Annotated in this window: 168 protein-coding genes, 3 tRNA genes, 2 pseudogenes and 1 riboswitch; of the genes and pseudogenes, 50 read left to right on the forward strand and 123 right to left on the reverse strand. The window is 68.5% G+C overall.

What is annotated here, in order from left to right; genetic code table 11:
• Positions 1 to 111 precede the first annotated feature (111 nt).
• The 7 genes from ACX80H_RS14565 to truB form a co-directional block, all read right to left on the reverse strand.
• On the reverse strand, positions 112 to 2,376 hold the full coding sequence (locus tag ACX80H_RS14565) for a polyribonucleotide nucleotidyltransferase (RefSeq protein WP_459314278.1): 2,265 nt from the start codon (positions 2,374 to 2,376) through the stop codon (positions 112 to 114).
• Between the two features lie 353 nt (positions 2,377 to 2,729).
• On the reverse strand, positions 2,730 to 2,999 hold the full coding sequence (gene rpsO / locus ACX80H_RS14570) for a 30S ribosomal protein S15 (RefSeq protein WP_301230023.1): 270 nt from the start codon (positions 2,997 to 2,999) through the stop codon (positions 2,730 to 2,732).
• A gap of 103 nt (positions 3,000 to 3,102) precedes the next feature.
• Positions 3,103 to 4,098: a bifunctional riboflavin kinase/FAD synthetase gene (locus ACX80H_RS14575; RefSeq protein ID WP_459314121.1), complete on the reverse strand. Its 996-nt coding sequence runs from the start codon at positions 4,096 to 4,098 to the stop codon at positions 3,103 to 3,105.
• Positions 4,099 to 4,244: 146 nt separating this feature from the next.
• Positions 4,245 to 4,874 carry a DUF4345 domain-containing protein gene (locus ACX80H_RS14580; protein ID WP_459314122.1) on the reverse strand — a complete coding sequence of 210 codons (630 nt, stop codon included), beginning with the start codon at positions 4,872 to 4,874 and terminating at the stop codon, positions 4,245 to 4,247.
• A gap of 69 nt (positions 4,875 to 4,943) precedes the next feature.
• Positions 4,944 to 5,426 (reverse strand): hypothetical protein, encoded by a 483-nt coding sequence (locus tag ACX80H_RS14585; protein ID WP_459314123.1) that lies wholly within the window; start codon positions 5,424 to 5,426, stop codon positions 4,944 to 4,946.
• Entirely contained in the window at positions 5,423 to 5,791 is a 369-nt protein-coding gene (locus ACX80H_RS14590) for a hypothetical protein (RefSeq protein ID WP_459314124.1), read from the reverse strand. Before ACX80H_RS14590 ends, ACX80H_RS14585 begins: the two co-directional genes overlap by 4 nt.
• A 2-nt stretch (positions 5,792 to 5,793) precedes the next feature.
• Entirely contained in the window at positions 5,794 to 6,705 is a 912-nt protein-coding gene (truB, locus tag ACX80H_RS14595; protein WP_459314279.1) for a tRNA pseudouridine(55) synthase TruB, read from the reverse strand.
• A 60-nt stretch (positions 6,706 to 6,765) separates the two neighbouring features.
• Between truB and ACX80H_RS14600 the strand changes: the two genes are divergently transcribed.
• The gene (locus tag ACX80H_RS14600; RefSeq protein ID WP_459314125.1) at positions 6,766 to 7,941 is read left to right on the forward strand and encodes a pyridoxal phosphate-dependent aminotransferase; all 1,176 of its coding nucleotides are present in this window, start codon (positions 6,766 to 6,768) and stop codon (positions 7,939 to 7,941) included.
• A gap of 84 nt (positions 7,942 to 8,025) precedes the next feature.
• On the opposite strand, the gene rbfA is transcribed toward ACX80H_RS14600, so the two are convergent.
• The 5 genes from rbfA to rimP all read right to left on the reverse strand — a co-directional run bounded on the left by rbfA (position 8,026) and on the right by rimP (position 13,784).
• Positions 8,026 to 8,463, reverse strand: a complete 438-nt coding sequence (rbfA, locus tag ACX80H_RS14605) for a 30S ribosome-binding factor RbfA (protein ID WP_459314126.1) — start codon at positions 8,461 to 8,463, stop codon at positions 8,026 to 8,028.
• A gap of 111 nt (positions 8,464 to 8,574) precedes the next feature.
• A complete protein-coding gene (infB, locus tag ACX80H_RS14610; protein WP_459314127.1) occupies positions 8,575 to 11,523 on the reverse strand; it encodes a translation initiation factor IF-2 in 2,949 nt (982 codons plus the stop codon).
• A gap of 124 nt (positions 11,524 to 11,647) precedes the next feature.
• Positions 11,648 to 12,085, reverse strand: a complete 438-nt coding sequence (locus tag ACX80H_RS14615; protein WP_459314128.1) for a YlxR family protein — start codon at positions 12,083 to 12,085, stop codon at positions 11,648 to 11,650.
• A gap of 36 nt (positions 12,086 to 12,121) precedes the next feature.
• Positions 12,122 to 13,111 (reverse strand): transcription termination factor NusA, encoded by a 990-nt coding sequence (gene nusA / locus ACX80H_RS14620; RefSeq protein WP_459314129.1) that lies wholly within the window; start codon positions 13,109 to 13,111, stop codon positions 12,122 to 12,124.
• 10 nt (positions 13,112 to 13,121) lie between these two features.
• The gene (gene rimP, locus ACX80H_RS14625) at positions 13,122 to 13,784 is read right to left on the reverse strand and encodes a ribosome maturation factor RimP (RefSeq protein ID WP_459314130.1); all 663 of its coding nucleotides are present in this window, start codon (positions 13,782 to 13,784) and stop codon (positions 13,122 to 13,124) included.
• Positions 13,785 to 13,838: 54 nt separating this feature from the next.
• On the opposite strand from rimP, the gene ACX80H_RS14630 reads away from it, so the two are divergent.
• Both ACX80H_RS14630 and ACX80H_RS14635 read left to right on the forward strand, forming a co-directional pair.
• Positions 13,839 to 15,254, forward strand: coding sequence for a DUF4439 domain-containing protein (locus ACX80H_RS14630; RefSeq protein ID WP_459314131.1), 1,416 nt, complete (start codon positions 13,839 to 13,841; stop codon positions 15,252 to 15,254).
• A complete protein-coding gene (locus ACX80H_RS14635) occupies positions 15,247 to 16,272 on the forward strand; it encodes an aminoglycoside phosphotransferase family protein (protein ID WP_459314132.1) in 1,026 nt (341 codons plus the stop codon). The genes ACX80H_RS14630 and ACX80H_RS14635 overlap by 8 nt, the downstream gene beginning before the upstream one ends.
• 34 nt (positions 16,273 to 16,306) lie before the next feature.
• On the opposite strand, the gene ACX80H_RS14640 is transcribed toward ACX80H_RS14635, so the two are convergent.
• The 10 genes from ACX80H_RS14640 to ACX80H_RS14685 form a co-directional block, all read right to left on the reverse strand.
• Entirely contained in the window at positions 16,307 to 17,122 is an 816-nt protein-coding gene (locus ACX80H_RS14640; RefSeq protein ID WP_459314133.1) for a sulfite exporter TauE/SafE family protein, read from the reverse strand.
• 6 nt (positions 17,123 to 17,128) lie between these two features.
• Entirely contained in the window at positions 17,129 to 18,928 is a 1,800-nt protein-coding gene (locus ACX80H_RS14645; RefSeq protein ID WP_459314134.1) for a proline--tRNA ligase, read from the reverse strand.
• 123 nt (positions 18,929 to 19,051) lie between these two features.
• Positions 19,052 to 19,954 carry a GNAT family N-acetyltransferase gene (locus ACX80H_RS14650; RefSeq protein ID WP_459314135.1) on the reverse strand — a complete coding sequence of 301 codons (903 nt, stop codon included), beginning with the start codon at positions 19,952 to 19,954 and terminating at the stop codon, positions 19,052 to 19,054.
• A complete protein-coding gene (gene ispG / locus ACX80H_RS14655) occupies positions 19,908 to 21,074 on the reverse strand; it encodes a flavodoxin-dependent (E)-4-hydroxy-3-methylbut-2-enyl-diphosphate synthase (protein ID WP_087072205.1) in 1,167 nt (388 codons plus the stop codon). Before ispG ends, ACX80H_RS14650 begins: the two co-directional genes overlap by 47 nt.
• 99 nt (positions 21,075 to 21,173) lie before the next feature.
• Positions 21,174 to 21,464, reverse strand: a complete 291-nt coding sequence (locus ACX80H_RS14660) for a YciI family protein (RefSeq protein WP_459314136.1) — start codon at positions 21,462 to 21,464, stop codon at positions 21,174 to 21,176.
• A gap of 10 nt (positions 21,465 to 21,474) precedes the next feature.
• Positions 21,475 to 21,924: a hypothetical protein gene (locus ACX80H_RS14665; RefSeq protein ID WP_459314137.1), complete on the reverse strand. Its 450-nt coding sequence runs from the start codon at positions 21,922 to 21,924 to the stop codon at positions 21,475 to 21,477.
• 77 nt (positions 21,925 to 22,001) lie between these two features.
• Positions 22,002 to 22,625: a MarR family transcriptional regulator gene (locus tag ACX80H_RS14670; protein WP_459314138.1), complete on the reverse strand. Its 624-nt coding sequence runs from the start codon at positions 22,623 to 22,625 to the stop codon at positions 22,002 to 22,004.
• Positions 22,626 to 22,664: 39 nt separating this feature from the next.
• Positions 22,665 to 24,008 carry a M50 family metallopeptidase gene (locus ACX80H_RS14675; RefSeq protein WP_459314139.1) on the reverse strand — a complete coding sequence of 448 codons (1,344 nt, stop codon included), beginning with the start codon at positions 24,006 to 24,008 and terminating at the stop codon, positions 22,665 to 22,667.
• Positions 24,005 to 25,291 (reverse strand): 1-deoxy-D-xylulose-5-phosphate reductoisomerase, encoded by a 1,287-nt coding sequence (gene dxr, locus ACX80H_RS14680; protein WP_459314140.1) that lies wholly within the window; start codon positions 25,289 to 25,291, stop codon positions 24,005 to 24,007. Before dxr ends, ACX80H_RS14675 begins: the two co-directional genes overlap by 4 nt.
• Before the next feature lie 132 nt (positions 25,292 to 25,423).
• Complete coding sequence (locus ACX80H_RS14685) at positions 25,424 to 26,605, reverse strand: FAD-dependent oxidoreductase (RefSeq protein WP_459314142.1); 1,182 nt, start codon at positions 26,603 to 26,605, stop codon at positions 25,424 to 25,426.
• A 117-nt stretch (positions 26,606 to 26,722) separates the two neighbouring features.
• On the opposite strand from ACX80H_RS14685, the gene ACX80H_RS14690 reads away from it, so the two are divergent.
• Positions 26,723 to 27,751, forward strand: coding sequence for an ion channel (locus ACX80H_RS14690; protein WP_459314280.1), 1,029 nt, complete (start codon positions 26,723 to 26,725; stop codon positions 27,749 to 27,751).
• Positions 27,752 to 27,941: 190 nt separating this feature from the next.
• On the opposite strand, the gene ACX80H_RS14695 is transcribed toward ACX80H_RS14690, so the two are convergent.
• From ACX80H_RS14695 to ACX80H_RS14725, 7 genes are read right to left on the reverse strand one after another with little or no spacing between them, the layout of a single operon-like run.
• Positions 27,942 to 28,763, reverse strand: a complete 822-nt coding sequence (locus ACX80H_RS14695) for an HpcH/HpaI aldolase/citrate lyase family protein (protein ID WP_459314143.1) — start codon at positions 28,761 to 28,763, stop codon at positions 27,942 to 27,944.
• Positions 28,760 to 29,269 (reverse strand): MaoC family dehydratase, encoded by a 510-nt coding sequence (locus ACX80H_RS14700; protein WP_459314144.1) that lies wholly within the window; start codon positions 29,267 to 29,269, stop codon positions 28,760 to 28,762. Before ACX80H_RS14700 ends, ACX80H_RS14695 begins: the two co-directional genes overlap by 4 nt.
• On the reverse strand, positions 29,266 to 29,925 hold the full coding sequence (locus tag ACX80H_RS14705; RefSeq protein WP_459314145.1) for a CoA transferase subunit B: 660 nt from the start codon (positions 29,923 to 29,925) through the stop codon (positions 29,266 to 29,268). The genes ACX80H_RS14700 and ACX80H_RS14705 overlap by 4 nt, the downstream gene beginning before the upstream one ends.
• A gap of 2 nt (positions 29,926 to 29,927) precedes the next feature.
• Positions 29,928 to 30,707, reverse strand: coding sequence for a CoA transferase subunit A (locus tag ACX80H_RS14710; RefSeq protein WP_459314146.1), 780 nt, complete (start codon positions 30,705 to 30,707; stop codon positions 29,928 to 29,930).
• A 27-nt stretch (positions 30,708 to 30,734) separates the two neighbouring features.
• Positions 30,735 to 31,931 (reverse strand): acyl-CoA dehydrogenase family protein, encoded by a 1,197-nt coding sequence (locus ACX80H_RS14715; RefSeq protein WP_459314148.1) that lies wholly within the window; start codon positions 31,929 to 31,931, stop codon positions 30,735 to 30,737.
• On the reverse strand, positions 31,928 to 34,015 hold the full coding sequence (locus ACX80H_RS14720) for an acetyl/propionyl/methylcrotonyl-CoA carboxylase subunit alpha (RefSeq protein ID WP_459314149.1): 2,088 nt from the start codon (positions 34,013 to 34,015) through the stop codon (positions 31,928 to 31,930). The genes ACX80H_RS14715 and ACX80H_RS14720 overlap by 4 nt, the downstream gene beginning before the upstream one ends.
• Before the next feature lie 4 nt (positions 34,016 to 34,019).
• The gene (locus ACX80H_RS14725; protein ID WP_459314150.1) at positions 34,020 to 35,642 is read right to left on the reverse strand and encodes a carboxyl transferase domain-containing protein; all 1,623 of its coding nucleotides are present in this window, start codon (positions 35,640 to 35,642) and stop codon (positions 34,020 to 34,022) included.
• A 120-nt stretch (positions 35,643 to 35,762) separates the two neighbouring features.
• Here ACX80H_RS14725 and ACX80H_RS14730 point away from each other — a divergent pair, with 120 nt between their 5' ends.
• Positions 35,763 to 36,374: a TetR/AcrR family transcriptional regulator gene (locus tag ACX80H_RS14730; protein ID WP_459314151.1), complete on the forward strand. Its 612-nt coding sequence runs from the start codon at positions 35,763 to 35,765 to the stop codon at positions 36,372 to 36,374.
• Positions 36,375 to 36,484: 110 nt separating this feature from the next.
• Positions 36,485 to 36,952: a GNAT family N-acetyltransferase gene (locus ACX80H_RS14735; protein WP_459314152.1), complete on the forward strand. Its 468-nt coding sequence runs from the start codon at positions 36,485 to 36,487 to the stop codon at positions 36,950 to 36,952.
• Between the two features lie 67 nt (positions 36,953 to 37,019).
• Here the strand turns inward: ACX80H_RS14735 and ACX80H_RS14740 are convergent, their stop codons facing one another.
• Genes ACX80H_RS14740 through pdhA form a run of 3 tightly spaced genes read right to left on the reverse strand, consistent with a single transcriptional unit; the run spans position 37,020 to position 40,965 of the window.
• Positions 37,020 to 38,756 carry a dihydrolipoamide acetyltransferase family protein gene (locus ACX80H_RS14740; RefSeq protein WP_459314153.1) on the reverse strand — a complete coding sequence of 579 codons (1,737 nt, stop codon included), beginning with the start codon at positions 38,754 to 38,756 and terminating at the stop codon, positions 37,020 to 37,022.
• Complete coding sequence (locus ACX80H_RS14745) at positions 38,753 to 39,775, reverse strand: alpha-ketoacid dehydrogenase subunit beta (protein WP_459314154.1); 1,023 nt, start codon at positions 39,773 to 39,775, stop codon at positions 38,753 to 38,755. The genes ACX80H_RS14740 and ACX80H_RS14745 overlap by 4 nt, the downstream gene beginning before the upstream one ends.
• A complete protein-coding gene (gene pdhA, locus ACX80H_RS14750; protein ID WP_459314155.1) occupies positions 39,775 to 40,965 on the reverse strand; it encodes a pyruvate dehydrogenase (acetyl-transferring) E1 component subunit alpha in 1,191 nt (396 codons plus the stop codon). The genes ACX80H_RS14745 and pdhA overlap by 1 nt, the downstream gene beginning before the upstream one ends.
• Positions 40,966 to 41,147: 182 nt before the next feature.
• On the opposite strand from pdhA, the gene ACX80H_RS14755 reads away from it, so the two are divergent.
• The gene (locus ACX80H_RS14755; RefSeq protein WP_459314156.1) at positions 41,148 to 41,624 is read left to right on the forward strand and encodes an Lrp/AsnC family transcriptional regulator; all 477 of its coding nucleotides are present in this window, start codon (positions 41,148 to 41,150) and stop codon (positions 41,622 to 41,624) included.
• Positions 41,625 to 41,649: 25 nt separating this feature from the next.
• On the opposite strand, the gene ACX80H_RS14760 is transcribed toward ACX80H_RS14755, so the two are convergent.
• Positions 41,650 to 43,674: a glycoside hydrolase family 3 protein gene (locus ACX80H_RS14760; protein WP_459314157.1), complete on the reverse strand. Its 2,025-nt coding sequence runs from the start codon at positions 43,672 to 43,674 to the stop codon at positions 41,650 to 41,652.
• A gap of 111 nt (positions 43,675 to 43,785) precedes the next feature.
• Between ACX80H_RS14760 and ACX80H_RS14765 the strand changes: the two genes are divergently transcribed.
• Positions 43,786 to 44,361 carry a TetR family transcriptional regulator gene (locus ACX80H_RS14765; RefSeq protein WP_459314158.1) on the forward strand — a complete coding sequence of 192 codons (576 nt, stop codon included), beginning with the start codon at positions 43,786 to 43,788 and terminating at the stop codon, positions 44,359 to 44,361.
• Positions 44,362 to 44,439: 78 nt separating this feature from the next.
• Here the strand turns inward: ACX80H_RS14765 and ACX80H_RS14770 are convergent, their stop codons facing one another.
• Both ACX80H_RS14770 and ACX80H_RS14775 read right to left on the reverse strand, forming a co-directional pair.
• Entirely contained in the window at positions 44,440 to 46,077 is a 1,638-nt protein-coding gene (locus ACX80H_RS14770; RefSeq protein ID WP_459314159.1) for a monocarboxylic acid transporter, read from the reverse strand.
• Positions 46,074 to 46,457 carry a DUF485 domain-containing protein gene (locus tag ACX80H_RS14775; RefSeq protein ID WP_459314160.1) on the reverse strand — a complete coding sequence of 128 codons (384 nt, stop codon included), beginning with the start codon at positions 46,455 to 46,457 and terminating at the stop codon, positions 46,074 to 46,076. The genes ACX80H_RS14770 and ACX80H_RS14775 overlap by 4 nt, the downstream gene beginning before the upstream one ends.
• Positions 46,458 to 46,743: 286 nt before the next feature.
• Here ACX80H_RS14775 and ACX80H_RS14780 point away from each other — a divergent pair, with 286 nt between their 5' ends.
• The 4 genes from ACX80H_RS14780 to ACX80H_RS14795 are packed head-to-tail and all read left to right on the forward strand — an operon-like array spanning position 46,744 to position 50,600.
• Positions 46,744 to 47,931 carry a histidine kinase gene (locus tag ACX80H_RS14780; RefSeq protein WP_459314161.1) on the forward strand — a complete coding sequence of 396 codons (1,188 nt, stop codon included), beginning with the start codon at positions 46,744 to 46,746 and terminating at the stop codon, positions 47,929 to 47,931.
• A gap of 19 nt (positions 47,932 to 47,950) precedes the next feature.
• Positions 47,951 to 48,670: a LytR/AlgR family response regulator transcription factor gene (locus ACX80H_RS14785; RefSeq protein WP_459314162.1), complete on the forward strand. Its 720-nt coding sequence runs from the start codon at positions 47,951 to 47,953 to the stop codon at positions 48,668 to 48,670.
• Between the two features lie 54 nt (positions 48,671 to 48,724).
• Complete coding sequence (locus tag ACX80H_RS14790) at positions 48,725 to 49,108, forward strand: DUF485 domain-containing protein (protein WP_459314163.1); 384 nt, start codon at positions 48,725 to 48,727, stop codon at positions 49,106 to 49,108.
• Positions 49,109 to 49,133: 25 nt separating this feature from the next.
• A complete protein-coding gene (locus tag ACX80H_RS14795; protein WP_459314281.1) occupies positions 49,134 to 50,600 on the forward strand; it encodes a sodium/solute symporter in 1,467 nt (488 codons plus the stop codon).
• Between the two features lie 63 nt (positions 50,601 to 50,663).
• On the opposite strand, the gene ACX80H_RS14800 is transcribed toward ACX80H_RS14795, so the two are convergent.
• The 6 genes from ACX80H_RS14800 to rpsB all read right to left on the reverse strand — a co-directional run bounded on the left by ACX80H_RS14800 (position 50,664) and on the right by rpsB (position 55,922).
• Complete coding sequence (locus tag ACX80H_RS14800; protein ID WP_459314164.1) at positions 50,664 to 51,239, reverse strand: DivIVA domain-containing protein; 576 nt, start codon at positions 51,237 to 51,239, stop codon at positions 50,664 to 50,666.
• A 79-nt stretch (positions 51,240 to 51,318) separates the two neighbouring features.
• Positions 51,319 to 52,416: a phosphatidate cytidylyltransferase gene (locus ACX80H_RS14805; protein WP_459314165.1), complete on the reverse strand. Its 1,098-nt coding sequence runs from the start codon at positions 52,414 to 52,416 to the stop codon at positions 51,319 to 51,321.
• A complete protein-coding gene (gene frr / locus ACX80H_RS14810; RefSeq protein ID WP_301229937.1) occupies positions 52,416 to 52,973 on the reverse strand; it encodes a ribosome recycling factor in 558 nt (185 codons plus the stop codon). Before frr ends, ACX80H_RS14805 begins: the two co-directional genes overlap by 1 nt.
• Before the next feature lie 139 nt (positions 52,974 to 53,112).
• Positions 53,113 to 53,853 carry a UMP kinase gene (gene pyrH, locus ACX80H_RS14815; RefSeq protein WP_459314166.1) on the reverse strand — a complete coding sequence of 247 codons (741 nt, stop codon included), beginning with the start codon at positions 53,851 to 53,853 and terminating at the stop codon, positions 53,113 to 53,115.
• Positions 53,854 to 54,028: 175 nt separating this feature from the next.
• A complete protein-coding gene (gene tsf, locus ACX80H_RS14820) occupies positions 54,029 to 54,865 on the reverse strand; it encodes a translation elongation factor Ts (protein WP_459314167.1) in 837 nt (278 codons plus the stop codon).
• Between the two features lie 136 nt (positions 54,866 to 55,001).
• Positions 55,002 to 55,922 carry a 30S ribosomal protein S2 gene (gene rpsB, locus ACX80H_RS14825; RefSeq protein WP_459314168.1) on the reverse strand — a complete coding sequence of 307 codons (921 nt, stop codon included), beginning with the start codon at positions 55,920 to 55,922 and terminating at the stop codon, positions 55,002 to 55,004.
• Between the two features lie 379 nt (positions 55,923 to 56,301).
• On the opposite strand from rpsB, the gene ACX80H_RS14830 reads away from it, so the two are divergent.
• Positions 56,302 to 57,105, forward strand: a complete 804-nt coding sequence (locus ACX80H_RS14830; protein WP_459314169.1) for a M23 family metallopeptidase — start codon at positions 56,302 to 56,304, stop codon at positions 57,103 to 57,105.
• Here ACX80H_RS14830 and ACX80H_RS14835 read toward each other — a convergent pair.
• The 7 genes from ACX80H_RS14835 to ACX80H_RS14865 all read right to left on the reverse strand — a co-directional run bounded on the left by ACX80H_RS14835 (position 57,080) and on the right by ACX80H_RS14865 (position 63,942).
• Positions 57,080 to 58,270: an acyl-CoA dehydrogenase family protein gene (locus ACX80H_RS14835; protein ID WP_459314170.1), complete on the reverse strand. Its 1,191-nt coding sequence runs from the start codon at positions 58,268 to 58,270 to the stop codon at positions 57,080 to 57,082. The two genes, ACX80H_RS14830 and ACX80H_RS14835, sit on opposite strands and share 26 nt — an antisense overlap.
• Before the next feature lie 214 nt (positions 58,271 to 58,484).
• A tRNA-Ile gene (locus ACX80H_RS14840) sits at positions 58,485 to 58,558 on the reverse strand.
• A 63-nt stretch (positions 58,559 to 58,621) separates the two neighbouring features.
• Complete coding sequence (locus tag ACX80H_RS14845) at positions 58,622 to 59,908, reverse strand: glycosyltransferase (protein WP_459314171.1); 1,287 nt, start codon at positions 59,906 to 59,908, stop codon at positions 58,622 to 58,624.
• Positions 59,909 to 59,957: 49 nt separating this feature from the next.
• The gene (locus ACX80H_RS14850; RefSeq protein WP_459314172.1) at positions 59,958 to 60,833 is read right to left on the reverse strand and encodes a DMT family transporter; all 876 of its coding nucleotides are present in this window, start codon (positions 60,831 to 60,833) and stop codon (positions 59,958 to 59,960) included.
• Entirely contained in the window at positions 60,821 to 61,447 is a 627-nt protein-coding gene (locus ACX80H_RS14855) for a CDP-alcohol phosphatidyltransferase family protein (RefSeq protein WP_459314173.1), read from the reverse strand. Before ACX80H_RS14855 ends, ACX80H_RS14850 begins: the two co-directional genes overlap by 13 nt.
• A 105-nt stretch (positions 61,448 to 61,552) precedes the next feature.
• Entirely contained in the window at positions 61,553 to 62,359 is an 807-nt protein-coding gene (locus ACX80H_RS14860) for a phage holin family protein (RefSeq protein ID WP_459314175.1), read from the reverse strand.
• A 149-nt stretch (positions 62,360 to 62,508) separates the two neighbouring features.
• Positions 62,509 to 63,942, reverse strand: coding sequence for a sugar porter family MFS transporter (locus ACX80H_RS14865; RefSeq protein ID WP_459314176.1), 1,434 nt, complete (start codon positions 63,940 to 63,942; stop codon positions 62,509 to 62,511).
• Between the two features lie 231 nt (positions 63,943 to 64,173).
• Here ACX80H_RS14865 and ACX80H_RS14870 point away from each other — a divergent pair, with 231 nt between their 5' ends.
• Entirely contained in the window at positions 64,174 to 65,463 is a 1,290-nt protein-coding gene (locus tag ACX80H_RS14870) for a multidrug effflux MFS transporter (protein WP_459314282.1), read from the forward strand.
• A 22-nt stretch (positions 65,464 to 65,485) separates the two neighbouring features.
• Here ACX80H_RS14870 and ACX80H_RS14875 read toward each other — a convergent pair whose 3' ends face one another.
• The 6 genes from ACX80H_RS14875 to ACX80H_RS14900 all read right to left on the reverse strand — a co-directional run bounded on the left by ACX80H_RS14875 (position 65,486) and on the right by ACX80H_RS14900 (position 73,436).
• Positions 65,486 to 66,985 carry an SDR family oxidoreductase gene (locus ACX80H_RS14875; protein WP_459314177.1) on the reverse strand — a complete coding sequence of 500 codons (1,500 nt, stop codon included), beginning with the start codon at positions 66,983 to 66,985 and terminating at the stop codon, positions 65,486 to 65,488.
• Between the two features lie 168 nt (positions 66,986 to 67,153).
• Positions 67,154 to 67,226: transfer RNA gene (locus ACX80H_RS14880), tRNA-Asn, on the reverse strand.
• A gap of 54 nt (positions 67,227 to 67,280) precedes the next feature.
• The gene (dnaG, locus tag ACX80H_RS14885) at positions 67,281 to 69,224 is read right to left on the reverse strand and encodes a DNA primase (protein ID WP_459314178.1); all 1,944 of its coding nucleotides are present in this window, start codon (positions 69,222 to 69,224) and stop codon (positions 67,281 to 67,283) included.
• Between the two features lie 108 nt (positions 69,225 to 69,332).
• The gene (locus ACX80H_RS14890; protein ID WP_459314179.1) at positions 69,333 to 70,616 is read right to left on the reverse strand and encodes a deoxyguanosinetriphosphate triphosphohydrolase; all 1,284 of its coding nucleotides are present in this window, start codon (positions 70,614 to 70,616) and stop codon (positions 69,333 to 69,335) included.
• 91 nt (positions 70,617 to 70,707) lie between these two features.
• On the reverse strand, positions 70,708 to 71,994 hold the full coding sequence (gene dusB / locus ACX80H_RS14895) for a tRNA dihydrouridine synthase DusB (RefSeq protein ID WP_459314180.1): 1,287 nt from the start codon (positions 71,992 to 71,994) through the stop codon (positions 70,708 to 70,710).
• 86 nt (positions 71,995 to 72,080) lie between these two features.
• On the reverse strand, positions 72,081 to 73,436 hold the full coding sequence (locus tag ACX80H_RS14900) for a YibE/F family protein (protein WP_459314181.1): 1,356 nt from the start codon (positions 73,434 to 73,436) through the stop codon (positions 72,081 to 72,083).
• A 302-nt stretch (positions 73,437 to 73,738) separates the two neighbouring features.
• Between ACX80H_RS14900 and ACX80H_RS14905 the strand changes: the two genes are divergently transcribed.
• Both ACX80H_RS14905 and ACX80H_RS14910 read left to right on the forward strand, forming a co-directional pair.
• Entirely contained in the window at positions 73,739 to 74,470 is a 732-nt protein-coding gene (locus tag ACX80H_RS14905; protein ID WP_459314182.1) for an alpha/beta hydrolase, read from the forward strand.
• A gap of 243 nt (positions 74,471 to 74,713) precedes the next feature.
• Complete coding sequence (locus tag ACX80H_RS14910; protein ID WP_459314183.1) at positions 74,714 to 75,529, forward strand: lysophospholipid acyltransferase family protein; 816 nt, start codon at positions 74,714 to 74,716, stop codon at positions 75,527 to 75,529.
• An 87-nt stretch (positions 75,530 to 75,616) separates the two neighbouring features.
• Here the strand turns inward: ACX80H_RS14910 and ACX80H_RS14915 are convergent, their stop codons facing one another.
• The 3 genes from ACX80H_RS14915 to ACX80H_RS14925 all read right to left on the reverse strand — a co-directional run bounded on the left by ACX80H_RS14915 (position 75,617) and on the right by ACX80H_RS14925 (position 79,153).
• Entirely contained in the window at positions 75,617 to 76,528 is a 912-nt protein-coding gene (locus tag ACX80H_RS14915; protein WP_459314184.1) for a GNAT family N-acetyltransferase, read from the reverse strand.
• Complete coding sequence (locus ACX80H_RS14920) at positions 76,528 to 77,916, reverse strand: glycine--tRNA ligase (protein ID WP_301229903.1); 1,389 nt, start codon at positions 77,914 to 77,916, stop codon at positions 76,528 to 76,530. Before ACX80H_RS14920 ends, ACX80H_RS14915 begins: the two co-directional genes overlap by 1 nt.
• A gap of 274 nt (positions 77,917 to 78,190) precedes the next feature.
• Complete coding sequence (locus ACX80H_RS14925) at positions 78,191 to 79,153, reverse strand: DMT family transporter (RefSeq protein WP_459314185.1); 963 nt, start codon at positions 79,151 to 79,153, stop codon at positions 78,191 to 78,193.
• A gap of 66 nt (positions 79,154 to 79,219) precedes the next feature.
• Between ACX80H_RS14925 and ACX80H_RS14930 the strand changes: the two genes are divergently transcribed.
• Positions 79,220 to 79,447 carry an RNA-binding S4 domain-containing protein gene (locus tag ACX80H_RS14930; protein WP_459314186.1) on the forward strand — a complete coding sequence of 76 codons (228 nt, stop codon included), beginning with the start codon at positions 79,220 to 79,222 and terminating at the stop codon, positions 79,445 to 79,447.
• Between the two features lie 104 nt (positions 79,448 to 79,551).
• On the opposite strand, the gene ACX80H_RS14935 is transcribed toward ACX80H_RS14930, so the two are convergent.
• The gene (locus ACX80H_RS14935; RefSeq protein ID WP_459314187.1) at positions 79,552 to 80,232 is read right to left on the reverse strand and encodes an alpha/beta hydrolase; all 681 of its coding nucleotides are present in this window, start codon (positions 80,230 to 80,232) and stop codon (positions 79,552 to 79,554) included.
• 141 nt (positions 80,233 to 80,373) lie between these two features.
• On the opposite strand from ACX80H_RS14935, the gene ACX80H_RS14940 reads away from it, so the two are divergent.
• Positions 80,374 to 81,192 carry an SGNH/GDSL hydrolase family protein gene (locus tag ACX80H_RS14940; protein WP_459314283.1) on the forward strand — a complete coding sequence of 273 codons (819 nt, stop codon included), beginning with the start codon at positions 80,374 to 80,376 and terminating at the stop codon, positions 81,190 to 81,192.
• 179 nt (positions 81,193 to 81,371) lie between these two features.
• Here the strand turns inward: ACX80H_RS14940 and ACX80H_RS14945 are convergent, their stop codons facing one another.
• The 3 genes from ACX80H_RS14945 to ACX80H_RS14955 form a co-directional block, all read right to left on the reverse strand.
• Positions 81,372 to 81,614, reverse strand: a complete 243-nt coding sequence (locus ACX80H_RS14945; protein WP_459314188.1) for a hypothetical protein — start codon at positions 81,612 to 81,614, stop codon at positions 81,372 to 81,374.
• Between the two features lie 126 nt (positions 81,615 to 81,740).
• Entirely contained in the window at positions 81,741 to 82,883 is a 1,143-nt protein-coding gene (gene metX / locus ACX80H_RS14950; RefSeq protein WP_459314189.1) for a homoserine O-acetyltransferase MetX, read from the reverse strand.
• Between the two features lie 6 nt (positions 82,884 to 82,889).
• Positions 82,890 to 84,209 carry a bifunctional o-acetylhomoserine/o-acetylserine sulfhydrylase gene (locus ACX80H_RS14955; RefSeq protein WP_459314190.1) on the reverse strand — a complete coding sequence of 440 codons (1,320 nt, stop codon included), beginning with the start codon at positions 84,207 to 84,209 and terminating at the stop codon, positions 82,890 to 82,892.
• Between the two features lie 81 nt (positions 84,210 to 84,290).
• Positions 84,291 to 84,407, reverse strand: a riboswitch (SAM riboswitch).
• A 155-nt stretch (positions 84,408 to 84,562) separates the two neighbouring features.
• Here ACX80H_RS14955 and ACX80H_RS14960 point away from each other — a divergent pair.
• Positions 84,563 to 85,204 (forward strand): VOC family protein, encoded by a 642-nt coding sequence (locus ACX80H_RS14960; protein ID WP_459314191.1) that lies wholly within the window; start codon positions 84,563 to 84,565, stop codon positions 85,202 to 85,204.
• Positions 85,205 to 85,292: 88 nt separating this feature from the next.
• On the opposite strand, the gene ACX80H_RS14965 is transcribed toward ACX80H_RS14960, so the two are convergent.
• From ACX80H_RS14965 to ACX80H_RS14995, 7 genes are all read right to left on the reverse strand, one after another.
• Entirely contained in the window at positions 85,293 to 85,580 is a 288-nt protein-coding gene (locus ACX80H_RS14965) for a DUF1540 domain-containing protein (protein WP_087072076.1), read from the reverse strand.
• 166 nt (positions 85,581 to 85,746) lie between these two features.
• A complete protein-coding gene (locus ACX80H_RS14970; RefSeq protein WP_459314193.1) occupies positions 85,747 to 86,547 on the reverse strand; it encodes a CPBP family intramembrane glutamic endopeptidase in 801 nt (266 codons plus the stop codon).
• Positions 86,548 to 86,604: 57 nt separating this feature from the next.
• On the reverse strand, positions 86,605 to 87,819 hold the full coding sequence (hutI, locus tag ACX80H_RS14975; RefSeq protein WP_459314194.1) for an imidazolonepropionase: 1,215 nt from the start codon (positions 87,817 to 87,819) through the stop codon (positions 86,605 to 86,607).
• Complete coding sequence (locus tag ACX80H_RS14980) at positions 87,807 to 89,237, reverse strand: formimidoylglutamate deiminase (RefSeq protein WP_459314195.1); 1,431 nt, start codon at positions 89,235 to 89,237, stop codon at positions 87,807 to 87,809. The genes hutI and ACX80H_RS14980 overlap by 13 nt, the downstream gene beginning before the upstream one ends.
• Complete coding sequence (locus ACX80H_RS14985; protein WP_459314196.1) at positions 89,234 to 90,451, reverse strand: allantoate amidohydrolase; 1,218 nt, start codon at positions 90,449 to 90,451, stop codon at positions 89,234 to 89,236. Before ACX80H_RS14985 ends, ACX80H_RS14980 begins: the two co-directional genes overlap by 4 nt.
• 31 nt (positions 90,452 to 90,482) lie before the next feature.
• Positions 90,483 to 92,162 carry a urocanate hydratase gene (gene hutU, locus ACX80H_RS14990; protein WP_459314197.1) on the reverse strand — a complete coding sequence of 560 codons (1,680 nt, stop codon included), beginning with the start codon at positions 92,160 to 92,162 and terminating at the stop codon, positions 90,483 to 90,485.
• Positions 92,159 to 92,839 carry an IclR family transcriptional regulator gene (locus tag ACX80H_RS14995; protein ID WP_459314198.1) on the reverse strand — a complete coding sequence of 227 codons (681 nt, stop codon included), beginning with the start codon at positions 92,837 to 92,839 and terminating at the stop codon, positions 92,159 to 92,161. Before ACX80H_RS14995 ends, hutU begins: the two co-directional genes overlap by 4 nt.
• Before the next feature lie 62 nt (positions 92,840 to 92,901).
• Between ACX80H_RS14995 and hutH the strand changes: the two genes are divergently transcribed.
• The 3 genes from hutH (at position 92,902) to ACX80H_RS15010 (ending at position 96,326) form a co-directional block, all read left to right on the forward strand.
• Complete coding sequence (hutH, locus tag ACX80H_RS15000) at positions 92,902 to 94,539, forward strand: histidine ammonia-lyase (protein ID WP_459314199.1); 1,638 nt, start codon at positions 92,902 to 92,904, stop codon at positions 94,537 to 94,539.
• Between the two features lie 49 nt (positions 94,540 to 94,588).
• Positions 94,589 to 95,434, forward strand: coding sequence for a siderophore-interacting protein (locus ACX80H_RS15005; protein WP_459314200.1), 846 nt, complete (start codon positions 94,589 to 94,591; stop codon positions 95,432 to 95,434).
• Between the two features lie 139 nt (positions 95,435 to 95,573).
• Positions 95,574 to 96,326: a DUF7793 family protein gene (locus tag ACX80H_RS15010; protein WP_459314201.1), complete on the forward strand. Its 753-nt coding sequence runs from the start codon at positions 95,574 to 95,576 to the stop codon at positions 96,324 to 96,326.
• Positions 96,327 to 96,371: 45 nt separating this feature from the next.
• On the opposite strand, the gene ACX80H_RS15015 is transcribed toward ACX80H_RS15010, so the two are convergent.
• The 19 genes and pseudogenes from ACX80H_RS15015 to ACX80H_RS15105 all read right to left on the reverse strand — a co-directional run bounded on the left by ACX80H_RS15015 (position 96,372) and on the right by ACX80H_RS15105 (position 116,664).
• The gene (locus tag ACX80H_RS15015) at positions 96,372 to 97,571 is read right to left on the reverse strand and encodes a cation:proton antiporter (protein ID WP_459314202.1); all 1,200 of its coding nucleotides are present in this window, start codon (positions 97,569 to 97,571) and stop codon (positions 96,372 to 96,374) included.
• Between the two features lie 7 nt (positions 97,572 to 97,578).
• Positions 97,579 to 98,061 (reverse strand): cation:proton antiporter regulatory subunit, encoded by a 483-nt coding sequence (locus ACX80H_RS15020; protein ID WP_459314203.1) that lies wholly within the window; start codon positions 98,059 to 98,061, stop codon positions 97,579 to 97,581.
• Positions 98,062 to 98,085: 24 nt separating this feature from the next.
• A pseudogene (locus ACX80H_RS15025) lies at positions 98,086 to 99,057 on the reverse strand (cation diffusion facilitator family transporter).
• Positions 99,058 to 99,232: 175 nt separating this feature from the next.
• Positions 99,233 to 100,330: an NAD(P)/FAD-dependent oxidoreductase gene (locus ACX80H_RS15030; RefSeq protein ID WP_459314204.1), complete on the reverse strand. Its 1,098-nt coding sequence runs from the start codon at positions 100,328 to 100,330 to the stop codon at positions 99,233 to 99,235.
• A gap of 68 nt (positions 100,331 to 100,398) precedes the next feature.
• Positions 100,399 to 101,640: a glycine C-acetyltransferase gene (kbl, locus tag ACX80H_RS15035; RefSeq protein WP_459314205.1), complete on the reverse strand. Its 1,242-nt coding sequence runs from the start codon at positions 101,638 to 101,640 to the stop codon at positions 100,399 to 100,401.
• 14 nt (positions 101,641 to 101,654) lie between these two features.
• Positions 101,655 to 102,698 (reverse strand): L-threonine 3-dehydrogenase, zinc-binding type, encoded by a 1,044-nt coding sequence (gene tdh, locus ACX80H_RS15040; RefSeq protein WP_459314206.1) that lies wholly within the window; start codon positions 102,696 to 102,698, stop codon positions 101,655 to 101,657.
• Positions 102,699 to 103,048: 350 nt separating this feature from the next.
• Positions 103,049 to 103,948, reverse strand: a complete 900-nt coding sequence (locus ACX80H_RS15045; RefSeq protein WP_459314207.1) for an aminoglycoside phosphotransferase family protein — start codon at positions 103,946 to 103,948, stop codon at positions 103,049 to 103,051.
• Between the two features lie 25 nt (positions 103,949 to 103,973).
• Entirely contained in the window at positions 103,974 to 105,488 is a 1,515-nt protein-coding gene (gene gatB, locus ACX80H_RS15050) for an Asp-tRNA(Asn)/Glu-tRNA(Gln) amidotransferase subunit GatB (protein ID WP_459314208.1), read from the reverse strand.
• A complete protein-coding gene (gene gatA, locus ACX80H_RS15055) occupies positions 105,488 to 106,993 on the reverse strand; it encodes an Asp-tRNA(Asn)/Glu-tRNA(Gln) amidotransferase subunit GatA (protein ID WP_459314209.1) in 1,506 nt (501 codons plus the stop codon). The genes gatB and gatA overlap by 1 nt, the downstream gene beginning before the upstream one ends.
• A 3-nt stretch (positions 106,994 to 106,996) precedes the next feature.
• Positions 106,997 to 107,293 (reverse strand): Asp-tRNA(Asn)/Glu-tRNA(Gln) amidotransferase subunit GatC, encoded by a 297-nt coding sequence (gatC, locus tag ACX80H_RS15060; protein ID WP_301229847.1) that lies wholly within the window; start codon positions 107,291 to 107,293, stop codon positions 106,997 to 106,999.
• A 112-nt stretch (positions 107,294 to 107,405) separates the two neighbouring features.
• On the reverse strand, positions 107,406 to 107,939 hold the full coding sequence (locus ACX80H_RS15065; RefSeq protein ID WP_459314210.1) for a GNAT family N-acetyltransferase: 534 nt from the start codon (positions 107,937 to 107,939) through the stop codon (positions 107,406 to 107,408).
• A 40-nt stretch (positions 107,940 to 107,979) separates the two neighbouring features.
• Positions 107,980 to 108,477, reverse strand: coding sequence for a DUF2087 domain-containing protein (locus ACX80H_RS15070; RefSeq protein WP_459314211.1), 498 nt, complete (start codon positions 108,475 to 108,477; stop codon positions 107,980 to 107,982).
• 38 nt (positions 108,478 to 108,515) lie between these two features.
• The gene (locus ACX80H_RS15075; protein ID WP_459314284.1) at positions 108,516 to 109,376 is read right to left on the reverse strand and encodes an inositol monophosphatase family protein; all 861 of its coding nucleotides are present in this window, start codon (positions 109,374 to 109,376) and stop codon (positions 108,516 to 108,518) included.
• 32 nt (positions 109,377 to 109,408) lie between these two features.
• Positions 109,409 to 111,742 (reverse strand): NAD-dependent DNA ligase LigA, encoded by a 2,334-nt coding sequence (ligA, locus tag ACX80H_RS15080; RefSeq protein WP_459314212.1) that lies wholly within the window; start codon positions 111,740 to 111,742, stop codon positions 109,409 to 109,411.
• Positions 111,743 to 111,912: 170 nt separating this feature from the next.
• The gene (locus ACX80H_RS15085; RefSeq protein WP_459314213.1) at positions 111,913 to 112,881 is read right to left on the reverse strand and encodes a PP2C family protein-serine/threonine phosphatase; all 969 of its coding nucleotides are present in this window, start codon (positions 112,879 to 112,881) and stop codon (positions 111,913 to 111,915) included.
• A gap of 63 nt (positions 112,882 to 112,944) precedes the next feature.
• The gene (locus tag ACX80H_RS15090) at positions 112,945 to 114,126 is read right to left on the reverse strand and encodes an adenylate/guanylate cyclase domain-containing protein (protein ID WP_459314285.1); all 1,182 of its coding nucleotides are present in this window, start codon (positions 114,124 to 114,126) and stop codon (positions 112,945 to 112,947) included.
• 131 nt (positions 114,127 to 114,257) lie between these two features.
• Positions 114,258 to 114,854: a PH domain-containing protein gene (locus ACX80H_RS15095; protein WP_459314214.1), complete on the reverse strand. Its 597-nt coding sequence runs from the start codon at positions 114,852 to 114,854 to the stop codon at positions 114,258 to 114,260.
• Between the two features lie 3 nt (positions 114,855 to 114,857).
• On the reverse strand, positions 114,858 to 115,739 hold the full coding sequence (locus ACX80H_RS15100) for a biotin--[acetyl-CoA-carboxylase] ligase (RefSeq protein WP_459314215.1): 882 nt from the start codon (positions 115,737 to 115,739) through the stop codon (positions 114,858 to 114,860).
• 46 nt (positions 115,740 to 115,785) lie between these two features.
• Positions 115,786 to 116,664, reverse strand: a complete 879-nt coding sequence (locus ACX80H_RS15105; RefSeq protein WP_459314216.1) for an SDR family oxidoreductase — start codon at positions 116,662 to 116,664, stop codon at positions 115,786 to 115,788.
• Between the two features lie 259 nt (positions 116,665 to 116,923).
• On the opposite strand from ACX80H_RS15105, the gene ACX80H_RS15110 reads away from it, so the two are divergent.
• The 3 genes from ACX80H_RS15110 (at position 116,924) to ACX80H_RS15120 (ending at position 119,177) form a co-directional block, all read left to right on the forward strand.
• Positions 116,924 to 118,507 (forward strand): acyl-CoA carboxylase subunit beta, encoded by a 1,584-nt coding sequence (locus ACX80H_RS15110; RefSeq protein ID WP_459314286.1) that lies wholly within the window; start codon positions 116,924 to 116,926, stop codon positions 118,505 to 118,507.
• A complete protein-coding gene (locus ACX80H_RS15115; protein WP_459314217.1) occupies positions 118,504 to 118,740 on the forward strand; it encodes an acyl-CoA carboxylase subunit epsilon in 237 nt (78 codons plus the stop codon). Before ACX80H_RS15110 ends, ACX80H_RS15115 begins: the two co-directional genes overlap by 4 nt.
• 200 nt (positions 118,741 to 118,940) lie before the next feature.
• Complete coding sequence (locus ACX80H_RS15120) at positions 118,941 to 119,177, forward strand: YegP family protein (RefSeq protein ID WP_459314218.1); 237 nt, start codon at positions 118,941 to 118,943, stop codon at positions 119,175 to 119,177.
• Positions 119,178 to 119,190: 13 nt separating this feature from the next.
• Here ACX80H_RS15120 and ACX80H_RS15125 read toward each other — a convergent pair whose 3' ends face one another.
• On the reverse strand, positions 119,191 to 120,465 hold the full coding sequence (locus tag ACX80H_RS15125; RefSeq protein ID WP_459314219.1) for a serpin family protein: 1,275 nt from the start codon (positions 120,463 to 120,465) through the stop codon (positions 119,191 to 119,193).
• Positions 120,466 to 120,642: 177 nt separating this feature from the next.
• Between ACX80H_RS15125 and ACX80H_RS15130 the strand changes: the two genes are divergently transcribed.
• From ACX80H_RS15130 to ACX80H_RS15150, 5 genes are all read left to right on the forward strand, one after another.
• Positions 120,643 to 122,358 carry a DUF885 domain-containing protein gene (locus ACX80H_RS15130; protein WP_459314220.1) on the forward strand — a complete coding sequence of 572 codons (1,716 nt, stop codon included), beginning with the start codon at positions 120,643 to 120,645 and terminating at the stop codon, positions 122,356 to 122,358.
• 167 nt (positions 122,359 to 122,525) lie between these two features.
• Positions 122,526 to 123,941 (forward strand): dicarboxylate/amino acid:cation symporter, encoded by a 1,416-nt coding sequence (locus tag ACX80H_RS15135; RefSeq protein WP_459314221.1) that lies wholly within the window; start codon positions 122,526 to 122,528, stop codon positions 123,939 to 123,941.
• Positions 123,942 to 124,134: 193 nt separating this feature from the next.
• Entirely contained in the window at positions 124,135 to 124,680 is a 546-nt protein-coding gene (locus ACX80H_RS15140; protein ID WP_459314287.1) for an AMIN-like domain-containing (lipo)protein, read from the forward strand.
• Between the two features lie 102 nt (positions 124,681 to 124,782).
• Complete coding sequence (locus ACX80H_RS15145) at positions 124,783 to 125,415, forward strand: Maf family protein (protein WP_459314222.1); 633 nt, start codon at positions 124,783 to 124,785, stop codon at positions 125,413 to 125,415.
• Between the two features lie 108 nt (positions 125,416 to 125,523).
• Complete coding sequence (locus tag ACX80H_RS15150; protein WP_459314223.1) at positions 125,524 to 127,353, forward strand: acetyl/propionyl/methylcrotonyl-CoA carboxylase subunit alpha; 1,830 nt, start codon at positions 125,524 to 125,526, stop codon at positions 127,351 to 127,353.
• Between the two features lie 29 nt (positions 127,354 to 127,382).
• Here the strand turns inward: ACX80H_RS15150 and ACX80H_RS15155 are convergent, their stop codons facing one another.
• The 4 genes from ACX80H_RS15155 to ACX80H_RS15170 all read right to left on the reverse strand — a co-directional run bounded on the left by ACX80H_RS15155 (position 127,383) and on the right by ACX80H_RS15170 (position 132,619).
• A complete protein-coding gene (locus ACX80H_RS15155; protein ID WP_459314224.1) occupies positions 127,383 to 128,105 on the reverse strand; it encodes a hypothetical protein in 723 nt (240 codons plus the stop codon).
• A complete protein-coding gene (locus ACX80H_RS15160) occupies positions 128,102 to 129,445 on the reverse strand; it encodes a serine/threonine-protein kinase (RefSeq protein ID WP_459314288.1) in 1,344 nt (447 codons plus the stop codon). Before ACX80H_RS15160 ends, ACX80H_RS15155 begins: the two co-directional genes overlap by 4 nt.
• Positions 129,446 to 129,633: 188 nt before the next feature.
• On the reverse strand, positions 129,634 to 131,046 hold the full coding sequence (locus ACX80H_RS15165) for an MFS transporter (protein ID WP_459314225.1): 1,413 nt from the start codon (positions 131,044 to 131,046) through the stop codon (positions 129,634 to 129,636).
• Between the two features lie 172 nt (positions 131,047 to 131,218).
• On the reverse strand, positions 131,219 to 132,619 hold the full coding sequence (locus ACX80H_RS15170; RefSeq protein ID WP_459314226.1) for an NAD(P)H-quinone dehydrogenase: 1,401 nt from the start codon (positions 132,617 to 132,619) through the stop codon (positions 131,219 to 131,221).
• A 118-nt stretch (positions 132,620 to 132,737) separates the two neighbouring features.
• Between ACX80H_RS15170 and ACX80H_RS15175 the strand changes: the two genes are divergently transcribed.
• From ACX80H_RS15175 to ACX80H_RS15190, 4 genes are all read left to right on the forward strand, one after another.
• The gene (locus ACX80H_RS15175) at positions 132,738 to 133,538 is read left to right on the forward strand and encodes a purine-nucleoside phosphorylase (protein ID WP_459314227.1); all 801 of its coding nucleotides are present in this window, start codon (positions 132,738 to 132,740) and stop codon (positions 133,536 to 133,538) included.
• Between the two features lie 77 nt (positions 133,539 to 133,615).
• On the forward strand, positions 133,616 to 135,382 hold the full coding sequence (locus ACX80H_RS15180; RefSeq protein WP_459314228.1) for a phospho-sugar mutase: 1,767 nt from the start codon (positions 133,616 to 133,618) through the stop codon (positions 135,380 to 135,382).
• 74 nt (positions 135,383 to 135,456) lie between these two features.
• Positions 135,457 to 136,137: a deoxyribose-phosphate aldolase gene (gene deoC, locus ACX80H_RS15185; protein WP_459314229.1), complete on the forward strand. Its 681-nt coding sequence runs from the start codon at positions 135,457 to 135,459 to the stop codon at positions 136,135 to 136,137.
• Between the two features lie 37 nt (positions 136,138 to 136,174).
• On the forward strand, positions 136,175 to 136,474 hold the full coding sequence (locus tag ACX80H_RS15190) for a hypothetical protein (RefSeq protein WP_459314230.1): 300 nt from the start codon (positions 136,175 to 136,177) through the stop codon (positions 136,472 to 136,474).
• Between the two features lie 136 nt (positions 136,475 to 136,610).
• On the opposite strand, the gene mfd is transcribed toward ACX80H_RS15190, so the two are convergent.
• The gene (gene mfd, locus ACX80H_RS15195) at positions 136,611 to 140,201 is read right to left on the reverse strand and encodes a transcription-repair coupling factor (RefSeq protein WP_459314231.1); all 3,591 of its coding nucleotides are present in this window, start codon (positions 140,199 to 140,201) and stop codon (positions 136,611 to 136,613) included.
• A gap of 252 nt (positions 140,202 to 140,453) precedes the next feature.
• Between mfd and ACX80H_RS15200 the strand changes: the two genes are divergently transcribed.
• From ACX80H_RS15200 to ACX80H_RS15220, 5 genes are all read left to right on the forward strand, one after another.
• Entirely contained in the window at positions 140,454 to 140,951 is a 498-nt protein-coding gene (locus tag ACX80H_RS15200) for a DUF2505 domain-containing protein (RefSeq protein ID WP_459314233.1), read from the forward strand.
• 49 nt (positions 140,952 to 141,000) lie between these two features.
• The gene (locus tag ACX80H_RS15205; RefSeq protein WP_087071689.1) at positions 141,001 to 141,222 is read left to right on the forward strand and encodes an SCO4848 family membrane protein; all 222 of its coding nucleotides are present in this window, start codon (positions 141,001 to 141,003) and stop codon (positions 141,220 to 141,222) included.
• A gap of 52 nt (positions 141,223 to 141,274) precedes the next feature.
• Positions 141,275 to 142,636: a Na+/H+ antiporter NhaA gene (gene nhaA / locus ACX80H_RS15210; RefSeq protein WP_459314235.1), complete on the forward strand. Its 1,362-nt coding sequence runs from the start codon at positions 141,275 to 141,277 to the stop codon at positions 142,634 to 142,636.
• A gap of 10 nt (positions 142,637 to 142,646) precedes the next feature.
• Positions 142,647 to 144,320, forward strand: coding sequence for a sensor histidine kinase (locus tag ACX80H_RS15215; protein WP_459314237.1), 1,674 nt, complete (start codon positions 142,647 to 142,649; stop codon positions 144,318 to 144,320).
• Between the two features lie 209 nt (positions 144,321 to 144,529).
• Positions 144,530 to 145,177 carry a hypothetical protein gene (locus ACX80H_RS15220; RefSeq protein WP_459314239.1) on the forward strand — a complete coding sequence of 216 codons (648 nt, stop codon included), beginning with the start codon at positions 144,530 to 144,532 and terminating at the stop codon, positions 145,175 to 145,177.
• A gap of 39 nt (positions 145,178 to 145,216) precedes the next feature.
• Here the strand turns inward: ACX80H_RS15220 and sufU are convergent, their stop codons facing one another.
• From sufU to ACX80H_RS15235, 3 genes are all read right to left on the reverse strand, one after another.
• Entirely contained in the window at positions 145,217 to 145,669 is a 453-nt protein-coding gene (gene sufU / locus ACX80H_RS15225) for a Fe-S cluster assembly sulfur transfer protein SufU (protein ID WP_459314241.1), read from the reverse strand.
• A complete protein-coding gene (locus ACX80H_RS15230; RefSeq protein WP_459314242.1) occupies positions 145,666 to 146,985 on the reverse strand; it encodes an aminotransferase class V-fold PLP-dependent enzyme in 1,320 nt (439 codons plus the stop codon). The genes sufU and ACX80H_RS15230 overlap by 4 nt, the downstream gene beginning before the upstream one ends.
• Positions 146,986 to 147,109: 124 nt before the next feature.
• Entirely contained in the window at positions 147,110 to 148,261 is a 1,152-nt protein-coding gene (locus ACX80H_RS15235; protein WP_459314243.1) for a glycosyltransferase family 4 protein, read from the reverse strand.
• Positions 148,262 to 148,555: 294 nt separating this feature from the next.
• Here ACX80H_RS15235 and ACX80H_RS15240 point away from each other — a divergent pair, with 294 nt between their 5' ends.
• Positions 148,556 to 150,469, forward strand: coding sequence for a right-handed parallel beta-helix repeat-containing protein (locus tag ACX80H_RS15240; protein WP_459314244.1), 1,914 nt, complete (start codon positions 148,556 to 148,558; stop codon positions 150,467 to 150,469).
• Here the strand turns inward: ACX80H_RS15240 and ACX80H_RS15245 are convergent.
• The 12 genes from ACX80H_RS15245 to ACX80H_RS15300 all read right to left on the reverse strand — a co-directional run bounded on the left by ACX80H_RS15245 (position 150,434) and on the right by ACX80H_RS15300 (position 166,211).
• Entirely contained in the window at positions 150,434 to 151,672 is a 1,239-nt protein-coding gene (locus ACX80H_RS15245; RefSeq protein WP_459314245.1) for an O-antigen ligase family protein, read from the reverse strand. The two genes, ACX80H_RS15240 and ACX80H_RS15245, sit on opposite strands and share 36 nt — an antisense overlap.
• A complete protein-coding gene (locus ACX80H_RS15250; protein ID WP_459314246.1) occupies positions 151,665 to 153,008 on the reverse strand; it encodes a Wzz/FepE/Etk N-terminal domain-containing protein in 1,344 nt (447 codons plus the stop codon). The genes ACX80H_RS15245 and ACX80H_RS15250 overlap by 8 nt, the downstream gene beginning before the upstream one ends.
• Positions 152,999 to 153,742 (reverse strand): CDP-alcohol phosphatidyltransferase family protein, encoded by a 744-nt coding sequence (locus ACX80H_RS15255; protein ID WP_459314247.1) that lies wholly within the window; start codon positions 153,740 to 153,742, stop codon positions 152,999 to 153,001. The genes ACX80H_RS15250 and ACX80H_RS15255 overlap by 10 nt, the downstream gene beginning before the upstream one ends.
• A 241-nt stretch (positions 153,743 to 153,983) precedes the next feature.
• Positions 153,984 to 155,234 carry a hypothetical protein gene (locus ACX80H_RS15260; protein ID WP_459314248.1) on the reverse strand — a complete coding sequence of 417 codons (1,251 nt, stop codon included), beginning with the start codon at positions 155,232 to 155,234 and terminating at the stop codon, positions 153,984 to 153,986.
• Positions 155,231 to 155,659, reverse strand: coding sequence for a hypothetical protein (locus ACX80H_RS15265; protein WP_459314249.1), 429 nt, complete (start codon positions 155,657 to 155,659; stop codon positions 155,231 to 155,233). The genes ACX80H_RS15260 and ACX80H_RS15265 overlap by 4 nt, the downstream gene beginning before the upstream one ends.
• A 238-nt stretch (positions 155,660 to 155,897) precedes the next feature.
• Complete coding sequence (locus tag ACX80H_RS15270) at positions 155,898 to 157,076, reverse strand: DUF1972 domain-containing protein (RefSeq protein WP_459314250.1); 1,179 nt, start codon at positions 157,074 to 157,076, stop codon at positions 155,898 to 155,900.
• A gap of 52 nt (positions 157,077 to 157,128) precedes the next feature.
• On the reverse strand, positions 157,129 to 157,575 hold the full coding sequence (locus tag ACX80H_RS15275) for an FAD synthase family protein (protein WP_459314251.1): 447 nt from the start codon (positions 157,573 to 157,575) through the stop codon (positions 157,129 to 157,131).
• A gap of 77 nt (positions 157,576 to 157,652) precedes the next feature.
• Positions 157,653 to 159,134 (reverse strand): sugar transferase, encoded by a 1,482-nt coding sequence (locus tag ACX80H_RS15280; RefSeq protein ID WP_459314289.1) that lies wholly within the window; start codon positions 159,132 to 159,134, stop codon positions 157,653 to 157,655.
• 317 nt (positions 159,135 to 159,451) lie between these two features.
• A complete protein-coding gene (locus ACX80H_RS15285; RefSeq protein ID WP_459314252.1) occupies positions 159,452 to 162,127 on the reverse strand; it encodes a helix-turn-helix transcriptional regulator in 2,676 nt (891 codons plus the stop codon).
• Positions 162,124 to 164,760 carry a LuxR C-terminal-related transcriptional regulator gene (locus ACX80H_RS15290; protein ID WP_459314253.1) on the reverse strand — a complete coding sequence of 879 codons (2,637 nt, stop codon included), beginning with the start codon at positions 164,758 to 164,760 and terminating at the stop codon, positions 162,124 to 162,126. Before ACX80H_RS15290 ends, ACX80H_RS15285 begins: the two co-directional genes overlap by 4 nt.
• A 204-nt stretch (positions 164,761 to 164,964) precedes the next feature.
• Complete coding sequence (gene pth / locus ACX80H_RS15295) at positions 164,965 to 165,546, reverse strand: aminoacyl-tRNA hydrolase (RefSeq protein ID WP_459314254.1); 582 nt, start codon at positions 165,544 to 165,546, stop codon at positions 164,965 to 164,967.
• 14 nt (positions 165,547 to 165,560) lie between these two features.
• The gene (locus tag ACX80H_RS15300) at positions 165,561 to 166,211 is read right to left on the reverse strand and encodes a 50S ribosomal protein L25/general stress protein Ctc (RefSeq protein WP_459314255.1); all 651 of its coding nucleotides are present in this window, start codon (positions 166,209 to 166,211) and stop codon (positions 165,561 to 165,563) included.
• Positions 166,212 to 166,523: 312 nt separating this feature from the next.
• On the opposite strand from ACX80H_RS15300, the gene ACX80H_RS15305 reads away from it, so the two are divergent.
• The 4 genes from ACX80H_RS15305 to ACX80H_RS15320 all read left to right on the forward strand — a co-directional run bounded on the left by ACX80H_RS15305 (position 166,524) and on the right by ACX80H_RS15320 (position 170,214).
• Positions 166,524 to 166,934: a VanZ family protein gene (locus ACX80H_RS15305; protein WP_459314256.1), complete on the forward strand. Its 411-nt coding sequence runs from the start codon at positions 166,524 to 166,526 to the stop codon at positions 166,932 to 166,934.
• Between the two features lie 103 nt (positions 166,935 to 167,037).
• A complete protein-coding gene (locus ACX80H_RS15310) occupies positions 167,038 to 168,351 on the forward strand; it encodes a UDP-glucose dehydrogenase family protein (RefSeq protein WP_459314257.1) in 1,314 nt (437 codons plus the stop codon).
• Positions 168,352 to 168,354: 3 nt separating this feature from the next.
• Positions 168,355 to 168,924 carry an arsenate reductase/protein-tyrosine-phosphatase family protein gene (locus ACX80H_RS15315; protein ID WP_459314258.1) on the forward strand — a complete coding sequence of 190 codons (570 nt, stop codon included), beginning with the start codon at positions 168,355 to 168,357 and terminating at the stop codon, positions 168,922 to 168,924.
• Between the two features lie 324 nt (positions 168,925 to 169,248).
• Positions 169,249 to 170,214, forward strand: coding sequence for a glycosyltransferase family 4 protein (locus tag ACX80H_RS15320; RefSeq protein WP_459314259.1), 966 nt, complete (start codon positions 169,249 to 169,251; stop codon positions 170,212 to 170,214).
• A 40-nt stretch (positions 170,215 to 170,254) separates the two neighbouring features.
• Here the strand turns inward: ACX80H_RS15320 and ACX80H_RS15325 are convergent, their stop codons facing one another.
• From ACX80H_RS15325 to ACX80H_RS15345, 5 genes are all read right to left on the reverse strand, one after another.
• The gene (locus ACX80H_RS15325; RefSeq protein ID WP_459314260.1) at positions 170,255 to 171,478 is read right to left on the reverse strand and encodes a lipopolysaccharide biosynthesis protein; all 1,224 of its coding nucleotides are present in this window, start codon (positions 171,476 to 171,478) and stop codon (positions 170,255 to 170,257) included.
• On the reverse strand, positions 171,475 to 172,599 hold the full coding sequence (locus tag ACX80H_RS15330) for a glycosyltransferase (RefSeq protein ID WP_459314261.1): 1,125 nt from the start codon (positions 172,597 to 172,599) through the stop codon (positions 171,475 to 171,477). Before ACX80H_RS15330 ends, ACX80H_RS15325 begins: the two co-directional genes overlap by 4 nt.
• Positions 172,596 to 173,306: a glycosyltransferase gene (locus ACX80H_RS15335; protein WP_459314262.1), complete on the reverse strand. Its 711-nt coding sequence runs from the start codon at positions 173,304 to 173,306 to the stop codon at positions 172,596 to 172,598. Before ACX80H_RS15335 ends, ACX80H_RS15330 begins: the two co-directional genes overlap by 4 nt.
• A gap of 289 nt (positions 173,307 to 173,595) precedes the next feature.
• Positions 173,596 to 174,651 (reverse strand): glycosyltransferase, encoded by a 1,056-nt coding sequence (locus tag ACX80H_RS15340; RefSeq protein WP_459314263.1) that lies wholly within the window; start codon positions 174,649 to 174,651, stop codon positions 173,596 to 173,598.
• 15 nt (positions 174,652 to 174,666) lie between these two features.
• On the reverse strand, positions 174,667 to 175,689 hold the full coding sequence (locus ACX80H_RS15345) for a hypothetical protein (protein ID WP_459314264.1): 1,023 nt from the start codon (positions 175,687 to 175,689) through the stop codon (positions 174,667 to 174,669).
• A 557-nt stretch (positions 175,690 to 176,246) separates the two neighbouring features.
• On the opposite strand from ACX80H_RS15345, the gene ACX80H_RS15350 reads away from it, so the two are divergent.
• From ACX80H_RS15350 to ACX80H_RS15370, 5 genes are all read left to right on the forward strand, one after another.
• A complete protein-coding gene (locus ACX80H_RS15350) occupies positions 176,247 to 177,428 on the forward strand; it encodes a glycosyltransferase (RefSeq protein ID WP_459314265.1) in 1,182 nt (393 codons plus the stop codon).
• Between the two features lie 257 nt (positions 177,429 to 177,685).
• Positions 177,686 to 179,167, forward strand: a complete 1,482-nt coding sequence (locus tag ACX80H_RS15355; RefSeq protein WP_459314266.1) for a tyrosine-protein kinase domain-containing protein — start codon at positions 177,686 to 177,688, stop codon at positions 179,165 to 179,167.
• Between the two features lie 38 nt (positions 179,168 to 179,205).
• Positions 179,206 to 180,639, forward strand: a complete 1,434-nt coding sequence (locus ACX80H_RS15360; protein WP_459314267.1) for a sugar transferase — start codon at positions 179,206 to 179,208, stop codon at positions 180,637 to 180,639.
• Between the two features lie 155 nt (positions 180,640 to 180,794).
• A complete protein-coding gene (locus tag ACX80H_RS15365; RefSeq protein ID WP_459314268.1) occupies positions 180,795 to 182,585 on the forward strand; it encodes a DUF4012 domain-containing protein in 1,791 nt (596 codons plus the stop codon).
• A gap of 247 nt (positions 182,586 to 182,832) precedes the next feature.
• A complete protein-coding gene (locus tag ACX80H_RS15370) occupies positions 182,833 to 183,483 on the forward strand; it encodes an LPXTG cell wall anchor domain-containing protein (protein WP_459314269.1) in 651 nt (216 codons plus the stop codon).
• 393 nt (positions 183,484 to 183,876) lie between these two features.
• Here the strand turns inward: ACX80H_RS15370 and ACX80H_RS15375 are convergent, their stop codons facing one another.
• The 5 genes from ACX80H_RS15375 to ACX80H_RS15395 all read right to left on the reverse strand — a co-directional run bounded on the left by ACX80H_RS15375 (position 183,877) and on the right by ACX80H_RS15395 (position 192,255).
• The gene (locus ACX80H_RS15375; protein ID WP_459314270.1) at positions 183,877 to 186,612 is read right to left on the reverse strand and encodes a helix-turn-helix transcriptional regulator; all 2,736 of its coding nucleotides are present in this window, start codon (positions 186,610 to 186,612) and stop codon (positions 183,877 to 183,879) included.
• Positions 186,612 to 189,362 (reverse strand): LuxR C-terminal-related transcriptional regulator, encoded by a 2,751-nt coding sequence (locus ACX80H_RS15380; RefSeq protein WP_459314271.1) that lies wholly within the window; start codon positions 189,360 to 189,362, stop codon positions 186,612 to 186,614. Before ACX80H_RS15380 ends, ACX80H_RS15375 begins: the two co-directional genes overlap by 1 nt.
• A gap of 250 nt (positions 189,363 to 189,612) precedes the next feature.
• Positions 189,613 to 190,593: a ribose-phosphate diphosphokinase gene (locus ACX80H_RS15385; RefSeq protein ID WP_459314272.1), complete on the reverse strand. Its 981-nt coding sequence runs from the start codon at positions 190,591 to 190,593 to the stop codon at positions 189,613 to 189,615.
• Entirely contained in the window at positions 190,590 to 192,080 is a 1,491-nt protein-coding gene (glmU, locus tag ACX80H_RS15390) for a bifunctional UDP-N-acetylglucosamine diphosphorylase/glucosamine-1-phosphate N-acetyltransferase GlmU (RefSeq protein ID WP_459314290.1), read from the reverse strand. The genes ACX80H_RS15385 and glmU overlap by 4 nt, the downstream gene beginning before the upstream one ends.
• 103 nt (positions 192,081 to 192,183) lie before the next feature.
• Positions 192,184 to 192,255 (reverse strand) — tRNA-Gln (locus tag ACX80H_RS15395).
• A 556-nt stretch (positions 192,256 to 192,811) separates the two neighbouring features.
• Here ACX80H_RS15395 and ACX80H_RS15400 point away from each other — a divergent pair.
• Entirely contained in the window at positions 192,812 to 193,270 is a 459-nt protein-coding gene (locus ACX80H_RS15400; RefSeq protein ID WP_459314273.1) for a hypothetical protein, read from the forward strand.
• 52 nt (positions 193,271 to 193,322) lie between these two features.
• Here the strand turns inward: ACX80H_RS15400 and ACX80H_RS15405 are convergent, their stop codons facing one another.
• The 5 genes and pseudogenes from ACX80H_RS15405 to ACX80H_RS15425 form a co-directional block, all read right to left on the reverse strand.
• Positions 193,323 to 194,834 carry a dynamin family protein gene (locus tag ACX80H_RS15405; protein ID WP_459314274.1) on the reverse strand — a complete coding sequence of 504 codons (1,512 nt, stop codon included), beginning with the start codon at positions 194,832 to 194,834 and terminating at the stop codon, positions 193,323 to 193,325.
• Positions 194,831 to 196,684: a dynamin family protein gene (locus tag ACX80H_RS15410; protein WP_459314275.1), complete on the reverse strand. Its 1,854-nt coding sequence runs from the start codon at positions 196,682 to 196,684 to the stop codon at positions 194,831 to 194,833. Before ACX80H_RS15410 ends, ACX80H_RS15405 begins: the two co-directional genes overlap by 4 nt.
• Positions 196,685 to 196,771: 87 nt before the next feature.
• Complete coding sequence (locus tag ACX80H_RS15415) at positions 196,772 to 198,160, reverse strand: IniB N-terminal domain-containing protein (RefSeq protein ID WP_459314276.1); 1,389 nt, start codon at positions 198,158 to 198,160, stop codon at positions 196,772 to 196,774.
• Between the two features lie 114 nt (positions 198,161 to 198,274).
• Positions 198,275 to 200,389, reverse strand: a complete 2,115-nt coding sequence (locus ACX80H_RS15420) for a helix-turn-helix transcriptional regulator (protein WP_459314277.1) — start codon at positions 200,387 to 200,389, stop codon at positions 198,275 to 198,277.
• A gap of 2 nt (positions 200,390 to 200,391) precedes the next feature.
• Positions 200,392 to 200,716 (reverse strand): annotated as a pseudogene (locus tag ACX80H_RS15425) (Hsp70 family protein); the annotation flags it as partial.

Genomic DNA, 200,716 nt, shown 5'->3' on the forward strand with positions numbered 1-200,716 from the left:
GGTCTTTTTTTTTTTTTTGGTTGTTGGGGAAAACCGCCATTCCCCCCCTCGCCCCCCTCCCTTTTTTCTCCCCCCCCTGGGGCCGCGGTCGCTCAGGACGAGCGGGACGGACTAGGCGTCGTCGCCCACTGCGACCTCGGGCAGCTCGATGCCGGCGTCCTCGGACGACCCGGAGGCGTCCTCGGCGACGACGGGCGAGAGCGAGAGCTTTCCGCGGTCGTCGATCTTCGTGATCTCGACCTGGACCTTCTGGCCCACGGAGACGATCTCGTCGACGTTGTCGACACGCTTGCCACCGGCGAGCTTGCGCAGCTCGGAGATGTGCAGCAGGCCGTCCTTGCCCGGGGTCAGGGAGACGAAGGCGCCGAAGGTCGTGGTCTTGACGACCGTGCCCAGGTAGCGCTCACCGATCTCGGGGACCTGCGGGTTGGCGATCGCGTTGATCGCCGCGCGCGCAGCCTCGGCCGACTCGCCGTTCGTGGCGCCGATCAGCACGGTGCCGTCGTCCTCGATCGAGATGTCGGCTCCGGTGTCCTCCTGGATCTGGTTGATCATCTTGCCCTTGGGGCCGATGACCTCGCCGATCTTGTCCACGGGGATCTTGACCGAGATGATCCGCGGTGCGAACTCGGAGAGCTCGTCCGGGGTGTCGATCGCGGCCTGCAGGACGCCGAGGATGTGCAGGCGTGCTTCGCGGGCCTGCTTCAGCGCGGCAGCGAGCACCGAGGCGGGGATGCCGTCGAGCTTGGTGTCGAGCTGGATCGCCGTGACGAACTCCGACGTACCGGCGACCTTGAAGTCCATGTCACCGAACGCGTCTTCGGCGCCGAGGATGTCGGTCAGCGCCGCGTAGCGCGTCTGGCCGTCGACGACGTCGGACACGAGGCCCATGGCGATACCGGCGACCGGCGCGCGGAGGGGCACACCGGCGTTGAGCAGGGACAGCGTCGAGGCGCAGACCGAGCCCATCGACGTCGACCCGTTGGAGCTGAGGGCCTCGGACACCTGGCGGATCGCGTAGGGGAACTCCTCGCGGCTCGGCAGGACGGGCACGAGGGCGCGCTCTGCCAGCGCTCCGTGGCCGATCTCGCGGCGCTTCGGCGAACCGACGCGGCCGGTCTCACCGGTGGAGTAGGGCGGGAAGTTGTAGTTGTGCATGTACCGCTTGCGCGTGACGGGCGACAGCGAGTCGATCTGCTGCTCCATCTTGAGCATGTTCAGCGTGGTGACACCCATGATCTGGGTCTCGCCGCGCTCGAAGATCGCCGATCCGTGCACGCGCGGCAGCACCTCGACCTCGGCGGTGAGCTTGCGGATGTCGCTCAGGCCACGGCCGTCGATGCGGACCTGGTCCTTGAGGATGCGCTGGCGGACGACGGCCTTGGTGAGCGAGCGGAACGCTGCGGACAGCTCGTTCTCGCGTCCCTCGAAGGAGCTGCCGAGGGCGTCCAGAAGCTCCGACTTGAGGGCGTCGGTGGCGCTTCCGCGCTCCTGCTTGTCCGCGATCTGGAATACCTGGGACAGCTTCTCCGCGCCGGCCGACTCGATGGCGGCGTACACGTCGTCCTGGTAGTCGAGGAAGACGGGGAACTCGACGGTCGGCTTGGCGGCGCGCGCGGCGAGGTCTGCCTGCGCCTCGCACAGGGCGCGGATGAACGGCTTGGCGGCCTCGAGGCCGTCGGCGACGACCTCCTCCGTGGGAGCGGTCGCGCCGTTCTCCTTGATCAGGTTCCACGAGTTGTCGGTGGCCTCGGCCTCGACCATCATGATCGCGACGTCGTCACCGGCGATGCGCCCGGCGACCACCATGTCGAAGACGGAGTTCTCGAGCTCCGAGTGCTTTGGGAAGGCGATCCACTGGTCGTTGCCGCTGCCGTCCGAGACGAGGGCCACGCGGACGCCGCCGATCGGTCCCGAGAAGGGCAGGCCGGACAGCTGCGTGGACATGGACGCGGCGTTGATGGCCACGACGTCGTAGCGGACGTCGGGGTTGATCGCGAGGACGGTCACGACGACCTGGACCTCGTTGCGCAGGCCCTTGACGAACGCAGGGCGCAGGGGACGGTCCATCAGGCGGCAGGCCAGGATGGCTTCCGTGGAGGGACGGCCCTCGCGGCGGAAGAACGAGCCCGGGATGCGGCCCGCGGCGTACATGCGCTCTTCGACGTCGACTGTCAGGGGGAAGAAGTCGAAGCCTTCGCGGGGGTGCTTGCCGGCCGTGGTGGCCGAGAGCAGTGCGGTGTCCTCGTCGATGTAGACCATGGCGGAGCCGGCGGCCTGCTGGGCGAGGCGTCCGGTCTCGAACCGGACCGTGCGTGTTCCGAAGCGACCGTTGTCGATCACTGCTTCGGCGAACTGAATTTCGGGACCCTCCAAGAGAGTCACCTCCGTTTCCTGGTATCGGAGGCAATCGGCACCCGACGTGGCTCCGCCCCTCACGGGCGGCCCACAGCACCCGGTCTTCGATCGAGATCCACGGAACGCGGGTGCGCTCCGGAGACCACTACCGAGGACCGCGAATGCGCGGTGCCGGTTGACTCCTGTTGTGCGGTGGTCCTGCTGCTGCAGGTCGTGCTGATACTGCTGGCTGCGGACACGCGGTCCGCCCGCCTGGTGCTCCGGTGTCCGGAGCCGGGCCGCGGCGGAGGGGCCCGTACTTCTACCTAGCAGAGAAGGCGGCTCCCTCTCCAGTGGAGAGGATGCCGCCTTCCGATGCTACTTGATGCTACTTATCGACGCAGACCCAGGCGCTCGATGAGCGAACGGTAACGCGCGATGTCGGTGTCCCGCAGGTAGTCCAGCAGGCGACGGCGACGACCGACGAGAAGAAGCAGGCCACGACGCGTGTGGTGGTCGTGCTTGTGCATCTTCAGGTGCTCGGTCAGGTCGAGGATACGACGGGAAAGCATCGCGATCTGAACCTCGGGTGAACCGGTGTCACCTTCGGCCAGCGCGTATTCCTTGATGATTTCCTGCTTGATGGCGGCGTCAAGGGCCACGAGTAACTCCTAGAGTTGTACCGTGAACATGTGCTGAGCATCGTTTGCACGACGTCACAGAAAAATCCAGCCACCACGGACTGCAGCCGGACCTGCGCCCAGTTTAGCGTCTGAGCCGTTGTTCTGTCGAAAGCAGGCCACGGGCCCTGTCGACGTCGAGTTTCATCTGCTCGATCAGGGCCTCAGGCCCGGTGTAGGCGACCTGGCCCCGCAGCCGCTCGACGAATTCGACGATGATCGCCTGTCCGTAGAGGTCGAAGTCCTGCACGCGCTCGGGCGGACGGTTGATCACGTGCGCCTCGACCTGCCGGTCCACACCGTCGAAGGTGGGGTTGGACCCGACGGAGATCGCGGCCGGCCACCGCGTGCCCGCCTCGTCGACGAGCCAGCCGGCGTAGATGCCGTCGGCCGGGATGAAGCCCCGGGAGGAGGCTGCCAGGTTCGCCGTGGGGTACCCCAGTTCCCGCCCGCGGGCTGCCCCGTGGACAACCTCTCCGCGCATGCGGTGGGGGCGGCCGAGGATCCTCGCGGCGGTTCCGACTTCTCCGGCTTCGAGTGCTTCCCGCACCCAGGTCGAGGAGCACCGCCTGTCGCCGTCGTCCTCCGTCGCGTCCACGGGGTAGCTCGCACCGAAGTCCTCGATGGCGATGACCTCGAAGCCGAGCTTCCGGCCGAGGTCGCGCATGGTGTCGAGGTCACCGCTGTTGCCCCTGCCGAACCGGACGTCGTGGCCGATCACCACGGCCCGCGCCTTCAGGGCCTGGACGAAGACACGCTCGACGAACTCCTCCGGCGAGTGTGCGGCGAGGTCGAGGGTGTAGCGCATCATGAGCAGGGCGTCGATGCCCGTCTCTGCGAGCGTCTCCACGCGGTCGTCGAGCCCCATGATCAGCTCCGGCGCCGACTCGGGCCGGTGGACCTGCGCCGGGTGCGGATCGAAGGACACGACGACGGCGGCCGCAGCACGCTCGTGCGCCGCCTCGAGGACCTGCTGCAGGACGCGCTGGTGACCGCGGTGCACGCCGTCGAAGTTGCCGAGCGTCAGGACGGAGGGCCCGAAATCCTTGGGCACACTGTCCAGGTCTCTCCAGTAGAACACGCATCTCCTTCGCGATTCGGCCGATTCCCGCGGCCTCGGGTGTCCGGCGTGGACGCCGCTCCCCATTATGGCCGACGCGATCACCGCGGACGGCATCGGGCCTCCGTCCTCGCCGGGAGTGGAGGGCCGCTGCGCGAGGGGGTCCGCTAGCCGTGCTGGGTGAATTCCCGGCGCAGGTCGCTCGTCTTGGCGATGTACTTGTGCCAGACGAGCAGGGCCGGCGGGAAGGCCAGTTCGACGACCATGAGGACGATCATCACGTAGTGGGGGGTTCCGGAGAACGCCCACGACAGGACGCGCCCGATGCCGCCCGCGAACACCATGAGGCAGACGAGCCACAGCATGTTCGCCCACTGGAACTTGACCGCGATCGTGATGAAGGCCGCACCCACACCGACCATCATGGCCGAGAAGAACCGGAACTGGCTTTCCAGCGTGGGGTTGGCGGGGCTGGCTTCCGTCTCGGGCAGTCCGGCCGTGCCGAGGATCAGGTAGTAGGCACCGAACCCGGCGATGACGACCCCCACCAGGACGACGACGGTACGGAACACGTTCCAGTCCCCGCCGGAGGCGGATTTACCGGGCTTCCTGCCCTTGTCACCCGAGGGAGTAGTCTTGCCGCGCTGGGACGGTTCCGCCGCCGCCCGGTCGCGGTCTCCGGAGGGGGTACCCGAGGGGGTCGGCCCCGCACTGCCGGCGCGGCGGGCATCGGACGACGAGGACCGTCCGGCTCCTGATCCCGTGGATTCGTCGTGCTCGGGGCTGTTGCTGGTCATGTCGCTCCCTGGAGGCAGGCTGGATCGGTGCTCTTGCGCCATACTCTCACGGGCCGCAGGCAACCGGACCTATTTCGGGCGGCGCTGTCCCGGCCTGTTCCTGCGCAGCCAGACCAGCCCCAGGATCGGGAGGACCAGGGGGACGAATCCGTAGCCACGGCCGAAGGCGGACCATACGGTCTCGCTCGGGAAGGCCTGCGCATCCAGGATGCTGAGGAGGCCCACCGCGAGCACTCCGACGAGCTCGGTGGTGACGGCGACGACGGAGATGGCGTAGGCGCGCGCACCCGCCCGTGCCATGGACACCGTCGCCACGATGTAGACCACCGCGGCCACTGCCGAGAGGAGGTACGCGAGCGGGGCCTCGGAGAACTTCGTCGCGATCTGGAATCCGGCGCGCGCGGTCGCGGCCAGCGCGAAGACCCCGTAGACGGCGATCAGCAGGCGGCCCGGGCCCCGGGCGCGGCTCGCGCCTCCCGCACCCGCGGCGTCCGTCGCGCCCGCTGCACCGACGCGCGCGGCAGGAGATCCCTCGTTCCGTCGACCGCTCACAGGCCGGCCACCCCATCCCAGATCTGCTCCATGCGGACGAGCATGACGAAGACCGTCAGCCCGGCCGCGGCCAGTACGAAATTGCTCCAGCGCGTCCTCTCGAGGATGGACCACCAGAAGGTGCCGACGGGCACCACGAGCGCTGTCAGGAGGTACCCCCAGAACTCCCAGGCCTCCCCCAGCACGGGCTCCCCCGCGAGCTGCCGGATTCCGGCAGCCACCGTGTACGCCAGGAGGAAGAGCTCGACGGCCGCGACGGAGAGGATGGTGATGTCGTTCGGCGGCTGTCGCAGGAGGGCCGCGCCGATGCAGAGGACGGCGGAGACCGCGCAGACGAGCGCCCCGACGAGGAAGAAGGGATCCACGCCTACTCCTTCCCGCCGGGCGCGAAGACCAGCACGGTGCGGGCGGCTCCCCCGCGGTTCTCGAGCAGCGCCACGAGGGTCCCGTCCGGCGCGAAGGCGGCGACCGGGACATCGGGCTCGTCGTTGGGCCCGATCTTCCGGCCGTGGGAGACGTCCGCGGCCTCGGCCTCGGACAGTTCCCGCACGGGGAACAGCGACCGTCCGGCGTCGTCCAGCGGGAGCACGTCCAGCTCCGCGGCGAGCTGCTCGAGGGTACGGGCCTGCTCGATGGAGTAGGGCCCCACCTGGGTCCGGCGGAGCGCGGTCAGGTGGCCTCCCACGCCGAGGGCTTCCCCGAGGTCGCGCGCGAGGGCCCGGATGTAGGTGCCGGAGCTGCATTCGACCGTCACATCCACGTCCTGCAGCCGCCCGTTGCTGACCCGGCGGATCCCGTGGACGTCGAACCGGTGCACGGTGACGGGACGGGCGGGGAGGTCCACCTCCCCGCCGGCGCGGACCCGGGCGTAGGACCTCTCGCCCTTGACCTTGATGGCACTGACGCTGCTCGGCACCTGCTGGATCTCACCCGTCAGCCGGGCGACCGCCGTCCGGATGTCCTCCTCGGTCACGGCGGCGGCGATGCTCCCGCCCGTCACCTCGCCCTCGGCGTCGTCCGTGAGGGTCGACTGCCCGAGCCGGATGGTGGCGGTGTAGGTCTTCGACGTGCCCACGATGAAGGTCAGCAGGCGCGTCGCGCGGTTGATGCCGATCACCAGGACGCCCGTGGCCATCGGGTCGAGGGTGCCGGCATGGCCCACCTTGCGGGTTCCCGCCAGGCGACGCATGCGCCCCACGACGTCATGACTGGTCCAGCCCTGAGGCTTGTCCACGATGATCAGCCCTGAGTGGACCTGCCCGGAATTCACGCCTCCCAGTATAGGGTCGCTGCTGCGCGCTCCCGGGCGCCCCGCCCGCCTCGCGATACGATCCTGCGTATGCCTTCCGCCCCAGCCCACGTGGTGAATGTCCCGGTCAACCAGATCCGCGAGATCACGCAGGCGGCATGGGCCACCCCCGATTCCATCGTCCTCAGCATCGGCGAGCCCGCGTTCCCGGTCGCACGGCACGTGCTCGAGGCGGCGATGGCGGCCCTCGACCGGGACGACACCAACTACACGCCCAATGCCGGCATCGCCCCGCTCAGGGCCGCGTTCGCCGAGCGGTTCGCGTCCCTGTCCGGGGTCGACGACGACCCCGCCCGCGTCTTCGTCGTCGCGGGCGCCCAGCAGGGGCTGCACCTGGCGCTCAGCACGCTGATCGCGGCCGGGGACGAGGTGCTCATCCCCGACCCGGGGTATCCGACGTTCACCATGACCGTGGGGCTGCTCGGCGGCGTCCCCGTGCCGTACCCCCTGCTGCCGCACCACGGCTTCCAGCCCCTCATCGAGGACCTGCGGCGGCTCGTGACCGGGCGCACGAAGGTGCTCATGCTCAACTCGCCGTCGAATCCCCTCGGATCGGTCTTCGACTCCGACCTCACGCGTGAGCTCGTCCGCTTCGCCCATGAGAACGACCTGTGGATCATCTCCGACGAGTGCTACGAGGCCTTCACCTACGACGTGCCCCATGTCAGTCCCGCCCGTTTCGACGCCGGCGGCCCCGAGGCCGTCCCGGAGGCCGTCGAGGCCCGCGTCCTCACCTCCCTCACGCTGTCCAAGACGTACGGGCTGACCGGTCTCCGCATCGGCGCGCTCATCACGCCGCCCGGGATGGAACAGCTCCTCAGCAACGTCATGGAGGCCACCGTGTCCTGCGTCTCGGGTCCCTCGCAGTACGCCGGCGTCGCCGCCCTGACCGGCCCGCAGGACTATGTCCGGACCGCCCTGGACCACTACCGCGCCAACCGCGACGCGGCCACCGCGGTGCTGGACGAGCGCGGGATCAGCTACCTCGACGCCCGCGGCGCCTTCTACCTGTGGGCCGACCTCTCCCACGCCACGGACGGGGATGTCCGGGCGTGGACCAGGGCGTTCCTCGCGGAGCAGGGCGTCGCGCTCGCGCCGGGCACCGCCTTCGGGTCGATGGGTGAGGGCTGGGTGCGGATCGCCCTGTGCGGCAGGAGGGACGAGCTCGTCGAGGGGCTGTCCCGGCTCCCCGTGCCCCGCACCTGAACGCCACCCCGGGAACGACAGAAGGCAGCCGACCCGCAGGTCGGCTGCCTTCTGATGTGCGGCCCGGAACGGGAGCCCGGAGGGCTAGCGTCCGACCTCGTCCTCGTCGGAGGTGCGGTAGGGATCGGCGTCCCCCGCGAAGTCCGCGCCCTGGGCGATCGCTGCCACCTCGGCGTCGCGCTCGCGGGCCTTCTGCAGCAGCTCCTCGAGGTGGCTGGCGTTGACCGGCACCTCGTCGGGGACGAATTCGAGGGTCGGCGTCAGGCGGGCGGTGATGTTCCTGCCCACCTCGGCGCGCAGCACGCCGCGGGCGGACTCGAGCGCCATCCGCGTGGCCTGCTGCTCCTCCGGATCCCCCAGCACCGTGTAGTACAGCGTCGCGTGCTGCAGGTCGTTGGTGACGCGGGCGTCGGTGATGGTCACGGCTTCCAGCCGGGGATCCTTCACACGGCGCCGGAGCGCCTCGGCGACGATGACTTTGATGCGCTGCGCGAGCCGCGCGGCGCGGGCCGGATCTGCCATTGCTGATACTCCTAGGGAAGCGGATGTGGGTGGGGAACCCTGCGTGCGGGTTCCGGCTGTACGACAGCACAGGCGCCCGGGAGAACCAGGGCGCCTGTGCTGACCTACCTCCTAGACGCGGGGCTTCTCCCGCATCTCGAAGGTCTCGATGGTGTCGCCTTCCTTGACATCGTTGAACGAGCCGAGGCCGATACCGCACTCGAAGTCCGTGCGGACTTCGGTGGCGTCGTCCTTGAACCGCTTGAGCGAGTCGACGGAGAGGTTGTCCCCGATGACCTTGCCGTCGCGGAGGACGCGGGCCCTCGTGTTGCGTCGGATGATGCCCGAGCGGACGATCGAACCGGCGATGTTGCCGAACTTCGAGGAGCGGAACACCTCGCGGACCTCTGCGGTTCCGAGCTGCACCTCCTCGTACTCCGGCTTGAGCATGCCCTTGAGGGCGAGCTCGATATCGTCGATGGCGGCGTAGATGACCGAGTAGAAGCGCATGTCCACGCCTTCACGCTCGGCGAGGTCCGCGACGCGCTCCGCCGGCTTGACGTTGAAGCCGATGATGATCGCGTTGTCGACGGTCGCCAGGTTGACGTCGTTCTGGGTGATCGCACCGACGCCGCGGTGGATGACGCGCAGCTGCACGCCCTCTCCGACGTCGATCTTGAGCAGCGAGTCCTCCAGGGCCTCGACGGCACCTGACACGTCACCCTTGAGGATGAGGTTGAGGGTGTCGACCTTGCCCTCGGCGACGGCCTGGTCGAAGTCCTCGAGGCTGATGCGCTTGCGGCGCTTGGCGAGGGCCGCGTTGCGGTCCGCGGCTTCGCGCTTCTCGGCGATCTGGCGGGCGGTGCGCTCGTCGTCCGTGACGAAGAACGTGTCACCTGCGCGGGGCACGTTGGACAGACCCAGGACCTGGACCGGACGCGACGGCTCCGCCTTCGTGACGATGTCACCGTTCTCGTCGAACATGGCACGCACACGGCCGTGCGCCGTACCGGCGACGATCGTGTCACCCACGTTCAGTGTTCCTGACTGGACGAGCACCGTTGCGACGGCGCCGCGTCCGCGGTCGAGGTTCGCTTCGATCGCGATACCGCGGGCGTCCTTGTTCGGGTTGGCCCGCATGTCGAGGGCCGCGTCCGCGGTGAGCAGGACGGCCTCGAGGAGGTCGTCGATGCCGACGCCCTGGAGGGCGGAGACGTGCACGAACATCGTGTCGCCGCCGTACTCCTCGGGCACCAGACCGTACTCGGTGAGCTGGCCCTTGACCTTGTCCGGGTTCGCGCCTTCCTTGTCCATCTTGTTGACGGCCACGACGATCGGCACGTTGGCCGCCTGGGCGTGGTTCAGCGCCTCAACGGTCTGGGGCATGACGCCGTCGTCGGCCGCGACGACCAGCACCGCGATGTCCGTGACCTTCGCACCACGGGCACGCATGGCGGTGAACGCCTCGTGACCGGGGGTGTCGATGAAGGTGATGGCACGCGTGCTGTCCTCGTGGACATGCTGGATCTGGTAGGCACCGATGTGCTGGGTGATACCGCCGTGCTCGCCCTCGACGACCTTGGTGTTACGGATCGCATCGAGCAGTCGCGTCTTACCGTGGTCGACGTGGCCCATGACCGTGACGACCGGCGGACGCACCTCGAGTTCCTCGTCGCCCTCGGCTGCCAGCTCGGCGTCGAAGTCGATGTCGAAGCTGCTGAGGAGCTCGCGCTCCTCGTCCTCGGGTGAGACGACCTGGATCTTATAGCCGAGTTCCGTGCCGAGCACCTCGAAGGTGTCCTCGTCGAGCGACTGGGTCGCCGTGGCCATCTCACCGAGGTGGAACAGCACGGTGACCAGTGCGGCGGGGTTCGCCTCGATCTTGTCGGCGAAGTCCGTGATGGACGAGCCGCGGCGCAGGCGCACGATGGTGTTGCCGTCTCCGCGGGGTACGCTCACGCCACCCAGCGAAGGAGCCGACATCTGCTCCAGTTCCTGCCGCTTCGCCCGCTTCGACTTGCGCTGCTTGCCACGGCCGGCTCCACCCTTGCCGAAGGCACCGGCAGTGCCGCCGCGTCCGCGACCGCCCTTGCCGAAGCCGCCGCCGGCGGGTGCACCGCTGGGGCTGGCAGGTGCTCCACCGGGACCGCGGCGCGGACCGGCTCCCGCACCCGGGGCACCGCGGCCGGGGGCAGCGGGACGCTCGGTGCGGTTGGGCATCATGCCCGGAGTAGGACGTGAGCCGGGGGCTCCGGCCGGACGGGGAGCGCCGGGACGCGGTGCACCCGGGCGGGGTCCACCGGCGCCGGCTGCGGGACGGGGTCCGCCCGCACCGGCTGCGGGACGGGGTCCACCCGGACCCGCGGCGGGACGCTGCTGTGCATCGTCACGGCGACCGGGACGGGGCATGCCCTGCGAGGGTGCGAACGGGTTGTTGCCCGGACGCGGCGGGCGGTCCGACGTGCGGTCTGCACCACGGTCGGTCTCACCACGGCGGGAACCCATGCCCTGCGAGGGCGCGAACGGGTTGTTGCCCGGACGCGGCGCTCCGCCGGGACGGGCGCCCGAAGGACGGGTGGTACCCGCGGCAGGAGCTGCGGGCGGGGTGGCCGGACGCGGAGCCGGACGGACGCCCGGCGTCGAGCCCTGCGTGCCCTGCTGCTCAGGAGCCGGGGTGTTCTCCGCAGCCGGGGCAGGCGTGTCCTGTGCAGCGGCAGCGGGGGTCTCCGCGGGAGCGGATCCGTTCGAGAACGGTGATGCCTGGGGGGCGGCCGGAGCAGCCGGGGCGGCAGGGGTGGCGGGTGCTGCGGGAGCGGCGGGGGCGGGTGCCTCCGGCGCGGCCTGGGCAGCGCCCGGCTTCGGGCCTGACGGCGCGGGGGCCGCGGGGCGTGAGGGGGCGGGGGCCGCGGCGGTCTTGGTGCCGCCGGCGGGGAATGCGCCGCGAAGTTTCTTCACGACGGGGGCCTCGATGGTGGATGAGGCTGAACGGACGAACTCGCCCAGTTCCTGCAGTTTCGCAACTGCGTCTTTCGAGGTTATACCGAGCTCTTTCGCAAGCTCATGTACGCGGACCTTGGCCACATTTCTCCTGTCTCGGTCCGCACCGAGTCAGGCACGAACCGTCTATTTCCTACTGCTGATCCCAGCCGCTAGGGCGCCTGGTAGATCGAATGCAGAGCGCAACGGATTGATCATCGTTGCGCACTCATCGCTGGGTTCTCATCGGGTTTCCATGAGGGTACTGACCCGCTTTCCGGGAGGACGGTGGTGAATCGGAGCGTTCATCTCGACGCTCCAGGTGTGCCTGGAAGTCCGCTGCCAACTGCGCAGTGTCCACCGGCCGGCGGAACGCCCTGTGAAAGGCTCTCCGCTTGACGGCCGTTTCCATGCATGCCGGGTCGGGGTGCAGCCAAGCACCCCGTCCGGATAGCCGGCGCCGCTCATCGATGACGGCGACATCCTGCCCGTCGATCGGTCGTGCAACAACCCGCATCACGTGTGACTGGCGGTCCCGCCGGCGGCATCCCACGCAGGTGCGTATCGGATGGGTGTCCTCCGGCTGGTGCCCGGACTCTTCTCGGTGAGCAGTATCTTCTCGGTGAGCAGAGTCTTCCGGGCGCGACCCGACATCAGTTCTGTCCATTCTACCCCTTCCGGCACCGCCGGAAGACCGGCAGGCCTAGGCCTTCGCGGCCGAGGCGGGCTTCGCCGCGTCGGACACGATGTCGATCCGCCAACCCGTGAGCTTCGCGGCGAGGCGGGCGTTCTGGCCTTCCTTGCCGATCGCCAGGGACAGCTGGTAGTCCGGGACGACGACGCGCGCGGACCTCGTGGCCTCGTCCGTGATCGTCACCGAAGTGACGCGCGACGGCGACAGCGAGCTCGCGATGAACGCCGCGGCGTCGTCGTTGTAGTCGACGATGTCGATCTTCTCGTCGTTCAGTTCGTTCATGACGGCCCGGACGCGCGAGCCCATCTCCCCGATGCAGGCACCCTTGGCGTTCACGCCCGGCACGTTGGCCTTCACGGCGATCTTGGTGCGGTGCCCCGCCTCGCGGGCCAGGGCCACGATCTCGACCGTCTTGTCCGCGATCTCCGGCACCTCGAGTTCGAAGAGCTTCCGGACGAGGCCCGGGTGCGAGCGGGACAGGGTGATGGAGGGGCCCTTCATGCCGCGGTGCACGTCGACGACGAACGCCCGCAGCCGGGTGCCGTGCAGGTACTTCTCCCCCGGCACCTGCTCCGGCGGCGGCAGCACGGCCTCCACCGATCCCAGGTTGACCTGGATCATGTGCGGATTGGTGCCCTGCTGGATCATGCCGGCGACGAGTTCGCCTTCCTTGCCCCGGAATTCGCCGAGGATGTTGTCGTCCTCGGCGTCGCGCAGCCGCTGGAGGATGACCTGGCGGGCGGTGCTCGCGGCGATGCGGCCGAATCCGCTGGGCGTGTCGTCGAACTCTCCGACGGTCTCGCCGTCGTCGTCCTTCTCCGTCGCCCAGATGGTGACGTGGCCGTTGCGGCGGTCGAGCTCGGCGCGGGCGGTCTCGTGGGCGCCGGGTGTGCGGTGGTACGCGATGAGCAGTGCCTGCTCGATCGTGGGCACCAGCTTGTCCAGCGGGATCTCGCGCTCGTGCTCGAGGAGCCTCAGCGCGCTCATATCAATGTCCATGTAGGTCTCCTTACGCGGGGTGCACGGCGCCGGAGTTGTCCGGATCGGCCCCATCGCTGTTCTCGTGGTGTTCATCCTCAAGATGCGCGAATTCGACCTGGACGGTCCCCTTGCGGATCTTGGAAAACTCGAGGGCGAGCGGATCGCCCTGCTTCGGCTTCATGCCCTTCTTGACGGGCAGGTGCGGGATCAGTCGGATGCCCGTGGCGGTGATGTCCTTCAGGCGGCCGACGACGACGTCGCCGGTCACCGGCTTGACCTCGACCACGCGCCCCACGCTGCGGCGCCAGTGCCGCGGTTCGGTGAGGGGACGGGAGACCCCGGGTGAGGAGATCTCCAGGTTGTACGGGCGGTCGTCATCGTCGGGATCACTGTCCATCGCCGCCGAGAGGTCCGGGGAGATCGCGGAGATCACATCGAGCCCCACGCTTCCCGATGCGTCCTCGGGGAGGTCCACGACGACGTGGACCGTGCGGTGGGAGCCGGCGACCTTGATGTCGACGTCCTCGAGGTAGAGATTGTGCTGTTCCACCACGGGCTGCAGCCTGGTCCGCAGGCGCTGGGCTTCGGCCTGCAGCTCGACCTCCAGGGCCGATTTGCGGGTCGGAGCATGTTTTTCGTTCCCGGACCGGACCGCCATGGCTGCCTCCCACTCGATGATGTTGTCATCCAAGAGTACCGACATTCCGCGGTGCCGGGGGTAGGACCGGGTGAAACGCAACCCACCGTGGCATCATCGGGAACTGTGATCATGCGGGCGGAGACGGGCGGACAGCGGGTGCGCGGAAGCCGCGTCGCCGGACGCGCCCTGCGCTGGTCCGCGGGGCTCACCGGCCTGTTCGCCGTCGTCCTGCTCGGAGCCGGGATCGTCGTCGGGATCGGGCTCTGGTCGGCCGAACCGGCCGCCCCCGTCTACTCGGCCGCCGAACAGGTCCAGCTCGACGCCGAGGGACGGTACCGCGCGCTGGCCGCCGACGCGCGGGCAACACGGGCCCTCCAGCCGGCCCTCGAGCCCGTTCTCGGGGAGCGTCTGGAGGCGGCCGCCGCCGACCTGGACGCGCAGGCGGACGCCGTCTCCCTGCCGCGCTCCCCCGCCCCTGCACCGGGGGGGACGGATGCCGGCGGCGCCGCGCAGGCCGGCACCGCGTCGCCCAGTCCTACGTCCGGCAGTGCGACGCCCGGCAGTTCTACGTCCGGCAGTCATACGCCCGGCGACCAGGCCCCGGCGCCGGCGCCGGGAGCATCCTCGAGTGCCGGGGTGCCGGTGGACGGACCGCGCTTCCTGTCGATGCTCCGGGACAGCGCCCTGCGAAGCCTGCGGGACGCCGTCGACGCCGAACCCGGTCCCGCCCGGGTGCTGGCCTCCGCGGGGGCCAACCAGTGGCGGCAGGCGGTGCTCATCGGGCAGACGCTCGGGGCTGAGAGCGGGCTCCCTGCTGCCGACACCCTGTCCGCCGCGGACCTCACGGCCGGCGAAGTCGGATCCGCTGCTCCGGCCGACCCTGCCGCTCCCGCTGGCCCCACCACGTCAGCCGGTCCTACCGACCCCGCCGGCGTCCCCGCTCCGGCCTCGTCGGCCGACCCTGCCGCTTCCGACGATTGCGCCGGGACCCCCCTCGGGACCGAGGCTGACCGGCAGGCCCTGGTGAACGCGAAAACGGCCGAAGAGGAGGCCCGCTACGGCTACGAGGTCGCCGCCGCCCTGCTGCCCGACCCCGCAGCAGCGCTCACTCGCTCGGCTGTCCACCAGGCGGCGGCCGACGCCGCCGCCCGACGCCTCGCGGAGCTCTGCGTCCCCGTGGCCCCTGCGCCTGCAGGCTTCGCGATTGCCCCGCCCTTCCGCTCCGATCCGGAGGCAGCCCTCCGGGAGCTCGAACAGGACCACGCCGAGCTGTACGCCGGCCTCGTGTCCGCTGTCGGCCCGGACGTCCGCGCCTGGGCCGTCGCCTCCTACAACGCAGCCGTCCAGCGCAGCCTCGAGGCCGGAACGCCGCTCGATGCCTTCCCCGGCCTGACGGCTGGATCCGCGGCTGGATCCGTGGGGGGTTCCGCGGGTGCGTCGATGTCGGGGGCGACTCCGGCTCCCGCGGACACACCGGCTCCCGCGGACACCCCGGCGCCGGCAGGACCCGACCGTGGTTAGCAATCAGGACCGCGTCCCGGGCGCTCTTCCGGACCTGCCACCCCGACTCCTGCAGAGCGCGCGGAGCATCGACGGCGGTGCCCGGTGGACCCGGGAGTGGCGTGAACTGCTGGCAGGGAGGATCGAGGCCTGGAACCTGGTCCTCGATCTGCGGCACGGACAGCCCGTGTGGGCGGGCCAGTGCGCCGTCGTCGTCCCCGTCGTCCGACGGGACGGGAATGATCCCGCGGAGGCCGTCCTCAAACTGACGATCCCGCACGACGAGGCCTTGCCGGAGCCGGATGCGCTGGAACTCTGGGACGGGACGGGGGCGGTGCGCCTGCAGGCGGCGTCGCGCCCCGACTTCGCGCTGCTGCTCGACCGGCTCGACGGCGACCACTCCCTGATGGACGTGCCGCTCGACGAGACGCCCGAACCGTGGGGCCGTGTGCTGCGCCGGCTGTCGATACCGGCCGGCGACAGCGCCCCCTGGGCCGCGTTCCCGCACCTCGCGTCCGACGCCGAGCGGTGGACGGACACCCTTCCCGCCCGGTGGCACGAACTCGGCGAACCGTTCCCGCGGTGGCTCATGGAGTCCGCGCTCGAGGTGTGCCAGTCGCGCGGCATCGTCGGGCGACGGTCGCAGCGCGACGTCCTCGTGCATTCCGACCTGCACTACGGAAACCTGCTGCCGTCCTCGCAGGGTCAGCTGCGGGAGTTCACCGCGATCGACCCGAAGCCGGTGCTCGGCGACGCCGAGTACGCCCTGGCACCGATGCTGTGGAACCGCCTGTCCGAGCTCGACGCCGCGGACCCGGCGGGTCACCTCCACGCCCACTCCACGGCCCTGGCGACGGCCGCCGGTCTCGACGCCGGCCTCGCCCGGGGCTGGACCGTGGTCCGTGAGGTGCGCAACGCGCTGTCCTACCTCACCCATGGCCGGACGGGCGACGCGCAGCGGTCCCTGTGGGTGGCGAGTTCCGTGCTCGGGCGGACACTGGACGGACTGCCGCCGGTCGGCGAGCTGCCGGTCCTCTAGCGCAGCCGGCGCCGGTTGCTACCGGGCCCCACAGCTACCGGGTCCCGGCCAGGAACGGGCGCACGTTCTCCACCCAGACGTCGTATCCGAGCTTGAGGATCAGGGCTCCCACCACGGCCAGGAACACGATCCGGATGAATCTGCTGCCCTGGCTGATCGCCATGCGCGACCCGGTGTAGCCACCGGCCATGTTCGCGACGCCGAGCAGGAGCCCCAGCCCCCACAGGATGGAGCCGTTCGGGAGGAAGAACATCAGGGCACCGAAGTTGGTCGCCATGTTGACGATCTTCGCCTTCGCACTGGCACCGAGGAAGTTGTAGCCGAGCAGCGTGACCATCGCGATGATGAGGAAGGAACCCGTACCCGGCCCGATCAGGCCGTCGTAGAACCCGATGACGAGCCCGATCGCGCCGGCCGTCCCGTAGTGCCGCGCTCCCTGGTGGCGCAGCTCCGTGAGCGTCCCGACCGACGGCTTCAGCGCGGTGAACACCGCAACGGCGACCAGCGCCACCACGATGACCGGTTTGAAGACCGACGACGGCAGGGACGCCGCGAGGACCGCCCCGCCGAAGCTGCCGAGGAGCGCGATCCCCGCCATCGGCAGCGCCGTCCTCAGGTCCGGGTGGGCCCGCCGGTAGTAGGTGACGGCGCTCGTCGTCGTTCCGAAGATGGACCCGAGCTTGTTGGTGGCCAGGGCCTCGACGGGCGCGATGCCGGGTACCAGCAGCAGCGCCGGCAGCTGCAGCAGACCGCCTCCGCCGACGACGGCATCCACCCACCCGGCGGCGAACCCCGCGACGAGCACCAGCAGGATCGTCGCGAGGTGCAGTTCCTCGAGTCCCGAGCCCACAGCGGACTAGGAGGCGGCGAATCCGCGCAGCAGCGCGGCAGCCTCGGCGACGGGGACGTTCTGCGCCTCACCCGTCCTGCGGTCCTTGACCTCGAGGACCCCGTCCGCCAGCCCACGCCCGACGACGACGATGGTGGGCACGCCGATGAGCTCCGCGTCGCCGAACTTCACGCCCGGGGACACCTTGGGCCGGTCGTCGTACAGGACGGCGAGGCCGGCCGCCTCCAGCTCTGCGGCGAGCTTCTCCGCGGCCTCGAACACCTCGGCTCCCTTGCCGGTCGCGACGATGTGGACGTCGGCGGGAGCGACGTTGCGGGGCCAGACGATGCCGCGGTCGTCGTGGTTGGACTCGGCGAGGGCGGCGATGGCGCGCGTGACCCCGACGCCGTACGAGCCCATGGTGACCGTGGCGAGCTTGCCGTTCCGGTCGAGGACCTTCAGCCCGAGCGCGTCCGCGTACTTGCGGCCGAGCTGGAAGATGTGGCCCATCTCGATGCCGCGGGCAGCGATCAGCGGTCCCGATCCGTCCGGTGCCTCGTCGCCCTCGCGCACCTCGACCGCCTCGATGACACCGTCCCAGGCGAAGTCGCGGCCCGCGATGAGCCCGAAGACGTGCCTGCCGTGCTCGTTGGCACCCGTGATCCACGACGTGCCGGGAACCACGCGGGGGTCCACGAGGTACCGGAGGCCGGTGGACGCCTCGGCGCCGATGACGGCGGAGTCCAGTGCGAGCCCGGGGCCGATGTACCCCTTGACGAGGCCCGGGTGCTTCTTCAGGTCCTCCTCGTTGGCGGCCTCGACAGCGACCTCGCCGCCGGTCTCGAGGTGGCCGGCGATGTTCGCCTCGATGCGCTTGAGGTCCACGGTGCGGTCGCCGGGCACGCCGACGACGACGATCTCGCGCTCGCCGGTGGGCAGGACGGCGGCCAGCACGACGTTCTTGAGGGTGTCGGCGGCGGTCCAGGCGCGGTCGTCCCGGGGCACCGCGGCATTGGCATGGTCCACGAGGGTGCCGATGGTGGGGGTGTCGGGGGTGTCGCGCACCTCGGCGGCGGGGGCGTCGGTGTAGTCGATCGCCTCGGGGACCACCGTGGTGACGGCCTCCACGTTGGCGGTGTAGCCCCCGGCGGACCGGACGAAGGTGTCCTCGCCGATGGGTGTCGGGTGCAGGAATTCCTCGCTCTTCGAGCCGCCCATCGCCCCGGCCGTCGCCGTCACCGGGACCACCTCGAGTCCGAGGCGCTCGAAGATGCGGAGGTACGCGGCGCGGTGCAGCTGGTAGCTTGCCTCCAGGCCCTCGTCGTCGATGTCGAACGAGTAGGAGTCCTTCATGATGAACTCGCGTCCGCGGAGCAGGCCGGCACGGGGGCGGGCCTCGTCCCGGTACTTGGTCTGGATCTGGAAGAGGCTCACGGGGAGGTCCTTGTACGAGGTGTACAGGTCCTTCACGAGCAGCGTGAACATCTCCTCGTGCGTCGGCGCGAGGAGGTAGTCCGCGCCCTTGCGGTCCTTCAGGCGGAAGATGCCGTCGCCGTACTCGGTCCAGCGGTTGGTCGCCTCGTAGGGCTCCTTCGGCAGCAGCGCCGGGAAGTGGACTTCCTGCGCGCCGATGGCTTCCATCTCCTCGCGGACGATCGCCTCGACCCGTGCGAGGACCTTGAGCCCCAGCGGCAGCCAGCTGTAGATACCCGGCGCCGCGCGCCGGATGTAGCCCGCGCGCACCAGGAGGCGGTGGCTCGCGACTTCGGCGTCGGCTGGATCTTCACGCAGGGTGCGCAGGAAAAGGGTCGAGAGTCGTAAGACCACGCGGGTGTCCGTTCATATCGGTACTGCCATTCACCTTCCCGCCGTCCGGCGGGAAACAACAGGTACCAATCTAGCGGGTCCCGCCCGCTGGACCGCCGCGGGCCGCCGCGTCCGGATCCCTCCTCAGAAGAGGATGGTCGCGAACGTGTCCACCTGCTCGAAGCCCACACGCCGATAGGCCGCGAGGGCCCGTGCGTTGTAGGAGTTCACGTAGAGGCTCACGGTCGGGGCCAGCGAGCGGGCGGCGTCGACGACGGCGGCCATGTAGGCGGCGCTCAGCCCCCTGCCCCGGTGGTCGGGGTTCATCCAGACACCCTGCACCTGCACGGCCTGGGAGGACACCGTGCCCAGTTCGGCCTTGAAGACCACCTCGCCGTCGTCACCGAACGCGGCGAGCGAGTGCTTCCTGCTGATGAGGGATGCGACGCGGCGCCGGTAGTGGTCCGACCCGCCGATGAACGGCGAGTAGCCCACTTCCTCCTCGAACATCGCGGCGCAGGCGGGCAGGAGCCGGTCGAGTTCGTCGGGCCGCGTGAACCGGAGGTCCGGCGCGGGGGCGATCAGCGGGTCCGTGTCGATGGCCATGAGCGGCTGCGTGGGGCGCACGTCGAACGGCTCGGCACTGTAGTCCTCGAGCGTCGACCACAGGTCCATGACCCCCTCGGAGAGCCCGAAGATCGACGAGAAGGTCCGGCCCGACCGGCCGAGGTGATCGCCGAAGATGGCTCCGGTCTCGTCCGTCACGCCGATCGGCACGAGGTTCACGCCGGCCCAGCAGGCAGCACGCAGCTCGTTGTGCCGGAACATGCCGATGATCTCACCGCCGGAGAACGACGGCGCGGCCGTGCCCATGGACTCGAGGTGGGAGGCTACGAACACGTTGGCCACCGGATCGGCGGCGACGATCGCCCAGAGGTCCCTCGTGTCCTCCTCGCCGAGGACCCGGAAGGACCAGGGCCCTTCGGGATCGGGCTGGGGCCTAGCTAACGGTAACCATGGGGCCACCCTGGCCAGCAGTTTCGCCATCAGCCTCACCCATTTCCTCTGCGAGCCGCATCGCTTCCTCGATGAGTGTCTCAACGATCTGGTCCTCGGGGACAGTCTTGATGACCTGGCCCCGAACGAAGATCTGCCCCTTGCCGTTGCCGGATGCGACACCCAGGTCGGCTTCGCGGGCCTCGCCCGGCCCGTTGACGACGCAGCCCATGACGGCCACGCGCAGCGGGACCTCCATGCCCTCGAGGCCGGCGGTGACCTCCTCGGCGAGCGTGTAGACGTCCACCTGGGCCCTGCCACAGGACGGGCAGGACACGATCTCGAGCTTGCGGGGACGCAGGTTGAGCGACTGCAGGATCTGGTTGCCTACCTTGATCTCCTCGACCGGCGGGGCCGAGAGCGAGACGCGGATGGTGTCGCCGATGCCCTTGGACAGGAGCGCCCCGAAGGCGGTAGCGGACTTGATCGTGCCCTGGAAGGCCGGTCCGGCCTCGGTCACGCCGAGGTGCAGGGGCCAGTCGCCGCGCTCGGCGAGCAGCTCGTAGGCCCGGACCATGATCACGGGGTCGTTGTGCTTCACGGAGATCTTGAAGTCGTGGAAGTCGTGCTCCTCGAAGAGGGATGCTTCCCAGACGGCGGACTCGACGAGGGCCTCGGGCGTTGCCTTCCCGTACTTCTCCATGAGGCGCGGGTCCAGTGAACCGGCGTTGACGCCGATGCGGATGGAGGTCCCGGCGGCCTTTGCGGCCGCGGCGATCTCCTTGACCTGGTCGTCGAACTTCCGGATGTTGCCGGGGTTGACGCGCACAGCCGCGCAGCCGGCGTCGATCGCGGCGAAGACGTACTTCGGCTGGAAGTGGATGTCGGCGATCACGGGGATCTGGGACTTCTTCGCGATGATCGGGAGCGCGGCGGCGTCGTCCGCGGACGGGCAGGCCACGCGGACGATGTCGCAACCGGTGGCGGTCAGTTCCGCGATCTGCTGGAGCGTCGCGTTGATGTCCGTGGTGGGGGTGGTGGTCATCGACTGGATGCTGATCGGGGAATCCGATCCGACGCCCACCGATCCGACCTTGATCTGGCGGGTCTTGCGCCGGGGGGCGAGGACGGGCGGCGGTGCTGCTGGCATTCCTAGGTTGACCGAGGTCAAAACATCCTCCATGCTGGCGGCCTTGACCGCTCGTCCGACGAGATTCTTGATTTCATTATCCACCCGCCCCGGCGGCCGACGGCCCCGTGGCGATCCAGGTCACACGAGGTCGCGGAACGCTCCGACGACGGGATTCCACCCGATGGTCTTGACGGCCGCGATGGCCCCGACGACGGCGAACGGGTCCTGGCTCACGAGCTGGTTGAGGTCCGCCTCGGTCTCGGCGGAGAAGACCAGGAGGGCACCCGTGCCATCCGAGAAGGGACCGGAAGCCAGGACGCGGCCCTGCTCCACGAGCCCCTGCAGCCAGGCCCGGTGGGCCGGCCGGTGCTCGGCGCGGAGGTCGTTCTGGTCGGGGCTGTAGACGTACTCGACGGCGAAGATACTCATGGGCTTCACCCTACGGGACCGGCAGCAGGTAGACCTTGATGATCGTCGCCACGCCCGCAGCCCAGAGCATCGAGGCCAGCGTGCCGATAATGAACCGCTCGGAAGCCGCCGGGGTCTCCTTGAGTTCTGCGTAGCGCCCCAGAGCCTTGATCGCGACGACGTACGCGATGGCGACCGGCTGCCCGCCGAGGATGGCGACGGTCACCGCGAGCCGCTCCAGCACGCCGATGACCAGCCCTCCGCGAAGCACCCCCGGCGGCAGGGCGTCGACCGGTGCCTGGGGCGGATCGGCGGGTGGTTCGGGGAGGTCGAGCTGGGGCTGGTCCGCCGGCTCGGGCGGCTCCTCGCGGCGTCGTTCCGCGGTGTCGACCGAGCGGGCCAGGCGCAGCACGAGCATGGTCACGGGTGACCCGATGCCGCCCGCGACGAGCAGCGCCACCGCGATCCATAGTGCGTCCACCGAGCCTCCTTCGTCCTTCCTCCATGTCTACCCCACGGCACCCCCAACGGTGCGGCGCAACCCGGCGCGCGACACAGCTAGGCGATCGGCTCCTCGGCCGCGCCGTCATCCACCCAGGCCAGGAGGCGAGCGGCTGCCGGCCGGACGGCGTGCTCCTCGTGCCAGGCGGCGCGGGCCGCGGCCTTGCTCACGGCCTGCGGGCTGATGCCCAGGGTCCGTGCCACGGCTGTCTGCGTGCCGCGCTCGCCGGGCTGGAGGAGATCCAGGATCCGCCACTCGGCCTCCGAGCGGCCCAGAACGTGGCGCCCGAGCAGCGCGAGCACTCCCTCCGCCTCCCCTGGGCCGGCGGCCCGGCCATCCGGGCCCTCGACGGCGAGGGGCGCGCGGTCCCCCGTCTTCTTGGCGCGGTCGACGGCTTTCCGGGCAGCGACGAAGGCAGACCCGCGACCCTCCCGGGGGGAGGCCGGAAAGGGCCGCTCCACCTCTCCGATGCCGATGCCGACGTACCAGCCGCCCGCGCGCAGGCAGAGCATCGTGGCCTCGACGACATCGCCCGCGGAGGCGACGACGCCCTGCGCCTCGTCACCGACGGACCGCTCCCAGGGCAGCACTGCGGGAATGGGATGCAGGAGCTCCAGCAGTTCCGGGATGCGATCCTCCGAGGAACGGCTGCCTGCCTGGTCGATGGTGAGAACGAACACTCATCAACCGTATGGGGTTGAATTCCGGATTACAACCGGTCAACCGAAGAGGTCGACCGGCTTCACGATGTCGGCATAGACCAGCAGGACACCCATCCCCATGAGCAGGATCGCCACGGCATAGGTGAGCGGCAGGAGCTTGGCCATGTCGAAGGGTCCCGGGTCCGGACGCTTCAGCAGGCGGGCGATCCCGCGGCGCAGCCCCTCCCAGAGAGCTCCCGCCACGTGCCCGCCGTCGAGCGGGAGGAGCGGAACCAGGTTGAACACGAACAGGGCGAGGTTCACGCCGGCGACGAGTCCAACGAGCGTCGCCGCGCGGGAGGCCACGGGGATCTCCTCCATCGCTGAGATCTCCCCCGCGATCCTGCCGACACCCACCACGCTGATGGGGCCCTCCGGATCACGCGGCGCATCCGAGAACGCTGCCTGGCCGACCTCCACGACGCGTTGCGGGAGGTTCAGGACCACTCCCGCGACGCGGGCCAGCGAGTCGCCGACGGCCGGGAGTACCTCGCTCGCCGGCTGCGGCACCAGTTCCTGCGTCGACCCGACGCCGATGAAACCGACCTCCTGGGTCACGGCGTTGCCCTCGTCGTCGACCTCGACGGCGCCGTCGACCGTCGTGACCGGCCGCTCCGTCAGCAGGGGGGTGATCCGGGAGTCGAGGGTCTCGCCGTCGCGCACCACCGTGATGCCGACCTCGCGTCCCGCTGCGTCGCGGATCCAGCCGGAGAACTCGTCCCAGTTCGTGACCTCCCTGCCGTCGAAGGCGACGACGCGGTCCCCCGGCTCGAGGCCCGCCTCGAAGGCGGGGGCGGCGGGATCATCCGGGGCGCAGTCGGTCTGGCCCGTGGCCGCCTGCTGGCTCGCCGGCACCACGCACCGGTAGACCTCGGACACCGTCGTGGTCGCCTGGGCGGTGCCGAAACCCATGATGAGCACGGCGAACAGGACCGTCCCGATCAGGAGGTTCATTAATGGCCCGCCGAGCATGATGACGATCCGCTTCCAGATGGGCAGCTTGTAGAAGACGCGGTTCTCGTCCCCGGGCTGCAGCTGTTCGGCGGCGGCCTGCCGGGCGTCGTTGGTGAGCTGCTGGAAGACACCGGTGCTGGACTGGCGCACCGCACCGGCCGCCGTGGTCGCGGGAGGGAACATGCCCACCATCGAGACGTAACCGCCGGCCGGGATCGCCTTCAGGCCGTACTCGGTCTCCCCGCGTCGCCTGGACCAGATGGTGGGACCGAATCCGACCATGTACTGCGTGACGCGGACCCGGAACAGCTTCGCGGGCACCAGGTGGCCCACCTCGTGCAGCGCGATCGACGCCGCGATCCCGATCACGACGAAGAGCACGCCGGCGAGAAACAAGAGAACAGTCACAGCTTGTCCTTCTGGTCTTCCGATCGGGCTGCCGTACCCGGCAGCGGCGACCCCGACGGAGCTTCCGCGAGGCCACAACGGACCCGGGCCCTCGCCCGTGCCCAGCGCTCCGCGTCGAGCACCGCGGCCAGGCTCAGCGCCCCACCGGCACCCGCGCCTTCTTCGGCACGCTGGTCGTCGACGACGGCGGCCACCGTGTCCACGATGTCAGGAAAACCTATGGCTCCCCTGTGAAAGGCATCCACGGCCTCCTCGTTCGCGGCGTTGTAGACGGCCATGCGCGTGCCGCCCTCGGCTGCCGCGCGCTTGGCGAGCGAGATCGCCGGGAAGGGCTCCTCGTCCAGCGGCTCGAAGGTCCACTCGGTGGGCCGGCTCCAGTCGCAGGCACGCGCCGACCCCGGCACCCGGAACGGCCAGCCGATCCCGAGGGCGATCGGGAGACGCATGTCGGGCGGGGAGGCCTGGGCCAGCGTGGAGCCGTCGATGAACTGCACCATCGAGTGGATGACGGACTGCGGGTGGACGACGACGTCGATCCGCTCCAGCGGGATGTCGAAGAGGAGGTGCGCCTCGATCACCTCGAGGGCCTTGTTGACCATGGAGGCGGAGTTCGTGCTGATCACCCGGCCCATGTCCCACGTCGGATGGGCGAGGGCCTGCGCCGGCGTGACGTCCCGCAGCTGCGCGCGCGTCCGGCCACGGAACGGGCCACCGGACGCCGTGAGGACCAGGCGGTCCACCTCGTCGGTCGTGCCGCCGCGGAGCGCCTGGGCAATGGCGGAGTGCTCGGAGTCGACGGGGACGAGCTGCCCGGGGGCGGCCGCCGCACGCACGAGCGCTCCCCCGGCGATCAGCGACTCCTTGTTGGCCAGTGCGAGCAGGTGTCCGGCCGCGAGCGCGGCAAGGGTCGGCTCCAGGCCGATCGAGCCGGTGATGCCGTTCAGGACCACGTCGGCGTCGGGCCAGGCCGCCACCTTCGCTGCAGCGCTGTCGCCCGCGAACAGTTCCGGCGCGTACCCGGTGACGCCGGCGTCATCGGCGGCGTGTCCAATCGCGCGCTCGAGGTCCGCCTCCGATGCGGAGGCGACCCCGACGGCGGGAGCCAGGACCGCGACGGCCTGACGGGCGAGGAGCTCCAGGTTTCGCCCTCCCGCGCTGAGTCCGGCGACGCTGAAGCGGTCGGGAGCCGCGGCGATCACGTCGAGTGCCTGGGTCCCGATGGAACCGGTGGAACCGAGGATGGAGACGCGCCGATGCTGCCGGGAGGGGTTGCTGAAATCCATGGCCCCAGTATCTCGCAGCGGGAAAGGAGTGTTGCGCAGTGGAGTGAGTTCCTTTCCAGCGTCACCCGTCAGTGGTTCGAGGGCTGCGGATGACTCGAGACCGATGAAGATGGGGGTGCGATCGGTGCGCGCTCAGGTCGTGGCTTGCCACGTGAGCACCGATGCTCCTGCTTTCATCGCCGGTCCGGCCGGCACCGCTCTCATCACGGTGTTGCGAACAGTGATGCTGATCCTGCTCTCAAGCCCAGCACCGAAGCGCCCGGCGCTTCGCGATCGGCGGGCTATCTTCTGCGTGCGAGGGCGGCGGGACGCGTCGAAAGTGCTCAATGCCGACTGCAGGGACACTCCCTCGTTGACGGGTCGACCGATCAGGAGTCCGACGCAGGCGCCGTCCTCCAGCGAGGAGTTCGCTCCTTGCCCCATGGTGGGGATCATGGCGTGTGCTGCGTCGCCGATGAGCACGACCCGTCCGAAGACAAAGGTCCTGAGGTGAGGGGCGAGGTCGTAGACGTCGTGACGCAATACCTGGTCACCCGGGGTGCGATCGATGAGAGGACGTACGGGGTCCGCCCATTCGCGGAAATGATGCATGGCGGCGGCCTTCTCATCGGGCCAGCGATAGCCTTCCTCCGAGGAGGTGTACCCGTACCAGTACACCTGGGCAGCTCCGATACGTACGGCCCCGAACTCTGTTCCCGGGCCCCATCGAACAGTGAAATCCTCTGTCACAAGCGCCGAGTCGGGCACGATTCCACGCCACGACGACTTGCCACTGAACCGCGGCGCTGTTCCTGAAGCAACGAGGCCCCTGACAGTGCTGCGAAGACCGTCGGCCCCGATGACAAGATCGGCATCATAGGACACGGCACCCGTCGCGCTCACACAGTCCACTCGTGCCTTGGCTCCGCCCGGTATACCCGGAGTGACGCTGACGACCCGGGTACCACCCATCAACATGGCCCCGTGAGCAGCAGCAAGCAGCACGCCGTGGAGGTCCTGTCGGTGGATCCCGTAGACCTCCTGGCTCGAGCTGGATGTCCTGGCGGGAGGGACGCGCAACAACCATGAGCCGTGTTCATCGGTGGTGCCGGCCATACGTATCCGATAACCCGCAGCGCGGACAGCAGCGTCGACGCCAAGAGGTGCCAGAGCCGACATCCCATTAGGAGTGATCGTCAGGCCTGCACCGACCTCCGTGAAGGCCCGCGCCCGCTCGAGCACAGTCACCTTCCAGCCCTCTTGTAGGAGAGAAACCGCCGCAGCCAGGCCTGCAATGCCCCCGCCGACAACTACTGCGTGGTGCTCGACCGTCATGACAACACCCTCCCAACAGCCTTTGCTGACCGAGCCTACGCCGACCAGCCGGTCGAGGGCGGATCTGGCGGGGTATGGTCAACCGGTGCTGTTCCGGAACCGAGAAGGGTGCGCAGGGTGCCATTTGTACTGATCCGTCTCATCCGACGACTCGGGCGCAGGCGTATTTGGGTATTACCAGCGCTGATCATCATCGTGGTGTTCCTCACCAGTTGGCCTCTCATGGTGTGGGCTGAGCCGTCGAGCAACACGATCACGTCGGCGGGAAACTACTGGTGGTGGTTTCTGGTCACCGCCGCCACGGTCGGGTACGGCGACTACTTTCCGACCACGGTCGGCGGCCGCGCGGTCGGGGGCTACGTGATCGTCGGTGGCATCGTGACATTGACCACCCTGTTCACCAGCATTGCAACCGCGATCGATAACGCGAAGGGACACCGCATGAAGGGCCAGAAGGATCTGGATATGTCGAACCACCTCGTGATCGTGGGCTACACGCCTGGACGCACCCAACGACTGATCCACGAGATCGTCGCTGATGACGTTCATCCGGTTGCCCTGTGCGCCTGGGAGGACGTTCCGGAGAATCCGATGCCCGAGCAGCCCGACCTCGGCTTCGTCCGCGGTGATCTCACCGAGGAAAGCGTGCTGCGGCGTGCCGGCGTGCACCGTGCCGCGCGCGTGCTCATCGACGCCCGCGATGATAATGAAGCACTCGCGGTCACCGTAGCCGTCACGCATGTGAACCCCGGTGCGCACACCGTCGTCACGCTGCGCGATATGAGCCGCGCCCGCAACTTCTCCTACATCGACGCTGGTGTCCGCTGTGTTCAGTGGCACTCACCTCGGCTTGCCACCGAGGAGTTGCAGGACCCCGGCATCGCTGTCATCTACGCCGACCTGATGAGTCATGGCGGTCGGAACACCTACAGCACGCGACTGCCCCGAGCACTCCCGCAGGCGACCTTCGGGCAGGTTCAGGAAGCTCTGGGACGGAACTTCACCACCACGGTGCTCGCCGTCCAGCACGAGGGTGCCGTCATCAATCCCGAATGGGACGCGCAATTGCCCGAAAGTGCCGTCCTGTACTACGTCGGAGAACGAAGGCTTTCCGGCGAGGAGATCATCCGCGCCTTGACACGGTAGTCCGAGGGTCATGCCGATCGCGGCCCCACCCCAGCTGTACCGGCCTGAGCGACCCCGAACGCCCCCATCAGCGGTGGCCACCACACGGATACTCGCCCACCAGCAGGATCAGGTCATCGAACCTCATGAAAGGTCATCGAGTATCCCGCAGCCTGCTCCTGCGTCCGCTCGCCCGGTCCCCGGCCCACCGTCACGCCCGGGCCCTCGCCAGGATGCTGCGTGCATGACGGAGGATCGGCTCGTCCACCATGCGCCCCTCGTAGGCGAACACGCCCCGCTCCCCCTCCGCGGCGGCGAGCAGCGCACGGGCGCGCTCCACCTCGTCGTCGGCGGGAGCGAAAGCGGCACGGATCGCGGCGACCTGGCTGGGGTGGATACACGCCTTTGCGGCGAAGCCCGAGGCGGCAGCATCCTCGGCCTCGGCGGAGAGGCCCTCGGTGTCGGCGATGTCGACGTAGACGGCGTCGATGCAGCCCACGCCCACCGCCCCGGCCGCGAGGAGTACCTGCGAGCGCGCCTGGAGTGCCACGGCCCGGTAGGTGCCGTCCGACGTCCTGCTGGAGGTGCCGCCCAGCGAGGCGACGAGGTCCTCGGCGCCCCACATCAGCGCGGTGACGCCCTCGGCGCGGGCGATCGCTGCGGCCTCCACGACGCCGCGGGCCGTCTCGACGAGGGCGATGACCTCGACGTCCCCGAGTGCCTTCCGAACCGCCGCGACGTGTTCGGGCGACTCCGTCTTGGCGAGCATGACGGTGCGGTAGCCGGTGCGGCGGACGGCTTCGCAGTCGAGTTCGAAGTCCGCCGTGCCCACCGCGTTGAGCCGCACCACGGTGCGCTCGGGGGCAAGTGGAGCCTCGGCGAGCGCCGCCCGCGCGGTTTCCTTGGCCGCGGGCGCGACGGCGTCCTCCAGGTCGAGGATGACAGTGTCGGCGCGGTCGGCGGCCTTGCCGTAGCGCTCGGGGCGGTCCGCCGGGCAGAAGAGCAGCGCGGGACCGAGGGTGGATGCACTCATGACTGTCCCTCCCTGGTTGCCGTCGAGGACCACATCAGCACGCTGCGGGTCGCCGTCGCCACGACATCGCCGTGCTGGTTGCGCCCGGTGTGGGCCATGGACACGATGCCTTGTCCGGGGCGCGAGGACGACGGGCGGACACCGGTGATCTCGGTCTCGGTGTACAGGGTGTCGCCGTGGAAGAGCGGCCGGGGGAAGGCGACGTCGGTGAGCCCCAGCTGCGCCACGATGGTGCCCTGGGTGAGCTGCGTGACCGACTGGCCGACGAGCGTCGCCAGGGTCAGCATCGAGTTCACGAGCCGTTGCCCGAAGGGCTGCCCGGCGGACCAGGCAGCGTCGAGGTGCAGGGCCTGGGTGTTCATGGTCAGGGTGGTGAACAGGACGTTGTCCGCCTCCGTCAGGGTGCGCCCGGGCCGGTGCGCATACACCGTGCCGACTTCGAGCTCGTCGAAGTACAGTCCGCGCTGCTCGATGACGCGCCCGGCCGGCACGGCGTCACCGCTCACGCGGCGGCTTCCCCGAGTTCGATCCGCAGGGGGGCTCCGGTCGTGGCGATCACGTCCTCGACGGTGACGCCGGGTGCGGTCTCGCGCAGCACCAGGGTGCCGCCGTCGTCGGGTTCGACGTCGATCACGGCGAGGTCGGTGACGATCCGGTTCACGCACCCCTTGCCCGTGAGCGGTAGGGAGCAGGAGTCGACGATCTTCGGGCGGCCCGAGCGGTCGACGTGTTCCATCATCACGATGACGCGTTTCGCGCCGAAGACGAGGTCCATGGCCCCGCCCATGCCCTTGACCATCTTGCCGGGGACCATCCAGTTGGCGAGGTCCCCGTTCCGGGCGACCTCCATGGCACCGAGGACGGCGACGTCGACGTGGCCGCCGCGGATCATCCCGAAGGATGCCGCGGAATCGAAGAACGCCGCCCCGGGGTTGGCGGTGACGGTCTCCTTCCCTGCGTTGATGAGGTCCGGGTCCACCGCGTCCTCGGCGGGATAGGGGCCGACGCCGAGGATCCCGTTCTCGGAGTGCAGGACCACCTCGACGCCCTCCGGGATGTAGTTGGGGATGAGCGTGGGCATGCCGATGCCGAGGTTGACGTACTGTCCGTTTTCCAGCTCCTGCGCAACCCGGGCGGCGAGTTCGTTGCGGGTTCGTGCCATGGTCATGCTCCTTCGGGGGCGGGCGCGGGGGCGGCGAGCGACACGGTGCGCTTCTCGACGCGTTTCTCGGTGCCGGGTGCGAGGACCACGCGCTGGACGAAGATCCCGGGTGTGTGGATGGAGCCGGGATCGAGCTCGCCGGGTTCGACGAGCTCCTCGACCTCGGCGATGGTGATCCTGCCGGCGGAGGCGCACAGCGGGTTGAAATTCATCGCTGTGGCATGGAAGACGAGGTTGCCGTGGCGGTCGCCCTTCCAGGCATGTACCAGCGCGTAGTCCGGGCGGAGGGACTCTTCGAGCACGTAGTCGACGCCGTCGAAGGACCGTACCTCCTTGGGTTCGGACGCGACGGCGACGTTGCCGGCGTCGTCGTACCGCTGGGGAAGGCCGCCCTCGCTGACCTGGGTGCCCACGCCGGCCGTGGTGTAGAACGCGGGAATCCCGGCGCCGCCCGCCCGGAGCTTCTCGGCAAGGGTGCCCTGGGGCGTCAGCTCCACCTCGAGCTCACCCGCGAGGTACTGGCGCGCGAATTCCTTGTTCTCCCCGACGTAGGAACTGATGGTCCGGCGGATCCGGTGCTCGGACAGCAGGATGCCGAGGCCCCAGTCGTCGACGCCGCAATTGTTGCTCACGGTCTCGAGCTCCGCCGTCCCCTGCGCGTGCAGGGCCTCGATCAGGGCTCCCGGGATACCGCACAGGCCGAATCCGCCGACGGCGAGTGATGCGCCGTCGGGGATGTCCGCCACGGCCTCTGCTGCACTGCCAACCACCTTGTTGATCACTGCTTCTCCTTACGTGTCGCGGGGCCGCTACTGCGCCCCGGGGGCTCCGGCCGAGAGGCCGAGTTCCCTCGCGATCAGCATGAGCTGGACCTCCGTGGTCCCCTCGCCGATCTCGAGGATCTTCGAGTCACGGTAGTGCCTGGACACCACGAACTCGTTGATGAAACCGTAGCCGCCGAAGATCTGCGTCGCATCGCGGGCGTTGTCCATGGCCGCCTCACCGGCCACGAGCTTCGCGATCGAGGCCTGCGTCTTGAATGGCTTGCCGGCGAGCATGCGCGATGCGGCGTCGTAGTAGGCCAGGCGGGCGGTGTGCGCTCTGACCTGCATGCGGGCGATCTTGAACTGGATGGACTGGTAGGCGCCGATGGTGCTGCCGAAGGCCATCCGCTCCCCGGCGTAGCGGATCGACTCCTCCACGCAGCCCTGCGCTGCACCGGTCGCAAGCGCCGCGATCGCGATCCGGCCCTCGTCGAGGATCTGCAGGAAGTTGGCGTAGCCCCGGCCGCGCAGGCCGAGCAGGTTCGCCTCCGGAACGCGGACGTCCCGGAGCGTGAGCGGGTGCGTGTCCGAGGCGTTCCAGCCCACCTTGTTGTAGGCCTTCTCGGCCGTGAAGCCCGGCGTGTCCGAGGGGACGAGGATCGTAGAGATCTCCTTCTTCACGGAGCCGTCCGGGCGCTCCGAGGTCCCGGTCACGGCGGTGACCGTGACCAGGGAAGTGATGTCGGTGCCCGAGTTCGTGATGAACTCCTTGGTGCCGTTGATCACCCACTCGGGGCCGGCGGCGCCGTCCTCGAGCCTCGCCGTCGTCTTCGTGCCGGAGGCATCGGAGCCCGCCTCGGATTCGGTGAGGCCGAACCCGCCGAGGGCCGTACCCGCCGCGAGGGAGGGCAGCCACTGCTGCTTCTGCTCCTCCGTGCCGAACCGGTAGACCGGCATTGCCCCGAGCGACACCCCGGCTTCGAGGGTGATGGCCACGGACTGGTCCACCCGGGCCAGCTGTTCGAGGGCCAGGCACAGCGCGAAGTAGTCGCCGCCCATGCCCCCGTACTCCTCGGGGAACGGCAGGCCGAACAGGCCCATGTCCCCCATCTGCTTGACCACCTCGTAGGGGAAGCTGTGCTCGGCGTCGTGCTTCGCGGAGACCGGCGCCACGACCTCGTCCGCGAATTCGCGGACGGTGTCGACGAGGTCCTGGTAGTCATCGCTCAGTTCGAAGTTCATGCTGCATTCCCTTCCTCTGGGATCGGTACGCGACCGCCCTCCGGGGCGGCCTCGATGGTGGCGACGACCTGTTGCGCCCTGACGAGGTCCCCGGGCTTCAGGGACAGGCGGACGACGCCGGACAGCGCGGCGGTGAGCTGGTGCTCCATCTTCATGGCCTCGACCGCGACCAGGACGTCGCCCGCCTGCACGGCGGCGCCGTCCTCGACGGCCACGGACACCACGGTCCCCGGCATGGGACTCCGCACCAGCGGGTCGGCCGATCCTTCCTCGCGGGTGATCCGGGACAGGGCTGCGTCGAGCAGTTCCCGGCGGCCGGGCCGGCGGAGGCGGGCCGACCAGCCGGCCTCGCCCAGCCATACGGTGTCCCCGTGGACGGCGTACTGCCGGCGCGACCGCACGCCGTCCACGGTCACCCCGCCGTCGTCGTCGACCTGGACCGCCAGGACTGCATCCGGACCGCCGTCACCGGACACGGTCCACCCGCTGCCGGCACGCAGGAGCCGGACGGTCGCTGTCGCACCGCCGTCGAGTTCGAGCGTCACCGTGCGGGGGCGGGCCGTCCCGAGCCGGAAGCCGTCGCCGCGATGCCAGGGTGACCCGGCGGATGCGCGGGGCCTTGGTGGTCCTGGGGATTCGGCCTCGACGAGCAGCGCGGCGGCGAGCGCGATCTCCTCGGCGGTCACGTGCCGGAAGGGCAGGCCCGGGAGCCGTCGCTCGATCAGGGTGGTGTCGAGGCGGGCCGCCCGCACGTCGTCGTCGTTCACGAGCAGGCGGAGGTACTCGATGTTGGTGTCCACACCCAGTACCACCGTGCCGGCGAGCGCCGCGTCCAGGCGGTCCAGTGCCTGCCCGCGGTCGGCACCCCAGGCGATGACCTTGGCGAGCATCGGATCGTACGACGACGAGACGGTCCCGCCGGGCAGGAGCGAGCTGTCCACGCGGATGCCCTCCCCCGCCGGCTCGGTGAGTGCCAGGATGCTGCCGGTGGACGGCAGGAACCCTGCCTCGGGGTTCTCGGCGTACACGCGCGCCTCGACCGCGTGACCGGTGAGGACGACGTCCTTCTGCGCCAGGGGCAGTTCCTCGCCGGCTGCGATGCGGATCTGCCACTCGACGAGGTCGACGCCGGTCACGAGTTCGGTCACGGGGTGCTCGACCTGCAGGCGGGTGTTCATCTCCATGAAGAAGAATTCGTCGGGCGCGGCATCGGACACGAGGAACTCCACCGTCCCGGCTCCCGTGTAGTCGACGCTGCGCGCCGCATTGCAGGCCGCCTCGCCGATCCTGTGGCGCGTGGCCTCGTCCAGCAGGGCCGAGGGAGCCTCCTCGATCACCTTCTGGTGCCGGCGCTGCAGCGAGCACTCGCGCTCGCCGAGGTGGAGAACGGTGCCGTGCGAGTCCGCAAGCACCTGCACCTCGATGTGCCGGGGGCGCTCGATGAGGCGCTCGAGGAACAGCGTGTCGTCGCCGAAGGCACGCTCGGCAACACGTCGCGCCGTGGCCAGCGCTTCCGGGAGGTCCCCGGGACGGTGCACGGCGTGCATGCCCTTGCCCCCTCCGCCGGCCGAGGGCTTGATGAGCAGGGGGAAGCCGACGTCGCGGGCGGCCCGGAGGAGGTCGTCGTCGGACAGGCCGGGCTCGGCGACGCCGGGCACCACGGGGACGCCGAATCCGGCGACGTGGTTCTTCGACCGGATCTTGTCCCCCATCACGTCCAGCGCGTGGACGGAGGGCCCGATGAACACGATGCCCTGCTCCTGCAGTGCGTCCGCGAACCCGGCGTTCTCGCTGAGGAACCCGTAGCCGGGGTGGACCGCCCCCGCTCCGGTGCGACGGCACGCATCGAGCACGGCGGGAATGGACAGGTAGCTCTCCGACGGCGATGCCCCGCCGATGCGGACGGCGAGGTCCGCTTCGCGGACGTGCCGGGCTCCGGCGTCGGCGTCGCTGTGGACGGCGACCGAGCGGAGGCCGAGCGCACGGATGGTGCGGAGGACGCGGCTCGCGATCTCGCCCCGGTTCGCGACGAGGACGGTGTCGAAGGGCCAGGAGCCCCGTGGGGAGGAACTGTTCGGTGTCATGGGGTCACATCCGGAAGAGGCCGAAGGAGGTGTCAGGCAGGGGCGCGTTGGCACACACGTCGAGCGCGAGGCCGAGGACGGTGCGGGTGTCGGCCGGATCGATCACGCCGTCGTCCCACAGGCGGGCCGTCGAGTAGTAGGGGTTGCCCTGGGCCTCGTACTGGTCGCGGATGGGGTTCCGGAACGCCTCCTCCTCCTCGGGCGACCATTCCTCACCGCGGGCCTCGAGCTGGTCGCGCCGGACGGTCGCGAGGACCGACGAGGCCTGGTTCCCGCCCATGACGGAGATGCGTCCGGCGGGCCACATCCAGAGGAAGCGCGGGGAGAAGGCGCGTCCGCACATGGAGTAGTTGCCGGCACCGAAGGAACCGCCGACGACGACGGTCAGCTTCGGGACCCGGCACGTGGCGACGGCGGTGACCATCTTCGCGCCGTTCTTCGCGATACCGCCCGCCTCGTAGTCCTTCCCGACCATGAACCCTGACAGGTTCTGCAGGAAGACCAGGGGAACCCCCCGCTGGTCGCAGAGCTCGATGAAGTGGGCTCCTTTGAGGGCGGACTCGCTGAACAGGACACCGTTGTTGGCGACGATCCCGACGCGGTGGCCGTGGATCGTCGCGAAGCCCGTGACGAGCGTGGTGCCGTACTCGCGCTTGAACTCGTGGAAGAGCGAGCCGTCGACGATGCGGGCGATGATCTCGCGCGCGTCGTAGGAGGCATTGACGTCCGTCGGTACCGCTCCGTACAGCTCGTCCTGCGGGACCACCGGCTCGAGGACCGGCCGGTCGGGGACCGAGGTCTTGTGCAGGTCGGCCGGGACGGGCGGCGGAAGCGTCGCGATGATGTCCCGCACGATCTCGAGGGCGTGCTGGTCGTTCTCGGCGAGGTGGTCGGTGACGCCGGAGACGCGGGAGTGCACGTCGCCGCCGCCGAGTTCCTCGGCCGTGACCACTTCGCCGATCGCGGCCTTCACGAGCGGGGGCCCGCCGAGGAAGATGGTGCCCTGGTTGCGGACGATCACGGTCTCGTCGCTCATGGCCGGCACATAGGCGCCGCCTGCCGTGCAGCTGCCCAGGACGGCTGCGATCTGCGGGATCTTGCGGGCCGACATGGTGGCCTGGTTGTAGAAGATCCGGCCGAAGTGGTTGCGATCCGGGAAGACCTCGTCCTGGCGCGGCAGGAAGGCTCCGCCGGAATCGACGAGGTAGACGCACGGCAGGTTGTTCTCGAGGGCGATCTCCTGAGCCCGGAGGTGCTTCTTGACCGTCATCGGGTAGTACGTTCCGCCCTTGACGGTGGCGTCGTTGGAGATCACGAGCACGTGGCGCCCGTGGACCAGGCCGATACCGGCGATCACGCCGGCGCCGGGGCACTCGTCGTCGTACATGCCGTTCGCCGCCAGCGGTGCGATCTCCAGGAAGGGGCTGCCGTCGTCGAGGAGCTGGTCGATGCGCTCGCGCGGCAGGAGCTTGCCGCGCGCGACATGGCGCTCCCGGGAACGTTCCGGTCCGCCCAGCGCGGCGGTGGCGAGGCGGCGCCGCAGCTCCCCGACGAGTTCCGTCTGGGCCGCGGAATTCGCCGCGAACGCCGCCGAGAGCGGATCGACCTTCGAAGCCAGAGTCTCCATCGACTACTTCCTCGCACAGTGTTCAGTTAGCAGGCGCTAACCCGATTCAGGTTAGTGGTCATTAACCTGCCTGTCCATCAGAATGATGGGACAACTCCCCCGCGGACGACAAGGACCTGCATGGAGGCACTGCCCACCGAAGACCGCGTGACGGGCCGGAGCATCGCGAAGGCCACCCGGCGCGCGGCGCTCCTCGACGCTGCGGCGCACCTGTTCGCCGACCGCGGCTACAACGGGGTGTCCATCGAGGACCTCGGCGCCGCTGCGGGAGTGAGCGGGCCGGCGGTCTACCGGCACTTCCCCGGCAAGCCGTCGGTGCTCTCCGCCCTGCTCACCGGCGTCAGCGAGGACCTGCTGGAGGGCGGGCGGGCGGTCGCCGACGGCGCGTCCTCCCCGGAGGAGGCGCTCCGGGGGCTGATCCGCTTCCAGGTGGCGTTCGCCCTGACCAACGCCGACGTCATCCGCGTGCAGGACCGGGACCTCGGCTCACTGGCGCACGACGACGAACGCATGGTCCGCTCCCTGCAGCGGAGCTACGTGCAGGTATGGGTGGACCAACTCGCCGACTACCTCCCGGACACCGACCGGTCGCTGCTGCGACGCAAGGTCCACGCCGTGTTCGGGCTGATAAATTCCACTCCCCACACCGCGCACGGGACGAGTTCCGGGCGTGAGCTCGGGGCGCTGCGGGACCTGCTGCAGGACATGGCCTGGGCCGCCCTGACCGTATGACGCCGGAATCGCGCCGCCGCCACCCATGCGCGGTCGCCTAGTACGCTGAAGCCACGAGAAGTATCGGCCGCGCTGCCCGCCCGGCCACTCCACCGACTGAAAGTACCGCTGTGATCACGCTACGTCCCGTTGAAGCCTCCGACATCGACGCCTTCTTCTCGCACCAGCTGGACCCCAGCGCCAACCACATGGCGGCCTTCGGCGCCAAGAACCCCTCGGACCGGGGCGTCTTCGACCACCACTGGCAGGACATCCTGAACGACAGCAAGATCACGGTGCGCACCATCCTCTCGGACGGCGAGGTGGTGGGCAGCATCCTCGCCTACCACCACGACGGGACCCCGGAGATCAGCTACTGGATCGACCGCTCCCGCTGGGGACAGGGCATCACCACGGCCGCCGTCGGCCAGTTCCTCAACGAGGTGACCCAGCGGCCCATCCGCGCGCGGGCCGTGGCCGACAATGCGAGTTCCATTCGGATCCTCGAGCGCTGGGGCTTCCAGCAGGTCGGCGAGACGCAGGGCTTCGCCCCTGCCCGCGGCGCCGTGGTCCGGGAACTCATCCTCGAACTGCCGTAGCCTCCCGTCGAGGGCTCCGTACTGGTCGTCCTGGCGGCGCGGGCGCCCGGCTGGACCATCCGTACAGCTAGATCATCGTCAGGACCATCGCCGGGTTCCGGAGGATCGCGCCGACGTCGGCCAAGAACCGGGATCCCTGCTCCCCGTCGACGAGCCGGTGGTCGAAGGACAGGCTGAGCGTCAGGACCGACCGCAGCGCGATGGTGCCCTGGTACTCCCACGGCATGCTGCGGACCGCACCCACGGCCAGGATGGCCGCTTCGCCCGGGTTCAGGATCGGCGTGCCGGCGTCGATGCCGAACACTCCGATGTTGGTGATCGAGACCGTTCCGCCCGCGAGGTCGGCCGGCAGAGTCCTGCCCGCCCGGGCCGTCTCCGTCAGCGTCGCGATCGCCCGGGCGAGGTCCACCAGCGTCAGGGCCTGCGCGGCCTTGATGTTCGGCACTAGCAGGCCTCGCGGCGTCGCGGCGGCAATGCCGAGATTCACGTCCGCGTACTGGACGATCTCCTGGGCGGCCTCGTCCCACGACGAGTTGAGGGTGGGGTTGCGGGCGATCGCGATGCACACCGCTTTCGCCACGATGGTCAGCGGCGTCACCTTCGCGCCCTCGAATGCCCGGGCGCCCTTCAGCTCCGCCAGCAGGTCCATCGTGGGTGTGACGTCGATGGTGAGGAACTCCGTCACGTGCGGCGCCGTGAACGCGCTCGCCACCATGGCAGCCGCGGTGTGCTTCCGCATCCCCCGAATCGGCGTCCGGGCCTCCCCCGCTGATGCATGCGGGGATGCAGTGCCGGTCGGAGGTGCCGGCGCTGCGGCTGACGGCGCTGTCGGTGGCGCTGATGCCGGCGGCGCGGCCAGTGCTGCTGACGTTACCGGAGCGGCGCCTGGTGACGCCGTCGCTGCCGACGCTGCGCTCGGTGGTACGGGGCTTCCCGCGGTGCCCGCGAGCGCGGCGAGGACGTCCTCCCGCGTGATCAGGGCCCCCGGGCCCGTGCCGGTCAGGGCATCGAGAGTGATCCCGAGGTCCCGTGCGAGCTTCCGCACCGGCGGGGTGGACCGCGGCCGCTCCCCGCTCCGCGCCATTCCCGGATTCGCAGGTGCACCAGGCGACGCCGGCGATGCTATCGGTGCAGCCGGTGCAAACACCGCTGGCGAGGCAGGCGGTACAGGCGACGTCACCGGGGCTGCGGGCTGCACTGCCGCACTCACCGGCGGTGCTGTGGGTACAGGTGCCGGAGGTACGGAAGCCTCGGGCGCTGTGGGCCGGAACGTCCGGTTCCGGCGCTGCGGACGCCCGCCCTTCTCGACGGCGGCACCGTACCCCACGAGGTTGGGCTCCCGCCTCGCGGGGGCTTCGTCGCTCTCCGCCGGGTACGTGATCACGGAACCGGTCGCGGAACTGACCGCAGAACCGGCCGCGGAACTGATTGCGGAAGCCGGCGGGTACGGAGCGGAGGAAGCTGAGGGCTGGGCCTGGGGCACCGGGGCGTCGTCGTCGGACGCCACCTCGAAGGAGACGATCGGCGATCCGACGTCGACGACGGTGCCCGCCGCCTCGTGCAGGCGCACCACCACGCCGGCATAGGGCGACGGCAGTTCGACGACGGCCTTGGCGGTCTCGACGTCGGCGATGATCTGGTTCAGTTCGACGGTGTCGCCCTCGGCGACGTGCCACTGGAGGATCTCCGACTCGGTCAGGCCCTCGCCGAGGTCCGGGAGCCGGAACTCCCGGATCCGACTCTCCGTTCCTGGTGCCGCCGTCGCCGGCGCTGTTCCAGGTGCTGTTCCCGGTGCCGCCGTCACAGTGCCGGTCCTTCCATGTCCAGTCCGCTCAGGGAGTTCGGCCGGCGCAGTACACGGTCCACGCCGTCGAGGATGCGGTCGAGGTCGGGCAGGTGGTGGAACTCGAGCTTGGAGTAGGGATAGGGGATGTCGAAACCCGTGACACGGACGGGAGCGTGCTCGAGGTAGTCGAAGCACCGCTCCGTGATGCTGGCGGCGATCTCCGCGCCGAGGCCGCCCGACCGGGCGGCCTCGTGCGTGACGACCAGCCGGCCCGTCTTCCGCACCGAGGCCTCCACCGTGGGGTAGTCGATCGGTGCGAGTGAGCGCAGGTCGATGACCTCGATCGAGATGCCGTCGTCGGAGGCTGCGATGGCGGCGTCGCGTGCCGTCGGCACGAGGGGCCCGTAGGTGACCAGCGTGACGTCCCTTCCCTCGGCGACCACGCGGGCGGCACCCATGTCCGACGCCGACAGGTCTCCGGCCTCGTCGACCTCGCCCTTGACGTGGTAGCGGCGCTTGGGTTCGAAGTACAGCACCGGGTCGTCACTGGCGATGGCCTGCTGGATCATCGAATAGGCGTCCTGCGGGTTGGAGGGACTCACCACGCGCAGGCCCGACGTGTGCGTGAAGTAGGCCTCGGGTGACTCCGAGTGGTGCTCCGGGGAACCGATGCCGCCGCCGAAGGGCACGCGGATGGTGATGGGCATCCTCACCGCACCCCGCGTCCGGTAGTGCAGCTTGGCCACCTGGCTCACGATCTGGTCGAACGCCGGGTAGATGAAACCGTCGAACTGGATCTCGACCACCGGGCGGTAGCCGCGGTAGGCCATGCCGACGGCCGTGCCCATGATGCCCGCCTCGGCGAGCGGGGTGTCCATCACGCGGTGCGCCCCGAAGTCCTTCTGCAGCCCGTCGGTGATACGGAAGACTCCGCCGAGCCGGCCGATGTCCTCGCCCAGCAGGACCACCTTGGGATCGTCGTCCATGGCGCGTCGCAGGCCCGCGTTGATCGCGCGGCCGAAGGTCATGGTGGACATCAGCGGTGTCCTTCCTGTGCTGGCTGGTCGAAGGAGGCGAGATAGCGCTCGTAGTGGTCCTGCTGGCGGTCGAGCTCCGAGTGCGGTGCGCTGTAGACGTGGCGGAAGACGTCCGACGGCGCCGGCTCGGGCATCGAGAGGCACCCTTCGCGCAGTTCCGCGGCGACGGCGTCGGCCCTGGCCTTCACCGCGTCCGTGTAGTCGGCGTCGAGGAGGCCGAGCGAGTCGAGCAGGGTGGCGAGCCGTGCCAGCGGATCGCGGGCCGCCCAGTCCTCGAGTTCGTTCGGGTCGCGGTAGCGCGTGGGGTCGTCCGCCGTCGTGTGCGGACCCATGCGGTAGGTGATGGCTTCGATGAAGGTGGGGCCGCCGCCGGAGCGCGCCCGGGCGAGGGCCTCGCGCGTGACGGCGAGGCACGCGAGGACGTCGTTGCCGTCGACGCGCACGGACGGGATGCCGAAGCCCGGCGCCCGGCGCGCGATCGGCACGTGCGCCTGCAGGCCCACCGGTTCGGAGATGGCCCAGTGGTTGTTCTGGCAGAAGAAGACGACGGGCGCCTGGTAGCTCGCGGCGAAGACCATGGCCTCGTTGACGTCGCCCTGGCTCGTGGCTCCGTCCCCGAAGTAGGTCACCGCGACGGAGTCCGCGCCGTCGTTGATGATGCCCATCGCGTAGCCCGTGGCGTGGAGGGTCTGGGCTCCGATGATCACCTGGGGCGTCGCCATGTTGATCGTGTAGGGGTCCCACCCCGAGGCGGCGTTGCCGCGCCAGACGCGCAGGATGTCCGCGAGGTCCACTCCCCGGCAGTAGGCGACGCCGTTCTCGCGGTAGCTGGAGAAGACGAAGTCGTCCGTGCGCAGGGCGCGGCCTGAGCCGATCTGGGCGGCTTCCTGCCCGAGGAGCGGCGGCCAGAGTGCCAGCTCGCCCTGGCGCTGCAGCGCGGTGGCTTCGGCATCGATGCGCCGCACCACCACCATGTCCTCGTAGAGCTTCCGGAGGGCGGCGCCGTCGACGTCGGCCACGAGACGGTCGTAGTGTCCGTGCGGGTGGCGGACCCCGGAGGGGTCGATGAGCTGGACGGGCTCGTCCGCGCCGGGGCGGGCGGGGCCAGGGAGGACCAGCCCGCTCGCCGGTCCTGCGTCGTCGTCTCCGCCGGTGGATCCCGATCCTGGCCGGGCGCCGTCCTGGGTCATCGCACGCAACCTTCACACTCGCAGGCAACCCTCCGCGGGCGACCCGTGAGGAGGGACTCTGGGCGCCTTTGCCCGGAGTGATTGTGACCCTACTCACGCCGAACAGGTGGCACAACTGTTTTGTCCCGGGCTGAGCACTATGCACTATTCGGCCCCTTCAGGCCGTGTTAGCGTTGCGCACTATGCAACCCCTCGACCTCACCGACACGCGGCTGCTGCAGGCCCTGGCCAAGGACCCCCGCCGGACCGTGGTGGCCCTTGCGCAGAAGCTGGGGCTGTCACGGAACACGGTCCAGGCGAGGATGGCGCAGCTCGAGAAGAAGGCGGTCTTCCTCTCCTTCGAGCGGCGCATCAACACGGTGTCGCTCGGTTACCCGCTGACCGCCTTCATCCACGTCCACGTGCAGCAGCAGAAGCTGGCGTCCATCACGCACAGCATCGCTGCCGTCCCCGAGGTCATCGAGGCGTTCGGGCTGACGGGGCAGGCCGACATCCTGGTCCGCGTGGTCGCCGTCGACGCCGAGGACCTCTTCCGGATCAACGGCAAGATCCTTGCGTGCAACGGTGTGGAGCGCTGCGACACCTCACTCGCCATGGGCGAGCTCATCCCCTTCCGCGTCGAGCCGCTGCTCGCGCGCGGCCCGCGCTCGGCGTCCTGACCTCCCGGCCAGGACGCCGCACCGGTCAGCGGCCGCTTCGCGTGTAGGACAGGCCGAACCCGGCCGGGAACAGCGGGTTGGCGGTGTCGTTCGACACGTCGGGCAGCTGGGCCTCGACTTCGGCCATCGAGGACGGCAGTTCGAACGGCAGACGTCCGCCCGGCTCCTCCTTGCCGCGCAGCACGTCCAGCAGCACGCTGTCGGACACCCCGTAGTCGGCAAGGACCGCGTCCGCGTGCTCGACGACGTTGCCGAGGATCAGCGGCCGTCCGAGGTTCGGGACGGCGACCGTCGGGACGCCGGCGTCCGACGCGGCGAGCAGCGCCTGGTAGTCCGCCTCGTCACCGCTGAAGTCGAGGTCCGTCAGGTCGGCCCCGCCGCGCGGGTCGGCGAGCCGGACGACGGCGAGGTCCGCCTCGGCGGGCGTGGCCACGGGGGTGAAGCCCGCGTCGCGCGCGGCGTCGGCGTCGATCCCGGAGAGGAAGACCTTCCGGACGTCCCTGCGGGACACCGGCAGGACGCCGTCGTTGCCCAGCAGGGTCAGCGATGCAGCCTGCGCCGCGTCGCCGGCCTTCGCCGACTTGGTGCTTCCGACGATCCGCTCTGCCGCGCTTCCGTCGACGTAGGGGTTCTCGAAGAGTCCGAGCTCGAACTTCTGCTGGAGGACGCGCCGGGCCGCCTCGTCCACGCGGTCCTCGCCGAGCAGCCCCTGGCCCACGGCCTCGAGGATGTACTGCGGCTTGTCGCTGCCGCCGATGATGTCGACGCCCGCGTTGACCGCACTCGCGTAGCGCTCGGCCAGCGTCAGGTCCTCGACGCCCCAGGGCATGCCCGCTCCGTGTGCCCCGACGAACGACAGCGGCGGACGGAGTGCCAGGCAGGACGCCGGGCAGTCGTTGGCGATGCCCCAGTCCGACGTGATGACGCCGTCGAACCCGTACTCCCCGCGCAGCACGTCCTGCAGGAGGTACTCGTTGTGGTTCGCGCCGACCTGCTCCACGGCCGTCCCGTTGCGCTCCAGGTCCTGCAGGATCGAGTAGGTCGGCATGATGCCCGAGGCCCCGGCGGCGAAGGCGCCGTCGTAGGGGGTCAGGTGCTCCTCGAAGTTGTTGCCGGGGAACGCCGCGTACCGGCCGTAGTAGTAGTGGCTGTCGTAGCCGTTGATCTGGGCGCCGTAGCCCACCCAGTGCTTGACGACCGTGGCGACGCTGTCCGGGGCGAGGCCGGCCGATCCGCCCTGCATCCCCTCGACGTAGGCCTGGACGTGCTCGCGCACCTCCTCGCCCGTGGCACCGAACGTCCCGTTGATGCGGGTCCACCGGGGCTCGGTGGCGAGGTCCGCCTGCGGGGACAGCGCCTCGTGGATACCGACCGCGCGGTACTCCCTGCGGATGATGTCGGCCATGGCCCTGGTGGTCTCCGGATCATCCACCGCTCCCATGCCGATCGGGTCGGGGAACGGGGTGAAGTCGCCGTTGGAGACGGTCTGCCCCTCCGTGACGGTGAAGCCGTTGCGCGGGTCGGTGCTGATCTTCAGGGGGATGCCGAACGGCTGCTGTTCTGCGAGCGCCTGGAGGTCGTTGTGCTCGCTCGCGAGGGTTCCCGCGTCGACCCCGAGCCGGGAGATGAACGTGGTGATGTGGCGCTCCGCGAGGAGCCGGGAGAACGCCGCGCGGTCGTAGGTCCCCCTGCCGGTCAGGGAGGCGTGCATGAGCTGCCCGGCCTTCTCCTCGAGGGAGAGCCGTGCGACGAGGTCCGTCGCGCGTTCCTCCGGGGTGAGGCGCCAGTCCTCGTACGGCGTCAGCGCGCCGTTCCCGTCGAGGTCGCGGAAGGACCGGCCGTCCACGGCGATGATCTCCGCGGACCTGCTGTCCAGTGCCGGCTGGCGGATCTTCTGCTGGGGAGCTGCGCCGGCCGCCGACCCTGATGCGAGGATCGTCGCCAGCAGTGCGCCGGCTGTGACGGCGGCGACGGGACCTCGACGCCTGCGTGCTGCGCTCTTGCGCGAGGCCGCATCGCGGCTCGTTCCCGCGTCCGGATTCTTGCCCATGATTACTCCTTCGTAATGGGTACAGGTTGTCCTGGTGTGAAACAGGTTACACAAAACCGAGCGACACTGGGTTTTGTGCTGCGGCTGCGGGCCACCCCTTACACTCGACGCATGAGCGGAAAGGCGCCGGGCACCTATGCCAAGGGCATCGAGCGGCGTCGCGACCTGCTGAGGATCGCTGCGGACGTCTTTGCCGCGGAGGGGTTCGAGGGCACCACCCTCAAGCTCGTCGCGGAGCGGGCGGGTATCAAGGAAGCAACGCTGTTCCACTACTTCAGCGGCAAGCAGGACCTGCTGACCGCGGTGCTCGCCGACCGCGACGAGCAGAACATCGTCCGGTCCGGCGGAGCGGGAATAGCCCTCGCAGACCTGCCGGGCATCGCCGAGCACAATGAGCGGCATCCCGGCCTGACCGCGCTGTTCGCCGTGGCATCCGCCACCGCCACGCGGCCGGGACACGCCGCCAGGGACTATTTCCGGGACCGCTATGCCTGGCTCGTCGAGAGGACCGCCGGGAACATCGCCGATGCGCAGGCCCGCGGTGAGATCCGCGCGGACATCTCCCCCGAGGACGCCGCGCGGATCGTCATCGGCGTGTTCGACGGCATTCAGCTCCAGTGGCTGTACGACCCGGAAGTGAGTATGCCGACCGCACTGGCCGGCGTCCTCCGGCTCCTGGAACCGTAGCCCCCGCACCACGAACGCGTTTAAGACGAGCGAGGCCGCTCCGGGTGGGGCGGCCTCGCTCGTCCTGCGGAGTGTGCGTCAGTGGTCGGTTGCCTTCTCGGCGCCGACGCCGGTGAGCGACCGTACTTCCATCTCGGCCTGCTTCATCGGGTCCTCCTTCGTCTTGGAGAGCGTGGTGCCCAGCCAGCCGAGGAAGAACGCGAGCGGGATGGAGACGATGCCCGGGTTGCTCAGGGGGAACAGGGAGAAGTCCGCCCCCTGGATCATCGACTTCTCGCCGCCGGAGACGACGGGCGAGAGGGCGATGAGGAGGATCGCCGAGCCGAGGCCGCCGTACATGCTCCAGACCGCTCCCTGGGTGTTGAACTTCCGCCAGAAGAGCGAGTAGAGGATCGTCGGCAGGTTGGCGCTGGCCGCCACGGCGAAGGCGAGCGCCACGAGGAACGCCACGTTCTGGCCCTGTGCGCCGATGCCGCCGAGGATCGACAGCAGCCCGATCACGATCACCGTGCGGCGGGCCACCTTGACCTCGCCGTCGGGGTCGACCTTGCCCTTGCGGATGACGCTCGCGTAGATGTCATGGGCGAACGAGGCGGCTGCCGTGATGGTGAGGCCGGCGACGACCGCCAGGATCGTGGCGAACGCGACGGCGGAGATCAGGCCCAGAAGTACCGAGCCACCGAGTTCGAAGGCGAGCAGCGGTGCCGCGGAGTTCACGCCGCCCGGGGCAGCGAGGATGCGCTCGGACCCGATGAGGGCGCTGGCGCCGTAGCCCAGGACGAGGGTGAAGAGGTAGAACGCGCCGATCAGCCAGATGGCCCAGACCACCGAGCGGCGGGCCTCCTTCGCGGTCGGGACGGTGTAGAAGCGCATGAGGACGTGCGGCAGTGCAGCGGTGCCGAGGACCAGCGCGAGCGCCAGGGACAGGAAATCCAGGCGCGTGGTGGAGGTCAGCCCGTACTGCAGGCCCGGGCTCGTGATGGCGGCGTTGCCCGAGGTCTCGATCGCGGCACCCAGCAGCGTGGAGAGGTTGAAGCCGTGCAGCGCGAGGACCCAGACGGTCATGATGAACGCACCGGCGATCAGCAGGCAGGCCTTGATGATCTGCACCCAGGTGGTGCCCTTCATGCCGCCGATCAGCACGTACATGATCATGAGGACGCCGACCACGGTGATGACGACCGACTGGCCGAGCCGGTCGTTGATGCCCAGCAGGAGCGAGACCAGTCCGCCCGCGCCGGCCATCTGGGCGAGGAGGTAGAAGAAGCAGACGGCGAGGGTGGTGATGGCCGCCGCGATGCGCACGGGGCGCTGCTTGAGCCGGAAGGACAGGACGTCGGCCATCGTGAACTTGCCGGTGTTACGGAGGAGTTCCGCGACCAGGAGCAGGGCCACGAGCCAGGCGACGAGGAAACCGATGGAGTACAGGAAACCGTCGTAGCCGTTGATGGCGATCGCGCCGACGATTCCGAGGAAGGACGCGGCGGAGAGGTAGTCACCGGCGATGGCCGTGCCGTTCTGTCCGCCGGTGAACGAGCGGCCGGCCGCGTAGTAGTCGGCCGCGGTCTTGTTGTTGCGGCTGGCGCGCAGCACGATCACGAGCGTGATCGCGACGAACAGGCCGAAGATGGCGATGTTCAGTACCGGTGATCCGACGGTCGTCGCCTCGGTGGTCTGCAGCGGCACGCGGACGCCCGCACTGGTGATGGAGATCATTTCTTTCCGCCTGCTGGGTCGATGAATACTTCGGGCGCCGCTTCCTCGAGCTCATGGCGGATGGTCGCGGCGATCGGGTCGAGACGCCTGTTGGCGTAGCTCACGTACCACATGGTGATCGCGAAGGTGCTGACGAACTGCAGCAGCCCGAGGATGATGCCGATGTTGATGTTGCCGATCACGGGCGTCGCCATGAATTCGTGCGCGTAGTCCGCCAGCAGCACGTAGGCGAAGTACCAGAGCAGGAAGAACACTGCCATGGGGAAGACGAAGCTGCGATGACGCTTGCGCAGGTCCTTGAACTGCTCGGTCTGCTGGACTTCGGTGAAGTCGACGGCAGAACCGGAGCCGGGTACCGGCTCGACTGGGTGCGAACCCATTGTTCCTCCTTCTATCGGACGTCACGCCGGCCGCCGCGCGGCCCCGTCGCCGCGCACAAAGGCACGTCGGTGTGACTCCCATCACTGTGCGGCACGACGACGACCGTCACCAGCAGCGCACCGCACCCCGTCGGTGAGTGACCGGCACGATGCGCCGAACGGTCGGCAGGCGTGGCGAGCGCTGCCCTCGGGGGCCCATGCCGGGACCGCCGCCTCCTGCTCCCCTTCCCGTCGCCTCCTGCTGCCCTTCCCGTCGGGCGGACAGCCCGGAGGTTAGGCTGAAGCCATGTTCAGCGCCGCCGTCGACACCGCGCTGGTGTGCGCCGTCGCCATCATCACCCTGGCCGTCGTGGCCTCGCTCGGGTTCCGCCTCTCACGCTCCTACCGGGATCTCGGCTCCGATGCCGACCGCGCCACCTATGACACCCTCCACACGGCCGCCCTTGCCTCCGAGCACCTGCGCGAGGGCCTCACGCCGGCCGGGGCGCCGAAGGCGGCACGCCACCTGCGCGGACTCCTGCGCTGCGACATCCTCCTCATCAGCGATGACGCGGGCGTGCTGGCCTGGGACGGTGGGCGCACGCCCGCGCCCGACGTGATGCCGCTGGTCCGGCAGGTCCTCGAGAGCGGCCGCACCCAGATCTTCCGCCGCCAGCGCCTCGACGCGGTGGGCCTGACCGGCCTCGGCGAACTCGTGCTGTCCCCGGTCCGCGGGGACAAGCGCGTGGTGGGCACCGTCGGCGCCTTCGCGGGAGACGTCAACGCCGGACTCGTCCGCGCCACGAACGAACTCGCGGGCTGGGTGTCCACGCAGGTGGAGCTCGCGGAGCTGGACTCGTCCCGGCGGCTGCTGGCGGAGGCGGAGGTACGTGCCCTCCGTGCGCAGATCAGCCCGCACTTCATCTACAACTCGCTGAACGCCATCGCGTCCTTCATCAATACGGACCCGCAGCGGGCCCGCGAGCTCGTGGTCGAGTTCGCCGACTTCACCCGCTACTCCTTCCGCCGCCACGGCGACTTCACCACGGTGGCCGAGGAACTGCGCAGCATCGACCGCTACCTCCTGCTCGAGCGCGCACGCTTCGGGGACCGGCTGAAGGTCCGTCTCGAGATCGGCCCGGAGGTCCTCAGCACCGTCATCCCCTTCCTCAGCCTCCAGCCCCTGGTGGAGAACGCGGTCCGCCACGGCCTCGACTCGAAGGACGGCGTCGGGAACATCACCATCACAGCCCACGACGTCGGGGCCTTCGCCGAGGTGACCATCGAGGACGACGGCGTCGGCATCGAGCCGGAGCACCTCCGGTCCGTCCTCGCGGGCCATACAGAGGGCGTCCACGTGGGCCTGCGCAACGTGGACTCGCGCCTGCGCCAGGTGTACGGCGACGACCACGGCCTGATCATCGACACGGCACCCGGCGCGGGCACCCTGATCACCATGCGCGTGCCCAAGTCGCAACCCGACCACCAGGCGTGAGACGCGTAACCTAGGGTTCATGGTCAATGTCATCATCGCCGACGATGAACTCCCCGCCGTCGAGGAACTGGCATTCCTGCTCGGCAAGGACGCCCGGATCGGCACGATCCACCGCGCGTCGAGCGGCGCGGAGGCGCTGAGGACCCTCGAGCAGCACGACGTGGACGCCCTGTTCCTCGACATCCACATGCCGTCCCTGTCCGGGCTCGACATCGCCCGTGCGATCTCGCGATTTCCCCGTCCGCCCGCCGTCGTCTTCGTCACCGCCGACGAGGACCGCGCACTCGAGGCGTTCGAGCTGCGCGCCGTCGACTACCTCCTCAAACCCGTCCGGACAGAGCGGCTCGCCGAGTCCGTCCGGCGGGTCTGCGAACGCATGGAAGGCTCGACGGCGGCGCCCGAGGTGATCACCGTGGACCAGGGCGGCGTGAGCCGGATGATCCGGCGCGACGACGTCCGCTACGTCCAGGCGCAGGGCGACTACGCCCGCCTGCACACCTCCGAGGCGAGCTACCTGATCCGCATCCCCCTCAACGACCTCGAGCGCCAGTGGGCCGAGGCCGGGTTCCTCCGGACGCACCGCTCTTACCTCGTGGCAATGGACCAGGTGCGGAAGGTCCGAATCGGTGCCGGCCGCGCCAGCCTCTTCGTCGGCGACGCCGAGCTGCCGGTCAGCCGCCGACACCTTCCCGACGTCCGGGAGAAGCTCGAGGCGACCCGCCTCCGTCCGAGCCACTGACGGCCGCGTGGGTCCGTTTCCAGCCGTGGCCCTCCCCCGGGAGGAGTCCCTCTGATGCACGACCGTCCGGAGGATCCCCGCCGCGTCCGGGTCACCGCACCCAGGGCGGCCGCCCGCGCCACCGGGGCTTCCTTCCCCGTGGCACGCGAGATGGCCGAGCAGTCCGAGGTGGGCCAGCTGTTCGTCACGTCCCTGATCCGGTCGCAGCTGCGCCTGGCCCTCGTGGTGGCCGGCGGGTTCCTGGTCATCCTCATCGGCATCCCGGTGCTGCTCGCGCTGTTCCCCGCGATCAACGGCGTGACGATCCTGACGGTGCCCATCCCCTGGCTGCTGCTCGGCCTCGGGGTCTATCCCCTGGTCATCGGGTGCGCCGTCCTCTACGTCCGCAGTGCGTCCCGCAACGAGCGCCGCTTCCAGGACCTCGTGGACGATGACTGAGGCCCTGCACAACGAGGGCCTGCAGCTGAGCCCCGCCATCGGCTACACGGCGCTCGTCCTCGTCGCGCTCTGCACCGTGCTGATCGGCATCTACGGCCTGCGCATCTCGCGGACCACCGGCGACTTCTACGTTGCGTCGCGCACCGTCCGCCCCTGGTGGAACGCCTCCGCCATCGGCGGCGAGTACCTGTCCGCGGCCAGCTTCCTCGGTATCGCGGGCCTCATCATGATCTCCGGCGTGGATGCCCTCTGGTTCCCGATCGGCTACACCGCCGGGTACCTCATGCTCCTGCTGTTCGTCGCCGCTCCCCTGCGCCGTTCCGGGGCGTACACGATCCCGGACTTCGCGCAGGCACGGCTCGATTCGCTGCTGGTGCGCCGCGTGACGAGCATGCTCGTCGTCGTCGTCGGCTGGCTATACATCGTCCCGCAACTGCACGGCGCAGCATTGACCGTCCGGATCACCACGGGCCTTCCCGACTGGGTGGGCCCGCTCGCCGTCGTCGTCGTGGTGTGCCTCAGCGTGGTGACCGGAGGGATGCGCTCGATCACCTTCGTGCAGGCGTTCCAGTACTGGCTCAAGCTCACGGCCCTCGCGGTTCCGGCGGCGTTCATCCTCGTCCGCCTCGCCGCGGAGGGCCGACCCGTCACCGCAGGCGGGAGCGCCTTCACCGCCGACCTCGACGCGGCGGCGGACGCGTCCCTCTACGGCACCATCTCGCTGGTCATCGCGCTCCTGTTCGGGACCCTCGGGCTGCCCCACGTCCTCGTCCGGTTCTACACGAACCCCGACGGCGCGTCGGCACGGCGGACGACGCTGATCGTCCTCGGCCTGCTCTCCGTGTTCTACCTGTTCCCCACCGTGTACGGGATCCTGGGGAGGATCTACCTGCCGGAGCTCGCGGCGGAGGGAGCGGCGGACGCCACGGTCCTCCTGCTGCCGGGCCGCATCTTCGACGGCGCCGCCGGCGACCTGCTGTCCGCCCTGGTGACCGCGGGTGCCTTCGCGGCGTTCCTCTCGACGACGAGCGGACTCGTGGTGTCGCTCGCCGGCGTGGTGAGCCAGGAGTTCTTCCAGGGCAGCGTCGCGGGCTTCCGGCGGGCAGCACTCCTCTCGGCGCTCGTCCCGCTCGTCCTCGCCCTGCTGACGGACAGCCTGGCGCTGGCCGGCAGCGTCGGCTCCGTATTCGCCTTCACGGCCTCCACCATCTGCCCGCTGCTGCTCCTCGGGATCTGGTGGCGCGGGCTGACGGATGCGGGAGCCGTCGCGGGGATGCTCGCCGGAGCGGTGCTGTGCGGGGGCGCGATCGCTGGAGCGGCACTGCTGGGGCCGGGTGCCGACGACCGGTGGGTGGTGCTGGACCAACCCGCGCTCTGGACCGTGCCGACGGCGTTCCTCACCATGGTGCTCGTCTCGCGGGCGACGGCGGGGCGGCGGCCGGCATCCGCCTCCCGCGTGCTCGCCCGCCTGCACACCCCAGAGCCGCACTGACCCTGCCGGTCGCACGGCCGCCAGGCGGCGTCAGCCGGTCGTCAGTCGGATGTCAGGCGGATGTCAGTCGATGCCCGCCATGAGTTCCACCACGCGCTCCAGGAACACGTCCACCTGGTTCTCCTCGTAGCCGTCCGCACCCCTGGCCTCCCGGAACACGGCCCGGCGGACGACGTCGACGCTCATCGGGACGCTGTTCTCCAGGTACTGGAGGAGTTCGTCGCACAGGCGGTCGACGTCCTCGACGTTGTAGCTCGGGCTCTTCGTCCTCGTCGGGCGGCGGAAGCGCTCCCCCGCGGGGCGGCGCAGGCGCCTGCGGAGCACTGCGGCGGTGCGGCCGATCATCCGCAGCCACGCCTCCTCGCCCTCCGTGGCGATGACACGGTCGCGTTCCCGCTGCGCGAAGACATCCTCGAGCCGGTCCAGCGCAGCGTCGACGGCGGAGGGCTCGTAGCCGCCCCGGGCCGGGTCGAAGGACATGCCGCGGACATCCGTGCTCGTGATGGCGCCGTCGGGATGTTCCGCGTTGTAGTGGGCGCGGGCCTTCGTCAGGAAGCGGTCCACCTGCCGCGTGTTGTAGCCGAACTCCCGGCGTCCGACGCGTGCGAACGGGGAACTGCCCGGGCGGGCGACATCCATGGTCAGTCCTTCTGGCGAGTGTTTCGTGAGACCGTGCGGGAGCCGTCCGGCTCCGGGGCTTTCCGCCGCTGACCTGCGGCTACATCATCCCCGGTACAAATGTAGCGGACAGCAGGTACGCCATCGGGGACGCGAAGACGATCGAGTCGAGGCGGTCCATGACCCCGCCGTGGCCGGGCAGGATGGTGCTCATGTCCTTCACGCCGAGTTCACGCTTGATCATCGATTCCGCGAGGTCGCCGGCAGTGGCAGACGCCACGATGGCGACGGCGAGGACCAGTCCGACCCACAGCGGCTGCCCCAACAGGAACACGGCGCACAGGCCGCCGACCACGAGAGCCCCGCCGATCGATCCGCCGAAGCCCTCCCAGGACTTCTTGGGGCTGATCTTCGGCGCCATGGCGTGCTTGCCGAAGAACGCCCCGATGAGGTAGCCGAAGGTGTCGTTCGCGACGACGAGCAGCAGCAGCGTCGCGATCACGAGGAATCCGCCCTCCGCGCGCATCAGCAGCATCGCGAAGCTCAGCATGAACGGCACCCACAGCACGGCGAAGGCACCGGCCATGAGGCTCTTCCCGGCGTCGGGGGCGGGATCGAGCGAACGCCAGAGGAAGAGGCCGACCACGGAGAAGACCGCGGCGACGGCGAGGCCCTCGGATCCGCCGAAATAGGCGGAGGACGGAAGGACCAGGGCGCCGGCGAGGGTGGGCACGAGGGGCACGTGGATGCGCCGGATCTCGAGCGCACGGCAGATCTCCCAGACGCCGACTGCGCCGAACAGGGTGACGATGCCCACGAAGACGATCGGGAAGAACAGCAGGCCCACGAGGACCGGTATCAGGAGTCCCGCCCCGACGCCGAACGCGGCCGGGAGGTTGCGGCCGGCGCGCGAGGGCTTGCCCGGCTCGCGGATGGGACGGCGACGCCGGAACAGCCCGTGGCCGGATGCGCGCCCGGCACCGGGCGCCCTGCGCGGTCCGGGGCCGGGTACGGCACCGGGCGCGCCGTCTCCAGCACCCGGCGCTGCTTTCGGCGACGCGGCGGACGCGGCACCGCTGTGTGCAGCACCCGATGCCGCCACGTCGGACGAGACGACGACAGCGCGGGTGGTGTCTGTCCCGGCGTCGGGGCCCGTTGGTCGCCCGAGGCCGGCGCCGGGAGGATCGAGGTCTGCCATCAGACCTCGAGCAGCTCTGCTTCCTTGCGCTTCAGCAGGTCGTCGATGAGGTCGACGCGGGACTTGGTCAGCGCGTCAAGTTCCTTCTCCGCGCGTGAGCCCTCGTCCTCGCCCGAGTCGCCGTCCTTGACGGCCTTGTCGATGCCGTCCTTCGCCTTGCGGCGGATGTTGCGGATGGAGATCTTGGCGTCCTCCGCCTTGGTCTTCACCAGCTTCACGTATTCCTTGCGGCGCTCCTGCGTCAGCTCGGGAAGGACCACCCGGATCACGTTGCCGTCGTTGGACGGGTTGGCGCCGAGATCGGAATCACGCAGCGCCTTCTCGATGTCGTTGAGCGAGGCCCGATCGAACGGCGTGATGAGCAGGGTGCGGGCTTCGGGGTTCTGGAAGGACGCCAGCTGCTGCAGCGGGGTGGGAGCGCCGTAGTACATCACCACCACCTTGGAGAACAGCGAGGCATTGGCACGCCCGGTGCGGACCGTGGCGAAATCGTCCTTGGCAACCTCCACGGCCTTGTCCATCTTGTCGGTGGCTTCCAGCAAGGTCTCTTCGATCACAATGTCTCCTTCGGTCCGCAGTCGGCTGCCCGGCAACCGTTCCAGTGTTCAATCCTAGTTCAAGCCCCCAGGCGGGGACGCGCGATGTCCCGGCACCGGCAGGGCGCCATCGCCCCCCCGCGAACAGGTAGGCGTCCGGCTAGACGGTGACGAGCGTGCCGAGCTTCTCGCCGCGGATGGCGCGCGTGACGTTGCCTTCGCCCTCCATGCCGAACACGACCATCGCGAGCTTGTTGTCCTTGCACATCGTCATGGCGGTCTGGTCCATGACGCGGATATCACGGCGCAGGGCCTCGTCGTAGGACAGCGTGTCGAGCTTCTGAGCCGTCGGATCCTTGTGCGGATCAGCGGTGTACACGCCGTCGACGCCGCTCTTCGCCATCAGGACCTCGTCCGCGTGGACCTCCAGGGCGCGCTGCGCTGCCACGGTGTCGGTGGAGAAGTAGGGAAGGCCCGCGCCGGCACCGAAGATGACCACGCGTCCCTTCTCGAGGTGGCGGATGGCACGCCGCGGGATGTACGCCTCGGCGACCTGCCCCATCGTGATGGCGCTCTGCACGCGTGTCTCGACGCCGTCCTGCTCGAGGAAGTCCTGCAGGGCGAGGCAGTTCATGACGGTCCCGAGCATGCCCATGTAGTCGGCGCGCGAGCGGTCCATGCCGCTCTGCGAGAGTTCGGCGCCGCGGAAGAAGTTGCCGCCGCCGACGACGATGGCGACCTCGACGTCGCCCACTGTGGCTGCGATCTGCTTGGCCACGGACCGGACGGTCTCCGGGTCGACGCCCAGCTTGCCGCCGCCGAAGACCTCACCGGAGAGCTTGAGGAGGACCCGGCGCCGGCCCCCGGTACCACCCGTCGGAGCGGTGGAAGTGGTGTCCATGAAGTGCCTCCCGTGGCGTTGGTTTGTCGGCCGTCCCTGGTCGGACGGCGGGCGGTGCGAGGTGCGGGATGTTGCCGGACCCGTTACAGGATACGGTGCGCCTCCCGAGCGCAGGAAAGGGCGGCCACCTCGATGGCGGCCGCCCTTCGTTTCGTGCTGGGCCTCGGCCTGGTGCCTAGGCGCCGACGCGGAAGCGTGCGAAGGCCGTGGCCTTGGCGTCGGCGTCGGAAAGCACCGTGGCGACGGACTTCTTCGCGTCCTTGGCGAATGCCTGGTCCACCAGGACACCCTCCTTGAAGAAGCCCGTGAGGCGTCCTTCGACGATCTTCGCGAGGGCCTGCTCGGGCTTGCCCTCGGCGCGTGCGGTCTCGTCGGCGATGCGGCGCTCCGACTCGACCAGCTCGGCGGGGACGTCCTCGCGGGTCAGGTACGTGGGCGCGTAGGCGGCGATGTGGACTGCGACGTCATGCGCGGCTTCCACAGCGGAGTCACCGGAACCCTCGACGGCGAAGAGCACGCCGACCTGGGCGGGAAGGTCCTTGGACGTCTTGTGCAGGTAGGCGTCGACGATCTGGCCCTCGACGCGCGCGATGCGGCGGACGTCGACCTTCTCGCCCAGCAGTGCACCGGCTTCGATCACGTGCTCGGAGACGGGCTTGCCGTCGAGCTCGAAGGACAGGAGGCTCTCGACGTCGGCGGCACCGGACTCGATGGCGGCGGCGAGCACCTTGTTGGAGAAGTCGATGAACGGGCCGGCCTTCGCGACGAAGTCGGTCTCGCAGTTGACCTCGACCATGACGCCGACGTTGCCGTCGACGCGAGCGGCGACGAGGCCCTCGGCGGTCGAGCGGCCCTCGCGCTTCGTGGCACCCTTGAGGCCCTTGATGCGGATCAGTTCCAGGGCCTTGTCGGCGTCGCCGTTGGCTTCGTCGAGGGCCTTCTTGACGTCCATCATGCCGGCACCCGTGCGCTCGCGCAGGGCCTTGATGTCAGCGGCAGTGAAATTTGCCATACGAACTCCTAAGTTGATGTGGATCTACGAAGAGCTACCGCGGGCCCGACGCCCGCGGCGCAGGCGTCACGCGGTGACCGCCTGCGGAACATGCGTAAGGGGCGTGGTTTGACCCACACCCCTTACGCAACGAGGACTACTTGGTGTCGCTGGAGGAGACTTCCTCGGCAGGCAGGCCTGCAGCTGCGGGAGCTTCGGCAGCGAGCGCCTCGGCTTCGGCGGGAGCCTGGTCCGCGGCGGGCGACTCGGAGGTCGCCGGAGCTGCTGCCTCGGCGGCAGGAGCATCGGAGCCGCTCTCGAGCAGTTCGCGCTCCCACTCGGCCATGGGCTCTTCGGCCGCTGCGGCGTCGTTACCGTTCGCGCGGTTGTTGCGGGCGATGAGGCCTTCGGCCACGGCGTCCGCGATGACGCGGGTGAGGAGGTTGACGGCGCGGATGGCGTCATCGTTGCCCGGGATCGGGAAGTCGACCTCGTCCGGATCGCAGTTGGTGTCGAGGATCGCGACGACGGGGATGTTGAGCTTCTTGGCCTCGTCGATGGCGAGGTGCTCCTTCTTGGTGTCGACAACCCAGACGACCGAGGGGGCCTTGGTCAGGTTGCGGATACCGCCGAGGTTGCTCTGCAGCTTGGTGAGCTCACGCTTGAGGAGCAGGAGCTCCTTCTTCGTGTGGCCCGAGCCGGCGACGTCGTCGAAGTCGATCTCTTCGAGTTCCTTCATGCGCTGGATGCGCTTGGAGACCGTCTGGAAGTTGGTGAGCATTCCACCGAGCCAGCGCTGGTTCACGTAGGGCTGGCCCACGCGGGTCGCCTGGTCGGCGATCGCTTCCTGGGCCTGCTTCTTCGTGCCGACGAAGAGGACGGTTCCGCCGTGGGCGACGGTGGCCTTCACGAATTCGTGCGCGCGGTCGATGTAGCCCAGCGACTGCTGGAGATCGATGATGTAGATGCCGTTGCGCTCGGTGAAGATGAAGCGCTTCATCTTCGGGTTCCAACGGCGGGTCTGGTGACCGAAGTGGACGCCGCTGTCGAGCAGCTGGCGCATGGTTACGACTGGCATTTTCTGCCTTTCTTCAGCTTCGGCTCGGGCGCGCGGCGCCGCCGGAAGCTTGTTGACGGTTATCTCGGTACCGGCCGGGGTGGCTGGTACGTCCTGGTGCCTGGTCGTCGTCGGAGACGTCCCCTCCCCTTCCGGACTTCGCCGGACCGCAGGGCGGGCACTTCGGCACCCTTCGTGGGTACTGAATCGCAGGCACGCGTAGTCAGCCTGAGGATCCCATCCCGCGACGACGCTCTAGGCACGAGGAGGTGGGAGCAGCAGACTGCTCGTCCCAGTGTACTACAGCGCCAGCACCGGACCGGGCCCGACGACGGCGGTCCCCTGCCCCCGGACCGTTGCGATTCAGGGCCGTCGCGATTCAGGGGCCGCGGTTGTCCACATGGCTCCGGTCGCCGTCTCCTCCGGCGTGCGCGTCCGGCAGGGTTCCCTCATGATAGGTCTCCTGGCACCCCGCCCCGCCCGCATCCCCGTCCGCATCCCCGTCCGCACCCCCGTCCGCGCGGGTTGCCCCGCGAGGGTGTTCCGCGCCGCGCTCCGTCGGGGTTGCCCGGGGATCGTGACCGGCACCGGCGTTCCCGCGATCATGGTCCTGGTGCTGGCCCTGGTGCTGGCCGGCAACGCAGCTGTTCCTGCCGGGGCCGCAGCAGACTTCGTCCCCGAATGGTCCTGGCCGCTGACCCCGGTTCCGGAGGTGCTGCGGCCCTTCGAGAAGCCGCCGCAGCCGTGGAAACGAGGCCACCGGGGCGTGGACCTCTCCGGAGGTGTCGGCGGGCCGGTCATCGTCCTGAGTCCCGCCGACGGGGTCGTCTCCTTCGCAGGAATCGTCGTGGACCGCGGGGTACTGTCGATCGATCATGGCGGCGGGCGGATCAGCAGCTTCGAGCCCGTCTCGACGGACCTGGTGAAAGGCGGGCGGGTCGGCCGGGGTGACGCCGTGGCGATACTCGCCGGGCCGGCGGCCGGCGTCGCTCCGGGGCACTGCGGGCAGCCGTGCCTGCACTGGGGCGTCCGTGTGGACGGCTACTACGTGGACCCGCTGTCCTTCGTGATGGACCGGCGCCCCTCGGTGCTCCTTCCACTGGACGGCGGACGCTCGCACCGGGAAGCAGGAAGAGGTCGGACGGTGCCCGTCCAACCCCTTCGCCGCCGCGCATCCCCTAGACGAAGGCGGCGATGCCCGTGATGGACCTGCCCGCGACGAGCGTGTTGATCTCCTGGGTGCCCTCGTACGAGTAGATGGCCTCCGCGTCGGAGAAGATCTTCGCCATCTCGTAGTCGGTGACGATGCCGTTGCCGCCCAGGATGTTGCGTCCTGCGGCGACGCTCTCGCGCATGCGGGCGGTGGTAAAGGCCTTCGCGAGGGCCGACTGCTCGTCCTTCGCCTTGCCTGCGTCCTCGAGCTGGGAGAGGCGCACCATCATGCCCATGGAGCTCATGGCGTTGCCGAGGATCTGGACGAGCTGTTGCTGGACGAGCTGGAAGCTGGCGATGGGCCTGCCGAACTGCTCGCGCTCCACCGCGTAGCGGCGTGCCACGTCGAAGGCTGCGAGCTGCTGGCCCACGGCCTGCCACCCGACGGCGAGCCTGGTCACCTTCAGGACCTTGTTCGTGTCCCGGAAGCTGTTCGCGCCCTTCAGGTGGAAATCGTCGGAGACGACGACGTTGTCCAGGACGATGTCCGCGTTCTCGACGGAGCGGAGGGCGATCTTGTTCTCGATCTTCGTCGAGGTGAAACCGGGGGTCGTCGTGTCCACCAGGAACCCCTTGACCTGGTTGTCCTCGAGGTCCCGGGCGTAGATGACCACCCAGTCGGAGAAGGTGGCGTTGCCGATCCAGCGCTTGGCGCCGTTCAGGGTCCACGAGTCACCGTTCCGGCGCGCCGTGGTCCGCGTTCCTCCCGCGACGTCCGAGCCGCCGAGCGGTTCGGTCAGTCCGAAGGCCCCGATCTTCCGGAGGGCGTAGATGTCGGGCAGCCACTCCTCCTGCTGCTCCTTCGAGGCGAGCAATTCGATCGAGCCGGTGAACAGGCCGTCGTGGACGCCGAGGAAGGTGGCGAAGGAGGTGTCCGCCCGGGTGAATTCGGCGTGGGTGATGCCGGCGAAGAGGCTGGAGTAGCCCTGGCGGTGCACGGGGCTCACCGGATCGAGTGCGGCGATCTTCGGGATGAGCTCCTGCGGGAAGGAACCCTGGTTCCACCAGGCGACGGCGTTCGGCCGGACTTCGAGGGCGAGCCAGGATCGGATCTCTTCGAGCCGGGAGCGCTCCTTGTCGGACAGCAGTTCCTCGAACGCGTAGAAGTCGCCGCCCGGGTACGGGAGGTCGTTGACATCGATCGACGTCTTGCTCATCGGAATTCCCTTCCTCTGGTCATCGGCGACCAGCACACTCCAGGCGGACAGCCTGACGGGCGCGACGCGCTCATGGCCCTATGTTACTCGCCGGTAACTTAGGGCGCCAGTGAATCACAGCGGAGCGCCGGCGGGAGGTGGGCCCGGTGAGCACGAATGCGCCACCCACTGGCGTGGATGGCGCATTCGCGAGGGTCGTGCTCGACCCGGTCGGTAGGGCTGCTGGGGCTTGAACCCAGGACAAACGGATTATGAGTCCGCTGCTCTAACCAGCTGAGCTACAGCCCCCAGGAGCGTGCTGCCCCCGATGCGTCGGTCCCGGACTGTTCCCCGGGGCACCGAACGCAGGTTTCATTGTAAGCGGAGGGCGTCCGCCTCGCTGTCGGCGTGCTCGTCGGCCGATTCCCCTGCCGGTTCATCAGCCGAACCGTGGGCCGAGCCACTGGGCGTCCCGTGCGTGGAGAGGGTCCCGTAGTAGAGCCCCTCGAAGGTCGCGAGCGTCGCGTTGATGTCGTGCTTGTTCACCATCTCCCGGCTCGCCGCTCCCATCTTCTCCTGGTCCTCGGGCGACAGTTCGAGGATCTCGGTGATGCGGCGGGCCAGTTCGACGGAATTCCCGGGGGGAAAAAGGAAGCCGTTCTTGCCGTCGGACACCAGGTGCGGCAGCGCCATGGCGTCGGCGAGCAGCACGGGCGTCGAGGCGGACATCGCCTCGAGCGTGACGAGCGACTGCAGTTCCGCCGTCCCGGGCTGGCAGAACAGGGAGGCGCGGATGTAGCTCCTGCGCAGTTCCTCGTCATCGATCAGGCCCCGGAAGATGACACGGTCACTGATGCCGAGGCGGGCGGCCTGCGCCTGCAGGGCGGCCTTCACCTCACCGCCGCCGACGATCTCCAGGTGGACGCGGAGGTGCTCGGGGGTCTTGGCCACGGCGTCGATCAGCACATTGACGTGCTTCTCCTCCGCGAGCCGTCCCACGAAGAGGACGGTGGGGTGCTGGTGGGGCTCGATCGTCTCGCCGGGCTGCAGTTCGTAGGCGGCGGAGTCGATCCCGTTCGAGACGGGCAGCACCTCGGTGAGGAAGGCGTGGTCCCGCATGGCTTTCGCGGCGAGGGGGGTCGGCGTGGTCACGGCGGCAGCTTTGGCCATCACCTTGCCCATGTCCTTCCACGAGTTCTTCGCGACGATCTGCTTCAGCCACTCGGGGAACGGCAGGAAGGGATTGAGGTTCTCGGGCATGAAGTGGTTGGTGGCCACCACGCGGATGCCGCGCTTGACCGCCTCGTAGAGCGTGTACTCCCCCACCATGTAGTGGCACTGGATGTGGACGACGTCGGGCTGCACCTGGTCGAAGAGCAGGCTGATGTCCCGTCGAATCTCCCACGGGTAGCAGATGCGCCAGTAGTCGTGTGTCGGAACACTGTGCGAACGGAGGCGGTGGACCGCCCAGTCACCCCCCGGCTCGGTGAAGCTCCTGCCGTTGGACGCCCGGGGCGCGAGGACGTGCACGGTGTGCCCGCGTCCGCTCATGCCCTTCGCGAGCCGGTACCCGAACTGCGCCGCGCCGTTCACGTTGGGCGGATACGTGTCCGCGGCGATCAGGATGGTCAGGGGTTTGTAATCAACCGGGTAACTCACGCGTGGATCCCCTACGTCGGTGTGCTGGACGGAACTGGTGCAGGTCGTGTCAGCGCTGCCTCTTCACGACGTCGGGATGATGTCGTGACAGGGCAACGACCCCCACAATAGCAACGAGGGCAGCCGAGCCCATGCCCAGGGCGGTGACCGTCTGCACATCCGGCTGGAGTTCTCCGAGGATGGTGATCCCGACGGCGATGCCCACGATGGGATCGATGACGGTGAGCCCCGCGATGACGAGATCGGGGGGGCCTGTCGCGTAGGCGCTCTGCACGAACCAGGATCCGAGGGCCGCGGCCCCGGCGAGTGCCACGAGGCTCAGGAACGGGACATTCAGCAGGAACCGGCCGTTCGGATCGAGCAGGTGCCCGGCGACGACCTTCGTCAGGACCGCGACGAACCCGAAGAGGACACCGGCCCCGAGGATGTAGGCGAAGGCATTGAGCCGGTGCCGGCCGAGCACCGCCAGGGAGCCGAAGACCACGACGGCGGCGCCGAGCAGGAGCACCACGGACAGTTCCTGGGCAGGATCGATGGAGTGGTTCTCGCGCGTGACGTTCACGGCGAGCAGTACGAAGAGGGCGCTGCCGCTGACGCACCCGGTGATCGCGGCGACCGTGGGGCGGTTGATGCGGATGCCCTGGTCCCTGGAGTTGACCACGGTGGTGATGACCAGCGCGATCGCGCCGATGGGCTGGACGACCGTGAGGCTCGCCAGGCTCAGCGCGACGACGTTGAGGGCCATCCCCGCCCCCAGGAGGAAGAGGCCGAACAGCCAGCGCGGATTGGCGAGGAGGCGCGCGAATCCGGACGAGCTGAGGGACAGCCCGCCCGTGTTCGCCCGCACGGCACTGCCCTGCCGCTGCGCTCCGAACGCGAGGAAGACCGCGCCCAGCAGCGCGAGCACGATGGCTAGGAACTGCACGACTGCTGCTCGGCCCGCTCCAGCCGGTACTTGCGGTGGGCTGCGGTGAAGTAGACGTAGAACGCGGCGAGGTGCAGCGCGCACCCGGCGGCGAGCAGCCCCTGGGCGACGATCAGGATCCATTCCTGTCCGAAGCCCTCGACGCGGTGCAGCAGGAGCAGCGGTGCTCCGACGAGCAGCAGCGCGGTCCGGATCTTGCCGATCGTGGCGACGGGGAGATGCAGGGGCCCGCGGAACAGGACGAGAGCGTTGATGATGAGGAGGACATCCGGGATGACGATGGCCCAGACGAGCCACGCCGGGGCGATGCCGTCCACGACGAATGTGACGGCGACGACGATCAGGGCGGTACGGTCGGCCAGGGGGTCCAGCCACTTCCCGACGACGGACACCTGGTGCAGGCGACGGGCGATGTAGCCGTCGACCCAGTCGGTGGACCCGACGATGCAGAGGGTCAGGACTGCCGCCCCGTACCGCTGCTGGGTGATGAACCAGACGAACAGGGGGGCGCCAAGGAAGCGGACGATGGTGATGAAGTTGGGCAGGGTCCATGCCGTCGCGAGCTCAGTGCCCTCGCTGCCGGACCGCGCGCCGGCCCCGATCGATTTCGTCACCTGTGCCTCCCCACCCCATTATGCAGTGGAACGGCCGCTCCCCCGTGGCCTCCCGCGGTGCGGGGCTGGTCACGGGCGAGCGGCCGCCCTGGAACGTACCGGCTGCTACTTGCTGAGGAGTCGACGCAGCATCACGAGCATCGCGGCCACGGAGGCAGCGAGGACGCTCAGGGGCTTCCACCGGTCGGCGAGGCTCGTGTTGTGCGGGACCTCACGCCGGACCGCGACGGCCGCGACCCTGCCGCTGCCCTTCGCTCCGTCAGCCTTCGGGCCGCCCTCGGGCGAGCGGTGCCGGGCCTTGTCCAGCCGCGACTTGACGTCCGCGCGGGCGCCGAGCGAATCGCGGGCGTCGGCGATGTGGGTGCGGCGCTCGCCCGAGCGGCCGCGCAGTTCCTCGTAGGACGGCGTGGGCTCCTTGGGCTTGGTGTCCCGGGCGTCGTCCCTGGAGTCCTTGTCCTCCTTCGGCTTCTTCACGTCGAGGGTGGCGGGGTCGAAGCTGCGGCCCTCCTTCAATACGCCCAGGTCGTACCGGATGCCACGGATGGCGTCCTCGGGTACCAGCGGGAGTTGCTTCTTGAGCCGCGAGACGCCGATCAGCGCGAGGATGCCGCCGATCACGAGGAAGAGGAGTGCCACCAGCAGGGCGGCCAGCCAGGCCGGCATGATCTCGGCGAGGCCCATGATGGCCGCGACGACGAGGGCGACGGCGAAGAACAGCACGAACACGAGCGCGACGACGAGGAAGGCGGCCGCGATTCCGGCCTTGATGCCCTTCTGCTTCATCTGTGCGACGGCGATCGAGAACTCGTCGCTGACCTGCCGCGGCGTCAGACGCGCCAGGAGTTTGATGAGTCCAAACAGCGAGAGCGAGCCTGTGGACCGCTTGCCGCGCGTACTAGCCGAGCTGTTCATAGGCCCTGCCTCCATTCGTGTGTGTCTAGCTGGAAATTCGCTGAACCAAAATTACCACCGGCCGTCCACCCGGGTTCCGCCTCCTGTCGGCCCCTGCCGGTGCGGGACCAAAGGGCCTTCGGTGCGCTAGTGCGCCGCCGGCGGAACCGTCAGGCGGACGTGAGTTCCCTGTTGTCCTCGAGGTCCTTCCCGGTGAACTCGGGAAGCCTCGTGCGGACGAAGAGGAAGGACAGGACGGCGAACACCGTGAAGGCCGCGTACATGATCCAGAGACCGAGGTTCTCGCTGACCCAGGGGAAGGTCAGCGTCACGATGAAGTTGAACACCCAGTTGACCATTGTGGCGACACCGAGGGCGATGGATCGGATGCGGTTGGGGAACATCTCGCCGAGGGTGACCCACATGACCGGGCCCCAGGTGGCGGCGAAGAAGATGACGAAGAGGTTCGCACCGACGAGGGCGACCGGTCCCCATGCCCCGGGAAGGGTGATGTCCTCGCCCGATCCCTCGGCCTGCAGGAATGCGAGGGTAGCGGCCAGGAGGCCGACGGCCATCCCGATGGAGCCGACGAGGAGCAGCTTGCGGCGACCCACCCGGTCGACGAAGAAGATGGCGACGAAGGTCATGGCGACGTTGATGACCGAGGTGATGACCGAGGTCGTGAACGAATCGCTCTCGCTGAAGCCGACCGACTTCCAGAGCGTGGTCGAGTAGTAGAAGATCGCGTTGATGCCCACCAGTTGCTGCAGTGCGGCGATGGCCATGCCGACCCACAGGATGGGCTGAAGGCCGAAGGCGGGGCCCCGGAGGTCGCGGTAGCTCGCCCGGTCCTCGCGCTCGAAGCTCTCCCGGATCTGGCTGATCTTGCTCCGGGTGTCGCCGACGCCGGAGACACGGGACAGGACGCGGGCCGCTTCCTCGTCGCGGCCGGCGCGGATGAGGAACTGGGGGGATTCGGGGATGATCAGCGCCAGGATCCCGTAGACGACGGCGGGGATCACGCCGACCAGAAGCATCCACCGCCACGCGGACAGCCCCCACCACAACTCGTTGCCCGCTCCCCCGGCGGCGCCTGCCAGCGAGGCGTCGGAGAGCAGTGCCGCGAAGATGCCGACGGTGATGGCCAGCTGCTGGACGGAGGCCAGGCCGCCGCGCCACTTCGACGGGGCGATCTCGGCGATGTATCCGGGGACGATCACGGAGGCGATGCCGATGGCGAGACCGCCAACGAGGCGCCACGTCATGAGGTCCCACTCGGAGACGGCGTAGGCCGACCCGGCGGAGTTGACGGCGAACAGGAGGGCGGCCGCCACCATGACCTTCTTGCGGCCCCAGCGGTCGGCGAGGCCGCCGGCGAACCAGGCGCCTGCTGCGCAGCCGAGGAGCGTGATGGCGACGGTGAAGCCCAGGACGGTGGAGCTCAGCTGGAAGTCGTCCTGGATCGAATCCACGGCGCCGTTGATGACGGCGGTGTCGAAGCCGAACAGGAGCCCTCCGACGGCCGCGGCGACCGTGATCGCGATCACCCTCGCGAGGTGCTGTGGTGACTGCGCCGTGTCCGATCCGGCGTCGTGCTCGCTCATGTTCCGTTCTCCCTGCTCGATCCGTGTTTCTCACCCTACGTCAATCCGAAGCGTGCTTAGCGGCGGCCCGGGGCGCCCTCCGCCTGCACCCGCCATGCTGGAAGGGTTGACGTGGGCCGTAGGATGAGAGGGACGTTGATTCGCCCCAGCAACCAAATCGCCCGGTAAAGGACGAGGGGGTTGCGTGCCGCGAGCCGCTCCGCCGTCGTCGCCGGGCCGCCGCCGCGATCGATGCCGTTCCGCCCTTCTCTCGTATCCACCGGCAGCACCTCCCGTTCGTTAGGCAGCATCGTGAGCACCATCACCCATCCAGGCGACACCCTCTCCCGCCGCGAGAAGATCATCTACGTCTTCATCCTCGGCACCCTGACGGCACTCGGCCCGTTCACCATCGATCTCTACCTGCCGGCCTTCCCCGCCCTGCGGTCGGACCTGGGCGTCTCCGAGGCCGCGATCCAGCTGACCCTCACCGGGACGATCATCGGCTTCGCGGGCGGGCAGCTGCTCGTGGGCCCGCTCAGCGACAAGATCGGCCGGCGCCTGCCCCTCATCCTGGCGACCACCCTGCATGTGTGCTCCTCCATCGGGGCGGCGTCGTCCGAGGACATCAACATGCTGATGCTGTTCCGGATCCTCCAGGGCATCGGTGCGGCCGGCGGCGGCGTCGTGGCGATGGCCATGGTGAGGGACCTCTTCGGCGGCTACACGCTGGTGCGCATGCTGTCCTACATGGCGCTCGTCAACGGCATGGCGCCCATCTTCGCCCCGGTGATCGGATCGCAGCTGCTCCTGCTGTTCCCCTGGCCGGGCATCTTCTGGTTCCTCGCGTGCTACGGCGTGCTGGTGATCGTGGCCGTGTCACTGTTCATCATCGAGACCCTGCCCAGGGAGAACCGCCGCCAGTCCGGCCTCACCGTGGCGCAGCGGTACAGGGCGGTCCTGGGCGACCGCATCTTCGTCGGCATCCTGCTGGTCGGCGGCATGAACTTCTCGGGGCTCTTCTCCTACCTCTCCGCGTCGCCCTTCCTCTTCCAGGGACCGTACGGCCTGAACGAGCAGCAGTACGGCCTGCTGTTCGCCATCAATTCCCTGGGCATCGTCGCCGGCGTGCAGATCAGCTCGCGCGTGCTGAGGCGCGTCGGCCCGCAGTGGGTCATCGCCCTCGCCACCGTCGTGCAGGTCGTCATGGCGCTGCTCATCATCGCCTTCGACCAGCTGGGCCTCGGATTCTGGGGCACCGCTCTCCCGTTGTGGTTCTACATCATGGCGACGGGCTTCATCTTCCCCTGCGTGCAGGTCCTCGCACTCATCAACAACGGCGCGCAGGCCGGGACGGCTGCTTCGCTGCTCGGCGCGGTGACCTTCGGCACGGCAGGCGTGATCTCGCCCCTCGTCGGACTGCTGGGCGAGGGGATCGAATCGGCCACGCCGATGGCCCTGGTCATGGCGGCCTGCATCGCCCTCGGCGTGGTGTTCCTGTGGACCATCGTCCGGCCCCGGACGGTGCCCGCGCTGCAGTAAGGGGTTTCCTGCAGGGTGCCGCTCAGGCCGCAGTCGGCTCCGCCGGCAGGGCCTCCGCCGTCCTGGCGATGTTGCGTGCCATCGCCGCGAAGATGAAGCCGTGGAACGGCAGCACCGCGAACCAGTAGAGGCGGCCCGAGAGCCCCTGCGGGAAGAACACCGCGCGCTGGTAGTAGGAGCTCCCGGAGCCGTCGGGCTCCACCCGGAACTCGAGCCATGCCCTGCCCGGGACCTTCATCTCGGCACGGAGCCGCAGGCGCTCCCCCCGGACCAGTTCCTCCACGCGCCAGAAGTCGAGGGCCTCCCCCGTGAGGAGCTCCTTCGCGTCCCGCCGCCCACGGCGCAGACCCACGCCTCCCGCGAGCTTGTCCATCCAGCCGCGGGCCGCCCAGCCGACCGGCCAGGAGTACCAGCCGTTCTCGCCGCCGATCCCCTCGACGACGCTCCAGAGCTTCTCGGTCGACGCCGTCGAGCTGTACCTCTGGACGTCGGTGAAGACCGTGTGGCCGGCCCACTGGGGGTCCGAAGGCAACGGATCGGCCTCGGTATCGACCTGTGATGCCCCGGCCCAGCTCGTCTCCACCTCTCCCGCGCGCATCCTGCCCAGTGCCAGGTCCACGGCCCGGCGGTAGCCGGTCAGCCCGCCCGCCGGCGCGGGGACGTACTGGTCGATGTCGTGCTCGGAGGTCACGGCGTCGTGCTGCAGCGATTCGATGAGCGGCATCGCCATGGCCCGCGGGATGGGCGTCACGAGGTTCACCCAGTGCCCTGCGAGGCGCGGTGTGAGGACCGGCAGGGCGAGGATCCGGCGGTGAGGCAGTCCTGCGGCCGCGGCGTACTGGTTCATCATGTCGGCGTAGGTGAGCACCTCGCGGGAGCCCAGGTCGAAGGTCCTGTTCAGCCCGGCGGGAAGGTCCAGTGCCCCGACCAGATAGTGGATGACGTCGCGGACGGCGATGGGCTCGATGTGGTTCAGGACCCACTTGGGCGCCGGCATCACCGGGAGGACGTCGGACAGGTGGCGGATCATCTCGAAGGACGCGGATCCCGAGCCGATGACGACACCGGCCTGGAAGGCGATGGTCGGCGTCCCGGACTCGAGGAGGATCCTGCCCACCTGGGTGCGCGAGCGCATGTGGGTGGACAGCTCGACGCCCTCGGGATGGAGGCCCCCGAGGTAGACGATCCGGCGCACCCCGGCAGCCGTGGCCGCCGCCGCCACGGTGGACGCGATGTCCGCCTCGCGCTCGTCGAAGTTCCTGCCGGACCCCATGGAGTGGACGAGGTAGTAGAACGTGTCGACGCCCTGGCTGACCTCGCGCATGGTGTCGGCGTCCTGGAGGTCCCCCTGCACGATGTCGACGGAGTCGGCCCAGGGCACGTCCTTGAGCTTCTGCGGGGAGCGGACGACCACCCGGACGTGGTGCCCGTCCGCGACCAGTTTCGTGACGAGGCGGCCGCCGATGTATCCCGTGGCCCCGGTGACCAGGATGAGCTTGCCGCGCGTGCCGTCGTTGTCCATGCGCACAGCCTACGCCCGCCGTCCGACACTCCGGCGGGGTTGCCCTGCGTCCTTGCAGTCCCCTGCGGCCCGGATCCTGATGCCGGCGGGCCTGGTGGGCGGAACCGCCGGTCGGGTGTCAAAAAGAATGCCCCTGACCCGTGTTTCCACAGGTCAGGGGCATATTTGCTCCTCCGACTGGACTTGAACCAGTAACCCTTCGATTAACAGTCGAATGCTCTGCCAATTGAGCTACGGAGGAAAGCGCGAGTTCTACTTTACATACCTTCCGGGGCGATGTGAAATCGGCGCCCGATCACTCCTCGCGGAGCTGTCTCCGCTGCATCTCGAGCTCCATCAGATCGCGCTGGAGCTGGTTGTAGAGCGCCGGGTCCGAGGCGGGATCCATGCGCTGCAGCTGCCCCAGCTTGTCCGCCTTCTGCTGCGTGATCCGGAGCTCGGTCAGCCGGTTCAGGATGTCGCGGCAATACGCCACCATCGCGTCGGCGTCCTTCGCGGGCAGCGGCCGGACGGCCAGTTCGCTGACCAGGGGGCGCAGGACATCGGGCACGCCCTCGCGCACCGATTCGACCCACCGGGGCAGCTCGGTCCCCGCCGCACCCGCTGCGAGCACCGCCGTGTGCAGGGCCTCGTAGACGGGGACGGTGAACCGGAAGGTGGAGAAGCTCTCCCACTGCGTGGCGGTCAGGAGGATGGGCTGCTGGAGCGCCACTTCGAGTACCTCCCGCTCCATCCGGGCGATGGGGTCCCGCGGATCGGGGCGCTCGAAGTACGGCTCGTCCGCGACAGCTGTGGAGGCGGCACCGGCGGCCGCCGAGCCGGACGGGGCACTCCCCTGCTGGGCAGGGCTCCCCTGCTGGCCCTGCCGGGCGCCGGCGGATGCCGACCCGTTGTCGCGGCGTGCTGCCGCGGCGACGGCACGGGCCACCTGGTCCTCGCCGACGTACTGCATGCCGAGCCAGCGCGAGAGCTCGCGCGTGTAGGTGGACCGGAGGGAGACGTCGCGGATCTGGGCGACGATCGGCGCTGCGTGCCGCAGGGCCTTCACCTGTCCCTCCCCCGAGGAGAGGTCGAAGTTCGCGAAGGACGCCTTGATCGCGAACTCGAAGAGGGGACGACGGTCGGCGATGAGCGCGCGGACGGCGTCGTCGCCCCGGGTCTGCCGCAGGTCGCACGGGTCCGCTCCGGACGCCTCGACGGCGACGTAGGTCTGGGAGTTGAACCGCTGGTCCTCCTCGAAGGCACGCAGGGCCGCCTTCTGGCCCGCGGCGTCGCCGTCGAACGTGAAGATCACCTCTCCGCCCGTGCCGTCGTCGGACAGGAGCCGGCGCGCGATCTTGATGTGGTCCGTACCGAACGCCGTACCGCAGGTGGCGACGGCGGTGCCCACGCCCGCGAGGTGGCACGCCATGACGTCCGTGTAGCCCTCGACGACGACGAGCTGCCGGTTCTTGGCGATCTCCCGCTTGGCGAGGTCGATGCCGTACAGCACCTGGGACTTCTTGTAGAGCGAGGTCTCCGGGGTGTTGAGGTATTTCGGCCCCTGGTCGTCCTCGTAGAGCTTGCGCGCGCCGAAGCCCACGGTGTCCCCCGTGATGTCCCGGATGGGCCAGATGAGGCGCCCCCGGAAGCGGTCGTAGTACCTCCCGGCGTTGCTCGAGGACGCGCTGAACATGCCGGTCAGCTTCAGTTCGTCCAGGGTGAAGCCCCGGCCGGTGAGATGGTTCAGCAGCGTGTCCCAGCCCTGGGGTGCGTAGCCGACGCCGAACTGCTCCGCGGCCGCGCGGTCGAAGCCGCGTTCCTGCAGGAACTGGCGTGCAGTGGCTGCTCCCTGGGTGAGGAGCTGGTCCCGGTAGAACTCGGCGGCGACCTTGTGGGCGTCGAGCAGGCGCTGCCGCCGGCCGACGTCCTCCCGCCGCGGCCCCGTGCCGCCGTCCTCGTAGTGCAGTTCGAAGCCGATGCGGGCCGCCAGCTTCTCGACCGTCTCGCTGAAGGAGGTGTGGTCGAGTTTCTGCACGAAGGAGATGACGTCTCCGCCCTCGCCGCAGCCGAAGCAGTGGTACGAGCCCATCTGGGGGCGGACGTGGAAGGACGGCGACCGCTCGTCGTGGAACGGGCATAACCCCTTCCAGGACCCGATGCCCGCCGACTTCAGCGTGACGTAAGCCTCGACGACTTCCTTGATATCGGTCCGCTGCCGTACCTCATCGATGTCTTCGCGCTTGATGAGTCCGGCCATGGGACCCAGTTTATGCCCGTCGCCGACGCCGCCCGACCGCTACCGGATGGGATGTGCGCAACGCCTCCCCTGCCCGACCGGGTGCCGGACCGGTGCCGGACCGGGTGCCTACCAGAGGGCGGGAACGGGTCCGACGATACGTTCGTGGAGGCTGAGCGCGGAGACGTCCGTCAGCGATGCCACCTGGTCGACGACCACGCGCAGGCGGGCGTTCCCGTCCGTCGCCTCCCGCCAGTCCGCGGCGTACATGGGCTCGAGGTAGCGGTCGCCGTCGGCGTGGATCTGTGCGACGAGGGATGCGAGGATCTCGCGCTGGCGCTCATATAGCGGCTGGCGGTGGTCCGTGGTCATCACGTAGGTGGTGGCGAGGCCCTTCATGACGGCGATCTCCATGATGGTCTCCTCGGGCACCACCATCTCCGCGTTGTAGCGGGTCAGCGGGTCCGGTCCGTAGATGGAGCGCGTCGACTGCATGGCGCTCAGGCAGAAGCGGCCGATGAGCTGGCTCGTCATGTTCTTGAGGGCCGCCATGGACCTGCGCGTGCCGTCCGCCTCGCGCACCCAGACCGGCGTCCTCTCGAGGCGGGCGAGTGCCGCGTCGACGGCGGCCGGATCGGTGCCGGGGAGGTACCACTGCTGCGTGTAGCCCACCACGCGGGCACGGGCGTCGGCACTGTCCATCCACTTGAGCTGCAGGTGGCCGGCGACGATCGCGTCCTCGACGTCGTGCACGGAGTAGGAGATGTCGTCCGCGAGGTCCATGACCTGCGCCTCGAGGCACGAACGGCTGTCCGGGGCGCCGTCGCGCAGCCACTCGAAGACCGGCAGGTCGTCGTCGTACGCGCCGAACTTCGTGGTGCGCTGGCCGCTGATCACCGGTGCCGAGGCGGCCGTCCACGGGTACTTGCACGCGGCGTCGAGGCTCGCCCGGGTCAGGTTCAGGCCGGCGGGCCTGCCGTCCTGCTGCAGGACCTTCGGCTCGAGCCGGGTGAGGAGGCGCAGGGTCTGCGCATTGCCCTCGAACCCGCCGATACCGTGGGCGATGTCATTGAGCGCGGTCTCGCCGTTGTGTCCGAAGGGCGGGTGCCCGAGATCGTGGGCCAGGCACGCGGTGTCGACGATGTCGGGGTCGCATCCGAGCGTCCGGCCCAGCTCACGGCCGACCTGCGCGACCTCCAGTGAGTGCGTGAGGCGCGTGCGGACGAAGTCGTCGGTGTCCGGCGCGACGACCTGGGTCTTCGCGCCCAGCCGGCGGAGCGCGGAGGAATGCAGGACCCGGGCCCGGTCGCGTTCGAAGTCGGTGCGGTGCGAGCTCTTGGGCGGCTCCTCCACCCACCGCTCGGTGTCCGCGGCACTGTAACCGGTGGTGGCGGACAGTTCGGGGAGACTCATGATGCCTTTCTAGCGCAACGATGCAGGAATTGGCTCGCCGGCCCCGGCACCTGTGGACCAGGAGCCCTGCGCGGCCAGGACGGGTGCGGCGTCAGCCGCCGGACACGTCCACCTCGGCGGCGGCGATGTCCGCCTGCTGCGCGGCATTGAGGATGCGGCCGTCGAGCCAGTGCTCGGGCAGCGCGGTCTTCTTCGGAGAACCGGCACGACCGCGGGGGCCCTCCGCGTCGGAGCCGGGGTACGGCGAGTCCTTGTCGAGTTCGTCGAGGAGCCCGCGCAGCACCTCGAGGGTGGGCACGGTGGCCAGTTTGGCCCGGAGTTCCCCGCCCACCACGTAGCCCTTGAAGTACCAGGCTATGTGCTTGCGGATGTCACGGAGCCCCATCATCTCGCTGCCGAACGTCTCGACCAGCAGTTCCGCATGCCGGTAGACGGTGTCGGCGACCTGCCCGAGGCCCGGCTGGTGGCGGGAGGAGCTGCCCTCGAAGGCACTCATGAGATCCCCGAAGAGCCAGGGACGTCCCTGGCAGCCCCGGCCGATGACGACGCCGTCGACACCGGTCTCCCGCACCATGCGGACGGCGTCCTCCGCGCTCCAGATGTCGCCGTTGCCGAGCACCGGGATGTCCGGCAGCGCCTCGCGCAGTTCGGCGATGGCATTCCAGTCGGCCTTGCCCGAGTAGAACTGGGAGGCCGTGCGGCCGTGCAGGGCGACGGCGGCCACGCCGCTGTCGCGGGCGATCTTGCCGGCCTCGCGGAAGGTCAGGTGGTCCTCGTCGATGCCCTTGCGCATTTTGATGGTCAGCGGGACATCCCCCTTCGACGCCTCACGCACGGCGGTCTGCACGATGCCGGTGAAGAGGTCGAGCTTCCACGGCAGGGCCGCTCCCCCGCCCTTGCGGGTGACCTTGGGGACGGGGCAGCCGAAGTTCAGGTCGATGTGGTCGGCGCGGTCCTCCTCGACGAGCAGGCGCACTGCTGCGCCCACGGTCTTCGGGTCCACACCGTACAGCTGGACGGAGCGCACCTTCTCGTCGTCGTCGTGCGAGATGATGCGCATCGACTCCGGGCTCCGCTCGACGAGCGCGCGGGAGGTGACCATCTCGGAGACGTAGAGCCCGCCGCCGTATTCACGGCACAACCGGCGGAACGCCTTGTTGGTGATGCCCGCCATCGGCGCGAGGATCACCGGCGTGTCCACCGTGATGTTCCCGAGGGTGAGCGGCGGGAGGTCGAGCCGGAGGGCGGCGTCGGCGGCGGCGGCGGCGGCGACCAGAGTGCCGGCTGGGGTGTCGGCCGGACCGGTGGGCGGTCCCGCGGGCGCGTCGGCCCGGGGATCACCGGCGGACGGAGCGGAGAGTGTCGATACTGCAGTCACCCTTTCATTGTCGCAAGGGGCCGCAAATCCGGCGCCGCTGTTCGCTGCACGCCGTCGCTCCCGGCCGGCTTTGCGCCAGGCGCTGGTCATCCGTTCGGCTCCGTCCTGCGCCGGCCACCGGGCCCGCCGAGCGCCACGAGCCGCGCCCCCGGGGCGAGGACGCCCGGGGTACCGGCGGGCTCGGCCGTCGCCGCACCGCTGCCGTCGTCGTCGGGCCCGCCCGTGCTCTTCGGGCCGACCGCCTTCACCACGAGCACGGCGACTGCGGTGGTGAGCGGGATGGCCAGGACGAGGCCGATCGAGCCGACGAGCGTCCTCACCACTTCTTCGGCGAGTTCCCCGCTGGTCAGGGTGTCGATCAGGGCGCGGTCGTAGAGGGAGACGAGGATCAGGATGGGAAGCGCCGCCCCTGCGTACGCGAAGGCGATCGTGTACACCGTGGAGGCGATGTGGTCGCGGCCGATCCTCATCGCGGAGGAGAAGAGCCTGCGGCCCGGGGTGTCGGGGGCCAGCTCGTACAGCTCCCAGACGGACGAGGACTGCGTGATGGTCACGTCGTTGAGGACGCCGAGGCCCGAGATGATGAGGCCGCACAGGATGATCGAGGAAATCGAGAGGTTGTCCGAGGCGTTGACGAGCGTGTAGGCGTTCTCGTCGCCCACACCGGTGAGGTGGGCGGCGTCCGTGGCCCAGGCCGCGAGGACCGCCGTGACGCCGAGGCCGAAGACGGTTCCCAGCAGGGCGGTGGACGTCCGGGCGGAGAAGCCGTGCGCGAAGTAGAGGACGCCGTACATGATCACCACGGATCCCACCAGCCCGAGCAGCAGGGGCGGCCGCCCTTCCACGAGGCCGGGGAGGATGAACTGGGCCAGGACGACGAGCGCGCCCACGAGCCCGATGATGGCGCGCAGTCCCCGCCACCGGGCTACCGCGACGACGACGACGGCGTATCCGACCGCGAGCGCGACGATCGGGACCGCGCGCACGAAATCGACGAACACGTACGGGGCCGCTCCGCCCTGCATCACGGTGGAGAGGTCGAGGTAGCGGATCTCGTCGCCCGCCTCCACCGCGTCGGTCTTCGCGAGTTCGGGCGTCACCTCCACGGGAATCACGTCTCCCCCCTCCGCCGGCTGTGTGTCCGCGATTGTGCAGGTCAGCGCGGTGCCGCCGGCGTCGACCGTCGCCTGCGACGACGGGCAGTCCCCCTCCCGGACCTCGCGGACGGTGCCGCGCTCGAAGCTGACCCCTTCCGCCGTCGCGTAGGGGCTGGCGACCGACAGGGAACTGCGGTCCCCGGTCGGCCACAGGAGCATCATGGCGATGAGGGTGATGACCCCGACGGGTACGAGGATCGCCGAGAGCAGCAGGGTGGCCCGTCGCCGCGTCGCGATCACGGACGACCCCGGGCTCTCGGTCGGGTGGAGGTGGCTGGTGCCCACGGACTTCCCTCGGGTGGTCGTACGGCGGTTGGACGGTGCGTTCCGGACATCGTGGCGGACGTCGCGCGGGACGGGTAGCCGGACGGACGCCCATCGACGGCAGGGCGGACCGGACCAGCACCGGGACCGCGGCGCACCTCTCGGATTCTACGCAGGAACGCGCGCGATCGTGCGGAGGCACCGCACGGTTCGCGGGAGCACCCGGCCGGCCCGAGGACAGGGCATGCTGGGAACCACCCGGACAGGTCATGCCGGCAGGGCGTTGGAGCAGGATCAGGCCTCCGGGCGGAAAGGGACGGTCCATGGCACAGGATGCACCTTCGGCGGGAGGCCGGGACCCCATCGCAACCGTGAGCGGTGCGACGGGAACCGTACGGGGCGTCGCGCTGGTCCTGCACGGCGGGCGCGCGGAGAGTTTCGATCCCGTGCAGCCCCAGCACCTCAGCCCCCTGCGCATGCGTCCCTTCGCGGTGCGCCTCGCAGCGGGCGGCGCAGCGCATGGCCTGGCCGTCTGGACGCTGCGCAATCGTGTGAGGGGCTGGAACGGCGCCGAGCAGTCGGCCCTGACGGACGCCCGGTGGGCCCTCGACCGCATCGCGGTGCACCACCCGTCGGTGCCGGTCTACCTGCTGGGGCACTCGATGGGAGGACTCTCGGCGCTCTACGCCGCCGGTCACCCGCAGGTCCGGGCCGTGGCGGCCCTCGCCCCCTGGCTGGCGCCCTCGAGCCCGGTGGAACCGGTGCGGGGGCGTAGCGTCCTCATCATGCACGGGGATGCCGACCGGTGGACGAGTCCGACGGAGTCCCTCTCCTTCGCCCGCCGCGCCCAGGGCGTCGCGGCGGACGTCCACTATGTGAGCATGGTGCGGGCCGGCCACTTCATGTTCCGTACCGTCCGGGTGTGGCATGGCCTGAGTACGTCGTTCCTGCTCCGCCGTTTCGCGGAGGACACCGGCGCGGCGGTCGACGCTCGCTTCCTCGAGCGGTCCTCGACGCTGTACCGCGCTCCTGATCCGCTCGGAATCACCGCCTGAGCGCCTACCGTCCGGCTAGGCGCCTGCTCCGGTTCTCCCGCGGAGAGCCCGCCGGCCGGGGTCGGCGTCTCCAGGCGGGCCGGACCGGATCGCTGCCGACAGGTCCGGAAAACGCCGGACCGGAAATGCGTAGGTCCGGCCGGCCGGGGTACGTAACGGGTACAAAGAGAATGGGTACGGGAAGCGGGCAACACGGGCGGGGTCCTCCCGCTCGCGCCAATGGGCAGGAAGAGGGATCCGGGCATGGGATGGAAGCCACGGCAGAACGACCGCATGTACCGGTTCGTGGTGTACGCGGGCAAGGCGTTCTTCGCCGCGCTGCGCCTGCCCGTCACGGTCACCGGAACGGAGAACCTCCCGGCGCCGGATCCGCTGCGCGGGCGGTCCCGCCGCGCGGTCCCCGGGTCGGGCGCCGTCGTCGCGATCACGCACTTCGGCTACCTCGACTTCGCCTTCGCCGAGCTGGTCCTGTGGAACCACGCGCGCGCCCAGGCACGCTACATGATCTCGAAGCGCGCTGCCGACCACTGGTTCGTGAGCCCCTTCGTGTTCGGACTCGGCCACGTGGTCACCGACCGTAAGGCAGGCGCCCCGGCATACGACGACGCCCTGGCGAAGCTTCGCGCCGGCGAGTACGTGGCGATCCTGCCCGAGGCGGGCGTGTCCCGCAGCTACAACGTCCGTGTGCTGAAGACCGGCGCCGTGCGGCTCGCGGCCGAGGCCGGCGTGCCCGTGATCCCGATCTCCGTCTGGGGGGCCCACCGGCTGCTGAGCCGCGGCCATGGATTCTCCCTCAGGCGCGCCTGGAAGGCGCCCGTCCGCGTCCACGTCAGCCCGCCGATCCGCCACTCCCCCGGCGTCGATGTGGTCGAGGAGACGGAGAAACTGCGCCGGGAACTGCAGGACGGCATCGACACCTGCATCGCCGACTTCCCGCTGGCGCCCGAACCGGGTGCCTGGTGGATGCCCGCACGGCTCGGCGGCGGGGCGATGACCGACGCGGAGCGCGACGCCGCGGACGTCGCCGACAGGAAGGCCGGCCGGCACGACCGCGGCTGACGCCGGCTGCCCGCCCGGGAGGAGGCCCGCCCGTCGACGAGCCCCGACCCTGCGGGAACGGGCGCACGGGCCTGTGAGGTGCAGGCCTCAGGCGGTCGCGACGACGAGTGTCTCGGGTCCTGCGAGCCTTGCGGCACCGGTGGCCAGCAGGGGTTCGACGACGGCGACCAGGGCCTCCATGGAGTCGTCCACCTCGAGCTGGATGGGGTACTGGTGCACGAGCATCGCGATCATGGTGGCCACCGCCGCCTGCTGCTCCTGCGGCGCCAGGGTGGTGTCGTAGCCGAGCAGGACGTCCGCAGGGTCGTCGGTCCGGGCCTGCGTATAGCTGACCGCGAAGGCCGCGATGGCCCCGCCGTCGGCCTTGGGCCGATCACGCAGGACGATCGCTCCGCCTGCTCCGCTCGCGTCCCCGAGGAACAGCTGCTGGGCGCGGCCCAGGCTGATGTCCGCCCGGTCCCAGCCGTGGACGGACTCGTAGAAGGAGGCGAGCGCCCGTGTCAGTTCCACGGATCCGGTCGCCGCTTCCTCCAGCTGCGGCCCCGCGGCGTCGTCGAAGGCCGGCGCGGCGAGCGCACCCGGCTCGATGATCGCGAGCCGCGAGCGCTGCAGTGCTGCGAAGCCGGTGGCCTCGGCGAACGCCGCGCCGGTGGTCCCCGGCGTCACCTTGGACCGCAGGGCGGTGATGCCCGACGGCGAAGCGGCCGCCTCGTGCTGGAGCATGGTGAGGAGCGTCGACCCGATGCCGGCGCGTCGATGGTCCGCGGCGACCTCGATGTAGCACCAGAGGCGGTCCGGGTGGAGTGCCGCCCCGTACACGCAGCCGGCGGCCACGGGGATGCCCTGGTCGACCACGGTGATGCACCGGTTCCATGGACTGTCCGACGGCGTGCGGAAGGACCCGCGGAACTGCTCGGCCGCGGCCGACTCCGGGCCACCCCAGAGCTGGATGAGCTCGAGGTCGTCCCCCTCCTGCCAGGCGCGGTATTCGACGGCCATCAGGCTCCGATCAGGCGGGCGGCGAGGTATCCCTGCACCTGGTCGAGCGACACGCGCTCCTGAGTCATGGTGTCGCGTTCGCGGATGGTCACGGCCTGGTCCTCGAGCGTGTCGAAGTCCACGGTGATGCAGAACGGCGTGCCGATCTCGTCCTGGCGGCGGTAGCGGCGACCGATCGCCCCGGCGTCGTCGAAGTCGATGTTCCAGGCCTTGCGCAGCTGGGCCGCGAGGTCCTTAGCCTTCGGGGAGAGGTCCTCGTTGCGGCTGAGCGGCAGCACGGCGGCCTTGACCGGCGCAAGGCGCGGGTCCAGCTTCAGGACGGTGCGCTTGTCCACGCCGCCCTTGGCGTTGGGTGCCTCGTCCTCGGTGTAGGAGTCCACGAGGAACGCCATGAAGGATCGGGTCAGGCCGGCCGCGGGCTCGATCACGTACGGCGTGAAGCGCTCGTTGGTCGCCTGGTTGAAGTAGCCGAGGTCGGTACCCGAGTGCTTCGAGTGCGTGGAGAGATCGAAGTCCGTGCGGTTGGCGATGCCCTCGAGCTCGCCCCACTCGGAGCCGGTGAAGCCGAAGCGGTACTCGATGTCCGTGGTGCCCTTGGAGTAGTGGCTGAGCTTCTCGAGCGGGTGCTCGAAGAGGCGCAGGTTGTCAGGGTTGATCCCGAGGTCCGTGTACCAGGAGAAGCGCTCACCGATCCAGTACTTGTGCCATTCCTCGTCCGTCCCGGGCTCGACGAAGAACTCCATCTCCATCTGCTCGAACTCGCGGGTGCGGAAGATGAAGTTGCCCGGCGTGATCTCGTTGCGGAAGCTCTTGCCGATCTGGCCGATACCGAACGGCGGCTTCTTGCGCGCGGTGGTCAGCACGTTGTTGAAGTTCACGAAGATGCCCTGCGCGGTCTCGGGCCGCAGGTAGTGCATGCCTTCCTCCGACGCGACGGGGCCGAGGAAGGTCTTGAGCAGGCCGGAGAATTCCTGGGGCTCGGTCCACTGGCCCTTGGTGCCGCAGTTGGCGCAGGTGACGTCCTTCAGGCCGTTCTCGGGAGCGCGGCCCTTCTTCTCCTCGTACTCCTCCTCGAGGTGGTCCGCGCGGTACCGCTTGTGGCAGGAGAGGCACTCGACGAGCGGGTCGCTGAAGACCTCGACGTGCCCGGAGGCTTCCCAGACCTGGCGGGGCAGGATCACGGCCGAGTCGAGCCCGACGACGTCCTCGCGGCCGCGGACCATGGTCTGCCACCACTGGCGCTTGATGTTCTCCTTGAACTCGGCACCGAGGGGCCCGTAATCCCAGGCAGAGCGGGAACCGCCGTAGATCTCCCCCGACTGGAACACGAAGCCGCGCCGCTTGGCGAGGGAGATGATGGGGTCGAGTGCTGACTTGGCTGCTGCCATTGTGTTTCTTCTCCAGTTCTGTGCAGGCCGCTGGGTGCGGTCGCAGGTGGGGGTCGCGTCGGCGCTTCGCCACCCCTGTCACAGGGGGGAAAGCTACCCCGCAAGCCTACCGGGTCCGCCTCACGCGGCACCCCGGCCGGGAGCGGGGATGGCCGGCCGGAGGCGGTCGGCTGCGAGCGACGGCGGGCGACCGAGGGCCGGGAGCGGCGTGGCCCGGCCGGGGCCGGAGGACCACCGTCGAGATGGAGGACCACCGTCGAGATGGACGGTCCTGTCAGCGCGGGGCGCGCCGGGGCCAGGGCAGGGTGGTGAGGATGATGGCGCCGAGGGTCAGCAGGGTCCCGGCGACGGTGGCGAACACCACGATGGTGCCCGGGGCGGGAAAGAGCAGGTCCAGCAGGAGCGAGCCGACGAGCTGCCCGCCGATCATGCACAGGCCCGTGAGCAGGACGCCGAGGCTGCGCACGAGCAGCGCGCCGAGCCCGATGAAGATACAGCCCATGGGCCCGCCGAGGTAGTACCACCACTCCGACGGCAGGGGGTTGCCCGGGCCCGCGAGGGCCAGCTTGATGAGCCAGGCCGTCACGAGCACGGCAGTGCCGGCGATGAAGTTCATGAGGGTGGCGGCGAGCGGCGTCCCGTAGTGCACTGCGGCCGTGCCGTTCATGGCCTGCTGGAAGCTCATGAGCGCCCCGGCCGCCACGGGCAGCAGGACGGGGATGAGCCAGCTCGACACCTCTCCGGCGGACCCGAAGCGCGGCGACACGGCCCAGACGACGGACAGGACGGTCAGCACGACGCCGATCACCCGCATGGGCGTGGCTGCGCGCTTCCCCCCGGGCCCGATGCCCGCGCGGTCGACGAGGAGGCTGCTGAGCGACTGGCCCATGACCGTCGCCACGGTGAACAGGGCGACCCCGAGGATGCCGATGGTCAGCGACTGGGAGAAGACGAAGAACGCCCCGATCGCGCCGGCGGCCACGTAGTAGGGAGGGAACCGGCGTTCGCGGACCGACGGGATGATCTGGCGTGCGCCGGCACGTGCGCCCGGCAGCACGAGCGTGAGGGCGACCATCACGATGAGGCCGGTGCCGAAGCTGACCAGCGCCGCGGCGATGCCGTCGTCGAGCACGGCGCCCAGCGCGCCGTTGATCCTGCCCTGGACGGGCATGGCGAGGCCCGCGGCGAGTGCGAGCGGAAAGCCGACGGCCGGCGGAAGCGTGGGCGCAGAAGACACCCGTACAGCCTAGTAGCCGGTGCCGGGCATGCCTGTCCGTCGTGGGTGTCGGGCAGAATGGAGTGCATGACCGACCACGCACCCACCGAACTCCCCATCCAGGACGACATGATCCGGCTCGGGCAGCTCCTGAAGCTGGCCTCGCTCGCGGAGGACGGTGTCGAGGCGAAGGCCCTGATCGACAACGGACTGGTCCAGGTCAACGCCGAGATCGAGGAGCGCCGCGGACGCCAGCTGCACCCCGGCGACACGGTCAGCGTCAACGGGCAGTCCGTGCGCATCACGCGCGCCTAGCGCCGCGTACCGACCGGCGCACCGGCCACGCCCCACCGCGGTACCAGCCCCGCAGCCACGCCCACAGCCACACCCGGTACCAAACCGGCGGGGCCCGCATGGCGTCAGCGGCGGCCGAGGACCGTCATGGTGAGGAACTCCCGGACGTGGGCGAGTTCCTGCAGGTTGATGCTGTGGAACATGTTCGAATAGAGGATCTTCGTCAGCTTCGTGTGCTTGACCAGCCAGGCGTGGGTGAACTCGATCATCTCGGGCAGGATGACCTGGTCCTCCTGGTCGCGCCCCCAGAAGAACTCCACGGGCGCCGCCGCGGCCTCGTCGTCCCGGAAGAACTCGTGGCCCTCCGACGGCACGGCGAATCCGGAGAGGCCGACGACGCAGGCGAAGTCGGTGGGCCGGTGGCGCAGGAGCGACGTCGCGACCGCCATGCCCTGCGAGAACCCGAGGATGCTGACGCTCGAGTGGCGTCCGCGGACCTCGTCCAGCCATCGGGACACAGCAGTCACGCTCTCCACGACGCGCTCCACCGAATAATCCGCCTCCCGCGACAGCGGGAACCACGAGAAGCCCGGTCCCACTGCCTGGAGCGCCCGGAGAGACGCGACGGTGAACTCGGCGGGGAGGTGGTCGGTGAGGCCCATCAGGTCCTCCTCGTTGGCCATGTACCCGTGGAACAGGACGAGCAGGGGCGTGCCCTCCCGCTCGGACTCGGGCTTCGACCAGAGGACCACCGGGTCCCAGGCGCTGGCGGAGGACGTGGAGGTGCCACGGGCGGGTTCAGTCATGGCTTAATCTTGGCACGCCCCGCCGAGGAATCGACGCCGGGTTGGCGCAGGAGAGGCACTGGTTGGGAGAATGTCCCGGTGATCCCTGCAAACGCCGGAACGCCCCTGCCGGGCGGAACCGATCCCGTCCTGAACGGTCCGATGATCGATCCGAGCCTGAACTCCGAACCGCACCCGTGGCACCGCTATGTCGCCCTCGGGGACTCCTTCACCGAGGGCATCGGGGATCCCAACCCGGAGAGCGTCGGGGGCAATCGCGGCTGGGCGGACCGCGTCGCCGAGGAACTGGCCCGGGGCCAGGCCGGCTTCGCCTACGCGAACCTCGCCGTGCGCGGACGGCTCCTGCAGCAGATCATCGACCAGCAGGTGGAACCGGCGCTGGCGCTGCATCCGGACCTGGTGACCATCTCCGCCGGCGGCAACGACCTGCTGCGTCCCGGTGGTGATCCCGATCTGCTCGCCACCCGGCTCGACGCCGTCGTCGGGACCCTCGCCGCCTCGGGCGCCACGGTCGTCCTGTTCACGGGGCCGGACGTCCGCGAGACGGTCCTCGGCAGCATCCGCTCGAAGACCGCGATCTACAACGAGAACCTGCGCACGGTCGCCGCACGCCACGAGGCCGTGATCGCCGACATGTGGGCCCTGCGGCAGCTGGTCAGTCCGCAGATGTGGTCCTCCGACCGGCTGCACTTCTCGCCGCTCGGCCACCACACCATCGCCGCGATGGTCCTGGACACCCTCGCGGTCCGGCACACCCTCCAGCCGCTGCAGCCCAAGGAGCTCCCGGCGCGGACGTGGCGCGAGGCACGCGCCGAGGACCTCGTCTGGGCGCGCGAGTACTTCGTGCCGTGGGTCCTGCGGCGCCTCCGCCACCAGTCGTCGGGCGACGGCGTGTTCGCCAAGCGTCCGGAGGCCGCGCCCATCTTCGGCCCGGGCATGCCGCCGGGTGCTGCCGACTAGCGTCGTCGCCCGTTCCCGACAGCGCGCCCTGCACAGTGCGAGCCATCGTCCGCCGGCACTGCCGCGCGACCTGACGCGGCGGAGTCCGGCCGGACAGCCGCCGTCGTTCTCACCGAGGCGACCGAAATGACCGGCCGACGGGCAGCCGGCCGGTCATTCCTGTCATCCCGCGCGTGGATTCAGCTGTCGAGCGAGACCTCGCCATTGGCGACCGCGTCCGCGCATGCGCTCAGGTCCGGCCCGGGCTTGAAGTCGACGAACTGCGGCTGCAGCTTCTGGAAGAGGAACTCGTAGACCTCCTCGCGGGACTTGCCGTCCATCGTCTCGACGGCCTCGCGGACCGCGTCCTGCAGAGCCCGGTCCGAGTCCAGCAGGATCTTGTCGCGTGCTTCCTGGTTCCAGCCAATGGTGCTCAGTTCCATGAACAGCTCCCCTTCATCTTCCGTCGGCGAGTCCGGGCGTCTACCTCAGACCTGCCTGCCGCCGATTGCTAAGCAGGCTTAGCTCCAAGACTAGGTGCCCGTCCGGGGAAACCCAACCGATAACTGCTACCCCGCGTAGAAGGCCGAGCGGAGTTGCGCGTCGAGCTGGTGGATCTGGGTCAGGAACGCGTCGTGGCCCACCGGGGAGGAGATCGTGTGGACGGGCACCTCCCCGGGCAGCCCCCGGGCCAGCCGCTCCGACTGCTCCGGGAAGTAGAGCCGGTCCGAGTCCACGGCGGCGATGAAGAAGTCCGCCGTGGCCTCCCCCAGTGCCGCGTCGAGGCTGCCGCGGTCCCGCGCGGCGTCGTGACTCATCAGCGCCTCGGTCAGGATGACGTAGCTGTTCGCGTCGAAGCGGCCCACGAGCTTGTCCGCCTGGTGGTCCAGGTAGCTCTCCACCTGGTAGCGGCCCCGCTCGGCGGGCAGGACGGCGCCGAAGGGCTGTTCGGCGTCCTGCTCCGCGCGGCCGAAGCGTGCTTCCAGTTCCTGCTCGGAGCGGTAGGTGATGTGGGCGATGCGCCGGGCAATACCGAGGCCCGCATCCGGATGCGGGCCGTCGTAGTAGTCACCGCCGCGGTAGGCGGGGTCGAGCCGGATTGCCTGCAGCTGCGCCTGGGCGAACGCTATCTGTTCGGCCGAACTGGCGGCAGTGCAGGCGATGACGGCGCACCGCTCCACCCGCTGCGGGTACATGAGTGCCCACTCGAGCGCTCGTGCCCCTCCCATCGATCCTCCGAGGACCGAGTGCCACTGCGCGATGCCGAGCCGGTCGGCGAGCAGGGCCTCGGCCCGGACGGAGTCGCGGATGGTGACGAAGGGGAAGCGCGATCCCCAGGGGGTGCCGTCGGGAGCGAGGCTGGCCGGCCCCGTCGAGCCGTAGCACCCTCCCAGCATGTTGACGGACACCACGAAGTACCGGTCGGTGTCCACCGGGCGGCCGGGTCCGACGAGCGAATCCCACCAGCCCTCCTCCTCCGATGCGCCGCGTGCCACGTGCGAGCTGCCGGTCAGGGCATGCTGCACGAGCACCGCGTTCGAGGCATCCCGGTTCAGCCGGCCCCAGGTCTCGAAGGCGAGCTGCACGTCCGGCAGCTCACCTCCGGTCTCGAGTGCCAGCGGTCCGATCGGGGCGATGCGCAGGAGCCCGTCCCCCGAGGGGCGCGCGTCGTCGATCCCGGGGTGCAGCGGAGCAGGAGGGTGGGTGGTCACGAAGGGCTAGGCTCCTTTGGCGGCGCGGAACCCCGCGTCGAGGTCGGCGAGGATGTCGGTGATGTTCTCGAGGCCTACTGACAGGCGGACGAGGCCCGGACGCACGCCCGCGGTGAGCTGCGCTTCCGCCCCGAGCTGGCTGTGCGTCGTGGACGCCGGATGGATGACGAGCGAGCGGACGTCGCCGACGTTCGCGACGTGCGAGTGGAGTTCCAGTCCGTCGACGAAGCGCTTGCCGGCCTGCAGTCCCCCGACGATGTCGAAGCTGACGATCGCGCCCGTACCGTTGTTCCGCCCGTACTTCCTGCCGCGCTCGTACCAGGGGCTCGAGGCGAGGCCGGCGTAGGAGACGCGTTCGACGTCGTCGTGCCCCTCGAGCCACTCGGCGACCGCCTGCGCGTTCTGCACGTGGCGCTCCACCCGCAGGCTGAGGGTCTCCAGTCCCTGCGCGATGAGGAAGGCGTTGAACGGCGAGACGGACGAGCCGAGGTCGCGCAGGAGCTGGACGCGGGCCTTCAGGATGTACGCGAGGTTCGCGCCGAGTGCGCTGCCGACGCCGAGGTCCCGCGCGTAGACGAGTCCGTGGTAGCTCTCGTCCGGCGTGTTGAAGCCGGGGAACCGCTCGGGGTACCGGGCGAAGTCGAAGTTCCCCGAATCGACGATGACCCCGGCGATGGCATTGCCATGGCCCCCGAGGTACTTCGTCGCGGAGTGCACCACGATGTCCGCGCCCCATTCGATGGGCCGGATCAGGTACGGCGTGGACAGCGTGTTGTCCACGATCAGCGGAAGCCCGTTCTCGTGGGCGACGGCGCTGATGCCCTCGATGTCGAGGACGTCCTGCCGGGGGTTGGACACGACCTCGCCGAAGAAGAGCTTGGTGTTCGGCCGGACGGCGTTCCGCCACTGCTCGAGGTCGTCCGGGTCCTCCACGAAGGTGGTCTCGATGCCGAACTTCTTCAGCGTGTGCTTGAAGAGGTTGTACGTGCCGCCGTAGAGGCTGGGGCTGGCGACGATGTGGTCCCCCGCCTCCGCGATGTTCAGCACCGCGAAGGTCTCGGCGGCCTGGCCCGAGGCGAGCAGCAGGGCGCCGGCTCCGCCCTCGAGGCTCGCGATCCTCGTCTCCACCGCTTCCTGCGTGGGATTCCCGATACGCGTGTAGATGGGCGCGAGTTCCGTCAGCGCGAACCGGTTGGCGGCACTCTCGGCGCTCGGGAAGACGAACGACGACGTCTGGTAGATGGGCAGCGCGCGCGCTCCCGTGGCTGCGTCCGGTACCTGGCCGGCGTGGATCTGGCGTGTCTCGAAAGACCAATCGTTGGACATGGTGCTCCCTTTCGGAAGGGGCTCCGCCTGGTCCGGTGCCCCGGCCGGTGCGTGCCGCTCCAGGAGACCGGCTCCCGCAGGAGCCCGCGCTTGAACGGCGCCGGAATAGCGCCGAACCTGGTCTTCACCCGGGGCACCCCACCGCGGTTGGAGGGTTGCCGGCCAGCAAGCCGGGGCTTCGTGCTGGCACTCATGACCTCTCCTCATGAAAGCCCATCCGAGCAGATCCGGCAAGCCGTATGACCGTTCGTGAAGCAGCGTGAGGACGGGGCTGCGGAGACGCCATCGGAGGACCAGCAGGAGTAAGGCGATCCTAAGTCGAGACGTGCATCACTTAGTGCCAAGATAACCGCATGCGATTGGATCATGTCTCATATGCCTGCGAACCCAATGGACTTGCTGCGACTGCCGACCGGATCGCGGCCAACCTCGGGATGGACCCCGTGAAGGGTGGCGTGCACCCGCGCTTCGGCACCCGGAACATGATCTTCCCCCTGGTGAACGGCCAGTACCTGGAGGTCGTGGAGGTCCTCGACCACCCGGCGTCGACCAAGGCCCCCTTCGGTCAGGCGGTGCGCGCACGCTCCGAGGCCGGCGGAGGCTGGATGGGCTGGTGCGTCGCCGTGGACGACCTCACACCGTTCGAGGAGCGCCTCGGCCGCAGCGCGGTTCCCGGCAACCGCAAGTTCCCCGACGGCCAGGAACTGACGTGGCAGCAGATCGGCATCAAGGGACTCATCGCGGACCCCCAGGTCCCCTACCTGCTCCGCTGGGACGAGGGCAGCGAGGCCCTGCACCCCTCCCAGGCGCGACCGGCGTCGGTCAAACTGTCCTGCCTCACCATCGCAGGATCGTCCGAACGCGTGACCGAGTGGCTCGGCACCGACGTCGAGGAGACGCTTGACGGCGTCAAGGTCCAGTGGATCGCCCCGAACGGCACTCCGGGCATCATGTCCGTGACCTTCGAGACCGCCGACGGCCGCATCGAGATCTGACCCCCGATATCACCCAGTACGAACAGGAAAGGGCCGGACAGTCGTCCGGCCCTTTCCTGTTGCCGCAGCCGCGCGGGACGCGGGCCCGTCAGGCGTGGGTGTAGGTCAGGCAGTCGGCGGCGTCGGCTCCGGGGCCCACCTTGACGGCCGGGGCGCCGCACAGCAGGTCGTGGTTGAAGGTGCACTCCGAGCGCTGGCACGCGCCCACGTGGGCGAGCATCTTCGGCAGGCCGCCGCTGATGGACGTGTCGATGAAGGTGGCGCAGGACGCGTGTTCCTCGCTCCCGGACACTGTGATCGCGACGGCGGTGCAGCCCTCGTGATTGAACGAACAGTTATGGACACTGCACTCAGAGACACTGGTGACGACGCTCATGATTCCTCCTGGCTGGTCCGGTGGAGCCCCGGGGCGGAGCCGCCGTTGTGCTGGTGGACATCACGGTAACACCGCGGTCAGCCGATAATTTAGTCACGGTTTCCGTGCGCAAATCAGCGTAGATGAGCCTTCCCTGAGCAGTTCACCGGCCGATTCGCCGGCGGATTCACCCGCCGATCCCGATGGCGGGTCCGAGGAGCGCGAAGCCCACGAAGCCCGCCGTGTCGATGAGCGCGTGCGCGATGACGAGCGGCAGGACGCGGCGCGTGCGCGTGTAGAACCAGGCGAACAGCAGGCCCATCAGCACGTTGCCGACGAAAGGGCCGAACCCCTGATAGAGGTGGTAGCTGCCCCGCACCACGGCACTCGTGAGGACGATGGCGGAAGTGGACCAGCCGAGCTCGCGCAGGCGGAGGAAGAGGTAGCCCACCACGAGGACCTCCTCCAGCACCCCGTGGCGGACGGCCGACAGGACGAGGACCGGGACGGTCCACCAGTAGGAGTCCAGGGCGGCGGGGACGAGGGCCGTGGTGATGCCCAGCGCCCGCCCGCCGGCATACACCCCGAGGGTTCCGACGCCGATGACGGCAGCCAGCCCGATCCCGAGACCGATGGTGCGCAGGGGCCTGTCGAACGTGAGCCCGAGGCGACGCAACGCCGGAACGCCGTGCCCGCTGAGCAGGAACAGGACGAGGGCCACGGGCACCAGTGCGAAGAAGATGCCCAGCACCTGGTAGGTCAGGTCGAAATACGGCCGGTCGTTCAGCACCGGGTTCAGGGTGGTGGTCTGCGCCGCCAGGGGTCCGCGCGTCAGCTTCTCGGCCAGGCTCACGATGGAGTACACGGCCGACTGCCCGAGGGAGAGGCCGAACACGATCAGCAGCTCCGCGGTGATGCGCCGCCGGGGCGGAGTGGCATCCGTCCGGGTTTCGACGGGTGACGCGGCGGACGAGGACTCGGCAGGCATGGCGCTATCCTCCCAGCGGTTGCCGGGGATTCCCAGTCCGGCGGCCCGGCAGGGGCCCTACCGCACCTGCTTGCCGGCGCGCCAGACGGCATGCACGAGGGGCATGCCCGGACGGTACGCGAGGTGCGTGGCCGACGGCGCGTCGAGGAGCTGCAGGTCCGCCCGGTGCCCGACGGCGAGCGACCCGACCGCCCGCCGGCCGTCGGTGTCCTCGCCCGTGTGCCGCCGCAGGGCGAGGGCTCCCCCGACGGTTGCGGCCCGTACCGCCTCGGAGACGGTGAGCCCCATCTGCAGGACGGCGGTCGCGACGCAGAACCCCATGGACGTCGTGTAGGAGGTGCCGGGATTGCAGTTGCTGGCGATCGCCAGCTGCACTCCGGCGTCGAGCAGCCTCCGCGCGGGCGGGAACGGCTGGCGCGTGGAGAGGTCGCAGGCGGGCAGGCAGGTGACGACGGTGCCCGGCGTGCCCTGCGCCCGGGAGCCTGCGCCGGATCCCGCCCAGGACCCGGCGAGGGCGTCGACGTCGTCGTCGGACAGGTGGTTCGCATGGTCCACGCTGGCGGCGCCGAACTCCACGGCGAGCGCGACCCCGTCGCCCGGTCCGAGCTGGTTGCCGTGGACGCGCAGGCCGAGCCCCGCCTCCGCGCACGCCGACAGGACGCGGCGGGACTGCTCGGCGGTGAAGGCGCCGGTCTCGCAGAAGACGTCGGCCCAGCGCACGTAGGGGCGGACGGCGTCGAGCATCGGGCCGCACACCAGGTCCGTGTACATGTCCGGATCCCACCCGGCCGGGACGAGGTGCGCACCGAGGAAGGTCACCTCGTCGACCGCGCCGGCGGCGATGCGCGCACTCCGTGCCTCCTCCCCGACGTCGAGCCCGTACCCCGTCTTCGTCTCCAGGTAGGTGGTTCCCCCTGCGGCGGCCTCCGCGACGCGGCCCAGGAGCAGGCGCGTGAGGTCGTAGTCGCCGGCCGCACGGGTCGCGTCGACCGTGACGGCGATGCCCCCCGCGGCGTACGACTCCCCCGCCATCCGTGCCTCGAACTCCGCCGTCCGGTCGCCGGCGAACACGAGGTGGGTGTGGCTGTCGACCCAGCCCGGCAGTCCGGCCCGCCCGCCGGCGTCGTGCGCCTCGTCCGCTGCGGGTGCCTGCGCGGCCGGACCGATCCAGCTGATGCGCTCGCCCTCGAGGACCACGGCCGCGTTCCGCAGGACCGCGGCCTCGCCGTCCTGCGTCATCAGTTCGCCGATGTTGGTGATCAGCTGTGACATTCGTGGTGCTCCTGGGGCGAGAGGGAGTCCGCGGCCTCGTCGAGGCGCGCGATGGCCGCCACCAGGAGGTCGGCCGGCCTGCCGAGGGTTGCATGCACGCCGTCGCGGGCCAGCAGGACTCCCCCGACGACGACGGCGGTGACGTCCTGCGCGGTCGCCGTGTAGGCGAGCTGTTCCTCCGCGGATCCCGCGGTCCGCGCGCTGTGCGGGTCGACGGCCATGAAGTCCGCCGCGCAGCCCGGGCGGAAGCCGGCACCGGGACGTCCCTGCGCCGTCGCCCCGCCGACCGAGGCGATGCCGTGGAGCGCTGCCGGGTCGAAGTGCCCGCGGCGCCCGGTGCGCAGGCGTTCGCCGTGCTCGAGCGCACGCATCTCGAGCCACGGGTCGACGACGGCGTGCTGGTCGGTGCCGAGGGCCAGGACCGCGCCGGCCCCGCGGAACCCGCCGGCCGGGCCGATGCCGTCCGCGAGGTCCGCTTCCGTGGTGGGACAGAGGACGACGACGGCCCCGGCGTTCCCGAGGATCGCCACGTCGGTGTCGCTGACGTGCGTAGCGTGTACGGCGGACAGACGCTCGCTCACGAGCCCGTACCGGTCGAGCAGCCCGGCCGGTGTGGTGCCGGTGGCGCGGAGGCAGTCGTCGTTCTCGGCGGGCTGCTCGGAGAGGTGGATGTGCAGCGGCATCCCGGACGGCAGGTGCTGCGCGATGACGGCCAGCTGGTCCTCGGGTACGGCCCGCACCGAGTGGATGGCGGCGCCGACGGACACCTGGTGCGCGGGGTACAGCGCGGAGATCGCGGCGCGGAGGGACGCGAGGCGGTCGAGCCACCGGGCGGCCGTGCCGTCGGAGAAGCGGAGCTGCCCGTCCTCGAGGGGCGTGCCGAAGCCGCCGGCGAGGTAGCAGGTGTCGAGCAGCGTCAGGCGGATGCCCGCCCGGACGGCTGCACGCGCCAGGGCCAGTTCCATGGCGTGGGGCCCGTCACCCGGCCCCTGGTCTTCGTCAACGGCACCGTAGGGGGTGCCGTCGGGCTGGTGGTGGACGTAGTGGAATTCGGCGACGCTGGTCCAGCCGGCTGTAACCATCTCCGCGTAGGCGGCGGTGGCGAGTTCCTCGTAGAGCGCGGGCGTCAGGGCTCCGGCCGCGCGGTACATGGTCTCCCGCCAGGTCCAGAACGTCCCCCCGCGGTCGTGGGTCCGGCCCCGCAGCGCACGGTGGAACGCATGCGAGTGGGCATTGGCGGCGGCGGGGAAGGCGATGCCGGAGAGGACGACGTCGCCGTCCTGCGCGGCGGCACCCGGCGCGACGTCGACCACCATCCCGTCGGCGTCGACCTCCACGCGGACGGCGTCGACCACGCCGTCGTCGTCCAGCCAGGCGTACTCGCACCAGACGGCGCGGGCCGCGTCCCGTCCGGTCACAGCAGGTCTTCGAGGACGTCGGCGAGCGCCACGGCCCCGGCGTCGGCGTCGTCGCGTTCCACGAACTCCTCGGGCGAGTGGCTGATGCCGGTGGGGTTGCGGACGAAGAGCATGGCGGTCGGGGCGATGGCGCCCAGGATGCCGGCGTCGTGCCCGGCCCCGGTGGGCAGGGTCGGCGTGCCCGGGAAGGAGCGGCCGAGCGCCGAGGCGAGCGTGTGCCGGAGGGCCCCGTCGAAGTGGACCGTTCCGCTGCGCGATTCCTCCATCAGGGTGGCGCGGCAGCCCTCGAACGCGCAGATCTTCTGGGCCTGGCCGTGGATCTTCTCGATGAGCGATGCCGTCACCGCGTCCTCCTCGTGGCGTACGTCGAGCCAGAGGTCGACGCGCGAGGCGATGACGTTCGTTCCGCCCGGTACGGGCTGGAGGCGGCCGACGGTGGCGCGCGCGCCGTCCTGCTCGGCGGCGATCTTCCGCGCCGCGAGGACCACCTGCGCCGCGGCGATCATGGGGTCGGCGCGGTCGGCCATGAGGGTGGTGCCGGCGTGGTTGCCCTGGCCGGTGATGGACAGGCGCCACCGGCCGTGGCCCAGCATGGTGGACCCAATGGCGACGGCGGAGTCCAGGTCGATCAGGCCACGCCCCTGTTCGACATGGAGTTCGACGAAGTCCCCGATGTGCCGGACGGCTTCCTCGTCCCGGCCCAGGTGCGCCGGGTCGATGCCCGCGGCCCGGGCGGCCTCGGCGAACGTCGTGCCGTCGGTGTCGGTCAGGGACCGGACGATGTCGGGGTCCACCGAACCGGTGAGCAGGCGCGACCCGAGGCAGGACAGCCCGAACCGGGAGCCCTCCTCCTCGGGGAACACGGCGACGGCCAGCGAACGGCGCGGCTGGACCCCCCGTTCGCGGAGCAGGTCCACCGCGACCAGCGCCGAGGCGACGCCCAACGGCCCGTCGAACGCGCCGCCGCCGGGGACCGAGTCGAGGTGGCTGCCGGTCACGAGGGCGCCGTCGCGGCTGTCCGTGGCGTCCCACCAGGCCCAGAGGATCCCGTTGCGGTCCGTCTCCACCGACAGCCCGTGGGCTGTCGCCTCGGCGTCGAACCACTCGCGGAGGGAGAGTTCGACGCCCGTGTAGACGCCGCGGGAGTACCCGCCGCGAGACGGGTCGCGGCCGATGTCACTGATGGAATCGAGGACTGAGGAGACGGTCTGCACGGGAACACCTTCCGATCGGGGTCGAGGGACTTCAGGATTCCATGGGGATGCGCACGCCGCGTTCGGCGGCGACCTCGCGGGCCCGTTCGTAGCCGGCGTCCACGTGGCGGATGACTCCCATGCCGGGGTCGTTGGTCAGGAGGCGCTCGAGTTTTTGGGCGGCGAGGTCCGTCCCGTCCGCGACCGAGACCTGTCCCGCGTGGATGGAGCGTCCGATGCCCACGCCTCCGCCGTGGTGGATGGAGACCCAGGTGGCTCCCGACGACGTCGTGAGCAGGGCATTCAGCAGGGGCCAGTCGGCGACGGCGTCCGAGCCGTCGGCCATCGCTTCGGTCTCGCGGTAGGGCGAGGCGACGGACCCGGAGTCGAGGTGGTCGCGGCCGATGACGATCGGGGCCGAGACCTTGCCCTCGGCGACCAGCCGGTTGAACAGCAGGCCGGCCTTCGCGCGGTCACCGTAGCCGAGCCAGCAGATGCGCGCCGGCAGGCCCTCGAATTCGACGTGCTCCGCGGCGGCGTCGAGCCAGCGGTGCAGGTGGCCGTTGTCGGGGAACAGTTCCTTGAGGGCGGCGTCGGTGACGGCGATGTCCGCGGGATCGCCCGAGAGCGCCACCCAGCGGAACGGGCCGAGTCCCTCGCAGAACAGGGGGCGGATGTAGGCGGGGACGAAGCCGGGGAAGTCGAACGCGCGGCCGTATCCGCCCTTCCGTGCCTCGTCGCGGATGGAGTTGCCGTAGTCGAACACCTCCGCACCGGCGTCCAGGAAGCCGACCATCGCCTCGACGTGCAGGGCCATGGAGGCCTGCGCCTTCTTGGTGAAGCCCTCGGGGTCGGCGGCGGCCTCGCGCTCCCATTCGTCCGGAGCGATCCCTTCCGGCAGGTAGCTCAGCGGGTCGTGGGCGGACGTCTGGTCGGTGACGATGTCGACGTCGAGCCCGCGCCGCAGCAGTTCGGGGAAGACGGTGGCGGCGTTGCCGACGACGCCGACGGACAGCGCGCGCTTCTCGCGCTTCGCGGCGAGGACCTGCTCGACGGCGTCGTCGAGCGTGTCGGCCACGGTGTCGAGGTACCGCTTGGCCACGCGGCGGCGGAGGCGCGCCTCGCTCACGTCGACGATCAGGACCGCGCCGCCGTTGAGGGTGACGGCGAGGGGCTGGGCGCCACCCATGCCGCCGCAGCCGCCGGTCAGGGTCAGCGTGCCGGCGAGGCTCCCGGCGAACCGCTTGTGCGCGATCGCGGCGAACGTCTCGAAGGTCCCCTGCAGGATGCCCTGCGTCCCGATGTAGATCCAGGACCCCGCGGTCATCTGCCCGTACATCATCAGGCCCTCGGCCTCGAGGCGCCGGAACTCCGGCCACGTGGCCCAGTCGCCGACGAGGTTGGAGTTGGCCAGCAGCACCCGGGGCGCCCACGGGTTGGTGCGGAAGACGCCGACGGGCTTTCCCGACTGCACGAGCAGCGTCTCGTCGTCGTCGAGGGTCTCGAGGGTGCGGACGATCGCGTCGTAGGCAGCCCAGCTCCGCGCCGCCCGGCCGGTGCCGCCGTAGACCACGAGGTCCTCGGGGCGTTCGGCCACCTCGGGATCGAGGTTGTTCATCAGCATGCGCAGGGGCGCTTCCGTCTGCCAGCTCTTCGCGGTCAGCTGCGTGCCGCGTGCCGCCCGGATGGAGCGGGAGGGGTCGTGCGTGGGGGTCGTCGGGGTGCTGGTCATGCTGGTTCTCCTGTCAGGTCACCGGTCTCGGCGACGCGGGCGGATGGGGTGAGGAGGGCGGAGGCCTCCCGCGCGACGAGCGCTCCGATGCGGTGGGCCTCCGCCTCGGTGATGCGATAGCTGGGGACGACGACGCTGAGCGCCGCGACGGCCCTGCCGCCCGGCGAGACGGGCGCGGCGATGGCGGTCACGTCCGCCTCGACGCCGTCGCGGACGACGACGAAGCCTTCGGCAGGGCTGCCGGTCAGGACGGCGCCGACGGCGGTCCCGGCCAGCGGGATGCTGCGTCCCACCCAGCTGGCGTGGCGGACGGAGTGCGTCCCCTCGCGCATCACCAGGTAGACGCCCTCGCCGTCGTGGGACGGGACGCTCAGGTAGGCCGATTCACCGGTCCGGTCCACGAGGCGTTCCAGCGCGGGTTCCGCGAGGGAGACGAGCGACTCGTGGCCGAGTGCCTGCGCCCCGAGCTGCATGACGCGGAGTCCCGGCCGGTACGTCCCGAGCCCGTCCCGCCGGACGAATCCCGTGCCCTCGAGCGTGCGCAGGAGCCGGAGGGCGGTCGACGCCGACAGCTCCGTCTCCCGCGCCGCGTCCGCGAGGGTCAGCGACCCCGCGTCGCAGACCGCCCCGAGGAGCACGAGAGCGCGCTCCACGGTGCGTGTCGATGATTCCGCCACGGTCCCCTCCTTGCTTTCGGCCGTGCCATGCATTTCACTTATTGAAACGTCATTTTCACTCTATGGCAATAGCGGCATCGCCGCAGGAACCGAGGCACTCCGTGAACCAGCACTCCGTGATCGTGGGCACCGGCCCCCTGTCCCCCGCCGATGTGGTCGCTGTGGCGCGGCACGGGGCACCCGTCGCGCTGGCTCCCGAGGCGCTGGCCGCCATGGCCGCGTCCCGTGCGGTCATCGACTCCCTCGTCGACGACGGCACGCCCCACTACGGCGTCTCGACCGGCTTCGGCGCCCTGGCCACCAAGCACATCCCGCTGGACCAGCGGAGCCAGCTGCAGCGCAGCCTCATCCGCAGCCATGCGGCGTCGTCCGGCGCCGAGGTGGACCGCGAGGTGGTCCGCGGCCTCATGCTCGGACGCCTCTCCACCCTGGCGACGGGGCGCACGGGTGTCCGGCCCGTCGTTGCCGAGACCTATGCGGCGATGCTCACCGCGGGCATCACCCCGGTGGTGGGCGAGTACGGGTCCCTCGGCTGCTCGGGAGACCTGGCGCCGTTGTCCCACGTGGCCCTGGCCCTGATGGGTGAGGGCAGCGTCCGGACCGGCGCCGGCGACCTCCTTCCCGCCGCCGAAGCCCTCGCGGCAGCGGGCATCGCCCCCGTGGAGCTGCGCGAGAAGGAGGGCCTCGCCCTGATCAACGGGACGGACGGGATGCTCGGGATGCTGGTCCTCGCCGCGGCCGACCTGCACCAGCTCTTCACGACGGCGGACCTCGCGACTGCGATGAGCGTCGAGGGACTGCTCGGCACCGATGCCGTCTTCGCGGAGGACCTCCACGCCCTGCGTCCGCATCCGGGCCAGGTGGCTTCGGCAGCGAACATCCGCTCGCTGCTCCACGATTCCCCGCTCATCGCGGAGCAGCTCACCTCGGAGACCGGCCGCCACCGCTTCACACGGGTCCAGGACGCCTATTCGCTCCGGTGTGCACCGCAGGTCCACGGCGCGGCGCGTGCCACCCTCGCGCACGCCGAGTTCGTCGCCTCGGTCGAACTCGGCTCCGCCATCGACAACCCGGTGATCACCCCCGACGGCAGGATCGAGTCGAACGGCAACTTCCACGGCGCCCCCGTGGGCTACGTGCTCGACTTCCTCGCCATCGCCGTCGCCGACGTCGCCTCCATGAGCGAGCGCCGCACGGACCGCTTCCTCGACAAGTCCCGCAGCCACGGCCTCAACGCGTTCCTGGCCCACGATCCCGGCGTCGACTCCGGCCACATGATCGCGCAGTACACGCAGGCCGGCATCGTCTCGGAACTCAAGCGCCTCGCCAACCCCGCTTCCGTGGACTCGATCCCGTCCTCCGCGATGCAGGAGGACCACGTGTCGATGGGCTGGGCTGCGGGACTCAAGCTGCGGAAGGCCATCGACGGCCTCACGCGGGTGCTCGCCATCGAGATCCTGACCGCGGCGAGGGCGCTGGACATGCGCGACGGCGGCGCTGCCGGTGCTGCCGGCGCTGCCGGTGCCGGCGTGCGCAGCTCCGCCCCTCTCACCGCTGTCCGGGCACGACTGCGGGAGGACGTCGAGGGCCCCGGTACGGACCGCTACCTCGCGCCGGAGATCGAGGCCGCCCGGGTGCTGGTCGACGACGGTTCCCTGCTGGCCGCTGCGCTCGGGACGCTCCCAGCGCCCCTCCAGTGAAGCTTGTTAGGGTGGACTAACTACTTCCCCGAGAAAGAAGCGCCGCTCCATGTCCTCGCCCGTGTCCGCACCGACCCACAAGCCGCCGCGCCCCCAGGCCGTCCTCACCGTGGAGGAGACGCAGTGGCTGAGCCCGCACCTCGTGCGGGTCGTCGCGGGTGGGCCCGGCTTCTCGGACCTCCAGGAGTGCGACGCCACGGACAAGTACGCGAAGCTGCTCTTCGCGAAGCCCGAGCTCGGGCTGGTGCCGCCCTACGATCTCGCAGCGCTGAAGGATGAGCTGCCGGCCGGAGACCGCCCCGTGAAGCGGACGTACACCATCCGGTGGCTCGACCGCGAGGCGCAGCGCCTCGCCATCGACTTCGTGGTGCACGGGGACGAGGGCATCGCCGGTCCCTGGGCCGCACAGGCCTCACCGGGAGACGCCCTGGTGCTCATGGGACCGTCCGGCAAGTGGTCGCCGGACCAGGACGCCGACTGGCACCTGTTCGTCGGCGACGACTCCGCCCTCCCCGCGATCGCCGCAGGCATCGAGGCACTGCACCCGGCCGCCGTCGGGCACGCGTACCTCGAGGTGGACAGCGCCGCGGAGGTCCTGCCCCTGACCGCTCCCCCGGGCCTCGAACTGCACTGGCTGTACAGGGACGGACAGGCCGCAGGAACGACGACGCTGCTCGCGGACGCCGTCGCCGCTGGACCGTGGCCCGAGGGCCGCGTCGACGCCTTCGTGCACGGGGAGCGCGGGGCGATGAAGGCGCTGCGGGACGTCCTGTTCAACGAGAAGGCCCTGGCCCGGTCGCAGGTCTCCCTGTCGGGTTACTGGGCATACGGCCGCGAGGAGGACACCTTCCAGGCGGAGAAGCGCGAGCCGATCGGCAAGATCCTCGACGACTAGGACGGGTCCGGCTCGGCCCCGGTCCAGCGCGCCGGAGGCGTCGCGCGTCGATCCTGCGGACCGTGTGGCGGTTGAAAGTAGGGGCACCCGGGGCCACCATGGCAGGAAGGGCCGGGAATCGGCGCGGATCGGGGGGACGATGACGGATTCAGAACAGCAGGTGCTGGCGCGCTATACGTTGAGCGACGCAGGTGACTTCCTGTGCCTGCGCTGGGCATCCGGCGTCACCCTGCAAGCCGAGGACATCCAGTCGACGATTGCGGCCGTGACTGCCGCGTCCCCCCGGGGCAGGCGGCCGCTGCTGGTGCATATCGGCCGGGTCGAGCGGATCACGCCGGAAGCCAAGCAGCTGCTCGTGGACGACACCTGTTCCAGCCGGACGGCCGTCGTCGGCGTGGACGAGGTGAGCAGGGTGCTCACGGCCTTCAACTACAGGTCCGCGACACTCAGCCGGTACTTCACCGAGGAAGCCGATGCGATCGCCTGGCTCCGGGAGGATCCGGGGTCGGACGGCGCCTCGCCTCCTGGGGAGGCGTTCCGGGCCGACATGCGGGGAGACGTGTTGTGGGTCGAGTGCGAGTCCAGCACGGATGTCACCAACGCTGTCGCCGAAGCGCTGGTCACGCGGGTCCACGAGCTCAGCCCGTCGGTCTGCCCACCGATGCTCATCCGCCTCAACCATCTGGTCTCGCTCACCGAGGACGCACTGCACTCCCTGGCGACGGGGCTGGATATTGCAGCCCTGGCCATCGTCGGAGCCGAGCCCGGGGATCCGATCATCACCGCGTACTACAAGCAGCAGCACCACCCGCCCTACCCCACCAGGCACTTCACGACAGCCGGCCCGGCACAGGCATGGCTGGCCGACTGCTTCCGGCAGGTGCCCCGGTAGGACGGCCTTCCCCGTGCCCCATCGGGCCGGCCGTCACCGGCCCGGTCACGAGGCCAGGCCCGTGGCCTCCCGCGGACGCCTCTTCGGGATCCGTTCGACGAGCTGCATCGCCGGTTCGGCGAGGCGCGCCAGGACCGGTCCGAGAACGGCCATGAGCAGGACGTAGGTCGTGGCCAGCGCGGCGAGCTCCGGAAGGACGGCGCCCGACGCCACCGCGAGCCCGGCGATGACGATCGAGAACTCCCCGCGTGCCACGAGCGCTGTGCCCGCACGTGCCCGGCCCATCCGGCCGATGCCTTGCCGCCGGGCGGCCCACCAGCCGGTGGCGATCTTTGTCGCCGAGGTGACGAGGGCCAGGAGCAGGGCGAAGCCGAGGACCGGTGGGATCGAGGACGGGTCGGTGTTCAGCCCGAACACCACGAAGAAGATGGCCGCGAACAGGTCGCGCAGCGGCTCGAGGATGCGTGCGGCGTTCTCCGCCGTCGCGCCCGAGATGGCGATACCGAGGAGGAACGCGCCGACGGCCGCCGAGACCTGCAGCGCCGACGCGAGTCCCGCGACGAGGAGTGCGGCACCGATGAGGGTCAGGAGGAAGACCTCGCGGTCGGTGCTGTCCACGATGGCCGAGACGACGTTGCCCCACCGCAGGGCGACCACCAGGACCAGCGTGACGACGAGCAGCGAGATCCCGACGGTCCCGAGCCCTCCGGCGAAGCTCAGCCCGGCGAGGACCGCGGTCAGGACCGGCAGGTAGATCGCCATGGCGAGGTCCTCGAAGACGAGGATCGCGAGGACCGTGGGCGTCTCCCGGTTGCCGAGTCTGCCGAGGTCGCTGATGACCTTCGCCGCGATGCCGGAGGAGGAGATGTACGTGACGCCGCCCATCACGAGCCCGGCGACGGGGCCCCAGCCGAGGATGACGGCGACGAGGGCTCCGGGGGTGAAGTTCAGGACGAAGTCCACGATCCCGGCGAGCCAGGACTGGCGGAGGCCGGTCACCAGTTCCTTCGCCGTGTACTCGAGGCCGAGCATCAGCAGCAGGAGGACCACGCCGATCTCGCTGGCGACCGCGCTGAACTCCAGGACCCCCTGCAGCTCGATGAAGCCGCCCTGCCCGAAGAACAGGCCGCCGATGAGATAGAGCGGGATCGGCGAGAGCCCGATCCGGCCGGCGAGCCGCCCGAGGATACCGAGGAACAGGAGGATGGCGCCGAGTTCGATCAGGGTCAGGGCGGTCGTGTGCACCGGCGGCTCAGCCGTTACGCAGGATGTCCGCCGCGGCGTCGAGGCCTTCGGACGTGCCCACCACCACCAGCAGGTCACCGGCAGCGAGGATGAAGTCGGGCGTGGGCGACGCCTGCACCTGGCCGGAGCGGAGGACGGCGACGAGCGACGCCCCGGACCGGGAGCGCATGCGCGTGTCCCCGAGCGGACGGCCGTCGAAGGGCGAGCCCCGCTCGATCAGGAACTGGCGCGTGGTCACGCCGGGCAGGTCCCGGTGCTCCTCCGTCAGCTGCGCGACGAGTTGCCGCGAGCCGAGGAGGTTGCCGATGGTGGCGGCCTCGTCCGGGGTGAGCGGGATGGACGCCACGCAGGCATCGGGATCCCCCGCCTTGGAGATGATGAGGTCGAGGTCGCCGTCGCGCTGGGCGACGATTCCCACCCTCCGGCCGGAGCCCGTGACGATCTCGCGCCGCACTCCGATACCCGGGAGGGGTGTTTCGATGACGTTCATGCGCCCATCCTAGACCTGCGTCGACTAGACGCTGCCCGGCAGGGGCCTCGTGGAGCTTCCGTTCGCTGAGGGCGTCGAGGCGGCCCGCGGGTCGAACAGATCGGGCTCGAGGTAGATGCTCCTGGCGATCGGGACAGCGGTCCGGATCCGCTGCTCGGCCCTGTTGATGTCGGCGGCGATCTGCATACCGCTCTCCTGGCTCTCCACGCTGATCTTGGCGGCGACGAGCAGCTCGTCCGGACCGAGGTGGAGGGCCTTGAGGTGGATGATCCGCGTGGATCCGCCGTCACTGATGGCTGCCTCGATCTTCGCCACGTCCGCCGCGGAGGCCGATTCGCCGAGCAGCAGGCTCTTGGTCTCGACCGCGAGGATCGCGGCGATCGCCACGAGGAGCAGGCCGATCATGGCGGTTCCGGCCGCGTCCCATATCCCGTTGTGGGAGCAGCGTCATGGAGACGCCGAACAGGGCGAAGACGAGGCCCACGAGGGCCCCAGGTCCTCGAGGAGGATGACCGGAAGTTCGGGCGACTTCGCGGTGCGGACGAAGCGCACCCAGCCCATGTCGCCGCGCGTGTGGTTGGACTCCCTGATGGCCGTGCGGAACGAGAAGGACTCGGCGATGATGGCGCCGATCAGGACGGCGAGCGGCACCCACCAGAAGGAGCCCTCGATGGGGTGCGGGTCCTGGTACTTGTGGTACGCCTCGTAGAGCGCGAACAGGCCGCCGACGCTGAAGAGGACGATCGACACGATGAAGGCGTAGATGTAGCGCTCGCGGCCGTACCCGAAGGGATGCTCCGGGCTGGCCTGCCGCTTGGCCCGCTTGCCGCCGACGAGCAGGAGCACCTGGTTCCCGGAGTCCGCCACCGAGTGGATGCCCTCGGCGAGCATGGACGACGAGCGCGTGAGCGCGAAGGCCAGGAACTTGAGCGCGGCGATGGTGAGGTTCGCGGCAAGGGCCGCGACGATTGCCTTGTTCCCTCCACCTGCTGACATGATCCGGTTCCGTTCCCTCTGCCCTCCGGTGCGACGGGTGTACCGACCGTGGCCAGGCGCGTCCCCGACACGTCCGTCGAGGTGGCCTCCGGTCCCCACTCTACGGAAAGTCCTCCGCGGCGGAACCGAGCCCGGCCCTCCGTGCCACCCGTTGCGGACAGCGACGCCGGCGGTCTCAGGCGGGCCGCAGGGCCGCTGCTGCCGCTGTGATCCGGGCGGGATCGGCGCCGAGGTCCTCCGGATCGGCGCCGGTGAGCAGGACGGCGGCGAGTTCTGCGATGCCCGACGACGTCTGGAAGCCGTAGCCGCCCTGCCCGGCGAGCCAGAAGAAGCCGGGGTGGCCGGCGTCGAAACCCACGACGGGCAGCCCGCCGGCCCGCTCGGTCCGGAGCCCGGTCCAGGACCGCAGGACCGAGGTGATGCCGAGGGTGGTGACCGCGCCGAGGTGGTCGATGAGCGCCTCGACGTCGCCCGGGTGGGGCTGGGCGTCCCCGGGTTCGGCAGGCTCCGCCTCGCTCGGGGAGATCAGCACCCCCTCGGCGTCGGGCCGGTAGTAGAACGAGCCGTCGGCAGCCGCGACCATCGGCGTCCCCACCTGCGGCGCGTTCTCCGCCGCGACGATCGCGGCGGTGCGCCGGAGCGGGACGAGGCCCTGAGGCCCTACGCCGCAGAGTTCGGCGACGGTGTCCGCCCATGCCCCGGCGGCGTTGACGACCACGCCGGCGCTGATCGTGCGGTGGCCCGCGCGGACGCTCCAGCCCGCGCCGTCGTAGCGGGCGGACGTGACCGGAGAACCCGGCAGGATGATGACGCCGTCGTCGCCGGCGCTCCTGCGGTGGTATTCCAGCAGGAGGTCCGTGTCGGTGCCGACGCAGTCGACGTCGAGGGCCGCGGCCTCGAACGATTCCGGGCGGAGCTGCGGGCACAGCTCGAGCCCCTCGGCATGCGACAGCCTGCGCATCGAGGAGTTGGCCTCCGCCGCGACGTCCGCCGCGGAACCGATGAGCAGGAAGGACCGGGGCACCGTCAGGGGAAGTCCGGTGGAGGACTGCACACCGGCCAGCAGGTCCAGCGTGCGGCGGGTCAGGTCCACCACGGGGTCCGGACCGTAGCTCGGGATGAGCTGCCGCGCGGAGCGCGACGACGTGTGGTACCCGAGCGTGGGCTCGGACTCGACCAGGGCCACGCTGGCGAACGGTGCCAGCACGGAGGCCAGCGACAGGCCGGCGATGCCGCCACCGATGATCAGGACATCACACTCGAGGGAACTCATCCGCTCATCCTAGGACGGACGTCCCCCTCGCGGACGTCCCCTCGAATGCCACCCGGATCCGGGGGAGCCTAGGCCTCGTTGCCGGGATGCGCGCCGGGGGCGCCGTCGGCAGCGTCCGGCTGGTCCCCGCCGACCTCGTCCCGTGCGGCGACGAAGGCCCGGACGCAGGCCTCGATGTCCTCGCTGGTATGTGCTGCGGAGAGCTGGACGCGGATGCGGGCGGCACCCTTCGGGACCACGGGGTAGCTGAAGGCCGTGACGAAGACCCCGTGCGCGAGCATCGCGTCGGCGGTGCGGGCGGCGAGCACCGCGTCGCCGAACATGACCGGGATGATGGCGTGCTCACCTTCGAGCAGCTCGAAGCCCTCGTCGGTCATGCGGCGGCGGAAGAGGGCCGCATTGGCGGTCAGGGCGGAGCGCAGGTCGGCGCTGTCCTGCACCAGGTCGAGTGCGGTCAGGGTCGCGGCGACGATTGAGGGAGCGAGCGAGTTCGAGAACAGGTACGGGCGGGCACGCTGCCGCAGCAGTGCCACGATCTCCCGCCGGGCTGCGACATACCCGCCGGACGCCCCGCCGAGCGCCTTGCCGAAGGTTCCCGTGTAGATGTCCACGCGGTCGGAGACCCCCGCGTGCTCGGGGGTACCGGCGCCGGTCGGGCCCAGAAAGCCGACGGCGTGGGAATCGTCCACCATGACCATCGCGTCGTAGCGCTCCGCGAGGTCGCAGATGGCCTCGAGCGGGGCCAGGTAGCCGTCCATGGAGAAGACGCCGTCGGTGACGACCAGGCGCCGTCGTGCCCCGGACGCCTCCTGCAGCTTCGCTTCGAGGTCCGCCATGTCGCGGTTGGCGTAGCGGAAGCGCTGTGCCTTGGAGAGGCGGATGCCGTCGATGATCGAGGCGTGGTTCAGCGCGTCGGAGATCACGGCGTCCTCCGCCCCGAGGAGCGACTCGAAGACTCCGCCGTTCGCGTCGAAGCAGGAGGAGAAGAGGATGGTGTCCTCGGTCCCGAGGAACTCCGACATGCGGCGTTCGAGCTCGAGGTGCAGGTCCTGGGTGCCGCAGATGAAGCGGACCGACGCCATGCCGAACCCGCGCTCGTCGAGTGCTGTCTTGGCGGCCGCGATGATGTCCGGGTGGTCGGCGAGGCCCAGGTAGTTGTTGGCGCAGAAGTTGAGCACCCGCGCGCCGTCCGCCCCGGCCCTGATGGAACTGGACTGCGGTGAGGAGAGGTGCCGCTCGCGCTTGAAGAGGCCCGCCGTGCGGATGTCGTCGAGTTCACCGGCGAGCTGGTCGCGGACTGCTGAATACATGGTGTTCCTGCCTCCTAGAGGGTGGTCCAGTCGAGGACCACTTTGCCGCTCGCGCCGTCGCGCGCTGTCGCGAATCCCTGCTGCCACTCCTGGGCCGGCAGGCAGTCGGTGACCACGGACGAGACGGCGTCGCGCAGCGTCCGGTTGGACTGCAGCATGGCGCTCATCGCGTACCAGGTCTCGAACATCTCCCGCCCGTAGATGCCCTTGAGGGTGAGCATGTGCGTGACGACCTTGCCCCAGTCGATGGCGATGGGGGCGGAGGGCAGGCCCAGCATCGCGATGCGCCCGCCGTGGGTCATGTTGTCGATCATCTCCGGCAGGGCGGTCGCATGGCCCGACATCTCCATCCCGATGTCGAAGCCCTCCCTCATGCCGAGCTCCCGCTGGGCATCGGCGATGCGCATGCGGCTGACGTCGATGGCGATGTCCGCTCCCACGCCGCGCGCGAGTTCGAGCCGCGGAGCGGACACGTCGGTGATCGCGATCTTGCGGGCGCCCGCGTGGCGGGCGACGGCGACCGCCATGAGCCCGATCGGCCCGGCGCCGGTGATCAGGACGTCCTCGCCGACGAGCGGAAAGCTCAGCGCGGTGTGGACGGCGTTGCCGAAGGGGTCGAAGACGGCGCCGAGTTCGGGCGTGATGCTCGCGTCGTGGACCCAGACGTTCGTCTCGGGAACGACGACGAACTCCGCGAACGCGCCGTCGCGCTGCACTCCGATGCTCGAGGTGTGGATGCACATCTGGCGGCGGCCGGCGCGGCAGTTGCGGCAGACCCCGCAGACGACGTGCCCTTCACCGGAGACGCGGTCCCCTACGTTCACGCCGCGGATGCCTCCGCCGAGGGCGACGACCTCGCCGTAGAACTCGTGGCCGGGGATGAGGGGTGCCGGGATCATGCCCTGCGCCCAGGGATCCCAGCTCTCGATATGGAGGTCCGTGCCGCAGATGCCGGTGGTCATAACCCGGATCTTGACCTCGCCGAACCCTGCGTCGGGTTCGGGCCGGTCCACGAGCTCGAAGCCGGGATACGGCCCGGATTTGTACAGCGCCTTCACTGTTCGTTCCTTCCATGCCGCTCCCGGCGTCCAGCGGGATGTGCTGGGCCTGAGCGGTACGAGTGCGGGGCGGGATATGCCCGGGGTCACACTATCAGCGGGGCGCCGTCGGTGCTGCGGGGGCGGGCCGCCGGATGCTGCCGGGGCGGGCCGCCGCGCCGGGCGCCCGGACCCGTGGGGGCGCCGCCCCGGGTCTGGGCCACCGAGCCGGGTGCAGCGACCGGCAGAGGAGCCGGGGCGACGGCGAAGTGTGGACCGGGGCGGGCCGCCGCGCCGGGCGCCCGGACCCGTGGGGGCGCCGCCCCGGGTCTGGGCCGCCGAGCCGGGTGCAGCGACCGGCAGAGGCAACCTCAGTCCTCTAGGACCGCCGCCAGGATCTCGAGGCCCAGGGCGAGGAAGTCCGGCGAGTCGTCCGACGACGCCACCATGGCGCTGCCCATGCTCAGCGCCCAGCCCCGGGCCCGCTCCCAGGTCGCGGCGTCGGTCGGACGCAGGGCGTCGAGCTCCGTACGGAACGCCTCCCTGCCCGCGGCGTCGAACACCAGCCACGCGGCGGCGAGGTCCGTTGCTGGATCGCCGGAGCACAGGTCGCCGAAGTCGACGACGCCGGCCAGCATGCCGTCCGCCGCCAGCACGAGGTTCCCCGGATGCAGGTCGCCGTGCAGCCACAGGGGCGGCCGCGACCACTGAGCGGCGGCGAGGGCCGAGGCCCAGACGCCGAGCAACCGCTCGACCGGAAGGCCCGGCAGCGAAGGGAGCGATGCCAGCCGACTCCGCACGACGTCGTCGCGCCCCGCCAGCGGTCCGCCCCGTCCCACCGGGCTCACCGGGGCATCCGCCGGAGCCTCCCGCTGGAACTGCACGAGGAACCGCGCGAGCGGACGGGCGACCGGAGCGCGGTCAGCCCGCGGCACCGTGGTTCCGGCCGCCCCGTCGATCCACCGGCAGACGGACCAGTGCCACGGATAGCCCCGGCCGGGCCTTCCTGCGCGCAGCGGCGCCGACGTCGGCACGTCCAGGTGGGCGGTCAGGCCCTGCAGCCACCGCTGTTCGGCGACCATCAGGAGCTCGGCGACCTGCCGCCGGGGCAACCGCACCACGAGGTCCGGTCCCAGCCGGAACAGCTCGTTGTCCCAGCCGTTCCCGGCCCGCGCGAGGGGCAGGCCGGCCAGGTCGGGGTGCTGGTCGGCCAGCAGGGATACGACAAGGGAGGGCCCGATGTCGATCTCTGCCCTCGGCAGAACCGCCATCGCGCCCTCCCCGGTGCTGCTGGTGCTATCCCTCGACGCCGAGGCGCTGCAGGATGAGCTCGCGCACGCGGCCGGCGTCGGCCTGGCCGCGTGTCGCCTTCATGACGCCACCGACGATCGCCCCGACAGCCTGGATCTTGCCGCCACGGATCTTGTCGGCGACGTCCGGCTGTGCCGCGAGGGCGCCGTCGATCGCCTCGAGCAGCGGGCCGTCGTCGGACACGACGGCGAGGCCGCGCTTCTCCACGACCTCCGCGGGCGTGCCCTCGCCGGCGAGCACGCCGTCGAGCACATCGCGGGACAGCTTGTCGTTGATCTTGCCCGACTCGATGAGCGCGTTGAGCTCCACGATCAGCTCGGGCGTCACACCCAGCTCGGCGGGCTCGACGTCGGCGAGCTTGGCGCGGCGCGAGATCTCACCCATCCACCACTTGCGGGCGACGGCGGCACTCACCCCGGCGGCGATGGTGTCCTCGATCGAGGACATCACGCCCGCGTTGACGACGTCGCGGAACTCGGCGTCGGAGTAGCCCCAGTCGGCCTGCAGGCGCTTGCGGCGCTCGGCGGGCGGCTCGGGCAGTTCGGCGCGCAGCTTCTCGATCCACGCATCGTTCGTCACGACCGGCACGAGGTCCGGCTCGGGGAAGTAGCGGTAGTCGTCGGCGTCGGACTTGGGGCGGCCCGACGTCGTGGAGCGCGTGTCCTCGTGCCAGTGACGCGTCTCCTGGATGATCGGCGTACCGGAGTCCAGGACGGCGGCGTGGCGCTGGATCTCGTAGCGGACCGCGTGTTCCACGGAGCGCAGCGAGTTCACGTTCTTGGTCTCGGTGCGCGTGCCGAACTTCTCGCGGCCGTGCGGGCGGAGGGAGACGTTCGCATCACAGCGCACGTTGCCGCGCTCCATGCGGGCATCGGAGACACCGAGGTTCTTCACGATCTCGCGGATCGCGGCGACGTAGGCCTTGGCCAGTTCGGGAGCCCGGGAGCCGGCACCCTCGATGGGCTTCGTCACGATCTCGATCAGGGGGACGCCGGCGCGGTTGTAGTCCACGAGGGAGAACTCGGCGCCCTGGATGCGGCCCGTGGAGCCGCCCATGTGCGTGAGCTTGCCGGCGTCCTCCTCCATGTGGGCGCGCTCGATCTCGACGCGGAAGACGGTGCCGTCGGCGAGCTCGATGTCGATGTGCCCGTCGTACGCGATCGGGTCCTCGAACTGGGAGGTCTGGAAGTTCTTCGGGGTGTCCGGGTAGAAGTAGTTCTTCCGCGCGAAGTAGCACTTCTCGGCGATCTTGCAGTTCAGCGCGAGGCCGATCTTGATCGCGGATTCCACGGCCACGCCGTTGACCACGGGCAGGACGCCGGGCAGGCCGAGGTCCACGGGCGTCACGTTCGTGTTGGGGACGTCGCCGAACGCGTTGGGCGCGGAGGAGAACATCTTGGTCTTCGTGTTGAGCTCCACGTGGACCTCGAATCCGAGCACCGGATCGTACTTCTCCATGGCCTCGTCGAAGGACAGGACCTCATCGGTTACAGCAGTCATTACTTCCCACCTGCAATCTCGGGGGCCTGGGCCAGCAGGGGCCCGCCCCACGTCTCTTCGAGGAGTGATTCGAGGACGGCGCCCACGCGGTACAGGCGTGCGTCCTGGCGGGCGGGGGCGAGGAGCTGGATGCCGACGGGCAGTCCGTCCTCGTCCGCGAGGCCGCCGGGCAGCGACAGGCCGGGGACGCCGGCCATGTTCGCGGGGATGGTGGCGACGTCGTTCAGGTACATCGCCAGCGGATCGTCGAGCTTCTCCCCCAGCTTGAAGGCCGTGGTCGGGGCGGTCGGCGAGATCAGCACGTCGGCCTGCTCGAACGCGGCGGCGAAGTCGCGCTGGATGAGCGTGCGGACCTTCTGCGCCGAACCGTAGTAGGCGTCGTAGTAGCCGGCGCTCAGTGCGTAGGTGCCGAGGATGATGCGGCGCTTGACCTCGTGGCCGAAGCCGGCGGCGCGGGTCGCTCCCATGACGCGTTCGATCGTCGGGGCGCCGTCGGGCACCACGCGCAGGCCGAAGCGCACGCCGTCGTACTTGGCGAGGTTGCTGGAGGCCTCCGACGGCATGATCAGGTAGTAGGCGCCGAGCGCGTACCGGAAGTTGGGGCAGGAGACCTCGACGATCTCCGCGCCCGCCGAGCGCAGCAGTTCGAGCGACTCGTGGAAGCGGGTGAGGACACCGGCCTGGTAGCCCTCGCCCTGCAGCTCCTTGATGACGCCGATGCGCATGCCGTCGACCTGCCCGAGCCGGGCGGCCTCGACGAGCGCACCGACGGGGTCGGTCAGCGACGTCGAGTCGTGGGGGTCGTGGCCGCCGATGACCTCGTGCAGCAGGGCGCTGTCGAGGACCGTCCGGGACACCGGGCCGATCTGGTCGAGCGAGGACGCCATGGCGATGGCACCGTAGCGGGAGACCCCGCCGTAGGTCGGCTTCACGCCGACGGTACCCGTGACGGCACCGGGCTGGCGGATGGAGCCGCCGGTGTCGGTGCCGAGGGCCAGCGGCGCCTCGAAGGCGGCGACGGCCGCGGCGGATCCACCGCCGGAACCGCCGGGGATCCGGTCGAGGTCCCAGGGGTTGCGGGTGGGACCGTACGCCGAGTGCTCGGTGGAGGATCCCATGGCGAACTCGTCGAGGTTGGTCTTGCCGAGGATCGGCATCTTCGCAGCGCGGAGCTTGCGGACCACCGTGGCGTCATAGGGGCTCTGCCAGCCCTCGAGGATCTTCGAACCGGCCGTGGTGGGCTGGCCCTTGGTGACGATGAGGTCCTTCACCGCGATCGGCACGCCGGCCAGGGGGTGCAGGGTGTCGCCGTCCGCGCGGGCCTTGTCGACCTCGGCGGCGACGAGCAGGGCCTCGTCGGTGTTGACGTGCAGGAAGGCGTTGATGGCGCCGTCCACGGCATCGATGCGGTCGAGGTAGGCCTGCGTCGCCTCGACGGCGGAGACCTCCTTCGACGCGAGCTCCTGGGCGAGGGCGTCGGCGGTGAGGTGGATCAGGTCTGTCATGGGTTACTCCCCGTCCAGGATTGCAGGGACCTTGAAGCGGCCGTCGGCGTTGTCGGGTGCGCCGAGGAGCGCCTCCTCGTTGCTGAGGGTGTCCCCCACGACGTCGTCGCGGAACACGTTGCTCAGCGGGATGGGGTGGCTGGTGGCGGGGACGTCGTCGCCCGCCACTTCGCTCACGGTCTTGATGGCATCGACGATGACGGCGAGTTCTTCGGCCATGCGGTCGAGCTCGTCGTCGTTCATGTCGATGTGGGCGAGCCGCGCAAGGTGCGCGACGTCGTCCCGGTTGATCTCAGCCATGGATCTCCCCTGGAAGTCGGAAGTGGGTATCTGCCTCCAGTCTAGTGCTGGCGCGGGTGGCAGCCGGCATCAGGAACGGGCGACGACGACGGCGCCCGGTGGTGCCGTGGAGTCAGAGTGCCAGGCGGAAGACCCACAGCAGGATGTCCTCGTTGGGGACCTCCCAGTCGCGCTCGGGGACGCGGACGAAGCCCATCGACTCGTAGAGGCGGTGGGCACGCACCATGTCGGAGCCGCTCGTCAGGCTCACCGCCTCGATGCCGGGAAGGGTGCGGGCGTGCTCGATGATGCGCTCGACCATGGCGCGTCCGACCCCGGCGCGCTGGACGGCGGGATCGACGGCCAGCATCCGGAACTCGAGTTCGCCCTCGACCGCGATGTCGGTGTACCGCTGTCCGGCGAAGGTCAGGGCCACCGAGCCGACCACCACGCCGTCGCGCTCGGCGACCCAGACCTCCGCGTGCTCGGCGCGGTGCTCGACGTCGGCCAGCACCGCCATGTAGGGATGCGACTCGTCGCCGAAATAGCCGGCCTCGAGGTAGGCGCCGCGCGTGATGCGCCGGACGTCGTCGTAATCCTCGGGGCGGACGGGCCGGATGCTGATGAGGGAAGCGCGCAGGGCGCTCCCGGAGGGTGTCTGGGTCACCGGCCTATTTTGCCATGCAGCGGGTGGGCTGTGAGGCAGGTCAGGACGCCTCGGTCACCCGCCGGTACCCGGTGCCGTCGGGGTACCGCTCCAGATACCCGTAGTCGACGAGGGCCCTCCGGAGGGTGGGGATGTCGTGCGTGACGGTGGCGAGCAGGCGGTTGACCTCGGGCTCGCTGATCTCCTCGTCCGCCGGGATGAGCCGCTCGGCGAGGTGGGACAGGAGGTCCGCGCGGTCCTGGCCCGCGCGTGGCAGGCCGTCGATGCGTCCCTCGCGGAAGAAGCGGTCGACACCCCTGGGCGTGCCGGGTGCGGCGGCCGCGAGCACCGCCTTGAAGAGCTCCCCGTTGACGGAGAAATCGTCCGTGAGGAGCCCGGCGTCGACGAGGCGCTGCACCTCCTTCGGGGCGGCGTCGAGGGGCTGACCGAGCACGGCGCGGGCGTACAGTGTGCGGGCCCGCTCACCGGCGAGGGTTGAGAGGACCTTCTGCCAGGACGGCGGCGTACCCGGCATCGGCTCGGGGGTCGTTTCGGGCATTGAACCGGGCGTTGAACCGGGCATTGAACCGGGCGTGGTCATGGTTGCCTCTCCGGGAGCTGGGATGCCCGACGGGCCGCCGCCAGGAAGTCGGCGGGGCCTGCCGCCGTGACCGCGGCGAGCCGTTCGGCCTCCGCGGGACCGCCGTCGAGCATCGGCCGGAGCGCCGGCCGGTGGACCGGGACGCCGGCTTCCTCGGCGATCAGGGCGCCCGCGGCGAAGTCGTGCTCGTGCAGGCCCCGTTCCACGAAGGCGTCGAAGGTGCCGTCGGCCACCAGGCAGAGGTCCAGTGCAGCCGAGCCGAGGGTCCGCAGGTCGCCGAATCCCTCGAGCAGCGGACCGAGCTCCGCGGCCTGGGCCGAGCGTGTGGACCGGTCGTACGCGAATCCGGTGGCGAGGATGCGGCCGCTGTCCGCCGTCGGCCCGGTGAGGCGCCGCACCGCGCCGTGGTCGCTGACCCACGCTCCTCCGCCGCGGGAGGCCCAGTAGATCCGGGACAGTGCCGGGGCGTGCACGACGCCGGCGAGCCAGGTGCCGTCCATGTCGGCGGCAGCCACGGAGGTGCCGTAGTAGACGATGTTGCGGATGAAGTTGGTGGTGCCGTCGAGGGGGTCGATGGACCAGCGGATCCGGGCGCCGTGGGGATCGGCGCCCGAGGGCACGGTGGTGCCGAACTCCTCGCCGGTGATGGCATCGTGCGGCCGCGAGTCGGCGATGACGGTACGCACCGCCCGCTCCGCCGCGACGTCGAACGCCGTCACCCAGTCGCTGTCCGAACTCTTGCTGGTGGCGCCGAGCGCCCCCGGGTCCCGCCGCGCCAGGACGTCGGCACCGGCAGCAGCGGCCTGCCGTGCGAGGTGCAGGAGGGCTTCCGGAGCGACCGTCCGGTCTTCCGCCACCCGATCCGCTGCCTGGTCCGCTGCCCCGTCGCTCACGCGGCGTCCCCGCCCCTGGCGGGACCTGCGCCCGCCCCTGCCTGCAGCTCCTCGGCCACCTCGGTGTCCTCGCCGACGTCCTCGCCGATGTCCTCTTGTCCGACTTCCTCGACGGCATCGCCGACCTGGGGTGCGTCCGCCGGACCATTGCTGAGGAGGGCGATGAAGCCGTCCTCGTCGAGGACCGGGATGCCCAGCGCCTCGGCCTTTTCGAGCTTGGTGCCGGCGTTCTCCCCCGCGACCACGTAGCTCGTGTTCTTCGACACCGAGCCGGCAGCCTTGCCACCGCGCGTGATGATCGCTTCCTTCGCCTCGTCGCGGTTGTACTGCTGGAGGGAACCCGTCACCACGACGGTCAGGCCCTCGAGCGTCCGCGGGGCGCTCTCGTCGACCTCGTCCTCCACGCGCACGCCCGCTGCCGCCCAGCGGTCCACGATCTCGCGGTGCCAGTCCTCCGCGAACCACTCCTTGAGGGCGGCGGCGATGGTGGGGCCCACGCCGTCGACGTTCGCGAGTTCCTCCTCACTCGCAGTGCGGATCCGCTCCATCGAGCCGAACGCGGTGGCGAGGGCGCGTGACGCCGTCGGCCCCACGTGGCGGATGGACAGCGCCACCAGCACGCGCCACAGCGGCTGCTTCTTCGCCTTCTCCAGTTCGGTGAAGAGCTTGCGGGTCGTGGCGCTCGGCTCGGAGGGCTTCTTCGCCGTGCCCTTCGAATAGAAGTAGGGGACGAGCTCGCGGCCGGTCACCACGCCCTTGACCTTTTTGTCCCGTTCGATGCGGACATCCGCGAGCTTCTCCGGCGTGAGGTCGAAGATCTCGGCCTCGGTGGTGATGGGCGGGACCTCGGGTTCGGCGGGCTGGGTGAGCGCGATCGCCGCTTCCCAGCCGAGGGCCTCGATGTCGAAGGCGCCGCGTCCCGCGAGGTGGAACACGCGCTCACGCAACTGGGAGGGACAGGACCGCGCGTTGGGGCAGCGGATGTCGACGTCGCCCTCCTTGGCGGGCTGGAGCGTCGTCCCGCAGGAGGGGCACTCGGTGGGCATCACGAACTCGCGCACCGGCGGGTCCTGCTTGTCGCGCAGTGCGATGACCGGCCCCACGATCTCGGGGATGACGTCGCCGGCCTTGCGCAGCACCACGATGTCGCCGATCATCACGCCCTTCGCCTTCACGACCTCCTGGTTGTGCAGGGTCGCCATGCCCACGGTGGACCCGGCGACCTTGACGGGCTCCATGAGTCCGAACGGGGTGACGCGTCCCGTCCGGCCCACGTTGACGAGGATGTCCAGCAGCTTGGTGTTCACTTCCTCGGGCGGGTACTTGTAGGCCACCGACCAGCGAGGCACGCGGGAGGTGTGCCCGAGCGCACGCTGCAGGGCGAAGCTGTCCACCTTCACCACGATCCCGTCGATCTCGTGCAGAAGGCCGTGGCGGTGCTCCCCGAAGTGCTCGATGAAGGCGATGACCTCGTCCTGCGTCGCGAGCACCTTGTAGTACGGGGAGGTCGGGAGCCCCCAGGCCTTGAGCAGGTCGTAGGTCTCCGACTGCGTCTCGGCCGTCAGCCCGGTGCGGGCGCCGATGCCGTGGACGTACATGTCGAGCGGACGCTCGGCCGTCATGGCCGGGTCCTTCTGCCGCAGCGACCCCGCGGCCGCGTTCCGCGGATTGGCGAACGGCGCCTTGCCCGCGGCGACCATGCGCTCGTTGAGCTGGGCGAACTCCTTCGTGGGGAAGAACACCTCGCCGCGGATCTCCACCTCCTCCGGATGGTCGGTCCCCGCCAGGCGCTGGGGTATCGACGCGATCGTCAGGACGTTGTGCGTGATGTCCTCCCCGGTGACGCCGTCACCCCTCGTGGCCGCGCGGACCAGCTCACCGTTGCGGTACAGCAGGTTCACCGCGAGGCCGTCGATCTTGAGTTCCGTCAGCCACGCGATGGAGGCTCCCGGGTTCCGCTGCTCCACGCCGGCGGACGCCCGGTCCAGCCAGGCCTTCAGCTCGTCGAGGGAGAAGACGTCCTCGAGGCTGTACATGCGGGCGAGGTGCTGCACGGGGGCGAAGGCGGACGAGACCTCGCCGCCCACCTCCTGCGTCGGGGAGTCGTTGGCGACGAGTTCCGGGTGCAGCGCCTCGATCTCCTCGAGCCGCCGGAAGAGGGTGTCGAACTCCGCGTCGGAGACGGTGGGGGCGGCGTCCTGGTAGTACGCGATGCGGTGGGCGCGGATCTCCTCGGCGAGCTGGGCGTACTCCTCGCGGAGCTCGTCGCCCGGCGGGTTCCGGTCCACGGTTCCGGCGGTATCGGCTGCGTCTTCGGTTCCTGTGGTCACTTTCCCATCTTGCCCTACGGCTTCAGGGCGGGCCACTGCCGCCGGGTCGACGGACGCCCGTCGCGGTGGCTCGCCGGGACGGGCGGGCGGTACGGTCCCCCGAGGACCGCCCGATCGGGACAGCAAGTCGGAACGGCGGCCTCGGGACAGCCAGTCGGGACGGTCCTGCGCTATTGGTGCGGGGAGCCGGGCGCCGCGTCCGACCGCAGGACGGCGTGCGAGCCGTTCGCGCGCACGACGTCGTCGGGCTGCGTGTCGGCGGTGGTGCGCACGACGTCGTCGGGCTGCGTGTCGGCGGTGGTGCCGATGGGGACCATGTGGCCGACGTCGGCAGCGAGGATCCCCCCTCGGGGGACACCCGCGCCCGCCACGTCGTCGACGTGTGCGTCCACGATGATCAGTGTGACGTTGTCGCGCGCCCCGGAGCGGAGGGTCGCCTCGACGAGTTCCTCGCAGGCCTCCTGCGGGTCCGCGACGGTGCTGAGGACGTCGTAGATGGCATCATCGGACACCTCGCCGCTCAGGCCGTCCGAGCAGACCAGGATGCGGTCGCCGTCCTCGACGGGCATCAGCCAGAAGTCCGCCTCCGAGTCGTCTCCCGTGCCGAGCGCCCGCGTGACCACGTGCCGGCGGGGGTGCGTGCGGGACTCCTCCATCGAGATGCTGCCGGTGTCCACGAGCTCCTGGACCTCCGAGTGGTCCACGGAGATCTGCCCGAACCGGTCCCGGTTCAGGCGGTAGGTGCGCGAGTCACCCACGTTGAAGAACAGCCAGCTCGGCACGCCCTCCTCCTGGACCAGCACGACGCCGCTGAGTGTCGTCCCGGCCAGTCCGCCTGCCTGCCGGCGGATCTCCTGGTCGGCGTCGTCGATGAGATCCTCCAGGTCCGCGGCGGAGAACTCGGGCAGATGATGACCGAGAATCGGGCTGCTGCCCAGGGTCCGGACGCAAATACCGCTGGCAACCTCTCCGGCTGCGTGGCCACCCATGCCGTCCGCCACGGCGAAGACCGGTTCGGAGGCGATCAGGGAATCCTCGTTCAGTTCCCTCCGCAATCCCCGATCCGTCGCGAAGCCGTAGGCGAGGTGCACGTCCCGCGGGGGGCCGGCCTGGGGAGTGGGGAGGGGTTGGTCGGTCATTCCCCCATTCTGCCCTGCCCGTTTGCCTCCTGATAGATTCCGCGGCGTCGGCGGGTCCTGCCGCTAGTCGAGGACGATGCCCGTGCCGGTTCCCCGGGCGAGCGTCACCGGCCGCACCTCGCCGAAACCGCGCACCTGCCGGGGCTCGTGCGGCGTCAGGACGAACTTCTCGTTGTGCTCGAGGGTCGCGGCGGTGGCGGAATCGACGAGCACCTCCCCCGGCTCGGCGAGCGCGGTGAGCCGGGCCGCGAGGTTGACCGTCGGTCCGTAGATGTCGCCGAGCCTGGACAGCACCCGCCCCCAGACGAGGGAGCACCGCGCCGAGGGAAGGAACTCGTCCTCGGTGAAGGCCTTCGCGAGGGCCAGCGAGATCTCGGCACCGGCCTCGGGTGACTCCGCGATGTAGAGCACCTCGTCCCCGATGGTCTTCACGAGCCGGCCACCGCCGACGGAGATGATCTCCGCGCACTTGTTCTCGAAGCGCTGCACCAGCTGCGCCAGCGTGCGCTCGTTCATCCGCCGCGACAGACTCGTGTAGGAGACGAGGTCGGCGAAACCGACCGCCCGTGCCAGCGGGAGCGGTGCGTCCTGTTCGTCGCCGTCGCGGCCTGCCTCACTGGAGATCAGGCCCGATTCCGCGCGAAGGGCCAGCCGCTGGACGGCGGCGTTCATCTGGCGGCGCCACGCGTACACGAGCGTCTTCTCGAGCGGTTCGAGGAGGTCGGGGAGCTCGGAGACGAGCGTCTTGCGCGCGTCGGCGTCCGTGAATCCGCGTTGGGCCACCATCTCCTCGACGATCGCCTCGATCTGCCAGACGACCATGCGGTCCGTCATCTGTCCCACCGCACGGGTGATGGAGATCGCCGCGTCCTCGGTGAGCTGCTCCTGGCGCACCATGTCGATGATGGTCGTGAGCGCGTGAAGGTCCTTCTCGGTGAAGGCCACGTCGTCGTCCCCGATGTTGGGGAAACCCATGGCCCGCCACAGCTTCCGCGCGGACAGGAGGGAGACGCCGGCCCCGGCGGCGATGTCGCGGCGCTTGAGCGTGCGTTCGGCGCCGAGGAGCTCACGCTCGAGGCGGCGGATGCTCTCCCGGTCGAGTTCGATGGGGCCGGCTGACGTCGGCGCGTCATCGACCGGGGCGGCCATGTCCGGCTGCAGCTGCCACACGGCCTTCGAGGCCGTCGACGCAGCGGCCCCGGATGCGTCGTCGGGCTGTCCTGCCTCGACCGCGCCACTCTCCATCTCGGCGGCATCCACCGCGGCATCATCCTCCGCGCCCGCATCCACCGCGTCCGCATCCACCGCGTCCGCGGAGCCGGCTCCCCCGTCATCGGAGCGGGCGGGCTGCCCGGACTCGTGGCGGTCCTCGACTGTCACGATTGCTCGCCCCTCCATTCCTGCTGCACCCGCGGCGTCCCACCCCGGGCGTACTGCGGATCGATTTCCATATCCACTCCATCGAACATGCGCGTCAGGGGCAGGTCACTGATCGCCTGCACCACGTACTTCTTGAACGTCCCGATCTGCGGAACGTCCCGGTAGGCGTGCGCGCGGTCGAACCCGAGGTCCGCGATCAGGGTGCCGCTGCCGACCATGCGCTGCACCAGTCCCTGCTCCGTCTGCAGCTGCGAGACGGCGGACAGGCTGATCTGGTGTTCGGTGCGCCGGGTGACGCCGCGCCGGTGGATGAGCCGCAGGCTCGTGAGCACGTACCGGTTGCTCGACCAGCGGGTCACGGGGCGCACCACCACCCGGAGCAGCACCGCCACGATGGCGGCGAGCGCCACGAGCAGCAGCACCGGCTGCCAGTCGGCGAGCCCGTCCGGCAGGTCCCGTCGGCCCAGGTACCCCAGTCCGAAGCCCCCGGCGGCCAGGAGGGGGAAGGCCGCGAGCACGGGCCCCACGATGGGCAGCGGGTTGGGCCGCGTGCGCACGAGGACGCGTTCGCCGGGCAGCAGCTGGATCCGCATGGCCTACGCCTGCGGGCGCAGGTGCACGACGTCGCCCGCGGAGATGGTGTGGCGTTCGCCGTCGTCGTCGCGCACGATCAGCGCCCCCTGGGCGTCGAGGGCGAGCGCGCGTCCGCTGAGCAGGCCGCCGCCGGGCAGTTCGGCCCGGACATCCTGGCCGATCGTCGCCATGCGCCCCCCGACACGGGTCAGCAGGGACGGCCCGGTGTCCCACGCCGCGGAGGCGTCGCCGTCGACGTCGCAGAAGGCACGGTAGGAATCGGCGAACGTGCGCAGGAAGGACTTGAGCAGGATGTTGCGGTCCGTGGTGCCGGCATATTCGAGCAGCAGGCTGGTGGCCGTGGGCACCGGGAGTTCGTCGTCGGTGAGGCTGACGTTCAGTCCGATCCCCACGACGACGGCGGGCGGCTCGGTACCCGCGCCCGGCACGAACTGCGCCAGGACGCCGGCGAGCTTCCGGCCGTCCACCGTGACGTCATTGGGCCACTTGAGCTGCGGGGCGATCTTCGTACGATCCTCGACGCTCTCTGCGAGCGCCAGGGCGGCGAGGAGCGAGAACCAGGAGTAGGCCGTGGTGGGCACGGGCCGTCCATGCCGGTTGAACGGGCGCAGGAGGACGCTGACGAACAGCGACGACCGCTCGGGCGCTATCCAGCTGCGGTCCAACCGTCCGCGTCCTGCGGTCTGCACTTCCGCGCCGAGGACGCTCAGGTCGGGCCACCCTGCCGCTTCCCGCTGGGCGTGCTCCACCAGGTCGGTGTTGGTGGATCCGGTCCGGGCCACGATGTCGAGGCGGGAGAACGGGCCCGACGGCATGCACAGGGCTGTCCTCAGTGCGCCGAGGTTCAGGCCCGGGCGCTCGAGATTGGAGTAGCGGGAGGACATGGCATCGATCTTATCCGGCCCCGCGCTCCCTGCCCCGAGAGCGGCCTCAGAGGAAGATGTCCGGGACGAGCCGGTCCTCGGGTGCGCCGAGGCTGTACGGCGTGAAGTCGGTGACGCCTTCCTCGCGGAGGACCTCCTCATCGGTGTAGAAGTTCCCGGTGCAGTCCCGTGCAGGGCGGACCAGGACGGCGTGCGCGGCGTCGGCGACGATCCGCGGGCTGCGAGCCGCCTGGACGATACGGTCCCCGCCGGGCATGGCGCGGATGGCCGCCGTGTCGATGAGGGTCGCGGGCCACAGGGAGTTCACGGCGACGCCGTCGTCCTTGAGTTCCTCCGCGAGGCCGAGGGTGGTCAGGCTCATCCCGTACTTCGCCATGGTGTAGGCCAGGTGCCTGCCTGCCCATTCCGGCGTGAGGTTCAGGGGTGGCGAGAGGGTAAGGATGTGGGGGTTGTCCGATCGCTTGAGCGCCTCGAGGGCGGACTTGCTCAGCAGGAAGGTACCGCGGACGTTGATGTCCGCCATGAGGTCGTAGCGCTTCATGTCCACGTCGGGCGTCGTGGAGAGGTCGATCGCCGAAGCGTTGTTCACCACGACGTCGATGCCGCCGAAGGTGCCGGTGGTCGTCTCGACGGCGGCCCGGACGTCGTCGTCGTTCCGTACGTCACCGACCAGGGGCAGGGCGTGGCCACCCGCTGCCTCGATCTGTTCCGCCGCGGTGTAGACGGTCCCTTCGAGCTTCGGGTGCGGCTCACCGGTCTTCGCCAGGATGGCGACGTTGGCTCCGTCGCGGGCCGCCCGCAGGGCGATGGCGAGGCCGATCCCGCGGCTTCCTCCCGAGAGGAGGAGAGTGCGCCCGGCGAGCGATCGACGTCCGGGGCGGGTATCCGGAGCGGAGGATTCCTGAGCGTCATTGCGTGCAGTCATGGCCCCACCATAAGCACCGGGGGTCGCCCGGCTGCTCGCGGCACTCCAATGTTACTCGCGGGTAACATCGGAGCTCCGGCTAAGCGTTGGCCTCGGAAACTGTAGACGTCCTACAACGGCACACCCTGTGATCCTCACTAGACTGGGGAAAACGCGCCGCACTTTGTCGGAATCCTCCAGTCTGGGCTGGAAGTTCCGCGCAGCCCAGTGGGGCGCGGTCCCACGCCACCCGCCGACCGGAGACTCCATGCACCAGGACCTGCAGCTCGACCTCACAACGACGGCCGGGAAGCTCGCCGACTTCCGGAGGCGCAAGGCGCTCTCGGAGCAGCCCTCCGGCCCCGAAGCGATCGAGAAGCAGCACGCCCGCGGCAAGAACACGGCCCGCGAGCGGATCGACCTCCTCGTGGACGAGGGCTCGTTCGTCGAGTTCGATGCCTTCGCGGTGCACCGCTCCACCGCCTTCGGCATGGAGAGGAAGAAGCCCCTGGGCGACGGCGTCGTGTCCGGCTACGCGACGGTGGACGGGCGGCTCGTCGCGATCTACAGCCAGGACTTCTCCGTGTACGGCGGCTCGCTCAGCCAGGTCAATGGCGAGAAGATCGTCAAGGTGCAGGAGTTCGCGCTCCGCAACGGGTGCCCGGTCATCGGCATCAACGACGGCGGCGGCGCTCGCATCCAGGAGGGCGTCGCGTCGCTCGCGATGTTCGCGGACATCTTCCGCAACAACGTCCACGCGTCCGGGGTGGTCCCGCAGATCTCACTCATCATGGGCCCCTGCGCCGGAGGAGCTGCCTACTCCCCCGCGCTGACGGACTTCGTGGTGATGGTGGACAAGACGTCGCACATGTTCATCACGGGCCCCGACGTCATCAAGACGGTGACCGGTGAGGACGTGGACATGGAGACCCTCGGGGGCGCACGCCAGCACAACACGACGACGGGCACCTCCGCCTACCTCGCGACCGACGAGGCGGACGCCATCGGCTTCGTCCGGGAACTGCTCGACTTCCTCCCGTCCAACAACCTCGCGGAGGCGCCGCTGACGGAGTTCGTGGAGGAGCCCGAGGTGACGGAGGAGGACCTCGCCCTCGACGAACTCATCCCGGACGCCGCGAACCAGCCGTACGACATGCACGCCGTCATCGACGCGATCGTGGACGACAGCCACTTCCTCGAGATGCAGGCGCTCTACGCGCCGAACGTGGTGACGGGCTATGCCCGCGTCCAGGGCCACACCATCGGCATCGTGGCCAACCAGCCCCTGCAGTTCGCCGGCACCCTCGACATCAACGCCTCGGAGAAAGCGGCCCGTTTCGTGCGGCACTGCGACGCCTTCAACATCCCCATCCTGACCCTCGTGGACGTCCCCGGCTTCCTGCCCGGCAAGGACCAGGAGTTCCAGGGCATCATCCGGCGCGGCGCCAAGCTGCTCTACGCCTACGCCGAAGCCACCGTGCCGAAACTGACGGTCATCACCCGCAAGGCCTACGGTGGCGCGTACATCGTCATGGGGTCGAAGAAGCTCGGCGCCGACCTCAACCTCGCGTGGCCCACCGCGCAGATCGGCGTCATGGGCGCCCAGGGTGCCGTCAACATCCTGTACCGCGGGCAGCTCAAGGCCGTCGCCGAGGCCGGCGGGGACGTCGAGGCCGCGCGTGCCGACGTCGTGCAGCAGTACGAGGAAGAACTGCTGAACCCGTACCAGGCAGCCGAGCTGGGCTACGTCGACGCGGTGATCGCACCGTCGGAGACCCGGCTGCAGATCGTCCGGGGGCTCCGCGCCCTGCGCGACAAGCGGGCCGCCAACCCCGCCAAGAAGCACGGGAACATCCCGCTGTGACAGCGCAGGACAGCACGCCCGACGACGCCCGGGAGAGCCCGGCCATCCTCTCCGTGGTCTCCGGCAATCCCACGGAGGAAGAACTGGCGGCCCTCACCGCCGTCGTCGTCGCCCTGCGGGGAAGCGGGGATGCGGACGACGCCCCGGACCACGGCAGGTCCTGGGTCCGCCGTGCCATGCTGCGACTGGGCCCGACGCCGGGCCCCGGATCCTGGCGCCGCAGCGTCCGCTGACGCACCCCCGCGTTCAGGACCCTCTTCCGGGCCTACTCGCCAGTACGGAAGGCGCTCCCTACCATGGGGGAATGGGTGTGGCTGGGGTCACATGGGGGAAGCCCCGTCCCGTTACCGGGCCAGCCGGGACGCAGCGTTGCGAATCGGCGTTGACGACGAGCCCGAGTGGTTCTGCTGCCGGGCGGTTACAGGGGGTAGCCATGGCCGCGATAATCGAGCTTTTCCATGATCGGGACAATGCCTTCAGGTTCCGATTGAAGACACCGGAAGGGACGGTCATCGCCGTGTCCAGACCGTTCCCGGACAAGGCGGCCGCCGTAGCGGGCATCCGCGCCCTCCGTGAGTGCGCCGGGACCGGCCTGATCACGGACCTCTGCCTACCGAGGCCCCAGACTGCCGGAGCCTCGCGACGCCCGGTGAGGCCCACCATCGCCTAGGCCTGACGGACACCTAGCGCGGATCCGCCACGGTGCCGAGGAACACGGGCAGTCCCGTCTCCTCGTGGACGAGCTGGTAGCCGAAGGGCCGGTCGAAGGAGATGCTGACGTCGGGCGGCATCGGAGCGCTCCCCGCCATCGTCAGCTGTGTAACGGCCGCCGCGATGGTGCCCTTCTCGGCGACCGTGATGTTGGCTACCTGGGCAGCTCCGTCGACGAAGGAGCCCGGCTGGATGGCACGGAAGTCGGCTTCGGGCCCGAAAGACTCGTCGAGTCCCGCAGCAGCCAACGGTTTCCGAAGGTCCTGCTCGAACTCGTGGTTCCACTTCGGCAGGCTCAGCTCCACCCGGACGTCCTCGGCGGTATCGAGCAGGAATGCCATGTCGAGCAACTCCTGTTCGGTCCACCGCGGCGGTGATCCTTCCGCAGGCAGGATGAGCCGCATGAAGAAGCCGTCGCCGTAGGGCAGGTCGATCCCGTTCCAGCCGTCCCCCTCGACATACCGCACCGTACGCGTGCCGTGCATCATCGGGACGGCCACCCTGCGGCGATCAACCAGCACGAAATCCTGGTCTGAGGTGCCGGAAGCATCGAAGGGCTCGTCCCAGGCCGCTGCGAAGTAGACGGCGTTGAGAAGGGACAGCGTCGTGCCCGGACCGACCTCGATAGGCGCCTTCTCGATCCGGCCGCCGGTCTCCTTCGATACCCAGTCGTCAATGCGGCCCGCCGTCGAGCCGTCCCGGAAGTCGACGGGGTAGACACCGCTGCCGTACTGGCGGGCGAGGGTCTCCAGGTACGCCTCGCCGATGCCGCCGGAGTCGGGGACGAAGACCGCGTTGGCGAGATGCAGGACGGGAGTCTCGGGCGGATCGTCCTCGTCGACGTCACCCGGGTTCCCGTCGAAGCGCTGGACACTCGCGAGGAGTGCGTTCATCGCCTCGTCCCGATGCTCCGCGGGCAGACCCAGGACCGCGTCCATCTCCGCGGCGGTCGTCGTCCCGGCTCCGGCACGCAGCATCGACAGTGCGTACAGGGCACTGAGCGGGCTGGTGACCTGGTTGGCGTCCGGATCGGAGGTCATGAGCGCGCCGAGGCGGAAGGCGGATCGGAGCAGTGCGTCCTCGGCCTCCGCGAACTCGCCCTGGGCGACGACAGCGCGCTCGATCGGTGCCGCCTGCTGGTCGGGCGCGGATCCTGCGCACGCTGTCAGCAGGGCCAGGGCCGCGGTCGCCGTGGTGGCGGTCCGGCCCAGGCGTCCGTGCCTGGTCCGCTGTCTCTGGTGCTCCATACCCGGTTCCCCCTCGTCGTGCTCCCACGGTAGGCCCCGTCACCCCATGGATCCAGAGCGGCCGAGGATCACGTGTGTTCCGGTGGCTGTCCCGACACCTGAGACTTCGCCTTCCTGCGGAGCCGGGGTGGCCGCCAGTCGGTAGCCTCCGGCAACCGCTAGGGCTAGGCTCTGGACGTGACCCAAGACACCTCAGCCTCCGCCCCTTCCCCCAGCGAGCAGCCGGCACGGCGATCCACGGCCATCGATGCCGTCGCCACGTCGTACTACGAGACCCTGCTCGAACTGATGCCGAATTTCGCCACCGAGCTCGGCATCCCCGGTCATGAGACCGAGTACCAGGACTACTCCCCGGCAGGCATCGATGCACTCGCCGACGCCGCCCGCAACACCCTGCGGCTGCTCGACGGTCTCCAGCCCGCCGATGACACGGATGCTGTGACGGTCGACGCCATGCGCGAGAGGCTCGGACTCGACCTCGAGATCCATGACGCCGGACTCGGGTACGCCGAACTCAACAACATCGCGTGCCCCGCCCAGAACATCCGGGCGATCTTCGACCTCATGCCCACGGCAACGGCGGAGGACTGGGGCAATATCGCCGGGCGTATGGCCAATGTCCCCGGCGCCATCGACGGATACATCGCGTCCCTCCGCGCCGGCCGCGAGCGCGGTCTCGTCGCCGCCCGCCGGCAGGTGGGCATCGTGATCGAGCAGTCCACGAAATACGCCGAGGACGGCGGTTTCTTCGACACCCTCGGCGCCACTGCACGCTCGGACGACGGCGACCTCCCCGACCCGGTGCAGCAGCAGCTCCGTTCAGGTGCGGACGCTGCGCGCGGCGCCTACCGCTCGCTCGCGTCCTTCCTGCAGGACGACCTCCTCCCCACAGCACCCGAGAAGGACGCCGTCGGGCGGGAGCATTACGCCCTCATGTCGCGCCTCTTCCTGGGGTCCGCCGTCGACCTCGAGGAGACGTATGCGTGGGGCGTCGAGGAACTCGACCGCGTGATCGCCGAACAGGAAGCCGTCGCGAACGAGATCCGGGAGGGAGCGTCGATCGAGGAGGCCATCCGCATCCTCGACGAGGACCCGGCCCGCCAGCTGCAGGGCACCGATGCGCTGCAGGCGTGGATGCAGGAACTCTCGGACAGGGCGGTCGACGCGATGGCCGGGGTCCACTTCGACATCCCGGACGTCATGCGCCGCCTCGAGTGCAGGATCGCCCCGACCAACGAAGGTGGCATCTACTACACGGGCCCCAGTGACGATTTCTCCCGTCCCGGACGGATGTGGTGGTCCGTGCCGGAAGGCGAGGACTCCTTCACCACCTGGAAGGAGACGACCACCGTGTACCACGAGGGCGTCCCGGGCCACCATCTGCAGATCGCGACGGCGACCTACCAGCGCGCACTGCTCAACCCGTGGCGCCGCAACGCCATCTGGGTCTCCGGCCAGGGCGAGGGCTGGGCACTCTACGCCGAACGCCTCATGCAGGAACTCGGGTTCCTCGCCGATCCAGGCGACCGTCTCGGCATGCTCGACGCCCAGCGGATGCGCGCGGCCCGCGTCGTCTTCGACATCGGAGTCCACCTCGAGCTCAAGGTCCCCGAGCGTTGGGGCGAGGGTACCTGGACGCCGGAGAAGGGCTACGACTTCCTGAAGCGGAACATCGCGATCAGCGAGGGCCAGCTCGACTTCGAGTACAACCGCTACCTCGGCTGGCCGGGACAGGCCCCCTCCTACAAGATCGGCCAGCGCCTCTGGGAGCAGATCCGCGACGAGGTCCGGACCGGCGAGGGCGAGGGCTTCGACCTGCGCGAGTTCCACACGCGGGCCCTGAACCTCGGGTCGGTGGGCCTCGACACGCTGCGCCGGGCACTGGTCCCCTGACACTTGACGTTCGTCACAGGCGGGCGGGGAATACCCCCCGTCCGCGTGGAGAACGCCAGATCTGCGCGGGCCTTGCGGGAAAGCGTGCGCGACGGCGGCAGGCACGCGCGTAACATTTCGCAACCCGGGCTTCGCTTGGGTATAAAGCGGCCCCTACTGTTTCCGTCGTGTCTACTGAAACCAGCTCCCCGCCCTCCCGGCGCAGGCTGCCCCGCTGGGCGACCTCCTTCGGCCCTCAGATCATCGCCGCCCTCGTCGTCGGGCTGGCCCTCGGCCTCGTCGCGAAGTACACGGGCCATACCAAGGAGACCCCGAACGGCCTCGGGACCACGCTCGCCACGCTCGGCTCGAGCTACGTCGCCCTGCTGCGCGCCGCCGTCGTCCCGCTGATCTTCACCGCGGTGGTCAGCTCCATCGCCAATCTCCGGGCCGTCAACAACGCAGCACGGCTCGCCGGCCAGACGCTCCTGTGGTTCGCCATCACCGCGCTCATCTCGGTGGTCATCGGCATCGGACTCGGCGTCCTGTTCCAGCCCGGCGCGGGCACGGATGCGACCCAGCCGGCCGAATACGCCGGCAGCACGGGCAGCTGGTGGGCCTTCCTGACGGGCCTCATCCCGGCGAACTTCCTCGGGTTGCAGGCATCCTCGACCGTCGCCGAGGCGGGCTCGGTCACCACGGCGCTGAACTTCAACGTGCTGCAGGTGCTCGTCGTCGCCATCGCCGTCGGTATCGCCGCCCTGAAGGTCGGCAAGCAGGCAGAGCCGTTCCTCACCTTCAACGCCTCGGCACTGGCCGTCATCCAGAAGGTGCTCTGGTGGATCATCCGGATCGCCCCGCTCGGCACGGTCGGACTGATCGGCAATGCCGTCGCCGTCTACGGCTGGGACACCATCGGCTCGCTCGGCAAGTTCACGCTGGCCGTCTATGTCGGCCTCGCACTCGTGCTCTTCGCCGTGTACCCCGTGCTGATCAGGGCGCACGGCCTGTCCGTGAAGCAGTACTTCTCGGGGGCCTGGCCGGCCATCCAGCTGGCGTTCGTCTCGCGCTCCTCGGTGGGCACCCTGCCGCTCACGCAGCGCGTCACCGAGCGGAACCTCGGCGTTCCCCGCGGGTACGCCTCCTTCGCTGTGCCGCTCGGTGCCACCACGAAGATGGACGGCTGCGCGGCCATCTACCCGGCCATCGCGGCGATCTTCGTGGCCCAGTTCTTCGGCATCGACCTGACGCTGACGCAGTACCTGCTGATCGCGCTGGTGTCCGTGCTGGGCTCCGCTGCGACGGCCGGGACCACCGGCGCCGTCGTCATGCTGACGCTCACGCTCTCGACCCTGGGCCTGCCCCTGGCCGGCGTCGGGCTGCTGCTCGCCGTCGACCCCATCCTCGACATGGGCCGCACCGCGGTGAACGTGGCCGGGCAGGCACTCGTGCCTACGATCGTCGCCCGGCGCGAGGGCCTGCTGGATCTCGATCTGTACAACGCCCAGCGGACCGGCGACCCCTTCGTCGATGACAGCGGGCTCGACGGCGGAATCGACGCCGGAGCCCCGAATGACGGTATCTCGGCGTCCGTCACCCGATAGTCGCCCGCACAGCATCGAACGGCCCGTCCCGGCAGCTCCGGGACGGGCCGTCGTGTTCGGCAGCTAACGGTTCGGTGTACTCCTAACGATTCGACGGCGTTCAGCACGACGGAAGCGCTTTTCCTGCTACGCGGCGTCACTATAAGAGCACCTATCCCTTCCAACAAGGTGGTGCGCTATGAACAAAACGCGCATGACGGGGAAACTCTCCGCCACACTCGCCGCCCTCGCCCTCACCGCAGGCCTCGGCCTCGCGGGGGGACCACCGGCATCCGCCGCCTATTGCGGCATCACGTGGGGTTCGACGGCGAAAATCGCCGCTACCACCTCCACAGCACCCATCACGAACATACGTTCCGGCCAGCATGCTTGCTTCGATCGCCTCGTGATCGACGCCCGCGGCCGTGTCTCCGGCTACCGCGTGGCCTACGTCAACCAGGTCGCAGCTGACGGTTCCGGGATGGTCGTCCCGGTCCGGGGCGGCGCACGCCTCGCCGTGACACTCGTGGCTCCGTCCTACGACAACGCGGGCCGCGCGACCTATTCGCCCGTCAATCATCGAGAACTCGTCAACGTCACGAGCTACTCCACCTTCCGCCAGGTCGCATGGGCCGGAAGCTTCGAGGGCTACACCACCCTCGCACTCGGGGTGCGGGCGCGGCTTCCAGTCCGCGTCTTCGTGGTACCCGGTCCCGGTGCCGGCTCAAGGGTGGTGATCGACGTCGCGCACCGGTGGTGACAGATCCCTGCCGGTCCCGTCCCGAAGCCGTGACGGGACCGGGCAGGTACTACCGGCCCGCCGGAATTGCGCCGGCGGGCCGCCGCCTGCCTAGGCTGGAGCATGACCCTCCGCCTGATCCTCGCTTCGAAATCCCCCGCCCGCGCCAAGCTCCTGACGGAAGCCGGCATCCACCACGCGGTGCTGGTGTCCGACGTCGACGAACCTGCCGTCGTCGCCTCCTACGGTGAGATCGACGCTCACGACACATCGCTGCTGCTGGCCCGCGCCAAGGCCGAGGCCGTTGCCGCCCTGGAGGAAGCCGACGATGCCCTCGTCATCGGCTGCGACTCCGTCTTCGAGTTCGACGGCGAGGCACACGGCAAGCCCTACGAACCCGCGGTGGCGATCGAACGGATCCGCCGCATGCGGGGTCGCTCCGGGGTCCTGCACACGGGCCACTGGCTCGTGGACACGCGCGACGGCGGATCCGGTGCCACCATCGGCGCAGTCTCTTCCGCGACCGTATATTTCGGGGCGATGTCCGACGCCGAGGTCGAGGCCTACGTCGCCACCGGTGAACCGCTGCACTGCGCGGGGTCCTTCACCATCGACGGACTCGGCGGCGCCTTCATCGACCGCGTGGACGGCGATCCGCATGCCGTCGTCGGGCTCAGCATCTCCATGCTCCGCGGCCTCCTGCAGTCGGCCGGGGTCTCCGTCACGGATCTCTGGGCACCGGTGGCAGCGTTGTAGGTTCCCTACAAAGGATCGCCCTCCAACACTCCCCACCAGCACGATTCATGCGCGGAAGCTCCAAAACCGGGTTAGGCTCCGAACTGAGAAGAAGGAGTCCAACGCCCCATGAGCCAGTCCCCCCTTGCCCCGTCCGAATCCTCCGTCCGTAGCAACGGCACCGCCCGGCAGCACCGTCCGGTGACGAAGGTCCTGGTGGCGAACCGTGGGGAGATCGCCGTCCGGGTCATCCGTGCGGCCCGCGACGAGGGCATGGAGTCCGTCGCCGTGTACGCGGACCCGGACCGGGACGCGCTGCACGTGCGCATGGCCGACGAGGCCTTCGCGCTGGGCGGGGAGACAGCCGCCGAGTCCTATCTGGTCATGGACCGGATCCTCGAGGCGGCACAGCGCAGCGGGGCGGACGCCATCCACCCCGGATACGGCTTCCTGTCGGAGAACGCCGAGTTCGCGCAGCGCGTCATCGACGCCGGCATCACCTGGATCGGCCCCTCTCCGGAGTCGATCTCGCAGTTGGGCGACAAGGTGCAGGCACGCCACATCGCCGAGCGTGTCGGGGCGCCGCTGGTGCCCGGCACCAAGGATCCGGTGGAGTCGGTCCAGGAGGTCGTCGACTTCGCGGAGGAGTTCGGGCTGCCCATCGCGATCAAGGCCGCCTTCGGTGGCGGCGGTCGCGGCATCAAGGTGGTCCGCAGCCATGAGGAGATCCCCGAACTGTTCGATTCGGCGGTGCGCGAGGCGACGGCGGCCTTCGGTCGTGGAGAGTGCTTCGTGGAGCGGTTCCTCGATGCTCCCCGCCACGTCGAGACGCAGTGCCTCGCCGACGCGCACGGGAACGTCGTCGTCGTCTCCACCCGCGACTGCTCCCTGCAGCGCCGCAACCAGAAGCTCGTCGAGGAAGCGCCCGCGCCCTTCCTCTCGGACGAGCAGAACACTCGGCTCTACGAGGCCTCCAAGGCGATCCTCCGCGAGGCGGGCTACCAGGGCGCCGGCACCTGCGAGTTCCTCGTGGGCCAGGACGGGACCATCTCGTTCCTCGAGGTCAACACGCGCCTCCAGGTGGAGCACCCCGTCTCCGAGGAAGTCACGGGACTGGACCTCGTCCGCGAGCAGTTCCGCATCGCCCGCGGCGAGGAACTGGGCTACGGCGACCCCGAAGTGCGCGGACACTCCTTCGAGTTCCGCATCAACGGGGAGGACGCGGGGCGCGGATTCATGCCGGCGCCGGGCACCGTGCAGACCCTCAAGCTCCCCACCGGCCCGGGGATCCGGGTGGACTCCGGCATCGAGGCCGGCGAGGTCATCGGCGGCAACTTCGACTCCATGCTCGCCAAGCTCATCGTCAGTGGCGCCACCAGGGAGCAGGCCCTGCAGCGGGCCCGCCGGGCCCTCGCCGAGATGGTGATCGACGGCATGCCCACCGTGCTCCCGTTCCACGCTGCCGTCGTCGCGGACCCTGCCTTCGCTCCGGTCGAGGGCCCGTTCTCGGTCCACACACGCTGGATCGAGACGGAGTTCACCAACACGATCGAGCCCTGGAAGGGTGCGGCGGACCCGGCGTCCGACGAAGAGTCCCGCCACCGCGTCACCGTCGAGGTCGGCGGCCGCCGGCTCGAGGTGGTCCTGCCTGCGGGTCTGGGTGCGGCGCCGAACGGCAAGGCCGGCGCGCCGGCCAAGTCGAAGAAGTCCTCCCGGGCACGTGCCGGCAAGGCCACCATGAGCGGCGACGAGCTGACCTCCCCGATGCAGGGCACTATCGTCAAGGTCGCAGCATCCGACGGGGACGCCGTGGCGGAGGGCGACCTCATCGTGGTCCTCGAAGCCATGAAGATGGAGCAGCCCCTGACGGCCCACAAGGCCGGGACGCTGGCCGGCCTCACGGCCGCTCCGGGCGACACGGTCTCGGCCGGCTCCGTCATCGCCACCATCCGGGACTAGCAGGTCCGGCAGCGGGCTCCGCCAGGGCGCTACTTGTCCTGCCCGCCGCCGCCCTTGCCGTTGTCGCGCGCTTCTTCTGCAGCCTTCTCCGCGGCCTTCCGCTGCTCCGCTGCCTCTTCGCGTGCTTCTTCCGCTGCCTTCTGAGCGGCCTTCCGCTGCTGTTCCCCTGCCTTATCGCCCACCTCGTCGCCGCTGTTTCCGGGAGCCGCGTCGTCCTCCTCGGCGGTGCCTGTCCCGGCATCACCGCTGTCGTCGGGGGCGTCCCCGTCGGTCCCCGGAGCAGGTGCGGGCTCGACCGGTGCCGGAGAGTTCTCGGCGGGCTGAGGCGCCGGATCGGCCGGTGGATCGGCCGGCGCAGGTGTTCCTTCGGCCGGAGCCTCCTCGGCCGGCACCTCCGACGGCGCGTCATCGGACGGCACGTCGCTCGGAGTCACCTCACCGGAGGGTGTGTCTCCGACGGGAGCCTGTGCGGCTTCCAGCGACGCGATCACGGCGTCGATACGGATGCCGATGAGCGTGGCCCGGTCCTCCGACAGGGTGCCCGCCGCCCGGGCGCTGTCGACGTCCGCCTTCAGCCGCTGGGCGAGGAGGACGGCTCCGGCGGAGTCCCCTGCGGCAGCGGTCGAGGCGATGGTCCTCACCTCGGCCTGGAGATCCCCGGCCGTGGCGGCGTCGATGGCCCCACTGCATCCCGTCAGCAGGAGCCCGGCTGCGACCAGGAGGGGAAGCCTCACCCGGAGGGCCGTCGTCATCGCTGCACGCTTTCGTAGAGTTCCTGCAATTTCTCCCCCGGTTCGCCGGGGACGGCCGGTAGCGGCTCGATGTCGGGGGCGGGATTGCGCGCCGACATCGCAAAGGCCCAGAGCGCTCCAGCCACCAGGGCCACCACGAGGACCGTGACGAGCCACGGGAGCACGCGCCGGCGGCGCCTCGGGCCAGGCTTCGCGGGCACAGGCGGTCGGACCGAAGCCTCGGGGGCCGCCGGGCCGCCGAGGTGGGAAGGCTCCGTAGCGGGCGACGCAACAGGCTGGAGGTCGGCCGTCTCCGCACCATGGTCATCGCCCCCAGCAGCGTCTGGGGCAGTACCGACGTCGGAGCTGCCTGCCGGATGCGCCACCGGGCGCGTCGCATCGACGGACTGCGTGAGCCTCGACGTGTCCGGCCCCCCGTCTCCCGATTCCGGGGAGTGCAGCGTCCCAGGACCGACGGGCAGGGAGATCGCCGCGGTCGGCGGGACGGTGGACGGCAGCACCGTCGTCGCGGGGCCGACGCGCTGCTGCGGGCCCATCCCCACCAGGGCGTGCACCACGTCCGCCGCACCCGGGCGGTCCGCCGGATCGTCGAGGCTCATGGACACCAGCAGCGCGGACAGTGCAGGCCCTGCAGCGTGCGGGATCGAGGGGCTCCGGTGAAGGCGCGCGAGGGCACTCTCGACCCCCGTGCCGGGGAACGGACGCTCCCCCGTCAAGGCTTCGATCATCACGAGCCCGAGTGAGTAGATGTCCGACGGCTGCCCCACGTCGCGGCCGCGGGCCTGCTCGGGACTGAAGTACGCGGCGCTGCCGATGACCTGGCCGGTCGCCGTCATGCGTCCACCGTCGAAGAACCGGGCGATACCGAAATCGGTGAGGAGATAGCCGAAGTAGCCGCTGTGCGGATCCGTCCGTCGGGTCAGGATGTTCGATGGCTTGATGTCGCGGTGCACGATACCGCAGCTGTGGATGTACTGGAGAGTCCGGGCGAGATCCAGCGCCATGAGCCGGACCTCCTCGCACCCGAGGGGCCCCCTGGTCCGCAGCAGGACCCCGAGGTCCGGACCGTTGACGAGTTCCATCACCAGATAGGCGTTGTCGCCGGTCTCTTCGCCGGTGTCCATGTCGAGGACGCGCACCAGGCCCGGGTGGTCGAGTCCCGCGAGCAGGCGCGCTTCGGCCGACCCCCGCTCGAGTCCGTCGGCAGTGCCGGGCCGGAAGAGCTTGAGGGCGACGTCCCGCTGCAACCGTGTGTCACGGGCCCGGAAGACGTCCGCCATCCCGCCTGTCCCCACACGCTCCTCCAGTGCGTACCGACCGGCCAGCGCCTGCTTCTCCATATCGTCCACTTCCGCTGTCCTGTCACCCGGCTCCGGGCACACTCGTTCCGCGCACCACCGCGGATGTGATAAGTCTGCTGTGCTTCAAGTGTACGGTCGGCACCGCGAACGGGCGCAAGCAGGAGTCCGGGAACGACGACGGCGCCGCACCCGGTAGGGCACGGCGCCGTCGCGGACGCGTGCGGAGATCAGGCGACGTTGTTCTCGTAGTCGTTGTCCCGCGTCTCGCGCGAGACGAAGAGCGCGATGAACGTCAGGACGGCCGCCGCGCTCAGGTAGGCACCGACCAGCACCGTACTTCCACCCGCAGCCTGCCAGAGCGCGACCGCGATGAAGGAGGCGGGCGCGGCGCCGATCATGCTCGACACGTTGTAGGCCACAGCCGACCCTGTGTAGCGGACGTTCGCCGGGAACAGTTCGGGCAGCACCGCGGCCATCGGACCGAAGGTGAGGCCCATGAGCGTGAAGCCGACGATCAGCAGGATCATGGCGCCGACCGTTCCTGCCCCGAACAGCGGAGCCCACAGCAGACCGAAGACGGCGATGCCCACGGTGGTGGCGAGGAGCATCTTGCGCCGGCCGAAACGCTCCGCCAGGGGTCCCGACACGAGGGTGAAGATCCCGAAGAAGACGACGCCGATGATCAGCATCCACAGGAAGTCGGTGCGTGCCATGCCCAGGCCGGGGACGAACGCCGCAGCCTGCGCCGCGGTGAACTCCTTGCCGGCAGCTTCGGCGCGGGCCTGCGCCTGCTCGATGCTCGACGGCGCCGTCCCGTAGGTCAGGGTGAAGGCGGTCATGAAGTAGAAGAGCACGTAGGTCGCGAACATGATGAAGGTGCCGAGGATCAGCGCGCGCCAGTGGCGGCGGAACGTGGTGCCGAGCGGCACCTTCACCACCTTGCCCTCGTTCTGGACCTTCTGGAAGGAGGCGCTCTCGATCAGCTTCAGCCGCACGTACAGACCGATGACCACCATCACTGCGCTCAGCAGGAACGGCACGCGCCAGCCCCACTCCAGGAACTCCTCCGGGCTCAGCGTGGTGCTCAGCAGCACGAACAGCAGGTTGGCCAGGATGAACCCGATCGGGGCTCCGAGCTGCGGGAACGTCCCGTAGATGGCGCGCCTGCCCTCGGGGGCGTTCTCGGTGGCCAGCAGCGCCGCACCGCTCCACTCGCCGCCGAGCGCGAGTCCCTGGAGGAAACGCAGCACGACGAGCAGCAGGGGTGCGAGGAAGACCCAGCCCTCGGTGGCGGCGGACGGAAGCAGGCCGATGAGGAACGTGGCGATACCCATGGTCAGCAGTGACGCCACGAGGGTGGCCTTACGGCCGATCTTGTCGCCGAAGTGGCCGAAGACGATGGATCCGAGCGGGCGTGCGACGAAGGCCACGCCGAAGACGGCGAAGGAGCTGAGCAGCTGGTTCGCGGAGGTCTGGTTGGGGAAGAACAACGCGGGGAACACCAGTACGGCGGCTGTGGCGTAGATGTAGAAGTCGTAGAACTCGATCGTCGTGCCGATGAGGCTGGCGAAGATCACCTTGCCCCGCGAGTTCAGCGGCTTGGTGGTTCCGCTGGCACCAGCGGACGTGGAGGAGGTCATGGGGTCGGCTTTCTCGGACGAGGCGCGACCACCAGGTGCACGAGGGCCCTTGCGGCACGGCGCCCGTGCTTCGGTTTGAACCCAAGTATCAGATCACCGGCGTCCACGGGGTGGATAAGCGTGTCCACCATGTGGACGCCGGACGGCGCCGCTTCAGGTGCCGGCGGGAGCGCTAGATGTGCACGTGCAGGCGCCGCGCGGCCTCCGAGATGGACCCGGTCAGCGACGGATACACGGTGAACGTGTTGGCGACGTCGTCCACATGCAGCTTCTTCGTCACGGCGAGCGCGAGAGGGAAGATCAGCTCGGACGCGCGCGGCCCGACGACGACGCCGCCGATGACGGTGCCGGAGCCCTTGCGCGAGATCACCTTCACGAAGCCGTCCTTGACGTTCATCATCTTCGCCCGGGCATTGGTGTGCAGGGAGAGCTTGACGACGTCGCCCTGGTACCGCCCGGACTCGATGTCCTCCTCCGTCACGCCGACCGTGGCGATCTCCGGGGAGGTGAAGATGTTCGAGGCGACCTGCTTGAGCTTGATGGGGCTGACGGAATCGCCCATGAGGTGGGCGATGGCGATCCTGCCCTGCATCGCCGCGACCGAGGCGAGGGCGAAGACGCCCGTGCAGTCCCCCGCCGCATAGACGTTCGGCGCGGTGGTGCGGGAGACGCCGTCGACCCTGATGTGGCCGGACTCGTTGACGGCGACGCCGGCCTCCTCGAGGCCGATGTCCGCGGTGTTCGGGACGGCGCCGACCGCGACGAGGCAGTGGGTGCCCTCGACGGTCCGTCCGTCCGCCAGGTGGACGATCACGCCGTCGTCGGTGCGGTCCACGGCGTCGGCGCGGGACTTGGAGAGGACGGTCATGCCGCGGTCCTTGAACACGCCCTCGAGCACCTCGGCGGCATCGGCGTCCTCGCCGGGCAGCACACGGTCGCGGCTGGAGATCAGCGTGACCTTGGAGCCGAGCCCGTTGTAGGCACTCGCGAACTCGGCTCCGGTGACACCGGAGCCGACGACGATCAGGTGCTCGGGGATCTGGCGGAGGTTGTAGAGCTGTGTCCAGTTGAAGATACGCTCACCATCGGGCTTGGCGCTGGGCAGTTCGCGCGGCGTCGAGCCGACGGCCAGGAGGACGGCGTCGGCCTCGACGATCGTGGTCTCGCCGTCGGACTCGACCTCGAGCCGGTGGTTGTCGAGGAGCTTCCCCGTACCGATGACGATGCGGACGCCGAGGCGTTCGAGGGTGGCGCGGATGTCCGAGGACTGCTCCACGGCGAGCTTCAGCAGCCGCTGGTTGACCTTGTCCAGGTCCGCGAAGACCTTGCTGTCCGCGGAGAAGTGGACACCGAGCCCGCTCGCGTCGGTGAAGCGCGTCATGGTGTCCGCCGTAGCGATGAGGGTCTTGGACGGCACGACGTCCGTGAGGACCGCCGATCCGCCGAGGCCCTGCCGCTCGACGATGGTCACATTCGCGCCGAGCGAGGCCGCCACCAGGGCAGCTTCGTAGCCGCCGGGGCCCCCACCCAGGATCGCCAGGCGCAATGAACTGAAATCGAGTTGGTTGGTCACGGTTCGATTATCGCCCATGCCACCGACACGTCGGAACGACGGGAGGCACGCGACTGCGCGGCGCGGAAGGGCGCCGTGCCCGATGCCGGGCCCTGTACGCAGAGGGTAAGTTGAACCGGTGACTTCCGATCCTTTTGACCTGGCCCGCGACGCTGCCGACCATATCGCCCGCGCTACCGGCGTCGACCGGCACGACACCGCCCTCGTTCTCGGCTCCGGCTGGGGCGAGGCGGCCGAGCTGATCGGCGAGACGACGCACACCCTCGACGCCGCCGACATCCCCGGGTTCTCGGCGCCCGCCGTCGTCGGGCACACCGGCACCGTCCGCTCCATCCGGACGCCGAACGGCAAGCGCGCCCTCGTGCTCGGTGCCCGGACGCACTTCTACGAAGGCAAGGGCGTGCGCGCCGTGGTGCATGGCGTGCGGACCGCGGCGGCCACCGGCGCGACGACCATGATCCTCACCAACGGGTGCGGTGGCCTGCAGGAACACTGGCAGCCCGGTACCCCGGTCCTCATCAGCGACCACATCAACCTCACGGCGTCCTCGCCACTGGAAGGGGCGACCTTCGTCGACCTGACCGACCTCTACTCCTCACGCCTGCGCAGCCTCGCACGCAGCGTGGATCCGACGCTCGACGAAGGCGTGTACGCCCAGTTCACGGGCCCGCACTACGAGACCCCGGCCGAGGTGCAGTACGCGAAGCGCATCGGCGCCGACCTCGTCGGCATGTCCACCGCCCTCGAGGCCATCGCCGCCAGGCACGCGGGCATGGAGGTCTTCGGCATCTCGCTGGTGACCAACCTGGCGGCCGGCATCAGCCCGGTGCCCCTCAGCCACGCCGAGGTCCTCGAGGCGGGGCATGCCGCAGGACCGCGCATCTCGCGGCTGCTCGCCGACATCGTCGCCACGATCTGACGCGGCTCCTCCGCGCCCCCCGCAGGTATGCCCGGCGACCGCCGGACATCCACCGCCGATCCACGTAAGGGACACGCATGACCACCTCTGAACTGGACACCCTCCTCTCCACCGCCGACTCGTGGGCGGCCGCGGATCCCGACCCGCAGACGGCGGAGGAACTCCGCGCGCTCGTGGGATCGGTCCGGGCCCGGAACGGGTCGGCCGCCGTCTCCGAGCAGGACCTGCGGGACCGCTTCTCCGGTCCGCTCGCCTTCGGCACCGCCGGCCTGCGCGCAGCCCTGGGCGCAGGCCCCAACCGGATGAACCGCGTGGTGGTGCGCCGCGCCGCTGCCGGTGTCGCCGCCCACGCACTGGACCTCGCCGCCGGTGCCTACGCACCCCGCGCCGTCGTCGGGTTCGACGCCCGCCACAACTCCCGGATCTTCGCCGAGGAGACCGCCGCGATCTTCACCGGGGCCGGCATCGAGACCTTCCTGATGCCGCGCGAACTCCCGACGCCGGTGCTGGCCTACGCGATCCGCGCCCTGGGGTGCGAGGTGGGCATCATGGTCACCGCCAGCCACAACCCGCCGCAGGACAACGGCTACAAGGTGTACCTGGGCGGACGGGCCGTGGAGGAGGATGCGCGCGGCGTCCAGATCGTCGCCCCGCACGACGCCGGCATCGCCGCCCGAATCGACGCGGTCGGCGCTATCGACAGCGTCGGACTCGCCTCCGCCGGCTGGACGGTGCTGCCCGAGAGCATCGAGGCGGACTACATCGCATCCGTCTCGGCCCTCGCCGACCCGGCCAGCACGGCCCGCGACCTCCGCATCGTCCTCACTCCCCTGCACGGCGTCGGCGGGCGGACCGCGCAGGCCGTACTCGCCGCCGCAGGGTTCGCCGACGTCACCGTCGTCGAACGGCAGGCCGACCCCGATCCCGATTTCCCGACCGTCGCCTTCCCCAACCCGGAAGAGCCGGGGGCGCTGGACCTCGCCCTCGAGACCGCCGCACAGGTGGACGCCGACCTCGTGATCGCCAACGACCCCGACGCCGACCGTGTGGCACTCGCGGCGCGCGAGCCGTCCACCGGCACGTGGCGGATGCTGCGCGGGGATGAGGTGGGGACGCTCCTCGGCCTGCACCTGGCCGCGCGCCTCACGGCGGACGCGCGGGACGGTATTGCCCGGGACGCTGCCACGGGGCACCCTGCCCGCCGCGGCGTGTTCGCGAACTCGATCGTGTCCTCCCGCCTCCTCGGGCGCATCGCCGGGGTGTCCGGGATCGACCACGCCCAGACCCTGACGGGCTTCAAGTGGATCGCCCGCGTGCACGACCTCTCCTTCGGCTACGAGGAGGCCCTGGGCTACTGCGTCGCGCCCGAACTCGTCCGGGACAAGGACGGCATCTCCGCAGGGCTGCTGCTGGCCGAACTGGCCGCCGCGACGAAGGCTGCCGGCCGCACGCTCTTCGACCTGCTGGATGACGCCTTCCTCGTCCACGGCCTGCACGCCTCCGACCAGCTCTCCGTCCGCGTGGCGAGCCTCGGCCTGCTGGGCGCCATGATGAACCGGCTGCGGGAGAACCCGCCGTCGTCCTTCGCCGGCTCGCCGGTGAGCGTCGCCGAGGACCTCGCCCAGGGGTCCGCGCACCTGCCGCCCACGGACGGGCTCCTGTACCTGACGCATGACGAGACGCGGGTCATCATCCGACCCAGCGGCACCGAACCCAAGCTCAAGTGCTACCTGGAGGTCGTGGAGCCCGTCGGGTCCGCCGCGGAGCTCGAGGAGGCCAAGACCTCCGCGCGTAGGCGCCTCGACGCCGTCAAGCGCGACGTCGGGGAGGCGCTCGGCCTCTGACCGGAGGTCGGGCGGGCGGCCGCCGACGGCCTCGCCTCCCGATACGCCCTCGCTGTCGTGGAAAGATGGGGACCATGCCTACCGACGTTTCCCTCGCCTCCTTCATCGACCACACGCTCCTCAAGCCCGAAGCCAGCCGTGAGCAGATCCTCACGGTCTGCCGCGAGGCCGTCGAGTACTCATTCAAGTCCGTCTGCGTGAATCCGGTCTGGGTCAGCACCGTGCGCACGGCGGTGAAGGACACCGGTGTCCTCACCTGCTCCGTGATCGGCTTCCCTCTCGGTGCCACGACCACCGAGGTCAAGGTCTTCGAGACCCGCGGCGCCGTGGCCGACGGCGCGGATGAGATCGACATGGTCATCGACATCGCCGCGGCGCGGGCGGGAGACAGGGACGCACTCGTCCAGGACATCCTCGCCGTCGCCGACGCCGTCCACGAACACGGTTCCATCCTGAAGGTCATCATCGAGACGTCGCTGCTCACCGACGAGCAGAAAGTCCTTGCGTGCGAGGCCGCCGTCGAGGCAGGAGCGGACTTCGTGAAGACCTCGACCGGCTTCAACGGCGGCGGCGCGACCGTCGAGGACGTGGCCCTGATGCGGAAGACCGTCGGTCCAGACCTCGGCGTGAAGGCGTCCGGCGGTGTCCGCTCGCTCGAGGACGCCCGTGCGATGATCGACGCCGGAGCAACGCGTATCGGCGCCAGCTCCGGAGTCGCTATCGTTAAGGGTGAACAGGGCACCGCAGGCTACTGACGGCGCAGCAGGTACACCACGCACGCAAGGAGATCCAATGTCACATGAAGCTTCCGCCAGGAGCGACGCCGAGAGTTCACCTGCCCACGCCGGCAAGGGGCACCTCGTCGGGAACATCCTCGTGTTCGTTCTCATGTTCGGCATGTTCCTGCTCGGCATGTACCTGCTGACCTGGCTCTCGCTCGACACCGTCTGGCCCATGGCCGCGCTGGTCGTGCTCTCGTTCCTTGCGTTCTTCATCCCCCAGGGCATCCTCGGGCGCGCGGACACGGGGTACAACCTGGCCGAGGGCAACCGCACATCCGAGAAGGAGACGTCGGCCGGCGTCAGTTCCTGACGGCGGCGGTGCCACGGCGCCGCCCTCCACCTGCACGAAGAGGCCGTCCCCGAGGGGACGGCCTCTTCGTGTCTCCGGCTGTCCGTCTCCGTCCCGGGCCGGCAGGGCCCGGGACGGGCCAGCAAGGCGGGGAAGGCTACGGCGTGAACACCGAATCGAGCACGTTCCTCGCCCAGTCCAGGATCTCGGCGTCGACGAGGTCGCGGCCGCCGATCCGCGCGGTCTTCGGCTTGGGGACGAGTACCGCGTTGAGGGCCGGCTTCACCGCAGCGCCCGGATACATCCGGGTGAGGCGCATCTGCTTGGACTCGGGCAGCTCGGCCGGCGCGAACTTGATGAAGTTGCCCTGCAGCGCCACGTCCGTGAGGCCGAGGTGCCGGGCCGCGACCCGGAAGCGCGCCACGGCCACCAGGTTCTGCACAGCCGCAGGAGGCTCGCCGTAGCGGTCCTTGAGCTCGGCCACGACCGCGTCGATCGCCTCGTCGGTGGCCGCGGCGGCGAGCTTCCGGTAGGCCTCGAGGCGCAGCCTCTCCCCTGGAACGTAGTCGTGCGGGAGGTGGGCGTTGACCGGCAGCTCGATCTTCATGTCCGCCGCCTTCTCCTCTGCCTCGCCGCGGAAGTTGGCGACGGCCTCCCCGACCAGGCGGATGTAGAGGTCGAACCCGACACCCTGGATGTGGCCTGACTGCTCACCGCCCAGCAGGTTGCCCGCACCGCGGATCTCGAGGTCCTTCAGCGCCAGCTGCATGCCCGCGCCGAGCTCGTTGTGCGACGCGACGGCCTTGAGCCGCTCGAGCGCCACTTCGCCCAGAGGCTTCTCCGACGGGTACAGGAAGTAGGAGTAGGCCCGCTCGCGTCCGCGGCCCACGCGGCCGCGGAGCTGGTGCAGCTGCGACAGCCCGTAGGAGTCGGCCCGGTCCACGATCAGCGTGTTGGCGTTGGAGATGTCCAGGCCCGTCTCGATGATCGTGGTGCAGACCAGGACGTCGAACCGCTTCTCCCAGAAATCGACGATGATCTGCTCGAGCCGCGACTCCGTCATCTGGCCGTGCGCCACGGCGACGCGCGCCTCGGGCACGAGCTCCTTGAGGTGCGCGGCCGTGCGGTCGATCGACGAGACGCGGTTGTGCACGAAGAACACCTGGCCCTCGCGCATCAGTTCGCGGCGGATCGCCGCCGAGGCCTGCTTGTCGGTGTAGGGACCGACGTAGGTGAGCACGGGGTGGCGCTCCTCCGGCGGCGTCGCGAGGGTCGAGGTCTCGCGGATCCCGGTCAGGGACATCTCGAGCGTCCTCGGGATCGGCGTCGCGCTCATCGCGAGGACGTCCACGTTGGTGCGCATCTTCTTCAGCGCTTCCTTGTGCTCCACGCCGAACCGCTGCTCCTCGTCGACGATAACGAGCCCCAGGTCCTTGAAGGAGATCTCCTTCGACAGCAGGCGGTGCGTGCCGATCACGACGTCGACGGCCCCCGAGGTGAGGCCCTCCGCCGTCTCCCGGGACTCCTTGGCGGTCTGGAAGCGCGACAGCGCGCGGACCCGCACCGGGAACCCGGAGAAGCGCTCCGAGAAGGTCTCGAAGTGCTGCTGCACCAGGAGCGTGGTGGGTACGAGCACGGCCACCTGCTTGCCGTCCTGCACGGCCTTGAAGGCGGCGCGCACGGCGATCTCGGTCTTGCCGTAGCCGACGTCGCCCGAGACGAGGCGGTCCATGGGGATCTCCCGCTCCATGTCCGCCTTGACCTCGTTGATCGTGGTCAGCTGGTCGGGCGTCTCGACGTACGGGAAGGCCTCCTCGAGCTCGCGCTGCCACGGGGTGTCGGGGCCGAAGGCGTGCCCGCGGGAGGCCATGCGTGCCGAGTACAGGCGGATGAGCTCACCGGCGATCTCCTTGACCGCCTTGCGTGCCTGGTTCTTGGTCTTGCTCCAGTCCGAGCCGCCCATCTTGCTCAGGGCCGGCGCGTCACCGCCCACGTAGCGCGTCACCTGGTCGAGCTGGTCCGTGGGAACGAAGAGGCGGTCGCCGGGCGCGCCGCGCTTGGAGGGCGCGTATTCGAGGACGAGGTACTCGCGCGTGGTGCGGGTGGGCCCGGCGCCCGTGGAGCGCTGCATCAGCTCCACGAACTTCGCCACCCCGTGCTGCTCGTGGACGACGAAGTCGCCTTCCTTGAGCTGCAGCGGATCGACCGCGTTGCGGCGGCGCGAGGGCATCTTGCGCATGTCCCGCGTGCCCGAGGCGCTCGTGCGCCCGAGCAGGTCGGCCTCGGTGAGCAGCCCCATCTTCAGGCCGTCCACCACGAAGCCTCGGCCCGCGCAGGCCGTCGTGATCTCGATGATGCCGGGCTGCGGCGGAGCCTCGAGCGAGTCGACGCGGCTCGTGGGGATGTCGTTGTCGTGGAAGAGCTCGGCGAGGCGCTGGGCCGGGCCCGGGCCTTCGGTGGCGACGACGACGCGCCACTGCTCGCGGACGCGTCCGCCGATGAAGTCCATCATCTCGGCGACGTCGCCCTGGTAGCCGCGCGGCTCGCGCGCATGCAGCGTGAAGCTGTCGACATCGCTCAGCTCCTCGTCGGCACCGAACGACGTGATGCCCCACCAGGCGACCGAGTGGGCGAGCGCGGTCGCCCGGGTGTCGGTCAGCGAGCGGAAGCTGGCTTCCTGCAGGTCCGTGCCGAGGCCGCCGCTGAGGTCCAGGGGTGCGGCCCCGCCGTCGGACGCCGTCGACCATGCCGCCGCGAGGAACTCCTCGTTGGTCGCGGCGAGGTCGTGGGCGCGGGCGCGGACCTTCTCGGGTTCGATGACGACGGCGATCGACCCGGCCGGCAGTTCACCGGCGAACGGCACCATGGCGTCCACGAGCACCGGCGCAAGCGATTCCATGCCCTCGACGGCGATGCCCCCGGCGATCTTCTCCAGCATCGACGCAGCGGCCGGCAGTTCGGACTGCAGCTTCGCGGCCCGGGACATGACCGCCGGGGTGATGAGGATCTCCCGGCAGGGCGGGGCGTACAGGGCGACCGGTGGCTCGTCCGACGTGAGCGAGCGCTGGTCGGCGACCGCGAACCAGCGCATCTGGTCCACCTCGTCGCCGAAGAAGTCGACGCGGATGGGGTGGTCCTCGGTGGGCGGGAAGACGTCGATGATGCCGCCGCGTACGGCGAACTCGCCGCGGTGCGTGACCATGTCCACCCGCGCGTAGGCGGCATCCGAGAGAGCCTTCACGACGTCGGAGAACGCCACCTCGTCGCCGACCTTCAGCGACACGGGCTCGAGGTCGCCGAGGCCCGCGACGAGCGGCTGCACGACGGCGCGGATGGGTGCGGTGATGACCTTCACCGGCGCGCCCTCGGGGTGCGCGAGCCTGCGCAGGACCGACAGGCGCCGTCCCACGGTGTCGGAGCGCGGTGACAGGCGCTCGTGGGGCAGGGTCTCCCAGCTCGGGAACTCCTCGATGGCGCTCTCGGGCAGGTAGCTCCTCAGGGCGGCGGCGAGGTCCTCCGCTTCCCGACCGGTGGCGGTGATGGCGAGGACCACCGGCTCGGCGCCTGCGTCGGCGCCGGCGGAGGCGAGGCCCTCGACCATCTCGGCGATCAGGGGCGCTCGCATGCCGGCGGGCGCGCCGATCTGCAGGTCCGCGCTGCGCTGCTCGATCGGCCGTGAGGCGTTGGTCCGTACGCGCGCGTACGACGCGTCCTCGGCAAGCGCTGCGCGCAATCCGTTCAGGCTCATGATGGGGACTCCTCAGGCGTGGGTTCCTCCGCCCCGTATCTCCCGCGTCCAGCAGGCGCGCGACAGGGCGGAGACAGCACAAAAGCCCGGAAAAGACGAACTGTTCCCGGGAATGTCTCCAGCCTACCAAGCGGCTCTGACACCGGGGAGCCGTCGGCGCCGGCCGACCTCCCTGCAGGGTCAGGCCGTAGGATTACGGGAGACCCCCGTCCTGCCGCCCGTGCGGCACCGCGCTGATTCCCCGGAGGAACCATGGCACTGAACGCGTCCACCACACTCCCCTACGACACCGCCACCGTGCTCGGAGTCTTCACCGACGAAGGCTTCGTGCGCCACATGAGCGAGTACGTCGGAGGCTCCCTGCAGTCCCTCACGCTCGACGGCGACCCCGCCGGCGCGTTCACGCTCACCGCCGTCCGCACCATGCCGACGAACCGGTTGCCGGACATGGCCCGCAAGTTCGTCGGCGAGACGCTCTCCGTCACGCAGACCGAGCACTGGGAGGCTCCCGATGCGGACGGCTCACGCCGGGCCTCGCTCGACATGACGGTCGCCGGAGTGCCCCTGAACGTCACCGCTGTGCAGCGCCTGGTCGCCCAGGGCACCTCCACGGTCGTCGATCTCCAGGGCAACGTGACCTCGTCCATCCCGTTCCTGGGCGGCAAGATCGCCGGTGCGGCCGAGCCCATGATCGGCAAGGCCCTCAACGTGCAGGCCGTCGAGGCCCGGAAGTGGCTCGAGAACCGCTGATCCCGTTCCGCCCCGCAGCTTCGTCCACCCCACCTGAAAGACTCGCACCGTGCAGCTCCCCACACCCCTCGCCCTCATCCTGATCCTCGCCGGCGTCTGGACCCTGATCGTCTGGCCGCCCTTCCTGCGCCGGGTCCTCAAGGACCCGCGGGCGCGGGACGAGAAGGGTGCAGCGACGCGGTTCCTGACCGTGCACCTCATGCTCATCTCGACGTCGATGATCCTCGGCGCGGCCACCGCCGTCATCGGGGTGCGGGCCCTCATCGGCTGAGGCCCGCATCCACCCGTTGGTACGGCAGCGGCCGATCGAGAGAGGACAGCACATGGCAGGCGACGAGTCCGCGAAGGCGGCGAGGCTCCACGCCGTCGTCCTGCAGCGGTCCAGCTACCCGGAGTACCTGAGGATCACGGAGATCCTCCGCAAGGAGACCGTGGGCGGGATCCTGCTGCTGATCGCGAGTGCGATCGCCATCGCCTGGGCGAACTCCCCGTTCGCCGACTCCTACTTCGCCGTCCGGGACTTCGAGTTCGGCTACGAGCCGTGGCACCTCAAGCTCTCCGTCGGCGCCTGGGCGTCGGACGGACTGCTCGCGGTGTTCTTCTTCCTCACCGGACTGGAACTCAAACGCGAATTCGTCGCCGGCGACCTCCGGCGGATCAGCCGGGCCATCGTGCCCGTCGCGGCGGCCTTCGGCGGCGTCGTCGTGCCCGCCCTGATCTACGCCGCCGTGAACCTCACCTCCCCCGACACCCTGCGCGGCTGGGCGATCCCGACCGCCACGGACATCGCTTTCGCCCTGGCCGTCCTGGCCGTGATCAGCTCCCATCTGCCCGGGGCCCTGCGGATCTTCCTGCTGACCCTCGCCGTGGTGGACGACCTCATCGCCATCGCGATCATCGCGTTCTTCTACTCCGAGGACGTCCGCCCGATCTTCCTGCTGGCAATGCTCCTGCCGCTGGGACTCTTCGCCCTCCTCGCCCACCGCAAACCGCGGTTCTTCGGCACCACCAGACGCGGCCCGTGGCTGATCCTGCTGCCGCTGGGCATCATCACCTGGGCGCTCATGCACGCCTCCGGGGTCCACGCGACCGTCGCCGGGGTGCTGCTGGGCTTCTGCGTCCCCGTGCTGCGCCGCACCCCTCCGGGAATGCCCGCCGCGCCCCGGCCCGGCCAGCCCGGGCTCGCCGAGGTCCTCGAGCACCGCTTCCGGCCCCTGTCCACGGGATTCGCCGTCCCCGTCTTCGCGTTCTTCTCCGCCGGAGTCGCGATCGGCGGGCCCGCGGGCTTCGTGTCCGCCCTCACGGACCCGGTCCTCATCGGCATCGTCGCCGGCCTGGTCCTCGGCAAGCCCCTCGGGATCCTGGCCACCACGTTCCTCGTCACCAAGACCACCCGGGCGCACCTGGACCCGGACCTGAGCTGGTGGGACCTGCTCGGCGTCGGCATCCTCGCCGGCGTCGGCTTCACCGTGTCCCTGCTCGTGAACGACCTCAGCTTCGGCACCGGCACCGAGCACGACGACCACGCCAAGGTCGCCATCCTCACCGCCTCCCTCACCGCCGCCCTGCTCTCCAGCATCGTCCTGCGCTCCCGCAACAGGCACTACCGCCGCATCGAGGAGGAAGAAAAGATCGACGCCGACGCGGACGGCATCCCCGACGTCTACGAAGACCACGGGAACTAGGATCCTTCCCATGGGGGAATGGAAACTGGCGCCGGGCGGGGGAACTCCCGTGGACTCGAGCTCCAGCGGGCGGCGGGCACGGCACCGCCGGCGCATCATCCTTAGCGAGCTGGCGCTGACGATCACGTTCACCCTAGCCATGGCGCTCGGCGTCGCGGAGCGCGAGGACCTCGCATCGACGCCGGTCTTCCTCGCCGGGTGGCTGCTCAACGTGCTCGTCCTGGCCCTGTGCTGCATCCTGCCGTGGTCGCGCATCCCCAGTCGCTGGGTGATCCTCGTTCCGCTGGTCGATTTCGTGGCGGTGGGCCTGGCCCGTGCGGCCGCGGGCGAGAGCCTCGCCGGCGTAGGGCTGTTGGCCGCGTTCCCCGTGGTCTGGATCGCCGCTTCCCGGGTCCGGACGGGCACCGCGGTCGCCCTCACCATCGCCGCGTCGCTGGCAATCATCTGGCTGCCGCTCGTGCTGCGTCCCGAACCCCTGACCGCCGACGCCCTGATCGACCCGATCCTGCTGCCCATCATGCTCACGGGCATGGCGTGGTTCGTCAGCGCCCTGTCGAAGGACAACCGGCGGCGGCAGGAGGCGCTGCGCGTCTCCCAGGCGGCGCTCCGGGAGAGTGTCGAGGCCGGCCGGATCCGGGAGCGGCTGCTGAACACCGTGCTCGACACGGTCAGCGTGGGCCTGCTCGCGGTCGACGCGGACGGCAACGACATCCTCATGAACGCCCGGCAGCGGAAGGACCACCTGGCGGCCGCCCCTGTGGGAAACGACGACCCGAACGAGGCACAACTGCTGATCTTCGGCCCCGACCGCGTCACCCCCATCCCTCCAGAGGAACGCCCGGTGCTCCGCGCGATCCGGGGCGAGGACCTCGAGGGAGTGCAGATCTGGCTGGGCCCACCGCGCTCCCAGCGGGCCTTCAGCATCTCCTCCCGTTCCATGCACGACGACGGGGAGTACGCGGGGACGGTGGTCTCCTTCAACGACGTCACCGAACTGGTGCTCGCGCTCCAGGCGAAGGACGATTTCCTCTCCAATGTCTCGCACGAGTTCCGGACGCCGCTGACCTCGATCCTCGGGTACCTCGAACTGACCCTCGAACTCCACGACAGCCTGCCCGATGACGTTGTCCGCCATCTGGAGGTCGCCCGGCGCAACGCGGAGCGACTCGAGCAACTCGTCGAGGATCTGCTGGCGATCAACGCCGGCACCTTCGAGGTGAACCCGGTAGCGACCGATGTCGGCAGGATCCTGGCGGAGGCGGCGTCGTCGGCCTCCGTGCGCGCCACCCGGTCCGGCCTCAGCCTCGTGAACCGCGCACCGTCGAGCCTGCCCGCCGTGGTGGATCCGGTCCGGCTCGCGCAGGCCGTCGACAACCTGCTCACCAATGCGGTCAAGTACAACAGGAGGGGCGGCAGCATCACGCTGGATGCGTCCCTGGACGGCGATGGGCTGACGGTCGCCGTGGAGGATACCGGCATCGGTATCGAGGCGGAGGAACTGCACCACGTGTTCGACCGGTTCTTCCGTTCGCCATCGGTCCGTACGACGGCGGTGCCAGGGGTCGGGCTGGGGCTGCTGATCACCAAGAGCATCGTCGGCGAGCACGGCGGATCCATTACGGTCCGCAGTGAGCCCGGTCAGGGAACCTGCTTCACGATCCTCATTCCGCAGCCTTCGGGGTGATCGCGGGGCGGCGGGGAAAACCCCCTACTTTCAATGGGGTAGTGGTACGGCGTCCACTGCCATTGACAGCCCGAAAAATGCGGGCGTAGGTTGTCGCAATGTGCCCGGGTTCACGGACACGGCAGCACCGGTCCAGCGGACCTGTCGCCTTCACGGCATCCAATGCATACCCGGGCAGGATGCACTCCTGCCACACTCAGGAGCCTGCTATGAGAACCCAGAACAAGCTATGCCTTTCGCTTTTCGCCACGCTGTCCCTCGTCGCCGGATCGGCGTCTGCCGCCTCGGCCACGGAGGAGGACGAATCCCCCGTCCCCGGGCTGCCGATGGAAACCGACGGGTGGGTGCCCGCCTCCGATGACATCTATGAGGACGTTGTGTTTGAGGCATGCGGCACAACAATCATCCTCAGGGCTGGCGACGTGCAGGAGGTCGAACAGAAAGTCCGCGTCAAGCATGACGGGACAATAGTGGACAAATACCGGGGCGATTTGACTGTCGATGTAATTGCTGACAAGGACGGAGACGGAGCCCCCCCTTACGACGCTTTCATCGACGAGGTCGACGTCTCCGGACCATACAGCACGCGCTTCTCGCCGGATGAGATGACCGTCGTTGAAACCATTGTTGGGCCCGCCATCGTCTACCCGGTGAGTCCGGCCGACGCCGCGGCGCTGGCCGGAGAAGGCTTCCCCGAGCTTTTCTACGTCGAGAAGGGGAAGTTGCTGCTCGAGATCGTCCTCTCCGGGAAGGAAGACGCTGTCGAACCCGAATCGGTGGAGATCGTCAAGAACACCACCAGGGGTGTGGTCGACTTATGCCAGGCACTCAGGGATTCGGCAGGCCACGCCTACTGACACTGCCCGCCGCGCATCGAGGGTCCTGTCCCGGGACAGCTAGCCGTTGGCGGCGAGCAGCGACTCCTCGAGGGCTACCCACGCGAGCATGGCGCACTTGACCCGCGCCGGGAACCGCGAGACGCCCGAGAACGCTGCGGCGTCCCCGAGCACTTCCTCGTCCGCCTCGATCCTGCCGCGGGAGCGCATCACCTCGCGGAACGCATCCACGAGGGAGATCACCTCGTCCCGAGGCAGCCCCTGCACCAGGTCGGTGAGGACGGAGGCCGATGCCATGGAGATCGCGCAACCTGCACCGTCCCAGGTGACGGACGCGACGGTCCCGTCGGCGACACCGGTACGGAGGGTGATCTCGTCACCGCACACGGGGTTGAGCTGATGCGATTCGCCGCTCCGGCCGGCGCCGTCGTACTCCCTGAGGGGCGAGCCGTGCCGCGCCTTCGCGTGGTCGAGGATGATCTGCTGGTACAGCTGTTCGAGACCGGTGCTCATCTCTGTGCTCCAAAAAAGGGACGGACCTGTGCGACTGCGTCCAGGAACGCGTCCACCTCGTCCGTCGTGTTGTAGAGGTATGTACTGGCGCGGGTGGTGGCGGTGAGGCCGAAGCGGCGGTGCAGCGGCTGGGCGCAGTGGTGTCCCACCCGCACGGCGATGCCCTGGTCGTCGAGGAACTGCCCGACGTCGTGCGCGTGGACGCCGTCGACGTCGAACGCGGCGAGCCCGATGCGCGGCAGGCCCGCTGCCGGCCCGAGGACGCGGATGCCCTCGATGGCGCCGAGGCCCTCGACGAGCCTCGCGCCGAGCTTCGACTCCCACGCTTCGATGTGCTGCATGCCGGTCTCGGACAGGTAGTTCGCCGCGGCGCCGAGGGCGATGGCCTGGGAGATGCGCTGGGTCCCGGCCTCGAAGCGGTTCGGGGACGGGAGGTACTCGGCCCGCTCCATGGTCACGGTGGTGATCATGGAGCCGCCGGTCAGGAAGGGCGGCATGGCGTTGAGCAGTTCTGCGCGGCCGTAGAGCGCTCCGATGCCGGTGGGGCCGAGCATCTTGTGGCCGGAGAACACGAGGAAGTCGACGCCGAGGTCCTTCACGTCGACCGGGAGGTGCGGCACGGACTGGCATGCGTCGAGCAGCGTGAGGGCACCGACGGCCGAGGCGAGCTGCACGAGTTCCCGGACGGGATTGATGGTGCCGAGCACGTTGGAGGCGTGGGAGAACGCCACGAGGCGGGTCGACGGCGTGATGACGGCACCGGCGTCCTCCAGCCGCAGCGCGCCGTCATCGCCGATCGGGAGGAAGCGGAGTTCGACGCCGGTGCGGGCCGCCAGTTCCTGCCAGGGGATGAGGTTGGCGTGGTGCTCCATCTCGGTGACCACGATGTTGTCGCCGGGCCCGACGGCGAAGCGCCGGGCGGCCGCTCCCCCGCGTCCGAGCGCGGCGTTGGACATGGCGTAGGCCACCAGGTTGATGCCCTCGGTCGCGTTCGACGTCCAGACCAGCTCATTGGTGCGGGCACCGATGAAACGGGCGACGGCGGTGCGGGCGTCCTCGTAGGCCTCGGTCGCGTCGACGGCGAGCGTGTGGGCTCCGCGGTGGACGGCAGCGTTGCGCTGCTCGTAGAACTCCTGCTCCGCCTCCATCACGCTCAGGGGGTTCTGGGACGTGGCACCGGAGTCGAGGTAGATGAGCGGCTTGCCGTTGACCTCGGTGCCGAGGATCGGGAAGTCGTTGCGGATGCGGTGCACCTCGGCATCGGTCAGCCCGGCGGCGGCAGGGGTGAGGGTGACGGGCGTTTCAACCACGGGCACTTCAAGCTCCTCGGATCGGGTATCCCCTGCGGCAATTACGCAAGGATTCTCTGATCTAATCGTCCCACTCCGGCCCGCGTCCGGCATCCCAGTGCTACCTAAGAAGAGGAGGAAACCTGCCGAGCTACCCCTGCTCGGCCGTCCCGGCAATCGAAGCGACGATCTCCTGTCGGTATTTGCTCGGAGCATGATGTTCCTGGGCGCGGGACCGGTCCTTCACAGCCTGCCCGCGCCACCGGGGCCAATCGTCGACGACGGTCTCCACGGCCGAGGCGAGCTGACCGACGTCGTCCGGCGCGACGAACTGGACACTGCCGTAGCCATCGCCTGCCTCACATAGTCCGGGCATCGCCGAGACGACGGCCGGACGGGCCGCCAGCATGGCCTCGACCACCGTGTTCCCGAACGATTCGTCGAGCCGTGCCGGGATCAGCACGATGTCGGCGACATCGAGGGAATTCCAGACGTCCTCCCGGAATCCCAGCATCCGAACAGAATCCTGGAGGCCCTTCCGTCGGATCCTCTCGGTGAGTTCGCGCGCGTATTCCTCATTGCCGGCGAACACCGCGCCCACGACGTCCAGTGTGGCCATCGTCCCTCGGCGCCTGAGTTCGGCAACAGTGTCGATCGCCAGATCCACCCCCTTGCGGTGGGATATCCGACCGAAGTAGATGAGCCTTACGGCATCGGAGAGCTCCTCCCGAGGACTGCTCACGGACTCGGGCCCGGCGACCCCGTTGTACACCACGCGTGCCCGGGCAGCTGTCCGGGGCAAGGACTGGCCCAACACCTTCAGGGTGTACCGGCTGTTTGCGATCACCTCTGTCGAGAACAGGATCGGCAGGGCCAGGAGGTGCCGGATGATGGGACGCACGTGGCCTTCTGCCTCGTGGACATGAACCAGGACCCGACATCCGGACAAACGCGCGATGACGGTCCACAGAGGAATACTAAGCGTACTCACGTAGACGGTATCGGGCCGGTTCCGGGCGAGAAATGCGGCAATTGCGATCGATGATTTCGTACTCTGGGCAAGCAGTGACAGGGCCCCCCTCGCGGACAGGAGATTCTTTCTTAGGACCAGGCTCTTCACCACCGCAGAGGCAGCACCTGTCGTATCGACGCGCGCCAGGAGCGGTCCACTGGTCGGCACCACGACGGTGATCTCCGCACCGGAAGACACCAGCCCTTCGAGGGTCTCGAGCATCATCCGGTCCGAGCCGTACAAGTCGGCCGAGGGATGCGCGATGACGATCTTCTGCCCAGTCAAGTCCATGAAAACCTTCGGCTAGCCGTTTGCGATCAATCGATGCTGAATTGTTCGGCACAATTCCTCCCGATCGGTTGTTTCATCCTAAATGCATTGGCCCGCATTATCGGAGACGCCGCCGGCTCATTTCTCATATGACCTCGCGATCGCGACACCGACGGGAAGAATTGCACCCGCCTGCCGCTCCCCCGGTCCGGTAACGTTGCGCCCACCGCATCGCCTCGGAACGGTGTCATCTGATCCGGACTGCATTCAAGACAGCGCGGCAGACCGCGCAATCGCGAGGGAGTGCTACCGACCTTGAATTCGTTTGTTCGGCTCAGCTACCGCTCTGGAGCGCTCGGCGCCGTCGTGCTGCTGGCGGCGTGCGCTCTTCCACCGGGGCAGCGTTCATCCGACACGGGCGCCGGCGTGGACAGCGCCCGCTTCCCGTCGTCGAGCGAGCGTCCGGCGTCGTCCTCCGGCAGCTTCTTCGCCGAGTCGCTCCGGCCGTTCGCGGGGGCCTGGGCACCAGGAGCGGTGACGGGATCGTCGGCGCCTGAAGTACGCCCGGTTGCGGGTGCAGCACCTGTGGGCACGACGGCGTACGCCGTACCCGAGGATGCGATCTTCGTCGCCCGCGACGGAAGCGACACCGCGCGGGGGGCACAGGACTCCCCGCTGAAGACCATCAAGGCCGCTGTCGCCAAGGCCGACAGCGGACAGACCATCGTCCTCAGGAGCGGTTCGTTCCACGAAGGGGTCACGATCCCATCCACCAAGAAGATCACCCTGCAGGCGTTCCCCCATGAGGAGGTGTGGCTCGACGGCAGCGTCCCGGTGACCGGGTTCGAGGCGGACGGACGGGCGTTCGTCGCCGAAGGATGGACAGCGAAGTTCGACGCCAGTCCGACGTATTCGTGGGGAGAGGCGGACGGTACGACCCCGGGCTGGACCTTCGTCGATCCCGACCATCCCATGGCTTCGCACCCGGATCAGGTGTGGATCGACGGCGCAGCACAGCACCAGGTGGCTTCACTCGACGAACTGACTGCCGGCTCCTTCCTCGTCGACTACGACAGCGATCGGCTGTTCCTCGGGTCGGATCCATCCGGGAAAAAGGTCCGGGCGAGTTCGATTGCCAAGGCGATCTCGATACAGTCGGCGGGGTCGGCCATCAAGGGGATCGGTGTCCGCCGGTTCTCCCCATCCGTTCCGCATATGGCTGCGGTGACTCTCGAGAGCACGGGGATCTCGATCGAGAACGTCGTCGTCAAGCAGACCTCGACGACCGGACTTGCGGTGTCCGGCGCGGACGCCCGGCTGCTGGGAGTAACTCTCACGCAGAACGGCATGCTCGGTGCGTCCGCGACGTACGCGGACGGTTTGTCCGCGATCGGTCTCAAGGTGACGGACAACAACACCGAAGGCTTTCATCATTCGCCGGTGGCCGGGGGGTTCAAGATCGGCCGGACCCGGACCGTGCAGGTGCAGGACAGCGTCTTCAGGGCGAACAACGGTACGGGACTGTGGTTCGACGAGTCGGTGGTCGACATCACGACGTCGGGAAACGACTTCGTCGGGAACAGCGGTCATGGCTTGTCCGTGGAGATCTCCGCCCGCGCGGTCGTCGCGAACAACGTCATCGCGGGGAACGAGGGCCACGGCCTGAAGATCAACAATGCGAGTGACGTCGCGATCTGGAACAACTCGTTCATCGACAACGGGCGTCCGATCAACATCGTGCAGGACACCCGGCGCGCCGCGGACCGCCGTACTCCCGGACACGACCCACGACAGCCCTTTCCCGATCCGCTGACGACGTGGATCAACGGGCCGGTCGCCGTCCGGAACAACGTGATCACGGGCAGCACGGCGAACTGCCTGCTGTGTGTCGAGGACTATTCACATCGGCTGTCAGCGGAAGCCATGGGCGTCACGACGTCGGGCAACGTCTTCCATCGGGCCTCGGTCTCCACCCCGGCCTGGCTCGTGATCTGGTCTCGAGGAACCGGGGATCCGGCGGTGTTCACCACTCTCGGCAGCTTCAGGAACGCGACAGGACAGGCGACGCATGACTTGGAGCTGACCGGCGTGGACGTCGTCGATCCGGAGACGTTCCGGGTGAGCACCACAGTGCGGTCAGCCGGCGTCGCCCAGCCGTTGCCCGATCGGATCGCCCGGTTGCTGCGAGTTCCGTCAGGAAGCCGTCTGGTGGGTCCTGTAGCGGACTGAGGGGCCGGCTGGAGCCGGGTGGTGCGACGACAGCACTCCTCCTGACGCCGGTACGGACGTGGGTACGAAAGTGGACGCGAGGGAGATGAAGACGATGAACGTGACGCTGGCGTCCACGAGCCCGGTCTCGAGGAATGCCCTGATCAGGAGAAAGACGAGGAGAGCAACGGGTAACGCATTCCTGCGTCCGCCTCGCATCGTGCCGACCAGGACTGCTGTGACCAGTACGGCGAGGATCCCGGTGCCGATGACACCCGTCTGCGCAAGCGCAGAGACCCAACTGGAATCCAGGACCTGCTCGTTCCAGTACTGTCCCTTCACGTTCACGGTCTTGACCGACATCCCCGCCCCGACCCACTTCTGCAGGGACTCGACAGGAGTCTGCAGTACGACCTGCCACGCAATGGTCCGCGAGTTCAGGGTGAGGTTGGACGTGCTTCCCTCCCGGTTGAGGAGTGACCCGAGGAGCGGGGTGTATGCGGCGACCACGAACAGCGCGGGCACGGACGCGATCATCACGACGACGACGTACCGCTGGATGGTGCGGATACTCAGGACAAGAACGACGATCGCTACTGCCACGCCGAGCAAGGCAGTCCGTGACTGGGTCGCCACACAGGCAAGGGTGTAGAAGACTGCTGCGACGACCGCACCGATCGTCGCATGCCCTGACAGGACCCGATGGATCGCCGCGAGCGCGGGGACCGCACAGAGCACGACGAGTTCGTTGGGGCTGATAGGGAGCACGGTCCCCTCCAGACGGCCGCCGGTTGCGACCGTACCGGCACCGGTGACCGCGAGGACGGCGCCGACCACCCCTATGACGATGACCAGCTGCCTGAGGACTTCTTCCCGTGGAAAGACGGACACCAGCAGCACCACCGTCACCATCAGGAGGACGATCCGCACGACGAGGACCGTGGAGGCAGTAGTACCGCCCGCCTGGAGCGCCCCGATCATGGAGACCGCCAACACGGCGAGCACCGCCAGCGACGGCCCGCCGGCGACGGGGTACGCCGTCGGGGATACCCTCCTCAGGAACAGGGCCATCGCGAAAGCCCCTCCCTGGAGCGCGGCCTTGGCGACGACCACGGTGTCGAAGGAACCCTCGAAGTAGGCGCCCTTCCGCCACGCCGTGACACTCACGATCAGGACGATCCAGATGACGATGGCACTCGCGGTGCGGGCCTTGGCCTCACCCACGCCCGGAGGTCCGGACCTTGAGGTGTGCACGGCCCCGTCCGCGACCTCCCGACCGCCGTCCACCCAGCAGCACCACGCCCAGCGGCTCCACACCCACCGCCCGGAGCTCATGCACGGAGTCCTCCAGGTCTTTCGCCCGGGTGCCGTGCGAGACGAGTACCAAGGTTGCCTCTGCTACCGGTGCGACGGTCCACGTCGTCAGCGGGTGCGAATCGTAGGAGGCCTTGACGAGCGTGACATCGAAGGAGTCGCCCAGCTCCTTGAGGATGCTCGCGCCCTCGCGCGCCGCCCGGGAACGGCTGATCTTCTCCGTGGATGCGCCGATGGGGATGCGATACGTCCCCGCTTCGGTGGCGGAGAGGACGTCGTCCAGCGTCGCCTCGCCCACGAGAACGTCCGAGAAACCGAGGTCCGTTCCGGTCTGCCCGGAGCCGGCCCCACCGGAGTGCTCCTGGTGCTGCGTCGCATCGATGACACACGTCCGCGCACCTGAATCACCGATGTAGCCGGCGAACTGGTACCCGAATGCGTCCTGGGCACCACTGGCCTGTCCGACCGCCGTCACCATGAGGAGCTTGGGCAGGTGGCCGCCACGCTTGACGAGGAGCGTAGTCATCAACTCCCGGTACTGGAGTTCCGTCTCCTGGGAGAGGACCCCCGTCGCGCTGGGCGCTCCGTCGGCGACGGATCCCAGCACCTCGACGCCGACCGATCGGGACAGATCCCCGCGCTTCCGGATCCTCCGATGTCCGGATCCCAGCACGACGGCGGCGACGAGCCCTGCGGCGAGTCCGGCCAGCAGTCCCATCGCCAGGTTCAGGACCGTGTTGGGAGACGATGGTGCGGCCGGGGCGACGGCAGGCACGGCCACGAACGCCTCGATGGTTGCTTTCCCCGCAGCGTCTCCTCCCTCCAGGTCCCGGATCACGTCACGCAGGTTCTGGGCCACCAGGTTGGCGATCTTGGCTGCATCCTGGGCAGTCCCGGCGGAGGCAGTGACGTTCACGTACACCGTTTCCTCGGGGTTGCTCGCGCTCACCTGCTGCCTGAGCTCGGCGAGTGTCAACGACGAGTTCAACTCCTGCAGGACCGGCGTCAGCACCTGGGGGCTGTAGACCAGGTCCGGGTAGGATTTCACGCGCTCCAGGACGAACCGTGAATCCTCGAAGCTGGAACTGGTCTCCGAATCGGACCTGATGAAGAGGCCGGCTCGCGCGTCATAGGTGCGGGTGGTGAGGCCCGTCACCAGAACGGCGACGATCAGGCCGACCAGGGTCGAGACGAGGATCAGGATCCACCGGCGCCGGAAGATGCGCCCGTATTCGTTCAGCTCCATGTCTTCACCTCCCTGTACCACTTGGGCAGGGCCAGCACCAGGAAGGCGACGTTGGCGAGCATGAGCAGGCTGTACGCACCCACGAAGATCCCGGGGACCAGCAGCAGGACGAACAGGACACACAACAGACCGAAGTCCGTCGGCAGCACGGCGAGGGAATACAGGGCCGACGACGTCGACTGCTCCACCGCAGGCACGCTGCTCCTGGTTCGTTGGGCCCTCCGCAACTGGTCCATCAGGAGCGACGAGAAGAAGTGCACCGTGGCAAGCACCTGGAACACGATCGGGACGATCAGCCACGCGGTCTCGAGGTCCAGATACCGCCACCAGCAGATGAGGACGCAGAGGTGAAGGCTTCCCTCCTTGAAGGCGTCCACAGTGTGATCCAGCCACTCCCCGGCTGCAGACCCCCTGCCCGTCAGCCGTGCGAGCTGGCCGTCCGCCGAATCGAGCGCATAGCCCAGCACCAGCAGGACGGCCACCAGAAGCGCGGTGCCGGTGGTCGGATCCGTCAGGATCAGCAGCGCCAGTCCGGAGAACGTGGCGACGGCACTGATGACCGTGACCTGGTTCGGGGTGAGACCGCGGGAATAGGCTGCTGCGGCAAAGACCCTGCCCAGTCTCCTGTTGATGTACCTCGAGTAAGCGGGGGCTCCTTTCGATGTCTTCTGTGCACTGGCGAGAGAGTCCAGTGCTTGGCGGAATTCCAACTGCGCCCCAGGTCGCATTGTCATGGCTGTCCTTCTTATCGGGCGGACTTATTGAACTTATTGAGCGGACTTATTGAACGGAATTTCTTGATGAACGAACCTCCAAACGCTGTCCGACCGCTATCCTGCGGATGGTACGGGTCCCGGACATTACGGGCGAGCCTCCCCGACCCACGGGTCGTCGTGGCAATGGCCCTGGGCACGCGGGACACGGGCCAGGGACGGGACGACGTTGTGTGGAGTGCTCTGGGCAAGGACATGCGTCTCAGATCGCCTTCTCTGCGGTGTGGAGGATGCGCTGGCGCGATACTGCTCGGGAGGGTGCAAGGATGAACAAACGGAGGAAGGCGGCACCGGTCAGGGAGCCGACCGCAGCGCACAGCGGGGCGAGGACGAAGGAGTCCGACAGTGCGACGGCCACGGTGGCGAGGGCCAGTGACAGGACGCTCTCGCACAGTCGAACGCCGAAGACGGACGCAGCCCTCCCCCGGACGGCTGCAAGCGATCCGTAGGGGATACTTGCGCTGATGCCGAGGGACAGGCACAACCAGCCGGCCACGGCCGTCGGATCCGGCGCCCGCCCGGTGAGCATCGGCCCGGCCACCGGCAGCAGGAGAAGTGCGACAACCGAACCGAGGATGGTGATTGCGGCGAGGGCGATCACGGCCCGGTCCGCACGGCGGACGAGTTCGCGCAGCGGCCTGGACGGATCCCGTGCGTAGGAGGAGAACAGGAACGATGAGAAGCCCCCGACGAGCAGGAGGGCCGGTGCGGCATATACCCTGGCGATCTCCAGTTCGCCCGCGGCAGCAAGGCCGACGAACAGTATGACGACGAAGCGGATACCCGCCAGCAATGCGGGCCTCAAACCCTGCTGGGCCGCCCGCCAGAGGCCGAATCCGGCTACCTCACGAAGTGCCGGTCTTCCCATCGGGACGAGGTACCGCGCCGACCGAGGGAGCAGGAGGACCCCCGTCACGGCTCCGCATGCCTGCCCGATCAGGACCGAGACGATGAAATCAATCAGGCGCAGGCCGTTCCCGGCGGCAGCCAGAAGAACCAGTCCTGTTCCGAGGATCATCGCCAGATCGACCAGGGTGACCCTCCCGAACTTCAGGTCGATCATCAGCAGGCGCCGCACGATCTCCTCGCTGACGAAGGCGAAGGTCGCCAGACCAAGAATCAGCGACTGTGCCGGACCGGTGAGACCGATGACATGGCTTACCGCCGCGATGAGCACGGAACTCGAGCCTGCAAGAAGAAGGAACCAGGCCTGAAGCGCTGCCCGGATATCTCGGGCGGATCGGTCCAGAACGGTGACACTGTCTCCTACGAAACCGCTGACCAGGCCGGAGCCGAGGACGAAGAAGCCGTACAGAAGGCTGAAGAGACCGACGTCGGCAAGGTCCATGGTCCTGCTCGCAACCAGGATGAGCAGCATGCTGCCGAGGGCCTGGGTGCAGGGAGCGGCTGCTGCGAGCCCGGCCGGCAGGAGTCGCCCGATGCTTACCCTCATGGGAATAAGCCGCTGGACGTGGCGATCACATGATCGCCGTCCACGTCGAGATAGAACGTACCCTCGCTGATATCAGGACCGACCTGGAAGGCGTAGATGCCAGTCGCCGTAATGGTCCCCCGCGAGAAACCCCGGGTACTTGCTCGCAGCCCGTCACTCCATGTCGCCTCTTCCGCGAAACTGACGGGAGCAACGGTCAGCTCGCGCCGCGCTGCCTCACCGTCGCGGCTTACTTCAGGTGCACCGGTCGAAGCCGGTTCGAATGCCGGTCCACCTGCCGGCCCTCCGGACTCGGCGGGGTCCGGCGTGGGCTTCGGGTCCACAGGGCTCGCCGAGGCTGACGCCTCAGGACCGGCGTCTCCCGACAGCGCTTCGCCGGCCTCCGGATCGCTGCTACATCCGGACAGCAAGGCGGTGAGTGCCATGACGATGAATACTCTCCCGACACCACGGGACATTGTCACGGGCCGGCCGCAAGCGATATACCGGTTATTCATGTGAGACCAATCTTTCAATGCATCCCAGTCGGACAAGCAGACTGCGGAAAGCCTAGAATTCGTAGAACGGGAAAACACGAGTAGCAACTACCTGAATCTCTTCGGAATCCCTGTCCGAACCATTGCGATTTCACGTATCGGGGCTGGAAAGACCGATCGTCCGGTGTCAGGAAACGGTGTGGGAGAGAGGGAACGCGCCGGAGCGCCGGCCCCGCGCCCCGCGGCGGCCCACGAGGTCGAAACAGAGCTGCTCGTAACCCTCCGCTACCCGGTCCCAGTCGTAGGCCAGGGCGTCCGTCTGGGACTTCTTGCCGCGGAGCGTCGTGTCCGAGGCCGAGGCTTCCGCGGCGTGCACGAGCGCGGGGATGGCCGCGGCATCGGCGAAGTACTCGCCGTTGGCACCCAGGACCTCGCGGTTGAAGTTCACGTCGAAGGCATTGGTCGCCGCGCCGGCACCCATCGCCCGCAGGAGTGAGGGGTTGGTGCCGCCGACCGAATGGCCGTGCCAGTAGACGCGCGCGTTGGCGTACAGCTGGTCGAGCAGCTCCTGGTCCCACACGCCACCGACGAAGCGGACCCGCTCGTCGCCCAGCGAGGTGACGAGTTGCGTGTAGTCGTCCGAGTAGGGGGCGGAGCCGACGACGATCAGCGGCAGCTGGGCCTTGCTGCGGACATACCCGTCGACGATGACGTGGACGTGGTTCTCGGGTTCGAATCGGGCGACCACGAGGTGGTATTCCCCCGGGGTGAGGTCCAGCTCCGTGAGGCGGTCCGACGCTCCGCTCTCGAGGATCGGGGCCCCGTAGGCCAGGTAGGTGCTCTCGACGCCGAACTCCTGGCGGTAGTAGTCCTGGATGCCGGCGGCATCCGAGATCAGGGCGTCGGACCAGCGAACCGCGAGCGACTCGGCGACGCGGTAGTACCTCTTGCCCAGCGTCCCCCACTTGGCGCGCTTCCACTCGAGGCCGTCCACGTGGGTGGCGACCGGTATGCCTGCCGCGCGCAGGACGGGCAGCCAGGGGGAGTTCGCCGAGTTGAAGACGATTGCAGCGTCGGCGCGCTTGAAGAACAGGTGCCCAGCCGAGAGCCCGGTGTGGCTGAGCGTCTCGAGCGACCTCTTCTTGAGTGCGGGCAGGTAGACGAGCGTCATGCCCTTGTACTCCGTCTCAGCGTGGTTCGTGTCCTCCGTCGTCCGGCAGTACACGACCACCTCGTGGCCGCGCGCGGCAAGACGCTGCCCGACCTCCTCGACGCAGGTCTCGAACCCCCCGTAGCGGGCCGGCACCCCCCGGGTTCCGACAAGCGCGATGCGGAGGGGCTTCTGGTGAGACGACAGCAGATACATGATGGACTCCAGTCGGTCTGTGCAAGCACTTCGGGTCAGGTGGCGGTGTAGTTCAGGGTGTGGATTCGCGGGCCACCGGAGCGTTGAGGAGCTCCAGGGTGCGCCGCAGGAACGTACTCGAGGTGTGGACGGTGTACGGGAAGTAGACGACCTCGACGCCTACCCGGGCGAAGGTCTCCTCGAGGGCGAGCCCCTGGGGAGTGCCCTTCCAGTCGTCGCCCTTGAAGAAGACGTTGAAGCCGAGTTGCTTCCACATGTCGAGCTTCGTCGGGGCGGTCTCGGCCACGGCACGGTCGACGAACTGCACGCTCTGCACGATCTCGAGCCGTTCGATCAGGGGGATGACCGGACGCTTGCCCTTGTTCTTCTCGAGCAGTTCATCGGACACGACACCCGCGATGAGGAAGTCGCACTCGCTCTTGGCATGCCGGAGCAGGTTGAGGTGCCCTACGTGGAAGAGGTCGAACGCGCCGGCTGCGTAACCGATCCGGATTCCCATGGAGCCTCCTTGGCTGCCGCCGGCCGCAGAAGGAGCTGCCAACCGAGGGGCGTCGTTCGTTGTCGGAGAGGTGCGCATCAGTACGCACCGACAGGCTTGAGCATCACCTTGAAGGTGCGCCACATGATGATCAGGTCCCCGGCCACCGACCAGTTCTCGACGTAGTAGAGGTCGAGCCGGACGCTCTCCTCCCAGTCGAGGTCCGATCGCCCACTGACCTGCCACAGGCCCGTGAGTCCGGGTTTGATCAGGAGGCGGCGGTATGTGTGCTCCTCATAGCCGGAGACTTCGCTGACGAGCGGGGGCCGCGGCCCCACGAGGGACATGTCACCGCGCAGGACGTTCCAGAACTGGGGCAGCTCGTCGAGCGAGTACTTCCGGATGATGCGTCCGATCCGGGTGACCCGAGGGTCGTCCCGCATCTTGAACAGCACACCACTGCCCTCGTTCTGCTCCTTCAGGAGCTCCAGCTCGTCCTCGGCCGTGGTGACCATGGACCGGAACTTGAGCATCCGGAAAACGGCCGAGTCCTTTCCGGCCCGCTCCTGGACGAAGAACGCCGGGCCCGGTGTATCGAGCCGGATGACGATCGACAGGACGAGGAACAGCGGGGCCAGGATCACCAGTGCGGTGGCCGAGAGAACGATGTCCATGGCCCTCTTCAGGACGTGGCGACCCCCGGTGAAGTGCGGCAGTTCGACGTGCATGAGGGGCAGTCCCTCGACCGGCCGCATGGTGATGCGTGGACCGGCGACGTTGGTCAGAGCCGACGCGAGGACCAGTTCGGTCGAGGACCCCTCGAGGCGCCACCCGAGCTCCCGAATGTAGGAACTGCCCTTGCGGAGGTGCCCGGCGACGATGACGGCGTCCGCTCCCGTAAGCGCCACGAAGTCCTCGATCTTGCGGAGCCCGCTGACCACGGGGACGACCCGGTCTCCCGTCCGCAGGGCGGCCGGGTTGGTCCTGCCCTCGTAGACGGCTCCGACCACGGTGTAGGCGGCGCCCGAGTTCTTCGCCAGCTGGGCGGCCACATAACGGACGTCCGTGGGCCGTCCGACGACCACGACCTTCGAGAGGTAATGCCCGAGCCTGCTCTGGTGCACCAGCCACTGGCGCCACAGCCATCGGCTGGACAGCAGGAGGAGGGTGCCGGACGGCAGCGCGAGGACGAGCAGGCCCTGGAAGTGCTCGAGGTCCAGGAGGACGACGGCGACCGCCGCCGCCGCGAAGGTGGCACTGCTCGCGCGGATGACCTTCTTGTACTCGCCGGCGCCGGTGCCGACCAGGCGGGCGTCACGGGTTCGGAAAAGCACCATCATCGTCAGCCAGCCGACCGCCACCGTGCCGCCGAGTCCGAGGACATCCGTGAGCGTCTCGACACCGGCGTCGAGTGTCAGGACGTTCACCGCCAGCAGCAGGACCCCCACGATGAGCACGGAGTCCGAGGCCAGTAGCGAGACCTGGTAGCGGCGGCGCCAGGCCGTGCCGGACATCGCGGCCGGCTGCTGGGCCGCGGCGATCCCCGGGACAGCAGTGATGCCGCCGAACGCGCTGTGCATCTGCGTCACGATGTGCCCCCCTGGAAAGCGATGACCATTCCCTGGAGCGGCTTTACCTGGAATAGGCGGCGAATTCTGCACAATGGACAACACATATGTGAGACCCGATTCTTCGGAAATTTCCCCAGCTTTGCCTTCAAAGCTCTTGCGAAAATCCTAGGGAGGGGGTTTCAGCTGCACACGAGTAAGATCTACGCGACCGATCCGGCGGGCTTGGACCAGAACTACCTGCGTACCACGCGTAGGCAGTACGTACAGGCACTTGGACTACGCGCAGGCATTACGCAGGGGCACTCGGACTACGTGCTGCGGGCCGATCAGAGCTCCCGCAGGTCCTCTCGGCGGTTGACACCGAGCTTCGCGAAGATCCGGTAGAGGTGGCCTTCCACCGTTCGGACCGAGACGCTCTTGGCGTCCGCGATCTCGCGGTTCGAGTAACCCTCGTTCACGAGCGCGACGATCGTGCGCTCCGTCGGGGTGAGGCGGGACGTGGTCATTGCGGGAGATGTCGATGCGAGCGGAAGCGAGATCGGCCCCTCCCGCTGCTCCCCCAGCGTCACCAGCCGGCGCTGGATCGCACGGGCATGGCGGGTCGAGCCCTGCTCCCCCACGAGCTGCAGGACGAGGGACAGGCCGACGAATTCGAAGGCCACGTTTCCGTGCTCACCCGCGACGGTGGCGGCGCGGGCCATCGCCTCGGCGTCCTTCGCCTCGGCCGCCACTGCGAAATCCAGCAGGTCCTTCCCTCCAGGCCCCTCGAATCCCTGCAGGACCTTGATGAGGGGGGCAATGGCATCCATGTCGCCGAGCAGGAGGGACAGCCGAAGTGCCGTGACCGCCAGCTCCTTCATCTGGTCCTTCTCGGCCGTCGCGGCAAGAGTGAGCAGGTCGGCGCGGGCTCCGGGAACGTCGCCCAGCAGTGCCGCGGCCGCGGTGGCGAAGATGCGCCCGCCCAGGCGCATCGTGCGCGAACCTCCTTCCGGCACCCGCTCGAACTCCTCCACGAGGGCGGATGCGCGGGTGGAGTCGCCGGCAAGCGCGCAGGCGTATGCCCCCAGCCCCAGCAGGAGGGTCATCACCTGCGTGACGTCGGAATCCCTGAGGGCCTCCAGTGCGAGCAGGAACCTGTCCCGTGCTTCGATGTTCCGGGCAGCCCGGAGCGCGTTGATGCCGTCGGCGACGTCGCCCAGCCCCGCGAAGTAGACGATGCTGAACGGATTGGCTCCCGTGTGCGCCTGGATCACGGCCTTGGCATCCGCCCCACGCCCGCTCTGGGACAGCGTGATGAGGTGTCTCGCCACGGCGAACCCACGGTAGCCCAGCAGGGCAGGGCCCTCGGCTTCGATGATGTCCAGCGCCATGCCCGAGTAGGTGCAGCCCTCCACGGAGCGCCCCGTGCTGCCGAGCAGTTCGGCGAGCACGATCATTGCTCCTGCCCGCGTCTCGGGAGTGCCCTGGGGATCGGCGAGGATGGCGCGCAGTTCTTCCTCGGCGCCGTCGAAGCGCCCCTCGTGGACGCGGAGGTGGCATTCGAGGATCCGGCAGCCGAGCTGGGACTGCGCGACGCCTTCCGCCGTCACCGGGGAGTCCTCCCGCAGGCGGTTGATGAGCGATCTCCAGCGGGCGACGACATCGCGCAGGCCCTGGTCCGAGGCCCGGGACTTCAGCTTGAGTTCGAGGGACAACAGCGTGGCGTCCTTCGCGAGGCGCAGGTCGGTACAGCGCCGCATCGCCTCGTCCACGAGTTCCTGCGCATAGGCGAGCTTGCCCTGACCGCCCTCCGCGCGGGCCACCTCGAGGAGGGCGCGCTCGCGAAGCCCCGGAGCGGACACCGCACAGGCAGCCCGGAGAGCGAGGTCGTGGTGCCGGAGCCTGTTGGCAACGACGGCCGCCTTCAGGAGGGACTCGTCATCGGGAGGAACACCGCAGTCGAGTCCCCAGGAGACTGTCCGCAGGAATCCCTCGAGGGACTGCGACCCGGGGTCGAGAACGGCGAGCACCCTCCGGCGGATCATGATGCTGCGGGCTGCTGGTACCTGGCGACGGAGGACCTCACCGTAGAGAGGGTGCTCGAGGGAGACGGGAGCCTCCGGCCCCGGTCCGACGGCGATCAGGCGATCGTCCCTCAACCGTTGCAGCGCGTCGGCATCCACGACCTGCGCGACGGCGTCGAGAGCGATCGGTTCTGCGAGGGAGACGACTTCCAGTGCCTCGAGGTCGGCGCCGCTGCGCAGCCGGAGCTGCGAGCGGATGAGGTCGCCGAGCCGGAGGTGTACCTTCGGCTGTTCATCGGCCAGCCGCCAGACGCCGTTGCGCCGGACGAGGTAACCCTTCCCCGCCAGGCTCTGTTCCAGCAACGTCCGGAGGAACATCGGATTTCCGCCCGTCGCCAGCGCGAGCGCGTGCGTGGTGCCGGTCAGGACGGGTCCGCCGAGCACCTGGGAGCAGAGGGTTGTGACAGCATCCGTATCCAGTGGCTCGAGGTCGAAGCGCACCAGGAGGCCGTCGGCGCCCAGACTGCGGAACTCGGCGGGCGCCGTCAGGGTGTGCCGGATCATCAGGAGCACCTTGGCTCGACGCGCACTGACCAGCTGGGCCAGGAGGGCGCTCGAACTGTCGTCGAGTTCGTGCGCGTCATCGATCACCAGCAGGGCCGGATGCTGCGGACGGCCCGTCCCTCCCGCGGTCAGGTGCCCCATCATGGCGCGAAGGATCGCGACCGGCGATGCCGCTTCGGCACCGGAGAGCGTGTGGAGGTAGGGTGCCAGGGCGCCGAACGGTATCCTGCGCAGCGAAGCGCCGCCGGTCACGCGGAGCACCGGCGCCGTCCAGCGCAGGTGCTCCACGACCGATCGTGCCACAGCCGTCTTTCCCACTCCGGCCCCGCCGACGATCATGGCGCCGAAGCCGCCCGTGTCGCCGAGAGCGGTGACGATTTCCCTGACGAGTGCTGCGCGGCCGACGAGGTCCACGGCGGATCCCGGGCCGGTCATTGCTGCTGCCCGAAGATGAGCGAGAGCTGCTTGCGGCTCGACAGACCGAGCTTGGACATGACCTGGTGCACGTGCCCCTCCACTGTCCGCGGCGAGATGTGCTCCTTCTGCGCGATCTCCTTGTTCGGTACGCCCTGTGCCACCATGCGTGCAATGGCTCGCTCGCGCTCGCTGAGCAGTTTCCGCCGCACATGGCGACGGGCCGGGGTGGAGGTCTTGCGCAGGATCTGCTCGGCATGCACCCGGATCATCGGGTCGTCCGTCTCGACGAGGTGTTCGATGCTGAGGGCTGCGATGTCTCCCGCGAGGTTGTGGTTCCCGCTGTCGAGCGCGCGCCGGGCAGCCTCCTTCAGCGCGGCGGGGTCGCGGGAGGCCAACCCCTTGGCGAAGTCCTCGCCGAGCCGCGCGAACGGACCTTCGGACGCGGCGGCCGTGGCTGCGAGCAGGTCCGCCGCTTCGTGCTGCCCGAGTTGAACGGCCTGACTGAGGAAGAAGAGCTCGATGCCCCGGTACCCACGGCTGCCGAGGTCGACTGCCCGCTCCAGGAACTCGGCGGCAACGACGGCCGACGGATCCAGCCAGGCTTCGGTCAGCAGGCGGAAGTACTGCACCGCCTGCCGCAGGTGCCAGGAGTAGCGCTGTCCGGTCAGATCGATGCCGCGAAGGTGGTCCTCCGCGGCGTCGGGCGCGTCCTCGAGGACCTGGGCGTAGGCCGCGGCGGCTTCGGCAAGTGGCAGGAAGCCGTGCCGGTCCCGGATCCTCAACTGGCTGATGGCGGGAACCAGCTTCTCGAGGGCCGCCCCGCTCCTGCCCAGGTACGCGAGCAGCACGCCCTCGGCGAACTCGGACAGTGATCCGCCGAACAGGTGCGCCGTCGTCGTGTCCCCGGAAATCCCCGCCCGGTCGAGACTCTCCGACCAGTAGCCCGCGATCAGGAGCACCTCGCACAGGTGGACCGAGGCCGCCTCCCGGTCGAAGGGGCCGGTGGGGGCGTTCGCCAGGCGCGCGTCGACGTTCCTGACGCCGGCGACTGCCTGCTCCTGGGCCCCCATCGTCGCCTGGGCGACGCTCTGGAGACTCCGGATCCTGATGCTCCAGCGCGCATTGCCCGCGTTCGAGGCGAGCACGGCGGGGGCGCGCTCGTACACACGGTCGAGCTCTCCCTCGAAGACGTGCAGCTCCATGCGGAGCACCTCCGCCTTACCCAACAGGTCGGCGGTGGCCTCGGATGCCGGCTCGCGCTGGAGGCGCGCGACGACGTCGTCGAGCAATCCCTCGGCGTCCTGTTCCCGGCCGTGCGTGCGGGCCCTCATCCGTGCGGCAAGAAGCCGCGCGTCCACCCAGTCCTCCAGCGGGACATCCTCCGGCTCCTGCCCGAGGAGTTCCTCGACCGTTCCGAGGGCATCGGCCACGCGGCCGTCGGTGCAGAGTTGCCGAGTGCGCTCGATCAGGACCCTGCCTCCGGTCTCCGTACCCGGTATGGCATCGAGGAGACGTTCGGCGGCGCCGTCGATCCGGTGGTCGTTCGCCAGGCGTGCAAGGGCCGCGAGTTCCGCTGTGTCGAAGGACCCGCCCTGCTCGAGCGCCCATACGGCGAGGGCGATCCTCCCCTGCACGGGCATCGCAGGGTGGCCGCGGAGCGTGCTGACCATCGCCAGCGCCGCCCGGCCGCCGGCGGAGAGCATCTGTGCGCGCACCACGTGTGCGAACACCTCGTACGTGAGCCTCACCAGGGGGACACCCTCCTGATCGAGCGTGACCACGCCGTCCCCCTGCAGGGCATCGAGGGACGTCGAGGAAACAGCCTTCAGCAGGACGACCAGGGGCACACGCCCCGCCACGGCGAGAACCTCGACGACCGAGCGATCCTCTGCCGGCAGGGCGGCCAGTTCCGCAGCGCTCCAGTCCGCCACGGAACGGCCCGAGTCGGGGCGGGGAACGTCGCGGGAGACCCATACACCGTCGCACGGGAACAGGTGGCCGGAGGCCACGGAGGTCTTGGTCGCCATCTGCAGGTACTTCGGGTTTCCCCCGCTGGACGCCCACAGCTCCTGGGCGGCGGAGCGGGAGATGGGCGCGTCGAGCGCCGTGGTGAGCAGTTCGGTCGCCTCGTCGAGGGTCAGCGGCTGGATGTCGAACCGCTCGACGACGCTGTCCTTCCACAGATCGAAGAACTCGCCCGGAGCGCGCAGGAGGTCCTCGCAGGTCACGAGCAGGCGGACCGCGCCGACGCGGGCCAGGTAGGCGATCACCGTGGCGGAGAGTTCGTCGATCTCCTCGACGCCGTCGATGTGCATGAGGGTTCGACGCTTGGCGGAGTTGCCCTCGAACATCCGCTGAAGCGCACCCAGGACCAGGAGCGGGCTGCGGGCTGTGTCCTCGTCGAGCTCCGCCAGCAGCACGTTCAGGGCGCCGTACGGAGTGGTGGCGTGGGCTGCCGATCCCCGGAGGTAGATGTGGTCGAAGTGCCGCGACAGCCCGCCGACAACGTGCTGGGCGATCATCGTCTTCCCGATGCCGGACGGTCCCACGAGCACCACGCCGCGGCCGGACTCCTCGGCGAGGACAGCCCTGATGGAAGTGACATCCGTGTCGCGACCGGCGAAGGGCCAGCGTCCGTCGACAACCGTCACAGGGCACGTCCGAGCATGGTCCTGGCCGGTTGCACAACCGACACCCCCGGCTCGGGACCGGGCCCACGTTTCCAGCTCAGCATGAAGTTCCGCCCCACAGCACTTGTCCTCTGAGGCCCCACTTTACAGCCCGGGACTCCCGCTGGCCGGTGGTTCCGTTCGGGAGGGGCGCAGTATCAGCACAGGGTTTACGCAGCCGGTGTGCTACTTCGAAGCGTGGAAGCGCTGCTGGGCCGCTACGAGTCCCTCGGTGATGAGCTGTTCCACGGCGTCGGCCGCGTCGTCGAGCAGGAACGGGAGTTCCTTCTTCTCGACCGTGCCGAAGTCCTTCAGCACGAAGTCGGCAGGATCCTGGCGGCCGGGAGGACGTCCGACGCCTACCCGCACGCGGTAGTAGTCCTTGGTGCCGAGGGCCTTGCTGATGTCCCGCAGCCCGTTGTGGCCGCCTTCTCCCCCGCCGAGCTTGAGCTTGAGGGTGTTGAAGGGGATGTCGATCTCGTCGTGGACTGCGATGACGTGGTCGGGCGCCACGTCGTGGAAACGGGCGAGCGTCGAGACGGGGCCACCCGTCGTGTTCATGTAGGTGAGCGGCTTGGCCAGGACCACCCGGGGCCCTCCGATGCCGAGCCGTCCCTCGAGCGTCACGGCCTGGGCCTTCGACGACGTGAACCGGCCGCGGAGGCGGTCGGCGAGGAGGTCCAGTACCATCTGGCCCACGTTGTGGCGGTTGCCGCTGTAGCCGGGCCCGGGATTCCCGAGCCCGGCTACTAGCCAGGTGTCAGACACCGTGCGGAGCCTGCTTACTGCTCGTCGGCGTCGGTGATGACGGCGTCGGCGTCAGCGTCGGCTGCCGTCGCGCCTTCGGAGGTGCCTTCGGTGTCGGCGTCGGACTCGGGAGTCTCGCCGAGGTCCTGCTCGGTCTCGCCGGCGAGGTTGACGATCAGGGTGTCCGCATCCACGAGGAGGAGGACGCCGGCGGGAAGCACGATGTCCGAGGCGTGGACGTGCTGTCCGACCTCGCGGCCTTCGATGCTGACCGTGAGGGTCTCGGGAAGAGCGGTGGCGTCGGCCTCGACGAGGACCGTGTTGGCCTCGAGGTTGGCGACGACGTCCACGGCGGGCTCGCCCTCGACGTGGATGGCGACGTCGACCTGGACCTTCTCGCCGCGGCGAACGGTGAGGAGGTCGAGGTGCTCGACGATCTGCTTGAGGGGGTTGCGCTGGATGTCCTTGACGAGGGCAAGGTGGTTCTCGCCCTCGATGTCCAGCGTGAGCAGGGCGTTGGGGGTACGGACTGCCAGCGTGGTCGCCTTAGCGGGCAGCAGGACGTGGATGGGGTCTGCACCGTGGCCGTAGACGACGGCGGGGATCATGTTGGCGCGGCGGGCCTGGCGGGCCGAGCCCTTGCCGAACTCGGTGCGGACGTGTGCTGCGAGCTTCTGCTCGGACATGGTTTCTCCTGGACGTTGCGGCTCGGCGCTGTCTGCGTGAGCACTGGGACGTTGCCGGGGCGGAGGGAACACGCACGTGGGAGCAGTCGTCTAGAAACCAGGGAAGTCGCTAGCCACCGTCGATCACGGAGTACGGCCGGAATTCCTGCAGTCCGGCCCGCTCCCTCGCCTAGGCATCGCGTTCAATCGTACAGGATCCCGCGCCACCGACCGTCCAGCCGGCGGGGTCGGCAATAATGGGGGCGACCCACCCGTTCCTCGAAGGATCTTCCCCTGAGCACTGCGCCGCTACCCTCCCGCCGGTACAAGACCGTGACCGCGGGCTTGTGCGCCGCCTGGCTGGTCGCCGTCGCATTCATCGTCCTGTGGCCGACGCCGGTGGACGCCGACGCAGCCGGCATCCTGCGGCGCGGGCTGGAGTTCCTGTACCGGCATGGCTTTCCCTCGTTCATCACGTACAACGTCGTGGAGTTCACATCCAACGTCCTGATGTTCGTTCCGTTCGGCCTGTTCTGGTTCATCCTCGCGCCGCATCGCTGGCGGTGGTGGGGCGTCACTGCGGGATGTGCCCTCTCCGCCCTCATCGAGGTCACGCAGCTTGTCCTGCTTCCGCAGCGCTTCGCCACGCCGTACGACGTTCTCGCCAACACTCTCGGCGCGCTGGCCGGCGCAGCCCTCGGGTGGGCGCACCTGCAGCTGCGGGAACGCCCCCGCGCCCGGTAATTCACAGTCTGTTAACACCACACGGGTCCCACCTGCCCCTCTGATCCCTCCGGCGCGACTAGAATCGGCTGGACTGGGGAACTTCTTTTGAGGACAAACACATATGCGTATTTCCGTGATCGGTTGCGGCTACCTGGGGGCAGTACACGCAACGTGCATGGCGAAGTTGGGCCATGACGTGGTGGGTATTGATGTCGATCCACGGAAGATCGATGACCTGCAGGCCGGCCGTGCACCATTCTTCGAACCGGGGCTGCCCGAACTCCTCGATGACGTGCTGGCCACAGGTCGCCTGAAATTCAGTTCCAATATGGCCGATGCCAAGGGAGCGGAAGTGCACTTCCTGTGCGTCGGCACTCCCCAGCGCAAGGGCGAGTACGCCGCGGACATGCGCTATGTCGACAGCGCCTTCCGGTCACTGCTGGATTCGCTCGAACCGGGCAACGTCATCGTCGGCAAGTCGACGGTGCCGGTCGGTACTGCTGCTCGCCTGGCGGACGAACTGGCCGAGGAGCACCCGAACGCCGTCCTGGCCTGGAATCCCGAATTCCTCCGCGAGGGCTTCGCCGTGAAGGACACGCTGTCTCCGGACCGCTTCGTCTACGGAGTACCGGAGGGCGAGGCCGGCGGTCGAGCCACTGCCGCCCTCGATGAGGTGTACAGCACGCCTCTCTCCCTAGGCACCCGACGCCTCGTCGCCGACTACGCCACGGCCGAGCTCGTGAAGGCTGCAGCGAACTCCTTCCTGGCCACGAAGATCTCCTTCATCAACGCCATGGCGGAGGTCTGCGAGGTGACGGGTGCGGACGTGACGGTGCTCGCCGACGCGATCGGCCTCGATGAGCGCATCGGGCGCAAGTTCCTCAATGCGGGCATCGGCTTCGGCGGCGGCTGCCTGCCGAAGGACATCCGCGCCTTCATGGCCCGTGCCGGCGAGCTCGGTGCGGACCAGGCACTGACCTTCCTGCGCGAGGTGGACGACATCAACGTCCGGCGCCGCATCCGCGTGGTCGAGCTGACCCGGCTCCTCGTCGGAGGTTCCCTCCTCGGCAAGCGCATCACCGTCCTGGGGGCTGCGTTCAAGCCCAACAGCGATGACGTCCGCGACTCCCCCGCACTCAGCATCGCCGCTCAACTGCAGCTGCAGGGCGCCGACGTGACGGTGACCGACCCGGAGGCCATCGACGGTGCCCGGAACCGCTTCCCCGAGCTCACGTACGAAGAGGACATGCACCGCGCCATGGAAAAGGCCGATGCACTTCTCCTCCTGACCGAATGGCAGGAATACCGGGACCTCCTGCCGGAGCAGGTCAATTCCCTCGTGCGCACCAGGAACATCCTCGATGGCCGCAACGTCATGAATCCCTCCGTGTGGCGCGCGGCCGGCTGGAACTACAAGGGAATCGGCAGGCCATAGACAATGAGTGAACCCGGCGCGCAGCCCTTCCGCATCCTCACTGTCTGCACCGGCAACATCTGCAGGTCCCCGATGGCCGAGCGCCTGCTGCAGGTGGGGCTGGATACGCGCTTTCCTGGTCAATTTATCGTGGAGAGCGCTGGCACGGGAGCCTTGGTCGGAAATCCGATCGAGCCACAGGTAGCTCGCCTGATAAGCCTGTTTGGCGGCCAAGCAGATAATTTCTTTGCCCGGCAACTCACTCCCCAAGTTCTTGAGGGACAAGATCTGGTTCTTGCACTCACTCGCGAACACCGGAGTCTCATCGTCGAAATGTCGCCAAGGATGCTCCGGAGTACCTTCACTTTGATGGAGCTAGCGCGGTTGCTGCCGATGACGAATATGGACACGTCTCTTAGAGGGGCCGATTACTGGCGTGCCTCAATCCCGAAGGCACTTCGAGCCCGCACAGCAAATAGTGCGGGCCCACAGGATGACGATGTTGCGGATCCATACCGAAAAGCCGCGGAGGCATACAAGCTTATGGCTGAGAAACTCGCGCCGGCCATTGATGCTTTAGTGACGGCTACTTGAGGCCAGAGCATGCCAACCTGTATCAAAAAGGAGTATGCATCAGCCTCAATGCTCTGCTTGCTTCGATTCTGCGACGGGTAACACCGATACACCGAAAACTGCAGCAGGCCGGAACTTGCCGACACCGCTCCAATTGAACAGGCAGCAACTTCACCAGCGGAAAACCGCTTTTGGTGTTCCCAACGATCGATAGGGCTCGATGTGGAACCTGCTTCGCACAAGCAGCGCATTACCTTCCTCCTACCCGGGTACGCTCCGAATCCAATCGGCGGATACAAGGTTGCATACACTTACGCAAACTTTCTAGCCTCTAGGGAGCATGACGTGGAGATTCTCCACGCCTGGCGCTTCCCAGAAGATAACCTACGCCTAGACATTGGGCGTGCAATTAGGCATCTTCGAAGAATATATGAGATCGTCACTAACGCGCGCCCACCCTGGATGCTCCTCGACCCGCGAATAACTGTACATAACGAATTTGTTGCACGGCCGAGGATGGTCCGCGGCCGGGACGTGCTTATTGCAACCGCGGCGCAAACAGCCGCATTTGCGGTGAAAGCTAATGCAGCTGCTTATCTGGTGCAACACTACGAGGATTGGTCGAAAGGTAGCCAGTATGTGGATAATACGTTGAGATTACCAATGACAAAAATCGTCATCGCCCCTTGGCTAGCGGAGAAGCTTTCCCAACTTGGCCACCCCTCCATCCTTATCCCAAATGCAATAGACCCTGATGATTTCCCAAAGGGACCACCTGTACGCAAACGTCCACTTCGCATAACGGCGATGGTCTCTGATCACAAATGGAAAAGGTCGGACTTGGTTGCGCAGGTTCTGAACGAAGTCAGGGCTGCTGTCCCGGGAGCAGAAGCTCACGTCTTCGGCGTCATACAAAGACCAGACGCGTTACCAGACTATGTACGTTACACAAGAAATCCGACTCCCGATCAATTGCGCCACATATATCAATCGGCCCGGGTATTCCTGTGCGCCAGCGATCAAGAGGGATGGGGGCTTCCGGCAGCAGAAGCAATGTTGAGTGGCGCTGCGCTCGTAAGTACACGCAATGGCGGAGTGGAGTCTTTTGCCGAGGGCGTCAGCCTTCTTTCTCCGAGTGGCCAGGGCTCGCCTCTTAGGGAGAACATCATTCGGCTTCTTGAAGAACCTGAGTTGTGTGCATCACTCGCAGACGCAGGCCATGCCAGGATATCAGCCTATACTCCCACAGATGCTGGCCTTGCCTTCGAGAGAGCAATTCTTAACGCCTCCCTTTTCACGGAACGAAATTAGTTACGACGGCTGTAGCCCATGTTGCATAAGCGACTGGATTTCAGGTTCCATGGCTACCCCATAGTTTTGGGGCTGAGCTTAGCGCAGCACCCGCTAGAATGATGAACTCGCTTGTGGCAAGACCCATTCCAATACCAGGCGCACCTAAGGACATCGAACCTAGCACCATAACGGGAAGACCAATTAGTGCGCTGACTATGGTCAGAGCAAGCACGGTGTTTTGGCGCCCTGCTGGTATCAAGGTATTGCGGATCAGCGGTGTTGAAAGTGAGACGAACAAGAAAGCGAACCCGTACCAAAGCGTAATTGACTGTTCACTCGCAACCTGTTGACCAAAAATCACTTCAGTCGCAAGCTCGCCAAAAAAGCTCAAGAAGATGCATCCTGCTAATCCAAGCAGCCCGTGGCACATCACGGCGATGCGGCTATTAGCTTGCCTACCTTCGGTACTTCGTTGTTCAAGAACCCAAGATTGCATCGCGTTCCCTAGTGCTACGACAGTGAAAAGCCCGTAGCGATATAGCCGGTCAGCAGATGAAAGACTACTAATACCGCTGTATGTCAGAGACAATGAACCTACGGGAACGGGTGTCGCGACGTAGGCGGATCCAATCGCGGCGGTGGCCGCAATTTTGCCGTTCTGAAGTAAGTATTTTGCGGTTGATTGTTTCGGGCCTTTTTTGATGGCATAAGTGCCGAAGTATCTTTTATGAAACGTGAGTAGCCCAAGCCAAGTAGCACCACAAAGTGCGAGCGGGTAAAGCCAGATGAGGCCGGTTACAAGCAAAAGTATAAGAGAGAGAAGAGTTGCTGCCATCTTCGGAATCGTCTCGTACTTCGCTATGCTGCCAGGTCGCCCCAACCCAATCAGGTACCAAGCCGGCGATATACCATTCATCAACATCGCAAGGCTCATCATGAGGGAGTCAAATTTGTACGACTCCGCACCTAGCAACCAAGCGATAAACGCGCAGACCGGCAGGACGATTGAAAGGAGTAGCAGACGAGCGGAAATAGCATCGGAGTACACCTGGCGCTGGTCCTCGAGGCTGTTTGCCTCAATAATTGCGGCCGGGCCGCTGATATGAAGCCCGTAACCTACAACGATCGCTCCAAATGCACCGACGGACTGGCCCAGAGCGACACTTGCCCACCCTTCAACCCCGCCAATCCTCGCAACAACAGGTAGTAATAGTAGAGGCGTGAGCGAGCTGATTAGTGGGAGTGCAGAGAATCCTAACAGACGCTTCAGGGGTATCTTCATTCGTTATGCGCCGCTGCAACCTCTGCCGCAAAGTCAAGCAAGATGCGTGCTTTATGTGCCCAGTCTTCGCTCGCAGCCACCGCGGCGCCTGCATCGTTCGGGCCCTCCTCGCTGAGAAACCCGCCAAGTAGCGTCCTTCCCTCGTCAGGGGAGGAGAAGCGACCCACGCCGTCTCCTCGGTTCGATTTGCCGTCGCCCTGACGTGTGGCGAGGACGTAAAGACCGGAGGCAAGGTACTCATAAAGTTTCATCGGGCTTCGACCGGAGTTCTCGACTGCGGGAGATAGCGGTAAGAGACCAACCTTGTGGCCAGCGAGAAAAGCGGGAACCGCCTCGTACGGAAGGGAACCCATCAGGCGAACGTTAGTTGGAAGGCTTGGTATTTGTGAGGGTATCGGTCCAGCTATGTCGAAGCGAGTGTCAGGAAAGCACTGAGCAAGGAGGTTGACCGTCTGCCAATCGAATCTATGGTCCAGTGCTCCTACATAAGCCACGCCATCCCGCGCACTAGGAGCGTCATCGCCGTACCGGAACCGAGAGTACTCCACTCCGTTCTCGACTACTGTGCGGAGCTGGCGCTGAACTGAGGGTAGCGCGGACAACACAACCTGAGAGGTAGCGGCTACACCGTGCGCGTGACGAACCGCCCAATCCTGGCGACGACCGGCGTGTCCCCCGGGATACAGATCAGTCGGCCGATAAATGACCGTGGATGCGCGGTCAAAAAGCTGCGACCCGGCCATCAGAGGTTGGTCGACGAACATGTATCTACACTCGCTAAATCCCAACGAATCGACAAGCTTTGCGGACGCACCAGAGGTCATTAGCTGCGCGGGCAGCAACGTTCTCAGGCTCGCGTGTAGAACGCCTGCTGCGTCCATCCGAGGACCGGTAAGGGCCAGTTCGGAGCGATGCCTGGACCCATTCCCCGCCTTTGTTACCTGGTGCATAAGCGACCAGGGAGTAGATAGGTGAAGAACTCGGTATCCGAAACCGGCAACCTCCCGGGCAAGGTGATGACTCCCTACCTTGAAAACACCTGCGTCGGCGGTGTGACTGACAAACACCACGGCCGGCGCTGCATGAGCTCTGGCCGTTCTGACCCGCGGCTGGTCGCTCATGCTGTTACGCTCTCGATAACCATGGCGACCTGAGCCGAAACCGAGTCCCAGTCGTAGTCAGCTGTGAGACGCGCTATTTCAGCTGGACCTATCTCACGGTCCTTCATATCACGAACCATGCACATCGCCTCGTACCATTGTCCTGGATCAGTCACACTGGGTACTGGGACACCCGCCACTCCAACAATTTCACTTACGCTCGCGCAGCCCTCGAAGTATATTACGCGCTTGCCACAACGGACGGCCTCAAGAGCTGGCAATCCGAACCCTTCAAGTGAAGACGGGAATATGAGTGCGGAGCATTTGTTGTATTCCAGAACTAGCTCTTCGTCCGACAAACCGGACAAGACCTCGACCTGCTCCTGCACTCCCATCTGGGCCACCAAATTGCTAACAGCATCTCGGTCACTGCAAACAACTCGAAGCCTCAATGCAGGACCATACTTAAGCGCCCTGAGCACTACCGGAAGATTCTTGTGCGGTTTAGCGGTACCCACGAAAAGGAAAGGTGCGCCAGCCTCAACATCGACGTTCGAATACCGCTTGAACGCAGCGGAGCACCCGTTTCCCACGTTGATCACTTCTACTTCGTCATGGCCGAGCCATTCCTCCAACCGGAATTTGGATACATTCGAGACAGTCATAACCTTGCCGGCTCTCAGAATCGTCGGTCTGACGATGCGTTCGTAATAAGCGCGTTTCGCCACACTCGACTCTTTAGGATCATCAAGGTGAATTAAGTCATGTACCGTAATGAGTTGGACTGCCCGAGACGGACCGCAATTGAAACCTGGACTATAGATGACATCGTTAGAGGCCAGGCGCAACCGGACCAGACTGAAAGCGTCGAAAGGTCCTGCCGGGTTACCTCTCGTGCTGGTGGCGGCGTACGGAACTTGCAGTCTTTGAACCACCTCGGAGCTGAATCGAGCGATTCCGGATCGGCCTGACCAGCGAGTGTCGATATAAAGCATCGGAACCCTTCCTATCTTGATTCTATTCAAGAACTAAAGCGTCATTCCCGACAAGCCCAACACGACCATGCATGCTCGCTCTAAGGTAAGTTTTCGCGAATTCAATATTTTTGCTGCGCGTGCAACGCATGAGCAGATACAGCGTATAGATACCGTAATTTACATGGAAACGCAAACGCTCGCTAATGTTGTCGCATTGCCCGCGATCCACGATATAGCAGTTTCTATACTGAAAATAGGTCTTGCTAATCTGCCCTGAGGCTATCATGCCAGAAAGATACGGGCCCGTTGCAGCGGAAGCCCATTTGTGCCCTTGATCCTCCACGACGGCCGCTGCGCAGAAAATTATGGTTCCTCCAAGATGTACCCAACGCCGAGTGTATTCAACATCGTCGAAGTAAAGAACAAATTCTTGTCGAGGGAGATCCAACTCTCGCACGAAGGTGGCGGGCAGAAGGAGGCCTCCGTAAGGAGCCTGCGGTAGATGCTGCGGTGCAGATTCACCCCTGGGCTTGGCGACTCTACGGGAGAGGCGCTTACGCACTCGCGTGAAGGAATCGAAACCGAAGAAGGTGCCTTTGGGCAGATAAGCGTCGGCAACGGAATGACCAGCGGCGAGGAGCACGTGCTTCTCATCCATGGGGCGGTAACAACTTATCGCCGTTCGCTGTCGCTCGACGGGCGTTTTTGAGGATCTCAGTGCCAGCGCCTGCTTTAGGCTGTCATCTATTGCAATGTTGTCGTCGTCAAGCAACCAAATAAGTGGGAGCTCGGTCTCCAAAGCCGCATCAAGTCCACACGAGAAGCCGCCAGCGGAGCCCATATTGTGGTTTAGTCTCAAGTAAGCCGTCAACTCGGGCCGGTCCTTGCAGTAAAGCTCCAAAGCCTCCTGCGAGGCAGCGGTGGATCCGTTGTCCACTAGAATGACTCGCTTAACTCCATTACGAAACGCGCTCTCTGCTGCCTGTATGCATGACTCGGCACGATCCGCATATGTCACAACAACAGCGACAACTTCTTCTGCCAGTTCCCCGGAATTGCCCCTGCTGCGCTGAACGCGCCCGTACTCAGTCCCCACGTGTTCTCCCATAACTTACCTGTTTCGTCCTAGCGCTTGTGACCGTGAGACTTCACTTTTGAGCGAATGCGGAAAGAACGAAGCAAGCACTGAAGCTCCGAACATAAGGACAATCAAAAACACGATCATTCCCTGATTGAACAGCGGTATGCGCCAAAGTTCCAATAGGCAGTAGGCCATCACTCCGCCGACGGCACTAATCGCAGAATTGTATGAGAGTGCGTGCCCCATCATGATCGCGGCTACGAATAGCGCGGCGGCCAGCCATAAGAATCCCCATATGCCGTAATAAGAGTAGACGTCGGCAAAGGAAGAATTTGTGGTAAGACTTCCGAGGATGTCGGCGTGATAGTCGTATCGAGCTGCGCCGCGTTCAACAGAACCTCCATCAGGTTGAAAGAAGGTTGGCACGATCAACATGCTGGCGGCGGTGAAACTGCTCTCCGGATCGTATTTCTGATTGAGCATAGCGTTTGAAATGCCTAGAGAGACCTGGAAGGGAGATCCTAGATAAGAGAGAATCTGATACGCATTCATTGCCAGGGGATCGTCGACTCCCCATGACTCGTAGAATCGGAAGTTTCTGAACCAATTGTAGGCAGAAAGGAGAAGATACGCGATCGTTCCGTAGATTATCAGAGCAGATGCTTTGATTCGACGATCTGATCGCTCGGTACTCAATAGCACCAGTCCAACCACCACGGCCAAAACGAGCGACAGACGTGAAGAAAATAGGGCGCTTATAGCGAGGAGCGCTCCGTTGAACCAAAGGAACCTAGGGCCGCAAACGCCCTTCCTCCAAAGATACAGCGCAAGCGGTGCCGCGACGGCCGCACCATACCGCAATGTGGCCAAGCCCGATTCTCCGCCGATGGCTTGATTTAGTTCGTTTCCTCTTCCGGACGCCAAAGCATCCAATGGGGACCCAGAAGACGAAGCGAGATATACGGCGTACCCTACACCGATGGTCGAGATCGCTGTCACGATAATCAGAATGCGTTTTTCTTCCCAGGGGCGTGCTCCCTGCAAAGACAGCATCTTACTTTTGGGCAGGGCCCTCCCGATCGATACGCCGAATGCTGCTATAAACGTGGCTGCCAGGTACCAAACAAAGAGGAACAAGAGTGCGGGCAGGGACGGCTCTGAGCGTGATGCGAAGCCCCGCAAAGCGTACGAGTCACCAGGCACGAGCCAAGCGCAAAGGCTCAAGATGAATGGGGCAAAAATCAGAACCCCGGTGTTGGTTAACACAGTCAGTCGCATGTACCGCTTCCTAGTGCGCAGGATCCATGAGTCGGATGATTATGGACGGCGCTCCACCACCCGGATTTCTGTCGAGGTTCGCGTTTCCTTCAAGCGCGCAGCACGTAGCTTCTCTGGGAACGCGCGAGCGTGAGGATGCAGATGACGATGCGTCAAACCGCCAGTGTCACTCCGCGAGCTCATTTGGGTGCAACACTTCCTTCGGGTTTGAGACCTCGTCGACTCTTCAAGGCAGCAACCCGGAGGTGGGGCCCTACGCTTGGGCGCCGTAGTTCGTGGAGGGCGCCAGTCGATGACTTGCAGAGTACCAGCGATACGCGTTGTCCGCTCGTGTGCTCCCACTCGACTACCATTATGCAAGCGCTGGGTCTTCGAGTACCAACAAAGTAGGGGTAAATTTGCCGGGTCTCATATTGCACGAGTGGATCGCGCGGCACGGCGGATCCGAAAACGTCGTAGCCGCTCTTCTTGATGGTTTTCCCGATGCCGAACTGGCATGCTTGTGGAACGATGCCCCTGACCGCTTCGCGAGCAGACGAGTGACGGAGTCCGTGTTGGCCAAGACCGGATTGAGGCGGCACAAAGCAGGTGCGCTTCCTATCATGCCCTTGGTTTGGAAGACTATTCGTCTTCCGGCGTTCGACTGGCTTTTGATAAGCTCACACGCTTTTGCACACCAAGCGGCCGATCACGCTATGCGTCGTGATGTTCCTGCTTTTGTGTATGCTCACACTCCTGCTCGCTATCTCTGGGCTCCAACGCTGGACGAAAGAAGTAGGCATCCTCTTGCCAAGATGGGCGCCATGGCGCTAAGGCACATCGACAGCGCAAGTGTTGTCAAGACTGCCACTTTCGCCGCAAACAGCAACTTTGTGGCCGAGCGAATGAATCGGGCGTGGGGGGTGGATGCGCAGACGATCTATCCGCCTATAGCTATCGAGCGGCTACATTCGCGGCCGGACTGGTCTCAGGAACTAGATGAAGGTGACAGTCTTACTCTGCAGGAGTTGCCGACCACCTTTGTTCTCGGCGCTTCCCGCTTCGTTAAGTACAAGCAGCTTGAACGAGTAATCCGACTTGGTGAACTGTGTAACCTCCCAGTGGTTCTTGCGGGAAGTGGCCCTGAGCACGCTGCCCTTCTAGCTCGGGCGGCCACAGCCTCCGTGCCGGTGTCGGTGGTTTTGAAGCCAAGCGACAAGCTCCTATACGCCCTGTACGAGCGAGCGACCCTATTCGCGTTCCCTCCGGTCGAGGACTTTGGAATCATGCCAGTAGAGGCCATGGCTCTCGGCACTCCAACTATCGTCAATGAGCTTGGCGGCGCCGCCGAGAGTGTTCGAATCGTCGAGGGAGGGGTGACGGCATCGTGGCACGACGACGACGCACTTCGATCCGCAGTGGACCAAGCATTGTCGCTCGACATGACAGCTGCGAGGGCCAATAGCGCGCGGTTTTCAGAAGCTTCATTTGTTGGCTCCATCAAGCGCTGGATGGATCTGGGTCCGCAGGAGTGATCGGAACAGTCTTGCATTCGCCACGGCGAGAGCACTCAGCGGAGTGGCAGCCCCTGCGTTCGGCTGCAGATTATGCTCCCCGTGCGTTGGCTATCGTTTGAGTCTCCAACCCTGCGCTAAGCCGCCTCCTGTCGTGTCCGTTCTCCGTTCTCCATAGCGCCCACTACACTCTGCTACGGAACCACGGCTACTGATCCACCCGCTACGTTTGCTGCTATGCACTGTGGCCCTGAGAAAAGCATCTAGAGAGGTCTCCTTTGGAGCTTAGTGATTACATTCGAATCCTGCGGCGCAATTGGCCCCTAATCACCGCTTGCGCCCTGGTTGGCTTGCTCGTCGGTGCAGTGGCGTCATTCGCTGTGCGTCCCACGTACACCGCTGAGACGAAGCTCTTCGTAGCCATCCAGAATTCGGGCAGTGTGCAGGAACTTCAGCAGGGCAACACCTTCACCCAGGCCAGGGTTCAGTCCTATGTCGAAACGGTGAGGACACCACTTGTTCTGCAGCCCGTCGTCGATGCCCTTGCGCTCGATGTGAAGCCCGCGGAACTTGCTCAGAGCGTCACTGCGTCGGCTGACCTCAACACCGTGATCATTTCTATCGCAGCTGAGGACACGTCGCCGGTACAAGCTGCAGCAATTGCTCAGGCTACGGCCGACAGTCTGGTCAGGTCGGTCGACGGTCTGGAGACTCCAGCGGAGGGTGGTACTTCTCCCGTCAAGCTGGCCGTTCTTACCCCCGCTGTCGCTCCTTCTGAGCCTTCGGCACCCAACACGCGTCTCAATCTTGCGCTGGGGATGCTGCTAGGGCTATCCCTCGGCGTCGGTGCCGCAGTCTTGCGCACTGCACTCGACACACGTGTCCGCGGAGAGGCCGATCTCCGGCGTGTCAGCGATTCTCCTTTGCTCGGCGGAATCGCCTTTGATACAGACGCAACAAAAAAGCCGCTGATTACCCAGGCGCCGGCGCAGAGCCCTCGCGCCGAGTCCTTCCGCCAGATCCGTACCAATCTGCAGTTCGCGCACGTCAGCCACAAGTCCAAAGCTGTGCTGGTGACCTCGTCCCTTCCCGGTGAAGGCAAGAGCACCACGGCTACCAACCTCGCGATCGCCATGGCTCAGGCTGGTCAGTCCGTCGTCCTCGTGGACGCCGATCTCCGACGACCGCGCGTCGACGAATACCTGGGACTCGAGCGGAACGCCGGACTCACCACGGCCCTGATCGGCCGTGCCGACGTCGAGGATCTCCTGCAGCCCTGGGGAACGGACGAACTGTACATCCTCACCGCAGGCCAGATCCCGCCCAACCCCAGCGAGTTGCTCGGGTCGGACGCCATGAAGCAGCTGATTACGCGCCTGGAGCAGAAGTTCGACGCCGTCATCATCGATGCCCCTCCCCTGCTGCCGGTAACAGACGCGGCGGTCCTGGCGCAGCAGGTAGGTGGCGTGGTACTCGTTATCGGCTCCTCGAAGGTCAAGCTGCCTGATCTGCAGAAGTCCTTTGGGAATCTCGAGATGGTCAACGCGGACCTGCTCGGCGTGGTCATGAACTTCCTGCCGACCAAGGGTCCGGACGCCTACTCCTACAGCTACTACTCCTACGATTCGCATCCTGGCTCGCGCCTGGATGCAGATGACCAGCCTGCTGCTCCGGTGTCCACGCCTTCGAGACCCAGGAAATCATTCGACGAGGTGCTGGGTCTCCAATCGCAGCCGACCCCCCGTCCGGCACACGACTGATGCTGCGTGGTGCTCCCGCTGTGGGGAAGGAGCAGAACGTGGGACAGCCTCTCACCTGGATAAAGCGCTACCCGCGGCGCCTCGCGATAGTAGACGCCCTCGTGGTGCTCTGGGCGGTAGCCGGAGCATTCCTCATCCGGTTCAGACTGGTGGATGACGCAGGAGTGGAATCACTCCAGACCTACGCCGTCTTCAGCGTGGTGCTCAGCCTGATCTGGTGGATCATGCTGGGAGCCTGGGACTCCAGGAGCCCCCGCGTCCTCGGTTCTGGAGCCGAGGAGTACAAGCGGGTTCTCTCCGCCTCCCTCTGGCTGTTCGGGCTGATAGCGATCCTTTCCTACGCGTTGCGCTACGACACAGCACGCGGCTTCGTGGGACTTGCCCTTCCCGCCGGCGTGGTCGGGCTCCTCGTCGCACGCTGGATGGTGCGGCAGATCCTGAGCGCAGAACGTCGCCATGGGAAGAGTTCCTCGCAGATCCTCATCCTGGGCGGCGCCAGCGCCGTCGACCACCTGGCCACCTCGCTGCGCAAGAATCCCCTCGCCGGTTATAGCCCGGTGGCGGCCTACGTCACGAGTGGCAGCAGCGGTCCGCTGCCCGTCAACCGGGATCTTCCGGTGGTCGGTTTCGGTTCCGATGTCGACTCCATCATCAGCGCGATTGGCGCCAGCAGGGCTGATTCGGTCGCAGTGTCCGCGGGCTCCAACCTCCATCCGGAGGTACTGCGCAGGCTGGGGTGGGCACTCGCAGCGCGCGAGACGCGCCTCATCCTGGCACCGGCCCTCACGGATATCGCGGGGCCGCGCATCCACACGCAGCCGGTGGCCGGTCTACCGCTGGTCCATGTGTCGACTCCGAAACTCACCGGGGGTTCACGGGTGGCGAAGCGCCTGTTCGACATCGCCGGAAGTGCCACCCTGCTGCTGCTGCTCTCGCCTGCGCTCCTCATCCTGGCCATCCTGGTGAAGCTCAGCAGCCCGGGCCCGGTCTTTTACTCCCAGGAGCGGATCGGCGTCGGCGGCTCGACCTTCCATATGTTCAAGTTCCGGTCGATGCAGCAGGATGCAGACGCGCAGCTCGCAACGCTCCTCGCATCCCAGGGCAGCGCCGACAAGCCCCTGTTCAAGGTGAAGGACGATCCCCGCATCACGCCGGTGGGTAAGGTGCTCCGCAAGTACTCCCTTGACGAGCTCCCCCAGCTGATCAATGTGCTGCGCGGCAGCATGAGCCTGGTGGGTCCCCGTCCGCAGCGCGCGGGCGAGGTGGCACTGTACGACGACGCCGCCCACCGCCGTCTCTATGTCAGCCCGGGGATGAGCGGCCTCTGGCAGGTCAGCGGGCGGTCGAACCTTACTTGGGAAGAGTCCATCAAGCTCGACCTTTATTACGTGGAGAACTGGTCGCTGATGCAGGACATCGTCATCCTCCTCAAGACCTTCAGAGCCGTCTTCGCCAGCCACGGCGCTGTCTAGATACCCACTTCCACCCGTACGCCATGACGGCGTGCCGCACGATAGGACCGTGAGTGACACCGAGTAGCGCGTCGCCAGCAGGAACAGCACCAGAGAACTCCCGGTCTCGCCGCACTCGACGCCCGGGGAAATCTCGCCGTTCCCTTCTGCGGCATGTGCTGCTGGGCGCCAGCATCGCCGTCCTCCTGCTCGCCCTGTGCGGCGGCTGGCTCGCCTTTCGCGCGGTCCAGATCAAGCAGAACCTCGAGTCCGCCATGGTGCTTCTCCCCACCCTGCAGGAGCAGGTGACCGCCCGAGACCTACCTGCAGCAAGTGGCACCCTCGAGGGCGTCCAGCGCCACACCACCGACGCCCGTGCTGCCGGAACGGACCCTCTGTGGAAGGTCGCAGGCATCCTGCCGCTGGTCGGCGCGAACTTCTCGGCCATCAGCGAGGTCACCGTCTCGGCGGACGACGTCGTCAACCGCGCCGTGGCTCCCATGCTCGACAAGGTGGAGACCCTCGACTGGGACGCCCTCACTCCCAGCGACGGACGGGTGAACGTTGAGCCGTTGGCAGGCATCGCGCCAACTCTGGCCTCGGCCGCGAACACGATTCAGCTGTCCTATGACCGGCTGGACGGTATCGACCGCACAATGCTTCTACCTCAGGTTGCTGGTCCCCTTCAGCAGGCTGTCGGCGAGCTCGACGACGTCCGCGCACCGCTGAACAGTGCATCCCGTGCCGCGCAGCTCCTCCCCGCCATGATGGGGGCCGACGGCCCGCGGAATTATCTGGTGCTGGTCCAGAACAGCGCGGAGATCCGCGCGACGGGTGGAATTTCCGGTGCCCTCGCCGTGATCACAGCCGATGATGGTCGCATTGCTCTCACCGATCAGGGCAGTTCCAGTGAGATGGGGAAGTTCGACCCGCCTGTCGAGGTGGATGCAGAACAGGAACGGATCTACTCGTACCGCATGGGGGCCTACATGCAGAGCGTCAATTTGACGCCCGACTTCCCCACGGCCGCCCGGACCGCGAGGACGATGTGGGAACAGCGGCACGAAGGCTCCCCTATTGACGGAGTGATCGCCCTGGACCCGGTGGTGCTCGCGAATATTCTCCGGGCAACAGGACCAGTTCAACTGGGGACCTTCGACGACCCGGAAGTGAACGCTTTGCTCGCCGAGACCGAATTGCCCACGGCACTCGACTCCAGCAATGTGGTTCCCACGCTCCTGTCGGACGTGTACGCACAGATCGAGGAACCCGCCCTGCAGGATGAGTACTTCGCAGCGGTGGCCGGCAAGGTCTTCAGTGCCCTCGCCGGCGGCCAGGGCGACAGCGAGCAACTGGTGGAGGCCCTCGTCACGAGTTCGGATCAGGGCCGGCTCTACCTCTGGTCCGCCGCTCCTGCCGAGCAGGAGCTCATCGCGCGAACCGGGATAGCCGGCGCGGCAACCGGCCCCCTGGCGGGTGGCGCCTCCTTCGGTGTCTACTTCAACGACGGCACCGGTGCCAAGATGGACTACTACGTGCGCAGGACGGTTCAGTTGCTGCGGGAGTGCTCGGACGACGGGTACTCCCAGTACACGGTTCAGGTATCGCTGACGAACACCGCGCCCGCCGACGCTGCCACGTCGCTGCCGGGCTACGTGACCGGGGCAGGTGCCTTCGGTGTCGCGCCCGGTCGCGTGCAAACCAATACCATCACCTACGGTCCCGCGCAGTCACTCCTCCAGACCGCACGGCTGGACGGCAACAATGTACCGCTCGGCTCCTTCGGTCACGGCAACCGGCCGGTGGGCGTCTTGACCACTGAATTGGGACCCGGTGAGACGGCGACGATCGAGATGGACTTCACGAAGGTGGTCCAGGAGAACGAGCCTGCCCTGGACGTCACCCCAACGGTGCAAGATCCCGCCGACGTCGTCCTCCCCCTCGAGTCCACAGAGGTGTGCGCCTAGGGGCCCTTGGACGCCAGGTTAATAGTGCGTTACATCTCGCCGATACGCTCGGCCAGCCTTCTCATACTCGGATAGCACTGCTAATTTGTGAGTGGAGATTCTTCCCATCTACGTAGGTCGGAGTCCTGATTAGAGTAATCGGGGAGCGTGCTATATGGTGTGGGGAGTCGATCCAGGGCGTTTGGGGAACGAAAGCCCGGTCACTTCGCTGTTTTCTCTCGTCTCAAAAACTTTCTGGGGAGCCATTATGAACAAAACCGCCTCCGTCCTGGCCATCGCCGGGACCCTTACTTTCCTCGGAGCAGGCACCGCGCAGGCCGCGCCCGTCTCCACCCCCGCCTACGTGGGCGACGAAACCGGCGGTACGGTCAGCGATGGCACCATCGCCCCGGGTGAGACGGTCGTCTTTAGCAGCACCGAAGGCCTCTTCGAGCCAGGCGAGCCGATTCGCATCACGGTCGACCGCACCGACGCGACGCCGTCGGCCTCAGGCTTCGGTGCTGGTGGAGCTGCAGCAGCTCGTGGCGGCCTTATCGTCCTGAACGAGATCGTTCTCGACAAGACCATCAACGCGGACGCTCAGGGTAACTTTTCCTACGACGTACAGCTCAACGAAGAAGGCGTTTACACGCTGACAGCCGCTGCATTGGACGGCAGCCCTGTCGTCACTGCACAGGTAGTCGTCGACTCCGCCAACGTTGCAGGTGGAACGACTGGCGGAACCGCGGGTGGAACGACCGGCGGAACCACGGGTGGCACGACCACCACCAAGGACGGCCTCGCCAACACCGGTATCGATTCCGCCATGGTCCTCTGGGGAGCAGCGGGCATCGGCGCACTCGGCCTGGGTGCCGGCAGCATTGTGGTATCGCGTCGCCGCGCAGGCGCCGGGGCATAACTCCAGCACACCAACAACGAAGCGGACAGGTCCTACCCGGCCTGTCCGCTTCGTTCGTCTGAGCGGATCGGCCACCGCGGGCACAAAAATGGGATCGGCCCCCCGTCATTGGAGGGCCGATCCGTCAACCGCCGCTCCCTGGCACCTCTCGAGGTGAAGTCGGAGCGAGTATGAGGGTCGGCGACGGCTGGGGACGAAGTCCTGGTCTCAAGAGAACTCCTACGCCGCCGACCCAGAACATGGGCCGTAGATGGTGTCCGGATCTCCAGTGTCGCCATCTTCGACTGAAACAACTCTAGGCCGATGATGCTGGGCCATCACGAGTAATCCGGACCCTAATTAACCCGGGAACTACTCAGATGAACACCGGGATTACCTATCGGACGGCCCCTGCTACGTACCGCGCAACAGTGGTTCGAGTTCGGCTGCAAGCTCTTCACGCCGGCCTATTCCCAGCTTGACGTAGATGCGGTATAGGTGTCCCTCGACGGTACGGGTGGAGACGGTCAGGCTCCGCGCGATCTCCTTGTTGGACAGTCCCCGCAGGGCCAGCAGGGCGATCTCCCGTTCCCGCGAGGTGAGCGGCGAGGCACCCTCCAATTCGACGGGCTCCACGAGCAGGCCGCCGTCGATCATGCCACGGCGCCGACGGACGACGGCGGCAAGCGCGCGCTGCGACCTCGCATCGCCCAATTCTGCGTAAGCTTCCATCGCCCGGCGGCAGGCATCAGTTGCGAGGAGGTATTTCTGGAACAACTCGGCGCGATCACCTGCTTCGGCCAGGCCGGCCGCGTCATGAGCAACCAGTGCCGAGGCGTAGGCGTGCAGGACGTCCGCCTCCGCTCCCTCGAGCGCGCCGGACACGCGCGCCAGCAGCTCCGGGGACTGCTCGTTGCCGAGCTCGGTCGCGAGTTCGAGGATGTCCTTCTCGCAGCTGAACCACCCGTTGCCGTGGGCCTCGGCGGCGAACTCCAGGAGGGACGAGTCCCTGGCACCCCTGAGGAGGAGTGTCTGGGCGGCGTCATCGAATGCCCTGCCGAGCAGTGAGTACTGACGGCTCCCCCGGTGCTTGATGTGCGCCAGCTCCGCCGAACAGAGCGCCACGAGATCCGGTTGGCCCACGGCAGCTGCGGCCCACGCGGTGACACCGAGGGCATAGGGCAAGAGGGCGTCCTGGTCGGACACACGCAGGGAGGCCAGGGCGGGACGCAGTTTCCCCAGGCCGCTGGAGAAGTGCCCGCGACGGATGTCGGTGGCGGCATCGAGGACAGCGAGGCTCCCGCTGATGAAGGAGTAGTCACGGCCCACCCCCGGCGCGTACTCGTCCACTGCCTGTTGGGCCGCCAGGAAATCCCCGCTGTGCACGAGCAGGCTCACATGGCGGAAGAACACCAGCCGGTGCAGGTCCAGCATCGGCTGTGCGTGCGACTCCGCCAGGGTGAGGGCGGTCGCGCTGTGCTCCCGGCCCTCGGAGCCCCGCCCGAGTGCACCGAGTGCTTCCGCCAGGAAGGCGTGTGCCAGGACCATCACGCGCTGGTTGCTGCTGCCGGCCGCGACGAGTGGGCGGAGTATCTCGACAGTCTCGGCGTAGCGCCCGATGAGGTTCCAGCCGAATCCCTGCGTGACGACGCGGTGCTGCTCGCTCGTGGGCAGGTCTTCGGCGAAAGTACCACCGGAAAGTGGTCCTGGCGCGGAATCCTCCGCCTGGGATGAGGTCGAGGATTCGGGGGAACTCGGCTCCAGAGCGTTCAGGGCGTCGGACCAACGGGCTACGATGTCCTCCGTTCCTGCAACGTCTTCGCCGGCGGCGAGCAACTGCCTCACCTCGAGGACACCCGCAGCGGAGATCAAGCCGGGAGTCCTGCCCTGCTCGAGGAGCCCCTTCGACAGGTTCCGCGACTCCTCGAGCCGGGACAGGTCGAACAGGGCGTTTGCGCGGTCCACCTGCGCTCCCGTAGCGAGGCGTTCCGCCCGTACTGCGCTCGCGAGCCTCAGTGCCGATCGGGGATCCAGAAGGGTCAGCGCCAGGCCGGCCAGTTCGAGCAACTGCTCGTCCACCACAGGTTCGCCGCAGTCCAGGCTCCATAGCGCATGCCGGATCTGTGCCCGTGGCGGAAGGGGCAGCCGATGGCTCTTCGACCGTAATTCCCGGTGGAGTGCATTGCTGCGCCCCACCGGGATCAGCTTGCGCGCGATGCGGCCGTACAGGTCGTGCATGTGCATGGCGAACGCCGGATTGTCGGGCGCACTTTGGATGAGCCCCTCGGAGAGGAGCGTGAACACGGCCTCCTCGCTGCTCACACTCACCAGGTCCGCGAAGGCGACCACCTCGCCCAGGGCGAGCACGTCGAACGCCTTCCGCTGGAGGTCGTCCAGTTCCATGGTGACGGCGCGCACGAGGTCGATTAGTGCGGCCGGCACATTGAGCTCGCCGTCGGCCAGGGTCCAGACACCCTCGGGCTTGGTCAGACTCCCGTTCATCAACGCCTCGTCGAGGATCGCCTTGAGGAACAGCGGGTTCCCGGAGGCTTCGTCGCACAGGCGGTCACTCGCCCCCCGGACGATGCCGGCGCCGAGTACCTGGGTGCACAGTTCCCGCGCGTCCACATACCCGAGCGGTGCGACGTCGTACCTCTCGAGCAAGCCGTCGCGGCACAGGGACACGAGTTCGTCGGACACCGGCGTGACGGACCGGGAGAACACGGCGAGCCGGACGGTCCGCGACGTGACGAGTTGGGCCAGCAGGTGGCTGCTGTCGTCGTCGAGCAGGTGGGCGTCGTCGACGATGACGAGGATCGGGCGCCCGTTGGCCCTCCCGCGGAGGAACGACATCACCATGCGAAGGACGGACAGTGGTGAGGCCATGTCCTCCGCGGTCGCGTCCGTCAGGAACGGGCCCAGGGCGCCGTACGGAATGGCACCGAGAGCGGATGCCGGTGTCACGAGGAACGGGGCGAACTGCCCCTGCAGGTGCTTGAGGAGGTGCCGGGCCATGACGCTCTTGCCCGTGCCGGTGTCCCCGTAGATGAAGGCACCGTAGACGTCATCCTGTCCGAGCGTCTCCTCGATGGCCGCGAGCAGCGTGCTCCGGCCGACAAGGGGAACATCACCGGACAGTGCGGAGAACATCAGAAGTCGCTCTCCGCCGGAACGAGTTCCGCGAGTTCACTCCGGGTACTGACGCTGAGCTTCGAGTACACCTGGTACAGATGGCCTTCCACCGTCCGGACGGAGACGAACAGCTTCTGGGCGATCACCCGGTTGCTGCTGCCGGCTGCAGCCATCGCCGCGACCTCACGCTCGCGGGCGGTGAGGAGGTCGAGGTCCGCCGCGGCGGCGGTGGCCGGTGGTGCATCGGGTAGCAATTCCTTCAGCCGCCGCTGGATGATCCGCAATCCCGACCGGTCCTGGTTGCGGGTGGTGGCGTTGATGCCGGATTGTGCGATGTCCGCCACGAGGCGGTAGTCGTCCGAGGCGGCGGCGCACTCCATCGCCTCGATCAGCAGCCCGACGTCGGAGTGCAGGAGCGCCTGTGAGTACAGGGTGCAGGCCCGCGCCAGCGGTCCCTGCAGTGAGGCAGCCAGCACCCCGAGGTCTGCAACAGCTTCCTGGCGGCCGAGGCGCACTGCGGCGGCCAGGCTCACGAGGGCCCAGATGCTCGCCCCATCCTGCAGGTCCTTTGCTGCACGCTCCTGCAACCTGCGTGCAGCCTCCCCGCGGTTCTCGGTCCGGGCCGATGCCAGGAGCTGGTAGTGCCGCGCAGCCCGGCGCACCACCCACGAGTTCCCGCGGCTCGGCTCGGACAGCGGAAGGTAGGCAATCACGTGCTCCAGGGGACTGGCGAGCGCGTGGCAATAAGTGAGCGCAGCTCCTGCAAGTGGCAGGATCCCGTGCGGATCAGTCACGCGCAACTGCTCGACCACCGGTTCCAGGACCTTCACGGCATCACGGGCACGACCGAGCCCGACCATCGCCAGGCCTTCGGACAGCTGGGTGAGCGAACCGCGCCTGAACGACCACCGGTCGGAGGAACGCTGTATCGATTCCAGGAGCTCAGCAACCTCGCTCCAGCCGCGCGTCAGCAGGAAGGCGGTCTCGACGCGCAGCAGTGCAGCATCTGCGACCCGATAGGACACGCCGGCATCCGCGAGCCGGCGTACGAGTGACTGCGCCAGGTCACGGCTCGCCGAGTGCTGGTCCACCGTGGCCTGCGCTTCGAGGAGCAGTGACTGGACGACCACCTGGAACTCGCGTTCCTCGCGGTCAGCGGACCGGTCGGTCGAGGCGAGGCCTGGCAGGGTCTCCAGGTTGTCGCGGTAGCGGCCTTCGAACGATGCGAGTTCTGCCTGCGCGAGGAAGACCTTGCGGCCGAGCCGGACCAGTTCGGCCGCTGCATGCTCATCCCCTGCCGCCTGCGCCTCGCGCTGCCAGTCGGCCAGCCTCTCCGCAGCTTCGGTGAGCGGTTCTGCCGCATCGGCGGGCGAGCGCAGGCGCCGCGCCCGGAACTCCTCGATCTTGTACAGGGTCCATGCTGCGGGGTCGAGCCGGTCCTCCACCGTGGCAAGGACCGCCAGATAGGCCGTGGCAGCCTCGAGGTCGCCCTGCCCCAGAGCGGCAACGACCGCCTGGTACGCCAGCCGGTGCGAACGGGACACCGTGCCCAGGGTGGCGATGAGTTCAGTCGCCCGGGCGTAGTGGCCGTCGTCGTTCAGGGCAGCGGCAGCGGCCACGGCCTGGTCCTCGCTCACGGGGAGTGCGGCCCGCAGCAACCACGCCACCAGGCGGGCCGGATCGGCCGCGATTTGCCGGGACGCTGCCGGAAGCCCCTGAAGGTGCTGGTACAGGTCCAGTGCCTCTGCGGTGCCGATGGCCTGGGCCACGGCGACCGACAGTCCGGGGGTTGCAAGGCGCACCCGGGGCTCCACTTCGGAGTCGACGACCAGGATGCCGGCGTCCTGCAGTGTGTCGAGGTCGGCGGGGTCGGCACGCCGGGCGAGGTCGAACCAGTCCAGCGCTCCAGCGAGGGCTACCAGGTTCACAATGCTCCGCTGGTCAGGCGTGAGCGCGAGGAGCAGCGGCGAGTTGCCCACGACTTCCTGTCCGGCACCCAGCCGGTCCGGCAGGAGCACCCAGGCCTCCCCGCGCCGTGTGAGGGTACCGCGCTGCACGAAGCCTTTGAGAGCGGCGCGGGTTGCCGGCAGGTTGCCCCCGCCGACGGCCCACAGTGCCTCGACGCATTCCCTGCTCGCCGGAGCGCCGAGCTCCGACTCGACGAAGAGCCCGGTGTCCGCGAAGGTGAAGGGGCGCAGGTCGAAACGCCGGAGGGAGCCGTTGCGCCACAACGTCATGAAAGCCGGATCCGCCTTCGCGAAGTCGGTGACCGTCAGGATCACGGACGCCACGTTCCCCGCAACAAGCTGTCCGATCAGCGCGGACGACGACCTGTCCAGGTGCTCTGCGTTGTCGACGGCGAAGACCACGCGCCGTCCGCCGGCCTCCGTCTGGAGGTAGGTGCGCACGGCGCCGAACACGAGTGCGGGGTGCGTGACCGTGGCGGCCAGTTCCGAGAGCAGGAAGCTCAGGGCCCTGAAAGGGAAGGGTGCGGCAGAGTGCAGCCCGCGGACGTGGATGAGATAGGTGTCTCCGAGGAACCGCTGCACGTGCTGCAGCACGGCGGTCTTCCCTGCGCCGTGCGCACCCACCACGACGGTGCCGGCGGAGCCGGGCTCCCGCACCGCGCGCAGAATGCCCGTCATCTCCTCCGCCCGCCCGATGAAGGGTCCGTGCACCGGCGACTGGTCCGGCCGGGGAGCCGCAACCTGTAAGGGCTGGGCAGAGGGCGGGAGTGGATGGGACTGGACGAGATTGTGAGACCGCATGAAGGATCAGCTTCTTCCCAGCTTGTGACAGGTTTCTGAAAGTCAGCCTAGGAAGGGAAACGTGACGCGGCACGAGTGGCGGCTACGGAATCGTCGGGTCTCTTACTTGATTCTCCTACGTAGCACCCCTGCGCACTACTCGTTTTTGGGTACGCCGTACTTGGCGGGGGCGAAGTCCCTGCGGGTATTCCGCTCGCTCACGCGCCCCCGCCATCCGCGTAGCGGAGGTCGAGTGTTGACCGGAGCCGGATCAGGCGTTGCCGTCGAACAGGCTCGTCACTGATCCGTCATCGAACACTTCGCGGATCGCCCGGGCGATCAGCGGTGCGATCGAAAGGACCGTGAGCTGCGGGAAGCGCTTTTCGGATGGTATCGGCAGAGTGTTCGTCACCACAACTTCACGGGCACCAGACTCCGCCAGGCGCCGGGACGCGGGTTCCGAGAAGACTGCGTGCGTCGCGGCGATGATGACATCCTTGGCGCCGGCGTTCTTCAGCACCTGCACGGCACCGGAGATCGTTCCGCCCGTGTCGATCATGTCGTCGATCAGCACGCAGGTGCGCCCCTCAATCTGCCCGACGACCTGCTTGGACACCGCCTGGTTGGGAACCGTGAGGTCGCGGCTCTTGTGCACGAAGGCCAGGGGCGCGCCACCGAGGCGCTCAGCCCACTGTTCGGCCACCCGTACGCGCCCTGTGTCGGGGGACACGACCGTGACGTTGTCCGCATCGACCCGGGTGCGGATGTAGTCCGCGAGCAGCGGGATCGCCATGAGGTGGTCCACGGGCCCGTCGAAGAAACCCTGGATCTGCGACGTGTGGAGGTCCACCGACATCAGGCGGTTGGCGCCTGCAGTCTTGTAGAGGTCCGCGACGAGGCGGGCCGAGATCGGCTCGCGGCCGCGGCCCTTCTTGTCCTGGCGCGCGTAGGGGTAGAACGGCGAGACCACCGTGATGCGCTTCGCCGACGCCCTCTTCAGGGAGTCGACCATGATGAGCTGCTCCATGAGCCAGTTGTTCAGGGGGGCCGGGTGCGCCTGGATGACGAACACATCGGTGCCGCGGACGCTCTCGCCGGACCGCACGTAGATCTCCCCGTTCGCGAAGTCGTACGCCGACACCGGAAGGAGCTCGGTGCCGAGCCAGGAGGCGATCTCCTCGGCGAGTTCGGGATGCGCGCGCCCTGAGGCGAGCACCAGTTTCTTTTCGCCGTGCGCCGTGATCTCGCTCATGACTGACCGCTTTCCTGTGGTTCCTGGAGGTGTGCTGGAGAGGTTTCCGGTGCGCTTGCGGCCGCTGCCTCCGCTGATGCGGTGCCCGGCCGCTTCGCGGCGGTCCACCCGTCGACGTTGCGCTGCGGAGCGACGCTGAGGCCGAGCGCCCCTGCGGGGAGGTCCTTGCGTATGACAGCCCCGGCGCCCGTGTACGCGCCGTCACCGACGGAGACCGGGGCGACGAAGACGGTGTTGGAGCTCGTCCTGACGTGGGACCCGATGACCGTGCGGTGCTTGTTCACGCCGTCGTAGTTGGCGGTGATGTTCCCACAGCCGATGTTGGTGTATTCGCCGATCTCGGCGTCGCCCGCGTACCCAAGGTGCGACAGCTTGGAGCCGCGCCCGATGGTCACGTTCTTCGTCTCGTAGAACGCTCCGATCTTCCCGTCCTCTCCCAGGACGGTTCCGGGACGCAGGTAGGTGAAGGGGCCGACACTCGCACCGGCCCCGATGCGCGCACCGCTTCCGTGCGTGCGGACCACATGGGCGCCTTCGCCGACGACGACGTCCGTCAGCGTGGTGTCAGGACCGACGACGGCATCGCGGGCGATGACGGTGGCGCCGTGCAGCTGGGTCCCGGGCAGCACGGTGACGTCCTCGTCGAGTTCGACTGAGGCGTCGATCCACGTAGTGCCAGGGTCGAAGACGGTGACGCCGGCGCGCATCCAGCGCTCGAGGATCCTGCGGTTGAGTTCGGCACCGAGGTGGGCGAGTTGCACCCGGTCATTGGCGCCCTCGACCTGCCAGCGGTCCTGCACCAGGAGACCGGCGACGCGTCCGCCATCGGCGCGGGCGATCCCGAGAACGTCCGTGAGGTAGAGCTCGCCCTGGGCGTTGCTGGCATCGATCCGGCCCAGTGCGGCGCGCAGGACCGCCGCGTCGAAGGCGTAGATCCCGGAGTTGACCTCGCGGATGGCCCGCTGGCCCTCATCGGCATCCTTGTGCTCGACGATGCCGACGACGGTGCCGTCCCCCGCCCGGACGACGCGTCCGTACCCCGTTGCGTCGTCGAGCTCGGCGGTGAGGACGGTCACGGCATTGCCGGCCCGGGTGTGGGCTTCGACCAGGCTCCTCAACGTGGACGTCTCGAGCAGGGGGACGTCCCCGTAGGTGACGACGACCGTACCCTCGAGGGTCCCCCTCGTCGCGTCGAGCGCCTCGAGCGCCACCTGGACGGCCCGGCCGGTACCGGGGATCTCGTCCTGGTCGACGAGCACCGCCTCGGGATCGATCGCGGCGACGTGGCCCGCGACCAGTTCGCGTTCATGGCGGACGACGACGGCGAGCTCGCGGGGAGCGATGCCCCTCGCTGCCGCGAGTGCGTGTCCGACCATCGAGCGTCCACCGAGTGTGTGGAGGATCTTGGGGGTACGGGACTTCATCCGCGTGCCGGCACCAGCTGCGAGGACGATGACCGCCGCCGGATGGATGTGCTGGGACGTCATCGTGGTCTCTTCGCTCTGGGGGCTCACGAAGCGGGCACTCCTACCTGTGGTCTCGTGGCCGGCGCCGCGTCCCAAAGGGACCACGTCACCGGGGCTTGCGCCGTTCCGCCCATAGGATTCGAACCTATACTCCACAGCTCCAAAGGCTGGGGTGCTGCCGTTACACCAGGGCGGACCATGCGGCAGCAGCCCCTCCGGTGAGGAGCACCTGCGCACGGTTATCCAGTTTGCCACGGAGTTTCGGTGGCAGCGACTTTCCCGAGCCGGCCATCGACCGACCAGCTAGCATGTTGCTGTCCTTGTTCGACTATCCCGGGGAAGATCTGTGGCTGTTACGCCCGTGCGCAATGCGCAAGAACCACCTGCAGCTCCACGCCGGAACGGTGACGGACGGGCGGACGCTCCCTCCGCGGGCAGCGTGTGCCCTTTCTGTGGCCACTCCTCCCCCGGGGTGGCCCCGGGGCTCGTGGACCGGGTACTGGACCGGATCTTCCGCGGGCGTGATGCCGTCATCTGCCCCGTCCCGCAGCAGCAGCATGGGCTCGGCGCTCCGAAGCCGTGCTCGTGCGCGCACCCTTTCCACAGGCCGTGACCCCGAATCAGGGATGACCGCGGCTGGTCCATTGAAGCCCGTCGGCAGCGGAGGCTACATTACGAGCATGCGTCCTACCCGGCCAGAGATGTCCAACGCCGTTCCGCCTCCCATCGTCAGGGAGCAAAGGCCTCCCCCGTTGCTCCGCGTCGCGCGCGGATCGTGGCTGTTGGGTGTGGTTGCAGGGGTCGTCTCGCTCGTCTTCGCGTTCCTGGACCGCGAAGCGCATCTCGACGATCTGCGGGAGACCGCGGGCACGCTCGACAGCCAGGTGGATGCTGCCCAGGTGGACGAGGTGGTCTCGATCGCCCTGTGGGGGACGATGGGCGCATTCGCGCTCGTCCTGCTGGTTGGAGCACTGCTGGTCGGGCCATTGCTCCGGGGCCGGGCTTGGGCACGGTGGTCGCTCCTCGGAACGGTGATCCTCAACGCGGGTGCCGTGCTGCTGGTGCTGGCGTTCCTCGGGAACGGCTCCCCCGGGTTCCAACCGGTCCCGCACCTTGCCATGGCCCAGCTACTGCTCGCCGTCGTGGCCCTCGTCCTGTCCCTGCTTCCGCCCGCTGCGCGCTGGTTCAGGGAACGGCGTCCCAAGCGCTGACGGCCGGGCTACCGGATGCGGCGTCAGCCCGCGCCCGCTCGTTGACGCGGTGTCAGCTCGCCGCTCTGTGCCGACCCCGTGCCGGCTCGGCGCCCTGCTGTACCGAGCCCGCCAGCACCACCAGTTCCTCGCAGGAGCGGAGCACGACCTGGCAGGCCTCCAGCGCCCCCCGATCGGTCAACGGGTTCTCCGCCAGCACCCGCCAGCGGTGAAGCGTCCCGAGCGAGGCCGACCGGACGTCCTCGGCGTCGGCCCCCGAGCTCAGAGCGAGACGCTCCAGAGCACCGGTGCCGGAACCTCCGACCAGCCGCTCTGCCTCGTCCGTCACCCGCGCCGGCAGCGGGACGCCGCCCGAGCGCAGGGCGGACAGCAGCCTCAGTTCATTGATCTCGTGGGCATTGGTCTTGACCCTCTCGACGCCGGCCAGCAGCCCGGCCCCGGACTCCCGCGGGTTGCTGCGGACCAGCGCCTCGAGTCCGGTCAGCGCGGTCCGGACCCGCAGGGCGGTGGCCCGTGCGCCGAATTGCCGCGTGACCAGGGTCATCAGGTGGTCGAGCCCGCTCCGCCGGGCGAGTTCGTGCGCCAGCGCCGTCGGATTGCTGGTGCCGCCGCGGACCAGCGCCGGTCCCAGCCGGAGGCCGAACATGCCGAAGCGGTCGAGGAGCCGCGCTGCGTCCTCCGGAGGGATGCCGATGGCGGTGCTTCCGCCGACGAAGCGGTCAGCGGACAGCAGCATGCGGTCGCGCTCCGCCTTTCCCAGCGCAGCGAGGGCGACGAACGATTCGTATTCCACCTGCCGTAGGGTCCGGGCACTCTGCGCGAGCAGACCCGCCATGGGGAGCACATCGAGCACCAGCGACTTCAGTGACGGATCGGTGCGGTACCGATCAGCGATACGCGAGGCGGAGATCAGGGAGTCCAGGCGTCCCGACCCGACCTCATCGGCCCGGGACAGGACCGCGAGCGCATTGACCGTCCCCGAGGAGGCGGCACTGGTATCACGGAAGGCCTCGAGGAACTTCAGGTCCGAGCCGTGGAGGTGCCGCATCAGGTAGATCACGGCATCCGCCTCGGACGGTGCGTCCTGCGGGGTGAGGAACCGCGTGCTGCGGTCCGATACCTCGGCGGAGAGGGAGGCGATGCCGGGGGTGTCGATCAGGGTCATGTGGCGGAGGTTCTCGGCCGGCCACTCGACGACGAGCCGGTCCACGTCGTCGGCCCGCTGCCCGCCGAGGTCGAACACGAGCCGGCCGTCGACCCTCTTGAGTGGGAGCACCCGTGGGTCTCCCTCCACCGGGTACGCAGTGATGCGGGGCGTCGCTGCATGGCGGTACCAGGTGACGATGCGGGTGCACTCCCCCGTGTCGGTCGGAGCTATCTCCTCACCGATGATCGCGTTGAGGAGCGTGGACTTGCCGGCCTTGACCATGCCCGCGACGGCGACCCGCAGCGGCTCCCGCAATCGTCGTGCGTAGCCCTCGAGCTCCGTGCGCAACGCCGGGTCGTCGTCGTACACCTGCACCGCCTCCAGGATGAGGGCTTCGACGGCGCCGCTGTCCCTCATGCTCCCGCGCCCACGTCCGCGGATGCCTGCGGAGCCGGCGCGGCGTCGGGGAGGAGCCGCTTCGCCTCCGCATGCAGCTGGTCGATCCGGGCGAGTTGGGCCTTCAGGGCGGTGACCCGCTCGTCGCGTTCCTGGCGGAAGGTCGAGGCGGACCGCTGGGCGGCAGTCACCGAGTCCGCGAGCGACCGGTGGTGCTCCTCGGCGATGTCCCCGAAGTGGTCGCGGATCTCACGCTGGACGAGGCGCAGCCGGTCCTTCAGCTGCTTGCCCACCTGGAAGACGACGTCGTCCATCTGCCGCCGGACGAGGGTCTTCGCCTCCGCCTGGCGGCGCTTGAGCCGGGCATCCTTGTCTTCGCGGTAGGCCTTGCGCCCCAGCAGCAGGCCGGCCCCGACCGAGAGCGGGTTGATGAGTGACATGCCGATGATGCCGGTGAGCAGCCCGAACATCAGCACTCCGCCGTAGCTTCCGCGCATGCCGATGAGCACCTTCCCGGCAGCACTGACGCGTCCGGGATCGAGGTACGGCACCTCCTCGACGGGTGCGAGGACGCCGTCGGTACTGGACACCTCCAGGAGCGGCAGGGGCACCTCGTCGAGCGCGAACAGCTCCGCCACCTGCTCGGCGAGCCAGCGTGAGCGCTCGTTCGTCCACACGAACGTATCCGACACCGCGGAGGCGACCCTCTGCTCGAGCCATTCCGCGAACTGGTCCCAGACGGGCCCGGGGTCCCCGTCGTCGATGGCGGCCTCGGCCTCCCGCTGGATCGAGCGGAGCCGGTCGCGGAGATCGTGCTCCATGTCGGAGATCAGGTCGGAGGCGCCGTCGTTGAGCGTGGTCTGCCAGCGTGAGGAACGCTTCCGTTGCTGGTCCGCCTTGGCCTTGGCCTCCTCCAGCTGGGCCAGCAGGACGGGTACTCCCTCGGGGTGCTGGAGCGCCTGGAGTTCGGACTTCACCGACAGGCGCAGGTGCTCGGTCGTGGACAGCAGGTCCTGCGCGACGGAATTCCTGCGCAGGGCCTGTGCCCTGCCGACGACGTCGTTCCTGAGGTAGGCGACGAGTTCCGGGAAACCCGACTCGCGGTTCAGCTCGGCGTCCTTCGTCTGCGACGCGACCAGGCGGAGGTCCGACGACACGGGGAGCAGCTGGACGGTTCCGACGCCGGCCTGCGCGAGGTGGGCCCTGTCCAGGTCGGCGACGGTCCTCCATTGCGGGTAGAGGTCGATCTTGGACAGGACGCAGCCCACGTTGGGGACGATCCGCTGCGCCTGCCTGAGGAAGCGCAGCTCCGGCTCGGTGTACTCCTGCGAGGCATCCGACACGAGGAGCATGGCATCGGCCGTGGGCAGTGCGGTGAGGGTGGTCAGCGCGTGGGCGGACTCGAGGCCGCCCACGCCCGGCGAATCGATGACCGACAGTCCGTCGGCCAGCACCCGCCGGGGAAGCCGGACCTCCGCCGAAGCGAGCCCCTGCCGGTTCGACGGGTTGCCCCGCTCGGACACGAAGCCGGCGATGTCCTCGAGCGCGACAGGCCGGCGCTCGAACGCTGCAGCGTCCTGCTCCGGGCCGCCCTCCCGGGGTACCAGGACGGCGGCACTTGCCGGGTCACCGAAGCTCACGACCGTCGGGACGGAGGTCGCGATGTCGTCGTCGACGGGACAGACCGGGGCATTCACGAGGGCATTGATCAGCTTGCTCTTGCCTTGCTTGAACTCCCCCACCACGATGACGCGGATGTCGGGATTCGCCAGTCGGGCGAGCGTTTGATCCAGCCTCTGGCGGAGGTCCGCCCGGTCACCGGTCGCGACCAGCCCGAGGCCGGTGTTCACGAGCGTGATGAGGTCGTCCATGCAAAGCTCCCCGTTCGTCATCGAATGAGACCACAGGCAAGCCCAACGGAGGATGCCCCCGTTGGGCTTGCCTGATTCGTACTGGAGTTAGAAGTTATTGTCTTCCACGTTGAGATCGGTGTCGACCTCCACGTCCAGCTCGTTGTCGACGAAGACCGCAGAATCGTCGATCGAGGTGTACGCATTCTCCGAGTTGTCGTTGAACGCGTCCTCGATCGCCACATCGGTGTTGATCGAGTTGTCCGAGTAGTCGGTGACGACCTCTGTTTCGTTGAACGCGTCCTCGATGGCGACATCGGTGTTGACCGAGTTGTCCGAGTTGTCGTTGAACGCGTCCTCGATGGCCACATCGGTGGAGTTGTCGTTGAACGAGTCCTCGATCTCGACCTCGAGGTCGGCGTCCACGGAGTTGTCGGTGACAGTCGTGGTCTCCGAGTTGTCCGTGTTGAACGAGTCCTCCACAACGACGTCCGTGTCGATCGAGTTGTCGGTATTGTCCGTGACGACCGAGTTGTCGGAGTTATCGGAGTTGTCCGAGTTGTCCGAGTTGTCGGTGTTCAGGGAGTCCTCGATGTCCACATCGATGTCTGCGTCGATATCCGTGTCGACCGAGTTGTCGACCGAGTTGTCGGAATTGTCGGAATTGTCCGAGTTGTCCGAGTTGTCCGAGTTGTCGTTGTAGGAGTCCTCGTTGTAGGAGTCCGAGACGGAGTTGTCGGAATTGTCCGAGTTGTCGGAGTTGTCGGAGTTGTCGTTGTAGGAGTCGGTGGTGTTCCCGATGGCGACGCTTGCCGAGCCACCAGCGCTGACATTGGTCGAGTTGTCCTGCGAGTGGTCGTCGGAGTTGTCCACGGAGTTGTCGACCCTGGCGTCGCCGTCCGCAGCGACCGCACCGTTGCCCGAGGCGATGAAGGCATCGTTGTCGAACATCTGGCTGACGTCACCATTGGCCCAGATGTTCTGGTTCACGGACTGGTCGGTGATGGTGTCACGGTCATCGACGGAGGAGGTGTACGAGTAGTTGTTGACCACGTGCATGATCTGCTGGACCGCGTTCCCGTGGTCATTGTCGTCCCCGCCCGTGGCAGGCGTCCCAGGCGTTCCCGGCGTCCCAGGCGTCCCCGGCGTCCCCGGCGTTCCGCCCGTGGAAGGCGCTCCCGGCGCCGGCGTGACGACCCCGCCGCCTGTGCCGGGTGTCACAGGTACCGGCGCAACGACACCCGGGGTCACGTCGCCCGAAGAGTTGCCGCCCGTGTTGTAGTCGCGGTCGAACGAGCTGCCGTTCCCGCCGCCGAAGCTGACCGGAGCGTAGTCCATGACCACCGGCATGACCGCGTCGACGTCGTCCATGCAGACATCGCCGAGGCCCGCGGCAGCAAGGACTGCCTCCGGGTCGCTGATGAATTCGCTGGCCGCTTCCTGGTCGTTGAAGAGGTTCATGAGGAAATCGAGGAGGTCTGAAGCGAGAGTAGTCATGCGATGTTCCTTCGGTGTGTGGATGCGCCGGCGGCTCTGCCTGGCTTGTTCTCAAAGTAGGAGCGGTGGTGGCACCACGGCATCGGTAGTTCCACCCCTAACCGCGCTCGCCCATTAGGGGTTTCGGCCGCTTCCGTTAGGGGTCCTGACGGGAGCACCCCCGGGCGTCGCACTGCCGCCGGCAGCCGGATCCAGTGAAAGGCGAAGCCGCGCCAGCAACTCTGAGCGCGACCCAGCGCCGAGGCGTCGCCGGATTCGCGCGACGTGGTGCTCCACTGTCCTGGGAGAGATGAAAATCTCCTCACTGATCTCCCGGTACGTCCGCCCCCGGAGGACCAACTGCGCGATCTCGCGTTCCCGTCCGCTGAGGGCCGGCCCTCCGGGCGGCCGCGCGTCGTCCCTGGAAGCGGCACGTACGCCGGCCGCTACGGCGGCCCGCGCCACGGTGGCCCCGTGCTCGTCCGGGGTTTCACGCCGGGGGCCGGCCGGCTCCGGTACCCGCTCACGAGCGGGGCGCAGGTCGCGGGCGCAGGAGAGCAGCCGCGTCATGTCCTTGCGGTCCTCCGCCCGCGCTGACGCGTGTCCTGCCAGCCGCGCTCCTTCCCAGCCGAAACCTGCGGCTCCGAGGCCCACCGCTGCAGCCTCGACCGCGTCGACAGTGAACCGTCCGGCCAGGACCGAGACCCAGGCCTTGCCCGCGACCGCGAAGGTGGCCGCCAGTGGGTAGGTCCTCGCCTGGCGTACGAGCGCAGCGGCGTGCGGAGCCAGATAGTCCGGCCGCTCGAGCAGGAGGCCGGCCTGGACCGCCGACCACTGCATGGGCACGGACCAGAGAGGAGGATTCCCGAGTTTCGAGAGCAGCAGCCAGGCCTCTTCGAGGTGTGGCTTGAGCCCCTCGAGATCACGGAGCCGGGCCGCCGCTACGACGAGTTCGGTGAGCGGCAGGATGGTCAGCAGGTCCACGGACACGTGCAGCAATGCCTCACGGGCCCCTTGCCAGGCCTGCACCAGTGCGGCGGCGTCCCCTGCCCGTCTGGCCAGTCCCACCTGGAGTGCCTGCAGCAGCAACTCGTCGCGGGGAATGGGCTTCTGCTCGTGCACCCCTGCCTCGACGATGAACGTCCGCGCCAGGGCCGGCTGGTCGAGGAGCATGGCCGCCCAGCCGCCCAGGAGGCACAGACGCGTTCGCGCAACGCGGCCCCCTTGGCCACTGGCCAGGGCCGCCTGGATCACGGAGAGCGCAGTCTGCGCGCTGCCGCCCAGGAGCGCGACGGTCGCAGCGAAGCCGGCAGGCATGTCGGGAGCCGGCACGGCCGTCCGAGTCGCGTTCACGGTGTCGGAGGCGCGGATGAGGATAGGCAGGGCGCCGTAGGGTTCGGGGCTGAGGGAGAGCAGGGCCCCCTCGGCCAGGAGCATGTGCCCGACGTCGTGGAGCGAGGGGGACGGCGCGGGTGCTCCGCCCTCGACCAGCGACTGCGCTCCCGCGGCATCACCCGCGGCCAGGAGCGCCACCGCGCCGAGCGGATCGGTCCCCGGCGGGTGCAGGCCTGCAGCCCAGCGTTGCACGTCCGCCGCACGGGACATCATGCCCCGGTGTGCCCAGAGCGCGCAGGACACCCGTACAGCCCGGGCGAAATCCGGGAGCATCGGCCCGGCATCAGGGGACTGACGCCCGAAGTAGGTGTCCAGGATCCGAGAGGCGGCATCGAGGTCGCCGATGCCCAGCGCCGCTTCGGCCCGGCGCGGTGCCGTGCACAGGTCATCCGCACCGGCGCCGACCGCAAGTTCGAGCAGTTCCAGGGCACCGCCGGGATCAGAGCCGAGGAGCGCGGTTCCCTTCTCGTCGAGCACGCGCGCGAGGCGCTCGTCGACGAGACCATCCGCGGCGAGCTTGCGCGCCAGTGTGCCCAGTGGCAGTGATTCGGCACAGTACGCATCGACGAGGGCACGCTGCAGCCGTCGCACCTGGTGCACGTCGGCATCCCTCAGGACGGCAGCCCTCAGCTCCGGGGACGGCCGTCCGTCGGTGTGCAGGGCTCCGGCGCTTCTCGCGCGGTCCACCAGGTGGCCGGGTGGCACGCCCTCACTGTGCAGCAGCGGAGGGACGAGGCCGGGTATCGAGAACCCGACGCACAGGGCGAGGACGACCTCGTAGGTCGCGGCATCCAGGTCGAGGTGAGGGGTGTCCTGTGCCGGGCGCACGTCTGTTCCGGGATAGTTGCTGACCATGATCAGGACTCCGGGGCGGCGTAGGACGCGGAACCCTCGCCTGTGGGCGTCGGATCCGGTGGCGGGAGCTCCCCCGGCGTCGGCGCAGGGGCAGGTTCGATACTGCTCGGCTGGGGATCCGGCGAGGGAGGTTGCGTCGTGGCGCTTGCCGTCGGGTCAGGCGCAGCCGGCGTGGTGGGTTCAACGACGGGAGGATCCGTCACGGGCGGTTCCGTGACGGGAGGATCCGTCACGGGAGGATCCGTCACGGGAGGATCCGTCACGGGAGGATCCGTCACGGGAGGATCCGTCACGGGAGGATCCGTCACGGGAGGATCCGTCACGGGA

Source organism: Arthrobacter pasteuri (assembly GCF_054510955.1).

What these genes read in the sequence shown, in the direction of transcription:
- ACX80H_RS15275 (WP_459314251.1), bottom strand. Translation starts at nt 157,575, where the DNA reads ATGGGAATCCGGATCGGTTACGCAGCCGGCGCGTTCGACCTCTTCCAC.
- ACX80H_RS14715 (WP_459314148.1), bottom strand. Translation starts at nt 31,931, where the DNA reads ATGAACTTCGAACTGAGCGATGACTACCAGGACCTCGTCGACACCGTC.
- ACX80H_RS15410 (WP_459314275.1), bottom strand. Translation starts at nt 196,684, where the DNA reads ATGGACGACCTCATCACGCTCGTGAACACCGGCCTCGGGCTGGTCGCG.
- ACX80H_RS15300 (WP_459314255.1), bottom strand. Translation starts at nt 166,211, where the DNA reads ATGTCCGAGCAGAAGCTCGCAGCACACGTCCGCACCGAGTTCGGCAAG.
- ACX80H_RS15165 (WP_459314225.1), bottom strand. Translation starts at nt 131,046, where the DNA reads ATGACCTCCTCCACGTCCGCTGGTGCCAGCGGAACCACCAAGCCGCTG.
- ACX80H_RS15385 (WP_459314272.1), bottom strand. Translation starts at nt 190,593, where the DNA reads ATGAGCGAGATCACGGCGCACGGCGAAAAGAAACTGGTGCTCGCCTCA.
- ACX80H_RS15190 (WP_459314230.1), top strand. Translation starts at nt 136,175, where the DNA reads ATGTCACATGAAGCTTCCGCCAGGAGCGACGCCGAGAGTTCACCTGCC.
- ACX80H_RS14775 (WP_459314160.1), bottom strand. Translation starts at nt 46,457, where the DNA reads ATGGGTTCGCACCCAGTCGAGCCGGTACCCGGCTCCGGTTCTGCCGTC.
- ACX80H_RS14890 (WP_459314179.1), bottom strand. Translation starts at nt 70,616, where the DNA reads ATGAGTCTCCCCGAACTGTCCGCCACCACCGGTTACAGTGCCGCGGAC.
- tsf (WP_459314167.1), bottom strand. Translation starts at nt 54,865, where the DNA reads ATGGCAAATTTCACTGCCGCTGACATCAAGGCCCTGCGCGAGCGCACG.
- glmU (WP_459314290.1), bottom strand. Translation starts at nt 192,080, where the DNA reads ATGACGTCCCAGCACATCCATCCGGCGGCGGTCATCGTCCTCGCAGCT.
- nusA (WP_459314129.1), bottom strand. Translation starts at nt 13,111, where the DNA reads ATGGACATTGATATGAGCGCGCTGAGGCTCCTCGAGCACGAGCGCGAG.
- ACX80H_RS15150 (WP_459314223.1), top strand. Translation starts at nt 125,524, where the DNA reads ATGAGCCAGTCCCCCCTTGCCCCGTCCGAATCCTCCGTCCGTAGCAAC.
- ACX80H_RS14805 (WP_459314165.1), bottom strand. Translation starts at nt 52,416, where the DNA reads ATGGCAGACCTCGATCCTCCCGGCGCCGGCCTCGGGCGACCAACGGGC.
- ACX80H_RS15250 (WP_459314246.1), bottom strand. Translation starts at nt 153,008, where the DNA reads ATGGAGCTGAACGAATACGGGCGCATCTTCCGGCGCCGGTGGATCCTG.
- ACX80H_RS15345 (WP_459314264.1), bottom strand. Translation starts at nt 175,689, where the DNA reads ATGCTGTCTTTGCAGGGAGCACGCCCCTGGGAAGAAAAACGCATTCTG.
- ACX80H_RS15420 (WP_459314277.1), bottom strand. Translation starts at nt 200,389, where the DNA reads ATGGTCAGCAACTATCCCGGAACAGACGTGCGCCCGGCACAGGACACC.
- kbl (WP_459314205.1), bottom strand. Translation starts at nt 101,640, where the DNA reads ATGTATTCAGCAGTCCGCGACCAGCTCGCCGGTGAACTCGACGACATC.
- ACX80H_RS15200 (WP_459314233.1), top strand. Translation starts at nt 140,454, where the DNA reads ATGGCACTGAACGCGTCCACCACACTCCCCTACGACACCGCCACCGTG.
- ACX80H_RS15030 (WP_459314204.1), bottom strand. Translation starts at nt 100,330, where the DNA reads ATGAGTTCCCTCGAGTGTGATGTCCTGATCATCGGTGGCGGCATCGCC.
- ACX80H_RS15260 (WP_459314248.1), bottom strand. Translation starts at nt 155,234, where the DNA reads ATGAGGGTAAGCATCGGGCGACTCCTGCCGGCCGGGCTCGCAGCAGCC.
- dxr (WP_459314140.1), bottom strand. Translation starts at nt 25,291, where the DNA reads ATGGATTTCAGCAACCCCTCCCGGCAGCATCGGCGCGTCTCCATCCTC.
- ACX80H_RS15255 (WP_459314247.1), bottom strand. Translation starts at nt 153,742, where the DNA reads ATGACAATGCGACCTGGGGCGCAGTTGGAATTCCGCCAAGCACTGGAC.
- rbfA (WP_459314126.1), bottom strand. Translation starts at nt 8,463, where the DNA reads ATGGCAGATCCGGCCCGCGCCGCGCGGCTCGCGCAGCGCATCAAAGTC.
- ACX80H_RS14830 (WP_459314169.1), top strand. Translation starts at nt 56,302, where the DNA reads ATGGCTCCGGTCGCCGTCTCCTCCGGCGTGCGCGTCCGGCAGGGTTCC.
- ACX80H_RS15375 (WP_459314270.1), bottom strand. Translation starts at nt 186,612, where the DNA reads ATGTTCTCCGCACTGTCCGGTGATGTTCCCCTTGTCGGCCGGAGCACG.
- ACX80H_RS14955 (WP_459314190.1), bottom strand. Translation starts at nt 84,209, where the DNA reads ATGTCCAACGATTGGTCTTTCGAGACACGCCAGATCCACGCCGGCCAG.
- ACX80H_RS14970 (WP_459314193.1), bottom strand. Translation starts at nt 86,547, where the DNA reads ATGCCTGCCGAGTCCTCGTCCGCCGCGTCACCCGTCGAAACCCGGACG.
- ACX80H_RS15095 (WP_459314214.1), bottom strand. Translation starts at nt 114,854, where the DNA reads ATGCGGATCCAGCTGCTGCCCGGCGAACGCGTCCTCGTGCGCACGCGG.
- ACX80H_RS15235 (WP_459314243.1), bottom strand. Translation starts at nt 148,261, where the DNA reads ATGGACTTGACTGGGCAGAAGATCGTCATCGCGCATCCCTCGGCCGAC.
- ACX80H_RS14865 (WP_459314176.1), bottom strand. Translation starts at nt 63,942, where the DNA reads ATGAGCGAGCACGACGCCGGATCGGACACGGCGCAGTCACCACAGCAC.
- dnaG (WP_459314178.1), bottom strand. Translation starts at nt 69,224, where the DNA reads ATGGCCGGACTCATCAAGCGCGAAGACATCGATGAGGTACGGCAGCGG.
- ACX80H_RS15045 (WP_459314207.1), bottom strand. Translation starts at nt 103,948, where the DNA reads ATGGCGGTTCTGCCGAGGGCAGAGATCGACATCGGGCCCTCCCTTGTC.
- ACX80H_RS14960 (WP_459314191.1), top strand. Translation starts at nt 84,563, where the DNA reads ATGCGATTGGATCATGTCTCATATGCCTGCGAACCCAATGGACTTGCT.
- ACX80H_RS15270 (WP_459314250.1), bottom strand. Translation starts at nt 157,076, where the DNA reads ATGTATCTGCTGTCGTCTCACCAGAAGCCCCTCCGCATCGCGCTTGTC.
- ACX80H_RS14730 (WP_459314151.1), top strand. Translation starts at nt 35,763, where the DNA reads ATGGAGGCACTGCCCACCGAAGACCGCGTGACGGGCCGGAGCATCGCG.
- ACX80H_RS14930 (WP_459314186.1), top strand. Translation starts at nt 79,220, where the DNA reads ATGACCGACCACGCACCCACCGAACTCCCCATCCAGGACGACATGATC.
- ACX80H_RS15180 (WP_459314228.1), top strand. Translation starts at nt 133,616, where the DNA reads ATGACCACCTCTGAACTGGACACCCTCCTCTCCACCGCCGACTCGTGG.
- ACX80H_RS14760 (WP_459314157.1), bottom strand. Translation starts at nt 43,674, where the DNA reads ATGGGCAAGAATCCGGACGCGGGAACGAGCCGCGATGCGGCCTCGCGC.
- ACX80H_RS14745 (WP_459314154.1), bottom strand. Translation starts at nt 39,775, where the DNA reads ATGTCCACCATGACCTTCGGCCGCGCGATCAACGCGGGCCTGCGACGC.
- pyrH (WP_459314166.1), bottom strand. Translation starts at nt 53,853, where the DNA reads ATGGACACCACTTCCACCGCTCCGACGGGTGGTACCGGGGGCCGGCGC.
- ACX80H_RS14685 (WP_459314142.1), bottom strand. Translation starts at nt 26,605, where the DNA reads ATGACGGTCGAGCACCACGCAGTAGTTGTCGGCGGGGGCATTGCAGGC.
- ACX80H_RS14705 (WP_459314145.1), bottom strand. Translation starts at nt 29,925, where the DNA reads ATGGCACGAACCCGCAACGAACTCGCCGCCCGGGTTGCGCAGGAGCTG.
- ACX80H_RS14915 (WP_459314184.1), bottom strand. Translation starts at nt 76,528, where the DNA reads ATGGCCGTCGAATACCGCGCCTGGCAGGAGGGGGACGACCTCGAGCTC.
- ACX80H_RS15285 (WP_459314252.1), bottom strand. Translation starts at nt 162,127, where the DNA reads ATGACCGGCCCGGGATCCGCCGTGGACCTCGTCGGCCGCGCAGCACTC.
- ACX80H_RS15105 (WP_459314216.1), bottom strand. Translation starts at nt 116,664, where the DNA reads ATGACTGCACGCAATGACGCTCAGGAATCCTCCGCTCCGGATACCCGC.
- ACX80H_RS14600 (WP_459314125.1), top strand. Translation starts at nt 6,766, where the DNA reads ATGCCTTCCGCCCCAGCCCACGTGGTGAATGTCCCGGTCAACCAGATC.
- ACX80H_RS15160 (WP_459314288.1), bottom strand. Translation starts at nt 129,445, where the DNA reads ATGGAGAAGCAGGCGCTGGCCGGTCGGTACGCACTGGAGGAGCGTGTG.
- ACX80H_RS15085 (WP_459314213.1), bottom strand. Translation starts at nt 112,881, where the DNA reads ATGACCGACCAACCCCTCCCCACTCCCCAGGCCGGCCCCCCGCGGGAC.
- rpsB (WP_459314168.1), bottom strand. Translation starts at nt 55,922, where the DNA reads ATGCCAGTCGTAACCATGCGCCAGCTGCTCGACAGCGGCGTCCACTTC.
- ACX80H_RS15220 (WP_459314239.1), top strand. Translation starts at nt 144,530, where the DNA reads ATGAGAACCCAGAACAAGCTATGCCTTTCGCTTTTCGCCACGCTGTCC.
- ACX80H_RS14870 (WP_459314282.1), top strand. Translation starts at nt 64,174, where the DNA reads ATGCCGTTCCGCCCTTCTCTCGTATCCACCGGCAGCACCTCCCGTTCG.
- ACX80H_RS14910 (WP_459314183.1), top strand. Translation starts at nt 74,714, where the DNA reads ATGGGATGGAAGCCACGGCAGAACGACCGCATGTACCGGTTCGTGGTG.
- hutH (WP_459314199.1), top strand. Translation starts at nt 92,902, where the DNA reads ATGGCAATAGCGGCATCGCCGCAGGAACCGAGGCACTCCGTGAACCAG.
- ACX80H_RS15325 (WP_459314260.1), bottom strand. Translation starts at nt 171,478, where the DNA reads ATGAAGATACCCCTGAAGCGTCTGTTAGGATTCTCTGCACTCCCACTA.
- gatB (WP_459314208.1), bottom strand. Translation starts at nt 105,488, where the DNA reads ATGACTGCTGTAACCGATGAGGTCCTGTCCTTCGACGAGGCCATGGAG.
- ACX80H_RS15100 (WP_459314215.1), bottom strand. Translation starts at nt 115,739, where the DNA reads ATGTCCTCCCGCTACTCCAATCTCGAGCGCCCGGGCCTGAACCTCGGC.
- ACX80H_RS15145 (WP_459314222.1), top strand. Translation starts at nt 124,783, where the DNA reads ATGACCCTCCGCCTGATCCTCGCTTCGAAATCCCCCGCCCGCGCCAAG.
- ACX80H_RS15265 (WP_459314249.1), bottom strand. Translation starts at nt 155,659, where the DNA reads ATGGCACTCACCGCCTTGCTGTCCGGATGTAGCAGCGATCCGGAGGCC.
- ACX80H_RS14785 (WP_459314162.1), top strand. Translation starts at nt 47,951, where the DNA reads ATGGTCAATGTCATCATCGCCGACGATGAACTCCCCGCCGTCGAGGAA.
- ACX80H_RS15070 (WP_459314211.1), bottom strand. Translation starts at nt 108,477, where the DNA reads ATGCCCGAAACGACCCCCGAGCCGATGCCGGGTACGCCGCCGTCCTGG.
- ACX80H_RS15280 (WP_459314289.1), bottom strand. Translation starts at nt 159,134, where the DNA reads ATGCACAGCGCGTTCGGCGGCATCACTGCTGTCCCGGGGATCGCCGCG.
- ACX80H_RS14935 (WP_459314187.1), bottom strand. Translation starts at nt 80,232, where the DNA reads ATGACTGAACCCGCCCGTGGCACCTCCACGTCCTCCGCCAGCGCCTGG.
- deoC (WP_459314229.1), top strand. Translation starts at nt 135,457, where the DNA reads ATGCCTACCGACGTTTCCCTCGCCTCCTTCATCGACCACACGCTCCTC.
- ACX80H_RS14780 (WP_459314161.1), top strand. Translation starts at nt 46,744, where the DNA reads ATGTTCAGCGCCGCCGTCGACACCGCGCTGGTGTGCGCCGTCGCCATC.
- sufU (WP_459314241.1), bottom strand. Translation starts at nt 145,669, where the DNA reads ATGAGCACCGGTCTCGAACAGCTGTACCAGCAGATCATCCTCGACCAC.
- ACX80H_RS14835 (WP_459314170.1), bottom strand. Translation starts at nt 58,270, where the DNA reads ATGAGCAAGACGTCGATCGATGTCAACGACCTCCCGTACCCGGGCGGC.
- ACX80H_RS14615 (WP_459314128.1), bottom strand. Translation starts at nt 12,085, where the DNA reads ATGGACAGAACTGATGTCGGGTCGCGCCCGGAAGACTCTGCTCACCGA.
- mfd (WP_459314231.1), bottom strand. Translation starts at nt 140,201, where the DNA reads ATGAGCCTGAACGGATTGCGCGCAGCGCTTGCCGAGGACGCGTCGTAC.
- ACX80H_RS14965 (WP_087072076.1), bottom strand. Translation starts at nt 85,580, where the DNA reads ATGAGCGTCGTCACCAGTGTCTCTGAGTGCAGTGTCCATAACTGTTCG.
- ACX80H_RS14860 (WP_459314175.1), bottom strand. Translation starts at nt 62,359, where the DNA reads ATGAACAGCTCGGCTAGTACGCGCGGCAAGCGGTCCACAGGCTCGCTC.
- ACX80H_RS15310 (WP_459314257.1), top strand. Translation starts at nt 167,038, where the DNA reads ATGCGTATTTCCGTGATCGGTTGCGGCTACCTGGGGGCAGTACACGCA.
- ACX80H_RS15140 (WP_459314287.1), top strand. Translation starts at nt 124,135, where the DNA reads ATGACGGGGAAACTCTCCGCCACACTCGCCGCCCTCGCCCTCACCGCA.
- ACX80H_RS15405 (WP_459314274.1), bottom strand. Translation starts at nt 194,834, where the DNA reads ATGAGGGACAGCGGCGCCGTCGAAGCCCTCATCCTGGAGGCGGTGCAG.
- pdhA (WP_459314155.1), bottom strand. Translation starts at nt 40,965, where the DNA reads ATGACCCAGGACGGCGCCCGGCCAGGATCGGGATCCACCGGCGGAGAC.
- gatC (WP_301229847.1), bottom strand. Translation starts at nt 107,293, where the DNA reads ATGGCTGAGATCAACCGGGACGACGTCGCGCACCTTGCGCGGCTCGCC.
- ACX80H_RS14770 (WP_459314159.1), bottom strand. Translation starts at nt 46,077, where the DNA reads ATGATCTCCATCACCAGTGCGGGCGTCCGCGTGCCGCTGCAGACCACC.
- ACX80H_RS15020 (WP_459314203.1), bottom strand. Translation starts at nt 98,061, where the DNA reads ATGAACGTCATCGAAACACCCCTCCCGGGTATCGGAGTGCGGCGCGAG.
- ACX80H_RS14755 (WP_459314156.1), top strand. Translation starts at nt 41,148, where the DNA reads ATGCAACCCCTCGACCTCACCGACACGCGGCTGCTGCAGGCCCTGGCC.
- ACX80H_RS14580 (WP_459314122.1), bottom strand. Translation starts at nt 4,874, where the DNA reads ATGACCAGCAACAGCCCCGAGCACGACGAATCCACGGGATCAGGAGCC.
- ACX80H_RS15215 (WP_459314237.1), top strand. Translation starts at nt 142,647, where the DNA reads ATGGGGGAATGGAAACTGGCGCCGGGCGGGGGAACTCCCGTGGACTCG.
- ACX80H_RS14650 (WP_459314135.1), bottom strand. Translation starts at nt 19,954, where the DNA reads ATGGCGAAACTGCTGGCCAGGGTGGCCCCATGGTTACCGTTAGCTAGG.
- ACX80H_RS14875 (WP_459314177.1), bottom strand. Translation starts at nt 66,985, where the DNA reads ATGGACAACGACGGCACGCGCGGCAAGCTCATCCTGGTCACCGGGGCC.
- ACX80H_RS15010 (WP_459314201.1), top strand. Translation starts at nt 95,574, where the DNA reads ATGACGGATTCAGAACAGCAGGTGCTGGCGCGCTATACGTTGAGCGAC.
- ACX80H_RS14660 (WP_459314136.1), bottom strand. Translation starts at nt 21,464, where the DNA reads ATGAGTATCTTCGCCGTCGAGTACGTCTACAGCCCCGACCAGAACGAC.
- ACX80H_RS15090 (WP_459314285.1), bottom strand. Translation starts at nt 114,126, where the DNA reads ATGGAGAGTGGCGCGGTCGAGGCAGGACAGCCCGACGACGCATCCGGG.
- ACX80H_RS14905 (WP_459314182.1), top strand. Translation starts at nt 73,739, where the DNA reads ATGGCACAGGATGCACCTTCGGCGGGAGGCCGGGACCCCATCGCAACC.
- ACX80H_RS15005 (WP_459314200.1), top strand. Translation starts at nt 94,589, where the DNA reads ATGTCCTCGCCCGTGTCCGCACCGACCCACAAGCCGCCGCGCCCCCAG.
- ACX80H_RS15380 (WP_459314271.1), bottom strand. Translation starts at nt 189,362, where the DNA reads ATGCGGTCTCACAATCTCGTCCAGTCCCATCCACTCCCGCCCTCTGCC.
- ACX80H_RS14940 (WP_459314283.1), top strand. Translation starts at nt 80,374, where the DNA reads ATGATCGATCCGAGCCTGAACTCCGAACCGCACCCGTGGCACCGCTAT.
- ACX80H_RS14720 (WP_459314149.1), bottom strand. Translation starts at nt 34,015, where the DNA reads ATGACACCGAACAGTTCCTCCCCACGGGGCTCCTGGCCCTTCGACACC.
- ACX80H_RS15125 (WP_459314219.1), bottom strand. Translation starts at nt 120,465, where the DNA reads ATGGAGCACCAGAGACAGCGGACCAGGCACGGACGCCTGGGCCGGACC.
- ACX80H_RS15155 (WP_459314224.1), bottom strand. Translation starts at nt 128,105, where the DNA reads ATGACGACGGCCCTCCGGGTGAGGCTTCCCCTCCTGGTCGCAGCCGGG.
- ACX80H_RS14920 (WP_301229903.1), bottom strand. Translation starts at nt 77,916, where the DNA reads ATGGCAGCAGCCAAGTCAGCACTCGACCCCATCATCTCCCTCGCCAAG.
- ACX80H_RS14790 (WP_459314163.1), top strand. Translation starts at nt 48,725, where the DNA reads ATGCACGACCGTCCGGAGGATCCCCGCCGCGTCCGGGTCACCGCACCC.
- ACX80H_RS15415 (WP_459314276.1), bottom strand. Translation starts at nt 198,160, where the DNA reads ATGACTACTCTCGCTTCAGACCTCCTCGATTTCCTCATGAACCTCTTC.
- ACX80H_RS14765 (WP_459314158.1), top strand. Translation starts at nt 43,786, where the DNA reads ATGAGCGGAAAGGCGCCGGGCACCTATGCCAAGGGCATCGAGCGGCGT.
- ACX80H_RS15120 (WP_459314218.1), top strand. Translation starts at nt 118,941, where the DNA reads ATGGCCGCGATAATCGAGCTTTTCCATGATCGGGACAATGCCTTCAGG.
- nhaA (WP_459314235.1), top strand. Translation starts at nt 141,275, where the DNA reads ATGGCAGGCGACGAGTCCGCGAAGGCGGCGAGGCTCCACGCCGTCGTC.
- ACX80H_RS14695 (WP_459314143.1), bottom strand. Translation starts at nt 28,763, where the DNA reads ATGAGTGCATCCACCCTCGGTCCCGCGCTGCTCTTCTGCCCGGCGGAC.
- ACX80H_RS15315 (WP_459314258.1), top strand. Translation starts at nt 168,355, where the DNA reads ATGAGTGAACCCGGCGCGCAGCCCTTCCGCATCCTCACTGTCTGCACC.
- ACX80H_RS14945 (WP_459314188.1), bottom strand. Translation starts at nt 81,614, where the DNA reads ATGGAACTGAGCACCATTGGCTGGAACCAGGAAGCACGCGACAAGATC.
- ACX80H_RS14800 (WP_459314164.1), bottom strand. Translation starts at nt 51,239, where the DNA reads ATGGATGTCGCCCGCCCGGGCAGTTCCCCGTTCGCACGCGTCGGACGC.
- ACX80H_RS15370 (WP_459314269.1), top strand. Translation starts at nt 182,833, where the DNA reads ATGAACAAAACCGCCTCCGTCCTGGCCATCGCCGGGACCCTTACTTTC.
- ACX80H_RS15330 (WP_459314261.1), bottom strand. Translation starts at nt 172,599, where the DNA reads ATGAGCGACCAGCCGCGGGTCAGAACGGCCAGAGCTCATGCAGCGCCG.
- gatA (WP_459314209.1), bottom strand. Translation starts at nt 106,993, where the DNA reads ATGACAGACCTGATCCACCTCACCGCCGACGCCCTCGCCCAGGAGCTC.
- hutI (WP_459314194.1), bottom strand. Translation starts at nt 87,819, where the DNA reads ATGTCACAGCTGATCACCAACATCGGCGAACTGATGACGCAGGACGGC.
- ACX80H_RS14725 (WP_459314150.1), bottom strand. Translation starts at nt 35,642, where the DNA reads ATGGAGACTCTGGCTTCGAAGGTCGATCCGCTCTCGGCGGCGTTCGCG.
- hutU (WP_459314197.1), bottom strand. Translation starts at nt 92,162, where the DNA reads ATGACCAGCACCCCGACGACCCCCACGCACGACCCCTCCCGCTCCATC.